This is a genomic window from Streptomyces ferrugineus (genome assembly GCF_015160855.1).
GTDB classification, from domain to species: domain Bacteria; phylum Actinomycetota; class Actinomycetes; order Streptomycetales; family Streptomycetaceae; genus Streptomyces; species Streptomyces ferrugineus.
Genome location: NZ_CP063373.1, coordinates 2,614,430 through 2,843,458 on the forward strand (window position 1 = coordinate 2,614,430; position 229,029 = coordinate 2,843,458).

Here is a 229,029-nt window from a genome sequence, read left to right on the forward strand (position 1 = left end):
ACCCCCGGCCGCCCCGGACCCCGTCCACGCAGCACCCCGACCCGCGGGGCAAGAACCCCGACCCGCGGGGCAAGAACCCCGGCACCCGAGGCCAGAACCCCGACACCCCCCGAGACCTCGTCGGCATCGGCGTCGGCCCCTTCAACCTCTCCCTGGCCGCCCTCGCCCACCCGCTCGCCGAACTCGACGCCGTCTTCTACGAACAGCGCTCCGCCTTCTCCTGGCACCCGGGGCTGCTCATCGAAGGCTCCCGCGTCCAAGTCCCCTTCCTCGCCGACCTGGTGACACTCGCCGACCCCGCCAGCCCCTGGTCGTTCCTCAACTTCCTCAAGGCCCGCGACCGGCTCTTCCCGTTCTACTTCTCCGAGCGCTTCCACATCCAGCGCGCCGAGTACGACGCCTACTGCCGCTGGGTCTGCGAGAACCTCGGCGCACTGCGCTTCGGCCACCAGGTCGACGCGGTCCGCTTCAACCCCGAACGCGACGTCTTCGAGGTCGACTTCACCCGCATCGCCCCCGACGGGGAGGCGGAGGCGCTGGGGCGTACCTACACGAAGAACATCGCCCTCGGCATCGGCACCGAGCCCCACGTCCCCGACCCGCTGCGGCCCCTCGTCGACGCGCCCAACGTCCCGGTGATCCACGCCGCCGACTATCTCGACCACCGCGAGACCCTGCTCGCCGCCGAGCACATCACCGTCATCGGCTCCGGGCAGTCGGGCGCCGAGATCTTCCTGGACCTGCTCCGACACCGCCCCACCGGGCGCGAGAAACTGCACTGGCTCGGCCGCAGCGCGGCCTTCGCGCCCATGGAGTACTCCAAGCTCGGCCTGGAGCACTTCACCCCCGACTACACCCGCTACTTCCAGGCCCTCGCCGAACCGGTCCGCGACCAGCTCGTCGCCTCCCAGTGGCAGCTCCACAAGGGCATCGACGCCGCCACCCTCGCCGCCATCCACGACGAGCTCTACCGCCGCACCCTGCACGGCGGCTGGCCCGACACGATCCTCACCCCGGGCGTCCGGGTCCGCACCGCCGGCCGGATCGCCACCACCAGGGTGGAGCTCCATCTGGAGCACATCCACCAGAACACCCGCTCGCGCATGACCACCGACGCCGTCGTCCTGGCCACCGGCTACCGCGAGCGCTCCCTCGACCGCCTCCTCGCCGGCCTCGACCCCTACATGCGCCGCGACAGCCGGGAACGCCCCCGCGTCGACGACCGCTACCGGCTGGTCCTGGACCCGGCCGTCTCCGGCGCCGGCTGCCATGTCTACGTCCAGAACGCCGAGCGCCACACCCACGGCGTCGGCGCCCCCGACCTCGGCCTCGCGGCCTGGCGCAGCGCCTGCATCATCAACTCCCTGACCGCGAAGGAGACCTACCCGCTTCCCAGCCGTACGGCCTTCACCACCTTCGGCCTCGAACAGCGGCCGCGGATCCCCGCCGCACGCCAGGCACCGGTCCTCACCCCGCTGGTCGAGAGGTGGTAGGACCGCCGCCCGGCTCAACCCCTGCGGACACCTGTGCGATCCGGGTGAAGAATCATGGAAGGGGACGCGGAAAACCCCTCGTGAATATCCCGGGTCTCTCCCCTCCGCCGGGGCACGCTGCTATCTTCCGCTACATGTCGCGGCGACGGGGGCGAGCGATCTGTTTTCCGGCGGAAGATCAGTTCTTTCGCTCAGCGATCCACTTATGGCGCCGCCCCGCGTACCCGCGCCCTGACGTCGCCGGACACTCCCCGGGTCCCGGATTTCTCCCGGACGCGCGGCACCGCCTTTTCCTCGACGGCCATTCGGTCACCGAAATGGCTGACATCGACCGCATTACGCCGCCGCTTTTCGAACTCGCACGCTGCCGCATCGAAATGAGAGGAGGCGCACACCCATGACCACACCCCACCCGACGGAGGGCCCGAACCCATCGCCGTCCATCCCGTCCCAGTCCGCCTCGCCCGGATCCACCCCGTCCCCGCCCCCCATCCCCGCCGCGCCCCCGCAGCCTCCCGCCGACCGCCCCCGCACCGCCCCCGCACCACCGTCCCCCGCCGACACCCCCGAGCCGGCCCCGAGCACCCGCTTCGCCCCCGACATCACCCGGTACCTGTGCACCGCCGTCCACACCGACACCAAGTTCGCCCGCCGGGCCGTCGAGCAGATCGTGGAAGAGCCGCGCCGCGCGGTCGCCTCGTCGCCGGGCGTCGACCTCGGCTGCGTACTGCGGCACGCGCTGGCGGCCCGCCGCCGCCAGGTGGTCCGGGACGTCCTGCTCGCCGTGCTGCTCCTGATCGTGGTGATCATGCTGCCGATGGACTTCGGCACCGCCGTCGTCCTGGGCTGGCTCGTGGCGTGGATCATCGTCGCCGTCGAATCGCTGTCGGTGCACTACGGCGTCGTCGCCAAACAACTCGGCCGGCGGAACTTCGACCCGGCGCGGGCCCCGGAGCCGGTCGGCTCCGAGCACCGGCGGCGCATCCAGGAGATCGAGAAGCGCGACCGGGGCAACGTCGTCGTCTCCTCGCTCTACGCCCCCTTCGTCGGGTACGGGACGACCACGAGCACCTGGTCGTTCGCCCTCGACACCGCGCGCCCCGAAGAGGGCGAGGAAGTCGTGCCCTTCACCGTGCACGAGCTCAACGACCACCTCGCCGACCGGGTCGGGGAGCTGAAGCTGCCCGGCGTCCACGTCGAGAACCTGCTGCTGGTCAACGGCAAGGACCTGCAGTACGAGGTGGACGACCGGACCCGCTCCGAACTGCTGCCGGACCCCGCCGGACCACCCAGCGCGCGCGTCTCCCCGGACCTCCTGCACGAGCTGCGCGAGGACGGCAAGGGCCGCGCCCGCCCCTATCTGGCGATCCGGGTCACCGGCTGGAGCGGTGAACTGGCCATCACCTTCTTCCTGCGGTTCGCGCTGCTGTCCGACCGCAAGATGCTCTTCATCGAGGGCAGCAGCTCCCTCCTCGCCCCCGTGCGCGAGCGCTACCGCATCTCGGACCAGCTGCTGGACTCTCCGACCTTCCGCCAGTGGTGGACCCTGGTGAGCCAGGCGGGCCTGCGCGCGCCGCTGCTGCTGGTCGGCTCCCCCTTCTCCGTCGCCGCGGGCCTGTTCGGTCCGTTCACCCAGCACGGCAAGCAACGCCGTCAGGCGCAGGAGATCCGCCACCGCACCTTCAACTACGGGGCGTCCTTCAGCATCAGAGACGCCGCAAGCGACCAGATGTACTACCGCTACTTCCAGCAACTCGACCGCGAGCTGTACGCCAAGACGGTCGAACACCGGGTCCTGGACGCCCTGGTGGAGTTCCTGGAGGACCACAACATCGACACCAACGAACTGATCCAACGCCAGACCACCATCAACAACACCGGCTTGTACGCGGGCGGCGACGTCACGGTCACCGGTTCCGCCGTCGGCGTCGGCGGCAGCGTCGCCGGAGTCTTCCGGCGCGGCCAGACCACGGGCGGCCCGGGGCAACCGGCGTCGGCCGCTCCACCGGCGGCGGCCCCGCCCGCGAACCGAGGAAGGTGACGACATGTCTGCACCCGGTGCCGGGAACAACAGCGGCATCCAGGCCGGCGGCGACATCCGCATCGACGGCAGCGCGGTCGCCGTCAACCGCTCGACCGCGACCAACGAGAGCGCCGCCGAGCCCGACCGCGAGGCCGCCATCGCCGAACTGCGCGCCGCGGCACGGCTGCTGCTCGAGCAACTGCGCGCCAACCAGGACCAGTACGAGGACGGCGACGACCTCGTCCACGCGGCCGAACAGGTCGAGGCGGAACTCACCCGGGACGAGCCGCGCCGCAACACCCTGCTGCGCTGGCTCGGCTTCATCGGCCCCGGCGTGGCGGCCACGGCCGCCGTCGCCGGCGATGTGGCGGCCATTCAGGACAGCGTGACAAGCCTGTTCTGAGGCGGGATGCGGGCCGGCGGAGCTGCCGCCGGCCCGCACCGTCCGGCGCTAGAAGACAGGCGTACCGTCCCGCGTCAGCTTCCAGTCCACCGACGCGAAGTCCTTCGGGTCCAGCACACCCTTCGCGGTCACCCACTCCGCGATCCGGGTACGGATCTCCGTCGACTCCGACCACAGCTCCTGAGCCGACGCCACATGCGGGAACGCGCCGCCACCGTTGGCGCGGTAGTTGTTCACCGCGAACACGAACTTCTGCGCGTCGTCGAGAGCCGCACCGTCGTAGGCCAGGTTCTTGATCCGCGAACCCGCCGCCTGCGCGATGTCGATCTCGTACGACAGCCCGGACACGTAGTCGTAGTTGTAGTCCGGACGGTTGCCCGCGTTGGTCAGCCTGTCCACGTCGACGGCCGCGTCGGCGGCGGTCTGCACGAAGTACTCGGCCGAGTACTCCAGGTACGCCTTGATCTGCGCGCCCGTCATCAGCTTCGCGACCAGCGTGTTGTCGTACACGTACAGGCTCGACAGATCCCGGATCGTCACCTCGCCGGCCGGGATCTGAGAGGTGCGCGAGAACGGGGACGCCTGCGCGATGACGGGCAGCGAGGCGTACTCCGTGTCCGCCAGCGCCGCCCTCGCGACATCCTCCTGGACCTTGGTGATCAGGTCGATGATCGGGGCGTCCTTGTAGCGGGCCTCGACCGTGGTCAGCGTCGCGGTCGCGGTGCCGACGACCTGGTTGACGTACGCGACGACCTTCTCGTGCTCGTCCGTCAGCAGCTTGGTGATCTTCGGGTCGTCGGCGACCGTGTTGGAGTTGAGCACCGACGCGGCGACCTTCTCGACCGACCAGCGCCCCTTCTCGAACGCCAGCTCGATGTCGAACAGCGACAGCCGCTCCGCGTAGGCCAGCGGCTCCGACAGCACGACCGTCCTGCCGGTCTTGGCGTTGGTGACCTTCAGCTCCGGGATCTCCACATGCGCGTGGCCGACCAGGATCGCGTCGATGTCCGGCACCTGCTGCGCCACCAGCGCCGCCGAGTTCTCGATGTACGGCAGCTGGTCACCGTAGGACGACGTGCCCGAGGAACCGGAGTGCGCCGAGACGATCACCACGTCCGCGCCCATCGCCTTCAGCTTCGGCACCCACTTCGCCGCCTGCTCTTCCAGACCGGGGAAGGTCAGCTTGCCCTGCACATAGGCCTTGTCCCAGATCGCGATGCCCGGGTTGGTCAGACCGAGGACGGCGACCTTCACCGGCGGGGCGCCCGGCACGCGGAACCTCTTGATGAAGTACGGCGGAAAGGCCGGCTTCAGCGTCTTCGCGTCCAGCGCGTTCGCACCCAGCAGCGGGAAGTCGCACTGCTCCTCGAACTTGCGCAGCGTCTCGATGCCGTAGTTGAACTCGTGGTTGCCGAGCGCCACCGCGTCGAAGCCGATGGCGTTCATCGCCTGCGCCATCGGATGCACCGGGCCACCCTGGGCGGTGATCGGGTCCACCTTGGCGTAGTAGTACGTCAGCGGGGTGCCCTGGATGGTGTCGCCCGCGTCGATCAGCAGCGTGTTGCGCCGGCCCCGCTCCTCGCGGACCTGGTTCACCAGCGTCGACACCCGCGCGAGACCCTGCGCGTTGCCCTTGGCGTCGGTGTACTCGGCGTCCTTGAAGTAGTCCCAGTTGAAGATGTGACCGTGCAGATCGGTGGTGCCCATCACGGTCAGCGAGTACCGCTTGGCGCACTTCTTCGTCGTCGTCGTGGCCTCCTCCGCTGCCTGCGCCGTAGGAGCCGCCGCCCCGGCGAGCGCCACCCCCGCTCCGGTCACGGCGGACTTCTTCAGGAACTTCCGGCGGTTCAACGGCATGAGTGCTTCTCCCGGGCAATGATCAACAACGCGCATGGTCAACAACGCGCGTAGATTCTGACCTGGCCATGGCGAACGGCAACAGACCCCGGAGGTTTCGATCTGATGACCGACGGTGCCCGTAACCAAGCAAGCGATGACAGAGTGGGACGTATGACCGCCCCCTCAGAGGAACTTCAGCCGGCCGTCCCCTACGGCACCCCCGACGCCCCGCGCATCGCCGTCCGCGGCGAGGCCCGCCTGGAGGTCGACCCCGAGATCGCCCGCATCGGCGTCAGCGTGGCCTCCCGCGGCAAGGACCGCCGCGCCGCCCTCGACGACCTCACCCGCCGCAACACCACCGTCCTCGACCTCGTCAAGACCTACGGCGACGCGGTCGAGCGCCTGGAGACCGGCGCCTTCTCCATCAGCCCGGAACTCAAGGACAAAGGCCGCGGCGAACGTATCCACGCCTACCACGGCCGCGTCCACATCACCGCCGTACTCACCGACTTCACCGCCCTCGGCGAACTCACCACGCGCCTGGCCGACTTGGACCTCACCCGCGTGGACGGCCCCTGGTGGGCCCTGCGCCCCGACTCGTCGGCCCACCGCGAGGCACGGCAGCAGGCGGTACGCGAGGCCGTACAGCGCGCGAGGGAGTACGCGGAGGCGCTGGGGGCCTCCCTGGCCGCGCTGGTGGAACTCGCCGACATCGGCGCGGAGAACGCCGCGCCGCCATACCCCCAGGCGCCCGGCGGTCGTATGCGGTCCATGGCCTACGGCGCCGCCGAGGACGCCGCCGCGGCCCCACTCGACCTCGAACCCCAGCGCCAGCACGTCCACGCCCAGGTCAACGCCCGCTTCACGATGACGCCGCCGCAGCTGTGAAACAACCCGAGCGGGGCGCTTTCGAACGCTCATCGGAGCGCCCTGCCGCACAATTCAACACTTGTCAATAGCCCTTCACGCAAAGGTTGTTGAGTAGTCACGCTGGACCAATTCCCTACCCGCCGGTAGGTCATAGGGTCGAAACATGCGCCGAGCGAAAATCGTCTGCACCCTGGGCCCCGCCACCGATTCGTACGACCAGATAAAGGCACTGGTCGACGCCGGAATGGACATCGCCCGGTTCAACCTCAGCCACGGCGGCCACCCCGACCACGAGGAGCGCTACCAGCGCGTACGCAAGGCCTCCGACGAGACCGGGCGCAGCGTCGGCGTCCTCGCCGACCTTCAAGGCCCGAAGATCCGCCTCGGCCACTTCACCGAAGGACCTGTACTCCTTGAACGCGGAGACACCTTCACCATCAACGTGGAAGAGGGGTTCCAGGGCGACCGGGAAAGCTGCGGCACCACCTACTCCGGCCTCGCCGCCGACGTCACCCCCGGCGAACGCATCCTCGTCGACGACGGCAAGGTCTGCCTGGAGGTCACCTCCGTCGACGGACCCCGCGTCCACACCACGGTGGTCGAAGGCGGCATGGTCTCCGACAGCAAGGGCCTGAACCTCCCCGGCGTCGCGGTATCCGTCCCCGCCCTCTCGGAGAAGGACGAGGCCGACCTCCGCTGGGCGCTGCGCACCGGCTTCGACGTTATCGCGCTGTCCTTCGTGCGCAGCGGCCGGGACATCGAGGACGTGCACAGGATCATGGATGAGGAGGGCCGCCGCCTCCCGGTGATCGCCAAGGTGGAGAAGCCGCAGGCGGTCGAGGCGATCGACGACATCGTGGCCGCGTTCGACGGCATCATGGTGGCGCGCGGCGACCTGGGCGTCGAAATGCCCCTGGAACAGGTCCCGATCGTCCAGAAGCGCGCCATCAAGCTCGCCAAGCGCAACGCCAAACCGGTGATCGTGGCGACGCAGATGCTCGACTCGATGATCGACAACTCGCGCCCGACGCGTGCGGAGGCGTCGGACGTGGCCAACGCCGTGATCGATGGCACGGACGCGGTGATGCTGTCCGGCGAGACGAGCGTCGGCAAGTACCCCATCGAGACGGTCCGGACCATGGCGAAGATCGTCGAGGCGGCCGAGGAGGACATCCTCGCGAAGGGCCTCTCGCCCTTGACGGAAAGCAACAAGCCGCGGACGCAGGGGGGTGCGGTAGCTCGTGCGGCGGCGGAGATGGGCGACTTCCTGGGCGCCAAGTTCCTGGTCGCCTTCACCCAGTCCGGCGACACGGCCCGCCGCCTGTCCCGGTATCGGTCACCGATTCCGCTGCTGGCGTTCACGCCGGAGCCGGCGACGCGGTCGCAGTTGAATCTGACGTGGGGTGTGGAGACGTTCCTCGGGCCGCACGTGGAGTCGACGGACGCGATGGTCGACCAGGTGGATGAGCTGCTGTTGAAGTACGGCCGCTGTAAGAAGGGCGACACGGTGGTCATTACGGCCGGTTCGCCTCCGGGGGTGTCGGGCTCGACGAACATGGTGCGGGTGCATCACATCGGAGAGGACGACAGTCCCAAGTAGTGGGCGGAGGGCCCCTCTTCAGTCTTGAGGAGGGGCCCTTTGCGGTGGTCAGTGTTTGGGGCCTACGTGGGTGTCCATTAGGGCTACGGAGGCTTTGCGGGCGATGGAGATGTTGAACGGGTCGCTGCCGCGAGCGAGGGTGGTCCACTCGACGCCGACCTTGTCGAGGGCGTCCGTGAAGAGCTTCCTGATGTCGTCCGACTTGTTGCTGAAGAAGTAGCGCGGGTACTCGTAGCGCTTGCGTTCACCAGCTACGAGGTGCGTCGTCCAGTTGGTGATGCGGCAGCCGTCGGAGTGGATGAGGCCGCGGATGAACTCCCAGGGGTGGGCGTCGACGATGGCTTGCTGCCAAGGGATGAGAGCAATCGTGCGCTCGTGCTTCTTGCCAGGTCCGTGCTGGGGGAAGAGACACCACAAGTGCACGGAGTACAGCTTGACCTCTCGGCAGCCCTTGCGGCGGACTCGGCAGACCGAGTTTCCGGGGAACACCGACCGCATGGCGTTCTCGCACTCGTCCATGAGCCCGGGGTGCGCCTCAGCGCAAGTGATGGACAGGCTAGGGGATCGCATCGCGCGATTCTGGATGATATGACCGTCGCCCAGGTACAGGCCGAGGAGGTAAGCGTAGGCCGGAGAGTCCAGCGAGCCGTCACAACGAGGGCATGGTGGAGGTGTACGCCCCGGACACTCCCCGCGTTTCGCGCGGTCGATGTGCTTCCAGTAGCTGATCGTGCCCAGCGGGACGTTGAATTTCCGGGCGACGTCCGCGTTCCTGGCGCCGCCGCGCAGCAGGGTGAGTGCCTTCTGTCGAACCTCAGTGCCGTGAAAGTTCATGCGGTCACTCTGAGTCACTGATCGTGACCGCGCGCAGCAAAAAGCGGATGTTCACGAGAACGTGGACATCCGCTTCTGGATAGTGACCTTGGGTTCGAAGGAAAAGTGCCCCGGGTCGGACTCGAACCGACACTGTATGGGTTTTGAATCCATTGCCTGCTGCCAATTGGGCTACCGGGGCCCGGTGAATCGAAGGTTTACCTCGACCCGCTGCCCGTCCACCATACCGTAGCTAGGTAGGCTCTTGGGAGCAGCACCCCTGCCCCTGAACGAGGAGCCCCCGTGACCGCCCCCGAGTCGCCCCAGCCCGTAGACGCGCCCGACGACGACAAGTCGCACGTGCCTCCGCTGACGACCCGTGTCGTCATCGCCGAGGACGAGGCGCTGATCCGGCTCGATCTCAAAGAGATGCTCGAAGAGGAGGGGTACACCGTCGTCGGTGAGGCCGGTGATGGTGAGCAGGCCGTGGAGTTGGCGCGTGAGCACCGGCCGGACCTTGTCATCCTCGATGTGAAGATGCCGAAGATGGACGGCATCTCGGCGGCCGAGAAGATCGCTGAGGAGTCCATCGCTCCGGTGCTGATGCTGACCGCGTTCTCGCAGCGCGACCTGGTCGAGCGGGCCCGGGACGCCGGTGCCATGGCGTACCTCGTGAAGCCGTTCAGTAAGAGTGACGTCGTACCGGCCATCGAGATGGCCGTCTCGCGGTTCACGGAGCTGAAGGAGCTGGAGAAGGAGGTTGCCGACCTCACCCTGCGCCTGGAGACGCGCAAGCTCGTGGACCGGGCCAAGTCCATTCTGCAGACCGAGTACGGACTGACCGAGCCCGCCGCGTTCCGGTGGATCCAGAAGACGTCGATGGACCGGCGGATGTCGATGCAGCAGGTCGCAGAGGCCGTCATCCAGGACGCCGATGAGAAGAAGGCTGCCAAGGGCTGACCCCCGGCGCTCAGCGCTCAGCGTATGAGTGAGGCCCGCGCCCCCGGCAGGGGACGCGGGCCTCACCCGTACAGCAGGCGGCGATCAGTCCTCGCCCAGGTACGCCTTCCGTACCGACTCGTCGTGCAGCAGGTCCTGCCCGGTGCCGGAGAGGACGATCTTGCCGACCTCCATGACATGGCCGTGGTCGGCCAGGGAGAGCGCGGCCTGGGCGTTCTGCTCGATGAGCAGAATCGTGGTGCCCTGGGACTTCAGCTCCTGGATGGTCGACATGATCTTCTGCATCATGATCGGGGAGAGGCCCATACTGGGCTCGTCGAGCATGAGCAGCTTCGGCCGGGACATCAGCGCCCGTCCCATGGCGAGCATCTGCTGTTCACCGCCGGACAGGGTGCCCGCGGCCTGCTTGCGGCGCTCCCCGAGGATGGGGAACAGGTCGTAGGCGCGCCGGATGTCCTTCTCGATGCCCTCTTTGTCGTTGCGCAGGAACGCGCCGAGGCGGAGGTTGTCCTCGATCGTCATGCGGGGGAAGATGCGCCGGCCCTCGGGGGAGTGCGCGAGTCCCAGTGCGACGACCTTGTGGGCGGGGACCTTCTTCAGGGACTTGCCGTCGAACTTGATGTGGCCGGACATCGGCTGCAGCAGGCCCGACAGGGTGCGCAGTGTGGTGGTCTTGCCGGCGCCGTTGGTGCCGATGAGGGTGACGACCTCGCCCGCGTCGACCTTGAACGAGATGCCCTTGACGGCCTCGATCTTGCCGTAGGCGACCCTCAGGTCCTCGACCTCGAGCAGTGCGGTCACTGGTCGTCCCCTTCCGTGGTGCTCTGCGCGTCGGCCTCCGCAGCCTCGACTTCGGCGGCCTCCTCCTTGCCCGGCGCGCCTTCGAAGGGCGTGCCCAGGTAGGCGGCGATGACGCGCTCGTCGGCTTGGACGACCTCGGCGGGGCCCTCGACGATTTTCTCGCCCTGGACCAGGACGGCGACCCGGTCGCACAGGTTCATGATGAACCGGATGTCGTGTTCGATGACGAGGACGGCGATGCCCTTGTCCCGGATGGCGAAGACGAGTTCCTCGGTGGCGCGGGTTTCCTGCGGGTTCATACCGGCGGTCGGCTCGTCGAGGAGGAGCAGACCGGGTTGGCTCGCCAGTGCCCGGGCGATTTCCAGCTTGCGCTGTTCGCCGTAGGGCAGGTTGCGGGCGAGGTGGTCGGCCTTGGCGGCCAGGCCGGTGAACTCCAGGAGTTCCATGGCCCGTTCGCGTGATTCTTCTTCGGCCTTCTTGAAGCCGGGTAGGCGCAGCAGGGCCGACCAGAGGCCTTCCTTGGTCCGGGTGTGCCGTCCGACGAGTACGTTCTCGAGAACGGTCATGTTGGCGAAGAGCCGGATGTTCTGGAACGTGCGGGCGATGCCGGCCTGGGTGACCAGGTGTGGTCTGGGTGGCAGGACGGTGCCCTTGTAGGCGACTTTGCCCTCGGTCGGTATGTACAGGCCGGTGAGGCAGTTGAAGAAGGTCGTCTTGCCGGCGCCGTTGGGGCCGATGAGGCCGACGATCTCGCCGGTGTTGACGGTGAGGTTCACGTCGCGTACGGCGGTCAGGCCGCCGAAGCGCATGGTGACGCCGCTGGCGTCGAGCACGGTGGTGCTGGTGGGTGCGGTCGTGGTGGTGGTCATGGCGGTCACGCCCCTGCCTTGGCGACGCCGGTCGCGCCTTCGGGCAATGGCTTGTCCTCCGGTACGTCGAGCTGTCCGGTCTCGTGGAATTCGAGCTGCTTCCTGCGGTCGGCGACCAGGCCCTCGGGGCGGAAGCGCATGAGCAGGATCAGCGCGAGGCCGAAGAGGAGCAGCTGGTATTCCGCCATGAACTGGAGTTTGGCCGGGATCAGGTAGAGCAGTGCGGCGCCGATCAGCGGTCCGCTGATGGTGCCCATGCCGCCGAGGATGACGGCGGCGAGCAGGAATGCCGAGTTGGGCGGCACGGGGCCGGCGAACTGGTACTGCTCGGGGGAGACGCTGTAGGACACGTGGGCCTGGACGGTGCCGGCGAGGCCGGCGAGGGCGGCGCCGAGGGCGAATGCGAGGAGCTTGAGGCGGAAGGCGTTGATGCCCATGGCGGTGGCGGCGGTCTCGTCCTCTCGGATGGCGACCCAGGCGCGGCCGATGCGGGATTCCGCCGAGCGGCGGAAGACCATCACGACGATCGCCGTGAACAGCAGCATCAGCAGGTAGTAGTTGGCCGAGCGGGTGAGCTCGTGGCCGAGGACGTCGTGCGGGACTCCGAGGTTGAATCCGAGGATCTCCAGGTCGGGGATCTGGGGGATGCCGTTGGAGCCGTTGGTGACGTCCGGTCCGCTGTTGCCGTTGAGGTTGTTCATGGTGATGCGGAAGATCTCACCGAAGCCGAGCGTGACGATGGCGAGGTAGTCGCCGCGCAGTCGCAGGGTCGGGGCACCGATCACCACGCCGAAGATCAGTGAGGCGGCGGCGCCGGTGAGGACGGCCGCCCAGAACGGGAACTGGACGCCGATGGTCGATGCCGGGGAGCCGGAGACCAGGGCGGCGGCGTAGGCGCCGACGCCGAGGAAGGCGACGTAGCCGAGGTCGAGCAGGCCGGCAAGGCCGACGACGACGTTGAGGCCCAGGGCGACCGTGGCGAAGATCAGGATGTTCGCGCCGATGAGGGCGAACTGGTCGTTGGTCTGGGTGAAGGGGAAGCAGATCGCCGCGACGAAGGCCGCTGTGAGGGTGACGTTGCGGTGCTTGGCGGTCAGTGCCGACAGGCGCTTGAGCAGGCCGGCGCGGGTGACGGCGATGATGCCGAACGCGGCGATGATCAGGAAGCCGATGAACAGTTCGGAGTATTCGGTGCCGATGCCGTACGCGAACACGTACAGGCCGATGCCGAAGCCGACGGCGATGATCAGGATCTCGGCCCAGGAGGGCAGTTCCTTGGCGCGGCCGGGGTCGGGGGCGGTGAGTGAGTGGCGGATACGGCCCCACAGGTTGGGGTCCGGTTCCGCCGCGCCGTAGGGCTGGTCGGCCGGGAGGCCGAGGGCGCCGATCACGGCGATGAGAGCGCCGATGCCGGAGACCCAGGCGCCGGGCTCGAGGTTGACGAGGCCGCCGAGTTCCTGGCTGATGGCGCCCATGGCGTAGCCGGTGGTGCCGAGCACGCCGAGGGCGGCGAGCAGGACGGGGCTGTTCTTGCCGCCGGGGGTGAGCCAGCCCAGGCCGCGGATGCCGTAGCCGGAGATGGCGAACAGCAAGGTGAGCAGGGAGCCGGCGAGGGTGAGGACCTGAAGGCCGCCGGGGTAGCCGGTGATGGTGAGTTTGCCGGGGAACTCCTCGGTCCAGGTCCAGGCGAGGAAGGTGCCTATGAGGGCGATGGCGGAGCCGGCGAGGGCCAGTATGCGTGCCATGGCCTGCGGCAGCGGGATGATCGGCGTGGCCTGGGCGGTGGACGCCTTGGTGGTGCCGGTGGTCTTGTCCATGGGGGTTTCGGTGGTCATGGGTATCACGCCCGATCCGCGACGCGTTCGCCGAGCAGGCCCTGTGGCCTGAACAGCAGGACGAGGATGAGCAGGCTGAACGCCCATACGTCCTTCCAGGCGCCGCCGCCGAAGAGGTCCATGCCGGGGATGTCGCCGACGTAGCCGGTGGCGAGGGACTCGGCGACGCCGAGGACGATGCCGCCGAGCATGGCGCCGTAGATGTTGCCGATGCCGCCGAGTACGGCGGCGGTGAAGGCCTTGAGGCCCATCAGGAAGCCCATGCGGAAGCCGACCTGACCGTTCTTCAGGCCGTAGGCGACGGCGGCGACGGCGGCGAACGCGGCACCGATGGCGAACGCCATGACGATGATGCGGTCGGTGTTGATGCCCATCAGCTTGGCCGTGTCGGGGTCCTGGGCGGTGGCCTGCATGCCGCGGCCGGAGCGCGTCTTGGTGACGAAGAGGCCGAGGGCGAGCATGCACAGCGGGGCGGCTATGAGAACGAAGAGGTCGCCGCGCTGGATGTTGGCGCCGAGGATGTCGATGGAGCTGCCCTGGAACCGTGGGAAGGGGTGGTCCTTCTTGGCGTCCGGGTACCACATCCACACGGCCTGCTGGAGGACGATGGACAGGCCGATGGCGGTGATGAGGGGGGCCAGCCGTGGTGCGCCGCGCAGCGGGCGGTAGGCGAACCGTTCCGCCGCCATGCCGACGGTGACGGAGACGAGGACGCCGCCGATGATCATGAGTGGTACGGCGGCGCCGAGGCCGAAGCCTTCGGGAAGCACCAGCCAGACGGTCAGGGCCCCGAAGCCCCCGACCATGAAGATCTCGCCGTGGGCGAAGTTGATGAGCTGGACGATGCCGTAGACCATCGTGTAGCCGATCGCGATGAGTCCGTACATCGCGCCGAGGATGAGTCCATTGGCCAGCTGTTGCGGCAGTTCGTTCACCGCAGGGCCTCCGTGGAGTGGTTCGGATATGGCGCCGCGCGGGGAGCGCTGGTGGGCGCTTCCCGCGCGGCCTGGATCAATGTGTGAGGTGGGAGGGCTCTCTACTCGTCCTCGTCAGCCGAGCTTGGGTTCGCCGCTGTACTCGGGCGCCCAGGCGTTGTTCTTGATCTTGTAGGCGGTCATCGTGTGGTTCGTGGTGTCACCGAACTCGTCGAAGGAGATGGTGCCGGTGACGCCGTCGAACTTGACCTTGCTCATGGCGTCCAGGACCGCCTTGCGGCCGTCGGAGGGGACCTTGCCGTCGTTGCCCTCGACCGCCAGCTTGACGGCCTCGATGATGGCCCAGGTGGCGTCGTAGGTGAGGCCGCCGTAGGCCTCGTAGGCGTCCTCGTAGCCGCCCGCCTCGTAGTTCTTGATGAACGTCTTGGCGGAGTCGAGCTGCTCGACCGGCTTGCCCACGGAGGTGGCGAGGTCGCCCTCGGCCTTCTTGTTCAGCTTCGGGAACTCGCCGGAGTAGATGCCGTCGCCGCCCATGAACGGGATGTTCTGGCCGCTGTCCTTGAGCTGCTGGCTCAGCGGGGCGGCCGCCGGGTACTCGCCGCCGTAGTAGAGGGCTTCGGCGCCGGTCTTCTTGATCTTGGCGACGACGGCGTTGAAGTCACGGTCGTCGGGGTTGATGTGGTCGGTGCCGACGATCTGGCCGCCGAACTTGGTGAAGTTCGTCTTGAAGGAGGCGGCGAGGCCCGCGCCGTAGGTCTTCTGGTCGTCGATCAGGTAGACCTTCTTGACCTTGGCCTTGTTGTACAGGTAGTCCGCGGCGAAGGCGCCCTGGATCTCGTCCGTGGTGGCCGTGCGGAAGAACGTCTTGAACTGGCGGACCGAGTTGCCGGTCTTCCAGCCGTCGCCCTGGGTCAGCTCCGTACCGGTGTTGGCCGGGGAGACCTGGGTCAGGCCGGCGTCGTTGAACGGCTTCTGCATCTGCTGCGAGACGCTGGAGTTCAGCGGGCCCACGACGCCGAGGACGTCCTTGTTGCTGATGAACTTCTGGGCGTTCTGCTGGCCGACGGTGGGCTGCGCCTGGTCGTCGAGGGGCTCGAGCTTGAACTCGACGCCCTTGACGAACTCCTCCTTGTTGGCCGTCTTGACGGCCAGGTCGGCGGAGTTCTGCATGCCGAGGCCGAGTGCGGACAGGTCGCCGGTCAGCGGAGCGTCGAGGCCGATCACAACTGTGGTCTTGTCGCCGTTGCTGCTGCCGCCGTCGTCGTCACGCGACCCACAAGCCGTAAGTGTCAGCGATCCCGCCGCGAGCGCGGCGGTTATGGCGATGATCGAACGTTGACGCACGAATCAGGTCCTTTCCCTGGCACGGCGGTTCCCCGTGGAACGCGCCGAGTCGAGCGCTGGGTCGAAGTGACTTCGAATCCGGAAGCTCGGTGACTGGCGGTGACTCTAAGCGTGCGCGGGGAACATGGAGGAGGCTCTGACCAAGGCTGTGACGCTCTTGTTATGACACGGGGTAACACAGAGCGGTACTCCGTGGGGGGAAGAGCGGATTTCCGGCCGATTCGCCCTGTCCGCATAGTGAGAATCCGCAGCGTTCGCGCGTAGCTTCTTCACGAGTGTTCACAGGTTTTGCTGATGACCCGGATCGTCGCCGGAGGCTACCAGGGGGTATCCGGCGCCTCGCGTGAAAGATGATCACCGGGTTGGAACTCTTGGTTCCCATTGCAGGCGTATTACGCAGAGTTACGAATGTGAAAGGAGTGCGGCGGTCTTCTGCACTTTCGTGCAGGGGGCACCGAAAGCGGAATTGAGGATTGCCGGTTCAACCCCATGGACCTCCGGTCGGCTCGCCTTTTCGGTACTGCTCCACCGCTGTGCGGCTGGAGTCGCCGACGGGAAGGGCGAGTTGGCGCTCGCGCCGGACTCGGCCGCCTCGCCCCGCGCCCGAATCCCCGCAGCCGGCCGCCGATACGGCGGCCGACGGCGCCAGTCCGACCGCGGCCCCCTTCCGGCTGGGCCCTCCCGTCACCATGCCCCGACGTTATGCGCCCGGGCCCTCCGCTTTCAACGGCGGGGAGACACAAGGGGGTTGATGGTCACCGGAGCGTCGCCGGGGTGCAGGCGTCACTTCGCCGCCCGCACATGCTCCCCGTCGCTCGGCCGCACGTCCCGCAGCAGGCAGGTCAGTCGCGCGCTGCACACCCGCCGACCCTGCTCGTCGCTGATCACGATCTCGTACGTCGCCGTCGAGCGGCCCTGGTGCAGGGGCGTGGCCACGCCGGTGACGAGGCCGGAGCGCACGCCCCGGTGGTGGGTGCAGTTGAGGTCGACACCGACCGCGATCTTGGAGCTGCCGGCGTGCAGCATCGCCCCCACCGACCCGAGCGTCTCGGCGAGCACCGCGGAGGCGCCGCCGTGCAGCAGTCCGTACGGCTGGGTGTTCCCCTCCACCGGCATGGTCCCGACGACCCGCTCGGCGGAGGCTTCCAGTATCTGGACACCCATGCGCGTCCCGAGGTGCCCGGCGGAGAACAGGGCCGGCAGGTCGACGCCGAGCGCGGCGTACTCGTCGATGACCTCTTGCGGGAACTTCACGTGCTGCTGCTCGCCCATGGAGCCGGCTCCGTTCGTCGTGCTCGATCGGTAAGGCGACTGAGCAAACGCTCAGTCGGTCGCCGATTGTTCCAGACGTACGACGACGGACTTGCTGGCCGGGGTGTTGCTGGTGTCCGCGGTGGCGTCCAGCGGGACCAGGACGTTGGTCTCCGGGTAGTAGGCGGCCGCGCAGCCGCGGGCCGTCGGATAGTGCACCACCCGGAAGCCGGGCGCCCGCCGCTCGATCCCGTCCCTCCACTCGCTCACCAGGTCGACGTACGACCCGTCGGCGATGTTCAGCCGCTGGGCGTCCTCCGGGTTGACCATGACGACCCGGCGGCCGTTCCTGATCCCCCGGTAGCGGTCGTCCAGGCCGTAGATCGTGGTGTTGTACTGGTCGTGCGACCGCAGCGTCTGCAGCAGCAGCCGCCCTTGTGGCACCCGCGGGTACTCGATCGGGGCCGCGGTGAAGTTGGCCTTGCCGGTCGCCGTCGGGAAGCGGCGCTCGTCGCGCGGGGCGTGCGGGAGCGTGAAGCCGCCGGGACGGGCCACGCGCGCGTTGAAGTCCTCGAAACCGGGGATCACGCGCGCGATGCGGTCCCGGATCGTCGCGTAGTCCTTCTCGAACTCCTCCCACGGCGTCGGGCTGTCCTCGCCCAGCACCCGCCGCGCCAGCCGGCACACGATCGCCGGCTCCGACAGCAGATGGGTGCTCGCCGGCTCCAGCTTGCCCCGGGAGGCGTGGACCATGCCCATGGAGTCCTCGACGGTCACGAACTGCTCGCCGCCGCCCTGAAGGTCGCGCTCGGTGCGGCCGAGGGTGGGCAGGATCAGCGCACGGGCGCCGGTGACGGCATGGCTGCGGTTGAGCTTCGTCGACACGTGCACGGTCAGCCGGGCGCGCCGCATCGCCGCCTCGGTGACGTCGGTGTCGGGCGTGGCCGCCACGAAGTTGCCGCCCATCGCGAAGAAGACCTTCGCCTCGCCGTCGCGCATCGCCCGGATGGCCCGGACGACGTCGTAGCCGTGCTCGCGCGGCGGCGCGAAGCCGAACTCCTTCTCCAGGGCGTCCAGGAAGGCCGGGGCGGGCCGCTCGAAGATGCCCATCGTCCGGTCGCCTTGCACGTTCGAGTGACCGCGCACCGGGCACACGCCCGCGCCCGGGCGGCCGATGTTCCCGCGCAGCAGAAGGAAGTTGACGACCTCGCGGATGGTCGGCACCGAGTGCTTGTGCTGGGTCAGGCCCATGGCCCAGCACACGATGGTGCGCCGCGAGGCGAGGATCATCGCCATGGCCTTGTCGATGTCCTCGCGGGTGAGGCCGGTCGCCGTCAGGGTCTCGTCCCAGTCGGCGGCGCGGGCGGCCTCGGCGAACTCCTCGTAGCCATGGGTGTGCTCGCGGACGAACTCCTCGTCGAGCGCGCCCTCCGTCTGAAGGATCAGCTTGTTGAGGAGGCGGAAGAGAGCCTGGTCGCCGCCGATGCGGATCTGCAGGAACAAGTCGGTGAGCGCGGCGCCCTTGAGCATGCCCTGCGGGGTCTGCGGGTTCTTGAAGCGCTCCAGGCCGGCCTCGGGCAGCGGATTGACGGTGATGATCTTCGCCCCGGCCGCCTTGGCCTTCTCCAGGGCGGAGAGCATGCGCGGATGGTTCGTGCCCGGGTTCTGCCCGGCGACGATGATCAGGTCCGCCTTGTACAGGTCCTCGAGCAGGACGCTGCCCTTGCCGACGCCGATGGTCTCGGACAGCGCCGACCCGGACGACTCGTGGCACATGTTGGAGCAGTCCGGCAGGTTGTTCGTGCCGAGCTCGCGCGCGAAGAGCTGGTAGAGGAACGCGGCCTCGTTGCTGGTGCGGCCTGAGGTGTAGAAGACGGCCTCGTCGGGGGAGGCGAGGGCGGCGATCTCCTCGGCGACGATGTCGAAGGCGCGCTCCCAGGACACCGGCTCGTAGTGCGTGCCCCCTTCGGGCAGGTACATGGGGTGGGTGAGCCGCCCCTGCTGCCCCAGCCAGTAACCGCTCCTGGTCGCGAGGTCGGCGACCGGGTGCGCGGCGAAGAACTCCGGGGTGACCCGGCGCAGGGTGGCCTCCTCGGCCACCGCCTTCGCGCCGTTCTCACAGAACTCCGCCTTGTGCCGGTGGTCCGGCTCCGGCCAGGCGCAGCCCGGGCAGTCGAACCCGTTCTTCTGATTGACGCTGAGCAGTGTCAGCATGGTCCGCTTCACGCCCATCTGCTGCCGCGCGATGCGCAGGGTGTGCCCGATGGCGGGCAGTCCCGCCGCCGCGTGCTGCGGCTCGGCGACCTGCGGCGCGTCCTGAACCGGATCACCCTTGGGCGGCTTGGTGGCCATCGCGCACTCCTTCGCACCTACACGTGTGAGCTACATCTCCGATCCTCGCACGCCCCACCGACAACGGGGCGTGAGGTCCCAGCACCCGGACTCCGCCCCGCTGCGGGCTCCCGCGCGGGGCCGTACTCCCCCGATGGGGACCGACTGTCAGTGGGGCGTGGCAGGATCGGGGGCGTGGCAGAGACAGCATCGAAGCAGACCGACAACAGCCCCGGCGGCAGCCGACCGCGCCTGATGCTCATGGACGGGCACTCGCTGGCGTACCGCGCCTTCTTCGCGCTGCCCGCGGAAAACTTCACGACCGCGACGGGCCAGCCGACGAACGCGATCTACGGCTTCGCGTCGATGCTGGCCAACACGCTGCGCGACGAGGCGCCCACCCACTTCGCGGTGGCCTTCGACGTGTCCCGCAAGACATGGCGCTCCGAGGAGTTCACCGAGTACAAGGCGAACCGCTCCAAGACCCCGGACGAGTTCAAGGGCCAGGTCGAGCTGATCGGCGAGCTGCTCGACGCGATGCACGTCTCGCGGTTCGCCATCGACGGCTTCGAGGCCGACGACGTGATCGCCACCCTCGCCACCCAGGCCGAGGCGGCCGGCTTCGAGGTGCTGATCGTCACCGGCGACCGCGACTCCTTCCAGCTCGTCAGCGAGCACACCACGGTGCTGTACCCGACCAAGGGCGTCTCCGAGCTGACCCGCTTCACCCCGGAGAAGGTCTTCGAGAAGTACGGCCTGACGCCCGCCCAGTACCCCGACTTCGCGGCCCTGCGCGGCGACCCCTCCGACAACCTGCCGGGCATCCCGGGCGTCGGCGAGAAGACCGCCGCGAAGTGGATCAACCAGTTCGGCTCGTTCGCGGAGCTGGTCGAGCGCGTCGAGGAGGTCAAGGGCAAGGCCGGCCAGAACCTCCGCGACCACCTGGAGGCGGTCAAGCTCAACCGCCGGCTGACCGAGCTGGAGCGGGGGGTCGAGCTGCCCAAGACCGTCACCGACCTCGCGCGCGAGGCGTACGACCGCAAGGCCGTATCGATGGTCCTGGACACCCTGGAGATCAGGAACCCGTCCCTGCGCGAGCGTCTCTTCGGCGTGGACCCGGGCGCCGAGGAGGCGGAGACCACCCCGATCGCCACCGACGGCGTGGAGCTGGACGGCACGGTGCTCGGCACCGGCGAGCTGGCGCCGTGGCTGGCGGAGCACGGCGACCGGCCACTCGGCGTGGCCACCGTCGACACCTGGGCGCTGGGCACCGGCTCGGTCACCGAGGTCGCGCTCGCGGCGGGTGACGGCGCGGCCGCCTGGTTCGACCCGGCGCAGCTGGACGAGGCCGACGAGCAGGCGTTCGCGGCCTGGCTGGCCGACGCCGCGAGGCCGAAGGTCTTCCACAACGCCAAGGGCGCGATGCGGGTCTTCGCCGAGCACGGCTGGAGCATCGAGGGCGTGCGCATGGACACCGCGCTCGCCGCCTACCTGGTCAAGCCGGGCCGCCGCTCCTTCGACCTGGACGCGCTGTCCCTGGAGTACCTGCACCGCGAGCTGGCCCCCGCCGCCGCGGCCGACGGCCAGCTCGCCTTCGGCACGGACGACGGCGCCGAGGCCGACGCGCTGATGATCCAGGCCCGCGCGGTCCTCGACCTGGGCGAGGCCTTCGAGAGCCGCCTTCAGGAGGTCGGCGCCGCGGACCTGCTGCGGGACATGGAACTGCCGACCTCGGCCCTGCTGGCCCGGATGGAGCGGCACGGCATCGCGGCCGACCGGGCCCACCTGGAGGCCATGGAGCAGATGTTCGCGGGCGCCGTCCAGCAGGCGGTGAAGGAAGCGCACGCGGCGGCCGGGCGCGAGTTCAACCTGGGCTCGCCCAAGCAGCTCCAGGAGGTCCTCTTCGGCGAGCTGGCCCTGCCCAAGACGAAGAAGACCAAGACCGGCTACACGACCGACGCCGACGCACTCGCCTGGCTCGCCGGCCAGACCGAGAACGAACTGCCGGTCATCATGCTGCGCCACCGCGAGCAGGCGAAGCTCCGCGTCACCGTCGAGGGCCTGATCAAGACGATCGCGACGGACGGCCGGATCCACACCACCTTCAACCAGACGGTCGCGGCGACCGGCCGCCTCTCCTCGACCGACCCGAACCTGCAGAACATCCCGGTCCGCACCGACGAGGGCCGGGCGATCCGCCGGGGCTTCGTGGTCGGCGAGGGCTTCGAGTCCCTGATGACCGCGGACTACAGCCAGATCGAACTGCGCGTGATGGCCCACCTGTCCGAGGACGAGGGCCTGATCGAGGCGTTCACCTCGGGCGAGGACCTGCACACCACGGCCGCCTCGCAGGTGTTCGCCGTGGAGCCCACCGCGGTGGACGCGGAGATGCGCCGCAAGATCAAGGCGATGTCGTACGGCCTGGCGTACGGCCTGTCGGCCTTCGGCCTCTCCCAGCAGCTCAACATCGACGCGGGCGAGGCCCGGGCCCTGATGGACGCCTACTTCGAGCGCTTCGGCGGCGTACGGGACTATCTGCGCCGCGCGGTCGACGAGGCACGGGCGACGGGCTACACGGCGACCCTCTTCGGCCGCCGCCGCTACCTCCCCGACCTCAACAGCGACAACCGCCAGCGCCGCGAGGCCGCCGAGCGCATGGCCCTCAACGCCCCCATCCAGGGCACGGCGGCGGACATCGTCAAGATCGCCATGCTCAATGTGGACCGGGCCCTGCGCGAGGCGAACCTCTCCTCCCGCATGCTCCTCCAGGTCCACGACGAAATCGTGCTGGAGATCGCCCCCGGCGAGCGCGAGGCCGCGGAGGCACTGGTCCGCCAGGAGATGTCCAACGCGGTCCACCTCAGGGTGCCGCTGGGCGTCTCGGTGGGCGCGGGTGCGGACTGGGAGTCGGCGGCGCACTAGCCGTTCGGCAACATATCGACGCCGGATCAGTTCCCCGCGCCCAAGGGGCGCGGGGCTGTGACATCAGCGGCTCCGCCGCGGGGCGCGACCAGCCACGAACAACCCGCACCCCCCATCCCACAACAACCCGGCAGACGTGCAGGAACCCGGCTCAACCCCCGGAGGGACGCGCCGCCCGACCGCTACGGCTCGGCTCCCTCCCGGCATCGCCGGCACCCGCACCCGTACTGCCAGAGCCCGCAGCCGGACGCCACACCCTGACCCCCAGGGCGTACAGCGGCAGCCCCAGGACGAGCCCCGCGCCCGCCCCGAAACACAGGGTCGGGATCAGCTCCCAGTACTTCGCGGTGGACCCCCAGTAAGCCCACCAGCGCGCCGCCCGCTGCACCGCCGCCACCCCGGCCAACCCGCCGATCACCGCGCAGGCCAGCCACCGGTCCCGTGCCGAAAGCACCGGTACCCCCACCGGCGCGGCGGCAGGGGACCGCCGTAGCGCCACGACCACGAACGCGACGATGACGAGCGCCGCCACCGCCGAGCCGCCGTACTGCAGATACCAGTACAGGGGCGACCCCGCGATCTCCTCGCCCAGGACCGGGAACAGCCGCATCCCCCAGCGGTCGAGATGGGTGAACGCGTCCCAGACGACGTGCGTCAGGGAGCCCAGTGCGGCGGAGGCGTACCAACTCGCCGCCAGCGACGGCCGGACACGCGCGCGTGGCGCCCCGCAGCGCAGCAGCGTGGCCATCCGTGCCTGCCGCCGCACCGGCAGCAGTGCCACCAGCGGTTCGCGCAGCAGGAGCCACAGGCCCACCAGCGCCCAGGCGACCACCACATCGACCGTGAACACGCCCGCGAACGAGTGCGTGACATCGCCGAACTCCATCGCCCCCGGCAGGACACTCGCCGCGTAGTAGGTCATGTCGGGAGCAAAGGACCCCGCCACCAACACGGCCGGCGCCAGCGTGCCCCGGCCGGTTCCGTCGGTGCGTACGGCGGGCAGTACGGCCGCCGCATGACTGAGCGTGAACGGCAACAGGGCTCCTTGTGCGGTTGATTGACGGGACGGTTCGGGCCCGGGTTTGGTGAAGCCAGTATGCGCGACATCTGACAGCCGGATCGCATATGGCTAAATGGTGAAAATCGGACACCAATGGGTGCCCGTGCAAAGGAAGTTGTCGTAGGGTCGCCTGGGTCACCACGGCGAGCCCGCCAGACAGAGGCGGGCGCCCGGGCGTCCAGGGGAGGGGTCCATTTCATGGCGGCGCAATTCGGCAGGCTCCGCAAGGGCGCGGTGAACACCACGGTCGCCGCGGTCGTGGTCGCGGCACTGGCCGCGTCCCAGGCTCCGGGAGTGACGACCGACGACGCCGGCCGAAGAGTCTCCACCGGAACCCAGCCCTCGCCGGACACGCCCGCCGAGAACAGCGCCACCGGCAACTCGCCGTACTACACCGACCTGCCGCCGCTGAACAGCCCCAACCCCTCGCCCAGCGCCGACGACGACACCCCCGTCGCCACCGGCGAGAGCGAGGCGGGCATCCCCGCGACCGTCCTCGACGCCTACAAGAAGGCCGAGGCCGCGCTCCGGGAGGCCAAGCCCGGCTGCAACCTCCAGTGGCAGCTCCTCGCGGCCATCGGCAAGGTCGAGTCCGGCCAGGCCCGCGGCGGCCGCGTCGACGCCGACGGCAACACCCTCTCCGCGATACTCGGCCCCCAGCTCAACGGCAACGGCTTCGCCAGCATCAGCGACACCGACGGCGGCGCCTACGACGGGGACAGCTCCTACGACCGCGCCGTCGGCCCCATGCAGTTCATCCCGTCCACCTGGAAGTGGGCCGGCCGCGACGGCAACGGCGACGGCCGGAAGAACCCCAACAACGTCTACGACGCCGCGCTCGCCGCCGCCCACTATCTGTGCCGCTACGGCTGGGACCTGTCCACCCAGGGCGACCTGGACCGCGCGATCCTCAGCTACAACAACTCGCGGGACTACCTGAACCTGGTCCTGAGGTGGCTGGAGTACTACCGCAAGGGCACCCACGAGATCCCGGACGGCACCGGCACCCTCCCGTCCGACCGCAGCGACGACCACGCGGGGGCCAGTCCCTCGCCGTCGCCCACGCCGTCGAAGACACCCACGCCGTCGAAGACGCCCGGCGGCTCCGCCAAGCCCGGCGGCAACAGCGGCGGCTCCACGAGCCCCAAGCCGACCCCGCCGAGCACGACCCCGCCGAGTACGCCGCCGCCCAGCACGACGCCGCCCACCCCCACCGACACGGTCCACCACCTGGAGGACAGGGGCACCGCCAAGCTCACCGCGACGGCCGGCGACACCTTCGCCGGGCGGATCCGCACCCGCGCCGAGACCAAGGCCGGCGAGGGCGTCGCCAAGGTCCGCGTCCGCTTCACGATCGTCGGCACCACCGACGCCGCCTTCAGCAACGGCGAGAAGTACGCCACGACCCTCACCAACCTCTCCGGCGAGGCGGTGGCGCCCACGCTCAAGGCGGGCGAGAACACCGGGACGTTCGTCGTCCGGGCCACCGTCGTCGGCCGTACGATCACCGGCCTCGACTACAAGGCCACCGTCACCGAGCGCGCCGCCGACACCCTGACCCGCACCGGCGACAGCGAGCTCATCTGCACGCCTGGCGGCGAGTTCGCCGACCAGGTCGAGGTGAAGGCGACGTACCAGGGCGCCGTGGCCGACAAGGTCGCGGCCACCGCCACCCTCGTCAAGGCGGCCGACGACCCGACCGAGAACGACAAGGGCCCCTACTTCAAGGACGCCGACGGCAAGGCCGTACGCACCCTGAAGGACCTGGAGACGGACGCCGAGGGCCTGCTCAAGCTGCCCAAGCTGTACGCCGACGACGCCACCGGCACCTTCCTGCTCCGCATCGCCACCTCCGGCGGCGCGACCCTCACCGTCGAGCTGAAGGTGGCGGCCGAGTCGGCGGAGCCGACGCAGGAGCCGGCGAGCCCGTCGGCGAGCCCCAGCACCTGATCGCTCCCACGACCATGGCGGCGCCCCTCTTCGGAGGGGCGCCGCCGTCGTGTGCGACGTGTTCTCATCTCGCCCACCCGTTGCTACGGTGCCGAACCTGACGACCTATCAGTTCCAGTCCGTCGGGAGGCCGTATGCGCGCCCTGATCGCCGCCGCGACCGGACTCGCCGTCGCCCTCGCCCTGGTCCTCGCGCTCACCGCGATGGGCTCGCCGGCGGGTGAGACATCCCCCAAGCCGCTGCTGACGACGGTGCCCGCACACCCGTAACCGCCCCGTCCGGGAGGGAGGCCGAGATGCGCCGCAAGGCCAGTCTGATCCTGCTCGCCCTCGCCGTGTTCTTCGCGGCCCTGTCCCCGCTGCTGCGCTGGTACGCCTTCCCGCGCCTGGCCAAGATCCCGGCCGGCCAGTACCAGGACATGGTCCTGGAGGCGAAGGACGCCACCCTCCTCGACTACGGCACGATGCAGGCCCGCAAGGTCCCCAAGGTCACCATCGTGCAGACCCTCAAGGGCAACGTCGAGGAGTCGGAGAAGATCGAGAAGACGGCCGGGAAGGACGTGGTCGTCTGGGACGGCCTGTCCTACGTCGTCGGCCCCGACGGCAAGATGGTCTCCAAGATCCCCGAGCGCTACATCTTCGACGCCCACACCCAGGAACCCGTCCACGCCACCGGCGAGATGGTCGACGGCGACCCGGTGAAGCGGGGCGGCATCGAGTTCAAGTGGCCGTTCCTGACGGAGAAACGCGACTACGAGTACTTCGACGCCCAGGCGCGCGTCACCGCCCCCATCCACTACAAGGGCACCCGGAACTTCCGCGGCGTCGACGTCTACTACTTCGAGCAGACCATCCCCTGGACCAAGGTCGGGTTCCCCAGGACGATGCCGGTCGAGGGCATCACCCCGGAGTCGGTCGCCAAGACCGGCACGACCCGCTGGTACACCACGGTCCGCAAGTTCTGGGTCGAGCCCCTCACCGGCGCCCCCGTCTACGGCGAGGAGATCCACAAGGAGGAACTGCGCGGCGGCACCCTGCTCGGCGGCCGCGACAAGGTGACGGCGTTCGCGGGCCACGTGAAGATGCGCGAGGACTACATCGACCACACCGTGAACCTGGTCAAGTCCAACCGCACCCTGGTCCTGCTGATGACGTCGTACCTGCCCTGGGGCTTCCTGACCCTGGGCACCCTGCTCCTCGCCCTGTCCCTCTACCTGGAGGCCCGCAGCCGCCGCCCCCGCGACCCGGCACCCGCGAAGGACACCGAGCCCGAGCCGGTCAGCGCCTGAGCCGGGCGTTGGTGTGCCGGGTCGGCTCGGCGGTGGCGGGATCCTCCGGCCACGGATGCCTGGGATAGCGGCCGCGCAACTCCGCCCGTACGCCCTTGTAACCGTCCTTCCAGAAGGACGCGAGGTCTGCGGTGACGGCCGCGGGCCGCCCGGCGGGGGAGAGCAGATGGACGAGGAGCGGCACCCCGGCGACGGACGGCGACTCGTGCAGGCCGAACATCTCCTGCAACTTCACGGCGAGCACGGGCTGTTCCGGATTGCCGTAGTCGATCCTGATCCTGGACCCGCTCGGTACGGCGATGCGCTCCGGGGCGAGCTCGTCCAGCCGCCCGGCCTCCCCCGAGGCCCACGGCAGCAGCCGGCCCAGCGCCTGCCCGGCGTCGATCCGCGCCAGGTCGGCCCGTCGCCGCGCGCGGCTCAGCTCGGGCTCCAGCCATTCGTCCACGCGCGCGTGGAGCGCCTCGTCGGACACATCCGGCCACGGGGCGCCGAGGTGCAGGCGGAGGAACGCGAGCCGCCCGCGCAGCACGCCGGCGTCGGGGGACCAGCGCAACAGGCCCAGCCCTTCCTGCCGCAGCCCTTCGAGAAGCGCGTCGCGTACGAGTGCGGGGTCGGCGTCCGCCAAGGGCCGCGCCGCGAGCTCGATCGCCCCGAGCCGCTCGACCCGCCGGGCGACGACGTCCCCGTCGGCCCAGTGCACCTCCTGGCGCTCGGAGTACAGCGTGGCCGCCGCCGAGCGGGCCATGTCCTCGTCCACCGCGGCGGCGAGCTGCACGCGCGCGTGCCCCTTGCCGACGGGGCGGTCGGCGACGGCCACGGCGATCCAGGGAGCCCCGCGCAGGGCGGAGCCGTCGGGGAGTTCGGCGCGCGTCCCGGAGGCCATGAGGCAGGACCCGCCGTCGGCCCTGGCGACCCGCTCGGGGAAGGCGAGGGCGGCGACGAGTCCGACGCGGCTGTCCTCCCCGGCGTCCGTCCGACCCGCACCGCCACCCACGGCACCCGGCGAGGCATCGACGTTCACCTCTGTGGAGTGAGGGGCACCGGTGGGCGGGTGGGCGAACTCCGCGGCGACGGCCCGCAGGCGCCGCACTTCCGCCCGCCACCGCCCCGCGTAGGCGCCACCCCCACGCCGGGCGGCCCGCAACGCACCGGCGAGATCATCCCCGTACTCCCGCGGCGCTTGCTCACTCAGCAGTGCGACAACCTCCGCGGCCGGGTCCACCCCGACCAACGGAGCCGCGTCCATCAGGGCCCGTCCCAGCCGAGGGTGCAGACCCAGCCGAGCCAACCGCACGCCTCGCTCGGTCGCCCGCCCCGCGGAGTCCACCGCGCCGACTCCAGCGAGAGCGTCCCGCGCCGCCGCCATCGCCCCGGCCGGCGGCGGATCCAGCAGCGCAAGACCGGTCGCCTCCGGATCGCCCCAGCAGGACGCCTGCAACGCGAACGCCGTCAGGTCGGCCACCTTGATCTCCGGCGACGGGAAGCGCGGCAGACGCGTGTCCTCGGCCTCCGCCCAGCAGCGGTAGACCGCGCCCGGCGCCTCACGCCCGGCCCGCCCCGCCCGCTGCCGCCCGGCCGCCTGCGAGGCCCGCACCGTCGTCAGCGCGCTCAGCCCGCGCGCGTGGTCGACACGAGGCTCGCGCGCGAGGCCGGAGTCGACGACCACCCGCACCCCGGGAACCGTCACCGACGACTCCGCCACGGACGTCGCCAGCACCACCCGGCGCCGCTCCCCGCCGGCCAGCACCGCGTCCTGCACGGCCGCCGGGGCCCGCCCGTGCACCTGAAGCACCTCGGCGTCCCCGAGATCCCCCAGCTGTCCGGCCACCCGCGCGATCTCACCCACGCCGGGCAGGAAGCACAGCACGTCCCCGGCCCGCTCGGTCAGCGCCCGCCGCACCACCGACGCCACATGCGTCAGCAGCGCCGGGTCGACCCGCATGCCGTGCGGCGGGCGTACCGGGCGCGGCGGCGGCGCCCACACCACCTCCACGGGATGCGAGGCGCCCGCCGCCTCGACCACCGGCGCGTCACCCAGCAGCCGCGCCCACCCCTGCGCGTCCGTCGTCGCCGAAGCGGCCAGCAGCCGCAGTTCCGGCCGCAGCGTCTGGCGTACGTCCCACAGGAACGCCGCCACCGTGTCCGCGTCCAGATGACGCTCGTGGCACTCGTCGAGGACCACGACGTCCACGCCCGCGAGCTCCGGGTCGCGCTGCAGGCGCTGGAGCAGCACACCGGTCGTGACGACCTCCACGCGCGCGTGGCGCCCGACGACCCGCTCGCCGCGCACGGTGTAGCCGACGCTTCCGCCGACCTTCTCGCCCAGCAGCCACGCCATCCGCCGAGCCGCCGCCCGCGCCGCGATCCGCCGGGGCTCGGCGACCACGACGCGCCGCGCGGGCCCCTCGCCGAGCAGCCCCGCCAGCGCGAGCGGCACCAGCGTCGTCTTGCCGGTGCCGGGCGGCGCGACGAGCACCGCGGTGCCGTGCGCCTCCAGGGCGTCGGTCAGACCGGGCAGGGCGCCGCGTACGGGCAGCGCGTCCAGGGCGTCGTAACGGATCACGCTTTCAGTCTCGTACGCACACGAAGATCGCCGTCCCCGGGATCAGGTTCCCGCGCAGCGGCGACCAGCCGCCCCACTCGGAGGTGTTCCAGGCCGGCCACTCCGGCTCGACCAGGTCCACCAGCCGGAAACCCGCCGCCACGACGTCCCGCACCCGGTCGCCCACCGTGCGGTGATGCTCGACGTACACCGCTTCGCCGTCCTCGCCCTGCTCCACGTACGGCGTGCGGTCGAAGTAGGAGGCGGCCACGGACAGGCCCTCCGGGCCCGGCTCGTCCGGGAAGGCCCAGCGGATGGGGTGGGTGACCGAGAAGACGAAGCGCCCGCCGGGCCGTAGCACTCGTCGCACCTCGCGCAGCACCCGCACCGGGTCGGCCACGAACGGCAGCGCGCCGTACGCCGAGCACGCCAGGTCGAACGAGGCGTCGGCGAAGGGAAGCGCCCCCGCGTCGGCGCACACCAGAGGGAACGCGCCCCCGATCCGCAACGCGTGCTGGAGCTGCCGGTGGGAGAGGTCCAGGGCGACCGGGCGGGCCCCCTGCGCGGCCAGCCAGCGCGAGCACTGGGCGGCACCGGCGCCGATCTCCAGCACCTCCTTGCCCTTGAGGTCCTCCGACGGGCCGAGCAACTCGGCCTCCACCTCGTCCAGGCCTTCGGGGCCCCACACGAAGCGGTCGTCGCCGAGGAACGTGCCGTGCTCGATCTGGTACTCGTCGGCGTTGCGGTCCCACCAGCCCCGGTTGGCCCGGGAACTCTCGGCGACACCGGCCGCTCGCCGCGTGGCCTCGGGTTCGGAGGCGTCGGACGCGATCTCGGGCGATACGGGCTCTTGGATGATCGGCTCCCTCGTCGTACTCTTCCGTCACCTGAATGGCGCGGCCCCTCCCGGCGGTGTCACACAAGGGACTGCCCAAGGCCCATGTGGCCTCACAAGACAGGCTTTGTGCCGGGTATGGGGCGATCCGCCCCCGGTGTGCGGCTTCGCGCATTGACCATGTCCGGCTGCCCCCGTATGCTACAAGTTGCGCTGCGGGCCTGCGCACCTCAGACGTAGCAGGCTGCGCTCGCATCTGTTGTATGTCCCCTCGGTTGTCGAGGCGCCCCACGTTGTTGTGTGGCGCTTCCTTGGCTGTCCGGCTTCATCAGAGCGAAACGGGCTCCCGGCGTAAGCAGTGCCTACGACTTCAATGTCCGTACCGGAGCCCTTTCCCACATGACGAGCAGCACCGAGACCACCGCCACCACCCCGCAGGTAGCGGTCAACGACATCGGTAACGAGGAAGCTTTCCTCGCCGCGATCGACGAGACGATCAAGTACTTCAACGACGGCGACATCGTCGACGGCGTCATCGTGAAGGTCGACCGGGACGAGGTCCTGCTCGACATCGGTTACAAGACCGAAGGTGTCATCCCGAGCCGCGAGCTCTCGATCAAGCACGACGTCGACCCGAACGAGGTCGTCGCCGTCGGTGACGAGATCGAGGCCCTGGTCCTCCAGAAGGAGGACAAGGAAGGCCGCCTGATCCTCTCGAAGAAGCGCGCCCAGTACGAGCGTGCCTGGGGCACCATCGAGAAGATCAAGGAAGAGGACGGCATCGTCACCGGTACCGTCATCGAGGTCGTCAAGGGTGGTCTCATCCTCGACATCGGCCTCCGTGGCTTCCTGCCGGCCTCCCTGGTGGAGATGCGCCGCGTCCGCGACCTCCAGCCCTATGTGGGCAAGGAGCTCGAGGCGAAGATCATCGAGCTGGACAAGAACCGCAACAACGTGGTCCTGTCCCGCCGTGCCTGGCTGGAGCAGACCCAGTCCGAGGTCCGCCAGACGTTCCTCACCACCCTGCAGAAGGGTCAGGTCCGCTCCGGCGTGGTCTCCTCGATCGTCAACTTCGGTGCCTTCGTGGACCTGGGTGGCGTCGACGGTCTGGTCCACGTCTCCGAGCTGTCCTGGAAGCACATCGACCACCCCTCCGAGGTGGTCGAGGTGGGCCAGGAGGTCACCGTCGAGGTCCTGGACGTCGACATGGACCGCGAGCGTGTCTCCCTGTCGCTGAAGGCGACCCAGGAAGACCCGTGGCAGCAGTTCGCCCGCACCCACCAGATCGGCCAGGTCGTGCCCGGCAAGGTCACGAAGCTGGTGCCGTTCGGTGCGTTCGTCCGCGTCGACGAGGGCATCGAGGGTCTGGTGCACATCTCCGAGCTGGCCGAGCGCCACGTGGAGATCCCGGAGCAGGTCGTCCAGGTCAACGACGAGATCTTCGTCAAGGTCATCGACATCGACCTGGAGCGCCGTCGTATCAGCCTCTCGCTGAAGCAGGCCAACGAGTCCTTCGGTGCCGACCCGGCCTCGGTCGAGTTCGACCCGACCCTGTACGGCATGGCCGCCTCGTACGACGACCAGGGCAACTACATCTACCCCGAGGGCTTCGACCCCGAGACCAACGACTGGCTCGAGGGCTACGAGAAGCAGCGCGAGGAGTGGGAGCGCCAGTACGCCGAGGCGCAGCAGCGCTTCGAGCAGCACCAGCAGCAGGTCATCAAGTCCCGCGAGGCCGACGCGGCGGCTGCCGCCGAGGGCGGCGACACCGCGGGTGCGGCTCCGGCCGCGGGTGGCGGTTCGTACTCCTCCGAGGGCGCCGACCAGTCCGGCGCGCTGGCCTCGGACGAGGCGCTTGCCGCGCTGCGCGAGAAGCTCGCCGGCGGCCAGAGCTGAGCCGACGCTCACTGAGCAGTAGCTCCTGACTGAGGGGCCGTACCTTTCGGGGTGCGGCCCCTCAGTGTTGCGGTCAAGATCACGGATCTCCCCTCCGGGAATGCCCGTGCCCGTAAGGGCGTTGTCACGTACGGACACAAGGAGGAGCGGTCACAGTGCTTGATCCGCAGGGTTTGTACGCATGGGAGCCGAAGGGCCTCGCCGTCGTCGACATGGCGCTCGCCCAGGAGTCGGCCGGTCTTGTCATGCTCTACCACTTCGACGGATACATCGACGCGGGCGAGACCGGCGACCAGATCGTCGACGGCCTCCTGGACTCACTGCCCCACCAGGTCGTCGCCCGCTTCGACCACGACCGGCTGGTGGACTACCGCGCCCGCCGACCGCTGCTGACGTTCAAGCGCGACCGCTGGGCCGACTACGAGGTGCCGGCCATCGAGGTGCGGCTGGTGCAGGACGCCACCGGGGCGCCCTTCCTGCTGCTGTCCGGGCCCGAGCCGGACGTGGAGTGGGAGCGCTTCGCCGCCGCCGTCAAGGAGATCGTGGAGCGGCTCGGGGTGAGGCTGTCGGTGAACTTCCACGGCATCCCCATGGGCGTCCCGCACACCCGCCCGGTCGGCCTCACCCCGCACGGCAACCGCACCGACCTCGTCCCGGGCCACAGCAGCCCCTTCGACGAGGCGCAGGTGCCCGGCAGCGCCGAGTCCCTCGTCGAGTACCGGCTGATGGAGTCCGGGCACGACGTGCTGGGCGTCGCCGCGCACGTCCCGCACTACATCGCCCGCTCCCCGTACCCGGACGCGGCCCTGACCGTCCTGGAGGCCGTCACGGCGGCGACCGGACTGGTCCTGCCCGGCGTCGCGCACTCCCTGCGCACCGACGCCCACCGCACGCAGAACGAGATCGACCGCCAGATCCGCGAGGGCGACGAGGAGCTCACCAACCTCGTCGAGGGCCTCGAGCACCAGTACGACGCCATCGCCGGCGCCGAGACCCGCGGCAACATGCTCGCCGAGCCGGTCGACATCCCCTCGGCGGACGAGATCGGCCGCGAGTTCGAGCGGTTCCTCGCGGAGCGGGAGGGCGACGGCTGAGGCGCACCGGTCCCGCCGGGGGCGCTGTCAGTGGCAGGGCCTAAGCTCGACGCATGCTGAAGGTGGGCCTGACCGGCGGCATCGGTGCCGGTAAGAGCGAGGTGTCGCGGCTGCTCGTGGAACACGGGGCCGTGTTGATCGACGCGGACCGGATCGCGCGGGAGGTCGTCGCACCGGGCACGCCCGGGCTCGCCGCCGTCGTCGAGGCGTTCGGCGAGGAGGTGCTCGCCGCGGACGGCAGCCTGGACCGGCCCAAGCTGGGCTCGATCGTCTTCGCCGACGCGGACCGGCTCGCCGTGCTGAACTCGATCGTGCACCCCCTCGTCGGCGCCCGCTCCCGTGAGCTGGAGGAGGCCGCCGCCCAGGACGCCGTGGTCATCCACGACGTCCCGCTCCTCACGGAGAACGGCCTCGCGCCGCTGTACGACGTCGTGGTCGTCGTCGACGCCAGTCCCGGGACCCAGCTCGACCGCCTCGTCCGGCTGCGCGGCATGACCGAGGAGGACGCACGCGCGCGGATGGCCGCGCAGGCGACGCGGGACAGCCGCCTGGAGATCGCGGACATCGTCATCGACAACGACGTACCGCTGGAAGAGCTCCAGCGGCGCGTGAAGGACGTATGGGACGAGCTCGTGCGCAGAGCCCACGGGGCACACCAGGGGCGGCGGTCCCCGTCGCCACAGGAATAGCCGTGCTCCGTTCGTGCGTTGAACCCTCCCAGTGAGGGAAGGACTCTGCCGTGCCCGAGACCAGCGGTTCCACCGGACGTACCCCGGAGACGCATGTCATCGACTTCCGTGCCGCCGAGCAACTGCTGGCCGCGCGGGATCCGCGGGGCGCGGTGAAGCTGCTGGACGGGGTCATCGCCGCGCACCCGGAGAACACCGCGGCCCGGCTGCTGCGCGCGCGTGCCTTCTTCGCCGCGGCGCAACTGCGGCCCGCCGAGCTGGAGTTCACCATCGTCCTGGAGCGCGAGCCGGACAACGCGTTCGCGCACTTCGCGCTCGCCCGCACCTACGAGCGGCAGGGCCGGCACGACCAGGCCAAGCGCCACTTCCGGCTGGCCGCCGCGCTCGACCCGAACCCCCGGTTCCTGAAGGCGGCGCGGTTCGACGCGTGAGCGGCGACTCGGGGTGACGGCCCTAGGGGGCGCGGTTCCCCGGCGGTGGCCGGGGCGGGCGGTACTCGGAGGGTGGCCCCTGCGGGCGGTGGGGAAGGTTCTCGACCGGGGAGTACGGCGGTATGTCGCGGCCCGGCTGGTAGTGCGGGCCTTGGCGGATGTGCCTGAGAACCATCACCATGTCGATCGTGATCACCAGCCACAGCACCCCGCAGGCCACCGCCCACCCCGGGCGGCCCGCGAGCGCGAACGCGGCGGTGCCGAAGACCGCCCACAGCAGGCCCCACACGCACAGCCAGAACCGGACCCGCAGCGCACTGCGTGCCGTCGTCGGCTCACTGCCCGTACGCATCGGAAATCACCGCTCCTCCTTGAAAAGTACTCCTCGTACTCCTCGTTCTCCCAGCAGGGGGCCTCGTGCTGCCGGACACCGATGAACTGGCCGAAGTGCTGCTCGACCTCTCCGTGCCCCACGAGGACGTCAACGACCTGGTGCGGATGGGTCGGCGGGTGACGGACGACCCCGAGCTGCGGCAGTTCCTTCAGCGGTCCGTCGATGAGCTGGTCCGGGGGATGGGCGAGGTCGGCGGCGCCGTCGACCTGCCCGATCTCGACTGGGCCTCGGGGCCCCTGCAGCGCTGCTTTCCCGTGTACGTGTTCGTGGCGGCGCTGCCGTACACGCGCGCCTACCACCGCGAGCGCGGCATCCCGGCCGACGTCTCCCGGCGCACCCTGGCCGACCTCGGGCGGAACATGGCCGTGCACCGCAGACGGCACGGCCGGGCGGGACTGCAGGCCCCGTGGTGGCTCATCCACCACTTCCGCGGCGAGCTGTACCAGCTGGGCCGACTGCAGTTCGAGCGGGCGCGGCTCGGGCAGCGTACGGGGACCAGGCTCGCGGTGACGGGGCTCGATGTCGGGCCGGACTCGCTCTGCCTCAATCTGCACATACCCGACTTCCAGGGGCCGATGTCCCCGGTCGCCGTCGAGCGGTCGCTGGCGATGGCCCGGGAGTTCTTCCCCCTGCACTTCCCGCGGGAGCGGTACCGGGTGGTGACCTGCCACTCCTGGCTGCTGGACGCACAGCTCAAGAACTACCTGCCCGCCGACTCCAACATCGTCCGGTTCCAGCAGCGGTTCCGCCTCGCCCGTGAGGACCGGGAACTGGCCGACACCGAGCCGGTCCAATTCGTCTTCGGGGACCCCGAGTTGCCGATCGAGAGCCTGCCGCGCGGCACGGCCGTGGAGCGGGCGGTCGGGGACCATCTGCGGGCGGGCGGGCACTGGTACATCGGGCATGGCTGGCTGCCGTTCGACAGGAACGGCTGAAATTCCGTTCGTACGGCGATGAGTTCGACAGCGAGTGCCGGTCTACCTCTGTGACAGCACCACGGACCGCTGAACACAGGAGACCCCCATGTCCGAGAGCACCGCCTCCGTCACCACCGTCACCACCGTCACCTCCCGCCCCGTCATCGCCGAGTCCGCGACGCCGCGCGGCCGCCGCGCCCGGATCGCCCTGCGCGGCCTTCAGATCCTGCTCGCCCTCTTCTACGCCGTCGCGAGCGCGCTGCCCAAGCTGATCGCGCACCCGTCGGCGGCCGAGGGCTTCGAGGAGCTCGGCTGGGGCAGCGCGGGGATGTACACCATCGGTGCCCTCGAACTGGCCGGTGCCGTCGCGCTGTTGATCCCGGTGCTGCAGTCGGTGGCGGCGATGGCGCTGAGCGCGCTGATGGTGGGCGCCTTCGTCGTCACCATCACCGCCTTCGACGGCGAGAACGCGGCGACGCCGCTGATCCTGATCGTGCCGCTGGCCCTGATCGCCTGGGCACGGCGGAGTTCCAACGCGGACCTGCTGCGGCTGGTACGACGACGCGCGTGAGCGGCGACGACGTCGATGGCGTCCGGCTCGGGCCTTCTCGGCCTGCCGGACGCCATCGCCGTATGGCATGCGCGCCGTGCCCTGTGTCAGTGCTCGCGTGGTCGTCCCGCGCCGCCGCCCATGAGGCCGCGCAGGCGTTCCATCTCGCGGCGGTCCCGCTTGGTCGGGCGGCCGGTGCCGCGGTCGCGGATGCCGGCCGGGGCGACGGCCTCGCGCGGCGGGGGAGGGGGCGAGTTGTCGACGTAGCACTGGATCGCCACGGGGGCGCCGACCCGCTTGCGGATGAGCCGCTTGACGACGACGATCCGCTCCCGGTTCTCCTGCCGCAGCCGGACCTCGTCGCCGATGCGCAGGGAGTGGGAGGGCTTCACGCTCTGGCCGTTCACGCGCACATGCCCGCCCTTGCAGGCGGTGGCGCCCAGCGAGCGGGTCTTCACCAGGCGTACGGCCCAGATCCAGCTGTCGATCCGCACGGATTCGCCGTTCTGGGGACCGGCGGCCTCGGCCGCGGCCACGGCGGCGGCGATCTTCGGGTCGACGGCCTGCTCGCCACTCGCCGGGTCCGGCCGCGGTGCCTCGGCCGCGCCGCCCGTCTTCGCCTCGTCATCCTCGGAAGCCATGCCTCGACCTTAGTCCTCGCCGGGAGACCGGTCGTCGCGTTAATGCCGGTTGATGCCGGGACGGCTTTACGGTGGAGCTGTGGACGCCCTCGCCGACCTCGACCTGCGGATCGCGGGCTGCCGGGCCTGTCCGCGGCTGGTCGACTGGCGTGAGGAGGTGGCCCGCACCAGGCGCGCCGCCTTCGCCGACCAGACGTACTGGGGCCGCCCGGTGCCCGGCTTCGGCCCGCCGGACGCCAGGCTGCTGATCGTCGGGCTCGCCCCGGCGGCCCACGGCGGCAACCGCACCGGCCGGATGTTCACCGGGGACCGCTCCGGTGACGTGCTGTACCAGGCGCTGTACGACGTGGGCCTCGCCTCGCAGCCCACGTCGGTCGCCGTCGGCGACGGCCTGGAGCTGTACGGCGTCCGCGTCACGGCCCCCGTGCACTGCGCGCCGCCCGCCAACAAGCCCACCCCCGGCGAGCGCGAGACCTGCCGGCCCTGGCTCGTCCAGGAGCTGAGGCTGCTGCGGCCGACCCTGCGAGCGGTCGTCGCGCTGGGCGCCTTCGGCTGGCAGGCGACGCTGCCCGCGCTGACGGAGGCGGGGTGGAGCGTGCCCCGGCCGCGGCCCGCGTTCACGCACGGGGCGCGGGTCGCGCTGGACGGGCTCGACCTGTTCGGCTGCTTCCACGTCAGCCAGCGCAACACCTTCACCGGCCGGCTCACGCCCGCGATGCTGCGCGAGGTGCTGCGTACGGCGGCTGCGGCGGCGGGCCTGCGCGGAGCGCCGTACGACGGCTAGGGTCGCCGGATGGCCCTCTACCCGGAGATCGAACCGTACGACCACGGCATGCTCGACGTGGGTGACGGCAACCGCGTGTACTGGGAGACCTGCGGAAATCCGCACGGCAAGCCGGCCCTGGTGCTGCACGGTGGGCCGGGCTCCCGCAGCGATCCGTGGTTCCGGCGGCTGTTCAACCCCGACGCCTATCGCGTCGTGCTGCTGGACCAGCGCGGGTGCGGGCGTTCGACGCCGCCCGCGAGCGCGTACGAGACGGACATGAGCGTCAACACGACGGACCGTCTGATGGCGGATCTGGAGCTGCTGCGGAGGCATCTCGGGATCGAGCGGTGGCTGGTGTGGGGCGTCTCGTGGGGCTCGGTGCTCGGGCTGCGGTACGCCCAGACACATCCCGGTGTCGTCGCCGAGCTGGTCCTCGCGGGGGTGGCCACCGGTTCCCGCGCCGAAGTCGCCCTGATGACCAAGGGGCTGGGACAGTTCTTCCCCGAGGCGTTCGAGCGGTTCCTCGCCGAAGTGCCCGAGGAGGAGCGGGTGGGGAATCTCGCGGCCGCGTACAACCGGCTGATCGAGTCGCCCGATCCGCGGGTGCGGGCGCGGGTGGCACGCGCCTGGACCGACTGGGAGACGGCTGTCGCCGCCGCCCCGCCGCGCTCCGTCCCGCGCTATGAGGATCCGGTGTTCCGCATGGGCTTCGCCCGCACCGTGACGCACTACTGGGGCAACGACCACTTCCTGGGCGAGGGCGACGAGGACGGCGTCGTCCTGCGGGACGCGCCCCTGCTGAAGGACATCCCGGGCACCCTGGTCCAGGGCAGCCTCGACCCCGGCAACCTCCTCGGTGTCGTCTGGCGCCTCCACCACGCCTGGCCCGGCAGCGAGCTGATCGTCGTCGACGACGTGGGGCACAGCGCCGGGGCGCCGGACATGGCGGACGCGCTGGTGGCGGCGACGGACAAGTACGCGGGGCGCTAACCGGCTTCCTCCCCGAACAGCTGCCGTACCGTCGAGCGGTAGTTGGTCCGCACGTGGGCCAGCGCGTGCGCACGCGCCCGGGCCGGGTCGCCGGAGGCGATCGCCTCGTACAGCTCGCGGTGCTCGACGAGGAGTTGGGGCCACTCCTCGTTGCGCCGGGTCATCCAGCGCAGTCGGCCGGCGACCGGTTCCAGGGCCTCGATCAGCAGGTTGTTGTCCGCCATGGCCACGATGCGGTCGTGCAGCCGGCTGTTGATGTCCGTGATCGCCTCCGCGTCCCCCGCCTCGGTCGCGGCGGCCGCCTGGTCGAGGAGCTGCTCCACCTCGGCCAGGTCCTTCGGCGTGGCCCGTGCGGCGGCGAGCCCGGCCGCGTACACCTCCAGGGCCTCGCGCAGCTCGAAGAGCTCCTTGACGTCGGCCGGGGTCAGCCGGCGCACGACCGTGCGGCGTGCCGACTCGAAGTGGACGAAGCCCTCGGTGACCAGGGCCCGGATCGCCTCGCGGACCGGCACGCGCGAGACGCCGAGGCGCTCGGCGAGCTCCCGCTCCACGAGCCGGTCGCCTGGCCGCAGGCGCCCGGCGATGATGTCCTGCCGCAGGGTCGCCAGGACGCGTTCCCGTACCGCGCCGAGGGGTTCGATCTTCGTCGTGGAGCTCATGAGGCCATCTTCGCCGACCCCGGGCGTCTTTTACCGAGCGTTAACGAGAGCGACATCGGTCGGAACTGTTGACGGGAGGACCATGTCCGCAGTTTGGTATACCAAACGCCCTCCACAAGTAGTCTTCCCGTCCCCCGGCTCCTGGAGGCCCCCGTGTCCCTCGCCGACCGTGCCGAAGCCACCGGCACACCAGCGTTCGTCCCCGATCCCCGGCTCACCAACGAAGACCTCGCTCCCGCGAAGAAGCGCAACTGGAAGGTCTTCGACCTCTTCGCCATGTGGATGTCCGACGTCCACAACCTCGGCAACTACACGTTCGCGGCCGGTCTGCTGGTCCTCGGCATGAACGTGTGGCAGGTCTTCACCTCCCTGCTCGTCGGCTTCGTGATCATCTACATCGGCATGAACTGGATGGGGAAGATCGGCCAGCGCCACGGCGTCCCGTTCCCGGTCGTCAGCCGCATCAGCTTCGGCGTCTGGGGCGCCAACATCCCGGCGCTGATCAGGGCCGTCATCGCCATCATGTGGTACGGCATCCAGACCTACCTGGCGTCCGTCGCCGTGAACGTGATGCTGCTGGCCGCCTGGCCGGGCCTGGAGTCCTGGACGCACAACTCCTTCCTGGGCCTGCACCAGCTCGGCTGGTGCACCTTCATCGCCCTGTGGCTGATCCAGGCGGCGATCATCAGCCAGGGCATGGAGTCGGTGCGCAAGTTCCAGGACTTCTGCGGTCCGGCGATCTGGGTGGTGATGATCGCCCTCGCGGTCTGGATCCTCGCCAAGGCCGGCTGGACGATCTCGCTCACGTCGACCCCGAACCCGGTCTCCGTCGGCGAGCAGTGGCGGCAGTGGTTCGGCGCGATCGGTCTGATCCTCGCCACGTACGGCACGCTGATGCTCAACTTCTGTGACTTCTCGCGCTTCGCCCCCGACTACAAGACGGTCAAGCGCGGCAACTTCTGGGGCCTGCCCATCAACTCGACGGCGTTCGTGGTCGTCTCGGTGATCGTCACGGCGGGCTCGATCGAGGTGTTCGGCAAGGCCATCACCGAGCCTGCCTACCTCGTCGCCGAGATCGGCAACACCTGGGTCCTCGTCCTCGGCGCCCTGACCTTCGCCATCGCCACCATGGGCGTCAACATCGTCGCCAACTTCGTCTCACCGGCGTACGACCTGGCCAACGTCTGGCCGCAGAAGATCACCTTCAAGGTCGGCGGCATGATCAGCACGGTGGCGGCGCTGGTGGTGACACCGTGGAACCTCTTCTCTAGCCCGACGGTCGTCAACTATTTCCTGGGCGGCCTCGGCGCCTTCCTGGGTCCGCTGTTCGGCGTGATCATGGTCGACTACTACCTGATCAAGCACGGCCGCGTGGACACGAACGAGCTCTTCTCCGCCGAGCCCGGCTCGCGCTACTACTACCGCAAGGGCGTCAACCCCAAGGCGCTGTGGGCGTTCCTGCCGGCGGCGGCTGTCTCGGCGGTGCTGGCGCTGGTGGACACGTTCAGCGCGGTGGCGCCGTACTCCTGGTTCATCGGTACGGCGATGGCGGCGGTGCTGTACCTGGTGCTGTGCCGCGACGAGCGGGCCGCCGGGTCCGCGGCCGCGACCGCGGTGCGGGAGGTCTGAAGGACGTGCGGATCGTCGTCACCAACTGCAACACCACGCAGGAGATGACCGAGGAGATCGTACGAGGTGCCCGGGCCGCCGCAGGCCCGGGCACCACCGTGCTCGGACTGACCCCCGCCTGGGGACCGGAGTCGGCGGAGGGCTGGCTGGACAGCTACCTCTCGGCGGCGGCGGTGATGGACGCGCTGCGGACGTACGACGGTCCCGCGTACGACGCGGTCGTCATGGCAGGCTTCGGCGAGCACGGCCGGGAGGGCGTACGGGAGCTGGTGGACGTACCCGTCGTCGACATCACGGAGGCCGCCGCACACCTGGCCTGTCTGCTGGGGCGGCGCTACGGGGTGGTGACCACCCTGGAGCGGTCGTGCGGGCAGATCGAGGACAGCCTGGAGCTGGCCGGGGTCGGGCGGAACTGTGTCGCCGTGATCGGTACCGGGCTCGGGGTGCTGGAGCTGGAGGACGGCGAGCGTACGGAAGCCGCCTTTCTGACGGCTGCCGAACGGGCGCGAGACGCCGGTGCCGAGGTCCTGGTGCTGGGGTGCGCCGGGATGACCGGGCTGCAGCGGGTCGTGGCGGAGAAGCTGGGGGTTCCGGTGGTCGACGGGGTGGGGGCGGCCGTCAAACTCGCCGAGTCCCTGGTGGAGTTGGGGTTGCGGACGAGTCGGGCCGGGGGGTACGCGAGGCCGTTGCCGAAGCGGCGGGCGTGGGGGCGGGACCCCGGGCAGGGCGGGCACGGGGCGGCCTCCCGGGGACACTCAGGCTGATCGGCCTGCCCCGGATCGCCCCGGACGCCAGACGTACCGCACGTCCGGCTCCCGCTCCTCGTTCCCACCGCCGTCCGTGTACTCGACGGCGACGAAGCCGTGGCGCTCGTAGAAGCGATGGGCGGGCCTGTTGACCTGAAAGGTCCACAGGCTCAGCCCGTCCGGGCGGCGCTGCTTGGCCAGCGCGACGAACCGATCACCGATGCCGCGCCCACGCCAGTCGGGATCGAGATAGAGCTGCGAGAGCAGACCACCGTCGAGGACCATGACCCCGACGACCCGATCGGCGGCCTCGGCCACCCAGGTCTCCCGTAACAGCACCACCACCTCCCGGAAGTACGTCCGCACCTCGTCGTCGGAGCGCCGCCGCACGACGGTCGGCAGCGCGGCGGCGAACGACCGCAGCCATACGTCGGCGGCGGCGCCGGCGTCGGTGGGCCGGGCGCGCCGGAGGGCGACGGCGGTCATGGCCGCGTCCCCGTTGTGGGGTGGTCGGGAACGACGGCGGTGGCCGTGATCTCCACCAACTGCCCCGTGTACCCGAGACACGCCACCCCCAGCAGCGTCGACGAATGCGGCCCGACGCTCAGCCCGGACGCCTCGACGACCTCCCAGACGGCGGACAGCACGGCGGTGTCACCGCTCACGACATACACATCGGTCGACACGACATGGCCCAAGTCACTGCCGACTGCCCGAAGTTGCTCCCGAAGATTGCCGATCACCTGCTCGGCCTGCCGTACGGGATCCCCTTCACCGACGAGATTCCCGTCGGCATCGAGCGGCACGGAACCGGCGAGGAAGGCGAGCCTGGTACCGGCCTCGACGACGGAGGCGTGGGAGTAGGTGGGGGGAGGGAAGAGGGCGGGGGTGGTGACGCGTCGGATCATGGGGCCTCCTGACGAGTGGGGGTGGGAGTCGGGGTTGGGGGGTGAACGGGTGGATGAGGGCCGGGGGAGGGCGGCGGCCACGGGTGCTCGTACGGCGTTCAACCTGCCGATCATCCGCGCCCGCACGGGCACGCGCATCCGAATTTCCGCCCGCTCGCTCACGCAGCCGGCGCTCGCGCGTCGGACGCGTCCGTACAACAACTCGTCCTCGTCCAGGGCCTCGTCGTAGCGAGTCACCCGATGGCGCAGGTAGTCGACCTCGTCCCGCCGGTTGCGATGCTCGACCGCCAGTGCGGCCAGCCGCTCCGGGGCCACCTAATTACGTGGTCGCAGACCTGGCTGCTCCGTAGCCTGCTCCCATGCCCGCCCCCGACGACGCCGCCTTCCTCGACGCCACCGCCGACCGCCTGGCCGCGCTCCCCACCGTCCGGGCCGTTGCCCTGGGCGGCTCACGGGCCCAGGGCACGCACCGGCCCGACAGCGACTGGGACCTCGCCGTCTACTACCGCGGCGCCTTCGACCCGGCGGACCTCCGCGCCCTCGGCTGGGAGGGCGAGGTGTCCGAGGTCGGGGGCTGGGGTGGGGGCGTCTTCAACGGGGGCGCGTGGCTGACGATCGAGGGGCGGCGGGTCGATGTTCACTACCGCGACCTCGACGTGGTGGAGCGGGAGTCGGCGGAGGCGGAGGAGGGGCGGTTCCGGGTGGAGCCGCTGCTGTTCCATCTCGCGGGGATTCCGAGCTATCTGGTGGTCGCGGAGCTGGCGATCAACCGCACCCTGCGGGGCGAACTCCCGCGTCCGGCGGGGTATCCGGAGAGGCTCCGCCGGACCGCGAGCGAACGCTGGCTCGGCACCGCCCGCGCCACCCTCGCGTACGCGAAGGCGAACCACGCTCCGGCCGACCGCCTCACCGAACTCGCGGGCGCACTCGCCACGGCCGCCATGCAGGCCGGGCATGCGGTGCTGGCGGCGCGGGGGGAGTGGGTGACCAATGAGAAGCGGTTGTTGGAGCGGGCGGGGTTGCGGGGCGTCGACGGTGCCATCGAGGCTCTGGGGACCCGTCGCGGGGAGCTGGACCAGGTCGTGGTCGAGGTGGAAGAGCTGGTCGAGCAGATGATGGAGACGGCGGCGTCGACTCGCGCGTGAGGCCGCGACGTCGGCAGGCTGACCGATCGCGTTCCTTCGGCAGGGCTGACCGATTGCGTTCATAAAGAACGTGCCGTTTCCAAGCATCGTCACATCCCCGAAACGTCAACGTCCCATCTTCACCAACCCTCCGCCCTACCGTGGACACCACAGCCCACCGCCCGGCCACCGTCGCCCGAAGGCACCCACCCCCGCCCTCGTCCCGACAGGAGCCCTGTGTCCCGCCCCGTACGTTCGGTTCTCGCGCTTCCGCCCTGGCTCGCCCATGCGCTCCGTGCCCAGAGGGGGCCGGTTCCCTGGAGTGCGGTGGTACGAGGGGTGCTGGCCGCTGGGCCGTTGCTGCTTGCCGCGGTTCTGTTCGGGCGTGCCTCGCTCGGTGTCGTCGCCGCCATCGCCGCCATGCTCGCCGGCATCAACGACCGTCCCGGTAGCCGTCGGGCGTCCGTCAGGCGGCTCGGGGTTCCCGCGCTGGCGGGGGCCGTCGGGCTGGTCGTCGGGACGTATGCCGGGGACCGGCTCGGGGCCGTGCCGCTCACCGTGCTGCTCACCGGGCTCGGGCTGTTCGCCGGTGGTGTCAGCGCTGTGGGGCCTGTGGCCTCCGGGGCGGGTACGCAGTTGCTCGTCGCCGCCGCCATCGGGGCCGGGATGCCGTTGCCCGACAGTGGGTGGGAGCGGGCCGTCGCCTATCTCGGCGGTGCCGTCTGGCTGCTCGCGCTGCGGCTGGTGCTTCCCACGCCCGGGTCGCTCGTCGGGGACTTCCGGTTCGACGGGGAGCGGGACGCCGTCGCCGATGTGTACGACGCCGTGGCCGCACTCCTCGACGCCGTCGGCACCCCGCAGGCCGGCGCCCGCCGCCTCGCGCTCACCGCCGCCCTCGACCATGCCCAGGACGCCCTCACCGGGCCCCGGCTGCGGCGATACGCCTCCTCGTCCGCCGAGCGGCGGCTGCACGCGCAGTACGCCGCCGCCCTGCCGCTCGGCGAGGCCGCCACCGCGCTCGCCTGGGCCGGAGACACCGTGCCCGCCCGGGCTTCCGAAGGGCCCCGGCGTCTCGCCGCCGCCGTGCGCGGCAACACCCACACCGGCCCGCTGCCCGCGCCCTCCCGGTCCGCGCCCGCCCTGCGCGCCCTCGACGACGCCCTGCTGCACGCCGCCGAGGCCTTCGACCGGGGCAGGGGCGACAGCGACCTGCATACCCGGCGCCGCACCGCCAAGGACCTTCTTCGAGCCGTATTCGGGTCCGGTGGGCGCGAGTACGGGCTGCGCGTGGCCCTCTCCTTCGGGGCCAGCGCCGGCATCGCCCAGGCCCTGCACCACGCCCAGTGGTACGGGCAGCACGAGCACTGGTACTGGCTTCCGGCCACCGCCGTCTTCCTCGTCAAGCCCGACCTCGGGCCGCTCGTGTCCCGGGTGCTGTGCCGGGCCGCCGGCACCGTGCTGGGAGCCCTGCTCTTCGCCGGGTTCGCGGCCGTGCTGCCCCGGCCGGAAGGGCTCATCGCGCTCGTCGCTCTCAGCGGCGCCCTGATTCCCGTCGCCACTCGGCACTTCGCCGCCCAGACCGCCGTCGTGACCGTCCTCGTGCTCGCCCTCGTCATGGTGGGCGGCGAGCCGCAGGCATCCCTGAGCCGGATCGGCGAGACCCTGCTGGCCTGCGCGATCGTGCTCGTCGTCGGGCATCTGCCGATGCCGGGGCAGCGGGGCGGGGGTGTGCGGGCGCGGCTCGGTGCGGCGGGGCGTGCCGCGTATGCGTACCTCGGTCACGTCCTGCGTGAGGCCGATGGGGCTGCGGTTCGTGGGGGTGAGGGGCCTGCCGTTCGTGAGGCCGATGGGCATGCGGTTCGTGGGGCCGGTGTCCGCGGCGATACTCACGACCCCCGCGCCGACGTTCGCCACCCCCGCGACCCCGCGCACGGCCCCGACGCCCGCGCCCATCGCTGGACCCTCCGCCGTGAGGCCTACCGTGCGCTCGCCGAGGCCCGTACCGCCATCGCCCTCGCCGCCGCCGAACTCCCCGCGCTCGCCCGGCATACGGAGGGCGCGGACGAGGTCGTGGCCACCCTCGAACGGCTGGTCGACACGACGACCGCATGTGCCGTCCACCTCGACGACTCGGGCCGGCTCACACCCTGGCACCTCGCCCAGCTCGACGACCTGCTGGAGCAACTCGCCGAGGAACGTGACCGGGCCGGGCTACGGATCCCCGAGGTCCCCAACCTTCCCAACCTCCCCAACCTCCCCAGGGCCTCCGAGGTGCCCCTCACCGGGTGAGCCGCGGCCGGGTGATGCCGCGGCCTCAGCCCTCGACCCGCACCCAGACCGGCGCATGGTCCGACCCCGCCTCGCCCCGCCGTTCCCGCGGATCCGCCCCGACCGACGGCAGTTTCGGCGCACCGGCCCCCGGCGCCCCCGTCCCCGCCGCCGTCGCCCGGTGGATCAGGCGGTGGCTGCACAGTATGTGGTCGATCAGCTCAAGCCGGCCGGAGTTGATCCGGGAGAACCGCTGCTCGGCGGGGATCAGCGGCGCCACGTTCCACAGGCGGCCCGCGTCGCCCTTGTCCTGGGCCTTGAAGCCGGGGGTGCCGATCTCCGAGCCGGGCGGGCCCAGCAGGATCTGGGTGGTCGCCGCCCGCACCTCGTCGTTCAGGTCGCCCAGGACCGCCACGTCACGCTCGCGTCCGTCGCCGGCCAGCAGTACGTCCGCCAGTGCGCGCAGCGTCGTCGCCTCCGCCGCTCGTCGGTAGAGGGCGTACGCGCCGTAGCGGGCCCGTTCGCCCTCGTCGCGCGGCTGGAAGCGGTCGCCGGGGTACGACAGCAGCTTCGACTTGAGGTGGGCGACCGCCACCCGGAGCGGACCGGGCCCCGACTCCGGCTCCGTCTCGACCGCGAGGAGGCCCCGGCCCGACTCCGACACCGTGCCGCCCTCGTCGTCCTTCTGCACCGGGAGCAGCTTCTCCGGGAAGGCGGACACGTCGTGCAGGACCCGGAGCGCGGTGCGGCTGAGGAAGCCGACCCGGATGCCCCGGCCGTCCGGGTGCTCGGAGAGCGCCGTGTGCCAGTCGCCGCCCAGCAGTCCGACCAGGTCCCGCAGGGCCTCCGGGTCCCCGACCTCCTGCACGCCGAGCAGCGCCGGGTCGAGGTCGGTGACGACCGCTGCCAGTGCCGCGAGCTTCGTCTCGTACGCCGCCTTGTCCTTGGGGCCGAACTCGCCGCCGGGCCGGTAGAGGTTCTCCAGGTTCCAGGTGCCGAGGAGCATGCCGGACTCCTTCCAGAAGCCCTGGGCCCAGGGCCTGTTCTGAGTTCCCGTCGAGCCGGCGGTGGCGTGGCTGCGAGCGGGCCTTGGTGAGGCCAGGGTGCCCGTGGGCCGGGTCGTGCGACAGACCCGTGACCGGATGCGCGGTTCACCTCACGCGACCCGACGACCGCGTCGTACGTTGGCGTGATGACGCCGCCTCCCGCAGCAGCCGCCGACCTCGTCATCACCGGATGCACCGTCCTCGTGCACGACGATCAAGAGCGGATCGGGTTCCAGGAGAACGCCGCGATCGTCGTACGGGGCGGGGTCATCGAGTCCGTCACGAGCGCCGATGCCGTACGCGGCCGAGCCGCCGTCGAGCGCGTCGACGCGGCCGGTCAGGTCGCCCTCCCCGGCCTGGTCAACTGCCACACCCACGCCCCGATGGTCGCCCTGCGCGGGGCCGCCGAGGACCTGCCCACCGAGGAGTGGTTCAACGACGTCGTCTGGCCGATCGAGTCCAATCTGACCGAGAAGGACGTGGCGTTGGGGGCGCGGCTGGCCTGCGCCGAGATGATCCGCGGCGGGGTCACCTGCTTCGCGGACCACTACTTCTCGATGGACGCCGTCGCGGCCGTCGTCGACGAGTGCGGGATGCGGGCCCATCTGGGGGAGGCGTTCTTCTCCTCCCAGGGTCCCCGAGGGCGGGAGCGGTCACTGGAGTTCGCGCTACGGCATCGCGGCGGCGCCGGCGGCCGTATCACCACCGTCCTCGCCCCGCACGCCCCCTACACGGTCGACGACGCCGACCTCACCGCCACCGCCGAACTCGCCCACGCGCACGGCCTCCCCGTCCACCTGCACGCCTCCGAGAACCGCGACCAGGCCGAAGCGAGCCTCGCCCGCCACGGCGTCACCCCGATCGAGGTCCTCCGACGCACCGGGATCCTCGACACCGACGTCCTCATCGCCCATGGCACGGGCATCCTCGACCGCGACCTGCCCGTGCTCCGGGACGCCACGGGCCGCGTCGCCGTCGCCACCGCCCCCCGCGGCTACCTCAAGTTCGCCTGGCCCACGACCACACCCGTACGCGCCCTGCGCGACCTCGGCATCCCCGTCGGCCTCGCCACGGACGGCGCCGCCTCCAACAACTCCCTCGACGTCTGGGAGTCGATGGCCCTCACCGCCCTCGTCCAGAAGTCGACCACCGGCGACCCGCGCCGGCTGACCTCCCGCCAGGCCCTGCATCACGCCACCCTCCAGAGCGCCCGCGCGGTCGGCCTCGGCGACGGCCTCGGCAGCCTCGCACCCGGCCGCCGCGCCGACATCATCCTGGTCGACCTCACCGGCCCGCACACCCAGCCGGTCCACGACCTCGCCGCCACCCTCGTACACAGCGCACGCTCCTCCGACGTGCGCACGACGATCGTGGACGGCCGGGTCCTGATGCGGGACCGGGAGTTGCTGACGATCGATGTGCCCGCCGTCGTGCGGGAGATGGGGGAGCGGATGCCGGCGTTGCTGGACCGCAGCCATGGCAAGCGGATCCAGGATTACGACACCTGAGAACCGGCCTCGCAGACGTCATGACACCGACCTGTCTGACGGAGGGTCCGGCGAGGCACGGAGCCGGAACGACGAGAAGCCGACGGTGCTCATCGTGCTGGTGTTGGGCGCGGTGGCGACGCTCGAGTCCTGCACGGGCCTTCTCGCGACCGAGCGTGAGGAACGCGCCGACGCTCCGCCCTCCGACCTCGCCTTCCTCCTGTGGAGGAGTCCGGCCGCTGTGAAGGGCCCGTGCTGCTGGCCATCCACCACTGCCTGGGCGCCCCGCCGGCTAGCGCGGAGACGGAGATCGACCTGGCCGCGCCGCTGGAACGGTTTCCCGAACTCGCCCTCGTCGAACGAGGACCTACGGCGGGCCGTTCGCTGCGCGTGTGTGGCCTGCTCGTGCTGCAGGTGTCGTAGGACGGGAAAATCCTCCGAATTTCACCCGTCCGGCGATGAGTTCCGCCCCTCCCGCCGGTCACCACTCCGAACGGACCGTTGCACAGGAGGGGCGCCCATGTCGCTTCCGGAGATCGTCTCGCGCGAGCAGTGGCGCGCGGCGCGTGAGGAACTGCTGGTCAGGGAGAAGGCGGCCACGCGCGCGCGTGACGCGCTCAACGCCGAGCGGCGCCGACTGCCCATGGTCGAGGTCGAGGAGGAGTACGTCTTCGAGGGCGGCGACGGCAAGGCCGCCCTGCTCGACCTCTTCGAGGGGCGTCGGCAACTCGTCGTCTACCACTTCATGTTCGCCCCGGAATGGGACGCCGGGTGCCGCAGCTGCTCGGCGTTCCTGGACCAGATCGGGCACCTGGCGCATCTGAAGGCACGCGGGACGAGCCTGGTCGCCGTCTCCAGGGCGCCGTTCACGAAGATCCTTCCGTTCAAGGCGCGCATGGGGTGGACGGTGCCCTGGTACTCGTCGTACGGCACCGACTTCAACCGCGACTTCGAGGTGACCCTGGAGCACGAGGGCGAGCTGGTGGAGCGGCCCGGCGTCAGCTGCTTCCTGCGGGACCGGGACCGTGTCTTCCACACCTACTCGACCTATGAGCGCGGCCTCGACGGGCTCGGCTCGACCACCGGCTTCCTGGATCTCACCGCGCTGGGCCGGCAGGAGGAGTGGGAGGAACCCAAGGGGCGCGCGTCGGCTCTCGGGGCGCCTGCGGGCAGTGAGCGCATCCGTTATCACGACGAGTACGACGAGTACGAGCAGTGACACGGGGTGTAGTGATCGATCATGGAGGGTGAGCGGGTGCTCACACAGTGCGGTGAACGAGTGTCAACTACGTCTCAGTCCCGTCACTGAGCGAGGCCATTCACCTCCGGCTGGCGTTAACTCCTACAAGTACGACGCTTATCGGAGGTCAGGATGGTGAACGGGCGAACAGTGCTCGAACGCTTTCCCGCGGGCGGGCCGCGAGGATCGTGGCCGGCGGAGGAGTTCGCACACGCGCGGCGCATGGAGGGCCTGCCCGCCGAGGTCGTGATGGACCTCGCGACGGACGCGTTCCTGGTGATCGTCCGCGGTGACGCCACGGCGGACGCCGCCGCGTGAGCCTCGGCGGGGCCGCGAGCCCTACGCGCTCAGCTGGTCGGACCAGGTGGGCGTGGTCCCCGTGATCCTGCAGAGCGCCAGATACAGCGGAATCGGCGGCGTATAGGGCACCGTCCCGTCCGGGCGGTGGATCAGGCGTGGGGTGTCCAGGACGACCGCCCCGGTCGTGTAGCGCACCGACTCCGGCCACTGAAGCGCGTAGTCGGAGTCGGACGGGACGATCCACCACCAGTGCGCGTCATCGGCGTACACACACCCCACCCGCGGCAGCCGGGGCAGGAGCAGTGGACCGAAGCGGGCGGGAACCGCCACCGCGTCGCAGCCCAGGGGAGCTGTCATCCCCTCCGGAACGGGCAGGCGGCGCGGGGCGGCGGTCGTGGGCGTGCTGCGGCGAAGGCGGACCAGCGTGTCCAGGCTCAGCACCCGACCGCTGCCCGAAGCGCCGCTCACAGCCATGCGGATCCCGTCCCCCTGTGGTGCCGCGCCTCGGATGCGTCCTCGTCGCCCGAGCCACCGGGCGGGCCCGGCTTGGGACGGGAGCCCCAGCCGAGGTCGTTGTACGGCCCGCAGTCGAACCCGGGAACGTCCGGGAACGCCGCCGTACGCGGCAGATCCGCCCAGACCACCAGCCCGGAACCGTGCTCCTGGGCCCCCCACGCATGGCAGAGGGCGCCGATGAGCAGCAGTCCCCTCCCGTGCTCGTCCTCGGGGCGCGCGGCCGCCGGATGGGGCTCACCCGGCGCGCAGCCCTCGTCGCGCACGGCTATGCGCACCAGATCGGCCCCGTCGTGCAGCTCGCACACTATGTGCTCGCTGGCGGTGTGCACGATCGCGTTGGTGACCAGCTCGGACACGACCAGAGCCGCCGTGTCGCAGGTGTCCTCGCACACCGACCACCCGTTCAGCCGCGCCCGGGTCAGACGTCTGGCCTGCGCGGGCGAACCCGGATGTGCGGCCAGCTCGAAACGGAACCGGCGCCCGGCGGCCGCACCCTGCTGAGGGCCGACTCCCGTGGTGGCACCGAGGCTGTGGGGGACCGCGGCGGCGTCTGTTCCTAACGGCGGGGACGGAATCACGCTTGCCACTATCGCCCCGCCGTGAACACTTGGCAAGTGTCACTCTGAAAAATGCAGAGTGCTGTGTGACTCTCTGGAAGGCCGTGGCACACTGCTCGCAACAGCATGTCGAACGGCGCCAGTTGGGATCACCGAAGATCCATCAGATCCACCGCGATCTTCGAAACGGGTCCTTGAATGGCGCCGTCGGCCTGTCGGCGCTCAGTTGGTCTGCCGGGATTGGGTCCGTCTGACACTATTCAGTCGGTCTGCAGGGATGCGCAGGGATACATAGGGATTCACTCGTGGAGGTGGAGCGTGAGCGAGCCGCGGTCCGCGCCGACGGTCGGCCAGGTGGTCCTGGGTCGGCGCCTGCTCGACCTGCGTGAACGCGCCGGGCTCAAGCGTGAGGAGGCCGCGCGTGTCCTGCGTGTCGCCCCCGCCACGGTCCGCCGGATGGAGATGGCCGAGGTCGCCCTCAAGATCCCGTACCTCCAGCTGCTCCTGAAGGCCTACGGCATCTCCGACGAGGAGGCCGAGGCCTTTGTGCTGCTGGCCGAGGAGGCCAACAGGCCCGGCTGGTGGCAGCGGTTCCACGACATCCTGCCCGGCTGGTTCTCCATGTACGTCAGCCTGGAGGGCGCCGCCGGCCTCATCCGGTCGTACGAACCCCATTTCGTGCCCGGTCTGCTGCAGACCGAGGACTACGCGCGCGGAGTGCTGAGGTCCGGCGCCATCGGCCAGACCAGCCCCGACGACATAGAGCGCCATGTCGCCCTGCGCATGCAACGCCAGCAACTGCTCACCCGTGAGGATGCGCCCCGGCTGTGGGTCGTGATGGACGAGACCGTGCTGCGCCGCCAGGTGGGCGGCCCGGAGGTGATGCGTGCCCAGATCGACAGGCTGCTCGAGGCCACGAAGCTGCCCAACGTCACGCTGCAGGTCGCGCCCTTCGCCAAGGGACCGCACCCCGGCACGTACGGGCCCTTCGTGCTGTTCCGATTCGCCGTGCCGGAACTTCCCGACATGGTCTACAGCGAGTACCTGACCGGCGCCGTCTATCTCGACGCGCGTGCCGAGGTGGCGACCCACCTCGAGGTCATGGACCGCATGGCGGCGCACGCCGCTACGGCACATCGCACGAAGGAGATCCTCCGGGATCTCCGCAAGGAGCTGTGAATGGATCGCATCAGGCCGCGTATACGCGTCTACAACGGCATGCCCGCGCGGGACTTGGGCAGCGAGGGCTGGCACAAGCCGTGGAGCGGCGGCAACGGCGGCAACTGCCTGGAGGCGATGAAACTCGCCGACGGCCGGATCGCCGTCCGCCAGTCGACCGACCCGGACGGGCCGGCGCTGATCTACACCACCGACGAGATGACGGCGTTCATCGAGGGCGCCAAGGCGGGGGAGGCGGACTTCCTCCTTTCCTGACCCGCTTCGGCCGCGGTGCTTACTTGATAATTCTTGCGTCTTACGGAGTGCTCCATGACCGAGATCGACACCAGCAAGCCGCATCCCGCGCGGATGTACGACTGGTATCTCGGCGGGAAGGACAACTATCCCGTCGACGAGGCCATGGGGAAGCAGATGCTCGCCCTCGACCCGCGCGTCCCGGTGATGGCGCGGGTCAACCGCGCCTTCATGCACCGCAGCACCCGCTGGCTCGCCCAGCAGGGCGTACGCCAGTTCCTGGACATCGGCACCGGTATCCCCACCGAGCCGAACCTCCATCAGGTCGCCCAGCGCATCGCCCCCGACGCGCGCGTCGTCTACTGCGACAACGACCCCATCGTGCTGGCCCACGCGGCAGCCCTGCTGCGCGGCACGGAGGAGGGCGCCACCGAGTATCTGCAGGCCGATGTGCGCGACCCCGGCGCGATCGTCGAAGGGGCCAGGAAGGTCCTGGACTTCAGCCGTCCGGTGGCCCTCTCCCTCATCGCGCTGCTGCACTTCGTCTCCGACGAGGACGGCGCGCACGAACTGGTGCGCCGGCTGCTGTCCGAACTCCCCTCCGGCAGCTACCTGGTGCTCACGCACGCGACCGCCGACTTCACTCCCGAGGAGTCGAAGGCGGCGACCGAGAAGCTCAAGGCGGCCGGTGTCACGCTGACCCTGCGCGCCCGCGAGGGCTTCACCCGCTTCTTCGAGGGCCTCGAACTCGTCCCGCCCGGCGTCCAGGTGCCGCACCAGTGGCACCCCGACCTGGGAGAGCCCGTACCCGGGCAGGACGACGGGGTCATTCCCGGGTACGGGGCGGTGGGACGCAAGCCGTAGGGCTGGGCTGAAGCAAGGGCTCAGGGCCTCGTGGTCTACAGGTAGGACAGCATGCGTCGCGGCGCGTCCACCAGGCGGCTGACGATCACCACCGGCAGCGGGGGCTGCTCCGCCTTGGCCGGGCTGACGTTCAGCCCGTAGTAGATCTGCTCGATCGAGGGCGGTCCGACCGCGAGGTTGCGCCGGACCGCCTGCGACGGCGACTCCTCACCGGTCTTCACGAGGTACGCCGCGACCATCGCGCCGGTACGGCCCACACCCGCGCCGCAGTGCACGAACACCGGGCCGGACGCCGAGGAGACGACGTCGAGGAAGCGCTGCACCTGCTGCGGCGCCGGCGTCTGACCGTCACGGATCGGCAGCCGTACGACATTCAGCCCGGCCTCGCTCGGTTCGGCCAGCTCGGCCGCGCTCATGCGCTCGGCGCGCAGGTCGACGACGGTGCCGATGCCCATGCCCGCCAAGGCCCGGTAACCGGCCTCGGAGGGTGCGGAACCGCGCCACAGCCTGCCGTCGGAGTCCACGGGCTGGAAGTGGTTCACGCCCTGGACGGCGCGCGTTCCCGCGGGCGCGGCGGTCGCTTCGCGGGCCAGCAGCGACAGGCCCAGGATGGTGCCGGCGCCCGCTATCCACAGGGCGAGGTAACCGATCACGATGCCGAGGAGGATGCGCAGCGCGCGCTGGGAGAGGGGGCGCCTGCCGAGGGCAGGGCGGGGCAAGGTGGCAGAGAGAACAGCCATGGGCGACCCGGGGGACTAGGGGACGTGGGCGCAGTTGGAAGAGTACCCCGGGGATTGTGATCAATGAGTTCTACGTCCGTTTTTGTGCGGTAAGTCTCACTTGTCATGTCTGGGTGGCCGGTGTCATGTCTGGCTGGCGGGCGGTTCCGATCTCGTCGCCGTGGCAGGGGCGTCCGGTCACCGTGAGTCGTCGCCCGACTCCACGTCATCGACGGCGATCACCGTGAGGTGGGCGCGCTCCAGGGTCGCGTCCTCCAGGCAGCCGCGCAGCCGGAGGACGTCGTGGTCGGTGAGCGCGGGCCGTACGACCCCGGCGAACATGCCGTCCCCCAGGTTGCCGAGGGGAGCGTGCCGCAGCACCACGGCCGTGGAGTCCCGGCAGCCCTCCCAGATCTGCCGGGCGGCCAGCGCCTTGCGGTCGGCCGACATGTCCGTGCCCCGCAGGTCGACCCGGACGAGCACCGAGGTCGCCTGGTGCTCGTTGGCCTCCTCGGCCCGCGTCTGGGTGACGTTGGCCAGCCCCGTGACCAGTGCGGCGAGCAGCGCGACGGCGACGACCGAGACGGCGGTCAGGCGCGCGGTACGGCGGCGGGACCCGTTGCCCGGGGCCGGCAGGTCCTCCAGATCGCCGGGCGCGGCCGGATCGGGTGCGGAGAGGAGGGCCAGCCGCCCGGCCAGGCGCCGCTCGGCGGGCCGGGCCGTGGTCGCCGCGACCTTCTGCACCACCCAGGCGAGCCCGGACAGCACCACTCCGGCGACCATCAGGACCGGCACGAAGACATACGACCGCTCCGCCGGGTCCTCCAGCCACCGGAACCGCTTCTCCTCCTCGGCCGCGGCCGGCTCCCGCAGCCGCGTCAGCACGTCCTCCTGGCGGGCGTCCAGCTCCCGCTGCCGCCGGTCGGTGTCGCGCAGCCGCTCCTCGATCCGGTTCAGCCGCCCCAGCGTCACCAGGCCGAACAGCATCACCTCGACGACCAGCAGCAACACCCCGCAGATCATCGCGCGCTGCCACTGCCACCGGTACAGATAGACGATCAGGTAGGTGCCCGCGCCGGTCGCGGCCAGGGCGCCGAAGACGTACGCGATCCTTCTCATGACGCGTCCCCCAGTCGTATGTCACCGGCGGCCCCCTCCGCCGGTCGTACGTCACCGGCGGTCCCGTCGACCGCGAGCCGCGAGCCGGGCCGGAAGCGGCGCACGGCGTCCTCGGCCCCGATGACCGCGGGCAGCCCGAACTCCCGCGCCAGGACGGCCAGATGCGACAACGGGCTGCCGGTCTGCGCGACCAGAGCGGTCAGACCGGGCAGCAGCGGGGCGAGCGCGGGGTCGAGGGACCGCACCACCAGCACGGCATCCGCCGGCCGGGGCCCCGTCCCATCCCATGCGGTCCCGACGGCCCGCCCGGCGGACACGCCCCGCACCCCGCCGCTCCGGCGGGCGTCGCGCTCGGCGGCGACGACCTGACCGCCCGCGAGCCGGAACTCGTCCGGCAGCGGGGGCGACGCGGGCCGCGGCACGCGCTCATGGAAGTCGTCGGGCAGACGGGCGCCGCTCAGCACGTCGGCCAGCTCCGCCCAGCGCAGCAGTCCGACGCGCTCGGCGTCCAGCCCCAGCCGCCGGGCCACCTCACGGACCATCCGCACCTGGAGCTCCTGCACCCAGCGGACGCGGAGGCGGAGCGCTTCGCGGGGTGGGAGTGCGGTCGTCAGGGAGCGTTCGGTGGGGGTGGTGGCGTGGGCGGGTCCCGTGAAGGGGGTGGCGTAGATGGCGAGGGCCGCGCTGGTCAGGTCGTGCTGGATCGCCGGTGCGGACGTCGTGTGCCGTGGCCGTCCATGCGTCTCGGTCCCGGGTGCCTGCCCGGAGCCGCTCGTGACCGGCGCGGGCGCGACCGTGGTGTCCGGCAGCCGTCCCCGGTCGTGCAGGCTCGGGGCGGTGAGGGCCAGGACGACCGGGTCCGTGGCGACCACCCGGTCGTCGGGTACGCCCCGCGCGCGGGCGTCGGCCAGGGCGGCGAGGGCCGTGCCGGCCGCTGTGCGGCTCTTGGCCGGTTCGCGGAGGAGGGCGCCGGCGAGGGCTTCCTGGGCGTGCAGGGAGATCAGGACCCGGCGGGTCCAGCGGAGCTCCGCGGCCAGGGCGGTGCCGGAGAGCGCGGCGGGGGACGGGAACTCGGCCAGGCGGCGGTCGACGTCGGCGACGAGGTCGGTCGCCAGCCCGGGCAGGGCGGCGGCGAGGCGGCCCACCCGCCAGGCCGCGCCGAGCCGGCGCGCTCCGGGCGCCGGGTTGAGCAGCGCCAGCCAGCGGTGGCGCGGCGGAACCGTGCCGAGGAGGCGGAGATCGGCGGCCGCGCGCCCGCCGACCGTGGTGACCACCGGCACCGACCTCAGCAGCCGACGCGGCGCGGTACCCCCGATGTCGAGCGCGGCGGCGAGCCCACGGGCCATCGGCGCCACCCACAGGTCCTCCTCCAGCGGCGCGAGCTGCTCGGGCAGCGTCTCCGCCACCGGGCCGGGCCCGAGCAGCCGCGCCCCGCGTGCGGGCCGGGCCGCCATCGCGGTGATCGGCCTGCTCTGGAACAGCCACAGCCGCCCGTCCGCGTCGAACCCGAACTCGACGTCCTGCGGCCCGCCGAAGACCCGCCGGACCCGCCGCGCGAGCCGCGCCAGCCGGAACAGCTCGCCGCGCGTGAGCAATGAGCCGGGCCCTGCCGCCTCGGCTCGCGGACCGGCGGAGGATTCCGGCCACGCGTCGCCGGAGGGCTCGGTCCGCGTGTCGTGGGCCCGCTCGGCCCACTCGTCCTCGGCGGGCTCGGTCCGCAGCAGCCGTCCGTGCCCGCTCAGCCAGTAGCTGGTACCGGTCCGGGCACCGCCGACCAGGCTGTCCGGCCCCCCGCGCACCGCGCTGACCAGCAACCGGTCGGCCCGCCCCGCCACCGGGTCGGCGCCGAACATCACCCCGCCGACCCGCGCGACGAGCATGGGCTGCACCAGCACCGCCATCGGTGCCGTGGTCCCGTCGGACCGGTGCGCCGAGTCGAGCACGGTCTGCACGGCCGTGAGGAAGTCCCGCCAGCCGCGCACATCGAGCACCGAGTCGAACTGGCCCGCCAGGGACGACTCCTCGTTGTCCTCCTGCGGCGAGGAGGACCGTACGACGAGCGGGCGGGTGCCGCCGTCGGAGAGCTCGTCCCAGGCGCGCCGCAGGGCGACCGTGTCGCCGTTCCCTCCGTGCGGGATCACGAATCCGGGGAGCACGGGCAGTCCGGCGCGGGCCGCGCGGGCGAGGTTCGCGGCCTTGGACCCCATGAGGCGGGGGAGCGCGGCGCCGGGCTGGTCGAGCGGGACTATGGCCGGGCCGTGCTTCTCGGCCCGGCCGAGGGCGACGTCGCCCCGGTGCTCTTCCCCGTCGCGGGCACCTTCTCCATGACGTTCATCGAGCGTCGTCATCGCACACCCTCCAGGACCGACCGCCAACAGGGGGGACGCGCGGGGGTGGCCCTGCGCCTGACGGCGGAACGAAGGATGGGGGCGAGCCGCTACCGGCCCCGGCGGGGTGCGACTACGACACGCCTCCTGCTCCGATGATCCCACTCCTGTTCGGATGCATGTAGCCCAGAAGTCACATTTCGGACAGGTAGGAGAACAAATCAGAATGCGGCAGTATGCCGGAGTCGGCTCATTCGTGGGCAGGAGCCGCCTCATCCGGTGGCAGCGCCCCGCACAGGGCCTCCAACGCCGCCCCGTACGCATGCTCCGAGGGCGTGGCATAGCCGACGACGACGCCGTCGCGGACCGGCATGTCCGGCTCCGTGGCCTCCGGGTGCCGGAACTCGGCGAGGCCGTCCAGGGCGATGCCCTGCCAGGCGGCCGCCTTGAGCGTGGACCGCTCGGTGCCGGGCGGCAGCCGCAGCACCGCGTGGAGTCCGGCGGCGACGCCGGTGACCTCGACGTGGGGCGCGTGTCCGGCGAGCGCGGCCACGAGGCGGTCGCGGCGGCTCCGGTACCGCTGCCGCATGCGCCGTACATGACGGTCGTACGCCCCGGAGGCGATGAAGTCGGCGAGGCCGAGCTGGTCGAGGACGCTCGCCCACGCCTCGCGCTCGCCCTTGGCCGCGAGCACGTCGCCGACGTACCGCTCGGGCAGCACCATCCAGCCCAGCCGCACCGCCGGCGACAGGCTCTTGCTGACCGAGCCGATGAAGATCACGCGTTCGGGGTCGAGGCCCTGGACGGCGCCGACGGGCTTGCGGTCGTAGCGGAACTCCCCGTCGTAGTCGTCCTCCAGGACCACGCCGCCACGCGCGCGTGCCCAGTCGATGACGGCGGCGCGGCGCCGGGGGTGCAGCGGGCCGCCGGTCGGGAACTGGTGCGCGGGCGTGAGCAGTACGGCACGCTCGCGCACCAGCCGGTCGACGCGAGCGCCGTCGTCGTCGAGGGGGAGCGGTACGGTCCGTACGCCCTCGGCGGCGAGGAGTTCCCGGTGGAAGCCCAGCCCGTACGCCTCCACGGCCAGCGGGCCGCGCAGCACGCCGCCGCCCCGGTCCTGGGCCTTCTGGGAGGGCAGTGGCGTGTTCCGGGAGAACAGCAGCCGCAGGGCGTGTGCGAAGCCGGAGCAGATCACGATGCGGTCCGGCTCGGTGCGCACGCCACGCGCGCGTGCCAGGTACTCGGTGAGCGCCTCGCGCAGTTCGAGGCGTCCGGCGGGGTCACCGGGCCCGAAGACCTCGTTCGGCGCCTGCCGGAGCGCCCGCCGGTAGGAGGCCAGCCAGTCCGCACGCGGGAACGCCGACGCGTCCGGGGTGCCCTGCCGCAGGTCGTGCCGAGGCCCACGCGCGCGTGGCGGAGCCTTACGGGGTGCCCGCTCGGCGCGTCCCAGGGGCTGGGCGCGGTCGGCCACCCTCGTCCCCGAGCCCTGCCGGGCGGTGAGCCAGCCCTCGGCGACCAGCTCCGCGTAGGCGTCGGCCACCGTGTTGCGGGCGACGCCGAGGTCGGCGGCGAGCGAGCGGTACGGCGGCAGCCGGGTGCCGGGCGCGAGCCGCCCACCGCGCACGGCTTCGCGCAGGGCACGGATCAGCGCGGCTCGCCGGCCGCCGGGACCGGAGGACTCCGAGAGGTCCAGGTGCAGGTCGGCGCCGATCCGCTCCGCCGAATTGACCCACGATTCCACCATGGAAATGCACCCTACAGCCGGTCTTTGTGCCCCGTAGGTTGGTCCGCATGACGACGCACACGATCGACACCGACACCGACACCGACACCGACACCGACACCGACATCGACACCGACAAGGGCGCGGACATCGACATCGCCGAGGCCATCACCGAGGCGGAGGCCGCCCGCACCCGACTGGACTTCGCGAAGTCCGCCCCGAAGGCCTTCCGCGCCATCGTCGGCTTCGACGCGGCCGCCCGTGCGGGCCTCGACCCCGCCCTCGTCGAACTGATCCAGATCCGCGCCTCGCACCTCAACCACTGCGCCTACTGCCTCCACATGCACACCAACGACGCGCGCAAGGCCGGTGAGAGCGAGGACCGGCTGCACCTGGTCGCCGTCTGGCGCGAGGCCCGCCACTTCTTCACCGAGCGGGAACAGGCGGCCCTGGCCCTGACGGAGGCGGTCACCCTGGTGGCCGACGGAGGCGTCCCGGACGAGGTCTACGCACAGGCGGCGGCCCACTTCGACGACGCGGAACTCGCCCACGTCCTCGCCCTGATCATGACGATCAACACGTGGAACAGGGTGGCGCTGGCGACGGGGAAGGTGGCGGGGACGGACGAGCGGCGCTAGGGGAGCCGCCGTACCGGCCGGATCCCCGGGCCGACCCCCGCACCGCGATCAGCCGTACCTATACCGTCATCGGCCGGTCGTACGGGGATATGGGCGCCGGCAGCCTCGAACTGCCCGTCAGATAACGGTCGACGGCCGCCGCCACCGCCCGCCCCTCCGCGATCGCCCACACGATGAGCGACTGCCCCCGGGCGGCGTCCCCCGCGGCGAACACCCCCGGCACGTTCGTCGCGAACCCCGCGTCCCGAGTGATCGTGCCGCGCGGCGCCAGCTCCAGGCCCAGCTGCTCGATCATCCCGTCGGTCTGGTCGGGCCCGGAGAAGCCGAGGGCGAGCAGGACGAGGTCGGCCGGCAGCGTCCGCCCGGTGTCCGGCAGCGGGCGGCGCTGCGCGTCCACCTCCACCAGGTGCAGCGACCGTACGTGCCCGTCGGCGTCGCCCGTGAAGCGGAGGGTGGACGCGGCGAACAGCCTGGCGTCCGCGTCCGCCGCCGGCGCCGTCTCCAGATCGCGCGCCTCCTCGTGCGCGGCCGACAGCCGGTAGATCTTCGGGTACGTCGGCCAGGGCTCGGCGTCCTCGTCCCGCTCGGCGCCCGGCTGGGCGTAGATGTCCAGCTGGGTCACGGACGCGGCGCCCTCCCGTACGGCGGTGCCCAGGCAGTCGGCCCCCGTGTCCCCGCCGCCGACGATGACGACGTGCTTCCCGGCGGCCGACATGGGGGACGTCTCCAGGTCCCCCTCGCACACCCGGTTGGCCAGCGGCAGATAGGCCATCGCCTGCTCGATGCCGCTCAACTCCCGCCCCGGAACCGGAAGTTCACGCCAGGCGGTGGCCCCGGTGGCGACGACCACGGCGTCGTAGCGCGACCGCAGCTCCGCCGCCCCGACGTCCCGCCCGACCGCCGTCGACGTGCGGAACTTCGTCCCCTCGGCCCGCATCTGCTCGATCCGCCGCTCCAGATGGTGCTTCTCCATCTTGAACTCGGGGATGCCGTACCGCATCAGCCCGCCGATCCGGTCGTCCTTCTCGTACACGGCGACCGTGTGCCCCGCCCGCGTCAGCTGCTGAGCCGCCGCGAGCCCCGTGGGCCCCGAGCCGATCACCGCGACCGTCCGCCCCGACAGCCGGTCCGGCGGCCGCGGCGGGGCGAACCCCTCCTCCCACGCTCGGTCGGCGATGGCGCACTCGACGTTCTTGATGGTGACGGCCGGCTGGTTGATCGCCAGCACACACCCCGCCTCGCACGGCGCCGGGCACAGCCGTCCCGTGAACTCCGGGAAGTTGTTCGTCGCGTGCAGCCGGTCCGCCGCCGCCCGCCAGTCCTCCCTGGACACCAGGTCGTTCCACTCGGGGATCAGATTGCCCAGTGGACAGGCCTCGTGGCAGAACGGGATGCCGCAGTCCATGCAGCGGTCGGCCTGCTTGCTGATGATGGGCAGCAACGCCCCCGGGACGTACACCTCGTCCCAGTCCCCGACCCGCTCCTCGACGGGCCGGCGCGGCCACTCCTGGCGGGGGGTGGTCATAAAACCCTTGGGATCGGCCATGGCCGTCTTCCTTGTGTGCGCATGCACGCGTGACGTGTCGGAGCCGTGCGTCATCGGGCGGCACTCTTCCCGCCACCATACGACTCACCGGCCACGTGCGCAGAGTGCGGGGACAGCGCTTTCTCATCAGTCTCGCCCCTCAGCTGACGGCCAGTACGTACGACACCGTCGCGGCGGCCGAGGCGACCGTCCGGACGTGGTTCCACGCCGTCCACTCGCGCACATACGTCGGCCAGTAGGCGGCCGCCTCCTGGGTGCCCGGCTCCAGCTTGAGCAGCGCTTCGTTGCGGGGCACGTTCGCCACCATGGTCACCCCGAACGAGCCGAACAGATACAGCGCACTGCCCAGCAGCAGCGCCACCGTCCCCTCGTCCGGCCACAGCACGAACGTCACCACGGCGATCACCGCGCACAGCACCGCCGACCCGATGAACACCAGCATGAACGCCGGCATCAGCGCGGTCACATTGATCGCCTTCATCGCGGCGACGCCCTGCGCGGGCGGCAGCGAGGCGAGCCCGCGCATCACGAACGTCGAGAACGCGCAGAACACCCCGGCCACGAGGCCGGTCCCGACCACACCGATCACGATCAGTACGAAGTACGGCCCATCGATCATGTCAACGTCAACTCCCGCATCCCGCCGGGATCCTCCCGGCCCGTCCGTCACCTCAAGTGAAATCCCGTACAAGAACTGTGACCATGGCTGAGCGGCGCGAGGGCATATGTGAGCGTCCAGGGGACGACGACGGGCCGGCCCCTGCGTTGCGTCCGGAACGTGGAGTGCTCCGAGGCCGGGGTGCTCCGAGGGCTGGGGCGCTCCGAGGGACGGGGCGCTCCGAGGACGGTTCGTTCCGAGCAAGGTGTGCTCCGTCAGCCGGCCTCGGGCACCTCCGCCCGCCATGCCCGCAACGTCGTCTCCACCACCGCCGCGATCCGCCGCCGCGCCTCGTGCCGCGGCACCCCGCTCATCAGCAACTGGTCGTACGGCGTGTCCAGGTGCCGCACGGCCGCCGCGACCGCCGACGTCACCGCCATCTCGGACAACGCCCGCCCCGCGGCACTGCGCCCCACCCGTCCGCTGCCCCGCACCGACGCGTGCCCGGCGATATTCCGCGCCCGGTCCGCCGGACACCCTGGGAACAGCCGACGTATCTCCGCCGCGAACGCCTCCGCGAACCGCACGTCCTCCCGCGCCCGGCGCTGCGCGTCCCGCATCCGGCGCCGCCGCCGGGCCTCCGCGTCCGCCAGGCACCGCTGCTCGGCCCGGGCGAGCCCCGCCTCCTCGACGAGGACGCCCTGCCGTTCGTAACGGCTCCTGCGCCGGTTGAACCGCACGACCACCGCCGACAGCGCACTCTCCTCCCGCGACCGACGCGTCAACGCCGTGTCGCCGCGCGGCAGAAACACCAGATGCCCGAGATCGGCACAGTCGAGACACCGAGGCGCACCGTCCTCCAGCACGAGCATCTGCAACGGCCCCGCATGACACTCCGCACAGTGCCGCCGCTTGAGGGGCTGGATGACGAGAAGGCCGGTACGGGGCGGGGGAGTTGCGAGGTGCGCCATACGGGGTTCATTCCCCTCGGGGCGGGACTGGAGAACTCGGCGACCGAGTCCGGGAACCGTCCGACCGGCTCCCGGGGGCCGACCGCGTCCCGCCTCGACCTGCCCGCCGCCCGCCCCACCCGCCGCCTGTCGCATCATGGCCGTATGCGACTGGAGGCGATCACCTGGGACCGGCTCGGCGATCTGCTGGCCGAGCGGTTGCTCGACCTGAAGCCGGCCGACGGCAGTCCTTGGCCGCGTATCGCCTTCGACGGTGCCCCGGCTGCCCGGCCGGGAGACCTCGCCGAACGGGTCGGGGAGGCGCTGCGCATACGCGGTCGACCGTCGCTCGCCGTGGGCATGGAGGGTTTCATGCGCCCCGCCTCCGTCCGCCTGGAGTACGGTCACCGGGACGTCGACGCCTACTACGACGGCTGGTTCGACACCGGCGCCCTGTGGCGCGAGGTCTTCGGCCCTCTCGAACCCGGCGGCGACGGCCGCGTCCTGCCCGACCTCTGGGACCCGGTCACCGACCGCGCCACCCGCAGCCCTTACACCCAACTCCCGCCGGGCGGCTTCCTGTTGCTGCACGGCCCTCTCCTGCTGCGTCACTGGTTCCCCTTCGATCTGACCGTCCACGTCCTGCTGTCACCCGGCGCCCTGCGCCGCCGCACCCCCGATGCCGAGCACTGGACCCTCCCCGCCTTCGAGCGCTACGACCAGGAGACCGGCCCGGCCGGCACCGTCGACGTCCTGGTGCGCGCCGACGATCCGCGGCACCCGGCGTGGAGCGGCTGAGAAGTGATCCGTCAAACCAGTTCTACATGCATGTGCATTTAAATATGCTGGTGCCCATGACGACCTCCACGAGTGATCCGATCTCCTTCGACGACTCCGTCCGCTCCCTGCTGGACGGCAGAAACTTCGCCAGCGTGGCCACCCTCGGCCCCGACGGCGCCCCCCAGAACTCGGTGGTCTGGATCAAGCGCGAGGGCGACACCGTGCTCTTCTCCTCCGTCGACAACCGCCAGAAGGTCCGCAACCTCCGCCGCGACCCCCGCATCAGCGTCTCCGTCTTCGACCTCGCCAACCCCTACTCCTCCGTTGAGATCCGCGGCACCGCCGAGCTCGTCCCGGACGAGGCCAAGCGGCTCCCGTTCGAGCTCTCGCACAAGTACCTCGGCATCGACCCGCCCGCCGAGAAGGACGACGAGACCCGGGTGATCATCCGTGTCGTCCCGCGGAAGGTCGTGCGCTTCTCGGCCTGACCGCCGCGCGCCGCCCGTGGCCGTCACCGCACGGCTCCGGGTGCAGGGGCCGGGTGTCACGGCGAGAATGAAGGGCGCCGGGACTAGCGGTGCGTCCTGCGCCGCGCCGGCCGTCCGGCATCGGGAGGTAGTCCATGACCACTGCCGGAGACATCATGCACCGAGGCGCCCAGTGGATCCCGGCTCACGAGACCCTGGACCGCGCCGCCCAGCTGATGCGCGAGCTGGGAGTCGGAGCCCTGCCCATCAGCGACCAGAACGAACGGCTCTGCGGCATCCTCACCGACCGTGACATCGTCGTCGGCTGCGTGGCCATGGGCCACGACCCGAGCCAGGTCACCGCCGGCGAGATGGCTCAGGGCACCCCGCGCTGGATCGATGCGAGTGCCGACATCAGCGAAGTGCTCCGGGAGATGAAGGAGCACCAGATCCGCCGGCTTCCCGTCATCGAGAACAAGCGCCTCGTCGGCATGATCAGCGAGGCCGATCTGGCCCGGAGCCTCTCGGAGACCGAGGTGGGCCACTGGGCCGAGAGCGTCTACGCCACCAGCGGGGCACCGAAGACACGCTGAACCTGCGCGGCATTCAACACCGTCCTCGTCCGGCCGCCGTGCCGGACGGGGACGCGTCGGCGTCGGTGTCGATGTCGGTGTCGGCCGGGGGCGTCAGAGCCACCCGTTGCGCCGGAAGCCGCGGTGCAGCACCACACACGCGACGGATATCACGCCTATGACCAGCGGATAACCGAACGTCCAACGCAGTTCCGGCATGTACTCGAAGTTCATGCCGTAGACCCCGCACACCATCGTCGGTATGGCGATGATCGCGGCCCACGCCGTGATCTTCCGCATGTCCTCGTTCTGCGCGACGGTGACCTGCGCCAGATGCGCCTGGAGAATCGAGTTGAGCAACTCGTCGAAGGCGGATATCTGTTCCTTGGACCGCAGCAGATGGTCGGAGACATCGCGGAAGTAGGCCTGTATCTCAGGCTCGACCACCCGGATGGGACGAGTGGCCAGCTCCTCCAGCGGACGGCTCAGCGGAACCACGGCCCGCTTCAGCTCCAGCAGCTCCCGCTTGAGCTGGTAGATCCGCCCGGGGTCGACCCGCGCCCCGTTCTCCGCGAAGACGTCCGTCTCGACCTCGTCGATGTCCTCCTGCACCGAGTCGGTGACGCTCAGATAGTCGTCGACCACATGGTCCGCGATGGCGTGCAGCACCGCCGCCGGTCCCTTGGCGAGCTGCTCGGGGTCCGCCTCCAGCCCCTCGCGCAACGGGCCCAGTGAGCCGTGCCTCCCATGGCGCACCGTGATCACGAAGTCCTGGCCGACGAACACCATGATCTCGCCGGTGTTCACCACTTCGCTCGTCGCCGTGAGCTTCTCGTGCTCGACGTAGCAGACGGTCTTGAACACGGCGAACAACGTCTCGTCGTACCGCTCCAGCTTCGGTCGCTGATGCGCCTCGACCGCGTCCTCCACCGCGAGCGGATGAAGGTCGAACAGCTCGGCGATGCCCGCGAACTCATGGTCCGTCGGCTCATGGAGGCCGAGCCAGACGAAGCCGCCGCCACCGCGCTTGCGCACTCTCTGCACGACATCGACCAGATCACCGGTCTCCGGGACCCGCTCCCCCTCCCGGTAGGTCACGCAGTTCACCACCGAGGAGCCCAGCGGGGACCTGGCGGGGTGGCTGAGGTCGACGCGGGGGCGCCGTCGAGCCAGCCGTGCCACCTTGCGCAGGCCGCCGACCTTGCCGAGGCCGGTGACCTTTCGCAGATTCCCTGCCATGGACATCTGGATCTCCTTGCGTGGATCCCTCGCGCCGCATCTCTGCGCCTTGGCCAGCCAGTTTGCCAGTCCGGGGTGAGTGACGGGTAAGCCTGTGGGCACAGGGGATTCCGCTTTGTTCCCGCCTGTGGACAACCGACTCACCCAGGTAGGACGCATCCCCTGCCGGGCCGGATGCAATCTCCGCGCCGGACGTCCGCCATCTCGTCGTAGGCGCCGCGTCGCCCGCTCAAGACGGGCGGGGCAACTGGAATGATCGCGCCATGACGCGAAACGACGGGTATCTCCTCGACAACCGGCAGACCGAGGCGGGCGAGCGTTTCGAAGCGTTCGCCACCCTCTTCGACCCCACGACCTTCCGACACATCGAGGGATTCGGCATCGGATCCGGCTGGCGCTGCTGGGAGGTCGGCGCCGGCGGCCCGTCCGTCGTGTCCTGGATGGCCAAGAAGGTCGGCCCGACCGGACAGGTGGTCGCGACCGACATCGACACCTCGCAGCTCACCTCCGCCGCCCGGCCGCCGGTGGAGGTCCGCGTCCACGACGTGAGCGCCGACGAACCGCCGGGGGAGGGGTTCGACCTGGTGCACGCCCGGCTCGTCCTCGTCCATGTGCCGGACCGGGAACGGGCGTTGCGCTCGATGATCGAGTCCCTGCGCCCCGGCGGACGGCTCCTGATCGAGGACGCCGACCCCGCTCTCCAGCCCTTGATCTGCCCCGACGAACACGGCCCCGAGCAGCAGTTGGCCAACCGGCTGCGCCACGGCTTCCGCAAGCTCCTCGCCGACCGCGGCGCCGACCTCTCCTACGGCCGCAGGCTCCCGCGACTGCTCCGCGAGGCCGGTCTGCGCCAGGTGAAGGCCGACGCGTACTTCCCGGTCACCTCGCCCGCCTGCGCCGCCCTGGAGGCGGCCACGATCCGCCAGCTCCGCGACCAGCTCGTCGCGCAGGGCATCGCCACGGACCAGGACGTCGACCGCCACCTCGCAAACGTCGCCTCCGGCACGATGGACCTGGCCACGGCCCCACTGATCTCGGCGTGGGGGCGCAAGGCGTAGTCAGCGGGGCGCAAGGTTTGGGTGAGAGACGGGAGTTACTTGCCGCTCGGACGAGAGACGGGGTTGCCTCCCACGTCCCACGTTCCACGTCCCACGACAGGCGGTCGGCCTTCGCGGCCTGCCCGCACGCGATACAACGGCACCCCGCTGCCCCGCCGCCCCGCCCGCGACCGTCACCCCGGCGTCGGAGGCCTTCCCCCCACCAGCTCCACCGCCGACGCCCCCGCCCGGCACCCCTCCCGAGCCGCCTCCTCCGGCCCGGCGCCGGTGAGCAGAGCCGCGAGGAAGGCGCCCGTGAAGGCGTCACCCGCCCCGGTCGTGTCCCTCGGAGTCGCCGGCACGGCGGGAACGTGTGCGCTGACCGCGCCCGACCGGGCCACCAGCGCGCCGTCCGAACCCTGCTTGGCGACCACCAGCGGGACATGGCGGCTCAACTTGGCCGCCGCGTCCTCCGCATCCGGCAACCCCGTCAGCAGGCACGCCTCGTCACGGCTCGGCAGCAGGACGTCCACGCCCTCCACCGACGCCAGGAAACGGTCGATGCCCAGCTCCACCAGGAACCCCGCCGAGGCCGGATCCAGACTCACCGGCACTCCACGCGCGCGTGCGGACGTGAGAGCCACCCGCACCAGTGCGCGGCTCGGCTCGGAGAACAGCAAGTAGCCCGACAAGTGCAGCCATGCGACGCCGTCGAGGAGCGCGTCCGACCAGTCGCCCGGATCGAGCAGCAGCGACGCCCCGCTGTCGGTGAGGAACGTCCGCTCGGCCGCGGCACCCGTGTCGACCAGGCAGATCACCGTCCCGGTCGGCGCCTGCGGATCGACCACCAGGCAGGGCAGCACCCCGCTCGCGGTCAGCTCCCGCTCGTGCCACGCGGCGGCGTCCTCGCCCACCCGCCCCAGCAGCCGCACCTCGGCACAGCCCCGATGCGCGGCCCAGCAGGCCACATTGGCACCCGCGCCACCCGGCACCGTCCGGACGGCGGCGGCCGTGTCCGTCCCGGAGGCGAGCGGCCCCTGGTGCCGGGCGATGACGTCCGTCACCACGTCCCCGACGACCAGCAGCGCGCCGTCGCGGACGCCCAAGAGGTCCCCTCCGCTTCCCGGGCCGTCGGACACCGTCCCGCTCACGCCCCTGCCCAGGCCGCCGCGATGCTCCCCGCAATCCGTACATTGCCGCGCACCGCCGCCAGGTTGGCGCTCAGTGAGGCACCGTCCGTATGCCGTACGAGGTAGTCCAGCAGGAACGGCGTGACCGCCTGCCCGGTGACGCCCTGCTCCTCGCACGCGTGCAGCGCCTCGGTGAGCACACGCGCGTGCAGCTCGGGATCCAACTGCTCCGCCTCTGGTACCGGATTGGCGACGATCAACGCCGACTCGGGCCCGTCGAGCGCCTCCTGAGCCCGCATCACCTCGGCCACCTCCGCCGGCGACCGGAGCGTCCAGTCCACCGGATGCCCCGAGTCGGAGAGGTAGAAGCCGGGGAAGCGCTCCGTGCGGTAGCCGGCCACCGCGACGCCCAGCGTCTCCAGCCGCTGAAGGGTCGCCGGGACGTCCAGGATCGACTTCACTCCGGCGCACACCACCGTGATCCGTGTACGCGCCAGCAGCCCCAGGTCGGCCGACTCGTCCTGGGTCACCGTCCACTCCCGGTGCACTCCGCCGAGCCCACCCGTCGCGAACACCCGCACGCCCGCGAACGCCGCCAGCAGAGCCGTCGCCGACACCGTCGTCGCCCCGCTCGCCCCCGAGGCCATCGCGAGCGGCAGATCCCGGTGCCCCAGCTTGCGGATCCCGTCCTCGTTGGCGATCCGCTCCAGCTGCTCCTTGTCCAGGCCGACACGGGGTCGCCCGTCCAGCACGGCGATCGTCGCCGGGACGGCACCCTCGCGCCGTACGACCTCCTCCAGCTCCAGTGCCACCTGGAGATTGCGCGGGCGCGGCAGTCCGTGCGCGATGATCGTGGACTCCAGGGCCACCACGGGTCGACGCGCGTCGACCGCCTCCCGCACTTCCTCCGAAACCATCAGCACCACGCGCCGCCTCCTGTCCGTCGGTCCTGACTCATCCTTGGCGGGCGGCGCACCGGATCAAACCCTTGCGGCCTGTGGCAGACGACACCAGCCTGGGAGGCATGACGGACAACACCACACGTCTCGACCATGTCGTCCTCTGGGTGCACGACCCGGTGGCGTCGGCCGACTTCTTCGAGAAGGCGGTCGGCATGGAGCCGGTCAGGCTCTCGGAGTTCTCCGCGGGGGCGGCTCCGTTCCCCTCCGTGCGCCTCAACGAGGAGACCATCCTCGACCTCATGCCGCTCACCATGGCGGAACGCATGAAGATGCTGCCCGGCGCCGCCGAGAGTTCCGGGCACCCGGTCAACCACGTCTGCCTGGCGCTGCCCGGCGACGACTTCGACGCCCTGCGTGCCCGCCTGGAGGAGCGCGCCGCACCGGTGTCGGACATCTCCCACGACTCCTTCGGTGCCCGCGGCAAGGCCAAGCGCAGCTTCTACTTCCGTGACCCCGACGGCAACGTCTTCGAGGCCCGGCACTACGACTAGCGTGCCGCGGCGGGGTGCCACGCGCGTGTGGCACCCCGCCGGACGGGCCCGGTGACCGTCAGACCGGCTGCAGGCCGTCCAGGACCCCGTGCGGATTCAGCACGTACTTGCGGCTGGCGCCCTGGTCGAACTCGGCGTAGCCGCGCGGTGCGTCCTCGATCCCGATCACGGTCGCGTTGACCGCCTTGGCGATGTGCACCCGCTCGTGCAGGATCGCCATCATCAGGCCCCGGTGGTACTGCATGACCGGGCACTGTCCGGTCGTGAAGCGGTGGCTCTTGGCCCAGCCGAGGCCGAGCCGTACCTTCAGCGTCCCGGACTTCGCGTCCTCGTCGATCCCGCCGGGGTCGTCCGTGACATACAGCCCGGGGATGCCGAGGGCACCGCCCGCGCGCGTGAGGCCCATCAGCGAGTTGAGGACCGTCGCGGGCGCCTCCTGGGCGTCCGGGCCGTGGCCCCGCGCCTCGAAGCCCACCGCGTCGACCGCGGCGTCCACCTCGGGCTCACCGAGGATCTGCGCGATCTGCTCGCCCACGTCGCCGCGTGAGACATCGACCGTCTCGCAGCCGAAGCTCCGCGCCTGGGCGAGGCGCTCGGCGTTCAGATCGCCGACGATGACCACCGCGGCCCCCAGCAGGTGCGCCGACGCGGCCGCCGCGAGCCCCACCGGACCAGCCCCGGCGACGTACACCGTGGATCCGACACCCGCACCCGAGCTGACCACACCGTGGAAGCCGGTCGGGAAGATGTCCGACAGCATGGTCAGATCGAGCAGCTTCTCGCGCGCCTGGTCCCGGTCGGGGAACTTCAGCAGGTTGAAGTCCGCGTACGGGATCATGGCGAACTCGGCCTGCCCGCCGACCCAGCCGCCCATGTCGACATAGCCGTACGCCGCTCCCGGCCGGGCCGGGTTGACGTTCAGGCAGATGCCGGTCTTGCGCTCCTTGCAGTTGCGGCACCGCCCGCAGGCGATGTTGAACGGTACGGAGACGATGTCGCCGACGTCGATGGTCTCGACGTCCGGCCCCCGTTCGACGACCTCTCCGGTGATCTCGTGTCCGAGGACCAGCCCTTCCGGCGCGGTCGTGCGTCCGCGCACCATGTGCTGGTCGCTTCCACAGATGTTGCTGGCCAGGACCCTGAGGATCACCCCGTGCCGACACTTGCGGCCGACGTTCTCGGAGGCGACCCCCGGTCCGTCCTGGAGTTCGAGCGTCGGATAGTCGATGGTCCTGACCTCGACCGCGCCCGGCTTGAGATACGCCACTGCCCTGTTTCCGCTCATGCGTGATCGCCGTCCCTTCGGCTCCGTGTCTTCCGGATGCCAGTCGGATGCCAGCGGCTGTGCGCACGGTGGAGTCTGCTACCGGTGTCCCGGTCCGGCCAGCCCTCGCGTGGCTCCCGGAGAACACGGGCTCCGGCTTCCCACGGTGGAGCCGGGCGTAACGTCAGTCGCCCGCCGGAACGTCCTGCGCCCGCCTGCCCCGGGTGAGCAGCGCCAGCGCCGCCAGCGGGAGCAGCAGGCACGCGGCGGCGAGATTCAGCCAGCCGTAGCTCGCCTGGGCGACGATTAGCCCCGCGGCCGCCCCGCCGATGCCCGCGGAGGCGTTCATGACGAGGTCCGAGAGCCCTTGCGCGGCGGCCCGCGCGGGCTGCGGCACGGAGTCCGTGAGCAGCGCGGAACCGGAGACGAGCCCCGCCGACCAGCCGAGCCCCAGCACGAACAGCCCCACGGCCGTCTGCCCGTGACTGCCGCCCGCCGTGCCGGCCAGGAACACCGCACACGCCAGCAGCCCGACCGAGAGCCCGATCCCGGAGAACCGGCCCAGCCGGTCCGACAACCGCCCCATGAGCGGTGCGAACGCGTACATGCCCGCGATGTGTCCGCTGATGACCAGCCCGATCAGATCGATGCCCGCGCCATGGTGCGCGAGATCGACCGGGGTCATCGACATCACCGAGACCATCGCCGTGTGGGCCACGGCAACCGTCACCATCGCGAGCCGCGCCCGCGGCGAGGCGGCCACGGCGGCCATCCCGGCGCGCAGCGAACGGGCCGCGGGCGACCGCTCCTCGGCCGGCGCGAGCGCCCGCGCCGTCAGCAGCGGGTCGGGCCGCAGCAGTACGGCCACCACGAGCGCGGATATCAGGAAGATCCCGGCCGCCCACAGGAACGGCCCCGCCGTCGCCGGTATGCCGAGGCCCGTGACGCTGCGACCGGCGGGCGCGGCTATGTTCGGGCCGAGGACCGCGCCGATGGTGGTCGCCCATACGACGAGCGAGATCGCCCGGCCCCGCCGCTCCGGCTCGGCCAGATCCGCGGCCGCGAACCGGGCCTGGAGATTCGCCGACGAGGCCGCTCCGAACGCCGCCATCCCGCACAGCAGCAGCGGAAAGCTCCCGATGCGGGCCCCGACCACCGTGACACCCGCGCCCAGCGCCCCGATGAGATACGCCAGGACGAGCCCGGGACGGCGGCCCCGCGCGGTCATCAAGGCGGCCAGCGGCATCGACAGCACCGCCGTACCGGCGACGGTGGCCGTGGGCGCGAGCCCGGACAGCGACTCGGTGCCGCTCACCTCCTTGGCGAGCACGGCAGCGAGCGCGATGCCGGTGGCCACGCCCAGCCCGCCCAGGATCTGCGTAGTGACCAGTACCGCCGAGATACGCCGCCGCAGGGCCGGCAGCCGGTCCGGCGTGATGGTCACGACGACCTGCCGCTCGACGGCGGTCATGACGCGCACCCGGCCATACGCCGCCTTCCGCTGTCCGGCGGGGCACAACACACCGGGCTGGCCGCGTACATGTGGGTGAAAGGTGTCGTCACAGCCGCAGTCTCCCCCCTCTTCCCCCTCCTGCCCATCCCTGTGAAAGACCGGGGAGCCCTCAGAACAGCGGCTCCGGCAGCACCCCTTCCAGCGCGAGCAGCTTCCGCTTGGTCTCCAGACCGCCGCCGAACCCACCGATGCCGCCATCGCTCTCCACGACCCGGTGACAGGGCACGACGACCGGTAGCGGATTGGCGCCCATCGCCATGCCCACCGCCTGGGCCGCACCCGGCTGCCCGACCCGCCCGGCCAGATCGCCGTACCCGACGACCGAGCCGTACGGGACACCGGACGCCAGTTCGCGCAGCACCTGCCGGTTGAAGCCGGAGATCAGCGACCAGTCCAGCGGCAGCTCGAAGTCGTGCCGGGCACCCGCGAAGTACTCCTCCACCTGGCGTATCGCCTCGGCCAGCAGCGGAGAGTCGGGCGCCTCGACCGGCTCGGCACCCAGCCGCGACGCGAGGCGCTCCAGCGCCTTCTCACGCACCTGCCGCGTGGCGTGGAACACGACGCTGACCAGGCCGTCGCGGGTCGCGGCCAGCATCAGCGGACCGATGTCGCTGCCGACGACGGTCCACACGACCTGCTGCTCGTACTGCCCATGGCTGTCCATGCGCCCACCGTACGACCCGCCACTGACAGCGCCCTCTGACTCGGACGCCGGGCGGGCCTCACTGCGCAGGCAGGGCGTCCCGCACCACGTCGGGGGTGTTCGTGATGATGCCGTCGACCCCGTACCCCGCGACCAGCCGGGCGGTGTTCGCGTCGTTCACGGTCCAGACGAAGACCTCCAGCGGCCTGCCGTGCGGCCCCTCGACCGCGTGGACGGAGGCGACGTAGCCCGTCGAGACGGAGCCGTACGACGGGTTGATCTGGTCGGCGAAGGTCGCGTACCGGGACAGCTCCGACACGGGCGGCGTCCCCAGGAAACCGGTCTTCACAGCCGGCTTCAGCTCGTGAACGGTGCGCACACTGTCCGCGCTGAAGCTCTGCACGATCAGTCGGCTCGCCAGGTGGGGCCGGTCGAGCCACCCCTCGTTGCCCAGGAGCTTGAGGGTCTCCTTCTCGATGCCCGGGTACAGCTCGGGATTCTTGATCTCCAGCAGCAGCTTCTGGTGGTTGAGCTCCACGCGGTCCATGTACTGCTTCAACGTCGGCACGCGCGCGTCCGCGTACGTGGGATCGAACCAGCTGCCCGCGTCCAACCGGGCGATCTCGGCGGCGGTGAAGTCCTTCACCTTCCACGGCGCGCGATCGGGGAAGAGCTGCTCGACGTCGGTCGTGCGCTTGAGGTTGTCGTCGTGCAGGACGACCAGCTCGCCGTCCTTGGTGCGCTGGACGTCGTTCTCGACCCAGTGGATGCCCAGCTCGGCGGCCTTGTCGACGGCGGCCAGCGTGTTCTCGGGGGCGTAGGCGGAGGCCCCCCGGTGGGCGATCACCGTGGGCTGCACGGCGCCGGCCAGGGCGGCGGGCGCCGGGATGAGCAGCGCGGCGGCTCCCAGGAGCGCGGTCGTCGTGGCGGCTACAGCGCGCGCATGCATGCGTACTCCTCGCGTCGGACGATCACGGACAGCTCAACTGTGACAGCAGAGGGTCAACGGTGGAGGAGTACAGAATGGCCACAGAATGAATGGAGTTGCCTGGGCCCGCTCACCCGCGCGGCACAACTGGGGCAAGCCCGTGTTTCTTTGCCGGAAAATCGTTCGACCATTCCGGTGGGGGTTACCCTCTGCCTCAACCCCGACCGCTCCGTGCGGTCCTGGGAGGGGGCGCATTTCACGGAGTTCCGGGACGTAAGAGGGCGGGAAGGGCAGCCGCGTATGCAGGGCACGATCGACGGATTCAGCTACGGAATCGTCACACCGCTGGTGGCCTACCTGGCGGCCTGCCTCGGCGGTGCGCTCGGCCTGCGCTGCACCACCAGATCGATGCTCGACTCGCAGTCCTGGCGCCCCGGCTGGCTCGCCCTGGGCTCGGCGGCCATCGGCTCCGGCATATGGACGATGCACTTCGTCGCCATGATGGGATTCACCGTCAAGGAGACGCCGATCCACTACGACAAGGCGATGACGTTCGCGAGCCTGGCCGTCGCCATCGTCATGGTGGGCGTCGGGATCTTCATAGTCGGATACCGAGGCGCCCGCGGAGCGGCCCTGTTCACCGGCGGCACCATCACCGGCCTCGGCATCGCCTCAATGCACTACCTGGGCATGGCCGGCATGCGGCTCAACGGCAAGCTGGAGTACAACACGTTCACCGTGACCGTCTCCGTGGTCATAGCCATGGGCGCCGCCACCGCCGCCCTGTGGGCCGCCGGACAGGTCCGAGGGCTCCTGTGGAGCCTGGGCGCGAGCCTCGTCATGGGCCTCGCCGTCAGCGGCATGCACTACACCGGCATGGCCGCCCTCAGCGTCCACCTCCACGGCACGGGCTCCCCGTCCACGGGTGACTCACCCGCCGCCCTGCTCGCGCCGATGCTGGTCGGCCCGCTCGCCTTCCTGCTTCTCGCGGGCGCCGTCGTCCTGTTCGACCCGAAGATGGTCATGGGACGGCCCGCCGGGGCCCCCGTCGAGCAGAAACCGGGCGTCCCCGCCCACGCCACCGTCCCGCACCCGTCCCGCCGCCCGCCGCTGCGCCCCCGCCGCACGACCGGCACCCGCAGCTCCCGGACCCCGCAGAACCACTGACCGGACCGCGTTGTCAGTGGGGGGTCGTACGGTGGATCCATGCGGCCCGTTTCCAGCATCGAACGCACGGTGGCGCCTTTCGAGGTCGTCAGCCCCTACCAGCCCAGCGGCGACCAGCCGCAGGCCATCGCCGAGCTCGCCCGGCGCATCGGCGGCGGTGAGAAGGACGTCGTCCTGCTCGGCGCGACCGGCACAGGCAAGTCCGCCACCACCGCGTGGATGATCGAGAAGCTCCAGCGCCCCACCTTGGTGATGGCACCGAACAAGACGCTGGCCGCCCAGCTGGCGAACGAATTCCGCGAGCTCCTGCCGAACAACGCCGTCGAGTACTTCGTCTCGTACTACGACTACTACCAGCCCGAGGCCTACGTCCCGCAGTCGGACACCTACATCGAGAAGGACTCCTCGATCAACGAGGAGGTCGAGCGACTGCGCCACTCCGCGACCAACTCCCTGCTCACCCGCCGCGACGTCGTCGTGGTCGCCTCGGTCTCCTGTATCTACGGCCTCGGTACGCCGCAGGAGTACGTGGACCGCATGGTCCCCCTCAAGGTCGGCGACGAGATCGACCGGGACCAGCTGCTGCGCCGTTTCGTGGACATCCAGTACACGCGCAACGACCTGGCCTTCACCCGCGGCACCTTCCGGGTGCGCGGCGACACCATCGAGATCTTCCCGGTCTACGAGGAGCTCGCCGTCCGCATCGAGATGTTCGGCGACGAGATCGAGGCGCTGTCCACGCTCCACCCGCTCACCGGCGAGATCATCAGCGACGACCAGCAGCTCTACGTCTTCCCGGCCTCCCACTACGTCGCCGGCCCCGAGCGCATGGAGCGGGCAGTCAACGACATCGAGAAGGAGCTGGGCGAGCGCCTCGCCGAACTGGAGAAGCAGGGCAAGCTCCTGGAGGCGCAGCGCCTGCGGATGCGGACGACGTACGACCTGGAGATGCTCCGTCAGATCGGCAGCTGCTCCGGTGTCGAGAACTACTCGATGCACTTCGACGGCCGCTCGCCCGGCTCCCCGCCGAACACCCTGCTGGACTACTTCCCGGACGACTTCCTGCTCGTCATCGACGAGTCCCATGTCACCGTGCCGCAGATCGGAGCCATGTACGAGGGCGACGCCTCCCGCAAGCGCACCCTCGTCGACCACGGCTTCCGCCTGCCCTCCGCCCTCGACAACCGTCCCCTGAAGTGGGAGGAGTTCCAGGAGCGCATCGGGCAGACCGTCTACCTGTCGGCCACCCCGGGCACCTACGAGCTGTCCCGCTCGGACGGCCAGGTCGAGCAGATCATCCGCCCCACCGGCCTCATCGACCCGGAGGTCGTCGTCAAGCCCACCGAGGGCCAGATCGACGACCTGGTGCACGAGATCCGGGGACGCGTCGAGAAGGACGAGCGGGTCCTGGTCACCACCCTCACCAAGAAGATGGCCGAGGACCTCACCGACTACTTCCTGGAGCTCGGCATCCAGGTCCGCTACCTGCACAGCGACGTCGACACCCTGCGCCGGGTCGAGCTGCTGCGGGAACTGCGTGCCGGCGAGTTCGACGTCCTCGTCGGCATCAACCTGCTGCGCGAGGGTCTCGACCTGCCCGAGGTGTCCCTGGTGGCGATCCTCGACGCCGACAAGGAGGGCTTCCTGCGCTCCGGCACCTCCCTCATCCAGACCATCGGCCGTGCGGCGCGCAATGTCTCCGGTCAGGTCCATATGTACGCCGACAAGATCACCCCGGCGATGGAGAAGGCCATCGACGAGACCAATCGCCGCCGGGAGAAGCAGATCGCGTACAACACGGCGAACGGCATCGACCCCCAGCCGCTGCGCAAGAAGATCAACGACATCGTCGCGCAGATCGCCCGCGAGGACGTCGACACCGAACAGCTGCTCGGCACCGGATACCGGGCGAAGAAGGACGGCCGCGGCACCAAGGCCCCCGTGCCCTCCCTCGGCGACAAGGCGGCCAAGGGCGCCAAGGCGGGCAAGGCCGCCAAGGGCAAGGCGAAGGAGACGGTGCCCACCGACCGGCCGGCGGCCGATCTCGCCGAGCAGATCGAGGAGCTGACGGAGCGTATGCGCGCCGCTGCCGCGGACCTCCAGTTCGAGATCGCGGCCCGGCTGCGTGACGAAGTGGCCGAGATGAAGAAGGAACTGCGTCAGATGAAGGAGGCCGGCCTGGCCTGACGGGCACTCGCTGTGTTGCAAGACCGACACAAAGTGGGGACCGGGGTACGTCACTGTCAGTGCCCCTGCGTAGGGTTTTGGACATCCGCGGGCTCCGCGGCCAACAGGGGACAGCTCGAGAGGGGAATCAGCACGTGACCGTCAACATGACCAAGGGTCAGGCCATCAGTCTGCAGAAGAACGACGGCGGCAGCCTGACCGCGGTGCGCATGGGTCTCGGCTGGCAGGCGGCTCCCCGGCGCGGCCTGTTCGGCTCGCGCACGCGGGAGGTCGACCTCGACGCCTCGGCCGTCCTGTTCGCGGACAAGCAGCCCGTCGACGTCGTCTTCTTCCGCCACCTGGTGAGCGACGACGGCTCGGTGCGCCACACCGGTGACAATCTCGTCGGCGGTGTCGGCCAGGGCGGCGACGACGAGGCCATCCTCGTCGACCTCGCGCGCATCCCGGTCCACATCGACCAGATCGTCTTCACCGTGAACTCCTTCACGGGCCAGACCTTCCAGGAGGTGCAGAACGCGTTCTGCCGCCTGGTCGACGAGACCAACGGCCAGGAGCTCGCCCGCTACACGCTCGCCGGCGGTGGCGCCTACACCGCCCAGATCATGGCGAAGGTGCACCGCTCGGGCCCGGGCTGGTCGATGACGGCCCTCGGCACCCCGGCCAACGGCCGCACCTTCCAGGACCTGATGCCGGCGATCCTGCCGCACCTGTAGGACACGTCAGGCGGCCCGGCGGGCGCACACGACACAAACACAGCGACACAGGGGGACGAAGGCATGACGGCCGAGCTGGTGCGGGGGCAGAACCACCCGCTCTCCCAGGCCCGTCTGGAGATCCGGGTCTCGGCCGGCACGCCGATCGTGGCCGCAGCCACGCTCGGCGACGAGCAGGGGAAGATCCACGGCGTCGAATGGGTGGTCCATCCCGGCGCCCCCACCCTGCCCGGCCTCGAGGTCTCCAAGCAGGCCGCCGCCGACCATCGTCTCGCGGTGGACCTGGACGCCATGCCGGAGGCCGTCCACCGCGTCAGTGTGCTGCTCGCCCTGCCGGCCGCGGACGGGGGAGGCCCGACCCGCTTCGGCGCCGTGCCCACCCCGTTCGTCGCCGTCACCGGCCTCGACGGCACCGAGGTCGCCAGCTACACCATCACCGGCCTGGAGGCCGAGTCGGCCGTGGTCGCCCTGGAGCTCTACCGCCGCCAGGGCGCCTGGAAGGTGCGCGCCATCGGCCAGGGCTACGCCGGTGGCCTCGCCGAACTCCTCACCGACCAGGGACTGCCCCAGGCCCACCAACTCGCCGGTGGCATCAACGAAGCGGTGGCCCAGGGCATCGCCCGCTCGATCCCGGCGCCGCCGCCACGCACGGACGGCGACCGCTCCCGGCAGGCCTCCGCTCCGGCACGCGGCCCGGAGCAGGGCGGCCCCGCGTCGCAGGGCGCCCCCGGCCCCGTACCCCCGCAGACGTCGCCCTACGGCACCCGGACGCCCGACGGTCCCGGTCAGCCGACACAGCCGAACTCCCCGTACGGCAGCCAGGCGGGCATGCCGGGCCAGCCCGGGCCGCAGCAGCCGTACCAGGGCGGAGCCGACGCCACCGACCCCGCCCAGCCGTCGGCCTCGGCATCCGGCGGCGCGATCAACTACAGCCATCCGCGCCGGCAGCACGCGGCTCCGCCGCCACCTCCGCCCACCGCGCCCCCGGCCCAGCCCGGACAGCCCGCGCGTCCCGTCGCGGGCGACGCCACCGGCTGGTCCATGGACGAGCGGCTCTACAACCAGGTGTGGGGCATGTTCGAGGACCTGGCTCGCACGACCGCCGCGTACCGCAGTGCGGTCGACTTCGCCGACTCGCGCATGGAGAAGGAGCTCGACCAGGTCCTGTCGGATCCGCGCAGCAGGATCGGCGGACAGGGCGACGCCGCGCGCGAGGCGGCCCAGGCCAAGCACGCACAGCTCGTCAACCAGGCCAGGGAGACCCTCGACAGGGACCTCGCCCAGCTCACGGCCGAGTCCGAGGTCGTCGAGCCCGCGCTGCCGCCCGCGTACGCGCGCTGGGACAACCCTGTCTGGCATGGCTACCGCGTGCCCATGGAGATCCCCATGGCCCTGCGCCTGGGCGATCTCCACCTCCCCGAGAGCGACCGGCTGCGCATCCCGATGCTGGTCCGGCTGCCGCTGGAGCGCGGCCTGTGGATCGACAGCGGACGCGGCGCCTCGCTCGACGGCTCGTTCACCGACTCGCACGATCTGCGACGCCTCGCGATGGAGTCGGCCGTGGCGCACGCGGCCCGGCTGCTCGCCGTCTATCCGGCCGGCGAGTTCACCGTGCACGTCATCGATCCGGCCGGTTCGGGTGGACAGGCTCTCGTCCCGCTGGTGCAGACCGGCGTGCTCGCGGCCCCGCCCGCCGTGGGCGCGGCCGGAGTCGCGGATGTCCTCGCCCGGCTCACGCAGCGCGTCGATCTGGTGCAGATGGCGCTGCGCGGTGGTGCGCCCGACTCCCTGCCGCCCGGCTTCGACACCTCCCAGCAACTGCTGATCGTCAACGACTTCCCGCACGGCTTCGACGACCGGGCGGTGAACCAGCTGCGCTATCTGGCGGACGAGGGGCCCGCCGTCGGCGTCCACCTGATGATGGTCGCGGACCGCGAGGAGTCCTCTGGCTACGGCCCGCTGCTCGACCCGCTGTGGCGCGCGCTGCTGCGTCTGACGCCGGTGCCGGACGATCACCTCGCCGACCCGTGGGTGGGGCATGCCTGGACCTACGAGCCCTCGCTGGTGCCGCCCGGCAGCCAGGTTCTCCAGCAGGTGCTGTCACAGGTCGCGGCGGCCCGGACCCATTACCGGTAAATAGCCTCTGACCTGCATACTTGGCACTTCTTTTGCCAAGTTCTTTACCTTTCCTTGGTGATTGGGGTACTCTTCTTCTCACGGAGGGGAGTACTCCCTGTCTGCTGCGACGTACCCGTCAATACGGATCCGGCCAGATCCCGGGGCGTCGGCCCATCATGGGTGGAAGAGACCTCCGGCGCGCGACGACGCTGACATCTGCCGTTACGTACTGCCGGAGGCGCAGTGGAAGTTTCCACGACCCTGTGGGTCCTGACCATCGTGGGCCTAGCCGCCCTGATCGCGGTCGATTTCTTCATCGGCCGCAAGCCGCACGACGTTTCGATCAAGGAAGCCGGAATCTGGACGGTCGTCTGGATCGCCCTCGCCGGCCTCTTCGGGCTCGGCCTGATGATCTTCGGCGGCGGACAGCCCGCCGGCGAGTTCTTCGCCGGCTTCATCACCGAGAAGTCACTGAGTGTCGACAACCTGTTCGTCTTCGTCCTGATCATGGCGAAGTTCGCGGTGCCGTCCCAGTACCAGCAGCGGGTGCTGCTGGTCGGTGTCCTCATAGCCCTGGTACTGCGGGCGATCTTCATCGCCGCGGGTGCCGCCATCATCGCCAGCTTCTCGTGGGTGTTCTACCTCTTCGGCGCCTTCCTGATCTGGACCGCCTGGAAGCTCATCCAGGAGGCCCGGGCCGACGAGGACGACGAGGAGTACGAGGAGAACAAGCTGCTCAAGGCCGCCGAGCGCAAGTTCGGTGTCGCCGACCGGTACCACGGCACCAAGCTGTGGATCCAGGAGAACGGCAAGCGGGTCATGACCCCGATGCTGGTCGTGATGCTGGCGATCGGCTCCACGGACGTGCTGTTCGCCCTGGACTCCATCCCGGCGATCTTCGGCCTGACGCAGGACCCGTACATCGTGTTCACGGCCAACGCCTTCGCGCTGATGGGCCTCAGGCAGCTGTACTTCCTCATCGGCGGTCTGCTGAAGAAGCTGGTCCACCTCAGCTACGGCCTGTCGATCATCCTCGGCTTCATCGGCGTCAAGCTGGTGCTGCACGCGCTGCACGAGTCCGGGGTCCACGTCCCCGAGATCAGCATCCCCTTCTCGCTCGGCGTGATCTGCTCGGTCCTGATCGTCACCACGATCACCAGCCTCAGGGCCTCCAAGAAGCAGGCGGCGCAGGAGCGGAGCGAAAGCGCTCCGAAGGACAGCATCGACTTCTGACCACGTCGGACGTAGGAAGAACCAGCATCGGGGGTGGTGCCCGGCGAATTGCCGAGCACCGCTCCCGGTGCTTCGTTGGGTGCTGGGTGTCCCCGGCCGGGGACACCACGGCCGGGGGTGGAGGCACCTGTGGACGCACCCATGAAGTTCGTGCAGATCATCGACTTCGAGACAGAGCGAATCGACGAGATGCGGGAGCTGGCCCACGAGACCCAAGAGCGTCTGGCGGGCCGCGGCGGCGGCCCCACGCGCCGTCTCGTCCTCAATGACAGGGGACAGGCCAACCGCTACCTCGTGGTGATCGAGTTCGACTCCTACGAGGAAGCCATGCGCAACAGCGACGACCCCGAGACGACCAAGTTCGCGGAGCAGATGGCCGCGCTGTGCACCAGGCCGCCGTCCTTCACGGACTGCGACGTACTGGAGATGACCGATTTCGCGTAGCGACATACGGAACACAGGGGCCCCGCATCCCGAGGGGGCGGGGCCGCCTGACCACCACAACGACGGGAGTGCGAACACCCAACCCCTCTGCGGCGATCGCCCCGTGATCGCTCGGCTCAGGCCTCTCACGACCCGGTGGACGTCTTCTGTGCCGGTCCTCGCGGTCGTCCTGCTGATCCTCACCTGGGGACGGGACCTGCCCGGCACGGTCGTCGCGCTGGTGACGCTGGTCCTCGCCGGGGCCGTCCTGGCCGCCGTACACCACGCCGAAGTGGTCGCGCACCGGGTCGGCGAACCCTTCGGATCCCTCGTCCTCGCCGTCGCCGTCACGATCATCGAGGTCGCCCTGATCGTGACCCTGATGGTCGACGGCGGAGACAAGAGCTCCACCCTCGCCCGGGACACGGTCTTCGCCGCCGTGATGATCACCTGCAACGGCATCGTCGGCCTGTGTCTGCTGGTCGCCTCGCTGCGGCACCGCACGGCGGTCTTCAACCCCGAGGGCACCGGCGCCGCCCTCGCGACGGTGGCCACCCTGGCCACGCTCAGCCTCGTGCTGCCGACGTTCACCACCAGCAAGCCCGGCCCGGAGTTCTCCAGCGTGCAGCTGACGTTCGCCGCGCTGTCCTCGCTGATCCTGTACGGCCTGTTCGTGACGACCCAGACCGTACGCCACCGTGACTACTTCCTTCCCATCACCCGGCTCGGCGAGGTGATCACCTCGGACGACCACGCCGAGGCCCCCTCCAAGCGAACCGCGCTGATCAGCCTCGGCCTGCTGGGTCTGGCCCTGATCGGGGTGGTCGGCCTGGCCAAGGGGGTGTCCCCCACCATCGAGTCGGGTGTGGCGGCCGCCGGCCTGCACCACGCCGTCGTCGGTGTGGTCATCGCCCTGATGGTGCTCCTGCCCGAGACGATCGCCGCGCTGCGCGCCGCCCGCCGGGACCGTGTGCAGACCAGCCTGAACCTCGCGCTCGGCTCCGCGATGGCCAGCATCGGCCTGACCATCCCCGCGGTTGCCCTGGCCTCCGTCTGGCTGTCGGGCCCGCTCGTCCTCGGCCTCGGCCCCACCCATATGGTGCTGCTCGCGCTGACGGTGGTGGTGAGCTCGCTGACGGTGGTGCCGGGGCGGGCGACACCGCTCCAAGGAGGCGTACATCTGGTGCTGTTCGCGGCGTATCTGGAGCTCGCGATCAATCCTTAGCCGACGCCGGGCCATGGACGCGGCCCCGCGGAGCCCGTCACCCGGTGGCGGGCTCCGCCGCCACGGCAGCCACCGGACGAGTTTCGGGCAGCAGCGCGAAGCACCCCAGACTGAACAGCGCGACCCCCGTCAGATACGCCCCCACGCCCCAGGGCACCCGGCCGCCCTGCTCGGCCAGCGCCGTCGCCACGATCGGGGTGAGCGCGCCCCCGAGGACACCGCCGAGGTTGTAGCCCACCGCGGCGCCCGTGCAGCGGACCCGGGGCTCGTACAACTCCGGCAGATACGCGGCGATCACGGCGAACATCGTGATGAACGCGATCATCGCCCCGAGGAATCCGAGGAACATCAGCAGCGGCTCCGCCGTGGCGAGGAGCGTGATCATCGGGAACATCCACAGGGCGGAGGCGAAGCACCCGATCAGGCACAGGGGCCGCCGCCCGTACCGGTCACCGAGGATCGCCACCAGCGGTGTGAGCGAGCCCTTGACGACCACCGCGCACATGATGCAGGTCAGCATGATGCCGCGGTTCACCCCGAGTCGTTCCGTGGCGTAGGCGAGGGACCAGGTCGTCACCGTGTAGAAGATCGCGTATCCGATCGACAGCGCCCCGGCGGTCAGCAGCACCAGCCGCCAGTGGTCGCGTACCACCTCGGCGAGCGGCACGCGCGCGTGGTCGTCGAGTTCGAGGAACCGCGGACTCTCGGCGAGCGACGACCGCAGCCACAGCCCCACCATCGCGAGCACACCCGCCGCCCAGAACGGCACCCGCCATCCCCATGCGGCGAACTGCGTGTCGGACAGCCCCAGCACCACACCGTTGGCGAGCAGGAAGCCCAGCGCGGGCCCGACCTGCGGAAAGCTCGACCACAGACCGCGCCGCCCGGCGGGCGCGTGCTCCACCGTCAGCAGCACGGCCCCGCCCCACTCGCCGCCGAGCCCGAGCCCCTGAAGGAAACGCAGCACGAGCAGCAGCAGGGGAGCGGCCACACCGATCGCCCCGTACGTCGGTACGCAGCCGACCGCGACCGTGGAGGCACCGGTCAGCAACAGCGAGGCGACGAGGACCGGCCGGCGTCCGTGCCGGTCCCCGATGTGCCCGAACAGCACCGACCCCAGGGGCCGCGCCACAAAACCCACTCCGAACGTCGCGAAGGCGGCCAGGGTCCCCGCCACCGGCGAGAACGTCGGGAAGAACAGGGGTCCCAGAACCAGCGCGGCCGCAGTCCCGTAGACGAAGAAGTCGTAGAACTCGATGGCCGTCCCGGCGAGCGAGGCGGCGGCGAGCCGCAGCATGGACGGCGGCGTCTTCACTGTGCGTGCATCGTGCATGCTGCGTCAACTACCCACGGTGATCGCGGGTTACGGGGGCGTACGGGCGCGCTGGGGCCCGGTCAGTACGTGACGGTGATGCGCCGGGCGGGTCCGTCGACGCGGACGATGCCGCCGTAGGGGATCACGAGTTGGGGATCGGTGTGGCCGAAGTCCACGTCGAAGACGATCGGGGTGTCCGGTGCGTACATGCGCATGGCCCGCAGTACGGCCTCGCGCTGCTCGGCCGCGTAACGAGCGGCCTCTTCCGGGCCGTTGGGCAGGGTCCTGAAGACCTCGTCGGCACTCGGCATCTCCTCCGACGTCTCCAGCAACAGCACCCCACCGTCGTACTCCGAGAGGTCGCGCGCGATCTCCCGGCCGGCCATGAGCAGCCGGCCGACGATCTCCAGACAGCCGCCCCAAGTACGGCCCTCCACCACCCGGTCGGCGTTCAGCCACGTCCACCCGTCGGCCGGCCGCATCTCCGGCTCCGCGTCGAAGGTCGCCGGGTCGGCCCAGTCGCCGTTGATGTCGTTCCAGCGCTCGGCGGGCCTCAGCTCGTACTCGCCGGAGGTGAACAGCGCGGCCCGCAGCGAATCGGCCGTCTGCGGGTTCATGGCGCCGGGGCGGCCCAGCTCGCACATCACGCTCACGCCGTGATGGCCGACGATTCCCGTGTTGCGCAGGAACATCAGCAGGTTCGTGTTGTCACTCATCCCGAAGAACGGCTTCGGGTTCGCCCGGATCAACTCCCGGTCCAGCAGCGGCAGCACGGTGATCTGGTCGTCACCGCCGATGGACGCGATGACCGCCTTGACATCGGGGTCGGCGAAGGCGGCGTGGACGTCGTCGGCGCGCTCCGGGCACGCCCGCGCCGGGCGAGATGACGGCGACGCGGTCGCCCGGGGAGGGCTTGGGAGGGTACGAAATCGGGGTCATGGCCGGAGGGTACGGAGGATCACGTGGCTCATGCACCGTGATAAACCGGGATCTGAGCAGCGGTCATCGACGGACCGCCCACCCCGAACGGACCGGAGGAACCGTGCCTCGCACCCTGGCCAACGCCCCGATCATGATCCTCAACGGCCCCAACCTGAACCTGCTCGGCCAGCGCCAGCCGGAGATCTACGGCTCCGAGACCCTGGCTGACGTCGAGGCCCTGTGCGCCAAGGCGGCGGCCGCGCACGGCGGCACGGTCGACTTCCGGCAGTCCAATCACGAGGGCGAGCTGGTCGACTGGATCCACGAGGCGCGGCTGAACCACTGCGGGATCGTGATCAACCCCGGTGCCTACTCGCACACCTCCGTGGCGATCCTGGATGCGCTCAACACCTGTGACGGCCTTCCGGTGTTGGAGGTCCACATCTCCAACATCCACAAGCGTGAGTCGTTCCGGCACCACTCGTACGTCTCGCTGCGCGCCGACGGGGTCATCGCGGGGTGCGGCGTGCAGGGGTACGCGTTCGGGGTGGAGCGGGTCGCGGCGCTGGCGGGGGCGGGGCAGGCGGAGACCTGACGTGGATGGGACCGGCGGGTGAGAGGGCGGCTGTAAGGACCGCCCTCCCTGGCTGAGCGGTCCTTACAGCCGCCCCGCCTCCACGATCCGCCGCAGGAAGCGCCGCGTACGCTTCTGCTGCGGATCGCCGAAGATCTGCTCGGCCGTGCCGCGCTCCAGCACCACACCTCCGTCCAGAAAACAAACCTGGTCGGCGACCTCGCGGGCGAACCCCATCTCGTGCGTGGCCAGCACCATCGTCATCCCGTCCGCCTTCAGGTCACGGACGACGGTGAGGACTTCACCCACCAGTTCCGGGTCGAGGGCGGCGGTGATCTCGTCCAACAGCAGCAGCCGGGGACGTACGGCCAGGGCGCGCACGATCGCGACCCGCTGCTGCTGACCGCCGCTCAGCCGATCCGGGTACTCGCCGGCCTTCTCGGCCAGCCCGAGCCGCTCCAGCAGCTCACGCGCGCGTGCCTCGGCCTCGCCGCGGGACAGCCCGTGCACCCGGCGCGGGGCGAGGGTGATGTTCTCCAGGACCGTCATGTGCGGGAACAGGTTGTACGCCTGGAACACCACGCCGATACGGCGTCTTACGGCGTCCTGGTCGACGCGCGGATCGGTGATCTCCTCGCCGTCCAGCCAGATGGCGCCGTCGTCGATCTCCTCCAGCAGGTTCGCGCACCGCAGCAGCGTGGACTTGCCGGAGCCGGAGGCACCGATCAGCGCGGTCACCGTGTGCGGTGCGACCTCCAGGTCGACGTCCCGCAGCACGACCGAGCCGCCGAACGTCTTGCGAACGGACTCCATACGCAGCACAGGTGCGTCGCTCACAGGGCTCCTCCTTGCGCGCGCCGACGGTCCATCCGGGCCGTCACCCAGTCCGTGAAGCGGGTCATCGGGATGGTCAGCGCCACGAAGATCAGGCCCGCCACGATGTACGGCGTGTAGTTGAGGCTGCGCCCCACGATGATGTCCGCGGCCCGTACGGCGTCCACCGCGCCGCCGATCGACACCAGCCCGGTGTCCTTCTGCAGCGACACCAGGTCGTTCAGCAGGGGCGGCACCTGACGGCGTACCGCCTGGGGCAGGACGACGTGCCGCAGGGCCTGCCGGTTGGTGAGGCCGAGCGAGCGGGCCGCAGCGCGCTGCGAGGGGTGGACGGACTCGATGCCCGCACGGAACACCTCGGCCACGTACGCCGAATACGTCAGCGTGAGCGCCGTGCCGCCCAGCAGCACCGGATCGACGGTCACGCCCTGGAGCCGCAGCGCGGGGACGCCGAGGACGACGATCATGAGGTTAATGATGAGCGGAAGGCCCCGGAAGAAGTCCGTGTACGCGGCCGCCAGCACCCGCAGCGGAAAGAACACCGGGCCGCGCAGGGTGCGGGCGACGGCGATGAGCATGCCGAGGACCAGCACGCAGACGCCGCAGACCAGCAGCAGTCGGACGTTGAGCCAGAGCCCTTCGAGGACCTTGGGGAACGCCTCGCGCGCGTACTCCCGGTCGAAGAACGTCTCCTTGGTGCGCGGCCAGCCGGGTGCGTTGACCACGACCAGATAGAGGACGACGCCGGTGACCAGGGTGGAGAGGGCGGCGACGGCGGTGGCGCGGCGGGCGCGGGCGCGCTTGTGGCGCTCGCGGTCGAGACGCCGCTGCGAGGGGACGTAACCGTCGTCGCCCGCGTCGGACATGCCGCCGTTGTCGTCCGCGCCCTCCTGGCCGGACTCCTTCTTCGTGACCGTCACTTGAGCACCGGCGCGTCGACGGCGTCGGACAGCCACTGCTGCTCGAGCTTGTCCAGGGTGCCGTCCTTGCGCAGGGCGTCCACGGCGTCCGTCACGCACGAGGTGAGCGCGCTGCCCTTGTCGAGCACCAGCCCGAACTGCTCCGGCGTACCGCCCTGGTTCTCGAACTGGCCGACGATCGTCGCGTCCGTCACCTCGGCCGCGGTGATGTAGAAGGCGGTCGGCAGGTCGACCACGATGGCGTCGACCTGGCCGTTCTTCAGCGCGGACTTCGCCTGGTCGTTCTTGGCGTACGCGGCGGGCTCCTGGGCCGGCTTCACCAGGTCGTCGATGTAGTCGAGGCTGGTCGTGCCGACCTGTGCGCCCAGCTTGAGGCTCTTCAGGTCCGCGACGGTCTTCGCCTTGGCGGCCTTGGTGCCCTTCAGTGCGATGACGGCCTGGCGGACGTCGTAGTAGCCGGACGAGAAGTCCACGGCCTGCTTGCGCTCGTCGCTGATCGACACCTGGTTGACGTCGAAGTCGAACGTCTTCTCCCCGGGCGCGAACGCCTTGTTGAACGGGACGCTCTGCCAGACGACGGCGCTCTTGTCGTAGCCGAGCTGCTGCGCCACGGCGTAGGCGACGGCCGATTCGAAGCCCTCGCCGTTGGCCGGCGTGTCGTCCTTGAACCAGGGTTCGTACGCCGGCTCGTCGGTGGCGATCGTCAGCTTGCCGGAGGTCTTGGTGGCCAACTTGCCCTTGGCGCAGGTGTTCCCGGCCGCCCCTGACGGCGTGTCGGCGGCCTTCTCCTCCGGCTGCGGGGCGCAGCCGAGAGCGGTGGCGAGCAGGGCTGTCGTGGTCACGGCGACGGCGCGGCGCAGCGCGCGAGGGGCAGGGTGCATGGCGCGAGATTGACAGTACATCGTCGTGTTTGTCGAGGTCACGACGGTGAAAGTCCGCATAGTGGGAACGGGTGTTGCGTTCCTGTGAACACATGCCGCAGGTGGCCGCCGGGGCCGCCGGTCGAGGGCGGGGATTGAGAGACCGGCGGCCCATTCCGCCCAGGAGCCGTCATCCTGTGCGGGGCTGCTTCCAGTTGACTGCGCAACTACGCGCGCCGGGAGCGCGCGCGTGGTACCAGCGCGTGTGAATGGTTCACACGGGGCGCGTGCGCGGGGCGCGCACCCTCCGGTTCACCAACCCCGCGCGCGCCACTCCGGCAGTTGCGGCCGTTCGGCGCCCAGCGTCGTGTCGTTGCCGTGCCCCGGGTAGACCCAGGTCTCGTCCGGCAGTACGTCGAAGATCTTGGTCTCGACGTCGTGGATCAGGCTGGCGAACGCCTTGGGATCCTTACGGGTGTTGCCCACACCGCCCGGGAACAGACAGTCCCCGGTGAACACATGGGGATGCCCGTGCGGATCGTCGTAGACGAGGGCGATCGAACCCGGCGTGTGCCCGACCAGGTGGCGCGCGGTGAGCTCCACACGCCCCACCCGGATCGTGTCGCCGTCGTCGACCAGGACGTCGGTCGGCACCGGAATGCCGTCGGCGTCGTCACGGCCGGCATAGGTGCGCGCGCCGGTGGCCTCGACGACCGCGGCGAGCGCCTGCCAGTGGTCGCCGTGCTGGTGCGTGGTGACGACGGACGCGATGCCGTCGTCACCGATCATGCCGAGCAGCGTGTCCGCGTCGTTCGCGGCGTCGATCAGCAGCTGCTCGTCCGTGGCCCGGCAGCGCAGCAGATAGGCGTTGTTGTCCATCGGGCCGACCGCGATCTTGGAGATCATCAGGTCCTTGAGCTCGTGCACGTCGGCGGGGCCACCGACCGTCACCTGTCCGCTGTACGTCATGGCGGCAGCCTATAGCGGCGGGGCGCGTACGGGCGCTTCAGCGCAGGAGCCGTCCCGGGGCCGCTCCGAACGGCTACAGCGGGGGCAGTGCAGGCAGCGTGCCGCCCTCCACGGTCAGCCCGGACGCGTCGCGGCGCCCGGCGAGCCAGCCGAGCAGGTCGGGTGCGGTGCCGCGGACGGTGATCTCGGGGGTGCCCGCCTCCCGGCCCGTACTCCACGCGCGCGTGCCGTCCGTGAGACGAGTGGGCGGCACACCGGCGTGCCCGGTGAACCGCTCGGCGAGGAACTCGGTCTCCCGCTCCACGAACTCGGCCGGCAGATCCTCCAGCTCGTACCCGATCCCGAGATCCACGTGGTGCAGCTCCACCTCGACCCACCGCCGGAACGGCACCCGGGCCGCGGTGTCGGTGACCCCGTTGCGCAGCTCCACCGTGCGCGCCCAGTCCGCGGGCGTGGCCCCCGCCTCCTGGAAGCGGGCGGCGCTCTCCCGCACGTCGGTGAGCTGGACGTCGAGGGGGCGCGGTGCGTCCCGCTCGATGTCGGCGTCCCGGGCGGTGCCGGAGACATACATGGGGCGCCCCTGGAGGACGTTCACGAGGGCGTCCGCGTTGCGTGCGATGTGTGCGAGAACATGGCCGCGGCTCCAGCCGGGGAGCCGTGACGGCTCCGCCACCGACGCGTTGTCCAGCTTGGCCGCTGCGGTGAGCAGCCGGTCAGTCGCTTCACGTACAGACACCAGGTCACGAGCGTGATCAATCATGGTGCTGACACTAGCCCGGCCACACCTTTGGGTGAAGGTGGTGAACAGGTGCCGTAAATCGAATGCGCGTGCTATAGGGTCGGTCGTGACGTCGGGCATGCTGGATGCCCCGGGATTGTTGTCGCATCCGGGGATCCGTCCGGCGTTGTCAGTGGCTCCCCCTAGTCTGAAGAAGCACGGGGGCCTCGAAGCCGAGAACACACGGGGGCCTCGCCCCCTGTCACTTCTCTCAAGAAAGGTGCGGACCGGCGTGGCCGACCGTCTCATCGTCCGTGGCGCGCGCGAGCACAACCTGAAGAATGTCTCGCTCGATCTGCCGCGCGACTCGCTCATCGTCTTCACGGGCCTGTCGGGGTCGGGCAAGTCCTCGCTGGCCTTCGACACCATCTTCGCCGAGGGGCAGCGGCGCTACGTGGAGTCGCTGTCGTCGTACGCCCGGCAGTTCCTCGGCCAGATGGACAAGCCGGACGTCGACTTCATCGAGGGACTGTCCCCGGCGGTCTCCATCGACCAGAAGTCGACCTCGCGCAACCCGCGCTCGACGGTCGGCACCATCACCGAGGTCTACGACTACCTGCGACTGCTCTTCGCGCGCATCGGCAAGCCGCACTGTCCCGAGTGCGGCCGCCCGATCTCGCGCCAGTCGCCGCAGGCCATCGTCGACAAGGTCCTGGAGCTGCCGGAGGGGAGCCGCTTCCAGGTGCTGTCGCCGCTGGTGCGCGAGCGCAAGGGCGAGTTCGTCGATCTCTTCGCCGACCTGCAGACCAAGGGCTACTCCCGCGCGCGCGTGGACGGCGAGACGATCCAGCTCTCCAGTCCGCCCACGCTGAAGAAGCAGGAGAAGCACACCATCGAGGTGGTCGTCGACCGCCTCACGGTGAAGGACTCCGCCAAGCGCCGCCTCACCGACTCCGTGGAGACCGCCCTCGGCCTCTCCGGCGGCATGGTCGTGCTCGACTTCGTCGACCTTCCCGAGGACGACCCCGAGCGTGAGCGCATGTACTCGGAGCACCTGTACTGCGCCTATGACGACCTCTCCTTCGAGGAGCTGGAGCCCCGTTCCTTCTCCTTCAACTCGCCGTTCGGCGCCTGCCCCGAGTGCACCGGTATCGGCACGCGCATGGAGGTCGACCCCGAGCTGATCGTCCCGGACGAGGACAAGACCCTCGACGAGGGCGCCATCCACCCGTGGTCGCACGGCCACACCAAGGACTACTTCGGCCGTCTGATCGGCGCCCTCGCGGACGCGCTGGGATTCCGGACGGACATCCCCTTCGCGGGGCTGCCGCAGCGCGCCAAGAAGGCCCTGCTCCACGGCCACAAGACGCAGATCGAGGTCCGGTACCGCAACCGGTACGGCCGCGAGCGCGTGTACACGACGCCCTTCGAGGGCGCCGTCCCCTTCGTCAAGCGCCGGCACAGCGAGGCCGAGAGCGACGCCAGCCGTGAGCGCTTCGAGGGCTATATGCGCGAGGTGCCCTGCCCCACCTGTGAGGGCACGCGCCTGAAGCCGATCGTCCTCGCGGTCACGATCATGGAGAAGTCGATCGCCGAGGTCTCCGCGATGTCCATCAGCGACTGCGCGGACTTCCTGGGCGAGCTGAAGCTCAACGCCCGCGACAAGAAGATCGCCGAGCGCGTGCTGAAGGAGGTCAACGAGCGGCTGCGGTTCCTGGTCGACGTCGGCCTGGACTACCTCTCGCTCAACCGCGCGGCCGGCACCCTCTCCGGCGGTGAGGCCCAGCGCATCCGGCTGGCCACCCAGATCGGCTCCGGACTCGTCGGTGTGCTCTACGTCCTCGACGAGCCGTCCATCGGCCTGCACCAGCGCGACAACCACCGGCTGATCGAGACCCTGGTCCGGCTGCGCGACATGGGCAACACGCTCATCGTCGTCGAGCACGACGAGGACACCATCAAGACCGCCGACTGGGTCGTCGACATCGGCCCCGGCGCCGGTGAACACGGCGGCAAGGTCGTGCACAGCGGCTCGCTGAAGGAGCTGCTCACCAACGCCGAGTCGCAGACCGGCCAGTACCTGGCCGGCAAGAAGGCGATCCCGCTGCCCGACATCCGGCGTCCGCACGACCCGTCCCGGCAGCTCACGGTGCACGGCGCCCGGGAGAACAACCTCCAGGACATCGACGTCTCGTTCCCGCTGGGCGTGTTCACGGCGGTCACGGGCGTGTCCGGCTCCGGCAAGTCGACGCTGGTCAACGACATCCTGTACACGCACCTGGCCCGCGAGCTCAACGGCGCCCGCAACGTCCCCGGACGGCACACGCGCGTGGACGGCGACGACCTCGTCGACAAGGTCGTGCACGTCGACCAGTCGCCCATCGGCCGCACCCCGCGCTCGAACCCGGCGACGTACACCGGCGTCTTCGACCACATCCGCAAGCTGTTCGCCGAGACCACCGAGGCGAAGGTCCGCGGCTACATGCCCGGACGCTTCTCCTTCAACGTCAAGGGCGGCCGCTGCGAGAACTGCGCGGGCGACGGCACCATCAAGATCGAGATGAACTTCCTCCCGGACGTGTACGTCCCGTGCGAGGTCTGCCACGGCGCCCGGTACAACCGGGAGACCCTGGAGGTCCACTACAAGGGCAAGTCCATCTCCGAGGTCCTGAACATGCCGATCGAGGAGGCCACGCACTTCTTCGAGGCCGTCCCGGCGATCAACCGCCACCTCAAGACGCTCAACGACGTCGGCCTCGGCTACGTCCGGCTCGGCCAGTCCGCGACCACCCTGTCCGGCGGTGAGGCCCAGCGGGTGAAGCTCGCCAGCGAGCTGCAGAAGCGCTCCACCGGCCGCACGGTCTACGTCCTGGACGAGCCGACCACCGGTCTGCACTTCGAGGACATCAGCAAGCTGCTGAAGGTCCTCTCCGGCCTGGTCGACAAGGGCAACACGGTCATCGTCATCGAGCACAACCTCGATGTGATCAAGACCGCCGACTGGGTCGTGGACATGGGCCCCGAGGGCGGCGCCGGCGGTGGCCTCGTCATCGCCGAGGGCACCCCCGAGGCGGTCGCGGCGGTGCCCGCCAGCCACACCGGCAAGTTCCTGCGCGAGATCCTCGGCGCCGACCGGATCAGCGACGCGGCGTCGGTCAAGGCACCGCGCAGGGCGACGGCCAAGAAGACAGTCGCGGCGGGGGCGACGGCGAAGAAGACGGCGACGGCCAGGACCACGAGGACGGTCAACAACAAGGCCACCGACAGAGTGATCGGGGCCACGAAGAAGGCGGCTGCCGCGAAGAAGGCGACGCCCGCGAAGAAGACGACGAGGGCCCGCAAGGCCTGAGGCCGGAGGGCGACGAGTCCCAACATATTCCGAAAAAGTACGGCGCCCCGCGGGAACTCCCCGCGGGGCGCCGTCCGTTGCAAGATCAGCCGCCCGATCCAGGCGGCCATGACGGACCTTGACTCCTCAACAGTGAAACGGAAAGGGAACGCCTCCTAGAAGTCCCCCAGTTCGGAGGCGTACGGCGGTTCCGCCCCCGCCCGGGAGCAGGTGATCGCGGCAGCCCGCGCCGCGAACCGCAACAGCCTTGTCCAGCCGTCGGCGCCGAGTCCCACGAGCGCCTCGGCGGACAGGGCGTCCTGGGCGGCGAGGCCGTGCAACAGGGCCGCGTTCACGGTGTCGCCCGCACCGATCGTGTCCACGACGTCGACCTCTTCGCCCGGTACGGAGTGCACCGCGCCGTCCCGGGTGAAGGCGGTCAGCCCGTCACCGCCCTGAGTGATCACGACGGCCGCAGGTCCCGCGGCCAGCCACTCACGCGGCGTGCCGCCCAGCCACTGTGCGTCCTCCTCGGAGAGCTTGAGCAGCGAAACCGCGGGCAGCCAGCTCTTGAACCGGGCCCGGTAGCCGTCCGGGTCGGGGATCAGTCCGGCCCTGATGTTCGGGTCGAGCGCGGTGAACACCCCTCGCGCGGCCGCGCTCCGCATCAGCTCCTCATAGGCGCTCGCCCCCGGTTCCAGGACGAGCGAACAGGTACCGAAGGAGACCGCGCGCGCCTGCGCGGGCAATTCCGCAGGCGCCGTGAAGAGCCGGTCGGCCGTGCCCTCGACGTAGAAGGAGTAGGAGGCCGAGCCCTTCACGTCGATGGTGGCCACCGCGAGCGTGGTCGGCTCCATGCCGCGCTGCACGGCCGATACGTCCACCCCCGCCTCCCGCAGCCCGTCGAGCAGGGCCTCGCCGAACGCGTCGTAGGAGGTCCGGGAGCAGAAGGCGGTGGGGGAGCCGAGGCGGCCGAGGGCCACGGCGGTGTTGTAGGGGCCGCCGCCGAGCGCCGGCTTCAGGCCCGCGAGGGCACCCGTGCCCTGCGGTACCAGGTCGATCAGGGCCTCACCGGCGACGACGATCACGAGACGGTTCCTTTCACGGACGTCAGGGGCTGTTCGGGGCGGTCGGATGTCAGGGGCCCGGCCGCGCCCCCGGGCTCCTCGGACCTCGTGGTCACCGTGCGCCCGGCGGATCTGCCCGGCCGCTTCGGCTGCTCGGCGCAGCCGCACGAGGTGCGATGCACGAAGGCGCAGGGCAGACGCACGGTCCGGGCGGGCCGGTCCGGCGAGGCGAGACGGTCCAGGAGCACCCGCACGGCCCGCGCGCCGATGTCCCTGCTGGGCTGGGCGATCGCGGTGAGCCGGGGCGAGAACAGATCGGCCCAGGCGAAGTCGTCGAAGCAGCACAGCGCGATGTCGTCCGGCACGGACAGACCGTGGTCACGCAGGCCGCGCAGGGCGCCCATGGTCATCGTGTTGTTGGCGGTGACCAGCGCGGTGGGCGGCGAGGCGAGCGACAGCAGCGCGGCGGTGGCCTGCTCGGCGCCGGCCGACTCGGAGTCGCCGTGCACGACGAGGCGGTCGTCGTGGACGAGCCCGGCGGCCGCCAGGCCGTCCCGGTACCCGGTGAGCCGCTCGCTGGTGGTGCTGAGCCCGGGCAGACCGGCGACCAGGCCGATCCGCCGGTGACCGAGCCCGCTGAGATGGGTGACCAACCGGGCCATGGGTTCGGCGCTGTCGGCGCAGACCTGGTCGAACCGCGTCGAGCCGTCCGCAGAGGTGTCCACCACGCGGTCGAGGAGGACGGTCGGCATCTTGTGGCGCCCGAGGTAGGCCAGCAGGTCGCGTGGATCGGCGGAGGGCGCGACGATCATGCCGTCCACACGGCGCTCGTGCAGCAGCTGGACCACCTTGCGCTCATGCCCCGGATCGTCGTGCGGGTCGGCGATGAGCAGGCTGTAGCCGTGCTCCAGGGCGGCGGCCTCGACGCCCTGGAGGATCTCCGTGAAGTACGGGTTGCTGATCGCCGACACCGCGAGCCCGATGGAGCGGGTGCGGGAGGTCACCAGGGAGCGGGCCAGGGTGTTGGGCGTGTAGCCGAGCTCCTCCATGGCGTCCAGCACCGCCTGACGGGTGTGGGGCAGCACCGGCCGGGTCCCGTTCAGCACATGCGAGACGGTCGCCACGGACACACCGGCGCTCCGCGCGACGTCGGCCATGGTCGCCATCGCGATCTCCTCCCGGCTCAGTGCCCCGTCTCAGTCCGTCGCGGCTCTTCTGGCCGGGAAGGTATCTCATTCGGAGCCAGACGTAAACGATTGCGCAATCGTTTACGTCCGGACCGATCCAAGGGCTGGAGCGTCAAGGCGTATCGGGATCAAGTAACAGGATCAGATGGCGGAGGGCAGCGGGGCATGCCGATGACAACCGGAGCGACGACTCACTCCCACTCCCACCCGATGCCCACGATCCCCGTCCGCACCCGTGGCTCGACAAGGTGGACGGAGTGGTGCAGCCCGCTCAGGGCCAGTCCCTGGCGGCCGCTGCGCGGTGCGGCCGCGGAGTGCTGGGCGAATCGGTGGCAGCGGGTCGGGAGGGCGTTCTCGGCGAAGCGGACCTGGAGGGCGTACTGGCCGCCCGCGAGCGGGAAGCCACGGGCGTACTCGCGGGACACGTCGGCCGTGCCGTCCTCGACGCCGTAGCGGAAGAGGTAGGTGTCGCCGGTCCGCAGGCGCGTGCCGAAGAGCAGCTCGGCGACGAGGACGCCGGTGTCGTGGTGCCAACGGACGCGTCCTGTACGGCAGTTCTCCAGGGCGTGCACCGTCATGCGCTCCGGCACGCACCCCGGGTCACCGTGGTGGACGGCGGCGAATCGGTCCACGCCGTCCTTGTGGGCACGCACTATGTGGTGCGACTCGCGACCCGCCAGCTCGCGGCGCGCCCCGATCCGTACCTGCTCGTGGTGGGCGAGGGTGTGCAGGCCGCCGTCGACCGGGAAGTCCAGTTCGGCCAGCAGCCGCTCCAGCACACCCGAGGCCTCCACCAGGGAGCGGTAGGAGCGGGCGGCGGGCTGCTGCAGCGTGGAGTGGTCGTCCGCCTCGGAGAGCAGCCGGATCAGGGACTCCTCCGGCAGCTGGAGTATCTCCTCCAGCGCCCGCACCGCGCGCAGTGACTCGGGCCGCTGCGGTCGGCGGGCCCCCTGCTGCCAGTAGCTCAGGCTCGTGACGCCGACCTTCACACCGCGACGGGACAGATGGTGCTGCACGCGCTGGAGCGGCAGCCCCCGGGCGGCTATCGCGGCGCGCAGGGCGACGTGGAAGGGGCCGCCTCGCAGGGCCGTGTCCAGTTCCGCGGAAGCGACGGCGGCGATGTCCGCGTGCTGTGTGGCGTGCGCCATGCAGGGGCCTTTCTGTGGTTGTTCACAACGGTTGGTCAGACCGGTCGCGCGGCTGATCAGGAGCACCCCGTGGAGCGCCGGCGGGTCTTCACATCCGTACGCCGTCGCTCAGGTCCCCCGAGTTCCCCCGCATTGAAGCGTGTTGACCAAGTCCCGACAACACCTGAAACCCAACAGCCGCGCACTCCCGGCCGAGTCGCGATGCGTCGCCATCAAGCCGCCATGTCCGTCTCCGGGGGTGCGGAGCACTCCTCTGACGGCCCTCGCGGACGGCGCCGACTCGGCCGGGAAGCCGCGGGCGGGGCCGCCGGCGGCGGGTTCCTGGAAGTCCTCCGGAGAGCGTGCGGCATACGGATGATCACGCTGGAGAGGCGGCCGGCGGCTGCGCGTAGCCGAGGGCACCGCGGCATCCTGGGCAGGCTCCGACTCCCGGTGGACGGCGACGGCGGGCCACCGCCGTGGGCTGGCGCTTCTCCTGTTCCCGGGGCCCCGCCGACCGCCACGACGGTTGTCCACAGCCTCGTCGGACTGTCACCGGGCGCCAGTAGGGTGTGAGACATGGCCGACCCCTCCAGCTACCGCCCCAAGCCGGGACAGATCCCGGACTCTCCCGGGGTGTACAGGTTCCGTGACGAGCACCGCCGGGTGATCTACGTCGGGAAGGCGAAGAGTCTGCGCCAGCGCCTGGCGAACTACTTCCAGGACCTGGCGGGCCTCCACCCCCGCACCCGCACGATGGTGACCACGGCCGCGTCCGTGGAGTGGACGGTGGTGTCCACGGAGGTCGAGGCCCTTCAGCTGGAGTACTCCTGGATCAAGGAGTACGACCCCCGGTTCAACGTCAAGTACCGCGACGACAAGAGCTACCCGTATCTCGCGGTGACGATGAACGAGGAGTTCCCGCGTGTGCAGGTGATGCGCGGTCACAAGAAGAAGGGCGTCAGGTATTTCGGGCCGTACGCGCACGCGTGGGCGATCCGGGACACCGTCGACCTCCTCCTGCGGGTCTTCCCGGTCCGCACCTGCTCGGCCGGCGTGTTCAAGAACGCCGCCCGCACCGGCCGCCCCTGTCTGCTCGGCTACATCGGCAAGTGCTCCGCCCCCTGTGTGGGCCGTGTCTCCGCCGAGGACCACCGTGAACTGGCCGAGGAGTTCTGCGACTTCATGACCGGCCGCACGGGCACCTATCTGCGCCGCCTGGAAAAGCAGATGGTGGAGGCGGCCGACGAGATGGAGTACGAGCGGGCCGCCCGCCTGCGCGACGACATCGAGGCCCTGAAGAAGGCCATGGAGAAGAACGCGGTCGTGCTCGCCGACGCGACCGACGCCGACCTCATCGCCGTCGCCGAGGACGAGCTGGAGGCGGCCGTGCAGATCTTCCACGTCCGCGGCGGACGCGTGCGCGGCCAGCGCGGCTGGGTCACCGACAAGGTCGAGGAGATCACCACCGGCGCCCTCGTCGAGCACGCCCTGCAGCAGCTCTACGGCGAGGAGAGCGGCGACGCGGTGCCCAAGGAGGTCCTCGTCCCGGCCCTGCCCGACCCGCTGGAGCCCGTCCAGGAGTGGCTGTCGGGCCGGCGCGGCTCCCACGTCTCGCTGCGCATTCCCCAGCGCGGCGACAAGCGCGCCCTCATGGAGACCGTCGAGCGCAACGCCCAGCAGGCGCTCGTCCTGCACAAGACCAAGCGCGCCTCCGACCTCACCACGCGCTCGCGGGCGCTGGAGGAGATCGCCGACGCCCTCGACCTGGACAGCGCCCCGCTCAGGATCGAGTGCTACGACATCTCGCATCTGCAGGGCGACGACGTGGTGGCCTCCATGGTCGTCTTCGAGGACGGCCTGGCCCGCAAGAGCGAGTACCGCCGCTTCCAGATCAAGGGCTTCGAGGGCCAGGACGACGTCCGCTCCATGCACGAGGTGATCACCCGCCGCTTCAAGCGCTACCTCGCCGAGAAGGAGCGCACGGGCGAGTGGGCCGACGGCGAGAACACCCTCGCCGACACGTCGTCCGACACCCCCGCCGACGGCTCGTCCGCCCCCCTCACCACGACGTCCCCCGACGCCCTCGGCAACGGCCTCAAGGACGACGAAGGCCGCCCCAAGAGGTTCGCCTACCCACCCCAGCTCGTGGTCGTCGACGGCGGGCAGCCGCAGGTCGCGGCCGCCCAGCGGGCCCTGGACGAGCTCGGCATCGACGATGTCGCCGTGTGCGGCCTCGCCAAGCGCCTGGAGGAGGTCTGGCTGCCCGGCGACGACGATCCGGTCGTCCTGCCCCGCACCAGCGAGGGTCTCTACCTGCTGCAGCGCGTCCGCGACGAGGCGCACCGTTTCGCGATCACCTATCAGCGCACGAAGCGGGGCAAGCGGTTCCGGGCCAGCCCGCTGGACGACGTGCCGGGGCTCGGGGACACCCGCAAGCAGGCGCTGCTGAAGCATTTCGGTTCGTTGAGGAAACTTCGATCCGCCACCATCGACCAGATCTGCGAGGTGCCCGGCATAGGCCGCAAGACGGCCGAGACGATCGCCGTGGCCCTCGCCCGGGCGGCACCGGCCACACCCGCCGTGAACACGGCGACTGGAGAGATCATGGAGGAGGAACCCTCCACCATGGGTTCCAACGGGGAGCCCGTGCGGACGGGCACCCCGGACGAGCGACGGGGGCAGGAGACATGAATGTGAACAAGCACGACGGGCAACAAGGCCAAGGCGGAGACGGAGCACAGGTGAGTACGGGCACGAACGGCGATACGGCCGGACTTCCCGACGCGGCCATCCCCGAACTGGTGATCATCTCCGGTATGTCCGGGGCGGGCCGCTCCACGGCGGCCAAGTGTCTGGAGGACCTCGGCTGGTTCGTCGTCGACAACCTGCCGCCCGCGCTGATCCCCACCATGGTGGAGCTCGGCGCCCGCTCCCAGGGCAACGTGGCGCGGATCGCGGTGGTCGTCGACGTCCGCGGCCGCCGCTTCTTCGACAACCTCCGCGAGTCCCTCTCCGACCTCGACACCCGGGGCGTGACCCGCCGGATCGTCTTCCTGGAGTCCTCCGACGACGCCCTGGTGCGCCGCTTCGAGTCAGTGCGCCGCCCGCACCCGCTCCAGGGCGACGGCCGGATCGTCGACGGCATCGCCGCGGAGCGCGAGCTGCTGCGCGAGCTGCGCGGCGACGCCGACCTGGTGATCGACACCTCCAGTCTCAACGTGCACGAGCTGCGGGCCAAGATGGACGCCCAGTTCGCCGGCGAGGAGGAGCCCGAGCTGCGGGCCACGGTGATGTCGTTCGGCTTCAAGTACGGCCTCCCGGTCGACGCCGACCTGGTCGTGGACATGCGGTTCCTGCCCAACCCGCACTGGGTCCCGGAGCTGCGCCCCTACACCGGCCTCAACGAGGAGGTGTCGGCGTACGTCTTCAACCAGCCCGGTGCGAAGGAGTTCATCGACCGCTACTCCGAGCTGCTCCAGCTGATCGCGGCCGGATACCGTCGGGAGGGCAAGCGGTACGTGACGATCGCGGTCGGCTGCACCGGCGGCAAGCACCGCTCGGTCGCCACCTCCGAGAAGCTCGCGGCGCGCCTTGCCTCCCAGGGCGTGGAGACGGTGGTCGTGCACCGGGACATGGGACGCGAATGACAGGACGTACTCCCCGGCTGGGCAGGCTGCGCCGCGCGATGCCCGAGTCGCGCGCCGGCCGGCCCGCCGAGGCCCGCGGTGCCAGGCCACGCCGTCGGGGCGCCCAGCCCAAGGTCGTCGCGCTCGGCGGCGGCATGGGCCTGTCCGCCTCGCTCGCCGCGCTGCGCCGGATCACCGGTGACCTCACCGCCGTCGTCACCGTGGCCGACGACGGCGGCTCCAGCGGGCGCCTGCGCGACGAGCTGGGCGTGCTGCCGCCCGGTGATCTGCGCAAGGCGCTGGCCGCGCTGTGCGGCGACGACGACTGGGGCCAGACCTGGGCCCGGGTCATCCAGCACCGCTTCCACTCCCAGGGCGATCTGCACGACCACGCGGTCGGCAATCTGCTGATCGTCGCCCTGTGGGAGCAGCTCGGCGACCATGTCCAGGCCCTCGACCTGGTCGGCAAGCTGCTCGGCGCGCACGGGCGGGTGCTGCCCATGTCCGCCGTGCCGCTGGAGCTCCAGGCCCTGGTCAAGGGACACGACCCGGACCGGCCCGAGGACGTCGACACCGTCCGCGGCCAGGCCAACGTCGCCCTCACCCCCGGTGAGGTGCAGTCGGTGCACGTCGTGCCGCACGACCCGCCCGCCGTCCCGGAGGCCGTCGCCGCCGTCCGGGACGCCGACTGGGTGGTGCTCGGCCCCGGATCCTGGTTCTCCTCGGTCATCCCGCACCTGCTCGTGCCGGAACTGCTGGACGCGCTCACCGAGACGAAGGCGCGCCGGGTACTCTCCCTGAACCTCGCGCCGCAGCCGGGAGAAACCGAGGGCTTCTCCCCGCAGCGTCATTTGGAGGTTTTGGGACGACACGCCCCTAAACTCGCCCTGGACGTGGTGCTGGCCGACGAGGCCGCCGTGCCCGATCGCGCAGTGCTCACCGAGGCCGCGAAGCGGCTCGGCGCCGCGGTCGAGCTGGCCCCGGTGGCCCGGACGGACGGGACGCCCCGGCACGACCCGGAGCTCCTCGCCGCCGCGTACGACCGTATTTTTCGGATGCATGGAAGGATCGGCCCATGGCGATGACGCCAGCGGTGAAGGACGAGATCTCCCGGCTCCCCGTCACCCGGACCTGCTGCAGAAAGGCGGAGGTCTCCGCCATCCTGCGGTTCGCCGGCGGCCTTCACCTGGTCAGCGGGCGCATCGTGATCGAGGCGGAGCTGGACACCGCGATGGCGGCGCGCCGCCTCAAGCGGGACATCCTGGAGATCTTCGGCCACAGCTCCGAGCTGATCGTGATGGCGCCGGGCGGGCTGCGACGCGGTTCGCGCTACGTCGTCCGGGTGGTCGCGGGCGGTGACCAGCTGGCCCGGCAGACGGGCCTGGTCGACGGGCGGGGCCGCCCGATCCGCGGCCTGCCCCCGCAGGTGGTCTCGGGGGCCACCTGCGACGCCGAGGCGGCCTGGCGCGGCGCGTTCCTGGCGCACGGCTCGCTGACCGAGCCCGGCCGCTCCTCCTCCCTGGAGGTGACCTGCCCGGGTCCCGAGGCCGCGCTCGCCCTGGTCGGCGCCGCCCGCCGGCTGTCGATCGCCGCCAAGGCCCGCGAGGTGCGCGGCGTGGACCGTGTGGTCGTCAGGGACGGCGACGCCATCGGAGCCCTGCTCACCCGCCTCGGCGCGCACGAGTCCGTGCTCGCCTGGGAGGAGCGCCGGATGCGCCGCGAGGTCCGCGCCACGGCCAACCGGCTCGCCAACTTCGACGACGCCAACCTCCGCCGCTCCGCGCGCGCCGCCGTCGCCGCCGGTGCCCGGGTCCAGCGCGCCCTGGAGATCCTCGGCGAGGAGGTCCCCGAGCACCTCGCGGCCGCCGGCCGGCTGCGCATGGAGCACAAGCAGGCCTCGCTGGAGGAGCTGGGCGCGCTCGCCGACCCGCCGCTGACCAAGGACGCCGTCGCCGGCCGTATCCGCCGCCTGCTGGCCATGGCCGACAAGCGGGCCCAGGACCTCGGCATCCCGGGCACGGAGGCCAACCTCTCCGAGGAGCTGGCGGACAACCTCGCGGGGTGACGTAGCGCGATGTGACACGTCGTCAACAGACCGGTGCCGATGTCCACTTGGGGCATCGGCGCCGGTATTTGTCGGCCTTTACCGCGCTCTTGACGGAACCGTGAAGTGGCATGAGCCTGGCAGTCATTCGTCGCTGTGACGAACCACTGCTAGGGGGGTTCATGAGACCCAGAGCGAGATCGATCCTCGCTGCCGGTGCGCTCCTGATAGGCGGAGCGAGTATCGCACCCATAGCCCAGGCACAACCGGGAAGTTCACAAGACACCGACCCGAGCGAAGTCAAGGTCTTCCGCGCCGAAGTCACCCGGAAGCAGATACCCCTGCTGCTGGCGGCCGGCCAGGACGGCCACGAACTCAGTGAGCGGGCGCCCGCGAAGGGCACGGCCACCGTCGAGGTCTATCTCACCGACGACCAGGCCGGGAAGCTGGAGAAACAGGGCGTCGAACTCACCGAGCACGATCTGTCCGCCAGGTCCGAGGCGCGTACCGAGCAGGCCGCCGAGGGGGTGTACCGCCCGTACGGCGGAAGCGGGGGCCTCAAGGAGGAGATCGTCCGGACCGGGCAGAAGAACCCCGGCCTCACCAAGGTCGTCTCCATCGGCAAGACGATCAACGGCCAGGACATCCTCGCACTCAAGCTCACCAAGAACGCCAAGAGGACCAAGGACGGCGCCAAGCCCTCCGTCCTCTACCTCTCCAACCAGCACGCGCGCGAGTGGATCACGCCGGAGATGACCCGACGTCTGATGCACTACTACCTGGACAACTACAAGAAGGACAAGCGGGTCAGGAAGATCGTCGACTCGACCGAGCTGTGGTTCGTCCTCTCGGCCAACCCCGACGGCTACGACTACACCCACCAGGACTCCAGCACCCGCCTGTGGCGCAAGAACCTGCGGGACATCAACGGCGACGGCACCATCAGCACCGGCGACGGCGTCGACCTCAACCGCAACTTCGCCTACAAGTGGGGCTACGACGACGAGGGTTCGTCCCCGAACCCCACCAGCGAGACCTACCGAGGCGCGTCCCCGGCCTCCGAGCCCGAGACCAAGGCACTGGACGCCTTCCAGCGCCGTATCGACTTCGACTACGGCATCAACTACCACTCCGCGGCCGAACTCATCCTCTACGGCGTCGGCTGGCAGGTGGCCACCGACAGCCCGGACGACGTCCTCTACAAGGCGCTCGCCGGCACGCCGGACAACCCCGCGGTCCCCGGCTACCACCCGCAGGTCTCCTCGGAGCTGTACACCACCAACGGCGAGACCGACGGCCACGCGTCGAACGTCAACGGCACAGCGATGTTCACGCCCGAGATGTCGACCTGCCAGACCGCGTCCGGCATCGACCCGAACGACCAGTGGAACGCGGCCGACTGCCAGTCGGTGTTCAACTTCCCGGACGACGAGAAGCTGATCCAGCAGGAGTTCGCCAAGAACGTCCCGTTCGCGCTCTCCGTGGCCGAGTCCGCCGCCCGCCCCGACCAGCCGTCGTCCTCGGTCGGTCTGAAGGCCGCCGACTTCACCCCGGCGCCGTTCACCACCTCGTACTCCCGCGGCGCCGACCAGGAGGTCTCCGTCGTCGTACGCAAGTCCGTGCGCGACAAGGAGCTGAAGTACCGCGTCAACGGCGGCCGCACGGAGGACATGCGGCTCAAGCGCTGGAAGGGCGGGGAGACGTACGGCGGTGAGGACAACCTCTACTTCGACGAGTACCGCGCCAAGGTGGCCGACGGCGACCCGGGCGACAAGGTCGAGGTGTGGTTCACCGGCGAGACCAGGAGCGGAAAGAAGGTCTCCAGCGAGCGCTTCACCTACACCGTGGCCGAACGGCCGCGCGGTGACGTCCTCGTGGTCGCCGAGGAAGGCGCCGCCGCCACGCACGCGCAGAAGTACGTCGACGCGCTCAAGGCCAACGGCCACCGGGCGGTCGTCTGGGACGTCGCCACACAGGGCGCGCCCGACGCGCTCGGCGTGCTGGGCCACTTCGACACCGTCGTCCACTACACCGGCGCGAACGTCCCCGGCAACGCCACCCAGCTCCACCTGCGCGCCTACCTCAACGAGGGCGGCAAGCTGCTGGAGGCGGGCGAGCAGGCCGGCGGCGCCGTGGACCTCGGTGGTGGCAACCTTTCGAACGACTTCAGCCAGTACTACCTGGGCGCCTACTCCCGTATGGCACTCCCCGGGGCCACCGGATTCAACGGCTCCGGCAGGCTCGGCGGCTTCACCGGAGCGCTCGGCGACGCCACCGGCAACCCGCTCGACAAGGCCGGCAGTTACAGCGTCACCTCGGATGAGCTGCCCGTCGACGAGTACCCGCAGTTCGCCAGCGCGGGAGCGGGCCAGTTCGCCGGGACCGTCAACCCGTACGGGCCGTACGCGGGTTCCTACATGGCCGCCGCCGTCCACACCGACGACGCCTACAAGCGGCTCACCAGGACCGTCGACCTCACCGGAGTGAGCGCCGCGGACAAGCCCACGCTGCGCACCCAGCTGATGTGGGACGTCGAGCCCGGCTACGACAACGTCCTGGTCGAGGCGCACACCACCGGCGCCGAGGACTGGACGACGCTCCCCGACACGGGCGGCGCCACCAGCGACACCGTGCCGGCGGACTGCGAGGCCGGGTTCTACGTGGACGAGCACCCGTGGCTGGCCCACTACCTGACCGTGTCCGGCAGCGGCTGCACCGCGAGCGGCAGCAGCGGCGACTGGCACGCGTTCACCGGCGCCTCCGGCGGCTGGAAGCAGGTCGAGTTCGACCTGAGCGCGTACGCCGGCAAGTCGGTCGAGCTCTCGATCAGCTACGTCAGCGACCCGGCCTTCGGCGGACACGGCGTCCTCGCCGACGACGCCTCCCTGGTCGTCGGCGGCACGGCCACCGAGACCGAGGGCTTCGAGACCTCGCTCGGCGCCTGGAGCGTGACCGGACCGCCCGCGGGCAGCCCGGCCGCGCTCAAGGACTGGGCGCGCACCGGAGCCCTGTTCCAGACGTATGGAGCGGTCACCACGGACGACACCGTGCTGCTGGGCTTCGGCCTGGAGCACGTCACCGCGGCGGCCGACCGCAAAGCGCTCATCGGAAGGGCCCTGGACTCACTTGACGACTGACACGCCGAGGTCAACCACGCACCACGCGAGGTGACCGGAACGAGTGATCCGGCTTCCTGACGGGGCGGTCCGTACCCCTACTGGCGGGTACGGACCGCCCTGCCGTGTATGAGGCATCTGGATGTCACCAGGGCGGCCTCAGGGAGGTAGGGTCGTAGGCGGTCGGGGACATCCCAAACAGAGCTCGCCGGCACCGCATGGCCGGCGTACCAACGAGGAGATCGGTTCGTGACGATCCGCGTAGGCATCAACGGCTTCGGTCGTATCGGTCGCAACTACTTCCGCGCGCTGCTGGAGCAGGGTGCTGACATCGAGATCGTGGCTGTCAACGACCTGGGTGACACCGCGACCACCGCCCACCTGCTGAAGTACGACACGATTCTGGGCCGCCTCAAGCAGGAGGTCTCGCACACCGCCGACACCATCACGGTCGACGGCAAGACCATCAAGGTCCTCTCCGAGCGCAACCCCGCCGACATCCCGTGGGGCGAGCTGGGCGTCGACATCGTCATCGAGTCGACCGGCATCTTCACCAAGAAGGACGACGCCGCCGAGCATCTCGCCGGTGGCGCCAAGAAGGTCCTCATCTCGGCTCCGGCCAAGGACGAGGACATCACCATCGTGATGGGCGTCAACCACGACAAGTACGACCCGGCGAACCACCACGTCATCTCCAACGCCTCCTGCACCACCAACTGTGTGGCGCCGATGGCGAAGGTCCTCGACGAGAACTTCGGCATCGTCAAGGGTCTGATGACCACGGTGCACGCCTACACCAACGACCAGCGCATCCTGGACTTCCCGCACAAGGACCTGCGCCGCGCCCGCGCCGCCGCCGAGAACATCATCCCGACCACCACGGGTGCCGCGAAGGCCACCGCGCTGGTCCTGCCGCAGCTCAAGGGCAAGCTGGACGGCATCGCCATGCGCGTTCCGGTCCCGACCGGCTCGGTCACCGACCTCGTCCTGGAGCTCGGCCGCGAGGTCACCAAGGAAGAGATCAACGCCGTCTTCCAGAAGGCCGCCGAGGGCGAGCTCAAGGGCATCCTCGAGTACACCGAGGACCCGATCGTCTCCTCCGACATCGTCAACGCCCCGGCGTCCTGCACCTTCGACTCCTCCCTGACCATGGTCCAGGAGGGCAAGAACGTGAAGGTCATCGGCTGGTACGACAACGAGTGGGGCTACTCCAACCGCCTCGTCGACCTCACGGTCTTCGTCGGCAACCAGCTCTGATATCCAGAGCAGGCACCTTGATGTGAGTCAGGGCTCGGGCGGCGCAGGGACGCGTCGCCCGAGCCCTGACTGGCGTGCAGATCCGACCTGTTGGATCACGAGCGTTTCCGAGCGATCACGAGCCCTTCTCAGGAGTCCCCTTCATGAAGACGATCGACGAACTTCTCTCCGAAGGCGTCGCCGGCAAGCGGGTCTTCGTCCGCGCCGACCTGAACGTGCCGCTGGACGGCACCACCATCACCGACGACGGCCGTATCCGCGCCGTGCTGCCCACCGTCAAGGCGCTGGCCGAGGCGGGCGCCCGCGTGGTCGTCGCCTCGCACCTGGGCCGCCCCAAGGGCGCCCCGGACCCCGCCTTCTCCCTCGCTCCCGCCGCCGCGCGCCTCGGTGAACTCCTCGGCGCCGACGTGGCCTTCGCGACCGACACGGTCGGCGACTCCGCCCAGGCCGTCGTCGCGGGCCTCGCCGACGGCCGGGTCGCGGTCGTCGAGAACCTGCGCTTCAACGCCGGCGAGACCAGCAAGGACGACGCCGAGCGCGGCGCCTTCGCCGACCGGCTCGCCGCCCTCGCCGACGTGTACGTCGGTGACGGCTTCGGCGCGGTGCACCGCAAGCACGCCTCGGTGTTCGACCTCCCGGCCAGGCTGCCGCACTACGCCGGCTACCTCATCGCGGGCGAGGTCGGCGTCCTGAAGAAGCTCACCGAGGACGTCAGGCGCCCGTACGTCGTCGCGCTCGGCGGCGCCAAGGTCTCCGACAAGCTCGCCGTCATCGACCAGCTCCTCGGCAAGGCCGACCGCCTGCTCATCGGCGGCGGCATGGCCTACACCTTCCTCAAGGCCAAGGGCTACGAGGTCGGCATCTCCCTCCTCCAGGAGGACCAGATCCCCGCGGTCACCGAGTACATCGAGCGCGCGGAGAAGAGCGGCGTCGAGCTGGTCCTCCCTGTCGACGTCCTCGTCTCGACGGAGTTCCCGGACCTGAAGACCAAGGCCCCGGCCGACTTCGAGAACGTCGACGCGGACAAGATTCCCGCGGACATGGAAGGCCTGGACATCGGCCCCAAGTCCCGCGAACTTTTCGCCTCCAAGATCACCGACGCCGAAACCGTCTTCTGGAACGGCCCCATGGGCGTCTTCGAGCACCCCGACTACGCCGGAGGCACGACCGCTCTCGCGCAGGCCCTGCTCGACAGCAAGGGCTTCACCGTGGTCGGCGGTGGCGATTCCGCCGCCGCCGTCCGCATCCTGGGCTTCGACGAGTCGAAGTTCGGCCACATCTCGACCGGTGGCGGCGCCTCCCTCGAGTATCTCGAGGGCAAGACGCTCCCCGGCCTCGCCGCACTGGAGGACTGACCCCTTATGAGCACGCGCACGCCGCTGATGGCGGGCAACTGGAAGATGAACCTCAACCACCTCGAGGCCATCGCCCACGTCCAGAAGCTCGCCTTCGCCCTGGCCGACAAGGACTACGAGGCCGTCGAGGTCGCCGTCCTGCCGCCCTTCACCGACCTGCGCTCCGTGCAGACCCTGGTCGACGGCGACAAGCTGAAGATCAGGTACGGCGCACAGGACATCTCGGCGCAGGATTCCGGCGCCTACACCGGCGAGATCTCCGGCCCGATGCTGGCCAAGCTGAAGTGCACGTACGTGGCCATCGGCCACTCCGAGCGCCGCCAGTACCACGCCGAGACCGACGAGATCGTCAACGCCAAGGTCAAGGCCGCCTACAAGCACGGCCTGACCCCGATCATGTGCGTCGGCGAGGAGCTGGACGTCCGTGAGGCCGGCAATGCCGTCCCGCACACACTCGCCCAGGTCGAGGGCGGTCTGAAGGACCTCCCGGCCGAGCAGGCCGAGACCGTCGTGATCGCCTACGAGCCCGTCTGGGCCATCGGCACCGGCAAGGTCTGCGGCGCCGAGGACGCCCAGGAGGTCTGCGCCGCCATCCGCGGCAAGATCGCCGAGCTGTACTCGCAGGACGTGGCCGACAAGGTCCGCATCCAGTACGGCGGCTCCGTGAAGTCCGGCAACGTCGCCGAGATCATGGCGCAGGCCGATATCGACGGCGCCCTGGTCGGCGGTGCCTCGCTGGACGCCGACGAGTTCGTCAAGATCGTGCGCTTCCGCGACCAGTGAGTATGCGGTAACGGCGATCCGTCGTACCCTTGCGGGGGCCGGAGGCTTTCACCAAGAGCCTCGGCCCCCGTCGTCTATCCAGATCCGAGGAAGTTGGTCCAGCCGTGGTTATGGGGTTCTCGATCGCCCTGATCGTCTTCAGCCTGCTGCTGATGCTGCTGGTGCTGATGCACAAGGGGAAGGGCGGCGGCCTCTCCGACATGTTCGGTGGCGGCATGCAGTCGTCCGTCGGCGGCTCCTCGGTCGCCGAGCGCAACCTCGACCGGATCACCGTGGTGGTCGGTCTGCTGTGGTTTGCGTGCATTGTCGTGCTCGGCATCATGATGAAGGTGAACAACTGACCGGCACGCACAATCCACACGTAAGGCCCCATGTTCGGTACGCGCAGCTGAGCGCGGCCTATCATGGGGCTTGCGTCTTGGTGTGAGGGCTCTGTAACTCCAATCACTGGACGCGCGTTGGGCCTTACGTAGACTGAGGCGCTCGCAGCGAAGCGAAACGCCGACTCGCTTTGCGGCACCATCACGCAGGGAGTTACGACCGTGGCAAGTGGCAACGCGATCCGAGGAAGCCGGGTCGGGGCGGGGCCGATGGGCGAGGCCGAGCGGGGCGAGTCCGCGCCCCGGCTGCGCATCTCCTTCTGGTGCTCCAACGGGCACGAGACGCAGCCCAGCTTCGCCAGCGACGCGCAGGTTCCCGAAACCTGGGACTGCCCGCGCTGCGGCTTTCCCGCCGGACAGGACCGGGACAACCCGCCGGACCCGCCGCGCACCGAGCCCTACAAGACGCATCTGGCGTATGTACGGGAGCGGCGCAGCGACGCGGACGGCGAGGCCATCCTCGCCGAGGCGCTCGCCAAACTGCGGGGCGAGATCTAGGAGTTGAGGCCGGCCAGGTGCCTGTGGGCGCCTGGCCGGACCTGTTCGTACCACCGGCGGACCCCCGCTCCGGGGCCGATTGTCAGTGGTGCCCTCTACGGTTTGTGTATCGATCTTCTGCATCGATCAGACCGAGGGGGAGCTGTGACGACGGCCGGGACGGCGGCAGTGCGTGCGCCCGCGTGGCGCGGTGGATTCGGACGGCTGTGGAGCGCCGCCGTGCTCTCCAGCTTCGGCGACTCCCTGCGTACGGCCGCCCTGCCGCTCCTCGCCGTGACACTCACCGACCGGCCGCTGCTGGTCGCCGCGGTCACCGCCTGCGGCTATCTGCCGTGGATCGTCTTCGGGCTGCTCGGCGGCGCCGTCGCCGACCGGGTGGACCAGCGGCGCGCGATGTGGACGGTGGACGCGTTACGCGGGCTGCTGGTCGCCGCGTTCGCGGTGGCCGTGGCCCTGGGGCACGCCTCGATCGGCCTGCTCATCGCGCTGGCCTTCACCCTGACCGCGCTGCAGACCCTGTTCGACAACGCCGCCACGGCCCTGCTCCCCGCCCTGGTGGACCGGGACGCGCTCGGCGGCGCGAACGCCCGGCTGATGACCGGGCAGCGGATCGCGGGCGGACTGGTGGGCGGGCCGGCGGTGCCGCTGCTGCTGGCGGCGGGGGCCGCCGTCCCCTTCGCCGCCGACGCCGCCACCTTTCTCGTCGCGGCCGCGCTGGTGGCCTCGCTGCGGACCGAGGCGCCCGACCGGGAGCCCGCACCGGCGGGCAGCACCCTGCGCCGGGAGATCGCGGAGGGACTGCGCACCCTGTGGCGGGACCGGGCGCTGAGAGGCCTGTGCGCCGCCACCGCCCTGTGCAACGTCGGCATGGGCGCCCAGCTCGCCACCCTGGTCGTCCTGGTCACCGGATGGCTGGACGCCGGGCCCGCGGGGTATGCGGCGGCGGGCGCCGGGTTCACCGTCGGCGGCCTGGCCGGGGGAGTGGCCAACGGCAGGATCGTCCGCCGGCTGGGCGAGATCCGGGCCGTGCTGCTCGCCGGTGCGGTGCAGACCGCGGCGCTCGTCGTCATGGGCACCGTGCGCAGCCTGGCCGTGCTGGTGACCGCCCTGGTCGTCTTCGGGCTCATGGGCATGGTGTGGAACGTCAACACGACGACGCTCATGCAGCAGCGCAGCCCCGTCGAACTGCTGGGCCGGGTGGCCTCGGCCTTCCGGACCCTGGCCTTCGCCGGGGTGCCGCTCGGCGCCCTGCTGGGCGGCGCGGTCGCCACCGCCTGGGGCCTGAACACCCCGCCCCTGCTCACGGCCGCCTTCTTCGTGCTCGCCCTCACCGCGCTGATACCCGCGGGCAAGCCGGACGTACCTGTTGTTGCACCGGACGACGACGCGACGACCGCTCATGCCCGGCGCTGATCAACTAGGTTGGACCCGCTGGGACAGGCACGAAAGAAGGCTGAAGTCGGACATGAACGCAGACGGCCGTACCAGGCTCAACCAGATGCCCGAGTGGACCGCGCTGGCCAAGCACCGCGAGGAGCTCGGCGGGGCGCGGCTGCGGGAGCTGTTCGCCGCCGACCCGGGTCGCGGATCGGGGTACACGCTGCAGGTCGGCGACCTGCACATCGACTACTCCAAGCACCTGGTCACCGACGAGACACTGCGGTTGCTGCGGGAGCTGGCCGCCGCGACGGACGTGTTCGGGCTGCGGGACGCCATGTTCCGCGGCGAGAAGATCAACACCACCGAGGGCCGCGCCGTGCTGCACACCGCGCTGCGCGCACCGCGGGAGACGGTGGTCGAGGTCGACGGGGAGAACGTCGTCCCGGGTGTGCACGCGGTCCTCGACAAGATGGCCGGCTTCGCCGAGCGGGTCCGCTCCGGCGCCTGGACCGGCCACACCGGCAGGCGGATCAAGAACGTCGTCAACGTCGGCATCGGCGGCTCCGACCTCGGCCCGGCGATGGCCTACGAGGTGCTGCGCAGCTTCACCGACCGCGACCTCACCGTCCGCTTCGTGTCGAACGTCGACGGCGCCGACCTGCACGAGGCCACGCGTGACCTGGACGCGGCCGAGACGCTGTTCATCATCGCGTCCAAGACGTTCACCACGATCGAGACGATCACCAACGCCACGTCCGCGCGCAACTGGCTCCTCGGCGAGCTGAAGGCGGGGCCGGAAGCCGTCGCCAAGCACTTCGTCGCGCTGTCGACTAATGGTGAGAAGGTCGCCGACTTCGGTATCGACACGGCGAACATGTTCGAGTTCTGGGACTGGGTCGGCGGGCGCTACTCCTACGACTCGGCGATCGGCCTGTCGCTGATGATCGCCATCGGGCCGGACCGCTTCCGGGAGATGCTCGACGGCTTCCGGATCGTCGACGAGCACTTCCGCACCGCGCCCGCCGAGGCCAACGCGCCGCTGCTGCTCGGCCTGTTGGGCATCTGGTACGGCAACTTCCACGACGCCCAGTCGCACGCGGTGCTGCCGTACAGCCACTACCTGTCGAAGTTCACGGCCTATCTGCAGCAGCTGGACATGGAGTCCAACGGCAAGTACGTGGACCGGGACGGGCGGGAGGTCGACTGGCAGACCGGGCCGGTGGTGTGGGGCACGCCGGGCACCAACGGGCAGCACGCCTACTACCAGTTGATCCACCAGGGCACCAAGCTGATCCCGGCGGACTTCATCGGCTTCGCCGAGCCGGTCGCCGAGATGAGCGACGAACTCAAGGCGCAGCACGACCTGTTGATGGCGAACTTCTTCGCGCAGACGCAGGCGCTGGCCTTCGGCAAGACACCGGAAGAGGTGCGTGCCGAGGGGGTGCCGGAGGAGCTGGTGACCCACAAGACGTTCAAGGGCGATCACCCGACGACCACGATCCTCGCGCGCGAGCTGACCCCGTCGGTGCTCGGGCAGTTGATCGCGCTGTACGAGCACAAGGTGTTCGTGCAGGGCGCGGTGTGGAACATCGACTCCTTCGACCAGTGGGGCGTCGAGCTCGGCAAGGTCCTCGCCAAGCGGGTCGAGCCCGCGCTGACCGAGGGCGCGGACGTACCGGGACTGGACGCCTCGACGCGGGCACTCGTCGCCAAGTACCGGGAGCTGCGCGGCCGGCGGTGACGACGTCGCTCAGGCGACCGCGCTCAACGTGTCCGCAAGGCGCCGCCGTGCGGCACGCGCCGCCGGAACCGCGGCGAGCGCGGCCGCACCCGTGACCGCCGCCGCGCCGAACAGCAGCAGAAGCGCGGCGGACGGTCCCTGCGCGATCCCCGCGCCGATGCCGCTCGAACTGCCCTGGTTGTCGATCAGCCAGTGCGCGAGGGGGGTGCCCAGGGCCGTGCCGAGGACGACGGCGGCCAGGGCGGTACAGGCGGTGGAGGTGACGGTGATCGCGGTGATCTGGCGTGGCGACAGGCCGATGGCCTTCAGGGCCAGCAGATCGCGCTCGCCCTCGCGGACCGTGCCGCCGATCGCGGTCAGCAGCTCGATGAGCCCGATGAGGGCCAGGACGACGATCAGGCCGACGACGACTCCGCGCAGCGGCGAGAGACCGTCGGCGGGGTTCGGCACGGCGTGCACGTCCAGCCGGCCGTGACCGGCCTCGGTCAGACGGTCGGCGACCTCGGCCGGGTCCGCGCCGGGGCGCAGCCGCAGCTCGTAGAGGGTGGGGCCGAGGCCGGGGTCGTTCTCGCGGAGGGTGTCGAGGGAGGTGGAGATGACGCGGCCGGCGTTCTCCGGTTCGATGCTGCGGCCCACGATGTGCAGGATCTGCGGCTGGTCGCCGACGGTCATCCGCACCCAGTCGCCGACCTTCACATCCAGCAGCTCCAGCAGCCCCTGCCCGGCCACCGCCTCGTCGCGGCCCTGCGCGGCGCGGCCCTCGGCCAGGGCGTACGGGTAGGGGTCCGCATGGGTGCCGAGCCCGCGCAGGGCGATCGTGGCCGTCTGGCCCGGGACCAGCGCGGCCACCTCGACGCCGGGGTAGGCGGCGGCGACCTGCGGGTCGCGTGCCAGCAGCGCCCGGGTGTCGCGGTCGGCCATACCGGAGGCGTGCACCGTGAGGGCGGTCGGCAGGCCGACCTGCTCGGGCCTGCTGTCGAAGCGCTCGATGGTGGTCCACGCGCTCATCGCCACCACGATCAGCAGCAGCGGCAGCGCGAGCCGCGCGATGGTGGCCGGCGACCGCAGGCGACGGGTGAACGCCCGGTGCCAGCCCAGCACCAGCGCGGGCGGCAGCCCTAGGCCGAGAGCCCGGCGCGCCGCCCCCGACAGCCGCCCGCCGAGCGCAGCCGCCCGCCGCGGCACCGGCACCGGTGGCACCCGCCCCGCCCGCCACGCCGCGAGCCCGGTGGTCGCCCCGATGAACAGCACCGCCCCCACCGGCACCGTGAACAGCGCCACGGTGTGGCCGGGCAGCCCCTGCCACACCCCGACGGCGTCCCCGAGCCGCCCCGGGATGCGGTTGCCCAGGCCCTGGATGACGGCAGCGGCGGCCACGGCACCCAGCAGGGCGTAGGCGAGGTGCTGGAGCAGGAAGACGCGGACCACCTGGCCGGGGGTGAAGCCGATCGCCTTCAGCACCGAGATGTCCCGCAGATGGCCGCGGATCCGGGTGCCGATCGCCCCGTGCACGGCGAGCCCGGCGGCGACCAGCGCGCCCAGCCCGAACAGCCCCAGCACCTGTCCGAGCAGCCGGTTGTCGCCCTGCGCCTCGGCGCGGGCCTGCTTCCAGGTGGAGACCTCGCTGACCGCGCCGGCGCCCAGCACGGTCACGGCGCGCTGCACGGCGTAGTCGGTGTCGTCGGGGTTCGTCAGGCGCAGCCCGATGACCTGGCCGCCCGGGTTGCGCACGGCGGACGGCGGCGCCCAGACCAGGCCCGGCTGCTCGCCCGCCCGGTAGCGCGGCTCGGCGCTGTCGGCGATGCCGAGGACGGTCAGGGTCCGGCCGGTGCCGGGCAGGGTGAGGGTGTCGCCGGGCGCGGCCAGCAGGGCCCGGGCCAGGCGGGTCTCCAGGACCACACCGTCGGGGTCGGCGGGGTCCAGCCAGTGTCCGGAGGTCACGAGCGGGCGGCCGACGGAGGGGCGCTCGGGCATGCCGCGCAGTTCGACGGAGGCGCGGGTGCCCTGGGAGGCCAGGGTGGTGGACGCGGTGGGGTAGGGGCCCGCGACGGACTCGACGCCGTCGACGCCGGTCAGCTTCCCGGTGTCCGCCGAGGCGCCGGTGTGCAGCCAGACGTGCGCTCCGTGCGCCTGGGTGAAGACGCGCTGCCAGGGGTTGGTGGCGTAGCCGAAGAGCGCCGTGGCCAGCAGCAGTGAGACGACGATCCCGGCCGTGGCCAGCACGAGGAACAGCGCCTCGCCGCGGTGAGTGCGCAGATCGGAGTGTGCCCAGCGCAGGGTGGCTCGCATCGTCAGTCCTTGAGCTCCAGCACACCCGAGGTCCCGGGCCGGCGCGGCGGGGTGCCGCCGTCCAGCTCGGCGTCGTCGGCGATGCGGCCGTCGAAGAAGCTGATCACCCGGTCCGCGGCGCTCGCGAGCCGGGCGTCATGTGTGACCAGCACGATCGTCTGGCCGCGCTGGTGGAAGCGGGACAGCAGCCGCATCACCTCGCGGGTGCCCTTGCTGTCCAGGCTGCCGGCGGGTTCGTCGGCCAGCAGCAGGGGCGGCCGGTTCACCAGCGCCCGGGCCAGCGCGACCCGCTGCTGCTCGCCGCCGGACAGCTCGCCCGGCATGCTCCGCTCCTTGCCCGCGAGCCCGAGCTCGGTCAGCAGCTCCGACCGCTCGGCGCGCGCCCGCTTCGGCGGCACGCCGGCCAGCAGGGCGGGCAGCTCCACGTTGTCGGCGACGGACAGGTTGGAGACCAGGTTGAAGAACTGGAAGACGATCCCGATGCGCTTTCTGCGCTCCACCGACCAGCGGGCCTCGCTCCAGCGGTCCGCGCACTCGCCGTCCAGCCAGATGCTCCCGCTGTCCGGGCGCTGCAACCCGCCCAGCAGATGCAGCAGGGTCGACTTGCCGGCACCGGACGGGCCGGTGACGGCCACGAACTCGCCCCGCCGCACGGAAAGATCCACACCGCGCACGGCATGCGCCGGGGCGCCCTCGCCGTAATGCGTCTTGACCAGGCCCTCCGCGCGCAGCGCAGGGCTCTCGGCGCGCAGCCCAGGAGCGGAATCGTCGCTCACTCCAACTCCTCCAGCTCTTCCTGGCACCGCTCCAGCCAGTCGAGGTCGGCCTGCAGGTGCAGCATCGCGCCCTCGATCAGCAGGTGCGCGACGCGGTTGTCCCGGTCCTCGGCGGCGGCCAGCTTCGACAGTTGACGCATGGTGTTCAGGTACTGGCGCCGCTGCTTGTTGATGAGGGCGATCTGGTCGGCGAGACCGGTCTGCGGGGCGAGAGCCAGCTTCATGAAGAACTCGTCCCTCACCCGGGGCTCGTCCTCGGTCTCCTCGAACCAGACGCGCAGCGCCTCACGCCCGGCTTCGGTGAGGTGGTAGACCTTCTTGTTGGGTCGGCTCGACTGCTCGACGTCCTCGCCCTCTATCAGCCCCGATTTCTCGAGACGGCCGAGGGTCACATAGATCTGGCCGACGTTCGGCTGAGGGTACGCGGAGCCCAGCAGTTGCTCAAGGTCCTGCTTCAGCTCGTAGCCGTGCGCCGGGCCGCGCGCCAGCAGGGCCAGGAGGGGCAGCCGCACTCGTGCTCTCCTCCCACATCCCGAGTTAATGTGCCGCAGGCCCTAGTATCGCTCATACCTAACAGGTATACATGGCCTCTGACTCCGGACAAAGATGCCCGGTGCCAGGTGTACAGGGAGGAACCTATGCGGTGGATCCACGCCGCCGGTAGGGGCCTTCTCGTCCTCGTTGTGATCCTGACCGGCTACGTCGCCTCCGGTGCCCGTGCCGACGAGGGTCCGGCGGACGGCAGGGGGCCCTTGACCCTCGCCACCGCCGGGGACCTCACGGGCTATCTCGGCTCCGTCCTGGAGGGCTGGAACCGCACCCACCCCGACGAGCGGGTCACCCTCGTCGAGCTGCCCGACTCCGCCGATGAGACCCACGCGCAGATGACCACCGACCTGCGCGGCGGCGACCGCAGCCGCTTCGACATCCTCAACATCGACGTCAGCTGGACCTCGGAGTTCGCGGCGCACGGCTGGATCCGCCCGCTCGCGCGCGACCGCTTCCCGCTGGACACCTTCCTGCCACCGGTCGTGGACACGGCGACCTACGACGGACGGCTGTACGCGGTCCCGTACGTCACCAACGCCGGCCTGCTCCTCTACCGCAAGGACATCCTCGCCAAGGAGGGCGTCGACCCGCCGCGCACCTGGGCCGAACTGGAGAAACAGGCCAAGACCATCGCCCCGCGGTACGGCCTGGACGGTTACGCCGGCCAGTTCCTGCCGTACGAGGGACTCACCGTCAACGCCGCGGAGGCCGTCTACTCGGCGGGCGGCTCGATCCTCGGCGGCGAGGGCGAGCGCGTCACCGTGAACTCCACGGCGGCCCGCGACGGCATCGGCTTCCTCGCCCGGGGCGTACGCGAGGGCTGGATCCCGAGGCGGGCGCTGACCTACAAGGAGGAGGAGTCCAAGCAGGCATTCCAGGACGGCCGCCTGCTCTTCCTCCGCAACTGGCCGTACGCCTATGTCGTCGCGTCGGCCAAGGGCTCGCCGGTCGCCGGGAAGATCGGCGCCGTCCCGCTGCCGGGGCCGGACGGGCCCGGGACGAGCGTGCTGGGCGGCTCCAACCTGGCCGTCAGCACCTACACCGAGCACCCCGACTCCGCCGCGCGGCTGCTCGCGTATCTGACCAGCGAGCGCGTCCAGCGCCAGGTGCTGACGCGCGGCGCGCTGCCGCCCGTACGGGCCGACCTGTACGAGGATCCGGCACTGATCCGGCGGTTCCCGTATCTGCCGACCCTGCGCGAGAGCGTGCTCACGGCCGCGCCGCGCCCCAAGAGCCCGCGCTACGACCAGGTCAGCCTGGTGGTGCAGGCGGTCGTGCACGACGCGATGACCGGGCGTGAGACGCCCGCGGCTGCGGTGCGGCGGCTGGCGCGTGAGCTCGACGCCATCGCGCGCTGAGTAGTTACCTGTTAAGTAACGGCAGCATCTCATCCTCCTCAATTCTGCCCTTCTATGTCCGAGTTTGCCCGGTCAACCGTTCGGTAGCTTGCGGCCAGTTCATTGACACCCTCCCGAAACTGCTACTTAACATGCATGCATGCTGAGTAAGTACCACTGGTGGCGTGACGCGGTGATCTACCAGGTCTACGTCCGCAGCTTCCTCGACAGCACCGGCGACGGCGTCGGCGATCTCGCCGGGGTCCGGGCGGGGCTGCCGTATCTGAAGAAGCTCGGGGTCGACGGGATCTGGCTGAGCCCGTTCTATCCCTCGCCGCAGCACGACCACGGCTACGACGTCGCCGACTACTGCGACGTGGACCGGCTCTTCGGCGACCTCGCCGAGTTCGACCTGCTGGTCGCGGCGGCCCGGCGGCTCGGGATCAAGGTGCTGCTCGACATCGTCCCCAACCACTGCTCCAGCGAGCACCCGTGGTTCGAGGAGGCGCTGGCCGCCGAGCCCGGCAGCGCGGCCCGCGCCCGCTTCCACTTCGCCGACGGCCGGGGGACCGACGGCGCGGAGCCGCCCAACAACTGGCACTCCATGTTCGGCGGCCCGGCCTGGAGCCGGGTGACCGAGGCGGACGGCCGGCCCGGCCAGTGGTACCTGCACATGTTCGCGCCCGAGCAGCCCGACTGGAACTGGCGCAACCCCGAGATCGGCGCCGAGTTCGACCGCATCCTGCGCTTCTGGCTGGACCGGGGCATCGACGGCTTCCGCATCGACGTCGCCGCCGGCCTCTTCAAGCACCCTGAGCTGCCCGACTCCGACGACCCGGAGGCCGACGCCCGCACCCGTGACTCGGTCAACGCGCTCGCCTGGAACCAGCCCGAGGTGCACGAGGTGTGGCGCCAGTGGCGCTCCATATGCGAGGAGTACACCGCCCGCGACGGCCGTGAGCGCCTCCTCGTCGGCGAGGTGTCCGTGCCGACCGCCCGCGAGCACGCCCAGTACGTCCGTTCCGACGAACTCCACCAGGCCTTCTTCTTCGACCTGCTCAGCGCCCCCTGGGAGGCCGGCGCCTTCCGCAAGGTCATCTCCGAGGCCATGCAGGACATCGCCGGCACCGGCTCGACGGTCACCTGGGTCCTCAACAACCACGACCAGGTCCGCACCGTCACCCGCTACGGCGAACCCGCCACCGAAGGCAGCGGACTCGGCGCCGCCCGCGCCCGCGCCGCCGCGCTGCTGATGCTGGCGCTGCCCGGCGCCGCGTACATCTACCAGGGCGAGGAACTGGGCCTGCCCGAGGTCGTCGACCTGCCCGACGACGTGCTCACCGACCCGATCTTCCGCCGCACCGGAAGCCGCGCCCGCATCCGCGACGGCTGCCGGGTGCCGCTGCCCTGGTCCGGTCAGGCGTCGCCGTTCGGCTTCACCTCGGGTGCCGAGAGCGCCAAGCCCTGGCTGCCGCAGCCCGAGTACTTCGCCGAGTACGCCACCGACCGCGCCCTCGCCGACACCCGCTCCTTCTGGCACCTGTACCGCGACGGCCTCCAACTGCGCGCCGCCCTGCCCCAGTTGGGCGAGGGAACGCTGACCTGGCTGGACGGCGCGCCCGGCGTCCTGGCCTTCGTCCGCGGCGACGGCCTCGTCTGCGCCGTCAACTTCGGTACGGCGCCCACCCCCGCGCCCGTCTCCGGCACCCCGCTGCTGTCCAGCGGCCCCTGCCCGGCCGGCGTCCTGCCCGGCTCCACGGCGGCCTGGTGGATCAACGACCGCTGAACACCCCGAACCGATCTCCGTCAACTCCCCATCCCCGAAGGAACATCAACGATGATGCGACGACGTACGACCCTGCTCACCGGCTGCACCGCTCTCGTCCTAGCACTCGGCGCGACCGCCTGCGGCGGCGGACCCGTCTCCGCGGGCGGCGGCGACAAGGCGCTCAGCGGCCAGACGGTCACCGTGGCGGGTGTCTGGTCCGGCAGTGAGCAGAAGAACTTCCAGAAGGTGCTGGACGCGTTCACCGAGAAGACCGGCGCCAAGACCCAGTTCGTCTCCACCGGGGACAACGTCTCCACCGTCGTCGGCAGCAAGATCGAGGGCGGCAACGCCCCCGACGTCGTGATGGTCCCGCAGGTCGGCGTCCTGAAGCAGTTCGCGGACAGCGGCTGGCTCAAGCCGCTGTCCGGCGCCGCCCAGAAGTCCGTGGACACCAACTTCGCACCCGTGTGGAAGAACTACGGCAGCGTCGACGGCACCCTCTACGGCCTCTACTTCAAGGCCGCCCACAAGTCGACCGTCTGGTACAGCCCCGACGCCCTCGCCCAGGCGGGCGTCGAGCCGCCGAAGACGTACGACGCCATGCTGAAGGCCGGGCAGACCGTCTCCGACTCGGGACTGGCCGCCTTCGCGGTGGCCGGGCAGGACGGCTGGACGCTGACCGACTGGTTCGAGAACGTCTATCTCTCCCAGGCCGGGCCCGAGAAGTACGACGCGCTCGCCGCGCACAAGCTCAAGTGGACCGACCCCTCCGTCGTCGAGGCGCTCACCACCCTCGGCAAGCTGTTCAAGGACAAGCAGCTCATCGCGGGCGGCCAGAAGGGCGCCCTGAACACCGACTTCCCCGGCTCGGTGGAGAAGGTGTTCGGCCCGAAGCCCGAGGCCGGCATGGTCTACGAGGGCGACTTCGTCGCGGGCGTCGCCAAGGACCAGTTCGGCAAGAAGATCGGCGAGGACGCGAACTTCTTCCCCTTCCCCGCCGTCGGCGGCGGCAAGGCGCCCGTGGTCAGCGGCGGTGACGCGGCCGTCGTCCTGAAGGACGGCAAGAACGCCAAGGCCGGCATGGCGCTGCTGGAGTACCTGGCGACACCGGAGGCCGCGGCGGTGTGGGCTGAGGCCGGCGGCTTCCTGTCCCCGAACAAGAACGTCGACCTCGCCTCGTACGGCGACGACGTCACCCGCGCGACCGCCAAGTCCCTCGTCTCCGCGGGCGACTCGGTCCGCTTCGACATGTCCGACCAGGCCCCGGCCGCGTTCGGCGGCACCAAGGGCGCCGGCGAGTGGAAGCTGCTGCAGGACTTCCTGCGCGACCCGTCGGATGCGAAGGGGACCGCGGCGAAGCTGGAGGCCGCGGCGGCCAAGGCGTACCAGGGCCAGGGCTGACCCGATATGACCGCCACTCTCCTGAAAGAGGCGAGCCCGGGGGCCGCCGTGGGCGCCGGCAGGGAACGTGCCCGGCGTTCGCGGCGGCGCGCGCGGATCGTCGCCCTGCTCTTCGTCTTCCCCGCGCTGCTCCTGCTGGGCGCACTCGTCGTCTACCCCGTCCTGTTCTCCGTCGGACGGAGCTTCTTCGACGCCTCCGGCACCCGGTTCGTGGGCGGCGAGAACTATGCCGAGATGTTCCGCGACCCGGCCACCCTCAAGGCCATCCGCAACACCACGATCTGGGTCGTCGTGGCCCCGGCCCTGCTCACCGGCCTCGGTCTGATCCTGGCCGTGCTGGTGGAGAAGGTCCGCTGGGCGACCGCGTTCAAGCTGCTGCTGTTCATGCCGATGGCCGTGTCCTTCCTCGCCGCCGGCATCATCTTCCGCCTCGCCTACGACGAGGACCCCGACAAGGGCGTGCTGAACGCCGCCGTCGTCTCCGTGCACGACGCCTTCAAGGGCACGCCGGCCTACCCGACGGCCCGGGCGCGCGACGGGCAGGGCCTGACGAAGGACGAGGACGGCTCGTACCGCACGAGCGCGAACGTGTCGCCGGGACAGACGCTCACGCTGGGCCTGGTCGGCGTCCTGCCCGCGGATCTGCCCGACGGCGCCGGGCCGGCGTACCGGGCGGCCGGGCAGCAGGCCGGACCCGGCGAGCTGCGCGGGGTGGTGTACCTCGACTTCACGCCCGGCGGGGGAGGGGAGCAGGGCAAGGTCGACCGGCGGGAGAGCGGGCTGCCCCAGATGCAGGTGGAGGCGGTGCGGGCCGGGAAGACGGTTGCCACGGCGACCACCGCGTCCGACGGGTCCTTCCGCTTCGACCACCTGGCCGACGGCCCGTACACGGTGAAGCTGCCCGCCTCGAACTTCGCCGCCCCCTACGAGGGCGTCTCCTGGCTCGGACCCACGCTCGTCACACCGGCGATCATCGGGGCGTACCTGTGGATCTGGACGGGCTTCGCGATGGTCCTGATCGGCGCGGGCCTGTCGACACTGCCCCGGGACGCGCTGGAGGCGGCGCGGATGGACGGCGCGAACGAGTGGCAGATCTTTAGGCGGATCACCGTGCCGCTGCTGGCACCGGTCCTCACGGTCGTCTTCATCACCCTCGTCATCAACGTGATGAAGGTCTTCGACCTCGTCTACATCATCGCGCCGGGACCGGTGCAACAGGACGCGACCGTGCTCGCGACACAGATGTGGCTGGTGTCGTTCGGCGGCGGCAACAACCAGGGCCTGGGCAGTGCGCTGGGCGTGCTTCTGCTGCTGCTCGTCATCCCCGCCATGGTCTTCAACGTCCGCCGCTTTCGAAGGAGTCAGCGATGAACGCGGTCAGGCGACACCTGGGCAACACACTGGTCCAGGCGTTTCTGGTGGTGATCGGGCTGGTCTGGCTGACACCGCTCGCCGGGCTGTTCGTGTCGTCGCTGCGCACCGCCCAGGACACGGCGAACGGCGGCTGGTGGACGGTGTTCACCAGCCCCGCCCAGCTCTCCTTCGACAACTACTCGGCGCTGCTGGGCAACGCCGGGATCACCCAGGCCTTCTTCAACACCGTGCTGATCTCGGTGCCGGCGACCGGGCTGGTGGTCGTCCTCGCCGCCCTCGCCGGGTACGCCTTCGCATGGCTGGACTTCCCCGGTCGCGAGGCGATCTTCCTGGTCGTCGTGGCGCTGCTCGTGGTGCCCGTGCAGATCGGACTGCTCCCGGTCGCCAAACTCTTCGGCCAGCTCGGCCTGTTCGGCACGATCCCCGGCGTCGTCCTCTTCCACGTCGCCTACGGCCTGCCGTTCGCGGTGTTCCTGCTGCGCAACTACTTCGCCGAGATGCCGAAGGAGATGCTGGAGGCGGCCCGCATGGACGGCGGCAGCGAGTGGCGGATCTTCACCCGTCTGGTGCTCCCGGTGGGCCGCCCGGCGATCGCCTCCCTGGCCATCTTCCAGTTCCTGTGGGTGTGGAACGACATGCTGGTGGCCCTGCTCTTCGCCGACAGCGCCTCACAGCCGCTGACCGTGGCACTCCAGTCGCAGATCCGGCAGTTCGGCAGCAACATCGACGTACTGGCACCCGGGGCGTTCGTGTCGCTGGTCGTACCCGTGGTGGTGTTCTTCGCCTTCCAACGGCACTTCGTGCAGGGCGTGATGGCGGGATCGGTGAAGTAGCGCAGACGATTCGGGCCCCCGCTTCAGGAGAGAAGCGGGGGCCCGAAAGGCGTTCAGGCGGACGCCGGCGGATACAGCGACCTCGGCAGCTGCGACGCCGCTGCCGCGTCCAGGAGCCACAGGGTTCTGGAGCGGCCGTACGCCCCCGCCGCCGGGGCCTGGATCTCGCCCGCGCCCGACAGGGCGATCGCCGCGGCCCGGGCCTTGTCCTCGCCCGCCGCCAGCAGCCACACCTCACGCGCCGCCCGGATCGCGGGGAGCGTGAGAGTGACCCGGGTCGGGGGCGGCTTCGGGGCGCCGTGCACTCCGACGACCGTGCGCTGGGTCTCCCGTACCGCGGGGAGTTCCGGGAACAGGGAGGCGACGTGGGTGTCGGGCCCCACGCCCAGCATCAGGACGTCGAAGGTGGGGACCGAGCCGTGGTTCTCGGGGCCCGCCGCCCTGGCCAGTTCCTCCGCGTAGGCGGCAGCGGCCGCCTCCACGTCCGTGCCGAACGGGCCGTCCGAGGCGGGCATGGCGTGCACCCGCTTCGGATCCAGCGGGACCGAGTCCAGCAGGGCCTCGCGGGCCTGTGTGACATTGCGGTCCGGGTCGGCCTCGGGGAGGAAGCGCTCGTCGCCCCACCACAGGTCCAGCCGGCCCCAGTCGATCGCGTCCCGCGCGGGCGCGGCCGCCAGCGCGGCCAGCAGGCCGTTGCCGTTGCGGCCGCCGGTGAGGACCACCGACGCCGAGCCCCGGGAGGCCTGCGCGTCCACGATCTTCGTGATCAGCCGCGCCGCCGCGGCCTGCGCCATCAGCTCCTTGTCGCGGTGCACGACGAGCTGCGGAGTACTCACTTCGCCGCCGCCTTCTTCAACGGTTCCTGCGCCTGCGCTTTCTGCGCATCGGCTTCGCCGGAAGACTCGGCCGCCGCTCCTTTGGCCGGAGACTCCGCGGGACTCGGGGATTCTCCTTTGGCCGGCGACTCCTCGGCCCTGGCCACCGCGGCCTCCGCCAGCGCCACGGCCTGCACGGCCTTGGCCACGGCGGCCTCCGCGCCGCGAACCGATGCGGCCGGCGCCGCGTTCAGCCGCTCCACGCCGAACCGCAGTGCCGACGCGTAGGTGTCGTCCGGGTCCAGCCGGCGCAGCTCCTCCGCGATCAGCTCGGCCGTCTCCCGGCGCTTCAGCGCCACCGCACGGTCCGGCTGGCCCTGGATGGAGAGGGTCGCCAGGGAGCCGTCCGCCCGGTCGAGCGTGATCGGACCGCAGTCGGTGTCCATGCGGACCGCCGTCAGGCCCGGGCCCGACGACAGCGACCGCTTCACGGGGACGTCCAGCCGGTCCGCGAGCCACATCGCCAGCAGCTCACAGCTCGGGTTGAACTCCTCGCCCTCCACCTCGACGGCCCGCACCTCGCAGACCACCTGGTCCAGAGCCGCCGCGAGCATCGAGCGCCAGGGCGTGATCCGGGTCCAGGACAGATCCGTGTCGCCCGGGGTGTAGGTGTCGGCGCGGGACGACAGCTCCCGCACCGGCTGCTCCGAGGCGTAGGTGTCGGTCACCCGGCGCTGGGCCAGCGCGCCCAGCGGGTCGTTCGCCGGGTCGAGCGGCGCGTTCACCGGCCACCACACCACCACCGGGGCGTCCGGCAGGAGCAGCGGAAGGACGACGGACTGCGCGTGGTCGGACACCTCGCCGTACAGCCGCAGGACGACCGTCTCGCCGGTGCCCGCGTCCGCGCCCACCCGCACCTCGGCGTCCAGCCGGGACTGGGTACGGTCGCGGGGCGAGCGCGAGACGCGCTTGATGACCACCAGGGTGCGCGAGGGGTGCTCGTGCGAGGCGTCGCCGGCGGCCTTCAGGGCGTCGTACGCGTTCTCCTCGTCCGTGACGATGACCAGCGTGAGCACCATGCCGACGGCCGGCGTGCCGATGGCCCGGCGACCCTGCACCAGTGCCTTGTTGATCTTGCTGGCCGTGGTGTCCGTGAGGTCTATCTTCATGGCCGGCGCCAGCTCCGTCCCTCTCGTGCGAGCATTTCGTCCGCCTCGACGGGGCCCCACGTACCGGCCGGGTACTGCGCCGGGTTGCCGTGCGTGTCCCAGTACTCCTCGATCGGGTCGAGGATCTTCCAGGACAACTCGACCTCCTCGGTGCGCGGGAAGAGGTTGGAGTCACCGAGCAGGACGTCGAGGATCAGTCGCTCGTACGCCTCGGGCGAGGACTCCGTGAAGGACTCGCCGTAGGCGAAGTCCATCGACACGTCCCGGATCTCCATCGAGGTGCCCGGCACCTTGGAACCGAAGCGGACCGTGACGCCCTCGTCGGGCTGGACGCGGATCACGATCGCGTTCTGGCCCAGCTCCTCCGTGGCCGTCGTGTCGAACGGGGAGTGCGGCGCCCGCTGGAAGACGACCGCGATCTCGGTGACCCGGCGGCCGAGGCGCTTGCCGGTGCGCAGATAGAAGGGGACGCCCGCCCAGCGGCGGTTGTCGATCGACAGCTTGATCGCGGCGTAGGTGTCGGTCTTCGACTCGGCGTCGATGCCCTCCTCCTGGAGGTACCCGACCGCCTTCTCGCCGCCCTGCCAGCCGGCCGCGTACTGCCCGAACACCGTGTCGCGGCCGAGGTCCCTGGGCAGCCTGACCGCCCCGAGCACCTTGGTCTTCTCCGCCGCCAGCGCGTCCGCGTCGAAGGAGGCGGGCTCCTCCATGGCCGTCAGGGCCAGCAGCTGCAGGAGGTGGTTCTGGATGACGTCACGGGCGGCGCCGATGCCGTCGTAGTAGCCGGCCCGGCCGCCGATGCCGATGTCCTCGGCCATGGTGATCTGCACATGGTCCACGAAGGACCGGTTCCAGATCGGCTCGAACATCGTGTTGGCGAACCGCAGCGCCAGGATGTTCTGGACGGTCTCCTTGCCCAGGTAGTGGTCGATCCGGAAGACCTGGTCCGGGGCGAAGACCTCGTGGACGACCTTGTTGAGCTCCTCGGCGGAGGCCAGGTCGTGGCCGAACGGCTTCTCGATGACCGCGCGGCGCCAGGAGTTGCTCGTCTGGTCGGCGAGGCCGTGCTTCTTGAGCTGCTGGATGACCACCGGGAAGGAGCGCGGCGGCACCGAGAGGTAGAAGGCGAAGTTGCCGCCCGTGCCCTGGGCCTTGTCCAGCTCCTCGATGGTGGCGCGCAGCCGCTCGAAGGCATCGTCGTCGTCGAAGGTGCCCTGCACGAAGCGCATGCCCTGGATGAGCTGCTGCCAGACCTCCTCGCGGAAGGGCGTGCGGGCGTGGGCCTTGACCGCGTCGTGGACCTCCTGCGCGAAGTCCTCGTGGGCCCACTCGCGGCGGGCGAAGCCGACCAGCGAGAAGCCCGGCGGCAGCAGACCCCGGTTGGCGAGGTCGTAAACGGCCGGCATCAGCTTCTTACGTGACAAATCGCCCGTAACGCCGAAGATCACCAGGCCCGACGGCCCCGCGATACGCGGGAGCCGTCGGTCGGCGGCGTCACGAAGCGGGTTCGCTTCCGTGACGGTGAAGGGTGGCAAGGGATCAGCCCTCCGAGGGGGCGAGGCGCTCCAGCTCCGCCTCGGTCGACTTCAGCAGGTCGTTCCAGGACGCCGCGAACTTCTCGACGCCCTCGTCCTCCAGCAGCTGCACCACGTCGTCGTACGAGATCCCGAGCTTCTCGACCGCGTCGAGGTCGGCGCGGGCCTGCGCGTAGGTGCCGGCGATGGAGTTGCCGGTGATCTCGCCCTTCTCCTCCGTGGCCTGGAGGGTGGCCTCGGGCATGGTGTTGACCGTGTTCGGCGCCACCAGGTCGTCGACGTACAGGGTCGGCTTGTAGGCCGGGTCCTTCACGCCGGTCGAGGCCCACAGCGGACGCTGCTTGTTGGCGCCCGCGTTCTCCAGCACGCTCCAGCGATCGGAGGCGAACACCTCCTCGTACGCCTGGTAGGCGAGGCGCGCGTTGGCCACGCCGGCCTTGCCGCGCGCGGCCTTGGCCTCGTCGGTGCCGAGCGCGTCGATGCGCTTGTCGATCTCGGTGTCCACGCGGGAGACGAAGAAGGACGCCACGGAGCGGATCAGCGACAGGTCGAGCCCGCGCTCCTTGGCCTTCTCCAGACCGGACAGGTAGGCGTCCATGACCTCGCGGTAGCGCTCCAGCGAGAAGATCAGCGTGACGTTGACGCTGATGCCGAGGCCGATGACCTCGGTGATCGCCGGAAGACCCGCCTTGGTGGCCGGGATCTTGATCAGGGTGTTGGGACGGTCGACCAGCCAGGCCAGCTGCTTGGCCTCGGCGACGGTCGCACGGGTGTGGTGCGCGAGCCGCGGGTCGACCTCGATGGAGACCCGGCCGTCCTGGCCGCCGGTGGCGTCGAAGACCGGGCGCAGGATGTCGGCGGCGTCCCGGACGTCCGCCGTGGTGATCATGCGGATCGCCTCTTCGACGGTGACCTTGCGGGCGGCGAGGTCGGCGACCTGCTGCTGGTAGCCGTCACCGCTGCTGATCGCCTTCTGGAAGATCGTCGGGTTGGTGGTGACACCGACGACGTGCTGCTGGTCGATCAGCTCGGCGAGGTTGCCGGACGTGATGCGCTGGCGCGACAGGTCGTCCAGCCAGATCGCGACGCCTTCCTCGGAGAGGCGCTTCAGAGCGTCTGTCATGGAAAATCAAACTCCTACGTGTCGTATATGAGCGTCAGCGCTGGGCCGCGGCGAGGGATTCCCGCGCGGCGGCAGCCACGTTCTCGGCAGTGAAGCCGTACTCCCGGAAAAGGACCTTGCCGTCGGCCGAAGCACCGAAGTGCTCCAGGGAAACGATGCGACCCGCGTCCCCGACGTACTTGTGCCAGGTCAGACCGATACCGGCCTCCACCGCGACCCGCGCCTTGACGGCCGGCGGCAGAACGCTGTCCCGGTACCCCTGGTCCTGCTCCTCGAACCACTCCACCGACGGCATCGACACCACCCGCGTCGGCACGCCGGAGGCCTGGAGCTGCTCGCGCGCCTCGACGGCGACGTGCACCTCGGAACCGGTCGCGATGAGGACGACCTGCGGCTCGCCACCGTCGGCCTCGAACATCACGTAACCACCGCGCGCGGCGTCCTCGTTGGCCTCGTACGTCGGCACGCCCTGACGGGTCAGCGCCAGCCCGTGCGGGGCGCCCTTGCCGAACTCCTTGGTGTAGCGCTTGAGGATCTCGCGCCAGGCGATCGCCGTCTCGTTGGCGTCGGCCGGGCGGACCACGTTCAGCCCCGGAATCGCGCGCAGGGACGCGAGGTGCTCGATCGGCTGGTGGGTGGGGCCGTCCTCACCGAGGCCGATGGAGTCGTGCGTCCACACGTACGTCACCGGCAGGTGCATCAGCGCCGACAGCCGCACGGAGTTGCGCATGTAGTCGGAGAACACCAGGAAGGTGCCGCCGTAGACACGGGTGTTGCCGTGCAGCGCGATGCCGTTCATCTCCGCGGCCATGGAGTGCTCGCGGATGCCGAAGTGGATCGTGCGGCCGTACGGGTCCGCCTCCGGCAGCGGGTTGTCCGCCGGGAGGAACGACGACGTCTTGTCGATCGTCGTGTTGTTGGAGCCGGCCAGGTCGGCCGAGCCGCCCCACAGCTCCGGGACGACCGCGCCGAGCGCCTGGAGGATCTTGCCGGACGCGGCACGCGTCGCGACACCCTTGCCGGGCTCGAAGACCGGGAGCTTCTCCTCCCAGCCGGTGGGCAGCTCGCCCTTGCTGATCCGGTCGAACTCGGCGGCCCGCTCGGGGTTGTTGTCCCGCCAGAGCTGGAAGGACTTCTCCCACTCGGCCTTCGCCTCGGCACCGCGCTCCAGGGCCTTGCGGGTGTGGGCGATGACCTCGTCGGTGACCTCGAAGGACTGCTCCGCGTCGAAGCCGAGGACGCGCTTGGTGGCCGCGACCTCGTCGTCGCCGAGCGCCGAGCCGTGGGCGGCCTCGGTGTTCTGCGCGTTCGGGGCCGGCCAGGCGATGATCGAGCGCATCGCGATGAAGGACGGCCTGTCCGTCACCTTCTTCGCTTCCTCGATCGCGTTGTAGATGGCGTGCGGGTCCAGATCGCCGTCCGGCTTCGGGGCGATCCGCTGCACATGCCAGCCGTACGCCTCGTACCGCTTGACGGTGTCCTCGGAGACGGCCGTCTCGGTGTCGCCCTCGATCGAGATGTGGTTGTCGTCCCACAGCAGGATCAGGTTGCCGAGCTTCTGGTGACCGGCCATCGAGGAGGCCTCGGCGGAGATGCCCTCCTGGAGGCAGCCGTCACCGGCGATGCAGTAGATGTAGTGGTCGAAGGGGGAGGCGCCCTCGGCGGCCTCCGGGTCGAACAGACCGCGCTCGTAGCGGGCGGCCATCGCCATGCCCACGGCGTTGGCGACACCCTGGCCCAGCGGGCCGGTCGTCGTCTCCACGCCCACGGTGTGGCCGTACTCCGGGTGACCGGGGGTCTTCGAACCCCACGTCCGAAACGCCTTCAGATCGTCCAGCTCCAGGCCGAAACCGGCCAGGTACAGCTGGGTGTAGAGAGTCAGGGACGAGTGGCCGGCGGACAGCACGAAGCGGTCGCGCCCGACCCATTCGGCGTCCGCCGGGTCGTGCCGCATCACCTTCTGGAAGAGGGTGTACGCGGCGGGCGCCAGGCTCATCGCCGTACCCGGATGGCCGTTGCCGACCTTCTGTACGGCGTCGGCGGCCAGGACGCGGGCGGTATCGACGGCCCGCTGGTCCAACTCGGTCCACTCGAGGTCTGTGGTGGTCGGCTTGGTGCTCACCCTGGGTCAGGGCTCCTCTCCACATGTCACGCATGTCGAATGCCGGTGCACGGGGCGCCCCGGCCGTGGTCGAGCCTACCCCCGTAGGTACGTGCGTCTTTTCGAGTCATTCCAGACTGCCGGGACTCTCACCGATGCGCCTCCCCACCGGGCTGGATCGCATTCGGCAACTGAATACGCAGCCGCTCGTCCGAGTGCTCAACAGAGAGCCGACCGGCTCTGCCGATGCTCCGTTCAACACGACCCGACCCCCGCGAATGTCCGGGTCTGGGCAACGTCTACAGTGGCGTGGTACGCGCGAGCCTTTACCGGGACTTCACACGGTTCAGGCTTGCTGGGATGTCTCTGTCAGGGGTGTGCGTGACGGCCGTTGAATCCCGTCCAGCGGGGATTATCGGGACGAGCCAGAGCCCGAGCCGGCGGCCGATCGGGGCCCGGGTCAAGGCGTTCGTGGCGCTGACCAAGCCGCGGATCATCGAGCTGCTGCTGATCACCACCGTTCCGGTGATGTTCCTGGCCGAGCAGGGCGTGCCCGACCTCGGCCTGGTGCTGCTCACCTGCGTCGGCGGCTACCTCTCCGCCGGCGGCGCCAACGCGCTCAACATGTACATCGACCGTGACATCGACGCGCTCATGGACCGCACCTCGCAGCGCCCGCTGGTCACCGGAATGGTCAGCCCGCGCGAGTGCCTGGCCTTCGGCATCACGCTGGCGGTCGCCTCCACGCTGCTGTTCGGCCTCACCGTCAACTGGCTGAGCGCCTGGCTCTCCCTGGGCGCGCTCCTCTTCTACGTCGTCGTCTACACGATGATCCTCAAGCGCCGTACGTCGCAGAACATCGTGTGGGGCGGCATCGCGGGCTGCATGCCGGTGCTGATCGGCTGGACGGCCGTGACGAACTCCCTCACCTGGGCGCCGCTCATCCTCTTCATGGTCATCTTCTTCTGGACGCCGCCCCACTACTGGCCGCTGTCCATGAAGGTGAAGGACGACTACGCGCGCGTGGGCGTGCCGATGCTCCCGGTCATCGCGTCCAACAAGGTCGTCGCCAAGCAGATCGTCATCTACAGCTGGGTGATGGTCGCGGTCTCGCTCCTGCTGACGCCGCTCGGCTACACGGGTTGGTTCTACACCGCGGTCGCGCTGGGCGCGGGCGGCTGGTGGCTGTGGGAGGCGCACGCGCTGCAAAGCCGCGCGAGGGCGGAGGTGACGGGCGCGAAGCTGAAGGAGATGCGCCTGTTCCACTGGTCGATCACCTATGTGTCGCTGCTGTTCGTCGCCGTCGCGGTGGACCCGTTCCTGCGCTGACGCAGGTCACAGTGGACTGCTCTCGCCAGCCGATCTACTCGTGAGTAGCATCCTGGTCATGGCAGACAAGGTGGCCAAGCTGGCCAAGCAGATCAACACCTTCGCGAAGTCCCGCGGCGGCGCCGAGGCCCAGGTCGCGTACCTCGGACAGCGCGGTGCCCGCATCGTGCTCGTCGGCGAGGACGGCGGCTGGGGCGACCTGGTGGCGCCGTCGTACGAGATCGCGGAGCAGGCGGTGGCGAAGTCCGGGGTGACGGCCCACGAGTCCTTCGACGGCGAGTTCGCGGCGAAGGTGAAGACGGGGCCGTACGAGTGGAAGAGGATGGCCGGCATCCAGATCGGCGGCTGAACGGCCGAGCTTCCGCATTTCGCAACACCAACTCGCCGGTTCACCCGTTAGGACGTGTAAGAGGCGTCCACACACGGGGAGAACCGGATGATCGACACGCCGTCCCTCGTGGACCAGTACTGCCACGGCGTACTGCGAACGGAGCTGGGCCTCGGCACCTTCGAGGCCCAGCTGGCCCGCACCGAGGGCCCACCCGCACCGGGGACGACGCTCTTCGACACCCAGACCGGTTTCGCCGTACGACGGTGGTGTCCGCCGTTACTCGGCCTGGAACCGCACTGTCCCCCCGCCCGCTATCTCGCCCGCCGTCGTGAACTGGGCGTACTGGAAGCGGGCCGCCGGCTGCTGCGCGGCAGCGGCATCACGACGTATCTGGTCGACACGGGGCTGCCCGGCGACCTCACCGGCCCCTCCGAGATGGCCTCCACGGGCAAGGCCGACGCCCGCGAGATCGTGCGGCTCGAACTCCTCGCCGAACAGGTCGCCGACACCTCCGGCACCGTCGAGTCCTTCCTGGCCAACCTCGCCGAATCGGTGCACGGCGCGGCCGGGAACGCGGTGGCCTTCACCTCGGTCGCGGGCGTACGGCATGGCCTGGCACTGGCACCCGAGCCGCCGGGGCCGGGGGAGGTGCGGGGCGCGGCGGGGCGCTGGCTGGCGGCGCGCGGCGTCGGCGGTGAGCTGAGCGACCCGGTGCTGCTGCGGCACCTGCTGTGGATCGCGGTGGCGTCCGGACTGCCGCTGCAACTGCACGCGGGGCTGGGCGCGCCGGGCCTGCGCGTCGACCGCACCGACCCGGTGCTGCTCACGGACTTCGTCCGCGCCACGGCCGGCCTCGGCACCGACCTGATCCTGCTGCACGGCTACCCGTACCACCGCCACGCCGCCCACCTGGCCGGCGTCTTCCCGCACGTCTACGCCGACTCCGGCGCCGCCCTCATCCGCACCGGCGCCCGCGCGGCCACGATCCTCGCCGAGATCCTGGAACTGGCCCCCTTCGGCAAGATCCTCTTCTCCAGCGGCGCACAGGGCCTGCCCGAACTGCACGTCGTGGGCGCCCGGCTGTTCCGCGAGGCCCTCGCCAGGGTGCTCGGCGGCTGGGTCGCGGAGGGGGCGTGGTCGTCGGTGGACGCCCAGCGGGTGGCGGCGATGGTGGCGTCGGGAAACGCGCGCAGGGTGTACGGGCTGGGCTGAGCTGTACAGGATGAGCGCATGAACAGGACCGATGCCTTACTCGACCGCTTCCTGTCCCTGCTGTCCGAGCTGGAGCCGCTCGCCGTCTGGGCCCACGGCTCGCTCGGCGGGGGCGACTACCAGGAGGGCCGCAGCGATCTGGACCTGGTCGCCGTACTGAAGGAGCCGATCGGCGTGCGGACCGCCTGGCGGGTGGCCCTGGTGCACGCGCGGCTGCGTGACGCGCCGCTCGCCGGGCTGCTGCACTGCAGCTATCTCACGCTCCCCACGGCGGACGGCGCGGACCGGCGGCACCTCACCTGGGCGCACAAGGAGCTTTTCAAGCGGCCGGTCAGCCCGGTCACCCGGCGCGAACTGCACACCTTCGGCCGTGTGCTGCACGGCGAGGCGCCCGCGGGCCTGCTGCCGCCGGTGACGGACCGGGAGCTCGCCGACTTCGTCGTACGCGACCAGCGGGACTTCTGGCGCCCGGCCGTGGACAACGTCCCGCTGTGGACCCGGGACGTGTGGGTCGCCCTGGGGCTGATCACCTTCGCCCGGGCGAGCGTCACCGCGCGCGAGGGCCGGCTGATCTCCAAGCGCGAGGCGCTGGATCTGCTGCCCGGACTCGGGGCACCCGTCGAGGTCGTCGAGGACATCCGCGCACGCCGCTACGACGACGCGGCGCCGCCCACCGAGGAGTGGGCGGCGCGCAGGGCCGGGCTGGCGCGGGACTACCTGGGGCCGGCGATCGACGCGCTCGTGGCGTCGTACGACTGAACGGGCAGGTCGGGCACCGGCACCTCGGGCCGCTCCCGCAGGGCGAGCAGCACCCGGAGGGTGGCGATCCACACCACGGCCGAGCCGAACATGTGCAGGCCGACCAGGAGTTCCGGCAGGTCCGTGAAGTACTGGACGTAGCCGATGACGCCCTGGGCGAGGAGGATCAGGAAGAGGTCGCGGGTGCGGTTCAGCGGGCCCTTCGGGGCGTCGACCGCCTTGAGGACGAACCACAGGGCGAACGTCAGCGTGACCACGATCCAGGCGAGCACCGCGTGCAGCTTGGTGACGTTCTCCCAGTCCAGCGGCATCCGCTCGACCTCGCTGGAGTCGCCCGCGTGCGGGCCCGCGCCGGTGACCACCGTGCCGACCAGGATCAGCAGCGTCGAGGCCGCGACCAGGAACCACACCAGCTGCTGGACCGCCCTGCCGACCAGCGGGCGCGGCGCCGCGTCGCCCTCCCGGGTGCGCTGCCACATCACCGTGGCGACCGCGATGAGCGCGGAGGTCGCCACGAAGTGGGCCGCGACCGTGTACGGGTTGAGGCCGACCAGGACGACGATGCCGCCGAGCACCGCGTTGCTCATCACGATCCAGAACTGGGCCCAGCCCAGCCGGGTCAGGCCGCGCCGGTACGGCTTCTCGGAGCGTGCCGCGATGATCGCCCAGCCGACGGCGGCGCACAGGACGTACGTCAGCATGCGGTTGCCGAACTCGATGGCGCCGTGGACACCCATCGCGCTGGTGGCGGTCAGCGAGTCGTCGGTGCACTTGGGCCAGGTCGGGCAGCCGAGCCCGGATCCGGTGAGGCGTACCGCGCCGCCGGTGACCACGATGACCACCGACATCACGAGCGCGGAGAGAGCCGCCCGTTGGACCGTCCTCGGGGTCGGGGTCCAGCGTGCGGCGATGAAGGCGAGCGGGTTGCGCACGGCCGCCACGGCGTCGGCGCGGGTCACGTTTGGCACGCGCCCTATCGTAGGCGGCCGCTTGTGCACGCTTTCACGAGGGTCGGCACCAGGCCCTGGGGACCTACTCCCAGCGGAAGAACTTCCCGGCCGCCGCCAGCCCGACGACCGCCCATGCGGCCAGGATGCCCAGGTCACTCCAGGGCATCCCGGCGCCGTGCTGGAGCACGTCCCGCAGCCCGTCCGACAGCGCCGAGATCGGCAGCAGGCCGAGCACGTCCTGGGCGGCGGCGGGGAACTTGTCCAGCGGCACGATCACCCCGCCGCCGACGAGCAGCAGCAGGAAGACCAGGTTGGCGGCGGCCAGTGTCGCCTCCGCCTTGAGCGTGCCGGCCATCAGCAGGCCGAGCCCCGAGAAGGCGGCCGTGCCCAGGATCAGCAGGAGCACGACGGCTGCCGGACTGCCGTGCGGCGACCAGCCCAGCGCGAAGGCGATCACCGTCAGCAGCAGGATCTGCAGCACCTCGGTGATCAGCACCGACGCCGTCTTCGCCGTCATCAGGCCCCAGCGGGGCAGCGGTGAGGACGCCAGCCGCTTCAGCACGCCGTACCGGCGCTCGAAGCCCGTGGCGATGGCCTGCCCCGTGAACGCCGTCGACATCACGGCGAGCGCGAGGACGCCGGGGGTGAGGAAGTCGACGGCCTCGCCGGCTCCCGTGTCGACGATGTCCACCGAGCTGAAGAGGGCCAGCAGCAGGGTGGGGATCACGACGGTCAGGAGCAGCTGCTCGCCGTTGCGCAGCAGCATCTTCGTCTCCAGCGCCGCCTGCGCCGTGATCATGCGTGCCAGTGGAGCCGCGCCCGGCCTGGGGGTGTGGATGCCGGTGGTCGTCACGAGCGCAGCTCCTTGCCGGTGAGCTCCAGGAAGACGTCTTCGAGTGTGTGCCGCTCCACCGAGATCCGGTCCGGCATCACCCCGTGCTGGGCGCACCACGACGTCACCGTCGCCAGCAGTTGGGGGTCGACCTTGCCGACGACCCGGTACGAGCCCGGCGTCAGCTCCGCGGCCGAGCAGTCGGCGGGCAGGGCCTTGAGCAGGGACCCCACGTCGAGGCCGGGGCGGCCGGTGAAGCGCAGGGTGTTCTCGGCGCCGCCCCGGCACAGCTCCTCCGGGGTGCCCTGGGCGATGACCCGGCCGGCGTCGATGATCGCGACGGCGTCGGCGAGCTGCTCGGCCTCGTCCATGTAGTGGGTGGTGAGGATCACGGAGACACCGTCGGCGCGCAGGTCACGCACCAGGTCCCAGGTGGCCCGGCGGGCCTGCGGGTCGAGGCCGGCGGTCGGTTCGTCCAGGAACACCAGCTCCGGGCGGCCGACCACGGCCATGGCGAGCGCGAGCCGCTGCTGCTGGCCGCCGGACAGGCGGCGGTAGGCGGTCCGGCCGCAGCCGCCGAGGCCGAGCCGCTCGATGAGGGCGTCGACGTCCAGCGGATGGGCGTGCAGCTTGGCGACATGGCGCAGCATCTCGTCCGCCCGCGCGCCCGAGTAGACACCGCCGGACTGGAGCATCACGCCGATCCGGGGCCGCAGCTCACCGGACTGTCTCACCGGGTCGAGCCCCAGGACGCGCACCGTGCCGGAGTCCGGCCTGCGGTATCCCTCGCAGGTCTCCACGGTCGTCGTCTTGCCCGCGCCGTTGGGTCCGAGTACGGCGGTGACGCCCGCCTGGGCCACCAGGTCGAGACCGTTCACCGCGGTTTTGTCGCCGTACCGCTTCACCAGGGCCTGGACCTGGAGCACGGGCTCAGTTCGCATGGCTCCAGAGTCTAGGTAGGCGCCGGGTCCCCCGAACGGCCGGGTTCACATCTCCTGCGCGCGAGGCCGATGGATCTCCAGCCACCGCGCCGCGTAGGCCACCGCGTCCGCCACCGGAAACAGCCGTACGTCGGCCGCGCCCACCTTCCCGCGTACGACGGGCCGGCCCGTCGGCCCCGGCCGTCCCACCTTCACCAGCGGTGACGGGATCCGGTACTCGGCGAGATGGAAGCCGGTGCCAGGGAGCTGCGCCACTGAGCCTGACGGTGCTGGCCCGCGCTGTCAGCGAGCCTGGGCATCGGTACCCAGGTCGCTCGCGCAGCCCGGCGCTGGTGGGTGCCGCTGCGCCCACCCGTGCCGCCCCAGCGGCACGACTGCCCGCAGCTACGCCAGTGGTGGTGCTCGGCGGGTGTCGGCGCCGGTCAGCGAAATCCAGCCCGTCCGGCGTTTGAGGACGAGGCCGTTCAGGCCGAAGCGGGGTCTGGGGGCGCAGCCCCCAGAGGCGCGCCTATCGCCGATCGGCTCAGCCGCCGGAGGCTTCCGCCGCAGACCCAGCCGAGGGAGCTGAGCGAGGAGTGCACGAGGAGCGTCTCACCGGTTTGGACGCCCAGCTCGCGAAGTTCCGCGGCGAGGGTGTCCCGAGTGACAAGAGGGCCGGTCGGAGGGGGTGTGGGCATGGTTCCGGAGTGTCCCGGAAGGTGCCTCGCGGCGCCACCGATTTGATCGATCAAAGATCGTTTCCGCAGGTCAGATTAGGTATGCCTAAGTGACGTAGGGCACCGTCGAGGGGAGCGGACGCGGCTTGCCTGGCTTTGAGGAATTACGCAACAATGGCGTTGTGAAAAACGTCGGCGAGGCTCGGGAGACCCCCATGGGAACCCCTCAGGAGGAGCTCGCGACCGGGGAGCGTTCAACACGCAACCGGGTCGCGCGGTCCATCCTGGACCACGGCCCGTCGACCGTCGCCGAGCTGGCCGGCCGGCTGGGACTGACCCAGGCCGCCGTACGCAGGCATCTGGACGCGCTGGTCGCCGACGATGTCGTGGAGGCGCGGGAGCAGCGGGTGTACGGCGCGCGTACGCGCGGGCGTCCCGCCAAGGTCTTCGCGCTCACCGACTGCGGCCGTGACGCCTTCGACCAGTCGTACGACAAGCTCGCCGCGGACGCCCTGAAGTGGATCGCCGAGCGCGAGGGCGGGAGCGAGGCGGTCGCCGCCTTCGCCCGCGACCGGATCGCCGCCCAGGCGAGCGCGTACCGCAAGGCGATCGAGGCCGTCAGCCCGGACAAGCGCACCGAAGCCCTGGCCAAGGCCCTGAGCGCAGACGGGTACGCTGCAACGGCGCGCAGCGCACCCCTCCCTCAAAAAGGCGAGCAGCTCTGCCAGCACCACTGCCCGGTCGCCCATGTCGCGGAGCAGTTCCCCCAGCTGTGCGAGGCGGAGACGGAGATCTTCGCCGAGCTGCTCGGAACGCACGTCCAGAGACTGGCGACCATCGCGCACGGCGACGGCGTCTGCACGACGTTCATCCCGAAGATTTCCCACATTTCTCATAACGCATCTGCAAGCACGGCCGGGAGGAACCCCGCATGACTCTCCCCATCGAGGAGACTGCCCACCCTGAGCTCGAAGGCCTGGGCAAGTACGAATACGGCTGGGCGGACTCCGACGAGGCCGGTGCCGCTGCGAAGCGCGGTCTGAGCGAGGCTGTCGTCCGCGACATCTCCGGCAAGAAGTCGGAGCCGGAGTGGATGACCAAGCTGCGCCTGAAGGGCCTGAAGCTCTTCGAGAAGAAGCCCATGCCGAACTGGGGCTCGGACCTGTCGGGCATCGACTTCGACAACATCAAGTACTTCGTGCGCTCCACGGAGAAGCAGGCGGAGTCCTGGGAGGACCTGCCCGAGGACATCAAGAACACCTACGACAAGCTGGGCATCCCGGAGGCGGAGAAGCAGCGCCTGGTCGCCGGTGTCGCCGCCCAGTACGAGTCGGAGGTCGTCTACCACCAGATCCGCGAGGACCTGGAGGAGCAGGGCGTCATCTTCCTCGACACCGACACCGCGCTGAAGGAGCACCCGGAGCTCTTCAAGGAGTACTTCGGGACCGTCATCCCGGCCGGTGACAACAAGTTCGCCGCGCTGAACACCGCCGTGTGGTCGGGCGGCTCCTTCATCTACGTGCCGAAGGGCGTGCACGTGGAGATCCCGCTGCAGGCCTACTTCCGGATCAACACCGAGAACATGGGCCAGTTCGAGCGGACCCTGATCATCGTCGACGAGGGTGCCTACGTGCACTACGTCGAGGGCTGCACGGCACCGATCTACAAGTCGGACTCGCTGCACTCCGCGGTCGTCGAGATCATCGTCAAGAAGAACGCCCGCTGCCGCTACACGACCATCCAGAACTGGTCGAACAACGTCTACAACCTGGTCACCAAGCGCGCCGTCGCCTACGAGGGCGCGACCATGGAGTGGATCGACGGCAACATCGGCTCCAAGGTGACGATGAAGTACCCGGCCGTCTACCTGATGGGCGAGCACGCCAAGGGCGAGACCCTGTCCATCGCCTTCGCGGGCGAGGGCCAGCACCAGGACGCCGGCGCGAAGATGGTCCACATGGCGCCGAACACCTCGTCCAACATCGTGTCGAAGTCCGTGGCGCGCGGCGGTGGCCGTACCTCCTACCGCGGTCTGATCGAGATCGGCGAGGGCGCTCCGGGTGCGAAGTCCAACGTGCTCTGTGACGCTCTGCTCGTCGACACCATCTCCCGGTCGGACACCTACCCGTACGTCGACGTCCGTGAGGACGACGTCTCCATGGGCCACGAGGCGACCGTCTCCAAGGTCTCCGAGGACCAGCTCTTCTACCTGATGAGCCGCGGTCTGAGCGAGGACGAGGCGATGGCGATGATCGTGCGCGGCTTCGTCGAGCCGATCGCCAAGGAGCTGCCGATGGAGTACGCCCTTGAGCTCAACCGGCTGATCGAGCTGCAGATGGAAGGCGCGGTCGGCTAAGGCCCGCCATCCGGTACAGCAGCAGGCGGCCCGCCCCCGCGGCGGGCCGAAGATCGCAAACGTAGGAAAGAGAGCAGACCGACAGCCATGGCTGAGGCTCAGAACATCCCGGTGGGATCCACCACCGCCGGCTCGATCGCGGTCGCCGCGGAGTCGACCGTCGTCTCGCGCATGAGCGCGCCCCCGTCCTTCGACGTGGCGGACTTCCCGGTCCCGCACGGCCGTGAGGAGGAGTGGCGGTTCACCCCGCTGGAGCGCCTGCGCGGTCTGCACGACGGCACCGCCGTCGCCACCGGCGAGGGCCTGAAGGTCGAGGTGCAGGCCCCCGAGGGCGTCACCGTCGAGACCGTCGGCCGCGACGACGCGCGACTCGGCAGGGCGGGCACCCCGGTGGACCGGATCGCCGCCCAGGCGTACTCGGCGTTCGAGAAGGCCGGCGTGGTCTCCGTCCCCAAGGAGACGGTCCTCGCCGAGCCGATCCGCATCGCCGTGCACGGCGAGGGCGGCACCGCCTTCGCCCACCAGGTCATCGAGCTGGGCGCCTTCGCCGAGGCCGTCGTCGTCATCGACCACACCGGTGACGCCGTGCTCGCGGCCAACGTCGACTACCTCCTGGGCGACGGCGCCAAGCTGACCGTCGTCTCCGTCCAGGACTGGGACGACAAGGCCGTGCACGTGGCCCAGCACAACGCCCTCATCGGCCGGGACGCGTCCTTCAAGTCGGTCGTCGTCACCTTCGGCGGCGACGTCGTACGGCTGCACCCGCGCGTGACGTACGCCGGCACCGGCGGCGAGGCCGAGCTGTACGGGCTGTACTTCACCGACGCCGGGCAGCACCAGGAGCACCGTCTGCTGGTCACCCACAACACCCCGCACTGCAAGTCGAACGTCGCCTACAAGGGCGCGCTCCAGGGCGACGACGCGCACGCCGTGTGGATCGGCGACGTGCTGATCGAGGCCAAGGCCGAGGGCACGGACACCTACGAGATGAACCGGAACCTGGTTCTGACCGACGGCGCCCGCGTCGACTCCGTGCCGAACCTGGAGATCGAGACCGGCGAGATCGTCGGCGCGGGTCACGCGAGCGCGACCGGCCGCTTCGACGACGAGCAGCTCTTCTACCTGATGGCCCGCGGCATCCCGGAGCACGAGGCCCGCCGTCTCGTCGTCCGCGGCTTCTTCGCCGAGCTGGTCCAGCAGATCGGCGTCGACGACATCGAGGAGCGCCTCCTCGCCAAGATCGAAGAGGAGCTGGAGGCGTCGGTCGCATGACGTACGTACGCGCCTGTGGGCTGAGCGAGCTGGAGGAGGACACCCCGAAGCGGGTGGAACTCGACGGCACGCCGGTCTCGGTCGTACAGACCGAGGGGGAGGTGTTCGCCATCTACGACATCTGTTCCCACGCGAACGTCTCGCTCTCCGAGGGCGAGGTGGAGGACTGCCAGATCGAGTGCTGGCTGCACGGCTCCAGCTTCGACCTCCGCACCGGCAAGCCGTCCGGCCTCCCCGCGACGCGCCCCGTCCCCGTATACCCCGTAAAGATCGAAGGGGACGACGTTCTCGTCTCCCTCACCCAGGAGTCCTGAGGCACCCATGGCAACGCTTGAAATCCGAGACCTGCACGTCACCGTCGAGGCCGACAACGCCACGAAGGAGATCCTCAAGGGCGTCGACCTCACCGTGAAGCAGGGCGAGACGCACGCCATCATGGGCCCCAACGGCTCGGGCAAGTCGACCCTCGCCTACTCCCTCGCGGGTCACCCGAAGTACACGATCACCGAAGGCACCGTCACCCTCGACGGTGAGGACGTCCTGGAGATGTCCGTCGACGAGCGCGCCCGCGCGGGCCTGTTCCTGGCGATGCAGTACCCGGTCGAGGTTCCCGGCGTGTCCGTGTCGAACTTCCTCCGCACCTCCGCCACCGCCATCCGCGGCGAGGCCCCCAAGCTGCGCACCTGGGTGAAGGAGGTCAAGGAGGCCATGGAGCGCCTCAACATGGACCCGTCCTTCGCCGAGCGCAACGTCAACGAGGGCTTCTCCGGCGGTGAGAAGAAGCGCCACGAGATCCTTCAGCTCGAACTGCTCAAGCCGAAGATCGCGGTCCTCGACGAGACCGACTCCGGCCTGGACGTCGACGCCCTGCGCGTCGTCTCCGAGGGCGTGAACCGGGTCCGTGAGAGCGGCGAGGTCGGCACCCTGCTGATCACCCACTACACGCGCATCCTGCGCTACATCAAGCCCGATCACGTCCACGTCTTCGCGGCCGGCCGTATCGCCGAGTCCGGCGGCCCCGAGCTCGCCGACAAGCTGGAGGCCGAGGGGTACGAGGCATACACGAAGGGTGGCGCATCCGCGTGACACAGCTGCCGGGCCTCCTCGACACCGAGGCGCTCCGCAAGGACTTCCCGATCCTGGACCGCGTCGTCCACGACGGCAAGAAGCTCGTGTACCTGGACAACGCGGCGACCTCGCAGACGCCGCGCCAGGTGCTCGACGTGCTCTCCGAGTACTACGAGCAGCACAACGCCAACGTCCACCGTGGCGTGCACGTCCTCGCCGAGGAGGCCACGGCGCTGTACGAGGGCGCGCGCGACAAGGTCGCGGAGTTCATCAACGCGCCCTCGCGTGACGAGGTGATCTTCACCAAGAACGCCTCCGAGTCGCTCAACCTCGTGGCCAACATGCTCGGCTGGGCCGACGAGCCCTACCGCGTCGACCACGAGACCGAGATCGTCATCACGGAGATGGAGCACCACTCCAACATCGTCCCGTGGCAGCTGCTCGCGCAGCGCACGGGCGCGAAGCTGAAGTGGTTCGGACTCACCGACGACGGCCGCCTCGACCTGTCCAACATCGACGAGATCATCACCGAGAAGACGAAGATCGTCTCCTTCGTGCTGGTGTCGAACATCCTGGGCACCCTCAACCCGGTCGAGGCGATAGTGCGCCGCGCGCAGGAGGTCGGCGCGCTGGTCTGCATCGACGCCTCGCAGGCGGCGCCTCACATGCCGCTGGACGTGCAGGCGCTGCAGGCCGACTTCGTGGCCTTCACCGGCCACAAGATGTGCGGCCCGACCGGCATCGGCGTGCTCTGGGGCCGTCAGGAACTCCTGGAGGACCTGCCCCCGTTCCTGGGCGGCGGCGAGATGATCGAGACGGTGTCGATGCACTCGTCGACGTACGCTCCCGCCCCGCACAAGTTCGAGGCGGGCACGCCCCCGATCTCGCAGGCTATCGGCCTGGGCGCGGCGATCGACTACCTGGGCTCGATCGGCATGGACAAGATCCTCGCCCATGAGCACGCGCTCACCGAGTACGCGGTGAAGCGGCTGGCGGAGGTTCCCGACCTGCGGATCATCGGCCCGACCACGGCCGAGGACCGTGGCGCCGCGATCTCCTTCACGCTCGGCGACATCCACCCGCACGACGTGGGCCAGGTCCTCGACGAGCAGGGCATCGCGGTCCGGGTCGGCCACCACTGCGCCCGCCCCGTGTGCCTGCGCTACGGAATTCCTGCGACCACCCGAGCGTCGTTCTATCTGTACTCCACGCCGGCCGAGATCGACGCTCTGGTGGACGGCCTGGAGCACGTACGGAACTTCTTCGGCTGACGGGACGAGCGATCGCATGAAGCTGGATTCGATGTACCAGGAAGTCATCCTGGACCACTACAAGAACCCGCACGGGCGTGGTCTGAGGGATGGCGACGCCGAGGTGCACCATGTGAACCCGACGTGCGGCGACGAGATCACCCTGCGCGTGAAGTACGACGGCACGAAGATCGAGGACGTCTCGTACGAGGGCCAGGGCTGTTCCATCAGCCAGGCGAGCGCGTCCGTACTGAACGAGCTCCTCGTCGGCAAGGACCTCTCCGACGCGCGGAAGATCCAGGAGACCTTCCTGGAGCTGATGCAGTCCAAGGGGAAGATCGAGCCCGACGACGCCATGGAGGAGGTCCTGGAGGACGCGGTCGCGTTCGCCGGGGTCTCCAAGTACCCGGCCCGGGTCAAGTGCGCCCTCCTGAGCTGGATGGCGTGGAAGGACGCGACGGCCCAGGTGCTGGGCGGAGCCGACGCCGAAAGGAAGACGGCATGAGTGACACCGTGGAGATGAAGCCGGCCTCGGAGGAGGAGCTCCGTGAGGCCCTGATGGACGTCGTCGACCCCGAGCTGGGCATCGACGTCGTCAACCTCGGCCTGATCTACGGCATCCACGTCGACGAGTCCAACATCGCGACCGTCGACATGACCCTCACCTCGGCGGCCTGCCCGCTGACGGACGTCATCGAGGACCAGGCCAAGTCCGCCACGGACGGCCTCGTCAACGAGCTGCGCATCAACTGGGTCTGGATGCCGCCGTGGGGCCCGGACAAGATCACGGACGACGGCCGCGAGCAGCTTCGGGCGCTCGGGTTCAACGTCTGAGACTCCCGCGCGCGCAAAAGCGGCGGCACCCTGCCCGGGTGCCGCCGCTTCTCCGTGCTCAGGCCAGCCCGTCCACCAACCGGAAGGACGAGTCCGCCTGGTACAGGGAGCTGTGGTCGTAGCGCTCCATGCGGATGACGAAGTTCTTGTGCCGCAGGAAGTAGCCCGGGTAGTTGACCGACTCCAGCATGGCCGCGCCGGAGTGGTAGGAGCCGCGGGGGCAGAACGTGGCGTCCTGGGCGAACAGGGCGGAGCCGTCGTTGCGTTCGGCGCGCAGGACGAAGCTGCGGTGGCGCAGGTACTGGCCGTCGTCCGTGGCGAAGGACAGACAGGAGCCGTTGGCCAGGCCCTTGACCTGCCTGAACGTGGAGTCCTGACGGGACGTGGAGCCGCCGACCCGGTTCAGGGCCACATAGCCGTCGCTCACCTGCCAGTAGCGGTCGGGGTAGTTGACCGAGCGTATGGAGCGCCAGGTGTCGCCGGACGGGGGCTTCGGGGTCGCCGACGGTGAACCAGCCTCGTGGGAAGGCGGTTTGGACGGCTCCGGCGCGGGCTTGGGGGATGCGGCGCCCGTCCGGCCGGGCGCCTTCGCCGGCCGTTCCGTCGACAGGCCGCTCTTGCCCTTCGGGGGAGTCGTCTGCGACGGGGTGGCGAAGGAGATCAGGCCCGGGACGGTCGTGTCGTCGGCGGAGGGCCCGGCCGAAGCCGATTTACCGTCAGAAGCCCTGTCCGTCACGGCGATCGCCGTGATGCAGGCGATGATCGTCGCCAGCGCCATTCCTCCCGCCAGCCACAGCCGGCGCGTCCCCGGTGCCCGCGAGGTGTCCGGGGCCCAGCCGTTCTCCCAGGGCTGCTCCTGGGACGGCCGGGACTTGTCTTCTGGCATGCGGTGTTCCTCCAGCGGCGTCACGAGACGACAGCCGCGGCTGCGAAGGCCCGGTATGTGAACGGTGAAACACTAGTGGACCCAGTGGTCCCTGAGCAGCCCTTTGGAACCAGCCGTATCCACATCGATTCCTTGGCCGACCGCACGTACTTGCCGAAGTCCGGGCGGACCGAGGCGAATCGAGCGCGGCCCCGGGTGCGGGGCAGGGCATCATGGCAGGCAGCACCGTGGATCACCCGTCGACAGGAGACCCCGCACCATGGCGTACCGCGTCCCCCGTGCCCGCCGCCGAGCGCGAGCGGCCGTGGCTCTGTGCGGTGCGCTCGCCGTGGCCGTGGGCGGCTGCACGGCGTCCGACGGCGAGGACGCGGCCGGACCGGGACGCTCCACCTCTCCTTCGCATTCCTCGAACGGCCCGCGGAAGGTGGTGCCGCCCGATCCGGGTGCCGCCTTCGACTACCAGATCGGCGGCGCCTATCCGCCGCCGGCCGGTGTGCGCGTCGTCTCCCGGGACCGCACCGCGAAACCGGCGCCGGGCGTGTACAGCATCTGCTACGTCAACGCCTTCCAGGCCCAGCCGGACACCGAGGACTGGTGGCGGGCCCACCACCCCGACCTGCTGCTGCGTGACGACGACGGTGCGCTGGTCGTCGACCAGGACTGGGACGAGGCCCTGTTGGACATCTCCACGGCCGCCAAGCGCGCACGGCTCGCCGGGATCGTGGGCCGGTGGATCGACGGCTGCGCGGCGTCCGGATTCCAGGCGGTCGAGGCCGACAACCTCGACTCGCACGAGCGGTCCGACGGGCTGCTGACCGTCGCGGACAACGTGGCCTTCGGCGAGCTGATCGCCGCCCGTGCCCATGCCGCCGGCCTGGCGATCGGCCAGAAGAACGCCGCCGGCCTGGCGCGGCAGGGGAACGCCCTCGGCTTCGACTTCGCGGTCGCCGAGGAGTGCGGACAGTACGACGAGTGCGGTGCCTACGCGGACGCCTACGACGACCGGGTCCTCGTCATCGAGTACCGCTCGGACGGCCTCGCCGCCGCCTGCGCCGAGTGGGGCGAGACGCTGTCGGTGGTCCTGCGCGACCTGGACGTCGTACCGGAAGGGCAGGCCGGGTACCGCCGCCGTACCTGCTGACCCCTCAGTCGAGTACGGCCGTGGCCTCGATCTCGACCAGGTGCTCGGGCACGTCGAGCGCCGCGACGCCCAGCAGCGTGGCCGGCGGTACGGGAGTGACCCCCAGCTTGGCGGCGGCCCGGGTGATGCCCTCCATCAGCAGGGGCATCTTGTCGGGCGTCCAGTCGACGACATGGAGGTTCAGCTTCGCCACGTCCTCGAAGGAGGCGCCGGCCGCGGCCAGGGCGGTACCGACGTTGACGTAGCACTGCTCGACCTGTGCGGCGAGGTCGTCCACGCCGACCGTGACGCCGTCCGCGTCCCAGGCGACCTGTCCGGCGACGAAGACCAGCTTCGAGCCGCCGGCGATCGCCACCTGCCGGTAGGCGTCGACCTCCACGAGTCCGGCCGGGTTCATCAGGGTGATGGCCATGCCGCCGTTCCCCTTTCGTAGTCACTTGTGGTTACCCGGAAACCGTAGGAGAGTGAGCGCTGACATGGAAGAACGCACTTTTCAGTGACTGGGGAACCTCATGGGTACCAAGCAGCTCAGCGGCTCGGTCGACCAGGCGGACGTGACGCGCGCCGATTCCCTGGCGCGGGAGATCTTCACGGACATCGCCAACAAATGGGCACTGCTGATCATCGAGGCGATCGGCGAACGCACCCTGCGGTTCAGCGAGTTGCGCGGCGAGGTCGAGGGCATCAGCCACAAGATGCTCACCCAGAACCTGCGCATGCTGGAGCGCAACGGCCTGATCGAACGCACCGTGCACCCCACCGTGCCGCCGCGCGTCGAGTACAACCTGACCGAGCCGGGCCAGGCCCTGCGGTCCGCCATCGACGCCATGTGCGACTGGACCCACCGCTACCTCGGGCAGATCGAGGAGTCCCGCCATCGCTTCGAGGCCGGGAGGCCGTAGCTCCGACGGTGAATCACCGACCCGTATGTGTACGGGCGTACGCAACGTTGTGTACGCTCGTACACATGGGATACCTCCTGCTCTCCGGAGCCATAGCAGCCGAGGTGGCCGCCACGACCGCCATGAAGTACAGCGACGGCTTCAGCAGGCTGCTGCCGTCGGTGCTGACCGCGCTCGGTTATCTCATCTCGTTCGCGCTGCTCGCCCAGACGCTCAAGACGGTGGCCGTCGGCACGGCCTACGCGATCTGGGCCGGCGTCGGCACCGCGACCATCGCCACCATCGGGATCGTGTTCCTGGGCGAGGGGATGACGGCCGCCAAGGCCGCCGGCATCGCGCTGATCATCGTCGGCGTGGTCGTGCTGAACCTGGGCGGTGCGCACTGATGGCCCGGCGCTACGACCCCGAGCGGCGTCAGCGGATCATCGACGCGGCGATCCGGGTGGTCGGGGCGAAGGGCATCGCCGGGCTGAGCCACCGCACCGTCGCCGCCGAGGCGGACGTGCCGCTGGGCTCGACGACGTACCACTTCAAGACCCTCGACGACCTGCTCGTCGCCGCGCTGCGCCAGGCGAACGAGGGCTTCGCCAAGGTGCTCATCTCCCGCGGCGGCCTGGAGGACCCGCAGACCGACCTGGCCACCGAACTCGCGGGCTGGATGAGCGAGTGGCTCGCGGGCGACCGCACCGGGGTCGAGCTGGAGTGCGAGCTCTATCTCGCCGCCCTGCGCCGCCCGGCGCTGCGCCCGGTCGCCGCGGAGTGGGCTCAGGACCTCGCCGAACGGCTGTCGCGCCGCACGGACCCGGTCACGGCGCGGGCGCTGGTGGCCGTGCTGGACGGGATCTGTCTGCAGGTGCTGCTCACGGAGGCGCCGTACGACGAGGAGTACGCGCGCGAGGTGCTGGCCCGGATCATCCCGTGACGGGCCCTGGCCGGGCGCCTCGCGAGGGCCGAGCCGCGGCACCGCGCGGGGGACGCGGTCGCCGTACCGCCCGGCACGTGAGACGCACCCCCGCCGGTTCGCCCCCGCGGTGGGCGTCACGTTAGGTTGCCCTTATGACCGACACGACTGCTCCTCGCACCACCGGCGCCGTGGCCGCCGGCCTCGCCACGATCGCCGCTGACGGCACCGTTCTCGACACCTGGTTCCCCGCGCCCGAGCTCGTCGCCGAGCCCGGCCCCTCCGGCAGTGAGCGGCTGTCCGCCGAGAAGGCCGTGGAGCTGCTCGGCGAGGGTGCCGCGAAGGCGATCGGCCCGGATGCCCGGCGCGGTGTCGAGGTCGTCGCGGTCCGCACGGTCATCGCCTCGATCGACGAGAAGCCGGTCGACGCGCACGACGTCTACCTGCGCCTGCACCTGCTCTCCCACCGTCTGGTCAGGCCGCACGGCCTGAGCCTGGAGGGCCAGTTCGGCTTCCTGGCGAACGTCGCCTGGACCTCGCTGGGCCCGGTCGCGGTCGACGACGTCGAGAAGGTCCGCCTGAGCGCCCGCGCGGAGGGCCTGCACCTCCAGGTGACCTCGGTCGACAAGTTCCCGCGCATGACGGACTACGTGGCGCCGAAGGGCGTCCGGATCGCCGACGCCGACCGCGTCCGCCTGGGCGCGCACCTCGCCGAGGGCACGACCGTCATGCACGAGGGCTTCGTCAACTTCAACGCCGGCACGCTCGGCACCTCCATGGTCGAGGGCCGTATCTCCGCGGGCGTCGTGATCGGCGACGGCTCCGACATCGGTGGCGGCGCGTCGACGATGGGCACCCTGTCCGGCGGCGGCAACGTGATCATCTCCATCGGCGAGCGCTGCCTGATCGGCGCCGAGGCGGGCGTGGGCATCGCGCTGGGCGACGAGTGCGTGGTCGAGGCGGGCCTGTACGTCACGGCGGGCACCCGCGTGACGATGCCCGACGGCCAGATCGTCAAGGCCCGCGAACTCTCCGGCGCCTCCAACATCCTCTTCCGCCGCAACTCGGTCACCGGCACGGTGGAGGCCCGCCCGAACAACGCGGTGTGGGGCGGGCTGAACGAGATCCTGCACAGCCACAACTGATCGTCGGCGGCCGTGATCTGCGGCCGCGTCACGGACGAGCGCCCTCCCACGGCCCGAGCACGGCCGGGCAGGGCGCTCGTTGTCATGCACCGGCATGGCCGACTGCGCCGGCAGGTCCGCCGTGGTTCCGGCGGCTCGCCCGCCATGAAGACGACTCCGGCTTCCGCGACGGGGCCGGGGGCATGGACGTCAAGGCACAGGCTCGCCGCGGCGCCATCCGACCGGGCGTGGTCTCTCGTACGGGTTACTCACCGTGACCTCGGCGGGGTCCAGGCAGATGAACGGGTGGACGCAGTTTCCGATCACATGCCGAACCGACGAGATGAGGGCCGAGGGCTGATGACGGGTCGAGTGAAGATGAGCGAGCGGGGCCGGGTCGTGCTGCGGCTGGTGGTCGGGGCGCTGGGAGTGGGGGCGGTGTGCTGGTTGCCGGCCGGGAACGCCTACGCCGACGAGACGAACACCGCCTCGCACAACGGCCCCCGGATCGGGCTCGTCAACGTGGGGCAGGTGGATGATCCGATGGAGGATGTGCTGGAGCACTTCCTGCTCCTCGGCGACGGGTACAAGTGGGGCTGAACCGGTGATCAGCCGGTGGTGAGCGCCTCGTACGCCGCCAGCAGCCCGTCGGCCGCCTCGCGGCCGGCGGGCCGCAGCGGTGCGCGGACCGGGCCCCCGGGCAGGCCGAGTTCGTTCAGTACGGCCTTGGCGGTGGCCGCGCCGGGCAGGCCCGCCGACATCATCAACTCGATGAGCGGCGTGGCGCGTTGCTGGAGACGGGCGGCCACGGCGGTGTCGCCCGCGTCGAACGCGTCCAGTACCGCACGCAGGTGACGGGGGATCACATTGGCGACCGTGCTGACGTATCCCGCTCCGCCAACCGCGTACAGCGCCAGATTGTGCTCGTCGCAGCCCGCGTAGTACGCCAACTCCGTGCGGGCGAGCACCTTCTGGGCCGCCAGGAAGTCGTAGGAGCAGTCCTTCACCGCGACGATCCGTGGGTGCTCGGCGAGCCGGATCAGCGTCTCCGGCTCGATGCGGGTGCCGGTGCGGCCGGGGATGTCGTAGAGCGCCAGGGGCAGTCCGGCCGCGTCGGCGATCTCGCGGAAGTGGGCCTCCACGGCGTCCTGCGGGGGCTTGCTGTAATAGGGCGAGACCACCAACAGGCCGTCGGCGCCCGCCTTTTCGGCCGCCAGGGCCAGTTCGACGGTGTGCCGGGTGTCGAAGGTGCCCACGCCCGCGACGATCGACGCCCGCTCGCCCACCGCCTCCCGGACCGCCCTGACCAGCTCCGACTTCTCCGCGTCCGTCGTGGTCGGCGACTCACCCGTCGTACCGGACAGCACCAGACCGTCACAGCCCTCGGCCACCAGTCGCTCCGCGAGCCGCTGCGCACCGTCGAGATCGAGTGACCCCGCCTCCGTGAAGGGCGTGATCATGGCACACAGGGCGCGACCGAAGGGCGGGGTGGGAGCGGCGGCAGTCGTCATATGAGTAGTGTCGGCAGGACCATCGCGTAGCTCCACTTAATTCTGCTACGAGGTATTGGTAAGGAGTGCTGCGGGGTGGAGGGCTTCGGGGCGTCGTAGGCCCTATGTCCAAAGTCGGGCGTCATGGGTCACCATGGCCGGGACGGTCAACGACCCCTGGTCATGGGAGGCGTCATGAGGCTCGGCAAGGCACTGGCCACCGGAGTCGCGCAGGAGCGGCCCCAGGAGCGCGACACGGAAGCCGAACTCGCCGAGGAACTCCAGGACATCGAGGCGTCCGCGCCCGAAGAGGTCCCGGCCGCCCGATGAGGCTGCGGCTTCCGGAGGAACGTCCGACGGAGCCGCCGACCGGGTACAAGATCGCCCACCCGATGCTGTCCCACGACGGCACCCGGGCCGGGTTCACCGGTGTGTCGCTGGGCGGCGCGCTGCCGTACGGGGTCCTGGCCGACGCGTCGTGTGTCTACGGTCTGCGGCACCGGGCGCCGAGCCGCCGCTGCGACTGCGGCTTCCACTGTGTGCACGAGCGCACGACGGCCGAGGCGCTGCTGTGCACGGCCGAGCATCGGACGGCCGTGCTGCTCGAGGTCGGCGTGCTGGGCCGCTACATCCGCTTCGAGCACGGCTTCCGGTACGCCCGTCAGCGCGTGCGCGCCGCCACGGTCGGCCCGTGTGCCTGCGGCGCCGTCGCCGCCGCCCTGGCCGACGCCGGCTGGGGCCGCCCCGGCTGGCGGGCCCTCGCCCCTTGCTGCGCGGGGTGCCTGCGCGGCCGTACGTCCGTCTCGCTCGCGGGGTTCGCCCGGCTGGCGGGGGAGGGGCTGAGGGTGGTGGCCGGGAAGGGCGCGTCCTCCGTGGCGGTCGCCGGCCTCGGGGGCGCCGAGGATCTCGGTGTGCCCGAACTCGCCGCCGAGGCGACGCTGTTGCAGGCCCGCCTCGACTGGTTCCAGGCCCAGCTGGCCCGGCTGGGCGAGCGGGGGCCGGGCGGCGGAGGGAAGGGGTAGCGGGGGCCGGTCCGGGTACCCGGGGAGTTCCGAACCGAGAGGAGGCGGAACACCGTGACCGGAACCACGGCCCCCGAGCCGGTGCGCGACGGGCATCGCCCGGTGGGCGAACTCGTGGCGCAGGCCGGCGAACAGCTCTCCCTGCTCGTACGGCAGGAAGTCGCCCTGGCCAAGGAGGAACTGGCGGCAAAGGGCCGGCGGGCCGGGCGTGGCGGCGGCCTGCTGGGCGCGGCGGGCGCCGTCGCGTACGCCGGGCTGCTGTTCCTGGCCGCGGCCGCGACCGCCGCGCTCTCGCTGACACTGTCCCTGTGGGCCGCGGCGCTGATCGTGACGGGAGCGCTGTTCGCGGTCGCGGGCCTGCTGGCGGCGACCGGCCGCGCCCAGTTGCGCCGCGCCGCGCCTCCCACGCCCGAGCGGGCTCTCGGCAGCGTCAGGACCGACGTCCAGGAGATCAAGGGAAGGGCACACCGATGAAGGACAGGGCAGCGGGGGAGACGCACGGCGCCGCCAAGAAGGCGGCCGGTGGGGCCAAGGGGCCCGAGGAACTGCGTGACCAGATCGAGCGCACCCGCCACCAACTCGGCGACACAGTGGCCGAGTTGGTGGAGAGGGCGGACGTGAAGGGCCGGGCCGTGGCCCGCGCCGCCGACCTCAGGGACAAGGCGGGCGCGATGACCGTGCAGCTGCGCAGCAGCGCCGCCCAGGCGGGCCACGCGGTGCAGGACCGGGCGACCCGGGCCGGGCACGTCGTACAGGACCGGGCCACCGAGGCCGGTCATCGCGTACAGGAGCGGGCGAACCGGGCCGGACACACCGTCCACGACAGGGCGACGCACGCGGGCCACACGGTGGAGCACGGCGTCCCGCGCCCCGTCCGCACGGTCGTCCAGGCCGGACTGCGGCATCCGCGTCCGGTGCTGGTGGTCGGCGCGGCGGCGGGGGCGCTGATCGCCGCCGGCATGCTGCGACGGCGCCACACCGGGCACCGCTGAGACGCTGGCTGGGCATCGCTGGTGCGCTGGGTTGTGCGGGTGCGGTGGTCTTGCTGAGGTGCTGGGTTGTGCGGGTGGGGTGGTCCTGCTGAGGTGCTGGTCCTGCTGACGCGCCGGGTCCTGCTGGTGCGCTGGTCCTGCTGACGCGCCGGGCTCTGCTGGCGCGCTGACCCCGCTGACGCCCCGGGCCCCGCTGGCGCGCTGGCCCCGCTGGGACACCGGCACTGCTCAGGCGCCGGCCGGCCCCTGTAGGACACCGGCCTGTTGAGGCGTCGGCACCACCGAGGCACCGGGCGCCCCTCTCCTCCATGGCTCACTTGACCTCAAGTCCACTTGAGGTCGAAAGGTGATCGGTGCACGCATCGACCACCGAGCCCTGGAGGCCCTCATGGCCGTCATGACCCGTCGCACCGACGCCCACCCCGACCTCACCCACCCCGAGACCGGCGCCCCGTTCTTCAGCACCTGGCGGGTGGGCACCCCGCCGCGACAGCGGCAGACCGTCGAGGCCATCGCCCGCACCTGGGAGCGCCGCCCCTGGCCTAGCGGCGATCTGCTCGGCTACCACGTCTACACCGGGCACGACGGCACCACCCTCCTCCACCACTCGCAGTGGCGGAGCGAGCCGGCCTACGAGGCGTTCGTGAAGAGTCACCGCCAGGAGCGCGTCGACGAGATCGACACCGCCGTACCGGGCATCGAACGCCTGTGGCTCGGCCGCTACCGGCGCTACCGCAGCAGCAGCCGCGAGGGCGACACGCGCGTCCCCGGCTGCATCGTGATCGTCGACATCGAGTTCGAGGGGCCCGACCCCGACCGGCAGCGCGCCTGGGTCGACGCCGTCCTGGAGGCGCTGGAGAGCGAGCCGAACGTCCACCCCGGCGGAATCTCGGCCCACTTCCATCTGAGCACCGACGGCACCCGTGTCCTGAACTACGCCGAGTGGGAGAGCGCGCAGGCTCATGTCGACGCCCTCGCCGCTCCGGGCGACGGCGTCGGCTCGGCGACGGAGCTGTGGCGCCGGGTGCAGAACTGGCCGGGTCTGAAGAGCAGCACGGTGGAGCGGTACGACCATGCCCTCGGGCTGATCCCGGGCTGATCCCGGGCTGATCCCGGGCTGATCCCGAGCTGAGTCCGGGATCAGCCCTGCACCGGAAACGACCCTCACCGAACACTCGAACCGTCTGGACAAAAAAAGTCTTCGGTGAGAGGGTGGACCCATGCTGGACGTCACCGTGATCGAGGACCCCGAGGCCGCAGCCGTCTCCCTGGACCCCATAAGGGCCCGGCTGCTCGCCGAGCTGGCGGCCGGACCCGCGTCGGCCGCCATGCTGGCCGGCAAGGTCGGGCTGCCCAGACAGAAGGTGAACTACCACCTCAAGGCGCTGGAGCGGCACGGCCTGGTCGAGCTGGCCGGTGAGCGCCGCAAGGGCAACGTCACCGAGCGGCTGATGCGGGCGACCGCCGCGTCGTACGTGATCTCACCGCTCGCGCTCGCCGCCGTGCAGCCCGACCCGGACCGCTTCCGCGACCAGCTCTCGGCGCGCTGGCTGCTCGCTCTCGGCGCCCGCCTGGTGCGGGACGTCGGCTCGCTGATCACCGGCGCGGCCAAGGCCCGCAAGCGGCTCGCGACCTACGCGCTGGACGGCGAGGTCCGCTTCTCCTCGGCCGCCGAACGGGCGGCGTTCATCCAGGAGTTGACGGCCGGCGTGAGTGCGCTCATCCGCAAGTACGACGCGCCGGACGCCGAGGGCGGCCGGGATCACCGGATCGTCGTGGCCGTCCATCCCACCGTCAAACCCACCGTCGAACCTACGGTCGAACCCACCGTCGAGGACCAGCCCGGCCCGGAACTCGACCAGTAGTACTCCGTACTCAGTAGCTCAGGAGCCCACCATGTCCAAGGAATTCGAGATCGCCCGCGAAATCGAGGTCGACGCCACACCGGAGCAGGTGTGGGAGGCCGTCACCGAAGGAACCGGCGGCTGGCTGTGGCCGATGGAGCCGCCCGAGCCGCGCGAGGGCGGCAAGGGCCCCTTCGGGTCCACGATCCTCGCCTGGGACCCGCCGCACCGCTACACCAACCGGGTCGAGGACGTCGAGGGCATCTCCGAGCAGACCCTCAACCAGCTCGACTACACCATCGAACCGCGCGACGAGGGCCGCCGCGCCTGGGTGCGGTACGTGCACAGCGGCATCTTCGTCGACGACTGGGACAACCAGTACGACGGCGCCGCCAAGCACACCGACTTCTATCTGCACACCCTGAGCCAGTACCTGACGCACTTCGGCGGCCGTCCCCTCGCCGCCTTCACCACCTTCGACGGACCCGAGGCGTCCGGCGCCCCCGACGCCCTCGCCGCCGTCGGCAGGGCCCTCGGCCTGTCGGACGACACCGTCGAAGGGGCCAGGGTCAGCGCACCGGGGCCCGGCGGGAAGACCCTGGACGCGGTGGTCGACTACCGAAACCCGTACTTCATCGGGCTGCGCACCGACGACGCCCTGATCCGCGTCTTCGGGCGCAACCACTGGGGCCATGTGGTCGGTATCAGCGTCCACGACTTCGCGCCGGGCGCCGACGCCAAGGCGGACGAGGAGATGTGGAAGGGCTGGCTGAACGGCGTGTTCAGCCAGCCCTGAGACCACCGGGGTTACGGGCGGAACCGCAGCACCTGCGGGTCGTGGTCGCTGATCTGGTCGTTGAACTCCGAGTTGATGTGCACGCTGTCGTACTCGAAGTCGCAGGAGCGCCGGATCGAGGGGCTGACCAGGATCTGGTCCAGCGTCTGGGCGTTGCCCTGGTAGACGTAGGAGTAACGCTCGCTCCTCGGCAGCGACTTGATCGCCGACCACAGCGCGCCGCCGTCCTCCAGCAGCTCGGTCGTGCCGGAGAACTCGAAGTCGTTGATGTCGCCGAGCGTGACGACGTCCGCGCTCTTCTGGACGGCCAGGATGTCCTTGACGAAGGCGTTCACCGACTTCGCCTGGAGGTGGCGCTGGGTCTCCGAGCTGCGGGTCGGCGGCTGGTACTGCGCGTGCAGCGACTGGTCGCCGCCCTTGGAGGCGAAGTGGTTGGCGATCACGATGACCGTGCGGCCACGGAAGACGAACTCACCGGCCAGCGGCTTGCGGCTGTCGTCCCAGGCCTCGTTCGCCGGGTCGATACGGCCGGGGGAGACGGTCAGCGCCGCCGCGCCCTTCACCTTGGTCACGCCGGCCGCGGTCGTGGCGTCGCCGCCCGCGCGGTCGGTGAAGGAGACCCGCTCGGGGTTGAACAGGAACGCCTGGCGGATGTTGCCGCCCGGCTGGCCGCCGTCGGTGTTGTTCACCGGGTCGATCGAGCGCCAGTCGTACGCGGGGCCGCCCGCCGCCACGATCGCGTCGATCAGCTTCTGCATGGTCAGGTCGGCGGCGACCGTGCCGTCGTTCGTCCTGCCGTTGTTGTCCTGGATCTCCTCCAGGGACACGATGTCGGGCGACCGGAGGTTGTCCACGATCGCGGCGGCGTGCTCGGCGAACGTGGTGTCGGACGGGTCCAGGTTCTCCACGTTGTACGTGGCGACCGCCAGCTCGCCGCGCGACTGCTTCCGCGTGGTCTCCCGCTTCAGACCGGCGCTCTCGAGGGTGCCGAGCTGGTTGGCGACCAGGGTGTAGCCGCCGAACTGGGTGTAGTCCAGGGGCCCGGTCGTGGCGCCCTTCAGGACGTCACCGACGTTCGCCTTCGGGAAGTCGGCCGCCTTGCCGAGGGACTGGATCTGCAGCCGGCCGGTGTTCTGGGAGTCGTAGGAGCCGTAGACCGTGCCGCCGCGGCGATTGCGGTGCTCCCACGGCTTCACCGTGACCCACAGCTCGGTGTACGGGTCGGTGGCGCCGACCACACGGGTGTCGGCGACCTGGACGTTCTCGCCCTCCAGGGACTCGTAGTAGTCCAGGGCGTACTTCTCGGGCCGCAGCGTCAGGCCGTTGATCGAGCCGCTCGCGGCGCTGTCGCCCTCGGCGCTGTAGGCGGCCGGCACCGAGCGCGCGTCGATCACCTTGGCGGCCGGGACGGCGTTGCCGCTGGAGACGACGGTGGTCGTCGGCCTGGTGAGCTCGGTCAGCGACTGGTTGCCGGAGGAGGCGCCGCCCGGGACGTACTCGGAGACCGTGCCCGAGACCAGGACCGAGTCGCCGACGGCGACCGTCGGGGCGGAGCCGGTGAAGACGAAGACGCCCTCGCTGGTGGCTGGGTCGGCGTCGGGGTTCGGATCCTGGATCCAGAAGCCTCTGGACGAGCCGTAGGGGCGTACGCCGGTGACGATTCCGGCCACATCCGCGACCTGCTCGCCGGCGTACGGTGATATTCGGGTGCTGCCCTGAATGTCATGGATGCGCACGGAGTCCGCGTGCGCGGGCGAGGTCAGGGCGACGGTGGACGCCGCGGAGCAGACGGCGGCGACGGTGAGCGCGGCGAGACGCGCGGACTTCTTGCTCGGCAACGGGATCCCTCCGGGGACATGCAGAAGTGCCGGGACGAGGGTGGAACGTGGAGCGTGTGGCGAGGGTGAAACCTGTGAGGTGCGGCCGGTGGGGCGGCAACGCGCGTAGAAAATACAGTGAACAGATGTCCGCCAAGTTTCTACGCGCGTAATCTCCTGCCTGGTCAGGTCAGTTGTCAAGGTTTCGGCCATGTACACCGCCCGACGGGGAGATGAACCGGGCGGCATGGGTGGAAATCCGTCTAGGCTGAGCGGCTGAGCCGTGATGCGTACGGCCGTGCAGAGCGCCCCTAGGAGAACCATCCGATGTCAGACAGCTCCCCCCTGCCACCGGTACGGCTGCACCCCGAAGCGGAGCTGGCGCGGGACGCGCTGTCCACGCCGCTGCTCTCCCGAGCCGCGCGGCTGGCCCGCTGGGCCGGCCCCGACACCCGGGTCGACGCCGGCGGCGGACTCGTCGACGAGCAGTTGCCGGCCGCCGCCGAGGAACTCGCGCTGAGCGGCGACGACGCCGCCGCGTACGCCAGTGAGGCCTGGCGGGTCGCCGTCGACACCGGACTCGTCGAGATCGTCGACGAGGAGGCGGGCACCGTCGCGCCCGGCGCCGACCTCGCCCTGCTGACCGGCGGATCACCGCACGACGTGCTCGCGGTGTGGCTCGGCGCCCTGGAGACGGTGCTCGCCGACGCGAGCGTCCCCGACCTCGACGACCTGGTCGACGCGATGGACGCCGGAGGCGAGGTCGACCTCTCCTCGCTGGACTGGGACCCGGAGGCCGAGGCGGAGTTCCTCGACGGCGTGCTCGGCAACCTGTATCTGCTCACGGCCGGTGAGGACGGGCCGGGCGACGGACCCGTGCCGCTGCCGGCCCTCGCCGCGTCGATGATCGTGCCCAGCGACATGGGCGAGCCCACCAACGACGTGCTGGAGCAGGTCTCCGACGCCATGATGCGTCTGGACGACCAGTTCCGGCTGCTGGCGCCGGTCGGGCTGGTGGAGTACCAGCCGGTGGACGAGGCGCTGATGGCGGAGGTCGAGAGCACCGAGGACCCGTCGGCCGTCGTCGACGACACCGACGTGTCGCGCTACGGCATGGTGCGGCTGACCCCGCTCGGCCTGTACGGGATGCGGGCGCGGCTGCTGGAGGCCGGGTTCGAGGCGCCCGCGGTCGGTGAGCTCGTCGACAAGGGCGCCGACGCGCTGCTCGACGGCACGGCCGCCTTCCCGCAGGCCGCCGCGCGGACCGAGACCGAGCAGTGGCTGACCCGGCGCGAACCCCTCGCCGCGGCACGGGAGTTGCTGGCGGCGGCACGGGGCGCGGACGCCGGGGCACCGCTGCGCAGGCTGCGCTGCCAGCAGGCGCTGTCCCTGGTGGGCGCCGAGGCCGAGCCCGCGCTGCGGGAGGTCCTCGACGATCCGGAGCTGGGCGGGCTGGCCCGGGTGTGGCTGACCGAGGCCGGGTTCTCCGACGTGCCCGCGCCGTCCCAGGAGCTGGTGTTCTGGCTGACCGTCGACACGGTCGCCGCGCAGCTCGCGGCCGAGGGCAACTCCGACGAACTGAGGGCACTGGTCGAGGGACTCGCGGCCCAGCACAGCGGGTTCTTCGCGGCGGCCTGGCGGGTGGATCATCCGGCCACCGCGGATGTGCTGGAGGCGATGGGGCGGTTGCACCCGGACAAGAAGGTGGCGAAGGAGGCACGGAAGGCTGCCTTCAAGGCGCGGTCGCAGCAGGGGGGCTGAGCTCGTCTCGCGGGTGCGGGTGGTGTGTGGTTGCTCGCGCCCACGCGGCGGAGCCGCATATGGACACCGTCCCGCGCCCCTTAGGGCGTTGTTCAGATGGTGTTCAGATGTGGGCGGGATTGTGGCGTCGTCCCGAAGTCCGCCACCTCCCACGGCACCCACTGTCACAGGAGACACCATGTCGCTCACCCGCAGGGACTTCGCCAGAACATCCGCGGTCGCCGGTGTCGCGCTGGCGGGCAGCGCCGGTGTCCTGGCCAGCACGCCCAACGCCCTCGCGTCCACCGACACCGAGAGCGCGGGTGAGGAGGCGGCCGCCTACGGCGGCGTCGGGTACGGACCGCTGATCCCGGACCCCAAGGGGATCCTCGCGCTGCCCGCCGGGTTCACGTACCGCGTCCTCACCCACAGCGGCAACACCAGGCTGGAGTCGGGCGAGTTCACCCCCTCCAACCACGACGGCACGGCCGCCTTCGACGGGCCGCGCGGCACCACCCTCCTCGTCAACAACCACGAGCTGAAGGGCCCGCGCGCCAACTGGACGTACCCCGTCCCGCTCACCGAGGGCCTCGTCTACGACCCCGCCGCGTCCGGCGGCTGCACGGTCGTCGAGGTCCGCCCCGACGGACAGGTCGCCGAGTGGGTCGGCATCGCCGGCACCTCCACCAACTGCGCGGGCGGCAGCACCCCTTGGGGCACCTGGCTGACCTGTGAGGAGAACTCCGACAGGGCCGGCACCAACGGCATGACCAAGGACCACGGCTACGTCTTCGAGGTCGACCCCGTCGACCGGCGCGCCAACCGCGACCCCAAGCCGCTGAAGTTCTTCGGCCGCTACGACCACGAGGCCGTCGTCATCGACCCCAGGCGCGGCCACGCCTACCTCACCGAGGACGCCTCCTCGCCCAACGGCCTGTTCTTCCGCTGGACCCCGCCGAAGGGCTTTGAGCACGGCCGCGGCAGGCTCCGCACCCTCGCCGACGACGCGGGCGTCCTCCAGGCCCCCAAGTGCTTCGACTCCGGCGGCAGGTTCGTCGACGACCTGTCCCGAGCCACCAGGATCGGCACGGTGTACGGCGTCGACTGGGTGGACGTCCCCGACCGCGACGCCAGGACCGTCGCCGTGCGCAAGCAGTTCGGCGCCGACGACATCACCCGCGCCCGCAAGCTGGAGGGCATGTGGTGGGGCGACGGCGGCGCCTACATCGTGTCCTCCTACGCCCGCGCGGAGAGCCCCGGCACCGCGCACGACGGCCAGGTCTGGTTCTACGACCCCAAGCGCCGCACCCTGACCCTGAAGGTCCTCCTCGGCGTCAACCCCGACCCCGCCCAGGACGGCGCCTTCGACGGCCCCGACAACATCACCGTCTCCCCCTACGGCGGCATCGTCCTCGCCGAGGACGGCGAAGGCGTCTCGCACCTCTTCGGCGCGACGGACAGCGGCCGCACCTACCCCATCGCCCGCAACGACCTCAACGTCGGCACCGAAGAGGAGCCCGAGTACAGCGAGTTCGCCGGAGTCACCTTCTCACCCGACGGCCGGACACTGTTCGCCAACATCCAGGACCCCGGCATTCTGCTGGCCATCACCGGCCCCTGGAAGCGGCAGCGACGGTAATTAATTCGCTCGCCCGTCCCGCGGCACGCCTCTTAGAGTGATGAACGTCCAGGTGCGAAGGCAGGACCTACTTCCACTGATAATGGGGCGGCCGCGGGTTCGAATCCCGCCACCGGTACCACGCGCCGGTGTAGCTCAGCGGCAGAGCACCTACGTCGGTTCCGCCGACCTCGATCTCTGGACACCACAACTTCATGCACCTTCCGGTGCGATGGCCGCGGCTACTTCTTCTCTTCAAAGAATCCCAGCCGCAGCCGACTTGATCTCGGGAGGCGCAGCTCATGGTGGGTGCCCGGTGCGCAGGCAGCGGATACTTCGGGAACTGGTGGGGGGAATTACCCTCGTGCGGGTTCGAATCCCGTCATCGACTCAGGGTCGATGTGGCGGAACGGCAGACGCGCCAGTTTATAAGCACCGCGACCGACTTCGATCTCGGGCACCCTCCTCTTGCTGCGCCTCCCTCCGAAAACACGAATGAATTCGGGGGAATTCACCATGGCGCGATTCAACACCCGGGCCGCCGCCAAGCCGCAGCCCACTTCTCGGGTGACATCGACGGGACGCGTGCTGCGCACCTACGAGGGCGGCCGCGGCCGTGAGCGCGACGCGCGCTCCGAGCTCTTCCTGCTCGCCGTCTCCAACCTCGTCTCCCAGCGGACCTTCTACGAGACCGGCGCCGACCGCGACGACCGGTTCGCGCGGCTCGTGCGCGAGCTCGCCGTCACCGACCCCGAGTGGACGGCCGGCCTGCTCGGCTGGCTGCGTGGCCAGGGCAACCTCCGTACCGCCTCGGTCGTGGGCGCCGCCGAGTACGTCAAGGCACGCCTGGACGCCGGGGCCACCGACGGCCCGTCGAACCGGCAGGTCATCGCCTCCGTCCTGCAGCGCCCGGACGAGCCCGGCGAACTGCTCGCGTACTGGACGGCGCTGTACGGCCGCAACGTGCCCAAGCCCGTCAAGCGCGGCGTCGCCGACGCCGTACGGCGGCTGTACCACGGCAAGTCGCTGCTGAAGTACGACACCGCGTCCAAGGGCTACCGCTTCGGCGACATCCTCAACCTGGTGCACGCGGCCCCGGACCCGGACAAGCCGTGGCAGGGCGACCTCTTCCGATACGCCCTCGACCGCCGGCACAACCCGGACACCGCGGTACCGCCCGCGTCGAGCACCGTCCTCACCGCGCACCGCGAGCTGATGGCGCTGCCCGTCGAGGCGCGGAGGGCCGTCGTCACCTCGGCGGACGGCGCCGAGCGGCTCGCCGCGGCCGGGATGACGTGGGAGGCGCTGGCGGGCTGGCTCCAGGGCCCGATGGACAAGGAGGCCTGGGAGGCAGTGATTCCGTCGATGGGCGCCATGGCATTGGTACGGAATCTGCGCAACTTCGACGAGGCCGGCGTCTCCGACGAGGTGGCGGCCCGGGTCGCCGCCCGGATCAGCGACCCGGCGGAGGTCGTACGGTCGCGGCAGTTCCCCTTCCGGTACCTCGCCGCGTACCAGCACGCGCCCTCGCTGCGCTGGGCGTACCCGCTGGAGCAGGCGCTCGGCCACTCGCTGGCCAATGTGCCGGCGCTGCCCGGCCGGACGCTGGTGCTCGTCGACCGCTCGGGCTCGATGTTCTGGTCGCGGCTGTCCGACCGCTCGGAGCTCAACCGGGCCGACGCGGCGGCGATCTTCGGCACGGCGCTCGCGCTGCGGGCGGCGGACGCGGACCTGGTGCAGTTCGGATCGGACAGCGGCCGGATCTCCTTCCGCCGTGGCGAGTCGGTGCTGAAGGTGCTGGAGCGCTTCGGGGACCTCGGCGGCACCAACACCACCGAGGCGGTGCGCCGGCACTACCGCCGACACGACCGGGTGCTGATCGTCACCGACGAGCAGTACGCGCCCAGCCACCACGGCGACCCGACCGAGCAGGTCCCGGCCCAGGTGCCGGTCTACACCTGGAACCTCGCCGGGTACCGGGCGGGCCACGGCCCGTCGGGCCAGGGCGACCGGCACACCTTCGGCGGTCTGTCGGACGCCGCCTTCCGGATGGTGCCGCTGCTGGAGGCCGCCCGGGACGCCGACTGGCCCTGGGCGGCCTGAGGCGGAAGCACCTCGGGGGAGAGTGGCCCGCACCACGTGGGGAGTGCGGGCCACTCTCATCTCCGTACCCTTGTCCGCCTCGCGAACTGACATCTAACATTTCAGTTCATGGAGGCGATACGACCCGTGGGTCGGACCCTGCTCAGGGACCAGGCGTGCGCGGCGATCCGGGACGCCATCGTCGCCGGTGAGCTCGAACCCGGCGCGGTGGTGCGGGACGCCGACCTCGCCGAGCGGCTGGGGCTGTCCCGGGCGCCGGTGCGCGAGGCGTTCTCACGGCTCGTGGACGAGGGGCTGCTGGAGAGCAAGCCGCAGAGCTACACCCGGGTCACGCCGGTCGTGGCCGCCGAAGTGCGGGACGCGGCCGCCGTGGTCGGCGCCATGCACGAGCTCGTCACACGGGTCGCGGTGCCCCGGCTCATGGCCGCCGACGTGGAGATCATGCGCGCCGCCAACGAGCGCTTCGCCACCGCCGTCGCGGCCGGCGAAGTGGACCTCGCCCTGCGGGCCGACGACGAACTGCACGACGTACCGGTCCGGGTGAGCGGCAACCGCGCGGCCGCCGCCACCGTCGCCCGCTACACCCCGCTCATCCGCCGGCTGGAGCGCCGCCGCTTCGGGGAGGGCGGCAACTGCCGTTCGGCCCGACTGCACGAGCAGCTCATCGACGCCTGCGCGTGCGGTGACACGGACACGGCGGTCCGCGTCACCGCGGAGATCTGGCGAAGCCTCGCCGACCTCGTGGACCTGGCCGACGACTGACCCGGGAGGACCCATGTCCCTTTCCTCGTACGACCGCTACCCCCTGCTCTTCGGCCCCTCGCCGGTCCATCCGCTGGAGCGCCTCACCGCCCACCTCGGCGGCGCCTCGCTCTGGGCGAAGCGCGAGGACTGCAACTCCGGTGTCGCCTACGGCGGCAACAAGACCCGCAAGCTGGAGTACCTGGTCGCCGACGCGCTCGCCAAGGGGTGCGACACGCTCGTCTCGATCGGCGGTGTGCAGTCCAACCACACCCGCCAGGTCGCCGCCGTGGCTGCCCGCGCCGGTCTCAAGTGCGTGCTGATCCAGGAGAGCTGGGTGGACTGGCCCGACTCCGTCTACGACAAGGTCGGCAACATCCTCGTCAGCCGCCTCGCCGGAGCCGATGTCCGACTGGTGCGCGCCGGGTTCGGGATCGGCTTCAAGGAGAGCTGGGAGCAGGCGCTGCGGGAGGTGGAGGAGTCCGGCGGCAAGCCGTACGCCATCCCCGCCGGCGCCTCCGACCATCCGCTGGGCGGCCTCGGGTTCGCCGGGTGGGCGTACGAAGTCGCCGAGCAGGAGCGGCAGTCGGGGGTCTTCTTCGACACGGTGGTCGTGTGCTCGGTGACCGGCTCCACCCAGGCGGGCATGGTCGCCGGCTTCGCCGCCCTGGAGGAGGCCGGCGGCCGTCCGCGCCGGGTCATCGGCATCGACGCCTCGGCCAAGCCCGAGTCCACCCGTGAGCAGATCGCCCGGATCGCCGGGAACACCGGCCGACTCATCGGTGTCAAGCGCGAGTTGACCGAGGCCGACGTCGAGCTCGACGAGCGGTACCACGCGGGCGTCTACGGCATCCCGGACGAGCCCACCCTGGAGGCGATGCGGCTGGCGGCGCGGACCGAGGGCATGGTCACCGACCCCGTCTACGAGGGCAAGTCGATGGCCGGGATGATCGACCTGGTCTCGCGCGGGGAGATCGGGCGGGAGTCGACGGTGCTGTACGCCCACCTCGGCGGGCAGCCGGCGCTGAACGCGTACAGCGCGCTGTTCTAGGCGGCCGCCCGGCCCTTCCCGGCCGTTCCATCCGCGAGGCCTGCCGTGGTGCCCACCTGGCCGGATACAGTGCACAGCGTGTTGGCGGACGATCAGCAGCGGGAGCCGAGTGTCGACCAGCCCGACGGCACCCGCCGCCGGGCCACGATCCATGACGTCGCCCGGCTGGCCGGAGTGTCACGTCAGACGGTCTCCCGCGCGGTCAACGACAAAGGCGAGATCGACCCGGCCACCAAGGAACGGGTGCTGGAGGCGGCGCGGCTGCTGGACTACCGCCCAAGCCGTTTCGCGCGCGGCCTCGTGCAGAAGGGGACCGTGGCGGTGGGACTGGTGATTCCGGATCTGATGAATCCGTTCTTCCCCGAGGTCGCCGCCGGCGTGCTGGAGGCGGCCGAGCAGCGCGGGTGGCAGGTCGTGGTGTGGGATTCCCGCATCGACGAGAGCAGGGAGCGCGAGGCGCTCGACGTGCTCTCCCACCAGGCGGACGCGGTCGTGGGCTACTTCAAGAGCCCGGACGACGTGCTCGCCCGCCACCTCGGTGGGGTGCCGCTGGTGCTGCTGGAGCGCGGCCCGCAGCAGACCCGCTTCGCGGCCGTGGGGATCGACGCCGCCGCAGGGCTCGAACAGGGTATGGCGCACCTGGTGGGGGCGGGGCACCGCGGGATCGGCATGCTGGACGGCGTGCATGGCCCCGGTCCGCGCCGGCAGGCCTTCCTGGAGCAGGCCCGGCGGCACGGTCTGCCCGTGGACGACGGTTGGACGGAGCTGTGCGACGAGCACAGCGTGGCCGGGGGTGAGGCCGGCATGGAGCGACTGCTCGACAGACGGCCCGAGATCACCGCGGTGTTCGGCTTCAACGACCTCATGGCCGTCGGCGCGATGCGCGCCGCCCGGCGCCGGGGGCGGCGGGTCCCGGACGATCTGGCCGTCCTGGGCTTCGACGGACTGTCGCTGGGCGAGCTGGTGGAGCCCGCCCTGACCACCCTGCACCTCGACAAGCGGCGGCTCGGCCGACTGGCCGTCGAGCAGGTGGCCCGGCTGAGGGCGGGCGAGGAGCCGATGAGCGGCGCGGATGCCTGGGTCATTCCCGAGCTGGTCGTGCGGGCCTCCGCCTGATACCGCCTGAGGGCCTCTGTGACCACCGGGCGCCCCCTTCGCCGGGGGCGCCCTGGACGTCGTACGACTGCCTACAGCGCCTGCGCCGCGGGCTTCACCATCCCCCGCACGGTCCGCGACTTCACGAAGTCGCCCATGGCCGTCATCTCCCACTCGCCGGAGAACTGCCTGATCAGCTTGGCCATCATCACGCCCGTCTGCGCCTCGGCGTTGGTGAGGTCGAAGCGGACCAGCTCCTCGCCGGTCCCCGCGTCGAGGAGGCGGCAGTAGGCCTTGGCGACCTCGGTGAACTTCTGGCCGGAGAACGAGTTGACCGTGAAGACCAGGCCGGTGACCTCCTGGGGCAGGCGTCCGAGGTCGACGGTGATGACCTCGTCGTCCCCGCCGCCCTCACCGGTGAGGTTGTCGCCGGAGTGGCGGATCGCGCCGTTGACGATCTGGAGCTTGCCGAAGTAGCAGCTGTCGATGTGGTTGCGCTGCGGGCCGTAGGCGATGACCGAGGCGTCCAGGTCGATGTCCTTGCCGCGGTACGCCGGCTCCCAGCCGAGGCCCATCTTGACCTGGGAGAGCAGCGGGCGGCCGCCCTTCACCAGGGACACGGTCTGGTTCTTCTGGAGGCTGACCCGGCCCTTGTCGAGGTTGATCTTCCCGGCGCCCGGCGCGGGCGGGGCGGGCGGCGCCGCGGGGGCCGGGGGAGCGGCGGGAGTGGTCATCGGCGGGGCCGGCGGGGTGACCGGGGGCTGCATGGTGGGCTGCGGCGGGGCCACGGGGGCGGCCGGGGCCGGTTCCTCGACCGTGACGCCGAAGTCGGTGGCGATGCCGGCCAGGCCGTTGGCGTAGCCCTGGCCGACCGCGCGGGCCTTCCAGGCTCCGTTGCGCAGATAGACCTCGACGATCACCAGTGCCGTCTCGGTGCCGAGCTGCGGGGGCGTGAACGTGGCCAGGACGCTGTTGTCGTCCGCGTTGCGGATGGTGGCCGTCGGTTCGATGCCCTGGAAGGTCTGGCCGGCGGCGTCCGGGCTGGCGGTGACGACGATCTTCTCGATGCCGGGCGGGACGGCCGCGGTGTCGACGGTGATCGCGTCGGGGGCGGTGCCGCCGCCCGAGCGGTACGTCACGCCGGGGCCGCTCGGCTGGTTGTAGAAGATGAAGTCGTCGTCGGAGCGCACCTTGCCGTCGGCGGTGAGCAGCAGGCCCGATACGTCGAGCCGCACCGGGGCGGCGACGTCCACCGTCACACGCGCGGTGGAGAGAGGGATGTTCGAGCCGGGGGTCATAGCTGTCATGCCCGGTGAACGAGCGGAGGCGCTTTACCGTTCCCTTACCTGGCAAACGGGTGCAGCGCCTCCGCCGGGGCCTACGGCACCACCACGATCTTGCGCCCCACCCCGGACGCGAACTGCTCCAGCGCCTGCGGGTAGCGGTCCAGTGGGATGCGGTCGCTGATGAAGATCTCCGGGTCGAGGACGCCGCCCGCGAAGAGTTCCGCCGCGCGTTCGAAGCTGTGGAGCACCGCCATGGAGCCGGTGATGGTGATCTCCTGGTTGTAGATGCGGTACGGGTCGATCGTCACGCGCGTCGCGTAGTCCGCCACCCCGAACTGCAGGAAGGTTCCCGCCTTGGCCACCCGGTCCAGGCCGTCCTGGATCGCCGCCGCGTTGCCCGTGGCGTCCACGACCAGGTCCCAGCCCTGCGGGCGGTCCAGCTCGTCGGGGTTCGCGGCGGTCGCCGAGACGCCGAGCCTGCGCGCGGTCTCCAGGCGGGACGGGTTCACGTCCACCATGTCCACGCTGGCCGCGCCGGTCCGCTTGGCCAGCTCCAGCATCATCAGGCCCATCGTGCCGGAGCCGTAGATGAGGACGTGTGCGCCGAGGCGGGACTGCAGGACGTCGTAGCCGCGCACCGCGCAGGACAGGGGCTCCACCAGGGCCGCGTCCTGGGTGCGGACGTGTTCGGGGAGCTTGACGCAGTTGGCCACGGGGGCCACCGCGTACCGCGCCGCGCCTCCGGCCGTCGTGACGCCGATCGCCGCCCAGCGTTCGCACAGGTTGTTGTGGCCGGTACGGCAGTAGCGGCACTCGTAGCAGTACAGCGACGGGTCGACCGCGACCCGGTCGCCCACCGACAGCTCCGTGACCTGGGTGCCCACCCCGACCACCGCGCCCGCGAACTCGTGCCCGGGCACGATCGGCAGCTTGGGGGCGAACTCGCCCTGGAGGATGTGCAGATCGGTTCCGCACAGGCCGCACGCCGCGACCTCGACCACGACGTCGCGCGGTCCTGGCGTCGGGTCCGGGACCTCGGCGACGACGGCCTTGCCCACGGACTCGATGACGGCGGCCTTCATTTCACGGCTCCCAACGACAGGCCCTGGACCAGCTTGTCCTGGGCGGCGAACCCCGCGGCGAGCACCGGCAGGGAGATGACGAGCGACGCGGCGCACACCTTGGCCAGGAACAGGCCCTGGCTGGTGATGAAGCCGGTCAGGAAGACGGGGGCGGTCTCGGCGACCACGCCGGACAGCACCCGGGCGAACAGCAGCTCGTTCCAGCTGAAGATGAAGCAGATCAGGGACGTCGCCGCGATGCCCGGCAGGGCGATGGGAGCGACCACGCGCCACAGGATCGTCGGCAGCCGCGCACCGTCGATCTGCGCCGCCTCGATGATCGCGACCGGGACCTCGGAGAGGAACGACTGCATCATCCACACCGCGATCGGCAGGTTCATGGCCGTGTAGAGGATGACCAGCGCCCAGATGTTGTCGAGCAGGCCGGTGTTCTTCGCGAACAGGTAGATCGGCAGCAGTCCCGCCACCAGCGGCAGCATCTTGGTGGAGAGGAAGAAGAACAGCACGTCCGTCCACTTCTTCACCGGACGGATCGACAGCGCGTACGCGGCGGGCAGCGCCAGGGCCAGCGTCAGCAGCGTCGAGGCCACCGAGGCCGTCGCCGAGTTGATCAGCGAGGGCCAGGGGCTGGCGCCGCCGCCCGCGCCGAAGAACTCGCGGTAGCCGTCGAGGGTGAGCGAGGCGGCGACGGATGGCGGGTTGGTCGCCGCGTCGGCCTCGGAGTGGAAGGACGTCAGGACCATCCAGAGGATGGGCAGGACGAAGAGGAAGCCGGCCAGCCAGGCGGCGATCCCCAGGGCCGCGCCCTGGAGCCGGGCGCGCGGCCGGGACGGGCGCGGGGCGGCGGTGGTGAGCGTGGCGGTCATCAGCGGGACACCTCCGCGCGGAACAGGGACGACACCACGCGCAGGGCGAAGGTCGCGAGGATGATCGAGCCGATGACGACGATGACGCCGGCCGCCGAGGCGAGTCCGTTCTCGTGCGCCTGGTAGAAGGTCTGGTAGATGGTGTACGGCAGGTTCGCGGTGCCCAGTCCGCCGGAGGTGATGGTGTACACCGCGTCGAAGTTCTGCACGATGTAGATCGAGCCGAGCAGCACGCTCAGTTCGATGTAGCGGCGGATGTGCGGCAGCGTCATGTGGACGAACACCTGCCAGTCGTTCGCGCCGTCCACCCGGGCCGCCTCCAGCAGTTGCGGGTCACGGCTCTGCAGCCCGGCGAGCAGGATCAGCGTCATGAAGGGCGTCCACTGCCAGATCAGCGAGGCCTCGACCGCGATCAGCGGCATCTCGGAGATCCAGTCCGGCTGGACCGCGCCGTCCCCTCCGATCCAGTGCAGGATGCCGTTGAACAGGCCGTACTCGGGGTTGAAGAGCACGTGCTTCCATAGCAGCGCGGCCGCGATCGGCACCAGCAGGAACGGGGCGATGAGCATGGTGCGCACCGCTGCCCGGCCGCGGAACCTGCGGTCAAGCAGCAGGGCCAGCAGCAGGCCCAGCACCAGGCTGACGAGGACGACCGTCGCGGTCAGCAGGATCGTCGTCCACACCGACTTGCGCAGTTCGGGTGTGCTCAGCACTTCCGAGTAGTTGGCGAAGCCGGCGAAGTGGCGGTCGTCCGGGTAGAGGGCGTTCCAGTCGAAGAACGAGATGACCAGGGTGGCCACGAAGGGCAGCTGGGTCACGACGATCATGAAGATCAGCGCGGGCAGCAGCGGGGCCCGGGTGGCCCAGGCGCGCATCCGGTTCGGCCGCCGGGCCGCCGGCCGCGGGGAGGCGGCGGCGACCCGGGTGGGGGGAGTCGTCACGGTCATCACTGGTACTTCTTTCCGACGGCCTCGGCGAGCTTCTGCGACTTGCTCAGGGCGCTGTCCACCGACTGGCGGCCGGCGATCGCGGCGCTGATCTCCTGGGAGACCTTGGTGCCCAGGTCGGTGAACTCGGGGATGCCGACGAACTGGATGCCGGGCGCGGGCCGGGGCTGCACGCCCGGGTCCTCCGGCTTGGCGTTGGCGATGGCGTCCCGGGTGACGTCGGCGAAGGCGGCCGCGTCCTTGCGGTACTCCGGGATGTCGTACGTCGACGCCCGCTTGCCGCCGGGCACGTTGGCCCAGCCGATCTTCTCGCCGACGAGCTTCTCGTACTCCTTGCCGGAGGCCCAGGAGATGAACTTCCAGGCGTTCTCGGCGTTCTTGGACGCCTTCTGGACGCCCCAGGCCCAGGTGTAGAGCCAGCCGGAGCTGTCGGTCTTCTCGACCGGCGCGGGGACGTAGCCGATCTTGCCCTTGACCGGGGAGCCGGAGGCCTCCAGGGAGCCGGCGCCGGCGGTGGCGTCGTACCACATGGCCGTCTTGCCCTGGGTCATGTTGTTCAGGCACTCGGCGTAGCCGGACTGCGCGGCGCCCGCCTCGCCGTGCTCGCGGACCAGGTCGACGTAGAACTTCGTTGCCTCCTTGGTCTCCTTGGAGTCCAGCTGGGCGTTCCAGTCCTTGTCGAACCAGGTGCCGCCGTAGGTGTTGATGACCGTGGTCAGCGGTGCCATGACCTCGCCCCAGCCGGGCAGGCCGCGCAGACAGATGCCCTTCATGCCGGACTCGGCCGCGTCCACCTTGGCGGCGAGGTCGGCGACCTGCTTCCAGGTGGGCTTGGCGGGCATCGTCAGGCCCGCCTTCTCGAAGACGTCCTTGCGGTACATCAGGAAGGAGGACTCGCCGTAGAAGGGCTCGCCGTAGAGCTTGCCGTCCTCCGCGGTGAGGGCCTGGGTCATCGGCTTGAGGATGTCGTCCTGGTCGAAGGCGGTGTCGCCCTTGACGTACTCGTCCAGGGAGTGGAGCCACCCGTTCTTGGCGTAGATCGGGATCTCGTAGTTGCTCAGGGTGGCGACGTCGTACTGGCCCGCCTGGTTGGCGAAGTCCTGGCTGATCTTGTCGCGGACGTCGTTCTCGGGCAGGACGGTGAAGTTCACCTTGATCCCGGTGTCCTTGGTGAAGTTGTCGGCGGTGAGCTTCTGCAGCTCCACCATCTGCGGGTTGTTCACCATCAGGACGTTGATGGACTTGCCGTCGGAGGATCCGGACCCGCCGGCGCCCGCGCAGGCGGCGAGCGGAGTGATCAGCGTCCCTACGGCTGCCACGAGAAGGATGGATCGTGGCGCGCGTCGGCTCTGGGTTCGCATGCTGGTGCTCCTGGACATTTAGTGACAAAGGGGACGGTTGTGGGTATGGGAGTGCCCTATGGGGTGGGTCGGTGGGATCTCTGGCTCTTCGGTTGGGGGCGCCTGGGGCGGCGCGGACGTCAGACGCGGATGACCTGTGGCCCCAGCAACGAGTAGCGGTGGGCCTTGGCCGCGGGGAGCAGGGTGCTCGTCACGATCGCCTCCAGCGCGCCGACCTCGGCGAACCGGCAGAAGCTGACCGCTCCGAACTTGGTGTGCACCCCGGCGAAGATCGTGCGCCGCGCGGACCGGATCGCCTGCGACTTGACCTCGCTGACCGCGGGGTCGGGCGTGGTGAGGCCGTGGTCGCGGGAGATGCCGTTGGCGCCGATGAACGCCAGGTCGATGACGAAGCCGGCGAGCATCTTCGTCGTCCAGTGGTCGACGGTGGCCAGCGTGCCGGAGCGCACCCGGCCGCCGAGCAGCAGTACGGAGACCTTCTCGGCCTCGGCGAGGGCGCCCGCGACCGGCAGGGACGCGGTGACCACGGTCAGTGGCCGGTCCGTGGGCAGGGACTCGGCGACGAGCTGCGGGGTGAAGCCCTCGTCGACGAAGACCGTCTCGGCGTCCCCGAGCAGCCCGGCCGCCGCGGCCGCGATCCGGCGCTTCTCGGGCACGTGGCTGGTGGCGCGGAAGGCGAGCGTCGTCTCGAAGCCGGCGCTCTCCACGGGGTAGGCGCCGCCGTGGGTGCGGCGGAGCAGACCGTGGTCCTCCAGGACGCGCAGGTCCCGGCGCACGGTCTCCTTGGCGACGCCCAGGTCCGTGGCGAGCGCGGTGACGTCGACCGAGCCGGTGGCCCGCGCGAGGCGCACGATCTCACGCTGGCGTTCCTCGGCGGTCTTCGCCGTATTCGCCGTCGTCATCGTCGACACCCGCTTCCGTGCTGTGCTGCCTGACTCGATCGCCTCGGGGTGATCGGACCGTGTTGCCCGTTCGGGCCCGGTGGGGCCCATGGGGGAAGTTCTACAGCGGCAAAGCGGGACTGAACAGGCCTGTTGCCGAGTCGATGCTGCCCGTTTATGCCCGTTCGACTCGGCGCGTGACCGTCTCGGACCTGGGCGGCCGTAGATCGCGACGTGAGATCGGGCAGCGCGGATGCCCGAATACGGAAGCGGACGGGCCCGTTCGGTGCCCGTCCGCCCTTTCCGCGCGCCCGTTTCGGTCAGTACGGCCAGATCGGCGGGTCGCTCACGAAGTGGCCGCCCAGGTAGGCGTGCGCGATGTTCTCCGGGTCGAGCTCGCCCTGCTCGGCGATCAGCTTCTCGGCGTACGGCTCGGAGTCGTCCCGCGGCTCGTAGCCGAGGGCGCGGGCGGTGGTCAGGTCCCACCACAGGCGGGTGTTCGCGGAGGAGCCGTGGACGACCGTGTGCTCGACGCCCTCGGCGGTCAGGGCCGCGTGGAAGAGGCGGGCGCCGTCGGCGGGGCTCATCCACACCGAGAGCATGCGGACGCTGGTCGGCTCGGGGAAGCAGGAGCCGATGCGCACGGACACCGTCTCCAGGCCGTACTTGTCCCAGTAGAACTGGGCGAGGTCCTCACCGAAGGACTTGGACAGGCCGTAGAAGGTGTCCGGGCGGTGCGGCGTGTCGATGGGGATGAGCGGGTCGTCACCTCGGGGGCGGGGGGTGAACCCCACCGCGTGGTTGGAGGAGGCGAAGACGATCCGTCCGACGCCCTCCGTGCGCGCGGCCTCGTACAGGTTGTACGTCCCCTCGATGTTCGCCTTGAGGATCTTCTCGAACGGGGCTTCCAGGGAGATGCCCGCGAGGTGGATGATCGCGTCGACGCCCCGCACGGCCGCGCGCAGCGCGTCCCGGTCGGCCAGATCGGCGACGATCGCGCCCGGCTCGCCCTCGATCGGGCGCAGGTCGAGCAGCCGCAGCTCGTAGCCGTACGCCGGCAGCAGGTCCCGCATCAGGGTGCCGAGTCCGCCGGCGGCGCCGGTGAGCAGAACGGTGCGGGGCGCTGGCATCCTCGGAACTCCTTCGATCGGCGGCCGTATGGGTGCCCGGTATTCACATGCGTGGACTAGTTAAGGATCAACACCCTTTCTCGTCAAGGGTGGTGTAGTGCATGTTCATAAACGTAAACTCTGATCAGAATACTGCACTGCTTCCTGATACTCACCCGTTCTCGTCCTAGGGAGAGCCCGTGACGCCTGTCCCCCTCGCCGCACGACTCAGCATTCCCAGCGGGCCCCTGTTCTTCCCCGTCACGGCGTACGGCCCCGATGGCGCCGTCGACCTCGACACCTACCGCACCCATGTACGCCGCGGCGTCGAGGCCGGGGCCGCCGCCGTCTTCGCGTGCTGCGGCACCGGGGAGTACCACGCGCTCACACCCGAGGAGTACGAGGCGTGCGTACGGGCCGCCGTCGAGGCCGCGGACGGACGCGTGCCGGTCGTCGCGGGCGCCGGGTACGGCACCGCCCTCGCGGTGCGGTACGCGCGGCTCGCCGAGGGCGCCGGCGCGGACGGGCTGCTCGCCATGCCGCCGTATCTCGTCGTCGCCGGGCAGGAGGGGCTGCTGCGGCACTACCGGGAGATCGCCGCGGCGACCGCGCTGCCCGTCATCGTCTACCAGCGCGACAACGCCGTGTTCACCCCGGACACCGTCGTCGAACTGGCCCGCACGGACGGCGTCATCGGCCTCAAGGACGGCCTCGGCGACCTGGACCTCATGCAGCGGATCGTCAGCGCCGTACGCGGCGCGGCCCCCGGCGACTTCCTCTACTTCAACGGCCTGCCGACCGCCGAGCAGACCCAGCTCGCCTACCGGGCGATCGGCGTCCCGCTCTACTCCTCAGCCGTGTTCTGCTTCGCCCCCGAGCTGGCGCTCGCCTTCTTCCGCGCGCTGGAATCGGGCGACGACAGGACCGTCAACCGCCTCCTGGACGGCTTCTACCGCCCCTTCGTCGAACTGCGCGCCCAGGGCCGCGGATACGCGGTCGCCCTCGTCAAGGCCGGCGTACGGCTGCGCGGACTGGACGTGGGGGAGGTCCGCCCGCCGCTGCACGAACCGAGCGAGGATCATGTCAAGCAGCTCGCGCAGGTGATCGAACGCGGCTACGCGCTGCTGGAGAAGGAGCCGGAGGACACCAAGTGAAGGCGTCGACATTCGTCTACCCCTGGGACGTCAACGGGGACCCGGCGGCACCCGGCAGGATCGCCGCCCTCGGCGTGCGACAGGTGACGCTCGCCGCCGCCTACCACTCCACCCGCGCCCTCACCCCACGCCACCCGCGCCACCGCATCGTCACCGCCGAGCACGCGGCCGTGCTCTACCCGACGGACGACCGGTGGCGGGGCCGCGAGCTGCGCCCGTACCCGGCCGGCGACTGGGCGCCCGGCGACGCCTTCGGTGAGGCGGCCGCCGCGCTCACGGCCGCCGGCCTGGAGGTGCACACCTGGGTGGTCCTCGCGCACAACTCCCGCCTGGGCGCCGAGCATCCGCACACCTCGGTCGTCAACGCCTACGGCGACCGCTACCCCTGGGCCCCGTGCATCGCACAGCCCGCCACGCGCGCGTACCTCGTCGACCTCGCCGCCGAGGCGGCCGTACGCCCCGGGGTGCGCGGCACCGAACTGGAGTCCCTCGGCTGGTACGGGCTGCAGCACCTGCACGCCCACGACAAGACCGGCGGGGTCCCGCTCGGCGACGCCGGGATGTACCTGATGGCGCTGTGCTTCTGCCCCACCTGCCGGGCGGGCTACGCCGACCGGGGCCTGGACGCCGACGAGCTGGCGGCCGCCGTACGCGCCGCGCTCGAACCGCTGTGGCAGGGGGCGCCGGACGACGGGGGCTGGGCCGGGGTCGAGAAGCTGCTCGGCTCGGAGAGGGCGGCGGCCACGCGCGCGTGGCGCGACGAAACCGCCCGTACGCTCCAGGAGGCGGCGGTCCGGGCGGTCCGCCGGGCCGCGCCCGACGGCTTCCAGGTGCTGCTGCACGCCGACCCGGTGACGTACCACGTCGGCGCCAACCCCGGCGTCGACCCCGCGCACATCCTGTCCGTCGCGGACGGCGTGGTCGTGCCCTGCGCGGACGGCCCCGGCCTGCTCACGCCGTTCGCCGAGCAGGGCCGCGACGGCGCGGTCGTCGCCGCCAACCTCGGTGTGGTCTCCGGGATGGGCGGCAGCCCCGGCACGCTGGCCTCGGACGCCGCACGCGCGCGTGAGCTGGGCGCCACCGAGATCCGGCTCTATCACGCCGGGTTGGCGTCGGACGGCGACCTGGTGGCGGTGCGCGAGGGGCTCGCCGCGCTCTGAAACAGCGGCAGGGCCGTCACCAGCCACACCAGGCCCAGTACGGCCAACAGCAGCCGTACGTCGAGCAGTTCGACCAGGGCCGCCCCGGCTGCCAGCCCGACCACGTTCGGCGTGAACACGAGCGTGTTGGCCGTGGCCGCCGCACGGCCGAGCAGCGCGTCCGGGGTCTCGCGCTGCACGGCGGTGAGCGCGGCGATCAGCACACAGGGCAGCCCGACGCCGCTCGCCGCGCTGCACGCCAGGGCCAACGGGTCGGACGGGACCGCGCGCAGGGCGGCGGCGACGGCCGTGAGCGCGATGCCGTACGCGGCGAAACGGCGCTCGCCGAGCCGTCGTAGCGCCGGGCCGGAGAGCAGCCCGATCGCCACCGAACCGGCGCCCTGGACGGCGTACAGCACACCGGCGTACGCGGGGGCGTGGCCGAGGCCGTCGATGACGGCGTAGATCATCGCGCCGTTGAGACCGGCGAACAGCATGGTCGTGCCGCCGGCCAGGACGAGCGGTCGCAGTCGGGGGTGCGTCCACAGATGGCGGGCGCCCTCGGCGGTCCGCGCCCGCCAGCCGCCGGCCGGTGGCTCGGGGCGGGTCTCGCGCACGCGCAGGCACGCGTACAGGCCGGTCGCGAGCACGAAGGTGACCGCGTCGAGCAGGGCGACGTGCGCGCCGCCGTACGCCGCGTAGACGCCGGCGCCGGCCAGCGGGGCGAGGAGTTTCATGCCCTCGTTCGCGGTCATGCGCAGCCCGTTGAAGTCGCCGAGCAGCAAGGTCGGGACGGCGTTCGCGACGAGGGCGGACTCGGCGGCGTCATGGACGACGCCCGCGGCGCCGTAGACGAACAGGACCGCGAACACCAGCCAGACGCGGTCCGGTGAGTCGACGGCGAACAGGGTCGGCAGCAGCGCGGCCAGGAGCAGGTTCATGCCGATCAGCAGGGGCTTGCGGCGGACGCGGTCGGCGAGCGTGCCGAGCAGCGGGCCGGCCAGGGTGGGCGCCCACATGGCGAGCAGGCACAGCGCGGCCAGACCGTCGGAGCCGGTGAGGTCCTTCACCCATACGCCGGAGGCCAGCCACAGCGCCGAGGTGCCGAAGCCGGAGACCACGACTCCGGCGAGGTAGAGGCCGGCGTTGCGGTGGCGCAGCACGCGCGGGAGTGCCCAGGTGGTGGTCGTCATGCCTGGCCACTGTGCGGCTGAGGCGGGGGCGTGCGGATCGGGAAAGTGCCTTAGAAGGCGCGCATGGCGCACCGTGCGCCGTAAGGCCGGGGCGCCCGGCGGGAATCCGTTGGAAGCTGTCGATTCAGCCACTGGGTCAGGTAAGGGGCTGGTCATAGCGTGGTGAGCCGTCCGAGCGGCCCTCAGGAAATGGCATTGCCCATGCAATACGTCGCGCCCATCGGCGTCGGTCTCCTCTACGCCCTCCTGATGTCCCTGATCCCGCAACCGCACCGGCGGCGCTTCAACGCGATCATGGTGGCCGGAGCGGGCGCCGCCTATCTGAGCGGCGGCGGGCTGGGCGGCTGGGAGTTCGCGTTCACCGCGGTGGCCACCTGTTTGGCCTATCGCGGCCTGGAGTCCTGGACCTTCATCGGCGCCGCCTGGCTGCTGCACACCGCGTGGGACGTCGTCCACCACATCAAGGGCAACCCGATCATCCCCTTCCTCCACACCTCCTCGCTGGGGTGCGCGATCTGTGACCCGGTGATCGCACTGTGGTGCTTCGCGGGTGGAAAGACGCCGCGGGAGCTGCTGGAGTGGGTGCGGGGAGCGAGGGAGCGGAAGGAGCCGCGAGGTCCGTCCCGCGCCGGCGATGAGTTTCGCCTCCGCCGCCGGTCAACCCCTCAGGAACAGACCCTTGAGGAGCCGGCCCATGACTGACACCACCCTCGACCTCGAACCGCAGACCCGCGTCATCGCCCGTCTGGCGGCCGCCGTCCGCGACGATCAGCTCGCGGACGGCACCCCGTGCCCGGAGTACACGGTGCGCAACCTGCTGGGGCACCTGCTCGGACTGGCCGTCGCCTTCCGCGACGCGGGGCGCAAGGACCTGGGCCCCACGACGGACACCAGCCCGGAGGCCGCCCTGCCGGACATCGGGCCGGGCTGGCGCGAGGAGTTGCCCAAGGTCCTCGCGGAACTGGCCGAGGCGTGGCGCGACCCGGCCGCCTGGACCGGCGAGACCCGCGCGGGCGGCGTGCCGCTGACGGGCGCGGAGGCGGGCGTCGTCGCCACGGACGAGCTGGTGATCCACGGCTGGGACCTGGCCCGCGCGACCGGCCTGCCGTACGCCCCCGCCCCGGCCGCCCTGCGGCTGTCGTACGGCATGCTCCTCGCGGCCGCCGACGACCCCAGCCGCGGTGGCGGCATCTTCGGTCCGGTCGTCCCCGTCCCGGACGACGCGCCGCTGCTGGACCGGGCGGTGGGGTTGAGCGGGCGGGATCCGCGGTGGCGGGCGTAGGCCGGCCGGGACCTGTTTCACGAGCCGTGATCAGCGGAGGGAAGGGAAGCGCCCATCATGTCACTCGCCCGTGTCCACAACTTCTCCATCTCGCTCGACGGCTTCGGCACCGGTGAGGGTCCGAGCCGCAAGGCGCCGTTCGGCCACGCCGGCGAAAGGCTGCACGAGTGGATGTTCGCCACCCGGTGGTGGCACCGGATGACCGGCGGGTCCGGCGGGTCGGGCGGTGTCGACGACGCCTTCGCGCGGCAGTTCGCGCCCGGGATCGGCGCCGAGATCATGGGCGCCGGGAAGTTCGGCTACCCCGGATGGCACGAGGACCCGGAGTGGAAGGGATGGTGGGGACCCAACCCGCCGTTCCACACGCCGACCTTCATCCTCACCCATCACCCGCGCCCGTCGATCGAGATGGAGGGCGGTACGACGTTCCACTTCCTCGACACCTCGCCCGCCGAGGCGCTCAGGACGGCCCGTGAGGCCGCGGGCGGCGAGGACGTACGCATCGGCGGAGGGCCCACCGTGGTCCGCGACTTCCTCGCCGCCGGCCTCATCGACCACATGCACGTCGTGGTGGTCCCGATCCTGCTCGGCCGAGGCGTACGCCTCTGGGACGAACTGGCGGGCCTGGAGAAGGACTACGAGGTCGAGGCCACGTCCGCGCCCAGCGGAGTCACACATCTGACCTTCACGCGCACCCACCGCGGCTGAGGCAACCTCAACTTCCTCTGCCAGAAGCATTGACGAAACATGCGCCCCCTCCTACCTTCATCGCGTCGTACTTCGTACGTCATATATGAGACGCGATACGTGAGATCCCATACGCGAGAGCCATCCCGCGAAGATCCGAGAGGCGCGCATGACCTCTGTGCCCACGCCGATCCCCTCGCGCACGCAGTTTGTGCTGGAGGAGATCAAACGCCGCATCCTCACCGGGCAGTTGACGCCTGGTCAGGCCCTGGTGGAGACCGAGCTCGCCGCGCAGTTCGGGGTGTCGAAGACCCCGGTGCGCGAGGCGCTGAAGACGCTCGCCGGGACCGGCCTCGTCGTGATGAGCCAGTACAAGGGCGTCACGGTGCGCATGGTGGACGCGGACATGGCGCACGAGGTCTACGACGTGCGGCTGCTCCTCGAACCCGAGGCGCTCAAGCGTGCCGTACGGCGCGGCGCCTCCCTCGACGCCGCCCGTGACGCGCTGACCCGCGCCGACGCCGCCACCGACACCGCCGAACGCTCCCTCGCCAACCGGGAGTTCCACCGCGCCCTGTATCTGCCGTGCGGCAACCCGCTGCTCGGCCGGATGCTCGACGAGGTCCGCGACCAGGCCGCCCTTGTCTCGGCCGTCGCCTGGGCCGCCTCGCCCTCCTGGGAGCGGGAGGCCGGCGAGCACCGGGAGATCCTGCGGCTGGCGCTCGAAGGAGATGCGGACGGCGCCGCCCGCGCCCTGCACGCCCACATCGCGTCGTTCGTGCGACGGGCCTTCCCGGACGCGGGAGTCGAGGCCCAGGGAGAGGACGGTCCGGCATGACAACGACGTTCGAGCCCCAGCGGACGGCCCTGGCCGACGTGGTGGCGATCCCGGTGACCCCGTTCGCCGAGGACGGGACGATCGACCAGGCCGCACATCGGGCCCTGCTGCGTCGTCTGCTCGACGGGGGCGTCAGCACGCTCACCCCCAACGGCAACACCGGCGAGTTCTACGCCCTCACCCCCGAAGAGCGCCGCCTCGTCACCGAGTTGACCGTCGACGAGGCCGGCGACCGGTCCGTGATCCTCGTGGGCGTCGGGCACGACATCCCCACCGCCGTCGCCTCCGCCCGGCACGCCCGCGAACTCGGCGCCCAGATGGTGATGGTCCACCAGCCGGTCCACCCGTACGTCGCCCAGCGCGGCTGGGTCGACTACCACCGCGCCATCGCCGAGTCCGTGCCCGAGCTCGGCGTCGTGCCGTACATCCGCAACGCCCAGCTCAGCGGCGCGCGCCTGGCCGAACTCGCCGACCACTGCCCGAACGTCATCGGCGTGAAGTACGCCGTCCCGGACGCCGCCAAGTTCGCCGCCTTCGCCCGCGACGCCGGCCTCGAGCGGTTCGTGTGGGTCGCCGGGCTCGCCGAGCCGTACGCGCCCTCGTACTTCTCGGCGGGCGCCACCGGCTTCACCTCGGGCCTCGTGAACGTCGCCCCGTCCGTTTCGCTGAACATGATCGAAGCGCTTCGATCCGGGGACTACCCCGGCGCGATGAAGGTCTGGGAGCAGATCCGCCGCTTCGAGGAGCTGCGCGCCGCGAACGGCTCCGCCGACAACGTCACCGTCGTCAAGGAGGCCCTCGCCTCCCTCGGCCTGTGCCGCCGCGACGTCCGCCCGCCGAGCAGGGAGCTGCCCGAGGACGAGCGCGCCGAGGTCGCCGCGATAGCCGCCGGGTGGTCGATATGACCGGCAGAGAGCGCAAGCGCCCCGAGGAACTGCGCAGCCATCAGTGGTACGGCACCGAGGGCCAGCTGCGCACCTGGTCGCACAACGCCCGCATGCGCCAGCTCGGCTACGAGGCGGAGGAGTACCGGGGCCGCCCGGTGATCGCCGTCCTCAACACCTGGTCCGACATCAACCCCTGCCACGTCCATCTGCGCGAGCGGGCCGAGGCGGTCAAGCGGGGGGTGTGGCAGGCCGGGGGCTTCCCGCTCGAGTTCCCGGTCGCCACGCTCTCGGAGACGTACCAGAAGCCGACCCCGATGCTCTACCGCAACCTCCTCGCGATGGAGACGGAGGAGCTGCTGCGGTCGTATCCGATCGACGCGGCGGTGCTGCTCGGCGGCTGCGACAAGTCGACGCCGGCGCTGCTCATGGGCGCGGCCTCGGCCGACGTACCGTCGATCTTCGTGCCCGCCGGGCCGATGCTGCCGGGGCACTGGCGCGGTGAGACCCTCGGGTCCGGCACCGACATGTGGAAGTACTGGGACGAGCACCGCGCGGGCAACCTGACCGACTGCGAACTGCGGGAGCTCCAGGGCGGATTGGCGCGTTCACCGGGTCACTGCATGACCATGGGCACCGCGTCCACGATGACCGCGGCGGCGGAGGCCCTCGGCATGACCCTGCCGGGCGCCTCCTCGATCCCGGCCGTCGACTCGGGGCACGAGCGGATGGCCGCCGCCTCCGGGCGCCGCGCCGTGGAGCTCGCCTGGACCGCCCTCAGGCCCTCCGAGATCCTCAGCCGTGCGGCCTTCGAGGACGCCGTCACCACCGTCCTCGGGCTCTGCGGCTCCACCAACGCGGTGATCCACCTGATCGCCATGGCGGGACGCTCTCAAGTGCCGCTCTCCCTCGACGACTTCGACCGCATCGCGCGCACCGTGCCGGTGCTCGCGAACGTCCGGCCCGGCGGACAGACGTACCTCATGGAGGACTTCCACTTCGCCGGCGGCCTGCCCGCCTTCCTCTCACGGATCACCGACCTGCTGCACCTGGACCGGCCGACGGTCAACGGCACCCTGGGTGAGCAGATCGAGGGCGCCGTCGTCCACAACGACGACGTCATCCGCACCCGCGACAACCCGGTCGCCGGCGAGGGCGGGGTCGCCGTGCTGCGCGGTAACCTCTGCCCGGACGGCGCGGTCATCAAGCACATCGCCGCCGAGCGGCACCTGCTCAAGCACACCGGTCCGGCCGTCGTCTTCGACGACTACAAGACCATGCAGCGCACCATCAACGACCCCTCGCTCGGCATCACCGCCGACAGCGTGCTGGTGCTGCGCAACGCCGGGCCCAAGGGCGGTCCGGGCATGCCCGAGTACGGCATGCTGCCGATCCCCGACCAGCTGCTGAAGCAGGGCGTACGGGACATGGTGCGGATCTCCGACGCCCGGATGAGCGGCACGAGCTACGGCGCCTGCGCGCTGCACGTGGCGCCCGAGTCGTACGTCGGCGGCCCGCTCGCCCTCGTGCGCACCGGGGACCCGATCACCCTGGACGTCGAGGCGCGCACCCTCCAACTCAACGTCGATGACGAGGAGTTGGAGCGGCGCAGAGCCGAGTGGACACCGCCGCCCGCACGGTACGAGCGGGGCTACGGCGCGCTCTACAACGAACAGATCACCCAGGCCGACACCGGCTGCGACTTCGAGTTCCTCGCCCGGTCGGGCAGGGTCGCGGATCCCCACGCGGGCTGACCGGCAGTACGACACGACCTCGCACACCCCTGCACACGGAGAAAGCGCTTCCCGCACGACGCACGCAAGCACCACGCACGCACGACGCACACGAACGGAGAACAGTCATGGCCCAAGCCGCAGCCGTGGCGAAACCGCCCGCGCCACCCCGGCGGCGCCGTGCCTCCGCCACACCGCGCAGGCTCCCGTATCTGCTGATCGCCCCGGCCGCCCTGCTCATGCTGGGCTTCATCGCCTACCCGGTCATCAGCGTCTTCTACTACAGCCTGCAGGAGTACAACCCCACCAAGCCGTGGCGGAACGGCTTCGCGGGCTTCGACAACTTCGTCCAGGCCTTCACCGACGACCCGCTGTTCTGGGACTCGCTGCTCTTCAGCGCCAAGTGGGTGTTCGTCGAGGTCGGGCTGCAGCTGCTGTTCGGTCTGGCGCTGGCGCTGATCGTCAACCAGACCTTCGTGGGCCGGGGACTCGGGCGGGCCATGGTGTTCTCCCCGTGGGCCGTCTCCGGCGTGCTGACCTCCGCGATCTGGGTGCTGCTCTACAACTCCCAGACCGGCGTCACCCGCTACCTCGCCGACATGGGCATCGGCTCCTACGGCACCAGCTGGCTGTCGGACACCGGCACCGTGTTCTGGGCCGCGATCGTCGCCGACCTGTGGCGCGGCGTGCCCTTCTTCGCGATCCTCATCCTCGCCGACCTCCAGTCCGTCTCGAAGGACCTGTACGAGGCCGCCGAGGTCGACGGGGCCAGCCGGATCAAGCAGTTCTGGCACATCACCCTGCCGCACCTGAAGGACGCGATCATCCTCTCCACGCTGCTGCGCGCGGTGTGGGAGTTCAACAACGTCGACCTGCTCTACACCCTGACCGGCGGCGGACCCGCGGGTGTGACCACGACGCTGCCGCTGTACGTCGCCAACACCACCGTCGACGCCCACGACTTCGGCTACGCGTCGGCCCTGACCACGGTGGCGTTCGTGATTCTGCTCTTCTGCTCGATCGTCTATCTGCGACTGAGCAAGTTCGGAGGCGAGAAGTGATCACCAAGGAGGCCACCGAGGTCGCTCCCGTGCCCGCGACCGTCGTCCCCGAACCGCCCCGGCCGGCGAAGAAGCGGCGCCGCGCCTGGGACGAGGCCCCCCGCTGGCAGATCTACCTGCCGCTGGGCATCTACCTCGTCTTCACCCTGATCCCGTTCTACTGGATCCTGCTCTTCTCGCTGCGCCCGGCCGGCTCGACCTCGCTCGTGCCCTGGCCGATGACCTTCGACCACTTCGAGAAGGTGTGGACGGACCGTAGCTTCGGCACCTACTTCCAGAACAGCGTGCTCGTCGGTGTCGCGACCCTGTTCATGACGACCCTGGTCGCACTGGCCGGCGGCTACGCGCTCGCCCGGTTCAACTTCAAGGTCAAGCAGCTCTTCATGCTGGCCCTGCTGTGCTCCCAGTTCGTGCCCGGCGCGCTGCTGTTGGTCCCGCTGTTCGAGATCTTCGCCGAGCTGCAGATGATCAACTCCCTCGGCAGCGTCATCCTCGCCGAGACGGTCTTCCAGCTGCCGCTGTCGATCATCCTGATCAGCAACTTCATCAAGAACGTGCCGTACTCCCTGGAGGAGGCCGCCTGGGTCGACGGCTGCGGCCGGATGAAGGCCTTCCGGATCGTCGTCCTGCCGCTGCTGCGGCCCGGTCTGATCGCCGTCGGCTCCTTCGCCTTCGTGCACTCCTGGAACCACTTCCTGTTCGCCCTGATGTTCCTCAACAACCAGGAGAAGCAGACCATCCCGGTCGGCCTCAACACCCTGATGGGCGCCGACAGCGTCGACCTCGGCGCGCTCGCGGCCGGCGGCATCATCGCGGCCGTACCCGTGGTGATCGTGTTCGCCTTCATCCAGAAGTGGCTGATCACCGGCTTCAGCGCGGGGGCGGTGAAGGGATGAGACTCCGTCACGTCATAGCCGCCACCGCCCTGCTGGGACTGCTCGGCGTCCCGGCCCACGCCGACGAGGGCCGTGACATCAGCCGCGACGCCCTGCCCGCGAACGACGGCTGGGCGGCGGCCGACGGTGGTACCACGGGGGGTTCCACCGCCGACGACGCCCACGTCTTCACCGTACGCGACCGCAGTGAGCTGGTCCGCGCCCTCGACGGCGGCAGCGACACCCCGAAGATCATCAGGATCGCCGGGACCATCGACGCCAACACCGACGACGACGGCGACCGCCTCACCTGCGCCGACTACGCCACCGACGGCTACAGCCCCAAGCAGTATCTGGCCGCCTACGACCCCCGCACCTGGGGCTCGGCCAAGCCCAGCGGCCCGCAGGAGGAGGCGCGCAAGGCGTCGGCCGCCCGGCAGGCCGAGCGGGTCCAGCTGGCCGTCGGCTCCAACACCACCATCGTCGGACTCGGCGACGACGCCGTCCTCAAGGGCGGCAGCCTCCAGGTCAAGGGCGCGAACAACGTCATCATCCGCAACCTCGAACTCCGCGACGCCTACGACTGCTTCCCCGTCTGGCAGCCCAACTCCGGCGGCCTCGGCGACTGGAAGACGGCGTACGACAACATCTGGCTGCGCGGCGCCACCCACGTCTGGATCGACCACGTCACCGTCAGCGACAAGGGCCACCCGGACGAGAAGGAGCCCACCTACTTCGCCCGCAACTACCTCCGCCACGACGGCCTGCTGGACATCACCAACGCCTCCGACCTGATCACCGTCTCCTGGAGCCGGTTCGCCGACCACGACAAGGCGATGCTCATCGGCAACGGCGACACGGCGACGGGGGACCGCGGCAAGCTGCGCGTCACCCTGCACCACAACGAGTTCGAGTCCCTCGTCCAGCGCGCCCCGCGCGTCCGCTTCGGACAGGTGCACCTCTACAACAACCGGTACGTCGTCCCGGCCGACGCCCACGACTACCGCTACTCCATCGGTGTCGGCGCCGAATCGCGGATCCACGCCGAGAACAACGCCTTCCACACCCCCGGCCACATCGAGGTCGCCGACCTGGTCAAGAGCTGGAACGGCACCGCGCTGCACCAGACCGGCACGCTCTTCAACGGCTACCCGGTCGACCTGCTCTCGATCCACAACGCCTACAACTCCGGCAGCGAGCGTGATCTCACGGCCGACGTCGGCTGGACACCTACCCTGCACGGAAAGATCGACAGCGCCGGGACGGCCGACCGAGAGGTGGCACGCGGCGCGGGCGCAGGGAGGATCCCATGAGCACTGCCGTACCCATCGTCCTGGCGGGCGCGCGCGGCCACGGCCGCTGGCACCTGGAGAACATCCGGCGGCTCCAGGACAAGGGCATCGTCCGCCTCGCGGGCATCTGCGAGCTGACCCCGCTGACGGACAGGGAGCTCCCGGAGGGCCTGGGCGAGCCCGAGCAGTCCGCCGACTTCGGAGCCCTCCTCGACTCCACCGGCGCCCGGATCGCGGTGATCTGCACACCGATCCCGACCCACACCGACCTGGCCCTGACGGCCGCCCGCAGGGGCGTGCACATCCTGCTGGAGAAGCCGCCCGCCCCCTCGTACGGCGAGTTCCGGCGCATGGCCGACGGGGTCGCCGAGGCCGGCGTCGTCTGCCAGATCGGCTTCCAGTCGCTGGGCTCGCACGCCGTGCCGGCGATCCGGACGCTGATTTCCGAGGGTGCCATCGGGGAACTCGTCGGGGTCGGCGGCGCCGGGGCCTGGGCGCGGGCCGAGGAGTACTACCGGCGGGCGCCCTGGGCGGGCAAGCGCAGGCTGAACGGCGTCGACGTGATCGACGGGGCGCTGACCAACCCGCTCGCGCACGCCGTCGCCACCGCCCTCGCGCTGGGCGGCACCGTGCGCGCCGAGGACGTCACCGCCATCGAGACCGAGCTGCTGCGCGCCAACGACATCGAGTCCGACGACACCTCCTGCGTCCGCGTCACCACCGCGCAGGGCCGCCCGGTCGTCGTCGCCGCGACGCTGTGCGCCGAGGACCCCGACGACCCGTATGTCGTCGTCCACGGCGAACGCGGCCGCATCACCTTCTGGTACAAGCAGGACCGCGTACTGCTCCAGCGCGCGGACCACGGCCCCGAGGAGTTCGAGTACGGCCGCACCGACCTGCTCGAGAACCTCGTCGACCACCTCACCGACGGCACCGGCCTGCTGGTCCCCCCGGACACGACCGGCGCCTTCATGAAGGTCGTCGAGGCCATCCGCCTGGCCCCCGACCCGGCCCGACTGCCGGACCACGCCTGGCAGCTGCTGCCCGACGAGCGGCGCCGCGTCGTGCCCGGCATCGACGGCCTGGTCGCGGCCGCCGCCGACACCCTCGCCCTCTACTCCGAGCTGGGCGCCCCCTGGGCCCTCCCGGCGAGAACGAAAGAGGTGAGCACCTGATGACCCCCCACGACACCGCGGTGCTGCGCGTCGCGGGCCGCCCCGTCGGCCGGTACGTCACCCGGCCCGAACTGCCGGCCCGGCTCTCCCCACGCCCGTACCTGCACCCCGTCACCACCCTGGCCGGCACGGCGGTCACCGAGCTCAGCCCCGCCGACCACACACACCACCTCGGCGTCGGTGTCGCCGTTCCCGACGTCGAGGGGCACAACTTCTGGGGCGGACGCACCTTCGTCCGTGACCAGGGCCCGACCGAGCTGGACAACCACGGCGCCCAGCGGCACACGGCCTTCCAGCTGCGCGACCCCGACGGCTTCGTGGAGGAGCTGCGTTGGGTCGCCTCGGGAGCCGAGCTGCTGCGCGAGCGCCGCACGGTCGCGGCCACCGAACTCACCGGCTTCGCCTGGGCGTTGGACTTCACCTTTTCCCTCACCAACGTCACCCCGCAGGCGCTGTCGATCGGCAGCCCCGCCACCAACGGCCGCCCCGGCGCCGCCTACGGCGGCTTCTTCTGGCGCGCGCGCAAGGAAGCCGAGGCCGCGGAGGTGTTCACCGTCGACCGCGAGGGCGAGCGGGAGATCCACGGCACCCGCGCCCCCTGGGTGGCCCTCACGGGCTCCACCTGGACCCTGATCTTCGCCGGGGCCACCGAAGAGACCCGCCAGGACCCGTGGTTCGTGCGCGCGGGGGAGTACCCCGGCGTCGGCTCCTCTCTCGCCTCCGAGGACCGGCTGCCGATCCCGCCCGGCGAGACCGCCGTACGCCGGATCGTCACCGTCGTCGCCGACGGCCGCGTCAGCCGGCTCGAAGCGGCCGCCCTGGTCCGCAAGGCGGTGAGCCCATGACCGCCGAGACCACGGGGACCTACACCAACCCCGTCCTCGACGCCGACTGGTCCGACCCGGACGTCGTCCGCGTCGGCGACGACTTCTACCTGACCGCCTCCAGCTTCGGCCGCGCCCCCGGACTTCCCCTGCTGCACTCCCGGGACCTGGTCAACTGGACGCTGGTCGGCCACGCCGTCGAACGCCTGGAACCGGCGGAGGAGTTCGTGGCCCCCCGGCACGACTGCGGCATCTGGGCCCCGTCCCTCCGCCACCACGACGACCGCTTCTGGATCTTCTGGGGCGACCCCGACCAGGGCATCTTCCAGGTCAACGCCCCCGAGATCCGTGGCCCTTGGACCAGGCCACACCTGGTGAAGGAGGGCAAGGGCCTGATCGACCCCTGTCCCCTGTGGGACGACGAGACCGGCGAGGCCTACCTCGTGCACGCCTGGGCCAAGTCCCGCTCCGGGGTCAAGAACCGCCTCACCGGCCACCGGATGCACCCCGACGGCACCGAACTCCTCGACGAGGGCAAGCTGATCGTCGACGGCGACCTGATACCGGGCTGGTTCACCCTGGAAGGCCCCAAGCTCTACCAGCACGACGGCTGGTTCTGGATCCTCGCGCCCGCAGGGAGCGTGGAGACCGGCTGGCAGGGCGCCTTCCGCTCGCGCGAGTTCTTCGGGCCGTACGAGGAGAAGATCGTCCTCGAACAGAAGGACACCGACGTCAACGGGCCGCACCAGGGCGGCTGGGTGCGCACCCCGTCCGGTGCGGACTGGTTCCTGCACTTCCAGCAGCGGGGCGCGTACGGCCGGGTCGTGCACCTCCAGCCGATGCGCTGGGGAGCCGACGGCTGGCCGGTGCTCGGGGACGACGGCGCCCCCGTCGCCGTACATCCCAGGCCCGACCTGCCGGCGCAGCCGGCCGCCGCACCCGCCACCGACGACCACTTCCCCGGCGGACGGTACGGCCGCCAGTGGCAGTGGACGGCCAACCCGCAGGACGGCTGGGCCACCCAGCACTCCGGCGACGGTCTGCGGCTGGCCTGCGTCCGCTCGGCCGACGCGCACGACCTGCGCAGACTGCCGAACGTCCTCACCCAGCGGCTGCCGGGCACGCCCTGCGCCGTCGAGGTCGAGCTGCGGCTCGACAGCGATGAGCCCGGGGCGCGGGCGGGGCTCGCGGTGCTCGGGGACGCGTTCGGCTGGATCGGGCTCCAGCGGGGCGCGGACGGGGCGGCGCATGTCGTACACCGGTTCGCGGAGGCGGTCGCGGAGAGGGAACGCGACGCCGCTCATCCGCGGCTCGCGCCCGAAGGGCGGGTGCGGCTGCGGATCGAGATCGGGTCCGGGGCGCGGTGCCGGTTCTTCTACGACGCCGGGGACGGGCCGCGTCCGTCCGGGCCGGTGTTCGCCGCCACGCCCTGGCGGTGGGTCGGCGCCCTGCTGGGGTTGTTCGGTCTCGCCCCCGCCGGTCAGGGCCATGCCGGGGCGGCGACCTTCACGCAGTTCAGGATCAGCAGCTTGTAACACATCCCCTCATTGGTACCGCTTTTGGGAGCCGCAATGACGCACCTCAATAGCAAGCGCTTGCCGGGATCCGGTAGAACCGTGGCCGCCGTCATGGGCCTGGTGGCCGCCCTGGGCCTCGGGTCGATCGGCGAGGCACAGGGCGCCACCCCGGCGTCGCCCACCATGACGACGGCCACGCCGTGGACCGACCGGGCCCACGGCTTCGCCTCCCTCGACGGCGGCACCACCGGCGGGGCCGGCGGCAAGGTCGTCACCGTCACCGACCAGGCCTCACTGGCCAGGTACGCGGCGGCCGAGGAGCCGTACATCATCCGCGTGGCCGGATCGATCGAGGTGGCGCCCTTCGGCTCGGACATCGTCGTCGGGTCGGACAAGACCATCGTCGGCGTCGGCGACACCGGGGAGATCGTCCACGGCGAGCTGCACCTCAACCCGGGCACCAGCAACGTCATCATCCGCAACCTGACGATCCGCGACTCCTACGTCGAGGGCGACTGGGACGGCAAGACCAACGACTTCGACGCGATCCAGATGGACACCGTCGACCACGTCTGGATCGACCACAACCGCTTCACGCACATGGGCGACGGGCTGCTCGACATCCGCAAGGACAGCCAGTACATCACCGTCTCCCACAACCAGTTCACCCACCACAACAAGGCGCTGGGGATAGGCTGGACGTCCAACGCGCTGACGCAGATCACCATCGACCACAACTGGTTCCAGGGCACCAAGCAGCGCAACCCGTCGGCCGACAACTGTGCCTACGCCCACCTGTACAACAACTACTTCACCGACCAGGTGCGCGACGACGACCCGGTGTGGACGTACGGCAGTTGGGCGCGCGGCCGGACCAAGATGGTCCTGGAGAACAGTTATTTCGACGGCGTCCGGCATCCCTACCAGGCCGACGCGACGGCCGAACTGGTCGAGCGCGGGTCGATCCTGAAGAACACCACCGGGCGGCACGACGAGTGGGGCGACGCCTTCGACCCCCGGGAGTTCTACCGGTACCGGCTGGACCCGGCCGCCGCCGTGCCGGCACTCGTCTCGCGGTTCTCCGGCCCGCAGAAGCGGCTCGGTGACTCTGTGACGCTGCGCGTCCCAGGCGATTACCCGACCGTGCAGGCCGCCGTGGACGCCGTGCCCCGCGGCAACGCGAGCACGGTGGTGATCGCGGTCGCGCCGGGCACCTACCGGGAGAAGGTCCACATCCCCTCGAACAAGCCGAACATCGTGCTGCAGGGGACTGGACAAGATCGGTCCGACACCGTCATCGTCTACGACACGCCCGCCGAGTACGGCGGTTCGAGCGGCAGCGCCACCGTGCGGATCGACGCGAACGACGTCACCGCGCGCAACCTCACCTTCAGCAACGACTTCGACGAGGCCGCACACGAGCTGAAGGGCGAGCAGGCGCTCGCGATGAAGACGAACGGCGACCGGATCGTCTTCGAGAACACCGGCTTCCTGGGCAACCAGGACACCCTGATGACCAACAGCCCCTCGCTGACCACCGTCAGCCGGGTCTACATCCGCGACTCGTACATCGAGGGCGACGTCGACTTCATCTACGGCCGCGCGACCACCGTCATCGAGCGCTCCGTGATCCGCGCGCTCAGCCGCGGCTCGACCACCAACAACGGCTACATCACCGCGGCCTCGACCTGGAAGGACAACCCCTACGGCTTCCTGATCACCGACTCCAGGATCGTGAGCGACGCGCCGGACGGCTCCTTCCACCTGGGTCGGCCGTGGCACCCCGGTGGTGACCCCGACGCGATCGCCCAGGTGCTGATCCGGAACACCGAGCTGCCGGCCGCGATCAAGGCCTCGCCCTGGACCGACATGAGCGGGTTCTCGTGGAAGGACGCGCGGCTCACCGAATACCGGAACTACGGGCCGGGGGCGGCCGTCACCGCGGACCGGCCGCAGATGAGCGACGAGGAGGCGCGGACCCACACCGTCGCCGACTACCTCCAGGGCACGGACAACTGGGCGCCGTACGCCCGTCACTGACCCCCACAACTTCACATCTCCGCTGGATCCAGAACGAAGAGAGCCGACCAATGAAGATCAGCATCCGTAGAAGCAGGCGCGCTGCCACGGCCGTCGCCCTCGGGTCCGTCCTCGCCCTGACCGCCACCGCCTGCGGTGACGACGGCAGCGGCGCGAGCGGTGAAGAAGGCAGCGGCAAGGGAGAGATCGTCTTCTGGGACAACAACGGCGGTGTCCGCACCGACATCTGGAAGGAGATCATCGCCGACTTCGAGAAGGCGAACCCGGACATCGACGTCGAGTACGTCGGCATCCCCTCCACCGACTACCAGTCCAAGGTCGACACCGCCATCCGGGGCGGCGGCCTGCCGGACGTCGGCGGGGTCGGCGCGGCGATGCTCGCCGGGTTCGCCGCCCAGGACGCGCTGGAGCCGCTGGACGACCGGCTCGCCAAGTCGTCCCTCAACGGCAAGCTGAACGAGGGCATGGTCGAGTCGGTGAAGGTCGCCGGCGGCTCGGACGAGCACATGTACACGATCCCGACCTCCGCGAACAACGGCACGCTGTACTACCGCACCGACCTGTTCGAGAAGGCGGGCCTGGACGAGCCGTCGTCCTGGGAGAAGTTCTACGAGGCGGCGGAGAAGCTCACCAACACCAAGAAGAACGAGTTCGGTTACACCATCCGCGGCGGCGCCGGCTCCATCGCCCAGGCGCTGGACGCGATGTACGGGCAGTCCGGCATCACGTCCTTCTGGGACGCCGGCGGCGAGAAGACCACGCTCAACGACGCGAAGAACGTCGAGGCGCTGGAGAAGTACGCCGCCCTCTACAAGAAGGTCACCCCGGCGGCCGACCTGAACAACGACTTCACCAAGATGGTCGCCCAGTGGGACTCCGGCACCATCGGGATGCTGAACCACAACCTGGGGTCGTACCAGGACCACGTGAAGGCCCTCACCACCGAGAAGTTCCGGGGCATCCCGCAGCCCACCGGGCCGGGCGGCAAGCGGGTCCAGGTCTCCAACCCGGTCGACGGACTGGGCCTGTTCAAGAGCTCCAAGAACAAGGAGGCCGCCTGGAAGTTCATCGAGTTCGCCGTCTCCCACGAGTCGAACTCCAAGTGGAACGAGTCGGCCGGCGCGATCCCGTCCAACAAGGAGGCCGCGCAGGACGCGTGGATCTCCGAGGCCGAGCCGACGAAGCTGGCGGCCGCGGCGCTGAACGACGGTTCGACCGAGATCGTCCAGCTGCCGTACTACCTGCCCGACTGGAACACCATCTCCAAGGCCGACAACGAGCCCAACTTCCAGAAGGTGCTGAACGGTGACATGAGCGCCAAGGACTTCCTGGACACGATGGCCGAGCAGCTGAACGAGGCTCAGGCCGAGTGGAAGCAGCAGAAGGGCTAAGAGCTCGGTCGTTGTCTGACGGTGGCCGGCTGCGGGTTTCGTCGTGGCTGGTCGCGCAGTTCCCCGCGCCCCCAAGGGGGCGCGGGTCACCCCCCTCATGTGAAAGGCACCGCTATCCAAGTAACACCTTGAGAAAGGCACACCCTCGTGTCCCTCACCCGTAGACAGGTCACCACCATGGCCGCCCTCGCCGCCGTCCCCCTCTCCCTCGCGGCCACCGGTACCGCTCAAGCCGCCAGAGGCCAACGCACCCTCTACATCGCCGGCGACTCCACCGCCGCCCAGAAGTACGCCGACGCCGCCCCCGAGACCGGCTGGGGCATGGCGCTCCCCTTCTTCCTGCACAAGGACCGGCCCGTAGCCAACCACGCCGTGAACGGGCGTAGTTCGAAGAGCTTCTTCGACGAAGGCCGGCTCGATGTCATCCTCGGGCGGATTCGCCCCGGTGACCTTCTGATCATCCAGTTCGGGCACAACGACTCGAAGGCCACCGACCCCGCCCGTTACACCGAGCCCTGGTCGACGTACCAGGACTACCTGCGCCTCTACATCGACGGCGCCCGCTCCCGCGGCGCGCGGCCTGTGCTCGCGACCTCCGTGGAGCGCAGGAGGTTCGACTCGGCGGGCAACGCCAGGCCGTCCCACGGCGACTACCCGGCGGCGATGCGCGTGCTCGCCGAGCAGGAGCGCGTGACGCTGCTCGACATCCAGGCCCTCTCCCTCGCGCTGTGGCAGGAACTCGGCGTCGAGGAGACGAAGAAGTACTTCAACTGGACCGCGACCGAGCAGGACAACACGCACTTCAACCCGCCGGGCGCGATCGCCGTGGCGCGTCTCGTGGCGCGGGAGCTGCTGCGCACGCGCGTGCTGGCCCCGCAGGACCTGCACCGGCTCGACGAGGCGATCCCGGAGTCCTGGATCACCTGGCCCGAAGCCGCCGCGTAACCCACACCCCTCTTACCGCAGAGAAGAGAGCCGCACAATGAACGCACAGCCATGGCATGAGCATGCCATGAGAAGAGCCGTCGTCCTCGCCGGCTGCACCGCCCTCGTCCTCGCCGTCACCGGCACCGGGGCGGCCCAGGCCGGGTCCCGTGACCTCGGGCGCGAGGTCCTCGCCGCGAACGACGGCTGGGCCTCCGAGGGCGCGGGCACGACCGGCGGCTCGGCCGCCGACGCCGAGCACGTCTACACCGTGACCACCTGGGAGGAGTTCAGGGCCGCCCTGAAGGCGGGCGGCGACGCACCCAAGATCATCAAGGTCAAGGGCATGATCGACGCCGTCTCGGAGGGCTGTGACGCCTTCGCGGCCGAGGGCTACGACTTCCAGCAGTACCTCGCCGACTACGACCCCGCCGTCTGGGGGAACGACATCCCGGTCAGCGGCGAGCAGGAGGACCTGCGGGACGCCTCCGCGAACAACCAGGACAAGGCCATCAAGGCGAACGTCCCCTCCAACACCACCATCGTCGGCGTCGGCAAGTACTCCGGGATCCTCGGCGGCAGCCTCCAGATCAAGGGCGTCGACAACGTCATCCTGCGCAACCTGACCATCGAGGCCCCGATCGACTGCTTCCCGCAGTGGGACCCGACCGACGACAACAACACCGGCGCCTGGAACTCCGAGTACGACGGCGTCGTCGTCTACGGCTCCACCCACGTCTGGGTCGACCACAACACGCTCACCGACGGCCGCTACCCCGACAGCTCCTTGCCGTCCTACTTCGGCAAGGTCTACCAGCAGCACGACGGCCTGCTCGACATCGTGCGCGGCGCCGACTACGTCACCGTGTCGTGGAACTCCTTCGAGGACCACGACAAGACCATGCTGATCGGCAACAGCGACAGCGCCGCGGCGACCGACAGCGGCAAGCTCAACGTCACGCTCCACCACAACCGCTTCGAGGGCATCGTGGAGCGGGCGCCGCGCGTGCGGTTCGGGCAGGTCGACTCCTACAACAACCACTTCGTGGTGACCAAGGACCAGAAGTTCGGCTACGTCTTCGGCATCGGTATCTCCTCGCACCTGTACGCCACGCACAACGCCTTCACGCTGGCCCCCGGCGTCAGCGTCGGCAAGACGCTGAAGAAGTGGAAGGAGTCGCCGCTCACCGCCGAGAACAACTACGTCAACGGCAGGCTCACCGACCTGATCGCCGTGCACAACGCGGAGATCCCCGAGGAGACCCTCCAATCCGGCGCCGGCTGGACACCGACCCTGCGCACCCAGGTCCACCCGCCGCAGTCGATCCCGTGGCTGGTCGACCACCGCGCGGGCGCCGGCCGCGTGTGCTGACGTAACCGCGCCACCGGGCCGGGGCGGACCTCCGTCGCCCCGGCCCCGCACCCCCACGGCGAGGAAGTACCTCCGATCCCCCAGGACGACCCGCACTGCGAAGGAGCACCCACATGGCCTCGCCCGGCCCCCGACTTCCCCTGTCCAGAAGGGGCTTCCTGCTCGCGACCGCCGGTACCGGCGCCGCCCTCGGCCTCGCGGCGACCCCCGCGCGAGCCGCCGTCTCCTCCCGCCCGTTCGGCCGCTACGGCTCCCCGGCCGCGCGCCTGAACGAGCGGACCCGGTACGTCGACCGGCACGGCCGGGGCGACTTCACCTCCGTCCAGGACGCGGTGACCGCGGCGAGCGGCAGCGGCTGGACGCTCGTCATCGCGCCGGGCATCTACCGGGAGACGGTCATGGCAGACCGCTCCCGCACCGAGATGACCTGGCTCGGCGCCGGGGACGGCCCGCGCGACGTCGTCATCGTCTACGACAACGCGGCCGGCACCCCGAAGCCCGACGGCTCCGGCAACTACGGCACCACCGGCTCGGCCACCACCACAGTCCGGGGAGACGGCTTCACCGCTCACCGGATCACCTTCGCCAACGACTTCCTGCGCGAAGAGCACCCTGGGATCAGCGGCACCCAGGCCGTCGCCATCAAGGTGCAGGGCGACCGTTCCGCCTTCCATCACTGCCGCTTCCTCGGCCACCAGGACACCCTGTACGCCGACTCCAACGCCTCCACCCTCTTCGCCCGCCAGTACTTCTCCCACTGCTACGTCGAGGGCGACGTCGACTTCGTCTTCGGCCGGGCCACGGCCGTCTACGAGCACTGCCACTTCCGCACGCTCAACCGCACCGACCTCTCCTCCGCCCCCTACGGCTTCGTCTTCGCCCCCTCCACCGAGGGCGCCAACCCGCACGGCTACCTGGTGTCGAAGAGCCGCGTGACGAGCGAGGCCCCCGACGCCTACTACAAGGTCGCCCGCCCCTGGGTACCCAGCTCCAGCACCACCGCCCACCCGATGCTCACCGTCCGGGAGACCTGGCTGGGCCCCGGCATCGACGCGGTCGCGCCCTACGCCAACATGCGCGCCGAGCACCCCTGGCAGGACCAGCGCTTCGCCGAGTACGGCAACTTCGGCCCGGGCGCCGAGATCACCGTCCCCGAGAACCGGCCCCAGCTCACGGACGAGGAGGCCGCGGCGCACACCCGCGAGACCTACCTCGGCGACTGGGCGCCGTGGAAGGACTGCTGAGATGCGGCGGCGCACGCTGCTCGCCGGAATGACCGGCATCGCCGGCGGCCTGGTGGCCGCCGGCACCCCCGCCTTCGCCGGCGCCCGCCGTCGCGTCCTGCGCGTCCGCCCCGGCGACTCCGTCCAGGCGGCCGTGGACGCGGTGGAGGGGCCCGGCTGGACGATCGTCGTGCACCCGGGGACGTATCGCGAGGTGGTGAGAGTCCCGGCGGAGAAGTCGGGGTTGACCCTGCGCGGCGCCACCCGCGACCCGCGCGACACCGTGATCGTGTACGACAACGCCAACGGCACCAAGAAGCCCGACGGCACCACGTACGGCACCGCGGGCTCCGCCACCTTCACCTCGGCCGCCCCCGGGCTGACCGTCCGCGACCTGACCCTGGCCAACGACTGGCTGCGCGCCGACCACCCCGACATCACCGGCACCCAGGCGGTGGCCGCGTACATCACCGGTGACCGGTCGGCCTTCGAGAACGTCCGTCTCCTCGCCCACCAGGACACCCTCTTCGTAGACACGACCGCGCTCGACGCCTTCGACCGGCAGTACTTCCACCACTGCTACATCGAAGGCGACGTCGACTTCGTCTTCGGCCGGGCCACGGCCGTCTTCGACGACTGCCACTTCCACACGCTGCAACGGGACGTGACCTTCACGCCCAAGGGCATGGTCTTCGCCCCGTCCACCGCCCGCGCCAACCCCTACGGCATCCTCGCCGTCCGCTCCCGCGTCACCTCCGGCGCCGAGGACGCGGCGTACAAGCTGGCGCGGCCCTGGGTGCCGTCGTACGAGACCACCGCCTGGCCGTCCCTCGTCGTGCGCGACACCCGGATCGGGCCGGGGATCGATCCGGTGGCGCCGTACACCAACATGCGGGAGGCCCACCCCTGGCAGACCATGCGGTTCCGGGAGTACCGGAACAGCGGGCCGGGTGCCGTGATCACGGTGCCGGAGAACCGGCCGCAACTCACCGCGTCCGAGGCGGCGTCGCACACCAAGCGCACGTACCTCGGCGACTGGTGTCCCCGAGCGTAGGGCGGCCGTAGCCTTCGGCACGCGGGAGCCCGCATGACCACCACTGACACCCAGGCGGGGGCGAACCGGCCACGCGTGGCGCAGCCCCACGCACCCGCAGCCGCGTACGGCGGGAAGGGGACGTGTCGGGGGGTGTCCGCCCGCAGCGGCCGGCGTCCGAAGAGGCGCACCACCCTGCCCGACAGCGACCGCCGGACCGAGGACGGACACCCCCCGACACGGCCCCGACCCACCCGCCGAACCCAGGGCGCTAGGCGCACCCCCACCGAACCCGCGCAGGCGCCGCAGGCATCAACGCGCACCCCTCACCCACCAACCCCCACAGCACGACGAAAGGACCGCACTCCATGTCTCGTCGTACCGCTCTCACCGCCGTGGCCGCCCTCGCCCTGGGCGCCGGTCTCGCCGCCCTCCCCACCCAGGCCCAGGCCGCGACCGTGGTCGTCAGCAACTCGACCGACCTGTCCAACGCCATCAGGAACGCCACGCCCGGCACCGTCATCCAGGTCCGCGGCGGCACCTACTACCCGACGGCCACCCTGCAGTCCACGGCCAACGGCACCTCCTCGTCACCGATCACGCTCACCGCGTACGGCTCGGAGACCGTCAAGATCGACGGATCCTCGCTGCCCTCCGGCTCCTGGATCTTCAAGCTGACCGCCGACTACTGGAACGTCTCCAGGATCACGTTCCAGAACTCCCCGGACAGCGCCGTCGTCTGCCAGTCCTGCACCGGCACCGTCTGGAACAACATCAAGACCATCAACGGCGGCGACTCCGGCTTCACGCTCACCGGCGACGGGACCGTGAACAACACCGTGCGCAACCTGGACAGTTACGGCCACTACGACCGCGCCACCCACGGCGAGAACGCCGACGGAATCGCCGTGAAGTACGGCTCCGGCAGCGGCAACCTGATCACCGGCGCCCGCCTGTACAACAACTCGGACGACGGGCTGGACCACTGGTCGTTCTCCTCCCCGGTCACCGTCGAGCACACCTGGGCCTTCGGCAACGGCAAGAACCGCTGGTCCGACTCCGCCTTCGCGGGCGACGGCAACGGCTACAAGCTGGGCGGCGACGGCGAGACCGTGGCCCACGTCGTCAACAACTCCGCCGCCTGGGACAACACCGGCAACGGCTTCACCGAGAACAGCAACAGGGGCGCCATCGTCATCAACCGGACCACCGCCTACGCCAACGGCAACAAGGGGTACTACTTCGCGACCGGTGCGGCAAAGCTGGGCCGGAACCTCGCCGTGAGCAACACCGGTGGCTCCGTGGCGAAGAGCTCCTCGGTCACCTCGTACATGAACAACTGGGACTCCGGTGTCTCCACCCCGGCCTTCCGCTCCACGGATGCCTCGACCACCTACAACGCCCGCCAGTCCGACGGCTCGCTGCCCGTGACCACGTTCCTGACCACGGGCAGCACCACCATCGGCGCGACGATGGACTGAGACACGCCTAGCGGCGCACGGGCTTGATGCCCTCCAAGGTCGGGACCACCGGCAGAATCGTGCCGTCGGCCGCGAACTCAAGGCGGTCGATGGTCGTCTCCCGGTGCATGCCGTCACCGCCCGGTCTGCCGGGGCCGTTCAGGGCGAAGCGGTGGTAGACGGCGTACCAGTCGTCGGTGCCGGGGGTGTTCACCACGGAGTGGTGGCCCGTGCCGAGGATCCCGTACTCGGGACGCTTGGACAGGATCGTCCCCTTCTTGGTCCACGGGCCGAGCGGGGACGGTCCCGTCGCGTAGGCGACGTGGTAGTTCTCGCTGCGGGTGTCGTCCTCGGACCACATGAAGTAGTACGTGCCCTTCCGCTTGATCACGAAGGCGCCCTCGCGGAAGTTGTCCGGGGTGATGTCCCGCACCTTCGACGCGTCGAACGACACCATGTCGTCGTTCAGCGGGACGACATAGCCGTGCCCGTTGCCCCAGTACAGGTACGCCTGGCCGTCGTCGTCCGTGAAGACGGCGGGGTCGATCATCTGGCCCGGAAGCGAACCGCCCTTCGCCACCAGAGGCTTGCCCAGGGCGTCCTCGAACGGGCCGGCCGGGGAGTCGGCCACCGCCACGCCGATCTGCTGCTCGGCGCAGAAGTAGAAGTAGTACTTGCCGTCGCGCTCGGCGATCGCGGGTGCCCAGGCGTACTTGTCGGCCCAGGAGACGTCCGGACCGAGATCCAGGATGACCCCGTGGTCCTTCCAGTGGACCAGGTCCTTGGACGAGTACGCCTTGAACCGCGTCCCGCTCCAGCCCTGGAAGCCGTCGGTCGTCGGGTAGATCCAGTACTCGCCGTTCAGGTAGTGCACATCCGGGTCGGCGTTGAGGCCGGGCAGCATCGGGCTGCGGGTGCGCACGGCCTCGACGGTCCAGGTGCGCTTCGTCCCGTCCGGCGCCGTCACCGTGTACTTCTGCGGCTCGCGGAAGTCGCGGCGGGTGCCGGAGCGCGGGCTGACGGTCGCGCCCTCACCGGCCCACAGCTTCGGGGCCAGGCGCGCGAGGTCGGCGCCCGGCCGCATGGGCAGTACGACCTTGGAGGCGCTCTCGGTGACGATCGCGTACCCCTTCTGGTCCTTCGCCGTCGCGTCCACGAGGGAGTCGGGGCTCGCGGGGTACGCGGCCAGCAGCCGGTCGTACTCCTCCTGCGTCACCGGGATCACCGTGCCGTGCCGGGGGCTGGCGGGCAACTGGTAGTCGGTCGACGGGGTCCACTCGCCCGAGTCGAGGTCGGTCGTCTCGAAGGGGACGTAACCGCGGCCGCCGTACTCGTCGATGAACAGGTACCACTTGTCCTCGGTGTTGGACTTGAAGACCGTCGGCCCCTCACCGCGCTCCATCGCACCGCTGCCGATGCAGTCCGCGACGAAGTCGTACGACGTGTCGGTCAGGCTCGTCGACTTCTCGGCGGTGATGAACTTCGAGCACGGGCTGGAGGAGCTCGGGTCCCGCTCGTCCTTGGTGTAGCGGTAGTAGGCGTCCTCGTGCTTCACCACCGTCGAGTCGATGACCGAGTAGCCGGGGTCGCTCCAGACCTTCGGCTCGCTGAAGGTGCGGAAGTCCTTCGTCGTCGCGTACAGCATCTTGTTGTACGTCGATCCGGTGTGGTCGGGATCGTCGGCGGCGTACAGCTTCGACGCCCAGAAGACGACGTACTCACCGCGCGAGTCGTCCCAGTAGGCCTCCGGTGCCCAGGTGTTGCCCGCGTTGTCCGGGGCGACCTTCACCAGGCGCTGGTCGGTCCAGTGGACCAGGTCGGTGGACTCCCAGACCATGATCGACTTGCTGCCGTGCCGCTGGACCTCGTCCCAACTGCCGCTGCTGTTCTGATACATGCGTAGATCGGTGGCGATCAGATAGAACTTGTCGCCCTTCGGAGAGCGGATCACGAACGGGTCGCGCAGCCCCTTCTCGCCGATGGTGGAGGTGAGCACCGGCTTGCCCTGGTTCAGCTCCCGCCAGTGCAGCGGGTCGTTGCCGCGGCTGAGGGCGTAGCGGATCTGCTCGCCGTCGGCGGTGCCCTCGCCGGTGAAGTAGGCGAAGAGATAGCCGGCGTACCTGGGCTGCTTCACGGGTGGTGCTCCTGAGTGGGCGGAACCGGGCGGGGCGGTGACCAGGGCCAGCAGTAGCGAGAGACAGGCGACGAGGAGGATTCGTGTACGCATGTCACTCCTGTGTGAGTGTGGGGGTTTCTGTTGGGTGGTGTGCGCGCCATCGGAGTGTCACCAGTGGGAAACAGCACGTCAATCGGTGGGCGAGCGATGAGGGGCAGCGAAAGTTTCGCTCGCTTTCGTCGAGGCGCGGCAACCTCGCTCCGCCACGGCGACGACTCCAGGGCGTCACGTCCCCAAGGAAAGGAACGCTCCGTGCGTCACAGCACCGGACGCCACCGCCGGACCCGCACCCTCTCCATCGCCGCGGCGATCGCCGTCGCCTCCGGGGCGGGCGGCGTCTACCTCGGCCTGACCGACGGCGGCGCCGAGGCGGCCTCGGCGACGGTCACCGTGTCCAGCACCGCCGAGCTGGAGTCGGCCGTGGCGGGCGCGACCGCCGGTACGACCATCCAGGTCCGCGGCGGCACGTACACCCCGTCGGCGACGCTCAAGTCCACGGCCAACGGCACCGGTTCGGCCCGGATCACGCTGCAGGCGTACGGCGGCGAGAAGGTGCGGATCGACGGGTCCAGGCTGCCGGACGGCTCCTGGCTGGCCGGGATCCACGGCGACTACTGGACCGTCCAGAACCTCACCTTCGTCAACTCACCGGCCCAGGGCTTCGTCGCCACCTCGTCCGTGGGCGGCGTCTTCAAGAACCTGGTCACCGCGAACAACGGGGACTCCGGGTTCACGCTGCGCGGCGACGACACGACGGACAACCTGGTGCAGAACCTGGACAGCTACGGCAACTACGACCCGGCGGGGCACGGGCAGAACGCCGACGGGATCGCCGTGAAGTTCGGCTCCGGAACCGGCAACAAGGTCATCGGGGCCCGCCTGTACAACAATTCCGATGACGGGATCGACCTCTGGCAGTTCTCCTCGCCGGTCACCATCGAGCACACCTGGGCCTTCGGCAACGGCGAGAACCGCTGGGGCGACCCCTCCTTCGAGGGCAACGGCAACGGCTTCAAGCTCGGCGGCGGGGGCGCCTCGGTGGCCCATGTCGTCAACGACAACGCCGCCTGGGACAACACCCTGCACGGCTTCACCGAGAACTCCAACACCGGCGCGATCGCCCTCAACCGCAACACCGCCTACGCCAACGCCGAGACCGGGTTCTACTTCGCCACCGGCAAGGCGCGGCTGGGACGGAATCTCGCGGTGGGAAACAAGAAGGGGCCCGCGAAGCCGGGGGCCTCGGCCCGCTCGTCCGCGAACAGCTGGGACGGCGGGGTGGCCACCCCGCCCTTCCGGTCGACCGACGCCGCCACGGCGTACGGGGCGCGGAAGACGGACGGCTCCCTCCCCACGACGGCCTTCCTCACCACGGGTTCCACGACCATCGGCTCGACCATGAACTAGCCCTCGGCGCACGGAAGAACGCCCCGCCGGTCGTCACCGGCGGGGCGTTCCGTGCTGCCGGTCGAGGGGGGCTCAGGCCGGCAGGTTCATCACCAGCGTACTCACTGGTACGTGATGTCAGATGACGAGAAGTTGCAGGAGGTTCCGTCGGGGCCGGTGCCGATCTCCTTCGGCTCCTTGCCGCTGCTGTTGCCCTCGAAGCGGGTGCAGGTCTTGATCTTCTTGCCGCCGTCGCCGTGGATGCGGACCTTGCGCAGCGCCGCCGTGTCGCCGTAGTTGGAGTTGATGCCGACGATCGAGTTGCCGGGCGCGGTGACGTCCACGTCGTTGATGATGATCGTGCGCTTGTACTGCGTGGAGCAGTTGCCGCAGGACCGCACCAGCTTGCCGAAGTTCTGCACCTGGAACTTGGAGACGACCAGCTTGCCCGCGCCGTTGAACTGGAGGACCTTGTCGTCGGCGTTCCTCGCGCCGCCGCCGTAGACCTTGTACACCGCCGACGACGACTTGCCCTTGAAGGTGGCCGCGTCCTCGCCGACGTCCAGCCACCACACGTTCTGCAGGGTGCAGGAGCCCTTGCAGTGGACGCCGTCCGCGGCCGGGCTGCCGATGACGACGTTCTTCAGGACCGCGCCGTCGGCCAGCTCGAAGATCGGGTCCTGGCCCTCCTCCTGGCCGCCGCCGCCCAGGTCTCCGGTGCCGTAGAACTTCGCCATCTTGCCGTCGTAGGTGCCCGACACGGGGATCGTCTTCGACACCGGCTTGCTGCCGTTCGCCGTCGGCCAGGACGCGGCGGCACCGGCGCTGGACATGAGCGTCGTGGTGACGATCGCGGCACCGGTGACGCCGAGGGCGGAGACTCCGGCGATCAGCGCCCGTCGCTTGGTGACCCTGCGGCGGTGGCTGACGCGCTGTTCGGCTCGTGCTGTCATTACCCGATTCCTTGAGTGGGGGACCTTGTGACTCCTGGTCGCCCCCGGTGAAGGATGGGTTGCCGCGTCCTCGGGATTTTTCTACGAATCCCCTTCGTCCGTGTCGGAGTTGTCGTCCTGGCCCGCGAAGTCGCCCGCCACGGAGAGCTGTTCGCCGCCTGCCGTGGCCGTCATCGCGTAGCTGTCGTCCTTGGCGTCCCGGCCGCCGCGCTCATGGTCGTACTGCCCCGCGAACACCCACTCGCCCGCGCGGACCGTACGGCCCTCCTTGAGCACCCAGGTGTAGACGACGAAGCCGTCCTTCTCCTCGACCGTGAGGGCGAAGTCGTCCTCCGGCAGTGAGCGCCAGGCGCCGGTCGAGGTGACCCCGCCGGTCTGGGCGACCTTCAACCGCACGGTGAGCGCGGTGAGTTGCTCGCTGGTCTTGAGCGTCAGATTGCTCTGCGCCCAGAAGTCGTTGCTGTGCGGGTCCACCGAGCCGTCCGACCACAGCGGACCGTCCTCCTCGCCCCCGGCGGCGGGCGGCGCGCTCGGCTTCGGCGCCGGCGGCTTCGTGGTCCGCCCGGACTCCGGGGTCCGCTGCGGCGTCGGGTCCGCCGGCGGGGCGGGCGGCACCGGCGCGCGGCTCGTCGCGTCCGGCGACGGGGTGGGCGTCGGCGAGGTGGCCACCGACTGCTGCGGGGTGTCCTCCTTCACGGCGGACGCCACCGCGTAGCCGCCGACCGCGAGCACACCGGCCACCGCGGCGGTGGCGGTCACCACCCGGACCCAGCCGTACACCGGCGGCCGCGTCGCCCGGTGGTCGGGGCGGGCCTGTTCGGCCATGCCGCGCTCGACGCGGGCCAGGATCCGCGCGCGGTCGGGCTCGTGCGCCTCGGCCGCCTCGTGCAGCCGGGCGCGCAGATCGTCGTGCACGTCCCGCCGCATCATCGGTCCCTTCCTTCGGCGTGCCCGGTGCGCGCCATCGCCGCGGCGTGCACCTTCAGCGGCGCCTGCCGGGTGCCGAGCAGCCGTTGCAGCTCGGCCATCCCCTTCGACGTCTGGCTCTTCACCGTACCGACCGAGATGCCCAGGGCGAGCGCGGTGTCCTTCTCGGACAGGTCGAAGGCGTGCCGCAGCACCACACAGGCGCGTTTGCGGAACGGAAGTCTACGCAACGCCTCCTGGACGTCGACGACGCCCGCCACGTCCGGGTTCTCGGTCTTCTCCTCGCGCTGCGACCAGAACAGGGCGACCCGCCGCCGCTCCCGGACCGCGCTGCGGATCCTGGTGCGGGCCAGATTGGCCACGACCCCGCGGGCGTACGCCACCGGATGGTCGGCCGCGCGCACCCGGTCCCAGCGGTGCCACAGCGCCAGCAGCGCGTCCGCGGCCAGATCGTCGGCGGCGTCCGCCTCACCCGTCAGCAGATGGGCCAGGCGCGAGAGTTCGGCGTAGTGGCGCTCGAAGAAGGCATGGAACTCCACGGAGGAGGCGTCATCGACGACTCTGCCCACGGGCGACCTCTCCAGCCTGGTGAGTGGCGTGTGAATGACATGTGATCGTCCGGAGATCGTCCGGTCGAGATCCGGAAGCGTAGCAGTGATCGATTACGTGTTTCGTACGGGGCTTCGAACGTGGTGTGGCGGGCCGTACGTTGAGCAGCGCTGATTCCGTAACACGGAGAAAACCTGAAACAGGTTCAACGCAGGAACAATCCAGCCAGCATCCGCACACCGATCCATCAGGCAACAAGGAGCCACGTGAACAGCGTCGACCGGTACTTCAAGATCTCGGAGCGGGGATCCACCTTCGCCCGTGAGATACGGGGCGGTTTCGCCACGTTCTTCACGATGGCCTACATCCTTGTCCTGAACCCCATCATCCTCGGCAGCGCGAAGGACAAGTTCGGCCATCAGCTCGACGCCGTCCAACTCACCACCGCCACCGCCCTGGTGGCCGCCGTCATGACGGTCATCATGGGCGTCGGCGGCAACCTCCCGCTCGCGCTCGCCGCCGGCCTCGGCCTCAACGCCGTCGTCGCCTTCCAGATCGCCCCGCTGATGTCGTGGGACGACGCGATGGGCCTGATCGTCCTCGAGGGCCTGCTGATCTGTGTGCTGGTGGTGACCGGGCTGCGCGAGGCGGTCATGCACGCCATCCCGCAACCGCTCAAGCAGGCCATCAGTGTCGGCATCGGCCTGTTCATCGCCTTCATCGGCTTCGTCGACGCCGGGTTCGTCAGCCGGATCCCGGACGCCGCGAACACCACCGTGCCGGTTCAGATGGGCGGCACCGGGCAGCTCACCGGGTGGCCGATCCTCGTGTTCTGCCTCGGAGTCCTGCTGACGATCGCGCTGCTCGCCCGCAAGGTGAAGGGCGCCATCCTCATCAGCATCGTGGCCATGACCATCGTGGCGATGATCATCAACTCGATCGCCGACATCAAGGTCTGGGGCCTGACCACACCCGCGTGGCCCGACAAGATCGTCGACACCCCCGACTTCGGACTCCTCGGCGACTTCAGCCTGTTCGGCGCGTTCGGCCAGACCACGGCCATCACCGTCGTCCTGCTGATCTTCACGCTGGTGCTGTCCGACTTCTTCGACACCATGGGCACGGTCGTCGGCATCAGCGCGGAGGCCGGCCTGCTCGACGAGCGGGGCAAGGTGCCGAACCTCGGCCGGGTGCTGCTGATCGACGGCGCCGCGGCGGTCGCGGGCGGCGCGGCCTCGTCCTCCTCCGCCACGTCCTACATCGAGTCGGCGGCGGGCGTCGGCGAGGGCTCGCGCACCGGCTTCTCCAACCTGATCACCGGCGGCCTCTTCGCCCTGGCGCTGTTCCTGACCCCGCTGCTCACCATCGTCCCGCTCCAGGCGGCCGCCCCCGCCCTGGTCGCCGTCGGCTTCCTGATGATGACCCAGGTCAAGTACATCGACTGGGACAAGTACGAGATAGCCATCCCGGCGTTCCTCACCATCGCCGTGATGCCGTTCACGTACTCGATCACCAACGGGATCGGGGCGGGTTTTCTTGCCTATGTAGTGATCAAGCTGGTGCTGGGCAAGGCGAAGGACATCCACTGGCTGCTGTGGGGGACGTCGGCCCTGTTCGTCGTGTACTTCGCCATCGACCCGATCGAGCAGGTTCTAGGGGTGAAGTGAGGAACGCTGCGCGATCGGCTGCGGGTTGTCCGTGGCTGGTCGCGCAGTTCCCCGCGCCCCTTACTGACTTCAGTTCGTCGGGGTGAATCTTTGCGAAGACCCTGATGGGTGTGGGGGGCGGCTGTATCCGTGTGGTGTGAGACATGCGGATGGGGGCGGGCTGACCCCTGCGGGACGGTGGTCGTGAGGCTCTGGCTTCCCGCGGCCCGGGGGGATCGCGTGGCCGGCTGTCCCCGCGCGGTCCGGAGAGACTGGCCGCGTACCTCGATGAGGACGCGGCCGCCCACAACTGGGTGGAGGACCAGGTGTGGACCACATCGAGGGTGGCCACGCCGATCGGCAGGAAGTCCCCTACAGCGTCTCCGGCGCCACGCGGCTGATGCACCGGCCTTGGCTTCAGCCCGCAGGTCCCTGCACGCAGGTCGCCGAGCGCGACGAGCGGGCCGTGACCTCGTGGAAGGAGGCGACCTGGACGGAGGTAGAAGGGCGCGGTCGCGCCCTGCGCCCCGGGCGGCCTGCGGGTGCCGCAACCGCTTCGAGGACGAAGCAGGGTTCACCCGGAAGCCGCCACCGGGACGAACCCTGCAGCCGGCGAGGGCGCACCCCGGTCGTGACCGTCAGCGGGCGCCGCTCAGGGCGCCTGTCGGCGGCCGGGCTGATCGCGACACGGCCGCTCGCGCACCCGGCCGTGTCACCGGCTGCGCACCCACCGCCCATGCAGCAGCACACACCGCAGCATGGGCGAGCGGGACTTCATCGCGCTCATCGACGGCGCCCACCAGCTCGTCAAGGCACCGATCGTGCTGTTTTGGGACCGTCTGAACACCCACGCCTCCCACGCCATGCGCGAACTGACCGCCGAGCGGGAGCGGTTGACGGTGTTCCCGCTCCCCGCCTACCCGCCCGGTCTCAACCCGTCGAGCGGAGATGGGCACACGTCAAGCGGAGCCTGGCCAACCTCGCCGTGCTCACGCTCGACCGGCTCGAAGCCCTCGCCCGTAACCGGCTCAAGCGCCTTCAGCACCGGCCTGACTCTCAACGGACCCACATCACCTTGACGAGCCGAAGCCAACCACGCCATGGTCTTGGGCGTCGATGACTTCCTCATGCTCGTCTGTTGCCGGCAGTCCGAGGCCGCCTCCGGCGCGCCCATGGCGGCGGGCCCCGGCGGCGGTCAGTGGCGTGTACTTCGCGCGGAGAGCCGTAAACCACCGCCGAGTGAAGGCGTTGCAGTCGAGGACAGCCGCAAGATACAGCCAACCTTCTGCTGTGGCTATATAAGTGATATCGCCGACGAGCTTTTCACCTGGTGCGTCGGCGGTAAAGTTCCGGCCGGCGAAGTCCGGTACCGAACGCGGCGCACCCTGCGTGAGGTTGAAGCGTCTCGGCTTCGGCTGGCAGGGCTCCAGGCCCAGCTCACGCATGAGGTGGCGGACCAACTCCAGGACCGCGGCAATGTCCCAGCGGCGCAACTGGGCGTGAACGCGTCGGTAGCCGTAGGTGCTGTCGGCATGTCACTTCCATCTCCAGTTCACGGTTGCGCCGTTCGAGCTCCTTGAGGCGCGCCCGCCCCTCAGCGGGATCTGGACTGCTTCTTCACGGAACTCCGGCGAGTACATGCTCGGTGGCGCCACTTCATCCTCGTTTCCTGTTCAGGGCAACCCTGTTGGGACCTGTAGCAGACCCTGCTTCTGAACCTGAGGAGCGGAGCTTCCGGCAGCATGCGCCCGCGGACGGTCAGCATCCCGATCTCCACGCGGCAACAAGCACCCTGCAACGTTGTAGGTGCCCCCACATGGCGAAGGCACCCCAGACTGTGCCGTCGGATGCCGCAAGGCCGGTGCATGGCGAGTTGCACAGTCAGCAGCCGGATCCGTGGCGACGAGCGCGTCAGCACAGAACCAAGGCAACGAACTCAACGGGGGGCACCGTGCACATCACCAGGCGAACCTGCCGGCACGCCCTCCCGGAAGACTCGACCTAAGGAGTGCCGTGTTCAGAACGAGAGCAAGACCCCAGACGGACTCCATACCGTCCGCCGGTCCGCACCCACGGAGCCGGCGGCGGCCGGCCGCCGCGCTGACAGCCTGGATGATGGGGCTCGTCGTCGCCGCGGCGACGATCCTCGTGGCGACGCCCGCGTCGGCCGCGCCGTCCACCCCGGACTTCGGGCGGGCCATCGACGCGTATGCCGCCAACGACCCCCAGGACACCTGTGATCCGGCCGTCAAGCCGGGCACTGTGGGTCTCCGGGACCTGCTCAACGATGCGTACGGCTCTCACACTTCCTACTTCACCCGCGCCTGCGACAGCGGTGGCACGAGTGAGCACAAGGAAGGCCGTGCGCTGGACTACATGCTCAACTACTACGACTCCGGTGAGCGCGCCATCGCCGAGGACATCCTCACCTGGCTGCTGAAGACGGACAAGTACGGCAACAAGCACGCCAACGCCCGGCGGCTCGGGGTCATGTACCTGATCTGGAACGACCGGATCTGGTCGTCGAGCCAAGCCGACGACGGGTGGCGGGAGTACAACGGCGACAATCCGCACAGGGACCACATCCACGTCAGTCTCAGCTGGGCTGGTGCCCTCAAGCAGACAAGCTGGTGGACGTGGGAGGAGCCCGGAAGGACCACCCACAGCGTGACGGGTGACTCGTTCTCCGACCTGGTGGCGACGAAGTCCGACGGCACGATGTGGCTGTATTCGAACAACTTCCTGCGTGACGACGGTACTCCGTATGGCAGTGCCCGTCAGATCGGCCAGGGCTGGAACAACTTCAACCGCATCATCGCGGCGGATGCGACCGGGGATGGGTTCACCGACCTGGTGGCGACGAAGTCCGACGGCACGATGTGGCTGTATTCCAACAACTTCGTTCGTGACGACGGTACTCCGTATGGCAGTGCCCGTCAGATCGGCCAGGGCTGGAACAACTTCAACCGCATCATCGCGGCCGATGCGACCGGGGATGGGTTCACCGACCTGGTGGCGACGAAGTCCGACGGCACGATGTGGCTGTATTCCAACAACTTCGTCCGTGACGACGGTACTCCGTATGGCAGTGCCCGTCAGATCGGCCAGGGCTGGAACAACTTCAACCGCATCATCGCGGCGGACGCGACCGGGGATGGGTTCACCGACCTGGTGGCGACGAAGTCCGACGGCACGATGTGGCTGTATTCCAACAACTTTGTTCGTGACGACGGTACTCCGTATGGCAGTGCCCGTCAGATCGGCCAGGGCTGGAACAACTTCAACCGCATCATCGCGGCGGACGCGACCGGGGATGGGTTCACCGACCTGGTGGCGACGAAGTCCGACGGCACGATGTGGCTGTATTCCAACAACTTCGTCCGTGACGACGGTACTCCGTATGGCAGTGCCCGTCAGATCGGCCACGGCTGGAACAACTTCAACCGCATCACCGCCTGAGTGGGCGTGGTTGGCTTCGGCTCGTCAAGGTGATGTGGGTCCGTTGAGAGTCAGGCCGGTGCCGGCTATGAAGCCGTCGAGGGTGTCGGGCCGGTGCTGAAGGCGCTTGAGCCGGTTACGGGCGAGGGCTTCGAGCCGGTCGAGCGTGAGCACGGCGAGGTTGGCCAGGCTCCGCTTGACGTGTGCCCATCTCCGCTCGACGGGTTGAGACCGGGCGGGTAGGCGGGGAGCGGGAACACCGTCAACCGCTCCCGCTCGGCGGTCAGTTCGCGCATGGCGTGGGAGGCGTGGGTGTTCAGACGGTCCCAAAACAGCACGATCGGTGCCTTGACGAGCTGGTGGGCGCCGTCGATGAGCGCGATGAAGTCCCGCTCGCCCATGCTGCGGTGTGTGCTGCTGCATGGGCGGTGGGTGCGCAGCCGGTGACACGGCCGGGTGCGCGAGCGGCCGTGTCGCGATCAGCCCGGCCGCCGACAGGCGCCCTGAGCGGCGCCCGCTGACGGTCACGACCGGGGTGCGCCCTCGCCGGCTGCAGGGTTCGTCCCGGTGGCGGCTTCCGGGTGAACCCTGCTTCGTCCTCGAAGCAGTTGCGGCACCCGCAGGCCGCCCGGGGCGCAGGGCGCGACCGCGCCCTTCTACCTCCGTCCAGGTCGCCTCCTTCCACGAGGTCACGGCCCGCTCGTCGCGCTCGGCGACCTGCGTGCAGGGACCTGCGGGCTGAAGCCAAGGCCGGTGCATCAGCCGCGTGGCGCCGGAGACGCTGCAGGGGGACTTCCTGCCGATCGGCGTGGCCACCCTCGATGTGGTCCACACCTGGTCCTCCACCCAGTTGTGGGCGGCCGCGTCCTCATCGAGGTACGCGGCCAGTCTCTCCGGACCGCGCGGGGACAGCCGGCCACGCGATCCCCCCGGGCCGCGGGAAGCCAGAGCCTCACGACCACCGTCCCGCAGGGGTCAGCCCGCCCCCATCCGCATGTCTCACACCACACGGATACAGCCGCCCCCCACACCCATCAGGGTCTTCGCAAAGATTCACCCCGACGAACTGAAGTCAGTAAGGGGCGCTACCTGAGCGCCGCTCGCATCATCGCCTTGGCCACCGGTGCCGCCAGCCCGTTGCCGCTGACCTCCGAACGCGCCGCGTCCGACTGCTCGACGAGCACCGCCACCGCGACCTCCTTGCCGTCGGCCTTGCCGTAGGACGTGAACCAGGCGTACGGGGTCTTGCTGTTGTTCTCGCCGTGCTGGGCCGTGCCGGTCTTGCCGCCGACCGTCGCGCCGGAGATCTGGGCGTTCGTGCCCGTGCCGTCCGCCACGACCGTCCGCATCGCCGACTGGAGCTGCTCGGCCGTGTCGGAGCTGACGATCTCCTCGGTGTCGGCCTGGTCGTCGTAGTTCTCCAGCACATCCCCACCGCTGTTGGTGATCTGAGACACCATGTGCGGCGAGACCAGCTTGCCGCCGTTGACTATGGCGGCGGACACCATGGCCATCTGCAGCGGGGTCGCGGTGACGTCGAACTGGCCGATGCCGGACAGGGCGGTCTGCGCCTTGTCCATGTCGGAGGGGTACACGCTGGTGTACGCCCGCACCGGCACATCCTGCGCGTCGTCGTTGAAGCCGAACTTCTCGGCCATCTCCCTGACCTTGTCCTGGCCCAGGTCGACGGCCATCTTCCCGAAGACGTTGTTGCACGAGTACTGCAGCGCGACCCGGATCGAGGCGTTCTCGCAGGGGGCGGACGGGTTCTCGTTGCCCAGGGTGTCGCTCGACTGCGGCAGCGGATACGGGTCCGGGCTCTCGGTGCGCTCGTCCACCGACGAGTACAGCCCGTCCTCCAGCGCGGCCGCCGCCACGACCAGCTTGAACGTCGAACCCGGCGGCAGCGGCTGGCGCAGCGCACGGTTCGTCATCGGCTTGTCGGCGTCCTTGGTCAGCTCCTCCCAGGCCGCCGAGTCACCCGTGGTGATCCGCGACGGGTCGTACGACGGAGTGGAGACCACCGCCAGGATCCTCCCGGTCGTGGGGTCGATCGCGACGGCGGCGCCCTTCTTCTCGCCGAGCGCGTCGTACGCCGCCTTCTGCACATCCGGGTCGATCGTCGTGATCACATTGCCCGGATCGGCCCGCTTGTTGGTGACCGTGTCCAGCACGCTCTTCAGGCGGTTGTCGGTCCCGTCGAGCAGGTCCCGGTAGACGCCCTCCAGCTGAGTGGCCCCGAACGCCTGTGAGCTGTAGCCGGTCACGGCCGCGTACAGCGAGCCGTCCGTGTACGTCCGCTTGTACGCGAGATCGCCGCTCTCGGTGCGCGCGGAGCCGGTGACCGACCTGCCGCCCACGACGATGTTGCCGAGCGGCTCGCTGTACAGCGCGATCGTGTTCCGCCGGTTGTCCTTGTCGTCCGCGAGCGCCCGGCCATCGTAGAACTGCACCCAGGTCGCCCTGATCAACAGAGCGAACACCAGTAGCAGCGTGAAGACGGACGCCCGCCTGATCGTCTTGTTCATCCCACTCGTCAGGACGATCAGGATGCGGGCGAACGTTCCCTTGCGCCCCGTTTTCTCATCGAGCGTTCATGAAGCCCGCCTCGTAGGCGGCGATCACCGCCTGGGTGCGGTCCCGTGTGCCGGTCTTCGCCAGCACCGCCGCCACATGCGACTTCACGGTGGCCGGGCCGACGTCCATCCGCCGTGCGATCTCCGCGTTGGTCAGCCCCTGCGCCATCAGCCGCAGCACGTCGCTCTCGCGGGCCGTGAGCCGCGCCACCCAGGGCGGCGGCGTGGGATTCGCGCGCGCGTGCTCGGCCGCGAGGGCGCGTACGGCCGACGGGAACAGCAGGGTGTCGGTGTGCGACACCAGCCGTACGGCCTGGACCAGCGCGTCCGCGTCCGCCCGCTTCAGCAGGAACCCGGTGGCTCCGGCGCGCAGGGCGTCGTACACATACGAGTCGTTCTCGAAGGTGGTGACGACGACGATCCGGGGCGGTTCGTCGAGCGTGGCGAGGATCTGCTCGGTGGCCCGGATGCCGTCGATCTCGGGCATGCGTACGTCCATCAGGACCACGTCGGGCCGCAGCTCCCGCACCACCGACACGGCCTGCGCCCCGGTCGCCGCCTCGCCGACCACCTCCAGGTCCGGCTCGGCGGAGAGGATGGCGCGCAGCGCGGAGCGCACCATGCGCTCGTCGTCGGCGAGCACGATCCGGACGGGCTGCTGGGTCGTCATGCGGGTCCCTTCATGGGCAGTCGTACGTGCAGCCGCCACACCCCCTGTACGGCACCGGCCTGTGCCGTCCCGCCCAGCAGCCGCGCCCGGTCGGCGATGCCGCGCAGGCCGTGGCCGCCGCCGGGCCGGCAGGCGGGGGTGTGCTCCAGGGGGTTCTCGACGGTGATCTCCAGATGCCCGTCGGCGATCTCGATCCGCAGCGCCACGTTCGTCCGGCCGCCGGCGTGCTTGAGGACGTTGCTCAGCCCCTCCTGCACGATGCGGTAGGCCTCGCGGGAGAGGACGGGCGGCAGGGCCTCGGGGTCGGCGTCGACGGCGGCGGTCACCCGCAGGCCGCAGGCGCGGGTGCGGCGCAGCAGTCCGCCGAGGTCGGCGCGGAGGGTGGGCGCGGGGGCGGTGCCGGGGCCGTCGCCGTCCCTCAACACGCCGAGCACGGCGTCGAGTTCGCCGACCGTGCGCCGGGTCGTGTCCTCGATCGCGGCGAGCGCCTCGCGGACGAACTCCGGGTCGGTGTCCAGGACCCGGCGGGCCGCGCTCGCCTGGAGGGTGACGGCGCTGAGGGCGTGGCCCACGGAGTCGTGCAGCTCGCGCGCGAGCCGGTTGCGCACGGCGAGGTCGGCGGCGCGCGCCTCGGCCGCCGCGAGCCGGTCCTCCGGCGTCGGCCCGAGCAGCGCGGGCGCCCAGCGGGCGAGGAGCGCTCCGGAGACGGCCGCGCAGCCCGCCAGCGCGACCAGCGTCGCCAGGCCCGCGACCGGCGCGAGTGCCAGCACCCAGGCGTGGTCGAGGGACTCGGGGAGTTCGACCAGCTCCGCCCCGCCCAGCCACACCAGCAGCGGCAGCGCGGCCAGGAACCCGGCGAACGGCGGCACCGCCAGCGACATCCCCGAGATGATCCCGCCGAACCCGAGATGCAGCGTGAACCAGGCCGCAGTCCGTCCCTTCGCCGCCCGCGTCCGGGCCGGCCCGTGGGCGAGCAGACCGGCGTCCACCCCGCACAGCGACCGCACCGCACCCGCCTCCAGGGCCCGGGTCAGCGGGAACAGGGCGGCGGTCAGAGCGGCCAGGGGCAGGCCGACGGCGAAGGAGAGGAGTTGCAGGGGCAGGTCGTGGAAGACGTAGCGGGAGTCGGTGGCGGGGCCGACGACGAGCTGGCCGACGAAGACGTACGGCATGGCGAGCGCGCCGCCGAGGATCAGATGGATCCAGCGCCGGCGCGCCCGCCGTCCGAAGAGAAGACGGACGAACTCGCTCACGCCGTACGACGCTTCCGGCTCGCGGAGCGCTCCGCGAGGAAGTGGACGCCGAGGCAGGCGACGAGGATGCCGACGATCATCTGGCCAGCGTAGGCGAGGTTCATCGCCGGCGTCGGGCCGTCGCCCACGCCCGTCAGCGGCGCCAGCGACAGCCAGCCCGCCCAGCAGACCACCGCGGCCGAGCCGACCCAGGCGAGCGCGAGCGGCAGTTTGACGGGCAGGGTCCGGCCGCGCCGGAAGGCGAGCAGGACACCGCCGGTGACGGCCATGGCGAGGAAGACGGCCGACAGGGCCGCCATGATGTGGAAGCCGCTCGTCCGGTCGGCGACGAGCGTCTCGTCGAGCCCGGCGGTGGCACCGCACGCCCACAGCACCTGGGCGGTCAGGGGCGGCACCGCGAGGACCGCCGCCGCGGCCGCGACCGCGCGCTGCGCCGCCCCGATGGCACCGACCGGAAGCTCCCAGACCCGCCCCTGCCACAGCCGCCCCCAGCGGTCGCGGGCGTACAGCGCGAACAGGGCGCCGAGGGTGACTCCCTGCACGATGAACCCCGTGTAGACGACCCCGAAGACCCAGGAGTCGAGGAACGGCTCCCCGTCAGCGCCGACGGTGTCGGCCGTCCCGCCGAGCGCGGTGGCGAGGAGCTGGAGCGGAAACCCGGCCATGATCGGCGCGAGCAGCCCGGTGGCCACCCATGCGGGGAGGCCGAGCAGCCACGCGGGCACGCGCAGCCCCCACGGCCGGGTCAGCACCAGCGCGAGCACGATCACCGCGCCGTCCATCAGGACCGTGACACCGTTGGCGACGGCCATGCTCCCCCGGTGCTCCAGCAGCGTGCTGCCCGGCGGGATCCCGAGGTGACTCCCGGCGATCCAGGCGGCCTTGAGCGCGAGATACGGCACACAGGAGGCGATCGCGACGGCGCGCAGCAGCCGACGGGACCGCCCGGCCGCGACGGTGGGCGCCGGCTGCGGGGGAGCGAGTGTCTGCGTCATGCCTCCACGCTCCCGCGCGAGGGCAGCCGCCCACCTCCTGCGCGACGGTGATCCGTCTCCGCCGCACGGGGGAGGCCCGCTCAGCCCTCCAGCGCCAGGACCAGCTCGTCGATCTCCTCGCCGCGCGCGTTGGCGAAGCCCCTCGCCTGCGCGGTCACCCGGAACCCGCACTTGCGCAACACCCGCAGCGAGCCCTCGTTGTCCGCCGCCGCCCGGGCGTACAGCGGGCGCTCGGGCACCTCGGCGAGCAGTCCCCGCAGCGCGGCCGTGGCGACACCGCGGCCCCAGTAGGCGCGGTCGATCCAGTAGGTGACCTCCCGCTCGCCCGGCTCCCCGTACACGGCCGCGCTACCCACCACGTCGCCGTCGGCCAGGATCGTGCGCGGGACGTCCGAGGAGGACCGGATCCGTTTCCAGTGCGCGTCGAAGGCGTCCCGGTCGGCCGGGTCCTCGGGGGTGAAGGCCGCCATGCGCAGGGCCTCCGGGTCGTTCAGCTGTCGGAAGAAGACATGCAGATCGCTGTCGTGCACCTCGCGGAGTTCCACATCCATGGGGTCAGAGCCTACGAGTGGCCAGCGTCAGCCGGTCCCGCGCGTCGAACAGGGCGTCCTTCACCATCTGTTCGTGCGCGGGGGTCAGCCGGGCCACCGGGACCGAGCAGCTGATCGCGTCGCGGGCCGGGGTGCGGTACGGGATCGCGACGCCGAAGCAGCGCAGACCGAGGGTGTTCTCCTCGCGGTCCACGGCGAAGCCCTGCTCGCGGACCTGGTGGAGCTCCTCGATGAGCTTCTCGCGGTCGGTGATCGTGTTCTCGGTCAGCGCGGGCAGGGTCTCCGGGAGCATCTTGCGGACCTGCTCGTCCGTGTACGTGCTCAGCAGCGCCTTGCCCAGCGACGTCGAATGCGCCGGCAGCCGGCGGCCGACCCGGGTGAAGGGGCGCAGGTAGTGCTGGGACTGGCGGGTGGCGAGATAGACGACGTTCGTGCCGTCGAGCCGCGCCAGGTGAATGGTCTCGGTGGTGTCGTCGGAGAGCCGGTCGAGCGTGGGCCGCGCCGCCGCGACCACCTCGTCGCCGTCGATGTACGACGTGCCGACCAGCAGCGCCCGTACGCCGATGCCGTACCGCGTGCCCGTCGCGTCCGTCTCCACCCAGCCCAGTTCGACCAGCGTGCGCAGCAGCATGTAGAGACTGGACTTGGGGTATCCGACGGCCTCCTGGACCGACGCGAGGGAGTGCATGCCGGGGCGCCCGGCGAAGTATTCGAGCAGTTCAACCGTCCGTACCGCGGACTTGACCTGCGCCCCGCCGCCCGTCTCGCCAGCCGACATCGCCCTTGACCCCTTCGTTCGACGAGGACCTGAAGATATAGTCTCCACAGCATTCATCATCAGAGACAGCGTTCAGTATATCGAACGAGCCTGGTGAGTGACCCCGTACTGCGGCAATACATGTGTGGAGGGACCCGCGGTGGCAGCAGCACCAGTCTGGAGTGTCGACCCCCGAACCGGGAAGCAGCGTGAACAGGTTGCGGTGGAGGCCACAGCCCAGGAGGTGGACGCCGCCGTCCGCGCCGCTCACGACGCGCGTGCCTCGCTCGCCGACCGCACGGTCCGCGCCGCCTTCCTGCGCACCGCCGCCGACCGGCTCCAGGGCGCCAAGGACCAGCTCGTCGAGGCCGCCGACGCCGAGACCGCGCTCGGCCCGGTCCGCCTCACCGGCGAACTCGCCCGCACCTGCTACCAGCTCAGGGCCTTCGCGGACATCGTCGACGAGGGCGCCTTCCTGGACGTCGTCATCAACCACCCCGACGACACCGCGACCCCGCCGATCCCGGACCTGCGCCGCTACAAGGTGCCCCTCGGCGTCGTCGCCGTCTACTCGGCCTCCAACTTCCCCTTCGCCTTCTCCGTCGCCGGCGGCGACACCGCGAGCGCGCTGGCCGCGGGCTGCCCGGTCGTCGTCAAGGCCCACCCCGACCACCCCGCGCTGTCGGAGCTGGTCGCGGCCGTCCTGCGGCGGGCCGCCGCCGAGCACGGCATCCCCGAGGGAGCCGTCGGCCTCGTCCACGGCTTCGAGGCCGGCATCGAGCTGATCAAGCACCCGCTGGTCAGCGCGGCCGGCTTCACCGGTTCGGTCCGCGGTGGCCGCGCCCTGTTCGACGCGGCCGCCGCCCGCCCGGTCCCGATCCCCTTCCACGGTGAGCTGGGCTCCCTGAACCCCGTGGTGATCACCGAGGCCGCGGCCACCGAGCGCGGCGAGACGATCGGCACCGGGCTGGCCGGCTCGATGACGCTGGGCGTCGGACAGTTCTGTGTGAAGCCGGGCCTGGTGCTGGTGCCGTCCGGCGCCGCCGGTGACGGCCTGGTCAAGTCCCTCACGGACGCCGTCAGCGACACCGACGCCGGGGTCCTGCTCGACCACCGCATGCGGGACAACTTCATCGCCGGGGTCGCCGAGCGCGCCGGACTGCCGGACGTGGAGACGCCGGTGACGCCGGGTGCGGGCAGTGAGCACACGGTCAGCGCCGGGTTCCTGACGGTCGCCGCCGACAAGCTGGCCGCCGAGGGGGCCTACGACCTGCTCCTGGAGGAGTGCTTCGGCCCGGTGACGGTGGTCGTGCGCTACGACGACGACGCGCAGGCGCGGGCCGTGCTGTCCCGGCTGCCGGGCAACCTCACCGCGACGGTCCATCTCTCGACCGCGGAGGCGGCGGGCGAGGGCCGGGGCGGGGAGATCCTGGCGGAACTGACGCCGCTGGCCGGGCGCGTGCTGGTCAACGGGTGGCCGACGGGGGTCGCCGTCGCGCCGGCCCAGCACCACGGCGGGCCCTACCCGGCGACGACCTCGACGTCCACGTCGGTGGGCGGTACGGCGATCGAGCGGTGGATGCGGCCGGTCGTCTATCAGGGGGCGCCCGAGGCGTTGCTGCCGGTGGAGCTGCGGGACGAGAACGCGCTGGGGCTGCCCCGCAGGTTCAACGGGCGTTTGGAGCGGTAGCGCTCCGCGGGTTCGCCGTAGGGGTGCGGGTGCGCCGGCGACTGCCGGTTGTGTGTGGTTGATCGCGCCCACGCGGCGGAGCCGCATATCGATACAGCCCCGCGCCCCTTGGTTGGCACACTTCGCCTGAGACACTGTGGCGATGGACGTCGAACTCCCCGAACTGCCTTTCCTGCTCCGCACATACGGCCCCGACGGGCACTGGGCCTACGAGGACGGCATGCTCTCCGGATGGGCCGGGCCCCGGCAGGACCGTTTTGTGCCGCCCACCGACGAGGGGCTCGACCCGGCCTCCGACGCGCCGCGGCTTCTCGGCGCGCCCGAGGGTGACTTCCAGCTCATCGCCCGGGTCACCGTCGGGTTCGCCGCCGCCTTCGACGCCGGGGTGCTCTACGTCCATGTCGGGGAGCGGGCCTGGGCCAAGCTCTGCCTGGAGTACTCGCCGGACGTGCCCACCGTGTGCACGGTGGTCACCCGGGGGCACTCCGACGACGCCAACTCCTTCACCGTGGAGGGCAGTTCGGTCTGGCTGCGGGTGAGCCGGACCGGGCGGGCCTTCGCCTTCCACGCCTCCCGGGACGGTGAGCGCTGGACCTTCGTCCGGCTGTTCACGCTGGGGGAGGAGAAAGATGCGGACGCGGCCCTGGTCGGCTTCATGACGCAGTCGCCGATGGGGGAGGGGTGCGTGGTGACCTACGACCACCTCGAGTTCAGGCCGCACTGGCCGAAGGACCTGCGGGACGGGAGCTGAGCGGGAGCCGGCCGGCTCGGAACCGGAGCGGGGCGGGGGCACGTCCTCCGTTGCATGATCAGTGACCGACTGACCGCACGTCGTGTGATTCGCACCGTCCTGCCCGCCGAGGTCGAGCGCGTCGTCGCGCTGCACGCGCGCGCCCGGGCGACCTACTGCTCCGACGGGCTCCCGCAGGACGGCACCGACTGGTCCGCCGCCTGGCGCGGCGCCATCGCGCGACCGGACGGACGGGTGCTGTGCGCCGTCGAGGAGGGCCGCATCGTCGGCCTGGCCTCCTTCCGCACCCCGGAGGGCGCCCCGGCGGAAACGGTCCAGCTGTTCCAGTTCCACGTCGACCCCGGCCACTGGCGCTCCGGCGTCGGCACCGCCCTGCACACGGCCTGTGTCGAGGAGTGGAGGGCCGACGGCAGGCGCACCGCCGTCCTCGACGTGCACGTCGACAACCGGCGCGCCCAGGCCTTCTACGCCCGGCAGGGCTGGATCCCGGACCCGGAGAACCCGCCCGCCGAGGGCGACCACCATGTCTTCCTGCGCCTCTCCGTGACCTGAAAGTGAGCCCGACCGGGGAATGAACCCTGCTGGTTGAACGTTCACGCACTAAGCGGAGGGAGTCTCCGAACCCGTACGAGTGGAGAGAAGGCCACAGACATGCGCGTCGAGATCTGGAGCGACATCGCCTGCCCCTGGTGCTACGTGGGCAAGGCCCGCTTCGAGAAGGCGCTCGAGGCCTTCCCGCACCGCGAGCAGGTCGAGGTGGTGCACCGTTCCTTCGAGCTGGACCCCGGGCGCGCCAAGGGCGACATCCAGCCCGTGATCACCATGCTCACCAAGAAGTACGGCATGAGCGCCGCGCAGGCCCAGGCCGGTGAGGAGAACCTCGGCGCGCAGGCCGCCGCGGAGGGCCTGGAGTACCGCACCGAGGGCCGCGACCACGGCAACACCTTCGACCTGCACCGCCTGCTGCACCTCGCCAAGGAGCAGGGCAGGCAGGACGAGCTGATCCAGATCCTCTACCGGGCGAACTTCGCCGAGGAGCGGTCCCTGTTCACCGAGGGCGACCATCGGCTGGTGGAGCTGGCCGTCGAGGCCGGGCTCGACGCCGACGACGTCCGGGGGGTCCTCGCCGACCCCACCGCCTACGCCGACGACGTCCGCGCCGACGAGCGCGAGGCCGCCCAGCTCGGCGCCAACGGCGTCCCCTTCTTCGTCCTGGACCGCAAGTACGGCGTCTCCGGCGCCCAGCCCGCCGAGGTCTTCGAGCAGGCGCTGACGCAGGCCTGGGGCGAGCGGTCGCCGCTTCGGATCGTCGACCAGGGGGACGCGGACGCCTGCGGCCCCGACGGGTGTGCGGTGCCGCAGCGCTGAACCGCCGCGCGAACGCGCAGGTCGAAGCCGATCTATAAGCGTTCCTTAGTGGTCTCACGTAAAAAATCGCAATGGACTGATACGTGTTCAGGGCCCACAGTGGAGCCATGGAGACCTTCGAGAGCCTCGTCCGCGCCGAGTTCGCCCCGAAGAACGTCTATCTCAACACCGCGAGCAACGGCCTGCTGCCGGCCCGCACCGTCACCGCCCTGGACCGGGCCGTGCGGATGCGGGCCGAGGGCGTCCCGCTCGGCCCGCTGTACGAGGACGTGGAGGCCGTCCGCGCCTCCTTCGCCCGGCTGGCCGGCGTCCCCGCCGAGCGGGTCGCGACCGGGGCCTCGGTCGCCGAGTACGGCGGACTGATCGCCGCGTCCCTGCCCGCCGGCGCCGAAGTCCTCACCGCCGAGGCCGACTTCGCCTCCCTCGTGAACCCCTTCCACATGCGCGCCGACCTCAAGGTCCGCGCCGTCCCGCTGGAGCGCCTCGCCGAGTCCGTGCGCCCGGACACCGCGCTCGTCGCGGTCAGCGCCGCACAGTCCGCCGACGGCCGGATCGCCGACCTGCCCGCGGTGCGCGAGGCGGCCCGCGCGCACGGGGCCCGCACCTACGTCGACGCCTCCCAGTCGGCCGGCTGGCTGCCGCTGGAGGCCGGCGCGGACGACTTCGTCGCCGCCGTCGGCTTCAAGTGGCTGCTGGGCCCGCACGGCGTCGCCTTCTGCGTCGTCCCGGAGGACTTCGGCGGGCTGACGCCGCTGCTCGCCGGCTGGGTCGCCGGGGAGGTCCCCTGGGACAGCTGCTACGGCCCCGTCGAGCACCTCGCCGGCTCCGCCCGCCGCTTCGACATCAGCCCCGCCCTCTTCACCCACGCCGGGCTGCGCGCCTCCCTGGAGCTGATCGAGGAACTCGGCGTGTCCGCCATCCAGGCCCACGACCTCGCCCTCGCCGACCGCTTCCGCACCGGCCTCGCCACCCTCGGCCACGAACCCGTGCCCGCACCCGGCTCGGCCATCGTCTCCGTGCCCGGCCTCGGCGAGCGCCAGCCCGAGCTCAGCGAGGCCGGAATCGAGGTCTCCGACCGGGCCGGCAACCTGCGTGCCGCCTTCCACCTCTACAACACCCCGGAGGATGTCGACCGGTTGCTGAACGCCCTGTCTGCCTGAACCACTGGCGCGGGCCCGCCGGGAACGCTAGGAAGGGCACCCAGGGGTGGTGGTACCGGTGGAGTCCACGGGCGACACGTCCGTCGAGCCGCCCGCCGATGCGGAGGTGCACCGGCGGCTGGTGTACGGCGACGAGTCCGCGCTGGCCGAGGTGTACGCGGCGTACGGCGGGCTGGTGCGGCGGGTCGCCGTGCGCGTCACCCGCTCGGCGGCCGCCGCCGAGGACGTGGCGCAGGAGGTCTTCGCCCACCTGTGGAGCCGGCCGTACACCTTCGACGCCAGCCGTGGCTCGTTGCGCACCTGGCTCTCCGTGCTCGCCCACCGGCGGGCCGTGGACTGGGTGCGCAGCGAGACCCGGCACCGCAAGGCCGCCGCCGACGACTCCGACCTCCAGGCCATCCCGGACGCCGGACCCGGCCCCGACGAGACGGTCGTCGACCGGGAGCGCTCCCTCCTGCTGCACTCCGCCCTCGCCGAACTGCCGCAGCCCCAACGCGAGGTCGTCCACCTCGCCTACTTCGCCGGCCGCACCTACCGGCAGGCCGCCGTGGAGCTGGGGATCCCCGAGGGCACCGCCAAGACCCGGCTGCGCAGCGCCCTGCGCGCCCTGGCGGAGACTCTGGCCGACCCGCCGGATCCGGCGCTCGAAAGGGGCGCATGATGGCGAGAGGTGTAGCGGGGTACTCGCAGGGCAATCGGCACAGGGGAGGAGGCGCGCGGTGACCGACGAGCACGAGGCCGTACGTGATCTGCTGGCCGCCTGGGCCTTCGGCGCCCTCGACCCGGCCGAGGAGGAGACGGTCCGGTCGCACCTGGCCGGGTGCGAGAGCTGCGCGGCGGAGGCGGCGCGGCTGCGCGAGACCGTACGACTGCTGGACGGGCCGCCGCCGACGGCCCCCGCGGGCCGGAACGACGGCGCCCTGTCCCTCGCCCTGCGCACCCGCCCCGCCACCCCTCGCATCGCCGCGCACGCCGCCCCCTACGCCGCCGCCGTCGCCGGGCTCAGGGCGCTGCTGCCCGAGCTGGCGGACCGCTGGGCCACGCCGGTCGTGCACGACTGGGACGCACACGCCACCCTCGCCCACCTGCTCGCCGCCGACGAGCACCTGGCCGGCCGGCTCGGCGTCGACGCACGCGTGCCGCCCTCGCCGATCGAGGAGGGCACACCCTGGGAGGACGCCTGGAACCGCCGTACCGCCGATGTCATCGCCCATGAGCACGGCCGTACGCCCGGGGAGACCGTGGCCGACTGGGAGGCGCAGGCGCACGCGCTGCTCGGCACGCCCGAGGCCCGGGACGCCGAACTCGCCGCGCGGGCCGTGCTGCTGATGGGGATGCGGCTGCCCGTCGCCGACCACTTCCTGGTGCGCGCCTTCGAGACCTGGATCCACACCGACGACATCGGCCGCGCCCTCGGCCTCGCCGTCCCCCCACCGCCCGAGGAGCACCTGGGGCAGCTCGTCCGCCTCGCCGTGCGCGTCCTCGGCCTGGCCCTGGGACCCACCGCGCCCCCGGTGCTGTTCTCGGTCACCGGGGGCGCGGAGTGGGTGCTGGGCTCCGAGGACGAGCCCGTACAGGCCGAACTGGCCCTGGAGCCGGTCGACTTCTGCCTGCTGGTCGGCGGGCGGTACGCCCCCGAGACCGTGCCCCGGGGACAGACGGGCGACGCGGCCGCCGTACGGAACGTACTGGAGCGGGCCGCGTCGCTGTCGTGGCTGTGAAGCTCAGTTCACCGGTGTGAGGCTCACTTCACGGGGGTGAAGTCCCTCGCGCCGATGAACTCCGGCCGCCGTACCGGAGCCGCGAAGGGCTCCACGGCCGCGTTCTCCACGCTGTTGAACACGATGAACACGTTGCTGCGCGGGAACGGCGTGATGTTGTCGCCGGAGCCGTGCATGCAGTTGCAGTCGAACCAGGTCGCCGAACCGGCCTTGCCCGTGAAGAGCTTGATGCCGTACTCGGAGGCCATCTTGGTCAGCGCCTCGTCCGACGGCGTGCCCGCGTCCTGCATCTGGAGGGACTTCTTGTAGTTGTCCTTCGGCGTGGCCCCCGCACACCCGAGGAAGGTCCGGTGCGAGCCGGGCATGATCATGAGCCCGCCGTTGGTGTCGTAGTTCTCGGTCAGCGCGATCGAGACGGACACCGTCCGCATGTTCGGCAGACCGTCCTCGGCGTGCCAGGTCTCGAAGTCGGAGTGCCAGTAGAAGCCACTCGCCCCGAAGCCGGGCTTGACGTTGATCCGCGACTGGTGGACGTACACGTCCGAGCCGAGGATCTGCCGCGCCCGGCCGACCACGCGCTCGTCGCGCACCAGAGCGGCGAACACCTCGCTGATCCGGTGCACCTCGAAGACGGACCGGATCTCCTTGGACTTCGGCTCGATGATCGAGCGCTCGTCCGCGCGGATCGCCGGGTCGGTGACCAGCCGCTCCAACTCCTGCGCGTAGACCGCGACCTCGTCCTCGGTGATGAGCTGGTCGATGGCGAGGAAGCCGTCGCGCTCGAAGGACTGCAGGTCACCGGCCGCGATCGGGCCCGGCGTGTCGGGGGAGCCCCACACGACGGGGTCCTGGCGCGGGGTGGCCACCTCGGTGGCGCCGCGGCTGGGGTAGAGATCGGTGACGGTGGTCATGGGTTTCTCACACCTCCTCGGGCTCGGTGAGCAGCGGGTACACACCGTTCTCGTCGTGGTCCTCGCGGCCGGTCACGGGCGGGTTGAAGACACAGAGGCAGCGGAAGTCCTCCTTGATCCGCAGCGTGTGCCTCTCGTGACCGTCCAGGAGGTACATGGTCCCGGGCGTGATCGCGTACGTCCGCCCGGTCTCGTGGTCGGTCAGCTCGGCCTCGCCCTCGACGCAGACGACGGCCTCGATGTGGTTCGCGTACCACATCGACGTCTCCGTACCCGCGTACAGGACCGTCTCGTGCAGGGAGAAGCCGACCTTCTCCTTCGCGAGGACGATGCGCTTGCTCTCCCAGGTGCCGGACGCCGATTTCACATGGCGCTCGGTGCCTTCGATGTCCTTGAACGAACGGACGATCACGGTGCTGCGATGCCTCCTAGGTGGTGGTTTTCCTGTTCGGTCAGGCGGTCTCGGTGACGGCGCGGGCGAGGATGCGAAGCCCCTCGTCCAGCTCGTCGGGGGTGATGGTCAGGGCGGGGAGCAGCTTGAGGACCTCGCTCTCCGGGCCGGACGTCTCCACGAGCAGTCCGAGCTCGAAGGCGCGCTGCGCGACCCGGCCGGCCCGGTCCTTGTCGTGGAACTCCAGGCCCCACACCAGCCCGCGGCCCCGGTACTCCTTGACGTCGGCGAGGTTCTCCTCGCAGATGGCGATCAGGCCCTGCTCGACCTGCTCACCGCGCGCCCGGGTCTGCTTCTCCATCGCGCTGCCGTCGGCCCAGTACGTCTCCAGGGCGGCGGTGGCGGTGACGAAGGCGGGGTTGTTGCCGCGGAAGGTGCCGTTGTGCTCGCCCGGCTCCCAGACGTCCAGCTCGGGCTTGAACAGGCACAGCGACATGGGCAGTCCGTAGCCGCTGATGGACTTGGACACCGTGACGATGTCCGGGGTGATGCCGGCCTCCTCGAACGAGAAGAAGGCACCGGTGCGCCCGCAGCCCATCTGGATGTCGTCGACGATGAGCAGCATGTCCTGACGCTCGCACAGCTCGGCCAGCGCGCGCAGCCACTCGGGGCGCGCGACGTTGATGCCGCCCTCGCCCTGCACGCTCTCGACGATCACGGCGGCGGGCTTGTTCAGCCCGGAGCCCTGGTCCTCCAGGAGCCGCTCGAACCACAGGAAGTCCGGGACCGTGCCGTCGAAGTAGTTGTCGAACGGCATGGGCGTGCCGTGCACCAGCGGGATGCCGGCGCCGGCGCGCTTGAAGGCGTTGCCGGTGACGGCGAGGGAGCCCAGGGACATGCCGTGGAAGGCGTTGGTGAACGAGACGATGGCCTCGCGCCCCTTCACCTTCCGGGCGAGCTTGAGCGCGGACTCGACGGCGTTGGTGCCGGTCGGGCCCGGGAACATGACCTTGTACGGCAGGTCACGCGGGCGCAGCACCAGGTCCTGGAAGGTCTGCAGGAAGGCCCGCTTGGCGCTGGTGGACATGTCGAGCCCGTGCGTGACGCCGTCACGCTCCAGGTAGTCGATCAGGGCCCGTTTCAGGACCGGGTTGTTGTGGCCGTAGTTCAGTGAACCGGCGCCGGCGAAGAAGTCCAGGTACTCGTGGCCGTCCTCGTCGTACATGCGGCTGCCACGCGCACGGTCGAAGACGGTGGGCCAGCCGCGGCAGTAGCTGCGCACCTCGGACTCCAGGGTCTCGAAGACGCTGAGGTCGGGCTGGGTGATGGTCACGACGAATCGCTCCTCGATGCGTGGGGAGTTCAGAGAGAGAGGGGACCGATGCGGTACAGGACTTCGGGGTCGTGCGGTCCGTCCGGGAACAGGCCGGCGGGGAAGAGCACCTCGCGCTCCAGAGCGGCGCCGTGCCGCTCCGCGAAGGAGCCGAACAGCCGCTCGGAAGCGGTGTTGCCGGGCGTGATGGTGGTCTCGACGCCGGTGACGCCGTACTCGCCGCAGACCCGTGCGACGAGCCCGTCGAGCAGCGCGGCGGCGATGCCGCGGCCGCGGTGGGCGTCGTCCACGGCGACCTGCCAGACGAGCAGGGTGCGCGGGCGGTCCGGCCGTACGTACCCGGTGACGAAGCCGATCGGCTCTCCGCGCTCGTCGCGGGCGACGGCCGATGTGCCGGCGAAGTCGCGGCACCACAGCAGATAGCTGTACGACGAGTTGAGGTCGAGGGCTTCGGAGTCTCTGGCTATCCGCCACAGCGCGGCCCCGTCGGCCACCGCCGGACGGTCGATTTGCAGGTCTGCTTGTGCGGCAGTCATGCGAATTGAATTTACCGAGGGAAAATTGAAATTGCATGGCCGTGTGGGGTTACGCGTGAGGGCCGGATGTGTTATCACGCGGGCGTGAAGGACGCTGCCTGGAGCCTGCGATACGCCCCTTTTGCCCCCTTAATACCGTACAAATCGGGCACGATGTGGAACGCGTCACAGCAATGTAACTCTTACGAGACCCGCCCGAATTGATCCGGTTGATGTTCGCGGAATCTTTGTGTTTAGGTTCGGAGAAAGCGGGCAGAAGAGTATGGGAAGCTGTCCTCGATAAAGAATTCCAGAATTACCTTGAATTCAGGCTCCGGTAACGCCGTCGATGCGCTCTCGCAGAATGTCGGCGTGGCCGTTGTGCCGGGCGTACTCCTCGATCATATGAATCAACACCCACCGCAGGCTGACCTCGACACCGGCCATCGGCCCGTCCACGATCCGCCCCACCCCTTCCAACGCCCGCCCCGCACAGACCTCCCGCCCCCGGGCGACCTCCCGCCGCCACACGTCGAGCGCCTCGCGGATCCCACGCCCGCCCTGGAGCCGGTACCCGCTCCCGTTCCCGGCGCCGTACACGGGGGGCACGTCGAGCCCGCCCACCACCCGCTGGAACCAGTTCCGCTCACACTCCGCGAGATGCTGCACCAGCCCGAGCAGGGTCAGCTCCGACGGCTCCGCGGAGGCCCGCCGCACCTGCGCGTCGTCCAGTCCCGCGCACTTCAGCTCCAAGGTGGCGCGGTGGAAGTCGAGCCAGCTCTCGACCATGGGGCGCTCGTCACCGGTCAGGAGGGGGATGGGGCGTCCGTCCGGGAGGGTCTGAGGTGTGTTGGTGGTCATAGGGGGAGCGGACCGCCGCGCACCAATAAGCGCCGGGCGGTTGCATTTCAGCCCGTCCGGCGTTTGAGGACGAGGCCGTTCAGGCCGACGGGGGTCAAGGGGGCGGAGCCCCCTGGCGGGGTCGAAGGGGCGGAGCCCCTGGGGGATGGGACGGGTAAGGGCGGCGGGGGCGAGAAAAGCCGCTACCGCCACCCCGCGTCCACCGCCCCCAACGCCCCCTCCACATCCACACCCAGCCCCTTGTCCGCCAGCGCCCCGCCCAGCGCCGCCACGCACCCCCGCACGGCCCCCACCGTCGCATCCGCCCCGTAGTGATTGACCCGGATCATCTCCTTGGCCAGCGCCCCACCCCCGGCAGCCAGCGGCAACGCCGGGTCGGACGCCAGCGCCCGGGCCACCACCTCCGACGCCGTCACCCCCGTCGGCACCCTCAGCGTCGTAGCGACCGGCGCCGCCTCCCGGGCGTCGTACACATACGGCTCCAGGCCCCCGCCCAGCGCCACCGCACCGGCCCGGGTCGACAGCGCCGCGGCCCGGTGGCGGGCCATCACCGTCTCCGGCCCGTCCCCCTCGATCCGCTCCACGCACGCCTCCAGCGCCAGCATCTCCAGCTGCGCCGGCGCGTGCGGCAGCGCCGCGCGCCCGCCGTCGATCCACCGCTCCTTCCAGTCGAGCAGCGACAGATACGACCGCCGCGGCGCCCGCGGATTCCCCGCCATCCGCGCCCACGCCCGCTCGCTCACCGACACCGCCGACACCCCGGCCGGCCCGCCCATCGCCTTCTGCGCCCCGATCACGCACAGGTCCACACCCCACGCGTCCGGCAGCACCGGCTCGGCCCCGATCGACGCCACCGCGTCCAGGTAGAACAGCGCCCCGTGCGCCCGCACCACCTCGCCGATCTCCGCGACGGGATTGGTGTTGCCGGTCGCCGCCTCCGCGTGCACCAGGGAGACGAAGTCGATCCCGGGGTGCTCGGCGAAGGCGTCCCGGATCCGGTCCGCCGTGACCGCCGTGTGGAAGGGGACCGTCAGATCGATCACCGTCGCGCCGCAGTCCCGCAGCCAGTTCCCGAACGTCTGCCCGTACGGGCCGGTGATCACGTTCAGCGCGGTCGTGCCGGGCCCGGCCGTCCCCCGGATCGCCCCCTCCAGCGGCAGCAGCGCCTCGCCCTGCATGATCACGACGTCCTGCGCGGTCCCCAGCAACCGCGCCACCCGGTCCTCGATCGCGGCGAAACGGGCGGCGCTCAGCGGGGCCAGGTCCAGGAAGGGGTGGGTCACGACGGGGCTCGCTCTCTTCGCTCTGGGTCGTCGTGACGAGCGTAACCGGGGGCTCCGAGCCGCTCTCGGCTGCCGACTTCTTAGGTCGAACGCCCCTTGAGCCATCGGTTTGGTTTGAGTACCCCAAACCTTTCCTTATAATCGGAACCCAAAGTTCCCTCACAGGAGGCTCCCCGTGAAGACGACCCTCGGGCGCCGGACCCGCGTTCTGGCCGCCACCACCGCGACGGCCGGGCTGGTGCTCGTGGCCGGCTGCTCCTCCGACGGCGACGGCGGCAGCGGCACGAAGACCGCGGCCGGCGGTGTCGAGCTCGTCAAGGCGGGCCAGCTCACCACCTGCACCCACCTGCCCTATCCGCCGTTCCAGTCGGAGATCGACGGCAAGGTGCAGGGCTTCGACGTCTCCCTCATCGACCTGGTCGCCGAGGACCTGGGCGTGAAGCAGGTCATCGTCGACCAGCCCTTCGAGAACTTCAAGACCGGTGGCTCCCTGAACGCCGGCCAGTGCGACCTCGCCGCCGCCGGCATGACCATCACCGAGGAGCGCAAGAAGAACGTCGACTTCTCGGACCCGTACTTCGAGGCCACCCAGGCTGTCCTGACCGACAAGAAGAGCGGCATCTCCTCCTTCGCGGACCTCAAGGGCAAGAAGGTCGGCGCCCAGGCGCAGACGACCGGCGAGGACTACGCCAAGAGCAAGGACCTGGACCCGGTCTCCTTCGAGTCGTCCGACGCCGTCCTCAACGGCCTGCGCACCGGCCAGGTCCAGGCGGTCGTCATCGACTACCCGGTCGTCCAGGGCTGGCTGAAGGACAAGGCCAACGCGGACGCCTTCGAGGTCGCCGACAACGTCAACACCGGCGAGCAGTACGGCGTCACCGTGAAGAAGGGCAACGACAAGCTCCGCGAGGCCATCAACAAGGCGCTCGCGGACGCGAAGGCCGACGGCACGTACAAGAAGGTGTACGAGCGGTGGATCGGCCCGTACGACGAGTCGGCCGCGTCGCCCGCCGCCTCATGACGGACACGGACGCAGCGGTCCAGCCGAAGAAGAAGGGCCTGACCCGACGGCAGAAGCGCAGCCTGTCGCGTGGCATCCAGTACGTCGTCTTCGTCGCGGCCGTGATCGCCTTCGCGGTCGCGGCCGACTGGGACCGGCTGCGGAACCAGTTCGCGCAGAAGGCCATCGCGGAGCAGATGTTCCCCGAGGTCATCACGCTCGCGCTGAAGAACACCGTGCTGTACACCGTGTCCGGCTTCGTCGTCGGACTGGTCCTCGGCATGGTCATCGCGCTGATGCGGCTGTCGTCGGTGGGGCCGTACCGCTGGCTCGCCGGCGTCTACATCGAGATCTTCCGCGGGCTGCCCGCCCTGCTGATCTTCATCTTCATCGGCGTGGCCGTACCGCTGGCCTTCCCGGGCACCGAGATCCCGGGCGGCACCTACGGCAAGGTCGCGCTCGCGCTCGGCCTGGTCGCCGCCGCGTACATGGCCGAGACCATCCGCGCGGGCATCCAGGCGGTGCCCAAGGGACAGATGGAGGCGGCGCGCTCGCTCGGCTTCTCGCCCGCCCGCGCCATGGTCTCGATCATCATCCCGCAGGCGTTTCGGA

Annotated in this window: 208 protein-coding genes, 1 tRNA gene and 4 pseudogenes (2 of these 213 only partly in view); 126 read left to right on the top strand and 87 right to left on the bottom strand. The window is 70.6% G+C overall.

Translation table 11 applies throughout. The annotated features are described in order from the left end of the window. From IM697_RS11900 to IM697_RS11910, 3 genes are all read left to right on the top strand, one after another. Positions 1-1,493, top strand: partial view of a lysine N(6)-hydroxylase/L-ornithine N(5)-oxygenase family protein gene (locus IM697_RS11900; protein WP_194047362.1) — the 3' portion only. The gene continues 40 nt to the left of window position 1, outside the view; 1,493 of the gene's 1,533 nt are visible here — the last part of the coding sequence; its start codon lies off the left edge, out of view; the stop codon is at positions 1,491-1,493. Between the two features lie 397 nt (positions 1,494-1,890). Further along, positions 1,891-3,534, top strand: coding sequence for a hypothetical protein (locus IM697_RS11905; protein ID WP_265582715.1), 1,644 nt, complete (start codon positions 1,891-1,893; stop codon positions 3,532-3,534). Between the two features lie 4 nt (positions 3,535-3,538). Further along, entirely contained in the window at positions 3,539-3,919 is a 381-nt protein-coding gene (locus IM697_RS11910) for a hypothetical protein (RefSeq protein WP_194047364.1), read from the top strand. A gap of 48 nt (positions 3,920-3,967) precedes the next feature. Here the strand turns inward: IM697_RS11910 and IM697_RS11915 are convergent, their stop codons facing one another. Beyond that, positions 3,968-5,776 (bottom strand): bifunctional metallophosphatase/5'-nucleotidase, encoded by a 1,809-nt coding sequence (locus IM697_RS11915; protein WP_194047367.1) that lies wholly within the window; start codon positions 5,774-5,776, stop codon positions 3,968-3,970. A 153-nt stretch (positions 5,777-5,929) separates the two neighbouring features. Between IM697_RS11915 and IM697_RS11920 the strand changes: the two genes are divergently transcribed. Continuing rightward, positions 5,930-6,646 carry an SIMPL domain-containing protein gene (locus IM697_RS11920; protein WP_194047369.1) on the top strand — a complete coding sequence of 239 codons (717 nt, stop codon included), beginning with the start codon at positions 5,930-5,932 and terminating at the stop codon, positions 6,644-6,646. Positions 6,647-6,791: 145 nt separating this feature from the next. After that, the gene (gene pyk / locus IM697_RS11925; RefSeq protein ID WP_194047370.1) at positions 6,792-8,228 is read left to right on the top strand and encodes a pyruvate kinase; all 1,437 of its coding nucleotides are present in this window, start codon (positions 6,792-6,794) and stop codon (positions 8,226-8,228) included. Positions 8,229-8,276: 48 nt separating this feature from the next. Here the strand turns inward: pyk and IM697_RS11930 are convergent, their stop codons facing one another. Together IM697_RS11930 and IM697_RS11935 are read right to left on the bottom strand one after the other, a co-directional pair. Beyond that, positions 8,277-9,062 (bottom strand): helix-turn-helix domain-containing protein, encoded by a 786-nt coding sequence (locus tag IM697_RS11930; protein ID WP_194047372.1) that lies wholly within the window; start codon positions 9,060-9,062, stop codon positions 8,277-8,279. A gap of 106 nt (positions 9,063-9,168) precedes the next feature. Beyond that, a tRNA-Leu gene (locus IM697_RS11935) sits at positions 9,169-9,243 on the bottom strand. Positions 9,244-9,344: 101 nt separating this feature from the next. Here IM697_RS11935 and IM697_RS11940 point away from each other — a divergent pair. Next, positions 9,345-10,001, top strand: a complete 657-nt coding sequence (locus tag IM697_RS11940; protein ID WP_194047374.1) for an ANTAR domain-containing response regulator — start codon at positions 9,345-9,347, stop codon at positions 9,999-10,001. Between the two features lie 84 nt (positions 10,002-10,085). Here IM697_RS11940 and IM697_RS11945 read toward each other — a convergent pair whose 3' ends face one another. The 7 genes from IM697_RS11945 to IM697_RS11975 all read right to left on the bottom strand — a co-directional run bounded on the left by IM697_RS11945 (position 10,086) and on the right by IM697_RS11975 (position 19,388). Beyond that, a complete protein-coding gene (locus tag IM697_RS11945; protein WP_194047376.1) occupies positions 10,086-10,802 on the bottom strand; it encodes an ABC transporter ATP-binding protein in 717 nt (238 codons plus the stop codon). Continuing rightward, positions 10,799-11,671, bottom strand: coding sequence for an ABC transporter ATP-binding protein (locus IM697_RS11950; RefSeq protein ID WP_194047378.1), 873 nt, complete (start codon positions 11,669-11,671; stop codon positions 10,799-10,801). Before IM697_RS11950 ends, IM697_RS11945 begins: the two co-directional genes overlap by 4 nt. A 5-nt stretch (positions 11,672-11,676) precedes the next feature. Then, on the bottom strand, positions 11,677-13,488 hold the full coding sequence (locus tag IM697_RS11955) for a branched-chain amino acid ABC transporter permease (RefSeq protein ID WP_194049680.1): 1,812 nt from the start codon (positions 13,486-13,488) through the stop codon (positions 11,677-11,679). Positions 13,489-13,511: 23 nt separating this feature from the next. Next, positions 13,512-14,441 (bottom strand): branched-chain amino acid ABC transporter permease, encoded by a 930-nt coding sequence (locus tag IM697_RS11960; protein ID WP_194047380.1) that lies wholly within the window; start codon positions 14,439-14,441, stop codon positions 13,512-13,514. A gap of 114 nt (positions 14,442-14,555) precedes the next feature. Next, positions 14,556-15,785: a branched-chain amino acid ABC transporter substrate-binding protein gene (locus IM697_RS11965; RefSeq protein WP_407699623.1), complete on the bottom strand. Its 1,230-nt coding sequence runs from the start codon at positions 15,783-15,785 to the stop codon at positions 14,556-14,558. A gap of 783 nt (positions 15,786-16,568) precedes the next feature. Then, positions 16,569-17,057 carry a hotdog fold thioesterase gene (locus tag IM697_RS11970; protein WP_194047381.1) on the bottom strand — a complete coding sequence of 163 codons (489 nt, stop codon included), beginning with the start codon at positions 17,055-17,057 and terminating at the stop codon, positions 16,569-16,571. Positions 17,058-17,108: 51 nt separating this feature from the next. Further along, positions 17,109-19,388: an FdhF/YdeP family oxidoreductase gene (locus tag IM697_RS11975; protein WP_194047383.1), complete on the bottom strand. Its 2,280-nt coding sequence runs from the start codon at positions 19,386-19,388 to the stop codon at positions 17,109-17,111. A 174-nt stretch (positions 19,389-19,562) separates the two neighbouring features. On the opposite strand from IM697_RS11975, the gene polA reads away from it, so the two are divergent. Continuing rightward, positions 19,563-22,289 (top strand): DNA polymerase I, encoded by a 2,727-nt coding sequence (gene polA, locus IM697_RS11980; RefSeq protein WP_194047385.1) that lies wholly within the window; start codon positions 19,563-19,565, stop codon positions 22,287-22,289. 151 nt (positions 22,290-22,440) lie between these two features. Here polA and IM697_RS11985 read toward each other — a convergent pair whose 3' ends face one another. Beyond that, the gene (locus IM697_RS11985) at positions 22,441-23,325 is read right to left on the bottom strand and encodes a DUF4184 family protein (RefSeq protein WP_194047387.1); all 885 of its coding nucleotides are present in this window, start codon (positions 23,323-23,325) and stop codon (positions 22,441-22,443) included. A gap of 222 nt (positions 23,326-23,547) precedes the next feature. Between IM697_RS11985 and IM697_RS11990 the strand changes: the two genes are divergently transcribed. The 3 genes from IM697_RS11990 (at position 23,548) to pgfA (ending at position 26,587) form a co-directional block, all read left to right on the top strand. Beyond that, positions 23,548-25,299: a lytic transglycosylase domain-containing protein gene (locus IM697_RS11990; RefSeq protein ID WP_194047389.1), complete on the top strand. Its 1,752-nt coding sequence runs from the start codon at positions 23,548-23,550 to the stop codon at positions 25,297-25,299. 134 nt (positions 25,300-25,433) lie between these two features. After that, positions 25,434-25,568: an SPW_0924 family protein gene (locus IM697_RS11995; protein WP_107438846.1), complete on the top strand. Its 135-nt coding sequence runs from the start codon at positions 25,434-25,436 to the stop codon at positions 25,566-25,568. Positions 25,569-25,594: 26 nt separating this feature from the next. Then, positions 25,595-26,587: a cell envelope lipid trafficking protein PgfA gene (pgfA, locus tag IM697_RS12000; protein ID WP_194047391.1), complete on the top strand. Its 993-nt coding sequence runs from the start codon at positions 25,595-25,597 to the stop codon at positions 26,585-26,587. Here the strand turns inward: pgfA and hrpB are convergent. Continuing rightward, positions 26,577-29,150 (bottom strand): ATP-dependent helicase HrpB, encoded by a 2,574-nt coding sequence (gene hrpB, locus IM697_RS12005; protein WP_194047393.1) that lies wholly within the window; start codon positions 29,148-29,150, stop codon positions 26,577-26,579. The two genes, pgfA and hrpB, sit on opposite strands and share 11 nt — an antisense overlap. 4 nt (positions 29,151-29,154) lie before the next feature. Further along, positions 29,155-29,988 (bottom strand): class I SAM-dependent methyltransferase, encoded by an 834-nt coding sequence (locus IM697_RS12010; protein ID WP_194049682.1) that lies wholly within the window; start codon positions 29,986-29,988, stop codon positions 29,155-29,157. Between the two features lie 375 nt (positions 29,989-30,363). Here IM697_RS12010 and rpsA point away from each other — a divergent pair, with 375 nt between their 5' ends. The 4 genes from rpsA (at position 30,364) to IM697_RS12030 (ending at position 34,074) form a co-directional block, all read left to right on the top strand. After that, positions 30,364-31,860, top strand: a complete 1,497-nt coding sequence (rpsA, locus tag IM697_RS12015; RefSeq protein WP_194047395.1) for a 30S ribosomal protein S1 — start codon at positions 30,364-30,366, stop codon at positions 31,858-31,860. A 155-nt stretch (positions 31,861-32,015) separates the two neighbouring features. After that, entirely contained in the window at positions 32,016-32,954 is a 939-nt protein-coding gene (locus IM697_RS12020; RefSeq protein ID WP_194047397.1) for a PAC2 family protein, read from the top strand. A 53-nt stretch (positions 32,955-33,007) separates the two neighbouring features. Beyond that, positions 33,008-33,643, top strand: a complete 636-nt coding sequence (coaE, locus tag IM697_RS12025) for a dephospho-CoA kinase (RefSeq protein WP_194047399.1) — start codon at positions 33,008-33,010, stop codon at positions 33,641-33,643. Between the two features lie 50 nt (positions 33,644-33,693). After that, the gene (locus tag IM697_RS12030; RefSeq protein WP_194047401.1) at positions 33,694-34,074 is read left to right on the top strand and encodes a tetratricopeptide repeat protein; all 381 of its coding nucleotides are present in this window, start codon (positions 33,694-33,696) and stop codon (positions 34,072-34,074) included. A gap of 22 nt (positions 34,075-34,096) precedes the next feature. Here IM697_RS12030 and IM697_RS12035 read toward each other — a convergent pair whose 3' ends face one another. Next, positions 34,097-34,426 (bottom strand): DUF6343 family protein, encoded by a 330-nt coding sequence (locus IM697_RS12035; RefSeq protein ID WP_194047403.1) that lies wholly within the window; start codon positions 34,424-34,426, stop codon positions 34,097-34,099. Between the two features lie 65 nt (positions 34,427-34,491). Here IM697_RS12035 and IM697_RS12040 point away from each other — a divergent pair, with 65 nt between their 5' ends. Further along, complete coding sequence (locus tag IM697_RS12040) at positions 34,492-35,403, top strand: acyltransferase domain-containing protein (protein ID WP_194047405.1); 912 nt, start codon at positions 34,492-34,494, stop codon at positions 35,401-35,403. Between the two features lie 88 nt (positions 35,404-35,491). Next, the gene (locus IM697_RS12045) at positions 35,492-35,956 is read left to right on the top strand and encodes a DoxX family protein (RefSeq protein WP_194047407.1); all 465 of its coding nucleotides are present in this window, start codon (positions 35,492-35,494) and stop codon (positions 35,954-35,956) included. Between the two features lie 86 nt (positions 35,957-36,042). Here the strand turns inward: IM697_RS12045 and IM697_RS12050 are convergent, their stop codons facing one another. Next, a complete protein-coding gene (locus tag IM697_RS12050) occupies positions 36,043-36,576 on the bottom strand; it encodes an RNA-binding S4 domain-containing protein (protein ID WP_194047409.1) in 534 nt (177 codons plus the stop codon). Positions 36,577-36,628: 52 nt separating this feature from the next. On the opposite strand from IM697_RS12050, the gene IM697_RS12055 reads away from it, so the two are divergent. Further along, on the top strand, positions 36,629-37,360 hold the full coding sequence (locus IM697_RS12055) for a uracil-DNA glycosylase (protein WP_194047411.1): 732 nt from the start codon (positions 36,629-36,631) through the stop codon (positions 37,358-37,360). Positions 37,361-37,369: 9 nt separating this feature from the next. After that, positions 37,370-38,332: a prolyl aminopeptidase gene (gene pip, locus IM697_RS12060; RefSeq protein ID WP_194047413.1), complete on the top strand. Its 963-nt coding sequence runs from the start codon at positions 37,370-37,372 to the stop codon at positions 38,330-38,332. On the opposite strand, the gene IM697_RS12065 is transcribed toward pip, so the two are convergent. After that, a complete protein-coding gene (locus IM697_RS12065; protein WP_194047415.1) occupies positions 38,329-38,991 on the bottom strand; it encodes a GntR family transcriptional regulator in 663 nt (220 codons plus the stop codon). The two genes, pip and IM697_RS12065, sit on opposite strands and share 4 nt — an antisense overlap. Positions 38,992-39,144: 153 nt before the next feature. Between IM697_RS12065 and IM697_RS12070 the strand changes: the two genes are divergently transcribed. Together IM697_RS12070 and IM697_RS12075 are read left to right on the top strand one after the other, a co-directional pair. Further along, positions 39,145-40,620, top strand: coding sequence for an NCS1 family nucleobase:cation symporter-1 (locus IM697_RS12070; protein ID WP_194047417.1), 1,476 nt, complete (start codon positions 39,145-39,147; stop codon positions 40,618-40,620). A gap of 5 nt (positions 40,621-40,625) precedes the next feature. After that, positions 40,626-41,384: an aspartate/glutamate racemase family protein gene (locus IM697_RS12075; protein ID WP_194047419.1), complete on the top strand. Its 759-nt coding sequence runs from the start codon at positions 40,626-40,628 to the stop codon at positions 41,382-41,384. Here the strand turns inward: IM697_RS12075 and IM697_RS12080 are convergent. Together IM697_RS12080 and IM697_RS12085 are read right to left on the bottom strand one after the other, a co-directional pair. Then, positions 41,376-41,852 (bottom strand): GNAT family N-acetyltransferase, encoded by a 477-nt coding sequence (locus IM697_RS12080; protein WP_194047421.1) that lies wholly within the window; start codon positions 41,850-41,852, stop codon positions 41,376-41,378. The two genes, IM697_RS12075 and IM697_RS12080, sit on opposite strands and share 9 nt — an antisense overlap. Continuing rightward, the gene (locus IM697_RS12085; protein ID WP_194049683.1) at positions 41,849-42,274 is read right to left on the bottom strand and encodes a RidA family protein; all 426 of its coding nucleotides are present in this window, start codon (positions 42,272-42,274) and stop codon (positions 41,849-41,851) included. Before IM697_RS12085 ends, IM697_RS12080 begins: the two co-directional genes overlap by 4 nt. A gap of 359 nt (positions 42,275-42,633) precedes the next feature. Here IM697_RS12085 and IM697_RS12090 point away from each other — a divergent pair, with 359 nt between their 5' ends. Next, entirely contained in the window at positions 42,634-43,419 is a 786-nt protein-coding gene (locus IM697_RS12090) for a nucleotidyltransferase domain-containing protein (RefSeq protein ID WP_194047423.1), read from the top strand. A gap of 216 nt (positions 43,420-43,635) precedes the next feature. Next, the gene (locus IM697_RS12095; protein ID WP_194047425.1) at positions 43,636-45,687 is read left to right on the top strand and encodes an FUSC family protein; all 2,052 of its coding nucleotides are present in this window, start codon (positions 43,636-43,638) and stop codon (positions 45,685-45,687) included. A gap of 25 nt (positions 45,688-45,712) precedes the next feature. Here the strand turns inward: IM697_RS12095 and IM697_RS12100 are convergent, their stop codons facing one another. After that, on the bottom strand, positions 45,713-46,672 hold the full coding sequence (locus tag IM697_RS12100) for an endonuclease/exonuclease/phosphatase family protein (RefSeq protein WP_194047427.1): 960 nt from the start codon (positions 46,670-46,672) through the stop codon (positions 45,713-45,715). A gap of 186 nt (positions 46,673-46,858) precedes the next feature. Between IM697_RS12100 and IM697_RS12105 the strand changes: the two genes are divergently transcribed. From IM697_RS12105 to IM697_RS12120, 4 genes are all read left to right on the top strand, one after another. Then, complete coding sequence (locus tag IM697_RS12105) at positions 46,859-48,220, top strand: amidohydrolase (protein WP_194047429.1); 1,362 nt, start codon at positions 46,859-46,861, stop codon at positions 48,218-48,220. Positions 48,221-48,451: 231 nt separating this feature from the next. Beyond that, positions 48,452-48,622 (top strand): hypothetical protein, encoded by a 171-nt coding sequence (locus tag IM697_RS12110; protein WP_194047430.1) that lies wholly within the window; start codon positions 48,452-48,454, stop codon positions 48,620-48,622. Between the two features lie 97 nt (positions 48,623-48,719). Further along, positions 48,720-49,418, top strand: coding sequence for a DUF899 domain-containing protein (locus IM697_RS12115; RefSeq protein ID WP_194047432.1), 699 nt, complete (start codon positions 48,720-48,722; stop codon positions 49,416-49,418). Between the two features lie 153 nt (positions 49,419-49,571). After that, complete coding sequence (locus tag IM697_RS12120) at positions 49,572-49,757, top strand: hypothetical protein (RefSeq protein WP_194047434.1); 186 nt, start codon at positions 49,572-49,574, stop codon at positions 49,755-49,757. A 21-nt stretch (positions 49,758-49,778) separates the two neighbouring features. Here the strand turns inward: IM697_RS12120 and IM697_RS12125 are convergent, their stop codons facing one another. Both IM697_RS12125 and IM697_RS12130 read right to left on the bottom strand, forming a co-directional pair. Further along, on the bottom strand, positions 49,779-50,213 hold the full coding sequence (locus IM697_RS12125) for a hypothetical protein (RefSeq protein ID WP_194047436.1): 435 nt from the start codon (positions 50,211-50,213) through the stop codon (positions 49,779-49,781). Further along, complete coding sequence (locus IM697_RS12130; RefSeq protein ID WP_194047438.1) at positions 50,204-50,842, bottom strand: ATP-binding protein; 639 nt, start codon at positions 50,840-50,842, stop codon at positions 50,204-50,206. Before IM697_RS12130 ends, IM697_RS12125 begins: the two co-directional genes overlap by 10 nt. 288 nt (positions 50,843-51,130) lie before the next feature. Here IM697_RS12130 and IM697_RS12135 point away from each other — a divergent pair, with 288 nt between their 5' ends. Genes IM697_RS12135 through IM697_RS12145 form a run of 3 tightly spaced genes read left to right on the top strand, consistent with a single transcriptional unit; the run spans position 51,131 to position 53,089 of the window. Beyond that, positions 51,131-51,991: a helix-turn-helix domain-containing protein gene (locus tag IM697_RS12135; RefSeq protein WP_194047440.1), complete on the top strand. Its 861-nt coding sequence runs from the start codon at positions 51,131-51,133 to the stop codon at positions 51,989-51,991. Beyond that, positions 51,992-52,246, top strand: coding sequence for a DUF397 domain-containing protein (locus IM697_RS12140; protein ID WP_194047442.1), 255 nt, complete (start codon positions 51,992-51,994; stop codon positions 52,244-52,246). It abuts the gene before it with no gap. A gap of 54 nt (positions 52,247-52,300) precedes the next feature. Continuing rightward, on the top strand, positions 52,301-53,089 hold the full coding sequence (locus IM697_RS12145; RefSeq protein ID WP_194047444.1) for an SAM-dependent methyltransferase: 789 nt from the start codon (positions 52,301-52,303) through the stop codon (positions 53,087-53,089). A 35-nt stretch (positions 53,090-53,124) separates the two neighbouring features. Here IM697_RS12145 and IM697_RS12150 read toward each other — a convergent pair whose 3' ends face one another. The 4 genes from IM697_RS12150 to pdxR all read right to left on the bottom strand — a co-directional run bounded on the left by IM697_RS12150 (position 53,125) and on the right by pdxR (position 58,998). Further along, positions 53,125-53,808 carry a fused DSP-PTPase phosphatase/NAD kinase-like protein gene (locus tag IM697_RS12150; protein WP_228044633.1) on the bottom strand — a complete coding sequence of 228 codons (684 nt, stop codon included), beginning with the start codon at positions 53,806-53,808 and terminating at the stop codon, positions 53,125-53,127. 198 nt (positions 53,809-54,006) lie between these two features. Beyond that, positions 54,007-54,927 carry a hypothetical protein gene (locus IM697_RS12155; protein ID WP_194047448.1) on the bottom strand — a complete coding sequence of 307 codons (921 nt, stop codon included), beginning with the start codon at positions 54,925-54,927 and terminating at the stop codon, positions 54,007-54,009. Continuing rightward, complete coding sequence (locus IM697_RS45410) at positions 54,924-57,275, bottom strand: PEP/pyruvate-binding domain-containing protein (protein WP_194047450.1); 2,352 nt, start codon at positions 57,273-57,275, stop codon at positions 54,924-54,926. Before IM697_RS45410 ends, IM697_RS12155 begins: the two co-directional genes overlap by 4 nt. A gap of 229 nt (positions 57,276-57,504) precedes the next feature. After that, complete coding sequence (gene pdxR / locus IM697_RS12165; RefSeq protein ID WP_194047452.1) at positions 57,505-58,998, bottom strand: MocR-like pyridoxine biosynthesis transcription factor PdxR; 1,494 nt, start codon at positions 58,996-58,998, stop codon at positions 57,505-57,507. Between the two features lie 47 nt (positions 58,999-59,045). Between pdxR and IM697_RS12170 the strand changes: the two genes are divergently transcribed. Further along, a complete protein-coding gene (locus tag IM697_RS12170; protein ID WP_228044634.1) occupies positions 59,046-59,615 on the top strand; it encodes a carboxymuconolactone decarboxylase family protein in 570 nt (189 codons plus the stop codon). Between the two features lie 58 nt (positions 59,616-59,673). Here IM697_RS12170 and IM697_RS12175 read toward each other — a convergent pair whose 3' ends face one another. The 3 genes from IM697_RS12175 to IM697_RS12185 all read right to left on the bottom strand — a co-directional run bounded on the left by IM697_RS12175 (position 59,674) and on the right by IM697_RS12185 (position 62,730). Continuing rightward, positions 59,674-61,161 carry a glutamate synthase subunit beta gene (locus IM697_RS12175; RefSeq protein ID WP_194047454.1) on the bottom strand — a complete coding sequence of 496 codons (1,488 nt, stop codon included), beginning with the start codon at positions 61,159-61,161 and terminating at the stop codon, positions 59,674-59,676. Positions 61,162-61,300: 139 nt separating this feature from the next. After that, positions 61,301-61,780, bottom strand: coding sequence for an anthrone oxygenase family protein (locus IM697_RS12180; RefSeq protein WP_194047456.1), 480 nt, complete (start codon positions 61,778-61,780; stop codon positions 61,301-61,303). A 254-nt stretch (positions 61,781-62,034) separates the two neighbouring features. Then, positions 62,035-62,730: a DUF2293 domain-containing protein gene (locus tag IM697_RS12185; RefSeq protein ID WP_194047458.1), complete on the bottom strand. Its 696-nt coding sequence runs from the start codon at positions 62,728-62,730 to the stop codon at positions 62,035-62,037. Positions 62,731-62,874: 144 nt separating this feature from the next. Here IM697_RS12185 and IM697_RS12190 point away from each other — a divergent pair, with 144 nt between their 5' ends. The 3 genes from IM697_RS12190 (at position 62,875) to IM697_RS12200 (ending at position 64,549) form a co-directional block, all read left to right on the top strand. Next, positions 62,875-63,507 carry a nucleoside/nucleotide kinase family protein gene (locus IM697_RS12190; RefSeq protein ID WP_194049685.1) on the top strand — a complete coding sequence of 211 codons (633 nt, stop codon included), beginning with the start codon at positions 62,875-62,877 and terminating at the stop codon, positions 63,505-63,507. Positions 63,508-63,563: 56 nt separating this feature from the next. Then, on the top strand, positions 63,564-63,977 hold the full coding sequence (locus IM697_RS12195) for a PPOX class F420-dependent oxidoreductase (RefSeq protein ID WP_194047460.1): 414 nt from the start codon (positions 63,564-63,566) through the stop codon (positions 63,975-63,977). Positions 63,978-64,111: 134 nt separating this feature from the next. Next, a complete protein-coding gene (locus IM697_RS12200; RefSeq protein ID WP_194047462.1) occupies positions 64,112-64,549 on the top strand; it encodes a CBS domain-containing protein in 438 nt (145 codons plus the stop codon). A gap of 93 nt (positions 64,550-64,642) precedes the next feature. Here the strand turns inward: IM697_RS12200 and IM697_RS12205 are convergent, their stop codons facing one another. Then, complete coding sequence (locus IM697_RS12205; protein ID WP_194047464.1) at positions 64,643-65,773, bottom strand: magnesium and cobalt transport protein CorA; 1,131 nt, start codon at positions 65,771-65,773, stop codon at positions 64,643-64,645. A 257-nt stretch (positions 65,774-66,030) separates the two neighbouring features. On the opposite strand from IM697_RS12205, the gene IM697_RS12210 reads away from it, so the two are divergent. Beyond that, a complete protein-coding gene (locus IM697_RS12210; RefSeq protein ID WP_194047466.1) occupies positions 66,031-66,825 on the top strand; it encodes a methyltransferase domain-containing protein in 795 nt (264 codons plus the stop codon). A gap of 173 nt (positions 66,826-66,998) precedes the next feature. Here the strand turns inward: IM697_RS12210 and IM697_RS12215 are convergent, their stop codons facing one another. Together IM697_RS12215 and IM697_RS12220 are read right to left on the bottom strand one after the other, a co-directional pair. After that, complete coding sequence (locus IM697_RS12215; protein WP_228044636.1) at positions 66,999-67,910, bottom strand: carbohydrate kinase family protein; 912 nt, start codon at positions 67,908-67,910, stop codon at positions 66,999-67,001. A gap of 41 nt (positions 67,911-67,951) precedes the next feature. Beyond that, a complete protein-coding gene (locus tag IM697_RS12220; protein WP_194047470.1) occupies positions 67,952-68,860 on the bottom strand; it encodes a pseudouridine-5'-phosphate glycosidase in 909 nt (302 codons plus the stop codon). 98 nt (positions 68,861-68,958) lie between these two features. Between IM697_RS12220 and IM697_RS12225 the strand changes: the two genes are divergently transcribed. Next, positions 68,959-69,387, top strand: a complete 429-nt coding sequence (locus IM697_RS12225) for a VOC family protein (RefSeq protein ID WP_194047472.1) — start codon at positions 68,959-68,961, stop codon at positions 69,385-69,387. 58 nt (positions 69,388-69,445) lie between these two features. Here the strand turns inward: IM697_RS12225 and fdhA are convergent, their stop codons facing one another. From fdhA to IM697_RS12245, 4 genes are all read right to left on the bottom strand, one after another. Then, the gene (fdhA, locus tag IM697_RS12230) at positions 69,446-70,672 is read right to left on the bottom strand and encodes a formaldehyde dehydrogenase, glutathione-independent (RefSeq protein ID WP_194047474.1); all 1,227 of its coding nucleotides are present in this window, start codon (positions 70,670-70,672) and stop codon (positions 69,446-69,448) included. Positions 70,673-70,835: 163 nt separating this feature from the next. After that, a complete protein-coding gene (locus IM697_RS12235; protein WP_194047476.1) occupies positions 70,836-72,122 on the bottom strand; it encodes an MFS transporter in 1,287 nt (428 codons plus the stop codon). Between the two features lie 151 nt (positions 72,123-72,273). Beyond that, entirely contained in the window at positions 72,274-72,828 is a 555-nt protein-coding gene (locus IM697_RS12240; RefSeq protein ID WP_194047478.1) for a methylated-DNA--[protein]-cysteine S-methyltransferase, read from the bottom strand. Positions 72,829-72,886: 58 nt separating this feature from the next. Then, positions 72,887-73,756 (bottom strand): glycerophosphodiester phosphodiesterase, encoded by an 870-nt coding sequence (locus IM697_RS12245; protein WP_194047480.1) that lies wholly within the window; start codon positions 73,754-73,756, stop codon positions 72,887-72,889. Positions 73,757-74,035: 279 nt separating this feature from the next. Between IM697_RS12245 and IM697_RS12250 the strand changes: the two genes are divergently transcribed. The 7 genes from IM697_RS12250 to IM697_RS12280 all read left to right on the top strand — a co-directional run bounded on the left by IM697_RS12250 (position 74,036) and on the right by IM697_RS12280 (position 82,801). Next, on the top strand, positions 74,036-74,902 hold the full coding sequence (locus tag IM697_RS12250) for an MHYT domain-containing protein (RefSeq protein WP_194047482.1): 867 nt from the start codon (positions 74,036-74,038) through the stop codon (positions 74,900-74,902). 39 nt (positions 74,903-74,941) lie between these two features. Then, positions 74,942-77,089: an excinuclease ABC subunit UvrB gene (gene uvrB, locus IM697_RS12255; RefSeq protein ID WP_194047484.1), complete on the top strand. Its 2,148-nt coding sequence runs from the start codon at positions 74,942-74,944 to the stop codon at positions 77,087-77,089. Positions 77,090-77,223: 134 nt separating this feature from the next. Next, on the top strand, positions 77,224-77,802 hold the full coding sequence (locus IM697_RS12260; protein ID WP_194047486.1) for a TerD family protein: 579 nt from the start codon (positions 77,224-77,226) through the stop codon (positions 77,800-77,802). A gap of 63 nt (positions 77,803-77,865) precedes the next feature. Continuing rightward, a complete protein-coding gene (locus tag IM697_RS12265; protein WP_194047488.1) occupies positions 77,866-79,938 on the top strand; it encodes a TerD family protein in 2,073 nt (690 codons plus the stop codon). A 225-nt stretch (positions 79,939-80,163) separates the two neighbouring features. After that, positions 80,164-81,153 (top strand): TerC family protein, encoded by a 990-nt coding sequence (locus IM697_RS12270; RefSeq protein WP_194047490.1) that lies wholly within the window; start codon positions 80,164-80,166, stop codon positions 81,151-81,153. Positions 81,154-81,294: 141 nt separating this feature from the next. Then, positions 81,295-81,597, top strand: coding sequence for a hypothetical protein (locus tag IM697_RS12275; protein WP_194049686.1), 303 nt, complete (start codon positions 81,295-81,297; stop codon positions 81,595-81,597). 103 nt (positions 81,598-81,700) lie between these two features. Continuing rightward, positions 81,701-82,801, top strand: a complete 1,101-nt coding sequence (locus IM697_RS12280) for a calcium:cation antiporter (protein ID WP_194047492.1) — start codon at positions 81,701-81,703, stop codon at positions 82,799-82,801. A gap of 37 nt (positions 82,802-82,838) precedes the next feature. Here IM697_RS12280 and IM697_RS12285 read toward each other — a convergent pair whose 3' ends face one another. Continuing rightward, the gene (locus IM697_RS12285) at positions 82,839-84,098 is read right to left on the bottom strand and encodes an MFS transporter (RefSeq protein ID WP_194049687.1); all 1,260 of its coding nucleotides are present in this window, start codon (positions 84,096-84,098) and stop codon (positions 82,839-82,841) included. Positions 84,099-84,196: 98 nt separating this feature from the next. After that, positions 84,197-85,055, bottom strand: a pseudogene (locus tag IM697_RS12290) (LD-carboxypeptidase). Positions 85,056-85,158: 103 nt separating this feature from the next. On the opposite strand from IM697_RS12290, the gene aroQ reads away from it, so the two are divergent. After that, entirely contained in the window at positions 85,159-85,632 is a 474-nt protein-coding gene (gene aroQ / locus IM697_RS12295) for a type II 3-dehydroquinate dehydratase (protein WP_194047494.1), read from the top strand. 63 nt (positions 85,633-85,695) lie between these two features. Here aroQ and IM697_RS12300 read toward each other — a convergent pair whose 3' ends face one another. The 5 genes from IM697_RS12300 to IM697_RS12320 form a co-directional block, all read right to left on the bottom strand. Then, positions 85,696-86,424, bottom strand: coding sequence for an amino acid ABC transporter ATP-binding protein (locus IM697_RS12300; RefSeq protein ID WP_322734574.1), 729 nt, complete (start codon positions 86,422-86,424; stop codon positions 85,696-85,698). 20 nt (positions 86,425-86,444) lie between these two features. After that, complete coding sequence (locus IM697_RS12305) at positions 86,445-87,365, bottom strand: amino acid ABC transporter permease (protein ID WP_194047496.1); 921 nt, start codon at positions 87,363-87,365, stop codon at positions 86,445-86,447. Then, the gene (locus IM697_RS12310; protein WP_194047498.1) at positions 87,362-88,246 is read right to left on the bottom strand and encodes an ABC transporter substrate-binding protein; all 885 of its coding nucleotides are present in this window, start codon (positions 88,244-88,246) and stop codon (positions 87,362-87,364) included. The genes IM697_RS12305 and IM697_RS12310 overlap by 4 nt, the downstream gene beginning before the upstream one ends. A gap of 291 nt (positions 88,247-88,537) precedes the next feature. Further along, complete coding sequence (locus IM697_RS12315) at positions 88,538-89,194, bottom strand: MBL fold metallo-hydrolase (protein ID WP_194047500.1); 657 nt, start codon at positions 89,192-89,194, stop codon at positions 88,538-88,540. 73 nt (positions 89,195-89,267) lie between these two features. Beyond that, entirely contained in the window at positions 89,268-89,954 is a 687-nt protein-coding gene (locus IM697_RS12320) for a maleylpyruvate isomerase family mycothiol-dependent enzyme (RefSeq protein ID WP_194047502.1), read from the bottom strand. A gap of 250 nt (positions 89,955-90,204) precedes the next feature. Here IM697_RS12320 and uvrA point away from each other — a divergent pair, with 250 nt between their 5' ends. Continuing rightward, a complete protein-coding gene (uvrA, locus tag IM697_RS12325) occupies positions 90,205-93,261 on the top strand; it encodes an excinuclease ABC subunit UvrA (protein WP_194047504.1) in 3,057 nt (1,018 codons plus the stop codon). Positions 93,262-93,416: 155 nt separating this feature from the next. Here the strand turns inward: uvrA and IM697_RS12330 are convergent, their stop codons facing one another. From IM697_RS12330 to IM697_RS12340, 3 genes are all read right to left on the bottom strand, one after another. Beyond that, on the bottom strand, positions 93,417-94,328 hold the full coding sequence (locus IM697_RS12330; protein ID WP_194047506.1) for a carbohydrate kinase family protein: 912 nt from the start codon (positions 94,326-94,328) through the stop codon (positions 93,417-93,419). After that, on the bottom strand, positions 94,325-95,473 hold the full coding sequence (locus tag IM697_RS12335) for a LacI family DNA-binding transcriptional regulator (RefSeq protein ID WP_194047508.1): 1,149 nt from the start codon (positions 95,471-95,473) through the stop codon (positions 94,325-94,327). The genes IM697_RS12330 and IM697_RS12335 overlap by 4 nt, the downstream gene beginning before the upstream one ends. A gap of 212 nt (positions 95,474-95,685) precedes the next feature. Then, positions 95,686-96,642 carry a hypothetical protein gene (locus IM697_RS12340; protein WP_194047510.1) on the bottom strand — a complete coding sequence of 319 codons (957 nt, stop codon included), beginning with the start codon at positions 96,640-96,642 and terminating at the stop codon, positions 95,686-95,688. Between the two features lie 558 nt (positions 96,643-97,200). Between IM697_RS12340 and uvrC the strand changes: the two genes are divergently transcribed. The 12 genes from uvrC to pgi all read left to right on the top strand — a co-directional run bounded on the left by uvrC (position 97,201) and on the right by pgi (position 112,804). Continuing rightward, positions 97,201-99,315: an excinuclease ABC subunit UvrC gene (gene uvrC, locus IM697_RS12345; protein WP_194047512.1), complete on the top strand. Its 2,115-nt coding sequence runs from the start codon at positions 97,201-97,203 to the stop codon at positions 99,313-99,315. Continuing rightward, on the top strand, positions 99,312-100,271 hold the full coding sequence (gene rapZ, locus IM697_RS12350; protein ID WP_194047514.1) for an RNase adapter RapZ: 960 nt from the start codon (positions 99,312-99,314) through the stop codon (positions 100,269-100,271). The genes uvrC and rapZ overlap by 4 nt, the downstream gene beginning before the upstream one ends. After that, positions 100,268-101,335, top strand: a complete 1,068-nt coding sequence (locus tag IM697_RS12355; RefSeq protein WP_194047516.1) for a gluconeogenesis factor YvcK family protein — start codon at positions 100,268-100,270, stop codon at positions 101,333-101,335. The genes rapZ and IM697_RS12355 overlap by 4 nt, the downstream gene beginning before the upstream one ends. Then, positions 101,326-102,315 (top strand): DNA-binding protein WhiA, encoded by a 990-nt coding sequence (gene whiA / locus IM697_RS12360; protein ID WP_194047518.1) that lies wholly within the window; start codon positions 101,326-101,328, stop codon positions 102,313-102,315. Before IM697_RS12355 ends, whiA begins: the two co-directional genes overlap by 10 nt. A gap of 161 nt (positions 102,316-102,476) precedes the next feature. Next, positions 102,477-105,431: a M14 family metallopeptidase gene (locus IM697_RS12365; RefSeq protein ID WP_194047519.1), complete on the top strand. Its 2,955-nt coding sequence runs from the start codon at positions 102,477-102,479 to the stop codon at positions 105,429-105,431. A 228-nt stretch (positions 105,432-105,659) separates the two neighbouring features. Beyond that, positions 105,660-106,667 (top strand): type I glyceraldehyde-3-phosphate dehydrogenase, encoded by a 1,008-nt coding sequence (gene gap, locus IM697_RS12370; RefSeq protein WP_194047521.1) that lies wholly within the window; start codon positions 105,660-105,662, stop codon positions 106,665-106,667. A gap of 143 nt (positions 106,668-106,810) precedes the next feature. Then, the gene (locus IM697_RS12375; protein ID WP_194047523.1) at positions 106,811-108,022 is read left to right on the top strand and encodes a phosphoglycerate kinase; all 1,212 of its coding nucleotides are present in this window, start codon (positions 106,811-106,813) and stop codon (positions 108,020-108,022) included. A gap of 6 nt (positions 108,023-108,028) precedes the next feature. After that, positions 108,029-108,805: a triose-phosphate isomerase gene (gene tpiA, locus IM697_RS12380; RefSeq protein WP_194047525.1), complete on the top strand. Its 777-nt coding sequence runs from the start codon at positions 108,029-108,031 to the stop codon at positions 108,803-108,805. A 110-nt stretch (positions 108,806-108,915) separates the two neighbouring features. After that, the gene (secG, locus tag IM697_RS12385; protein WP_016826779.1) at positions 108,916-109,146 is read left to right on the top strand and encodes a preprotein translocase subunit SecG; all 231 of its coding nucleotides are present in this window, start codon (positions 108,916-108,918) and stop codon (positions 109,144-109,146) included. 249 nt (positions 109,147-109,395) lie between these two features. Continuing rightward, a complete protein-coding gene (locus IM697_RS12390) occupies positions 109,396-109,683 on the top strand; it encodes an RNA polymerase-binding protein RbpA (protein ID WP_007448238.1) in 288 nt (95 codons plus the stop codon). Between the two features lie 144 nt (positions 109,684-109,827). Further along, entirely contained in the window at positions 109,828-111,096 is a 1,269-nt protein-coding gene (locus IM697_RS12395) for an MFS transporter (protein ID WP_194047527.1), read from the top strand. A 52-nt stretch (positions 111,097-111,148) separates the two neighbouring features. Further along, the gene (gene pgi, locus IM697_RS12400) at positions 111,149-112,804 is read left to right on the top strand and encodes a glucose-6-phosphate isomerase (protein WP_194047529.1); all 1,656 of its coding nucleotides are present in this window, start codon (positions 111,149-111,151) and stop codon (positions 112,802-112,804) included. Positions 112,805-112,813: 9 nt separating this feature from the next. On the opposite strand, the gene IM697_RS12405 is transcribed toward pgi, so the two are convergent. Genes IM697_RS12405 through IM697_RS12415 form a run of 3 tightly spaced genes read right to left on the bottom strand, consistent with a single transcriptional unit; the run spans position 112,814 to position 116,381 of the window. Then, the gene (locus tag IM697_RS12405) at positions 112,814-115,093 is read right to left on the bottom strand and encodes an ABC transporter permease (RefSeq protein WP_194047531.1); all 2,280 of its coding nucleotides are present in this window, start codon (positions 115,091-115,093) and stop codon (positions 112,814-112,816) included. Between the two features lie 2 nt (positions 115,094-115,095). Beyond that, the gene (locus tag IM697_RS12410; RefSeq protein ID WP_194047533.1) at positions 115,096-115,869 is read right to left on the bottom strand and encodes an ABC transporter ATP-binding protein; all 774 of its coding nucleotides are present in this window, start codon (positions 115,867-115,869) and stop codon (positions 115,096-115,098) included. Beyond that, a complete protein-coding gene (locus IM697_RS12415; RefSeq protein ID WP_194047535.1) occupies positions 115,866-116,381 on the bottom strand; it encodes a PadR family transcriptional regulator in 516 nt (171 codons plus the stop codon). Before IM697_RS12415 ends, IM697_RS12410 begins: the two co-directional genes overlap by 4 nt. A 126-nt stretch (positions 116,382-116,507) precedes the next feature. On the opposite strand from IM697_RS12415, the gene IM697_RS12420 reads away from it, so the two are divergent. From IM697_RS12420 to IM697_RS12440, 5 genes are all read left to right on the top strand, one after another. Then, the gene (locus IM697_RS12420) at positions 116,508-117,776 is read left to right on the top strand and encodes an ABC transporter substrate-binding protein (RefSeq protein ID WP_194047537.1); all 1,269 of its coding nucleotides are present in this window, start codon (positions 116,508-116,510) and stop codon (positions 117,774-117,776) included. A gap of 139 nt (positions 117,777-117,915) precedes the next feature. Beyond that, positions 117,916-119,541, top strand: coding sequence for a glycoside hydrolase family 13 protein (locus IM697_RS12425; RefSeq protein WP_194047539.1), 1,626 nt, complete (start codon positions 117,916-117,918; stop codon positions 119,539-119,541). A gap of 51 nt (positions 119,542-119,592) precedes the next feature. Further along, positions 119,593-120,924 carry an ABC transporter substrate-binding protein gene (locus IM697_RS12430; RefSeq protein WP_194047541.1) on the top strand — a complete coding sequence of 444 codons (1,332 nt, stop codon included), beginning with the start codon at positions 119,593-119,595 and terminating at the stop codon, positions 120,922-120,924. Positions 120,925-120,930: 6 nt separating this feature from the next. After that, positions 120,931-122,295 carry an ABC transporter permease subunit gene (locus IM697_RS12435; RefSeq protein WP_194047543.1) on the top strand — a complete coding sequence of 455 codons (1,365 nt, stop codon included), beginning with the start codon at positions 120,931-120,933 and terminating at the stop codon, positions 122,293-122,295. After that, positions 122,292-123,131: a carbohydrate ABC transporter permease gene (locus IM697_RS12440; RefSeq protein WP_194047545.1), complete on the top strand. Its 840-nt coding sequence runs from the start codon at positions 122,292-122,294 to the stop codon at positions 123,129-123,131. The genes IM697_RS12435 and IM697_RS12440 overlap by 4 nt, the downstream gene beginning before the upstream one ends. A 53-nt stretch (positions 123,132-123,184) precedes the next feature. Here the strand turns inward: IM697_RS12440 and pgl are convergent, their stop codons facing one another. The 5 genes from pgl to tkt are packed head-to-tail and all read right to left on the bottom strand — an operon-like array spanning position 123,185 to position 129,895. Beyond that, on the bottom strand, positions 123,185-123,967 hold the full coding sequence (gene pgl / locus IM697_RS12445; RefSeq protein ID WP_194047547.1) for a 6-phosphogluconolactonase: 783 nt from the start codon (positions 123,965-123,967) through the stop codon (positions 123,185-123,187). After that, positions 123,964-125,115 (bottom strand): glucose-6-phosphate dehydrogenase assembly protein OpcA, encoded by a 1,152-nt coding sequence (opcA, locus tag IM697_RS12450; RefSeq protein WP_194047549.1) that lies wholly within the window; start codon positions 125,113-125,115, stop codon positions 123,964-123,966. The genes pgl and opcA overlap by 4 nt, the downstream gene beginning before the upstream one ends. Further along, on the bottom strand, positions 125,112-126,650 hold the full coding sequence (gene zwf, locus IM697_RS12455) for a glucose-6-phosphate dehydrogenase (protein WP_194047551.1): 1,539 nt from the start codon (positions 126,648-126,650) through the stop codon (positions 125,112-125,114). The genes opcA and zwf overlap by 4 nt, the downstream gene beginning before the upstream one ends. 4 nt (positions 126,651-126,654) lie before the next feature. Continuing rightward, a complete protein-coding gene (tal, locus tag IM697_RS12460; protein WP_194047553.1) occupies positions 126,655-127,773 on the bottom strand; it encodes a transaldolase in 1,119 nt (372 codons plus the stop codon). A 34-nt stretch (positions 127,774-127,807) separates the two neighbouring features. Beyond that, positions 127,808-129,895 (bottom strand): transketolase, encoded by a 2,088-nt coding sequence (tkt, locus tag IM697_RS12465; RefSeq protein WP_194047555.1) that lies wholly within the window; start codon positions 129,893-129,895, stop codon positions 127,808-127,810. A 339-nt stretch (positions 129,896-130,234) separates the two neighbouring features. Here tkt and IM697_RS12470 point away from each other — a divergent pair, with 339 nt between their 5' ends. The 4 genes from IM697_RS12470 (at position 130,235) to IM697_RS12485 (ending at position 133,505) form a co-directional block, all read left to right on the top strand. After that, the gene (locus tag IM697_RS12470; RefSeq protein ID WP_407699624.1) at positions 130,235-131,203 is read left to right on the top strand and encodes a heme o synthase; all 969 of its coding nucleotides are present in this window, start codon (positions 130,235-130,237) and stop codon (positions 131,201-131,203) included. A gap of 58 nt (positions 131,204-131,261) precedes the next feature. Continuing rightward, a complete protein-coding gene (locus IM697_RS12475) occupies positions 131,262-131,552 on the top strand; it encodes a hypothetical protein (protein WP_194047557.1) in 291 nt (96 codons plus the stop codon). Between the two features lie 87 nt (positions 131,553-131,639). Next, positions 131,640-132,746: an amidohydrolase family protein gene (locus tag IM697_RS12480; protein ID WP_194047559.1), complete on the top strand. Its 1,107-nt coding sequence runs from the start codon at positions 131,640-131,642 to the stop codon at positions 132,744-132,746. An 18-nt stretch (positions 132,747-132,764) separates the two neighbouring features. After that, positions 132,765-133,505 (top strand): nucleotidyltransferase domain-containing protein, encoded by a 741-nt coding sequence (locus IM697_RS12485; protein WP_194047561.1) that lies wholly within the window; start codon positions 132,765-132,767, stop codon positions 133,503-133,505. Here the strand turns inward: IM697_RS12485 and IM697_RS12490 are convergent. From IM697_RS12490 to IM697_RS45880, 4 genes and pseudogenes are all read right to left on the bottom strand, one after another. Next, positions 133,460-134,473, bottom strand: a complete 1,014-nt coding sequence (locus IM697_RS12490) for a COX15/CtaA family protein (protein ID WP_194047563.1) — start codon at positions 134,471-134,473, stop codon at positions 133,460-133,462. The two genes, IM697_RS12485 and IM697_RS12490, sit on opposite strands and share 46 nt — an antisense overlap. A gap of 64 nt (positions 134,474-134,537) precedes the next feature. Beyond that, positions 134,538-135,254 carry an ABC transporter permease gene (locus IM697_RS12495; RefSeq protein WP_228044930.1) on the bottom strand — a complete coding sequence of 239 codons (717 nt, stop codon included), beginning with the start codon at positions 135,252-135,254 and terminating at the stop codon, positions 134,538-134,540. Positions 135,255-135,304: 50 nt separating this feature from the next. Continuing rightward, positions 135,305-136,228, bottom strand: coding sequence for an ABC transporter ATP-binding protein (locus IM697_RS12500; RefSeq protein WP_194047567.1), 924 nt, complete (start codon positions 136,226-136,228; stop codon positions 135,305-135,307). Positions 136,229-136,273: 45 nt separating this feature from the next. Then, positions 136,274-136,905 (bottom strand): annotated as a pseudogene (locus IM697_RS45880) (AAC(3) family N-acetyltransferase). A 161-nt stretch (positions 136,906-137,066) separates the two neighbouring features. Between IM697_RS45880 and IM697_RS12510 the strand changes: the two are divergent. The 8 genes from IM697_RS12510 to IM697_RS12545 all read left to right on the top strand — a co-directional run bounded on the left by IM697_RS12510 (position 137,067) and on the right by IM697_RS12545 (position 143,664). Beyond that, positions 137,067-137,819 (top strand): helix-turn-helix transcriptional regulator, encoded by a 753-nt coding sequence (locus IM697_RS12510; protein WP_194047569.1) that lies wholly within the window; start codon positions 137,067-137,069, stop codon positions 137,817-137,819. Then, entirely contained in the window at positions 137,816-139,240 is a 1,425-nt protein-coding gene (gene sufB / locus IM697_RS12515) for a Fe-S cluster assembly protein SufB (protein ID WP_194047571.1), read from the top strand. The genes IM697_RS12510 and sufB overlap by 4 nt, the downstream gene beginning before the upstream one ends. Positions 139,241-139,327: 87 nt before the next feature. Beyond that, the gene (gene sufD, locus IM697_RS12520) at positions 139,328-140,512 is read left to right on the top strand and encodes a Fe-S cluster assembly protein SufD (RefSeq protein ID WP_194047573.1); all 1,185 of its coding nucleotides are present in this window, start codon (positions 139,328-139,330) and stop codon (positions 140,510-140,512) included. Then, entirely contained in the window at positions 140,509-140,826 is a 318-nt protein-coding gene (locus IM697_RS12525; protein WP_194047575.1) for a non-heme iron oxygenase ferredoxin subunit, read from the top strand. The genes sufD and IM697_RS12525 overlap by 4 nt, the downstream gene beginning before the upstream one ends. A gap of 7 nt (positions 140,827-140,833) precedes the next feature. After that, positions 140,834-141,598, top strand: a complete 765-nt coding sequence (sufC, locus tag IM697_RS12530) for a Fe-S cluster assembly ATPase SufC (RefSeq protein ID WP_194047577.1) — start codon at positions 140,834-140,836, stop codon at positions 141,596-141,598. Beyond that, complete coding sequence (locus tag IM697_RS12535) at positions 141,595-142,851, top strand: cysteine desulfurase (protein ID WP_194047579.1); 1,257 nt, start codon at positions 141,595-141,597, stop codon at positions 142,849-142,851. Before sufC ends, IM697_RS12535 begins: the two co-directional genes overlap by 4 nt. A gap of 16 nt (positions 142,852-142,867) precedes the next feature. Then, positions 142,868-143,335 carry a Fe-S cluster assembly sulfur transfer protein SufU gene (sufU, locus tag IM697_RS12540; protein WP_019756812.1) on the top strand — a complete coding sequence of 156 codons (468 nt, stop codon included), beginning with the start codon at positions 142,868-142,870 and terminating at the stop codon, positions 143,333-143,335. After that, complete coding sequence (locus IM697_RS12545; protein WP_053655099.1) at positions 143,332-143,664, top strand: metal-sulfur cluster assembly factor; 333 nt, start codon at positions 143,332-143,334, stop codon at positions 143,662-143,664. The genes sufU and IM697_RS12545 overlap by 4 nt, the downstream gene beginning before the upstream one ends. 58 nt (positions 143,665-143,722) lie before the next feature. On the opposite strand, the gene IM697_RS12550 is transcribed toward IM697_RS12545, so the two are convergent. Continuing rightward, a complete protein-coding gene (locus tag IM697_RS12550; RefSeq protein ID WP_194047581.1) occupies positions 143,723-144,550 on the bottom strand; it encodes an AbfB domain-containing protein in 828 nt (275 codons plus the stop codon). A gap of 259 nt (positions 144,551-144,809) precedes the next feature. Between IM697_RS12550 and IM697_RS12555 the strand changes: the two genes are divergently transcribed. After that, positions 144,810-145,691 carry an endo alpha-1,4 polygalactosaminidase gene (locus IM697_RS12555; RefSeq protein WP_194047583.1) on the top strand — a complete coding sequence of 294 codons (882 nt, stop codon included), beginning with the start codon at positions 144,810-144,812 and terminating at the stop codon, positions 145,689-145,691. Positions 145,692-145,695: 4 nt separating this feature from the next. Here the strand turns inward: IM697_RS12555 and IM697_RS12560 are convergent, their stop codons facing one another. Then, positions 145,696-146,103, bottom strand: a complete 408-nt coding sequence (locus IM697_RS12560; protein WP_194047584.1) for a RidA family protein — start codon at positions 146,101-146,103, stop codon at positions 145,696-145,698. A 100-nt stretch (positions 146,104-146,203) separates the two neighbouring features. On the opposite strand from IM697_RS12560, the gene IM697_RS12565 reads away from it, so the two are divergent. The 5 genes from IM697_RS12565 (at position 146,204) to IM697_RS12585 (ending at position 149,218) form a co-directional block, all read left to right on the top strand. Then, complete coding sequence (locus IM697_RS12565) at positions 146,204-146,593, top strand: winged helix-turn-helix transcriptional regulator (RefSeq protein WP_194047585.1); 390 nt, start codon at positions 146,204-146,206, stop codon at positions 146,591-146,593. Positions 146,594-146,658: 65 nt separating this feature from the next. Further along, entirely contained in the window at positions 146,659-146,979 is a 321-nt protein-coding gene (locus IM697_RS12570) for a DMT family transporter (RefSeq protein ID WP_194047586.1), read from the top strand. Next, positions 146,979-147,515, top strand: coding sequence for a TetR/AcrR family transcriptional regulator (locus IM697_RS12575; protein WP_194047587.1), 537 nt, complete (start codon positions 146,979-146,981; stop codon positions 147,513-147,515). Before IM697_RS12570 ends, IM697_RS12575 begins: the two co-directional genes overlap by 1 nt. 134 nt (positions 147,516-147,649) lie before the next feature. Continuing rightward, a complete protein-coding gene (gene dapD / locus IM697_RS12580) occupies positions 147,650-148,639 on the top strand; it encodes a 2,3,4,5-tetrahydropyridine-2,6-dicarboxylate N-succinyltransferase (RefSeq protein ID WP_194047588.1) in 990 nt (329 codons plus the stop codon). A gap of 339 nt (positions 148,640-148,978) precedes the next feature. Further along, entirely contained in the window at positions 148,979-149,218 is a 240-nt protein-coding gene (locus IM697_RS12585) for a hypothetical protein (RefSeq protein ID WP_194047589.1), read from the top strand. Positions 149,219-149,226: 8 nt separating this feature from the next. Here the strand turns inward: IM697_RS12585 and dapA are convergent, their stop codons facing one another. Continuing rightward, positions 149,227-150,129 (bottom strand): 4-hydroxy-tetrahydrodipicolinate synthase, encoded by a 903-nt coding sequence (gene dapA, locus IM697_RS12590; protein WP_194047592.1) that lies wholly within the window; start codon positions 150,127-150,129, stop codon positions 149,227-149,229. A 174-nt stretch (positions 150,130-150,303) separates the two neighbouring features. Between dapA and IM697_RS45415 the strand changes: the two genes are divergently transcribed. The 7 genes from IM697_RS45415 (at position 150,304) to IM697_RS12620 (ending at position 154,762) form a co-directional block, all read left to right on the top strand. Then, complete coding sequence (locus IM697_RS45415) at positions 150,304-150,438, top strand: hypothetical protein (protein ID WP_265582716.1); 135 nt, start codon at positions 150,304-150,306, stop codon at positions 150,436-150,438. Further along, entirely contained in the window at positions 150,435-151,130 is a 696-nt protein-coding gene (locus IM697_RS12595) for a hypothetical protein (RefSeq protein WP_194047594.1), read from the top strand. Before IM697_RS45415 ends, IM697_RS12595 begins: the two co-directional genes overlap by 4 nt. Positions 151,131-151,184: 54 nt before the next feature. Continuing rightward, positions 151,185-151,604, top strand: coding sequence for a phage holin family protein (locus tag IM697_RS12600; protein WP_194047596.1), 420 nt, complete (start codon positions 151,185-151,187; stop codon positions 151,602-151,604). After that, the gene (locus IM697_RS12605; RefSeq protein ID WP_194047598.1) at positions 151,601-152,122 is read left to right on the top strand and encodes a DUF3618 domain-containing protein; all 522 of its coding nucleotides are present in this window, start codon (positions 151,601-151,603) and stop codon (positions 152,120-152,122) included. Before IM697_RS12600 ends, IM697_RS12605 begins: the two co-directional genes overlap by 4 nt. A gap of 397 nt (positions 152,123-152,519) precedes the next feature. Further along, positions 152,520-153,221 carry an antibiotic biosynthesis monooxygenase gene (locus IM697_RS12610; RefSeq protein WP_194049690.1) on the top strand — a complete coding sequence of 234 codons (702 nt, stop codon included), beginning with the start codon at positions 152,520-152,522 and terminating at the stop codon, positions 153,219-153,221. Between the two features lie 121 nt (positions 153,222-153,342). After that, a complete protein-coding gene (locus tag IM697_RS12615; RefSeq protein WP_194047600.1) occupies positions 153,343-153,987 on the top strand; it encodes an ArsR/SmtB family transcription factor in 645 nt (214 codons plus the stop codon). A 31-nt stretch (positions 153,988-154,018) separates the two neighbouring features. Continuing rightward, positions 154,019-154,762 (top strand): SRPBCC family protein, encoded by a 744-nt coding sequence (locus IM697_RS12620; protein ID WP_194047602.1) that lies wholly within the window; start codon positions 154,019-154,021, stop codon positions 154,760-154,762. An 11-nt stretch (positions 154,763-154,773) separates the two neighbouring features. On the opposite strand, the gene IM697_RS12625 is transcribed toward IM697_RS12620, so the two are convergent. Beyond that, complete coding sequence (locus IM697_RS12625) at positions 154,774-156,600, bottom strand: endonuclease/exonuclease/phosphatase family protein (protein WP_194047604.1); 1,827 nt, start codon at positions 156,598-156,600, stop codon at positions 154,774-154,776. 306 nt (positions 156,601-156,906) lie between these two features. Here IM697_RS12625 and IM697_RS12630 point away from each other — a divergent pair, with 306 nt between their 5' ends. The 6 genes from IM697_RS12630 (at position 156,907) to IM697_RS12655 (ending at position 164,948) form a co-directional block, all read left to right on the top strand. Continuing rightward, positions 156,907-158,340 carry a hypothetical protein gene (locus tag IM697_RS12630; protein ID WP_194047606.1) on the top strand — a complete coding sequence of 478 codons (1,434 nt, stop codon included), beginning with the start codon at positions 156,907-156,909 and terminating at the stop codon, positions 158,338-158,340. Positions 158,341-158,518: 178 nt separating this feature from the next. Continuing rightward, positions 158,519-159,958, top strand: coding sequence for an alkaline phosphatase PhoX (locus IM697_RS12635; protein WP_194047608.1), 1,440 nt, complete (start codon positions 158,519-158,521; stop codon positions 159,956-159,958). Positions 159,959-160,453: 495 nt separating this feature from the next. Then, positions 160,454-162,040 (top strand): TROVE domain-containing protein, encoded by a 1,587-nt coding sequence (locus tag IM697_RS12640; RefSeq protein WP_194047610.1) that lies wholly within the window; start codon positions 160,454-160,456, stop codon positions 162,038-162,040. Positions 162,041-162,148: 108 nt separating this feature from the next. Beyond that, on the top strand, positions 162,149-162,802 hold the full coding sequence (locus IM697_RS12645; RefSeq protein WP_194047612.1) for a GntR family transcriptional regulator: 654 nt from the start codon (positions 162,149-162,151) through the stop codon (positions 162,800-162,802). Positions 162,803-162,815: 13 nt separating this feature from the next. Next, positions 162,816-163,832, top strand: coding sequence for a 1-aminocyclopropane-1-carboxylate deaminase (locus IM697_RS12650; protein ID WP_194047614.1), 1,017 nt, complete (start codon positions 162,816-162,818; stop codon positions 163,830-163,832). Positions 163,833-163,901: 69 nt separating this feature from the next. Beyond that, the gene (locus IM697_RS12655) at positions 163,902-164,948 is read left to right on the top strand and encodes a LacI family DNA-binding transcriptional regulator (protein ID WP_407699625.1); all 1,047 of its coding nucleotides are present in this window, start codon (positions 163,902-163,904) and stop codon (positions 164,946-164,948) included. Positions 164,949-165,019: 71 nt separating this feature from the next. Here the strand turns inward: IM697_RS12655 and IM697_RS12660 are convergent, their stop codons facing one another. The 7 genes from IM697_RS12660 to IM697_RS12690 form a co-directional block, all read right to left on the bottom strand. Beyond that, positions 165,020-166,225 carry a TerD family protein gene (locus tag IM697_RS12660; RefSeq protein ID WP_194049691.1) on the bottom strand — a complete coding sequence of 402 codons (1,206 nt, stop codon included), beginning with the start codon at positions 166,223-166,225 and terminating at the stop codon, positions 165,020-165,022. Positions 166,226-166,305: 80 nt separating this feature from the next. Further along, positions 166,306-167,295 carry a zinc-dependent alcohol dehydrogenase family protein gene (locus tag IM697_RS12665; RefSeq protein WP_194047618.1) on the bottom strand — a complete coding sequence of 330 codons (990 nt, stop codon included), beginning with the start codon at positions 167,293-167,295 and terminating at the stop codon, positions 166,306-166,308. Then, positions 167,292-168,161 carry a carbohydrate ABC transporter permease gene (locus IM697_RS12670; protein WP_194047620.1) on the bottom strand — a complete coding sequence of 290 codons (870 nt, stop codon included), beginning with the start codon at positions 168,159-168,161 and terminating at the stop codon, positions 167,292-167,294. The genes IM697_RS12665 and IM697_RS12670 overlap by 4 nt, the downstream gene beginning before the upstream one ends. Next, positions 168,161-169,108 carry a carbohydrate ABC transporter permease gene (locus tag IM697_RS12675; RefSeq protein ID WP_194047622.1) on the bottom strand — a complete coding sequence of 316 codons (948 nt, stop codon included), beginning with the start codon at positions 169,106-169,108 and terminating at the stop codon, positions 168,161-168,163. Before IM697_RS12675 ends, IM697_RS12670 begins: the two co-directional genes overlap by 1 nt. Further along, positions 169,108-170,469 (bottom strand): ABC transporter substrate-binding protein, encoded by a 1,362-nt coding sequence (locus IM697_RS12680; protein WP_194047624.1) that lies wholly within the window; start codon positions 170,467-170,469, stop codon positions 169,108-169,110. The genes IM697_RS12675 and IM697_RS12680 overlap by 1 nt, the downstream gene beginning before the upstream one ends. A gap of 119 nt (positions 170,470-170,588) precedes the next feature. Further along, positions 170,589-171,371: a DeoR/GlpR family DNA-binding transcription regulator gene (locus tag IM697_RS12685; protein WP_194047626.1), complete on the bottom strand. Its 783-nt coding sequence runs from the start codon at positions 171,369-171,371 to the stop codon at positions 170,589-170,591. 299 nt (positions 171,372-171,670) lie between these two features. Further along, a complete protein-coding gene (locus IM697_RS12690; RefSeq protein WP_194047628.1) occupies positions 171,671-172,480 on the bottom strand; it encodes an NAD-dependent epimerase/dehydratase family protein in 810 nt (269 codons plus the stop codon). Positions 172,481-172,659: 179 nt separating this feature from the next. Between IM697_RS12690 and IM697_RS12695 the strand changes: the two genes are divergently transcribed. Both IM697_RS12695 and IM697_RS12700 read left to right on the top strand, forming a co-directional pair. Then, entirely contained in the window at positions 172,660-173,613 is a 954-nt protein-coding gene (locus IM697_RS12695) for a 5-dehydro-4-deoxyglucarate dehydratase (protein ID WP_194047630.1), read from the top strand. Next, the gene (locus IM697_RS12700) at positions 173,610-174,773 is read left to right on the top strand and encodes a hypothetical protein (protein ID WP_194047632.1); all 1,164 of its coding nucleotides are present in this window, start codon (positions 173,610-173,612) and stop codon (positions 174,771-174,773) included. The genes IM697_RS12695 and IM697_RS12700 overlap by 4 nt, the downstream gene beginning before the upstream one ends. On the opposite strand, the gene IM697_RS12705 is transcribed toward IM697_RS12700, so the two are convergent. Continuing rightward, the gene (locus IM697_RS12705) at positions 174,710-175,945 is read right to left on the bottom strand and encodes an MFS transporter (protein WP_194047634.1); all 1,236 of its coding nucleotides are present in this window, start codon (positions 175,943-175,945) and stop codon (positions 174,710-174,712) included. The genes IM697_RS12700 and IM697_RS12705 overlap by 64 nt on opposite strands. Positions 175,946-176,146: 201 nt before the next feature. Here IM697_RS12705 and IM697_RS12710 point away from each other — a divergent pair, with 201 nt between their 5' ends. The 19 genes from IM697_RS12710 (at position 176,147) to IM697_RS12800 (ending at position 197,577) form a co-directional block, all read left to right on the top strand. After that, a complete protein-coding gene (locus tag IM697_RS12710) occupies positions 176,147-176,647 on the top strand; it encodes a DUF6010 family protein (RefSeq protein ID WP_228044639.1) in 501 nt (166 codons plus the stop codon). Further along, the gene (locus tag IM697_RS12715) at positions 176,640-177,227 is read left to right on the top strand and encodes a TIGR03086 family metal-binding protein (protein ID WP_194047636.1); all 588 of its coding nucleotides are present in this window, start codon (positions 176,640-176,642) and stop codon (positions 177,225-177,227) included. Before IM697_RS12710 ends, IM697_RS12715 begins: the two co-directional genes overlap by 8 nt. Positions 177,228-177,284: 57 nt before the next feature. Further along, a complete protein-coding gene (locus tag IM697_RS12720) occupies positions 177,285-177,935 on the top strand; it encodes a dihydrofolate reductase family protein (protein ID WP_194047638.1) in 651 nt (216 codons plus the stop codon). A 148-nt stretch (positions 177,936-178,083) separates the two neighbouring features. Further along, the gene (locus IM697_RS12725; RefSeq protein ID WP_194047640.1) at positions 178,084-178,752 is read left to right on the top strand and encodes a GntR family transcriptional regulator; all 669 of its coding nucleotides are present in this window, start codon (positions 178,084-178,086) and stop codon (positions 178,750-178,752) included. Then, positions 178,749-179,657 (top strand): dihydrodipicolinate synthase family protein, encoded by a 909-nt coding sequence (locus IM697_RS12730; RefSeq protein WP_194047642.1) that lies wholly within the window; start codon positions 178,749-178,751, stop codon positions 179,655-179,657. Before IM697_RS12725 ends, IM697_RS12730 begins: the two co-directional genes overlap by 4 nt. Continuing rightward, a complete protein-coding gene (gene araD, locus IM697_RS12735; RefSeq protein ID WP_194047644.1) occupies positions 179,654-181,390 on the top strand; it encodes an L-arabinonate dehydratase in 1,737 nt (578 codons plus the stop codon). Before IM697_RS12730 ends, araD begins: the two co-directional genes overlap by 4 nt. Before the next feature lie 107 nt (positions 181,391-181,497). Next, positions 181,498-182,430 carry a carbohydrate ABC transporter permease gene (locus IM697_RS12740; RefSeq protein WP_194047646.1) on the top strand — a complete coding sequence of 311 codons (933 nt, stop codon included), beginning with the start codon at positions 181,498-181,500 and terminating at the stop codon, positions 182,428-182,430. Then, positions 182,427-183,326 (top strand): carbohydrate ABC transporter permease, encoded by a 900-nt coding sequence (locus tag IM697_RS12745; protein ID WP_194047648.1) that lies wholly within the window; start codon positions 182,427-182,429, stop codon positions 183,324-183,326. The genes IM697_RS12740 and IM697_RS12745 overlap by 4 nt, the downstream gene beginning before the upstream one ends. After that, positions 183,323-184,618: a pectate lyase family protein gene (locus IM697_RS12750; RefSeq protein WP_194047650.1), complete on the top strand. Its 1,296-nt coding sequence runs from the start codon at positions 183,323-183,325 to the stop codon at positions 184,616-184,618. Before IM697_RS12745 ends, IM697_RS12750 begins: the two co-directional genes overlap by 4 nt. Beyond that, positions 184,615-185,772 carry a Gfo/Idh/MocA family protein gene (locus tag IM697_RS12755; protein WP_194047652.1) on the top strand — a complete coding sequence of 386 codons (1,158 nt, stop codon included), beginning with the start codon at positions 184,615-184,617 and terminating at the stop codon, positions 185,770-185,772. Before IM697_RS12750 ends, IM697_RS12755 begins: the two co-directional genes overlap by 4 nt. Next, positions 185,772-186,617, top strand: a complete 846-nt coding sequence (locus IM697_RS12760) for a DUF6807 domain-containing protein (protein ID WP_194047654.1) — start codon at positions 185,772-185,774, stop codon at positions 186,615-186,617. The genes IM697_RS12755 and IM697_RS12760 overlap by 1 nt, the downstream gene beginning before the upstream one ends. Continuing rightward, positions 186,614-188,131, top strand: coding sequence for a glycoside hydrolase family 43 protein (locus IM697_RS12765; RefSeq protein ID WP_194047656.1), 1,518 nt, complete (start codon positions 186,614-186,616; stop codon positions 188,129-188,131). The genes IM697_RS12760 and IM697_RS12765 overlap by 4 nt, the downstream gene beginning before the upstream one ends. A 36-nt stretch (positions 188,132-188,167) precedes the next feature. Next, positions 188,168-190,153, top strand: coding sequence for a pectinesterase family protein (locus IM697_RS12770; protein WP_194047658.1), 1,986 nt, complete (start codon positions 188,168-188,170; stop codon positions 190,151-190,153). Positions 190,154-190,203: 50 nt separating this feature from the next. Beyond that, a complete protein-coding gene (locus IM697_RS12775) occupies positions 190,204-191,544 on the top strand; it encodes an ABC transporter substrate-binding protein (RefSeq protein ID WP_194047660.1) in 1,341 nt (446 codons plus the stop codon). 147 nt (positions 191,545-191,691) lie between these two features. Next, positions 191,692-192,489 (top strand): rhamnogalacturonan acetylesterase, encoded by a 798-nt coding sequence (locus tag IM697_RS12780; RefSeq protein ID WP_194047662.1) that lies wholly within the window; start codon positions 191,692-191,694, stop codon positions 192,487-192,489. Positions 192,490-192,526: 37 nt separating this feature from the next. Then, positions 192,527-193,840: a pectate lyase family protein gene (locus IM697_RS12785; RefSeq protein WP_194047664.1), complete on the top strand. Its 1,314-nt coding sequence runs from the start codon at positions 192,527-192,529 to the stop codon at positions 193,838-193,840. Between the two features lie 113 nt (positions 193,841-193,953). Continuing rightward, positions 193,954-195,084, top strand: a complete 1,131-nt coding sequence (locus IM697_RS12790; protein ID WP_194047666.1) for a pectinesterase family protein — start codon at positions 193,954-193,956, stop codon at positions 195,082-195,084. A gap of 1 nt (position 195,085) precedes the next feature. Beyond that, the gene (locus IM697_RS12795; RefSeq protein ID WP_194047668.1) at positions 195,086-196,117 is read left to right on the top strand and encodes a pectinesterase family protein; all 1,032 of its coding nucleotides are present in this window, start codon (positions 195,086-195,088) and stop codon (positions 196,115-196,117) included. Between the two features lie 347 nt (positions 196,118-196,464). Further along, on the top strand, positions 196,465-197,577 hold the full coding sequence (locus tag IM697_RS12800) for a right-handed parallel beta-helix repeat-containing protein (protein ID WP_194047671.1): 1,113 nt from the start codon (positions 196,465-196,467) through the stop codon (positions 197,575-197,577). Between the two features lie 7 nt (positions 197,578-197,584). Here IM697_RS12800 and IM697_RS12805 read toward each other — a convergent pair whose 3' ends face one another. Further along, complete coding sequence (locus IM697_RS12805; RefSeq protein WP_194047673.1) at positions 197,585-199,783, bottom strand: glycoside hydrolase family 43 protein; 2,199 nt, start codon at positions 199,781-199,783, stop codon at positions 197,585-197,587. Positions 199,784-199,984: 201 nt separating this feature from the next. Here IM697_RS12805 and IM697_RS12810 point away from each other — a divergent pair, with 201 nt between their 5' ends. Then, on the top strand, positions 199,985-201,139 hold the full coding sequence (locus tag IM697_RS12810; RefSeq protein ID WP_194047675.1) for a right-handed parallel beta-helix repeat-containing protein: 1,155 nt from the start codon (positions 199,985-199,987) through the stop codon (positions 201,137-201,139). A gap of 101 nt (positions 201,140-201,240) precedes the next feature. Here the strand turns inward: IM697_RS12810 and IM697_RS12815 are convergent, their stop codons facing one another. The 3 genes from IM697_RS12815 to IM697_RS12825 all read right to left on the bottom strand — a co-directional run bounded on the left by IM697_RS12815 (position 201,241) and on the right by IM697_RS12825 (position 203,567). After that, positions 201,241-202,071, bottom strand: coding sequence for a pectate lyase (locus IM697_RS12815; RefSeq protein ID WP_194047677.1), 831 nt, complete (start codon positions 202,069-202,071; stop codon positions 201,241-201,243). Positions 202,072-202,152: 81 nt separating this feature from the next. Next, entirely contained in the window at positions 202,153-203,001 is an 849-nt protein-coding gene (locus IM697_RS12820; RefSeq protein ID WP_194047679.1) for a hypothetical protein, read from the bottom strand. After that, complete coding sequence (locus IM697_RS12825; RefSeq protein WP_194047681.1) at positions 202,998-203,567, bottom strand: SigE family RNA polymerase sigma factor; 570 nt, start codon at positions 203,565-203,567, stop codon at positions 202,998-203,000. The genes IM697_RS12820 and IM697_RS12825 overlap by 4 nt, the downstream gene beginning before the upstream one ends. A gap of 246 nt (positions 203,568-203,813) precedes the next feature. Here IM697_RS12825 and IM697_RS12830 point away from each other — a divergent pair, with 246 nt between their 5' ends. Then, on the top strand, positions 203,814-205,214 hold the full coding sequence (locus IM697_RS12830) for an NCS2 family permease (protein ID WP_194047683.1): 1,401 nt from the start codon (positions 203,814-203,816) through the stop codon (positions 205,212-205,214). A gap of 170 nt (positions 205,215-205,384) precedes the next feature. Next, a pseudogene (locus IM697_RS46090) lies at positions 205,385-206,313 on the top strand (winged helix-turn-helix domain-containing protein); the annotation flags it as partial. On the opposite strand, the gene IM697_RS12840 reads toward IM697_RS46090, so the two are convergent. Next, a complete protein-coding gene (locus IM697_RS12840; RefSeq protein WP_265582717.1) occupies positions 206,264-206,638 on the bottom strand; it encodes a hypothetical protein in 375 nt (124 codons plus the stop codon). The pseudogene IM697_RS46090 and the gene IM697_RS12840 overlap by 50 nt on opposite strands. A gap of 451 nt (positions 206,639-207,089) precedes the next feature. On the opposite strand from IM697_RS12840, the gene IM697_RS12845 reads away from it, so the two are divergent. Continuing rightward, positions 207,090-208,652 (top strand): VldE C-terminal domain-containing protein, encoded by a 1,563-nt coding sequence (locus IM697_RS12845; RefSeq protein WP_194047687.1) that lies wholly within the window; start codon positions 207,090-207,092, stop codon positions 208,650-208,652. A gap of 24 nt (positions 208,653-208,676) precedes the next feature. On the opposite strand, the pseudogene IM697_RS46095 reads toward IM697_RS12845, so the two are convergent. From IM697_RS46095 to IM697_RS12880, 7 genes and pseudogenes are all read right to left on the bottom strand, one after another. Then, positions 208,677-209,600, bottom strand: a pseudogene (locus IM697_RS46095) (winged helix-turn-helix domain-containing protein); the annotation flags it as partial. A 116-nt stretch (positions 209,601-209,716) separates the two neighbouring features. Further along, entirely contained in the window at positions 209,717-211,159 is a 1,443-nt protein-coding gene (locus IM697_RS12855; protein WP_194047689.1) for a peptidoglycan D,D-transpeptidase FtsI family protein, read from the bottom strand. Between the two features lie 55 nt (positions 211,160-211,214). Then, positions 211,215-211,877, bottom strand: coding sequence for a response regulator (locus tag IM697_RS12860; protein WP_194047691.1), 663 nt, complete (start codon positions 211,875-211,877; stop codon positions 211,215-211,217). After that, a complete protein-coding gene (locus tag IM697_RS12865) occupies positions 211,874-213,130 on the bottom strand; it encodes a sensor histidine kinase (RefSeq protein WP_194047693.1) in 1,257 nt (418 codons plus the stop codon). Before IM697_RS12865 ends, IM697_RS12860 begins: the two co-directional genes overlap by 4 nt. After that, positions 213,127-214,125 carry a hypothetical protein gene (locus IM697_RS12870; protein WP_194047695.1) on the bottom strand — a complete coding sequence of 333 codons (999 nt, stop codon included), beginning with the start codon at positions 214,123-214,125 and terminating at the stop codon, positions 213,127-213,129. The genes IM697_RS12865 and IM697_RS12870 overlap by 4 nt, the downstream gene beginning before the upstream one ends. Positions 214,126-214,205: 80 nt before the next feature. Further along, a complete protein-coding gene (locus IM697_RS12875; RefSeq protein ID WP_194047697.1) occupies positions 214,206-214,676 on the bottom strand; it encodes a GNAT family N-acetyltransferase in 471 nt (156 codons plus the stop codon). Positions 214,677-214,680: 4 nt separating this feature from the next. Then, complete coding sequence (locus tag IM697_RS12880; protein WP_004002235.1) at positions 214,681-215,454, bottom strand: IclR family transcriptional regulator; 774 nt, start codon at positions 215,452-215,454, stop codon at positions 214,681-214,683. Positions 215,455-215,656: 202 nt separating this feature from the next. On the opposite strand from IM697_RS12880, the gene IM697_RS12885 reads away from it, so the two are divergent. The 7 genes from IM697_RS12885 to IM697_RS12915 all read left to right on the top strand — a co-directional run bounded on the left by IM697_RS12885 (position 215,657) and on the right by IM697_RS12915 (position 222,123). Then, positions 215,657-217,123 carry an aldehyde dehydrogenase (NADP(+)) gene (locus IM697_RS12885; protein ID WP_265582743.1) on the top strand — a complete coding sequence of 489 codons (1,467 nt, stop codon included), beginning with the start codon at positions 215,657-215,659 and terminating at the stop codon, positions 217,121-217,123. A 142-nt stretch (positions 217,124-217,265) separates the two neighbouring features. Further along, a complete protein-coding gene (locus IM697_RS12890; protein ID WP_194047701.1) occupies positions 217,266-217,874 on the top strand; it encodes a DUF1349 domain-containing protein in 609 nt (202 codons plus the stop codon). A 54-nt stretch (positions 217,875-217,928) separates the two neighbouring features. Further along, complete coding sequence (locus tag IM697_RS12895) at positions 217,929-218,426, top strand: GNAT family N-acetyltransferase (protein ID WP_194047703.1); 498 nt, start codon at positions 217,929-217,931, stop codon at positions 218,424-218,426. Between the two features lie 99 nt (positions 218,427-218,525). After that, on the top strand, positions 218,526-219,242 hold the full coding sequence (locus IM697_RS12900; protein WP_194047705.1) for a DsbA family oxidoreductase: 717 nt from the start codon (positions 218,526-218,528) through the stop codon (positions 219,240-219,242). Positions 219,243-219,349: 107 nt separating this feature from the next. Next, positions 219,350-220,402, top strand: coding sequence for an aminotransferase class V-fold PLP-dependent enzyme (locus IM697_RS12905; RefSeq protein ID WP_194047707.1), 1,053 nt, complete (start codon positions 219,350-219,352; stop codon positions 220,400-220,402). A gap of 46 nt (positions 220,403-220,448) precedes the next feature. After that, positions 220,449-221,063, top strand: a complete 615-nt coding sequence (locus IM697_RS12910) for an RNA polymerase sigma factor (RefSeq protein WP_194047709.1) — start codon at positions 220,449-220,451, stop codon at positions 221,061-221,063. 58 nt (positions 221,064-221,121) lie between these two features. Then, a complete protein-coding gene (locus IM697_RS12915; RefSeq protein ID WP_194047711.1) occupies positions 221,122-222,123 on the top strand; it encodes a maleylpyruvate isomerase family mycothiol-dependent enzyme in 1,002 nt (333 codons plus the stop codon). A gap of 23 nt (positions 222,124-222,146) precedes the next feature. Here IM697_RS12915 and thpD read toward each other — a convergent pair whose 3' ends face one another. The 6 genes from thpD to IM697_RS12945 form a co-directional block, all read right to left on the bottom strand. Then, a complete protein-coding gene (gene thpD / locus IM697_RS12920) occupies positions 222,147-223,034 on the bottom strand; it encodes an ectoine hydroxylase (protein ID WP_194047713.1) in 888 nt (295 codons plus the stop codon). 7 nt (positions 223,035-223,041) lie between these two features. Further along, positions 223,042-223,446 (bottom strand): ectoine synthase, encoded by a 405-nt coding sequence (locus IM697_RS12925; protein ID WP_194047715.1) that lies wholly within the window; start codon positions 223,444-223,446, stop codon positions 223,042-223,044. Positions 223,447-223,486: 40 nt separating this feature from the next. Continuing rightward, the gene (gene ectB / locus IM697_RS12930) at positions 223,487-224,758 is read right to left on the bottom strand and encodes a diaminobutyrate--2-oxoglutarate transaminase (RefSeq protein ID WP_194047717.1); all 1,272 of its coding nucleotides are present in this window, start codon (positions 224,756-224,758) and stop codon (positions 223,487-223,489) included. A gap of 29 nt (positions 224,759-224,787) precedes the next feature. Further along, positions 224,788-225,294 carry a diaminobutyrate acetyltransferase gene (gene ectA / locus IM697_RS12935; RefSeq protein ID WP_194047719.1) on the bottom strand — a complete coding sequence of 169 codons (507 nt, stop codon included), beginning with the start codon at positions 225,292-225,294 and terminating at the stop codon, positions 224,788-224,790. Between the two features lie 306 nt (positions 225,295-225,600). Next, positions 225,601-226,134 carry a DinB family protein gene (locus IM697_RS12940; protein WP_194047721.1) on the bottom strand — a complete coding sequence of 178 codons (534 nt, stop codon included), beginning with the start codon at positions 226,132-226,134 and terminating at the stop codon, positions 225,601-225,603. Between the two features lie 182 nt (positions 226,135-226,316). Continuing rightward, positions 226,317-227,417 carry a pyridoxal-phosphate-dependent aminotransferase family protein gene (locus IM697_RS12945; protein WP_194047723.1) on the bottom strand — a complete coding sequence of 367 codons (1,101 nt, stop codon included), beginning with the start codon at positions 227,415-227,417 and terminating at the stop codon, positions 226,317-226,319. A gap of 175 nt (positions 227,418-227,592) precedes the next feature. Here IM697_RS12945 and IM697_RS12950 point away from each other — a divergent pair, with 175 nt between their 5' ends. Together IM697_RS12950 and IM697_RS12955 are read left to right on the top strand one after the other, a co-directional pair. Continuing rightward, entirely contained in the window at positions 227,593-228,438 is an 846-nt protein-coding gene (locus IM697_RS12950) for an ABC transporter substrate-binding protein (RefSeq protein ID WP_194047725.1), read from the top strand. Continuing rightward, on the top strand, positions 228,435-229,029 hold the 5' portion of the coding sequence (locus tag IM697_RS12955) for an amino acid ABC transporter permease (protein WP_194047727.1). The gene runs 239 nt beyond the window's last position; only the first 595 of its 834 coding nucleotides appear in the window; the start codon lies at positions 228,435-228,437; its stop codon lies off the right edge, out of view. The genes IM697_RS12950 and IM697_RS12955 overlap by 4 nt, the downstream gene beginning before the upstream one ends.

Bases quoted from the DNA above. Each gene is read 5' to 3' on its own strand.
- IM697_RS11905 (WP_265582715.1), top strand. From the start codon at position 1,891: ATGACCACACCCCACCCGACGGAGGGCCCGAACCCATCGCCGTCCATC.
- IM697_RS11910 (WP_194047364.1), top strand. From the start codon at position 3,539: ATGTCTGCACCCGGTGCCGGGAACAACAGCGGCATCCAGGCCGGCGGC.
- IM697_RS11915 (WP_194047367.1), bottom strand. From the start codon at position 5,776: ATGCCGTTGAACCGCCGGAAGTTCCTGAAGAAGTCCGCCGTGACCGGA.
- IM697_RS11920 (WP_194047369.1), top strand. From the start codon at position 5,930: ATGACCGCCCCCTCAGAGGAACTTCAGCCGGCCGTCCCCTACGGCACC.
- pyk (WP_194047370.1), top strand. From the start codon at position 6,792: ATGCGCCGAGCGAAAATCGTCTGCACCCTGGGCCCCGCCACCGATTCG.
- IM697_RS11930 (WP_194047372.1), bottom strand. From the start codon at position 9,062: ATGAACTTTCACGGCACTGAGGTTCGACAGAAGGCACTCACCCTGCTG.
- IM697_RS11950 (WP_194047378.1), bottom strand. From the start codon at position 11,671: ATGACCACCACCACGACCGCACCCACCAGCACCACCGTGCTCGACGCC.
- IM697_RS11955 (WP_194049680.1), bottom strand. From the start codon at position 13,488: ATGGACAAGACCACCGGCACCACCAAGGCGTCCACCGCCCAGGCCACG.
- IM697_RS11970 (WP_194047381.1), bottom strand. From the start codon at position 17,057: ATGGGCGAGCAGCAGCACGTGAAGTTCCCGCAAGAGGTCATCGACGAG.
- IM697_RS11975 (WP_194047383.1), bottom strand. From the start codon at position 19,388: ATGGCCACCAAGCCGCCCAAGGGTGATCCGGTTCAGGACGCGCCGCAG.
- IM697_RS11990 (WP_194047389.1), top strand. From the start codon at position 23,548: ATGGCGGCGCAATTCGGCAGGCTCCGCAAGGGCGCGGTGAACACCACG.
- IM697_RS11995 (WP_107438846.1), top strand. From the start codon at position 25,434: ATGCGCGCCCTGATCGCCGCCGCGACCGGACTCGCCGTCGCCCTCGCC.
- pgfA (WP_194047391.1), top strand. From the start codon at position 25,595: ATGCGCCGCAAGGCCAGTCTGATCCTGCTCGCCCTCGCCGTGTTCTTC.
- rpsA (WP_194047395.1), top strand. From the start codon at position 30,364: ATGACGAGCAGCACCGAGACCACCGCCACCACCCCGCAGGTAGCGGTC.
- coaE (WP_194047399.1), top strand. From the start codon at position 33,008: ATGCTGAAGGTGGGCCTGACCGGCGGCATCGGTGCCGGTAAGAGCGAG.
- IM697_RS12035 (WP_194047403.1), bottom strand. From the start codon at position 34,426: ATGCGTACGGGCAGTGAGCCGACGACGGCACGCAGTGCGCTGCGGGTC.
- IM697_RS12045 (WP_194047407.1), top strand. From the start codon at position 35,492: ATGTCCGAGAGCACCGCCTCCGTCACCACCGTCACCACCGTCACCTCC.
- IM697_RS12050 (WP_194047409.1), bottom strand. From the start codon at position 36,576: ATGGCTTCCGAGGATGACGAGGCGAAGACGGGCGGCGCGGCCGAGGCA.
- IM697_RS12055 (WP_194047411.1), top strand. From the start codon at position 36,629: ATGCCGGGACGGCTTTACGGTGGAGCTGTGGACGCCCTCGCCGACCTC.
- pip (WP_194047413.1), top strand. From the start codon at position 37,370: ATGGCCCTCTACCCGGAGATCGAACCGTACGACCACGGCATGCTCGAC.
- IM697_RS12065 (WP_194047415.1), bottom strand. From the start codon at position 38,991: ATGAGCTCCACGACGAAGATCGAACCCCTCGGCGCGGTACGGGAACGC.
- IM697_RS12080 (WP_194047421.1), bottom strand. From the start codon at position 41,852: ATGACCGCCGTCGCCCTCCGGCGCGCCCGGCCCACCGACGCCGGCGCC.
- IM697_RS12085 (WP_194049683.1), bottom strand. From the start codon at position 42,274: ATGATCCGACGCGTCACCACCCCCGCCCTCTTCCCTCCCCCCACCTAC.
- IM697_RS12090 (WP_194047423.1), top strand. From the start codon at position 42,634: ATGCCCGCCCCCGACGACGCCGCCTTCCTCGACGCCACCGCCGACCGC.
- IM697_RS12100 (WP_194047427.1), bottom strand. From the start codon at position 46,672: ATGCTCCTCGGCACCTGGAACCTGGAGAACCTCTACCGGCCCGGCGGC.
- IM697_RS12105 (WP_194047429.1), top strand. From the start codon at position 46,859: ATGACGCCGCCTCCCGCAGCAGCCGCCGACCTCGTCATCACCGGATGC.
- IM697_RS12115 (WP_194047432.1), top strand. From the start codon at position 48,720: ATGTCGCTTCCGGAGATCGTCTCGCGCGAGCAGTGGCGCGCGGCGCGT.
- IM697_RS12120 (WP_194047434.1), top strand. From the start codon at position 49,572: ATGGTGAACGGGCGAACAGTGCTCGAACGCTTTCCCGCGGGCGGGCCG.
- IM697_RS12125 (WP_194047436.1), bottom strand. From the start codon at position 50,213: ATGGCTGTGAGCGGCGCTTCGGGCAGCGGTCGGGTGCTGAGCCTGGAC.
- IM697_RS12140 (WP_194047442.1), top strand. From the start codon at position 51,992: ATGGATCGCATCAGGCCGCGTATACGCGTCTACAACGGCATGCCCGCG.
- IM697_RS12145 (WP_194047444.1), top strand. From the start codon at position 52,301: ATGACCGAGATCGACACCAGCAAGCCGCATCCCGCGCGGATGTACGAC.
- IM697_RS12155 (WP_194047448.1), bottom strand. From the start codon at position 54,927: ATGAGAAGGATCGCGTACGTCTTCGGCGCCCTGGCCGCGACCGGCGCG.
- IM697_RS45410 (WP_194047450.1), bottom strand. From the start codon at position 57,275: ATGACGACGCTCGATGAACGTCATGGAGAAGGTGCCCGCGACGGGGAA.
- pdxR (WP_194047452.1), bottom strand. From the start codon at position 58,998: ATGGTGGAATCGTGGGTCAATTCGGCGGAGCGGATCGGCGCCGACCTG.
- IM697_RS12170 (WP_228044634.1), top strand. From the start codon at position 59,046: ATGACGACGCACACGATCGACACCGACACCGACACCGACACCGACACC.
- IM697_RS12175 (WP_194047454.1), bottom strand. From the start codon at position 61,161: ATGGCCGATCCCAAGGGTTTTATGACCACCCCCCGCCAGGAGTGGCCG.
- IM697_RS12180 (WP_194047456.1), bottom strand. From the start codon at position 61,780: ATGATCGATGGGCCGTACTTCGTACTGATCGTGATCGGTGTGGTCGGG.
- IM697_RS12185 (WP_194047458.1), bottom strand. From the start codon at position 62,730: ATGGCGCACCTCGCAACTCCCCCGCCCCGTACCGGCCTTCTCGTCATC.
- IM697_RS12190 (WP_194049685.1), top strand. From the start codon at position 62,875: ATGCGACTGGAGGCGATCACCTGGGACCGGCTCGGCGATCTGCTGGCC.
- IM697_RS12195 (WP_194047460.1), top strand. From the start codon at position 63,564: ATGACGACCTCCACGAGTGATCCGATCTCCTTCGACGACTCCGTCCGC.
- IM697_RS12200 (WP_194047462.1), top strand. From the start codon at position 64,112: ATGACCACTGCCGGAGACATCATGCACCGAGGCGCCCAGTGGATCCCG.
- IM697_RS12205 (WP_194047464.1), bottom strand. From the start codon at position 65,773: ATGTCCATGGCAGGGAATCTGCGAAAGGTCACCGGCCTCGGCAAGGTC.
- IM697_RS12210 (WP_194047466.1), top strand. From the start codon at position 66,031: ATGACGCGAAACGACGGGTATCTCCTCGACAACCGGCAGACCGAGGCG.
- IM697_RS12225 (WP_194047472.1), top strand. From the start codon at position 68,959: ATGACGGACAACACCACACGTCTCGACCATGTCGTCCTCTGGGTGCAC.
- fdhA (WP_194047474.1), bottom strand. From the start codon at position 70,672: ATGAGCGGAAACAGGGCAGTGGCGTATCTCAAGCCGGGCGCGGTCGAG.
- IM697_RS12235 (WP_194047476.1), bottom strand. From the start codon at position 72,122: ATGACCGCCGTCGAGCGGCAGGTCGTCGTGACCATCACGCCGGACCGG.
- IM697_RS12240 (WP_194047478.1), bottom strand. From the start codon at position 72,828: ATGGACAGCCATGGGCAGTACGAGCAGCAGGTCGTGTGGACCGTCGTC.
- IM697_RS12245 (WP_194047480.1), bottom strand. From the start codon at position 73,756: ATGCATGCGCGCGCTGTAGCCGCCACGACGACCGCGCTCCTGGGAGCC.
- IM697_RS12250 (WP_194047482.1), top strand. From the start codon at position 74,036: ATGCAGGGCACGATCGACGGATTCAGCTACGGAATCGTCACACCGCTG.
- uvrB (WP_194047484.1), top strand. From the start codon at position 74,942: ATGCGGCCCGTTTCCAGCATCGAACGCACGGTGGCGCCTTTCGAGGTC.
- IM697_RS12265 (WP_194047488.1), top strand. From the start codon at position 77,866: ATGACGGCCGAGCTGGTGCGGGGGCAGAACCACCCGCTCTCCCAGGCC.
- IM697_RS12275 (WP_194049686.1), top strand. From the start codon at position 81,295: ATGAAGTTCGTGCAGATCATCGACTTCGAGACAGAGCGAATCGACGAG.
- IM697_RS12285 (WP_194049687.1), bottom strand. From the start codon at position 84,098: ATGCTGCGGCTCGCCGCCGCCTCGCTCGCCGGGACGGCCATCGAGTTC.
- IM697_RS12300 (WP_322734574.1), bottom strand. From the start codon at position 86,424: ATGGAGTCCGTTCGCAAGACGTTCGGCGGCTCGGTCGTGCTGCGGGAC.
- IM697_RS12310 (WP_194047498.1), bottom strand. From the start codon at position 88,246: ATGCACCCTGCCCCTCGCGCGCTGCGCCGCGCCGTCGCCGTGACCACG.
- IM697_RS12315 (WP_194047500.1), bottom strand. From the start codon at position 89,194: ATGACGTACAGCGGACAGGTGACGGTCGGTGGCCCCGCCGACGTGCAC.
- IM697_RS12320 (WP_194047502.1), bottom strand. From the start codon at position 89,954: ATGATTGATCACGCTCGTGACCTGGTGTCTGTACGTGAAGCGACTGAC.
- IM697_RS12335 (WP_194047508.1), bottom strand. From the start codon at position 95,473: ATGGCGACCATGGCCGACGTCGCGCGGAGCGCCGGTGTGTCCGTGGCG.
- IM697_RS12340 (WP_194047510.1), bottom strand. From the start codon at position 96,642: ATGGCGCACGCCACACAGCACGCGGACATCGCCGCCGTCGCTTCCGCG.
- uvrC (WP_194047512.1), top strand. From the start codon at position 97,201: ATGGCCGACCCCTCCAGCTACCGCCCCAAGCCGGGACAGATCCCGGAC.
- rapZ (WP_194047514.1), top strand. From the start codon at position 99,312: ATGAATGTGAACAAGCACGACGGGCAACAAGGCCAAGGCGGAGACGGA.
- IM697_RS12355 (WP_194047516.1), top strand. From the start codon at position 100,268: ATGACAGGACGTACTCCCCGGCTGGGCAGGCTGCGCCGCGCGATGCCC.
- whiA (WP_194047518.1), top strand. From the start codon at position 101,326: ATGGCGATGACGCCAGCGGTGAAGGACGAGATCTCCCGGCTCCCCGTC.
- IM697_RS12365 (WP_194047519.1), top strand. From the start codon at position 102,477: ATGAGACCCAGAGCGAGATCGATCCTCGCTGCCGGTGCGCTCCTGATA.
- IM697_RS12375 (WP_194047523.1), top strand. From the start codon at position 106,811: ATGAAGACGATCGACGAACTTCTCTCCGAAGGCGTCGCCGGCAAGCGG.
- tpiA (WP_194047525.1), top strand. From the start codon at position 108,029: ATGAGCACGCGCACGCCGCTGATGGCGGGCAACTGGAAGATGAACCTC.
- secG (WP_016826779.1), top strand. From the start codon at position 108,916: ATGGGGTTCTCGATCGCCCTGATCGTCTTCAGCCTGCTGCTGATGCTG.
- IM697_RS12390 (WP_007448238.1), top strand. From the start codon at position 109,396: ATGGGCGAGGCCGAGCGGGGCGAGTCCGCGCCCCGGCTGCGCATCTCC.
- pgi (WP_194047529.1), top strand. From the start codon at position 111,149: ATGAACGCAGACGGCCGTACCAGGCTCAACCAGATGCCCGAGTGGACC.
- IM697_RS12405 (WP_194047531.1), bottom strand. From the start codon at position 115,093: ATGCGAGCCACCCTGCGCTGGGCACACTCCGATCTGCGCACTCACCGC.
- IM697_RS12420 (WP_194047537.1), top strand. From the start codon at position 116,508: ATGCGGTGGATCCACGCCGCCGGTAGGGGCCTTCTCGTCCTCGTTGTG.
- IM697_RS12425 (WP_194047539.1), top strand. From the start codon at position 117,916: ATGCTGAGTAAGTACCACTGGTGGCGTGACGCGGTGATCTACCAGGTC.
- IM697_RS12430 (WP_194047541.1), top strand. From the start codon at position 119,593: ATGATGCGACGACGTACGACCCTGCTCACCGGCTGCACCGCTCTCGTC.
- IM697_RS12435 (WP_194047543.1), top strand. From the start codon at position 120,931: ATGACCGCCACTCTCCTGAAAGAGGCGAGCCCGGGGGCCGCCGTGGGC.
- IM697_RS12440 (WP_194047545.1), top strand. From the start codon at position 122,292: ATGAACGCGGTCAGGCGACACCTGGGCAACACACTGGTCCAGGCGTTT.
- opcA (WP_194047549.1), bottom strand. From the start codon at position 125,115: ATGAAGATAGACCTCACGGACACCACGGCCAGCAAGATCAACAAGGCA.
- tal (WP_194047553.1), bottom strand. From the start codon at position 127,773: ATGACAGACGCTCTGAAGCGCCTCTCCGAGGAAGGCGTCGCGATCTGG.
- IM697_RS12470 (WP_407699624.1), top strand. From the start codon at position 130,235: ATGTCTCTGTCAGGGGTGTGCGTGACGGCCGTTGAATCCCGTCCAGCG.
- IM697_RS12475 (WP_194047557.1), top strand. From the start codon at position 131,262: ATGGCAGACAAGGTGGCCAAGCTGGCCAAGCAGATCAACACCTTCGCG.
- IM697_RS12480 (WP_194047559.1), top strand. From the start codon at position 131,640: ATGATCGACACGCCGTCCCTCGTGGACCAGTACTGCCACGGCGTACTG.
- IM697_RS12485 (WP_194047561.1), top strand. From the start codon at position 132,765: ATGAACAGGACCGATGCCTTACTCGACCGCTTCCTGTCCCTGCTGTCC.
- IM697_RS12495 (WP_228044930.1), bottom strand. From the start codon at position 135,254: ATGATCACGGCGCAGGCGGCGCTGGAGACGAAGATGCTGCTGCGCAAC.
- IM697_RS12500 (WP_194047567.1), bottom strand. From the start codon at position 136,228: ATGCGAACTGAGCCCGTGCTCCAGGTCCAGGCCCTGGTGAAGCGGTAC.
- sufB (WP_194047571.1), top strand. From the start codon at position 137,816: ATGACTCTCCCCATCGAGGAGACTGCCCACCCTGAGCTCGAAGGCCTG.
- sufD (WP_194047573.1), top strand. From the start codon at position 139,328: ATGGCTGAGGCTCAGAACATCCCGGTGGGATCCACCACCGCCGGCTCG.
- IM697_RS12525 (WP_194047575.1), top strand. From the start codon at position 140,509: ATGACGTACGTACGCGCCTGTGGGCTGAGCGAGCTGGAGGAGGACACC.
- sufC (WP_194047577.1), top strand. From the start codon at position 140,834: ATGGCAACGCTTGAAATCCGAGACCTGCACGTCACCGTCGAGGCCGAC.
- sufU (WP_019756812.1), top strand. From the start codon at position 142,868: ATGAAGCTGGATTCGATGTACCAGGAAGTCATCCTGGACCACTACAAG.
- IM697_RS12545 (WP_053655099.1), top strand. From the start codon at position 143,332: ATGAGTGACACCGTGGAGATGAAGCCGGCCTCGGAGGAGGAGCTCCGT.
- IM697_RS12550 (WP_194047581.1), bottom strand. From the start codon at position 144,550: ATGCCAGAAGACAAGTCCCGGCCGTCCCAGGAGCAGCCCTGGGAGAAC.
- IM697_RS12555 (WP_194047583.1), top strand. From the start codon at position 144,810: ATGGCGTACCGCGTCCCCCGTGCCCGCCGCCGAGCGCGAGCGGCCGTG.
- IM697_RS12560 (WP_194047584.1), bottom strand. From the start codon at position 146,103: ATGGCCATCACCCTGATGAACCCGGCCGGACTCGTGGAGGTCGACGCC.
- IM697_RS12565 (WP_194047585.1), top strand. From the start codon at position 146,204: ATGGGTACCAAGCAGCTCAGCGGCTCGGTCGACCAGGCGGACGTGACG.
- IM697_RS12570 (WP_194047586.1), top strand. From the start codon at position 146,659: ATGGGATACCTCCTGCTCTCCGGAGCCATAGCAGCCGAGGTGGCCGCC.
- IM697_RS12575 (WP_194047587.1), top strand. From the start codon at position 146,979: ATGGCCCGGCGCTACGACCCCGAGCGGCGTCAGCGGATCATCGACGCG.
- dapD (WP_194047588.1), top strand. From the start codon at position 147,650: ATGACCGACACGACTGCTCCTCGCACCACCGGCGCCGTGGCCGCCGGC.
- IM697_RS12585 (WP_194047589.1), top strand. From the start codon at position 148,979: ATGACGGGTCGAGTGAAGATGAGCGAGCGGGGCCGGGTCGTGCTGCGG.
- dapA (WP_194047592.1), bottom strand. From the start codon at position 150,129: ATGACGACTGCCGCCGCTCCCACCCCGCCCTTCGGTCGCGCCCTGTGT.
- IM697_RS45415 (WP_265582716.1), top strand. From the start codon at position 150,304: ATGAGGCTCGGCAAGGCACTGGCCACCGGAGTCGCGCAGGAGCGGCCC.
- IM697_RS12595 (WP_194047594.1), top strand. From the start codon at position 150,435: ATGAGGCTGCGGCTTCCGGAGGAACGTCCGACGGAGCCGCCGACCGGG.
- IM697_RS12605 (WP_194047598.1), top strand. From the start codon at position 151,601: ATGAAGGACAGGGCAGCGGGGGAGACGCACGGCGCCGCCAAGAAGGCG.
- IM697_RS12610 (WP_194049690.1), top strand. From the start codon at position 152,520: ATGACCCGTCGCACCGACGCCCACCCCGACCTCACCCACCCCGAGACC.
- IM697_RS12615 (WP_194047600.1), top strand. From the start codon at position 153,343: ATGCTGGACGTCACCGTGATCGAGGACCCCGAGGCCGCAGCCGTCTCC.
- IM697_RS12620 (WP_194047602.1), top strand. From the start codon at position 154,019: ATGTCCAAGGAATTCGAGATCGCCCGCGAAATCGAGGTCGACGCCACA.
- IM697_RS12630 (WP_194047606.1), top strand. From the start codon at position 156,907: ATGTCAGACAGCTCCCCCCTGCCACCGGTACGGCTGCACCCCGAAGCG.
- IM697_RS12635 (WP_194047608.1), top strand. From the start codon at position 158,519: ATGTCGCTCACCCGCAGGGACTTCGCCAGAACATCCGCGGTCGCCGGT.
- IM697_RS12640 (WP_194047610.1), top strand. From the start codon at position 160,454: ATGGCGCGATTCAACACCCGGGCCGCCGCCAAGCCGCAGCCCACTTCT.
- IM697_RS12645 (WP_194047612.1), top strand. From the start codon at position 162,149: ATGGAGGCGATACGACCCGTGGGTCGGACCCTGCTCAGGGACCAGGCG.
- IM697_RS12650 (WP_194047614.1), top strand. From the start codon at position 162,816: ATGTCCCTTTCCTCGTACGACCGCTACCCCCTGCTCTTCGGCCCCTCG.
- IM697_RS12660 (WP_194049691.1), bottom strand. From the start codon at position 166,225: ATGACCCCCGGCTCGAACATCCCTCTCTCCACCGCGCGTGTGACGGTG.
- IM697_RS12665 (WP_194047618.1), bottom strand. From the start codon at position 167,295: ATGAAGGCCGCCGTCATCGAGTCCGTGGGCAAGGCCGTCGTCGCCGAG.
- IM697_RS12670 (WP_194047620.1), bottom strand. From the start codon at position 168,161: ATGACCGCCACGCTCACCACCGCCGCCCCGCGCCCGTCCCGGCCGCGC.
- IM697_RS12675 (WP_194047622.1), bottom strand. From the start codon at position 169,108: ATGACCGTGACGACTCCCCCCACCCGGGTCGCCGCCGCCTCCCCGCGG.
- IM697_RS12680 (WP_194047624.1), bottom strand. From the start codon at position 170,469: ATGCGAACCCAGAGCCGACGCGCGCCACGATCCATCCTTCTCGTGGCA.
- IM697_RS12685 (WP_194047626.1), bottom strand. From the start codon at position 171,371: ATGACGACGGCGAATACGGCGAAGACCGCCGAGGAACGCCAGCGTGAG.
- IM697_RS12690 (WP_194047628.1), bottom strand. From the start codon at position 172,480: ATGCCAGCGCCCCGCACCGTTCTGCTCACCGGCGCCGCCGGCGGACTC.
- IM697_RS12705 (WP_194047634.1), bottom strand. From the start codon at position 175,945: ATGACGACCACCACCTGGGCACTCCCGCGCGTGCTGCGCCACCGCAAC.
- IM697_RS12710 (WP_228044639.1), top strand. From the start codon at position 176,147: ATGCAATACGTCGCGCCCATCGGCGTCGGTCTCCTCTACGCCCTCCTG.
- IM697_RS12715 (WP_194047636.1), top strand. From the start codon at position 176,640: ATGACTGACACCACCCTCGACCTCGAACCGCAGACCCGCGTCATCGCC.
- IM697_RS12720 (WP_194047638.1), top strand. From the start codon at position 177,285: ATGTCACTCGCCCGTGTCCACAACTTCTCCATCTCGCTCGACGGCTTC.
- IM697_RS12725 (WP_194047640.1), top strand. From the start codon at position 178,084: ATGACCTCTGTGCCCACGCCGATCCCCTCGCGCACGCAGTTTGTGCTG.
- IM697_RS12730 (WP_194047642.1), top strand. From the start codon at position 178,749: ATGACAACGACGTTCGAGCCCCAGCGGACGGCCCTGGCCGACGTGGTG.
- araD (WP_194047644.1), top strand. From the start codon at position 179,654: ATGACCGGCAGAGAGCGCAAGCGCCCCGAGGAACTGCGCAGCCATCAG.
- IM697_RS12740 (WP_194047646.1), top strand. From the start codon at position 181,498: ATGGCCCAAGCCGCAGCCGTGGCGAAACCGCCCGCGCCACCCCGGCGG.
- IM697_RS12750 (WP_194047650.1), top strand. From the start codon at position 183,323: ATGAGACTCCGTCACGTCATAGCCGCCACCGCCCTGCTGGGACTGCTC.
- IM697_RS12755 (WP_194047652.1), top strand. From the start codon at position 184,615: ATGAGCACTGCCGTACCCATCGTCCTGGCGGGCGCGCGCGGCCACGGC.
- IM697_RS12760 (WP_194047654.1), top strand. From the start codon at position 185,772: ATGACCCCCCACGACACCGCGGTGCTGCGCGTCGCGGGCCGCCCCGTC.
- IM697_RS12765 (WP_194047656.1), top strand. From the start codon at position 186,614: ATGACCGCCGAGACCACGGGGACCTACACCAACCCCGTCCTCGACGCC.
- IM697_RS12770 (WP_194047658.1), top strand. From the start codon at position 188,168: ATGACGCACCTCAATAGCAAGCGCTTGCCGGGATCCGGTAGAACCGTG.
- IM697_RS12775 (WP_194047660.1), top strand. From the start codon at position 190,204: ATGAAGATCAGCATCCGTAGAAGCAGGCGCGCTGCCACGGCCGTCGCC.
- IM697_RS12785 (WP_194047664.1), top strand. From the start codon at position 192,527: ATGAACGCACAGCCATGGCATGAGCATGCCATGAGAAGAGCCGTCGTC.
- IM697_RS12790 (WP_194047666.1), top strand. From the start codon at position 193,954: ATGGCCTCGCCCGGCCCCCGACTTCCCCTGTCCAGAAGGGGCTTCCTG.
- IM697_RS12795 (WP_194047668.1), top strand. From the start codon at position 195,086: ATGCGGCGGCGCACGCTGCTCGCCGGAATGACCGGCATCGCCGGCGGC.
- IM697_RS12800 (WP_194047671.1), top strand. From the start codon at position 196,465: ATGTCTCGTCGTACCGCTCTCACCGCCGTGGCCGCCCTCGCCCTGGGC.
- IM697_RS12805 (WP_194047673.1), bottom strand. From the start codon at position 199,783: ATGCGTACACGAATCCTCCTCGTCGCCTGTCTCTCGCTACTGCTGGCC.
- IM697_RS12815 (WP_194047677.1), bottom strand. From the start codon at position 202,071: ATGACAGCACGAGCCGAACAGCGCGTCAGCCACCGCCGCAGGGTCACC.
- IM697_RS12820 (WP_194047679.1), bottom strand. From the start codon at position 203,001: ATGATGCGGCGGGACGTGCACGACGATCTGCGCGCCCGGCTGCACGAG.
- IM697_RS12840 (WP_265582717.1), bottom strand. From the start codon at position 206,638: ATGCGTGAGCTGGGCCTGGAGCCCTGCCAGCCGAAGCCGAGACGCTTC.
- IM697_RS12855 (WP_194047689.1), bottom strand. From the start codon at position 211,159: ATGAACAAGACGATCAGGCGGGCGTCCGTCTTCACGCTGCTACTGGTG.
- IM697_RS12860 (WP_194047691.1), bottom strand. From the start codon at position 211,877: ATGACGACCCAGCAGCCCGTCCGGATCGTGCTCGCCGACGACGAGCGC.
- IM697_RS12870 (WP_194047695.1), bottom strand. From the start codon at position 214,125: ATGACGCAGACACTCGCTCCCCCGCAGCCGGCGCCCACCGTCGCGGCC.
- IM697_RS12875 (WP_194047697.1), bottom strand. From the start codon at position 214,676: ATGGATGTGGAACTCCGCGAGGTGCACGACAGCGATCTGCATGTCTTC.
- IM697_RS12880 (WP_004002235.1), bottom strand. From the start codon at position 215,454: ATGTCGGCTGGCGAGACGGGCGGCGGGGCGCAGGTCAAGTCCGCGGTA.
- IM697_RS12890 (WP_194047701.1), top strand. From the start codon at position 217,266: ATGGACGTCGAACTCCCCGAACTGCCTTTCCTGCTCCGCACATACGGC.
- IM697_RS12895 (WP_194047703.1), top strand. From the start codon at position 217,929: ATGATCAGTGACCGACTGACCGCACGTCGTGTGATTCGCACCGTCCTG.
- IM697_RS12900 (WP_194047705.1), top strand. From the start codon at position 218,526: ATGCGCGTCGAGATCTGGAGCGACATCGCCTGCCCCTGGTGCTACGTG.
- IM697_RS12905 (WP_194047707.1), top strand. From the start codon at position 219,350: ATGGAGACCTTCGAGAGCCTCGTCCGCGCCGAGTTCGCCCCGAAGAAC.
- thpD (WP_194047713.1), bottom strand. From the start codon at position 223,034: ATGACCACCGTCACCGATCTCTACCCCAGCCGCGGCGCCACCGAGGTG.
- ectA (WP_194047719.1), bottom strand. From the start codon at position 225,294: ATGACTGCCGCACAAGCAGACCTGCAAATCGACCGTCCGGCGGTGGCC.
- IM697_RS12940 (WP_194047721.1), bottom strand. From the start codon at position 226,134: ATGACCACCAACACACCTCAGACCCTCCCGGACGGACGCCCCATCCCC.